This is a genomic window from Bifidobacterium sp. ESL0775 (genome assembly GCF_029395475.1).
Lineage (GTDB): Bacteria > Actinomycetota > Actinomycetes > Actinomycetales > Bifidobacteriaceae > Bifidobacterium.
In genome coordinates, this window is sequence record NZ_CP113917.1 from 519,043 (window position 1) to 749,728 (window position 230,686).

General features: G+C 59.0%; 161 protein-coding genes, 5 tRNA genes, 1 other RNA gene, 2 pseudogenes and 2 riboswitches (2 of these 171 running past the window's edge). Of the genes and pseudogenes, 108 read left to right on the forward strand and 61 right to left on the reverse strand.

Going from position 1 to position 230,686, the window contains the following annotated elements; all coding sequences use genetic code 11:
• The 3 genes in view from ffh to cysS are tightly spaced (at most 41 nt apart) and all read right to left on the reverse strand, a layout consistent with a single transcriptional unit that may run on beyond the window.
• On the reverse strand, positions 1-292 hold the start of the coding sequence (gene ffh / locus OZX73_RS01695; protein WP_277150052.1) for a signal recognition particle protein. The gene continues 1,373 nt to the left of window position 1, outside the view; 292 of the gene's 1,665 nt are visible here — the first part of the coding sequence; its start codon is at positions 290-292; the stop codon falls past the left edge of the window.
• Positions 293-333: 41 nt separating this feature from the next.
• Entirely contained in the window at positions 334-735 is a 402-nt protein-coding gene (locus OZX73_RS01700; RefSeq protein WP_277150054.1) for a hypothetical protein, read from the reverse strand.
• 17 nt (positions 736-752) lie between these two features.
• The gene (gene cysS / locus OZX73_RS01705) at positions 753-2,585 is read right to left on the reverse strand and encodes a cysteine--tRNA ligase (RefSeq protein WP_277150056.1); all 1,833 of its coding nucleotides are present in this window, start codon (positions 2,583-2,585) and stop codon (positions 753-755) included.
• Between the two features lie 101 nt (positions 2,586-2,686).
• Between cysS and OZX73_RS01710 the strand changes: the two genes are divergently transcribed.
• Together OZX73_RS01710 and OZX73_RS01715 are read left to right on the forward strand one after the other, a co-directional pair.
• Entirely contained in the window at positions 2,687-3,409 is a 723-nt protein-coding gene (locus tag OZX73_RS01710; protein ID WP_277150058.1) for a type 1 glutamine amidotransferase, read from the forward strand.
• 36 nt (positions 3,410-3,445) lie between these two features.
• Positions 3,446-5,473, forward strand: coding sequence for an ABC-F family ATP-binding cassette domain-containing protein (locus OZX73_RS01715; RefSeq protein ID WP_277150060.1), 2,028 nt, complete (start codon positions 3,446-3,448; stop codon positions 5,471-5,473).
• 11 nt (positions 5,474-5,484) lie between these two features.
• On the opposite strand, the gene OZX73_RS01720 is transcribed toward OZX73_RS01715, so the two are convergent.
• From OZX73_RS01720 to coaD, 9 genes are all read right to left on the reverse strand, one after another.
• Positions 5,485-5,898, reverse strand: a complete 414-nt coding sequence (locus tag OZX73_RS01720; protein ID WP_277150062.1) for a type II toxin-antitoxin system VapC family toxin — start codon at positions 5,896-5,898, stop codon at positions 5,485-5,487.
• A complete protein-coding gene (locus tag OZX73_RS01725) occupies positions 5,898-6,167 on the reverse strand; it encodes a hypothetical protein (protein ID WP_277150064.1) in 270 nt (89 codons plus the stop codon). Before OZX73_RS01725 ends, OZX73_RS01720 begins: the two co-directional genes overlap by 1 nt.
• Before the next feature lie 114 nt (positions 6,168-6,281).
• Complete coding sequence (gene ilvN / locus OZX73_RS01730; protein ID WP_277150066.1) at positions 6,282-6,836, reverse strand: acetolactate synthase small subunit; 555 nt, start codon at positions 6,834-6,836, stop codon at positions 6,282-6,284.
• Between the two features lie 21 nt (positions 6,837-6,857).
• The gene (locus OZX73_RS01735; RefSeq protein WP_277150068.1) at positions 6,858-8,810 is read right to left on the reverse strand and encodes an acetolactate synthase large subunit; all 1,953 of its coding nucleotides are present in this window, start codon (positions 8,808-8,810) and stop codon (positions 6,858-6,860) included.
• A 252-nt stretch (positions 8,811-9,062) separates the two neighbouring features.
• Positions 9,063-9,851: a ribonuclease III gene (rnc, locus tag OZX73_RS01740; protein WP_277150071.1), complete on the reverse strand. Its 789-nt coding sequence runs from the start codon at positions 9,849-9,851 to the stop codon at positions 9,063-9,065.
• A 68-nt stretch (positions 9,852-9,919) separates the two neighbouring features.
• On the reverse strand, positions 9,920-10,114 hold the full coding sequence (gene rpmF, locus OZX73_RS01745; RefSeq protein WP_277142447.1) for a 50S ribosomal protein L32: 195 nt from the start codon (positions 10,112-10,114) through the stop codon (positions 9,920-9,922).
• Positions 10,115-10,186: 72 nt separating this feature from the next.
• A complete protein-coding gene (locus OZX73_RS01750) occupies positions 10,187-10,810 on the reverse strand; it encodes a DUF177 domain-containing protein (RefSeq protein ID WP_277150073.1) in 624 nt (207 codons plus the stop codon).
• A 37-nt stretch (positions 10,811-10,847) separates the two neighbouring features.
• Positions 10,848-11,774, reverse strand: a complete 927-nt coding sequence (locus OZX73_RS01755) for a cell division protein (RefSeq protein WP_277150075.1) — start codon at positions 11,772-11,774, stop codon at positions 10,848-10,850.
• Complete coding sequence (gene coaD, locus OZX73_RS01760; protein ID WP_277150077.1) at positions 11,771-12,265, reverse strand: pantetheine-phosphate adenylyltransferase; 495 nt, start codon at positions 12,263-12,265, stop codon at positions 11,771-11,773. Before coaD ends, OZX73_RS01755 begins: the two co-directional genes overlap by 4 nt.
• 262 nt (positions 12,266-12,527) lie before the next feature.
• On the opposite strand from coaD, the gene OZX73_RS01765 reads away from it, so the two are divergent.
• On the forward strand, positions 12,528-12,863 hold the full coding sequence (locus tag OZX73_RS01765; RefSeq protein WP_277150079.1) for a DUF3039 domain-containing protein: 336 nt from the start codon (positions 12,528-12,530) through the stop codon (positions 12,861-12,863).
• 194 nt (positions 12,864-13,057) lie between these two features.
• Here the strand turns inward: OZX73_RS01765 and OZX73_RS01770 are convergent, their stop codons facing one another.
• Positions 13,058-14,380 carry a nicotinate phosphoribosyltransferase gene (locus OZX73_RS01770; protein WP_277150082.1) on the reverse strand — a complete coding sequence of 441 codons (1,323 nt, stop codon included), beginning with the start codon at positions 14,378-14,380 and terminating at the stop codon, positions 13,058-13,060.
• Between the two features lie 284 nt (positions 14,381-14,664).
• Here OZX73_RS01770 and OZX73_RS01775 point away from each other — a divergent pair, with 284 nt between their 5' ends.
• From OZX73_RS01775 to rdgB, 3 genes are read left to right on the forward strand one after another with little or no spacing between them, the layout of a single operon-like run.
• Positions 14,665-15,303, forward strand: a complete 639-nt coding sequence (locus OZX73_RS01775) for a Pr6Pr family membrane protein (protein WP_277150084.1) — start codon at positions 14,665-14,667, stop codon at positions 15,301-15,303.
• 30 nt (positions 15,304-15,333) lie between these two features.
• Positions 15,334-16,098: a ribonuclease PH gene (gene rph / locus OZX73_RS01780; RefSeq protein WP_277150086.1), complete on the forward strand. Its 765-nt coding sequence runs from the start codon at positions 15,334-15,336 to the stop codon at positions 16,096-16,098.
• Between the two features lie 37 nt (positions 16,099-16,135).
• Complete coding sequence (gene rdgB, locus OZX73_RS01785; RefSeq protein ID WP_277150088.1) at positions 16,136-16,810, forward strand: RdgB/HAM1 family non-canonical purine NTP pyrophosphatase; 675 nt, start codon at positions 16,136-16,138, stop codon at positions 16,808-16,810.
• Between the two features lie 188 nt (positions 16,811-16,998).
• On the opposite strand, the gene OZX73_RS01790 is transcribed toward rdgB, so the two are convergent.
• The 4 genes from OZX73_RS01790 to OZX73_RS01805 form a co-directional block, all read right to left on the reverse strand.
• The gene (locus OZX73_RS01790; RefSeq protein WP_277150090.1) at positions 16,999-18,270 is read right to left on the reverse strand and encodes a DUF4143 domain-containing protein; all 1,272 of its coding nucleotides are present in this window, start codon (positions 18,268-18,270) and stop codon (positions 16,999-17,001) included.
• Between the two features lie 215 nt (positions 18,271-18,485).
• Positions 18,486-19,487 carry an AEC family transporter gene (locus OZX73_RS01795; RefSeq protein WP_277150092.1) on the reverse strand — a complete coding sequence of 334 codons (1,002 nt, stop codon included), beginning with the start codon at positions 19,485-19,487 and terminating at the stop codon, positions 18,486-18,488.
• A gap of 174 nt (positions 19,488-19,661) precedes the next feature.
• Positions 19,662-21,506, reverse strand: coding sequence for a hypothetical protein (locus tag OZX73_RS01800; protein WP_277150094.1), 1,845 nt, complete (start codon positions 21,504-21,506; stop codon positions 19,662-19,664).
• A gap of 196 nt (positions 21,507-21,702) precedes the next feature.
• Positions 21,703-21,882, reverse strand: coding sequence for a hypothetical protein (locus OZX73_RS01805; protein WP_277150096.1), 180 nt, complete (start codon positions 21,880-21,882; stop codon positions 21,703-21,705).
• Positions 21,883-22,309: 427 nt separating this feature from the next.
• Between OZX73_RS01805 and OZX73_RS01810 the strand changes: the two genes are divergently transcribed.
• Entirely contained in the window at positions 22,310-23,080 is a 771-nt protein-coding gene (locus OZX73_RS01810) for a GNAT family N-acetyltransferase (protein WP_277150098.1), read from the forward strand.
• Positions 23,081-23,304: 224 nt separating this feature from the next.
• Here the strand turns inward: OZX73_RS01810 and OZX73_RS01815 are convergent, their stop codons facing one another.
• Positions 23,305-25,962: a BspA family leucine-rich repeat surface protein gene (locus OZX73_RS01815; RefSeq protein WP_277150100.1), complete on the reverse strand. Its 2,658-nt coding sequence runs from the start codon at positions 25,960-25,962 to the stop codon at positions 23,305-23,307.
• Positions 25,963-26,514: 552 nt separating this feature from the next.
• Between OZX73_RS01815 and OZX73_RS01820 the strand changes: the two genes are divergently transcribed.
• A tRNA-Leu gene (locus tag OZX73_RS01820) sits at positions 26,515-26,596 on the forward strand.
• 139 nt (positions 26,597-26,735) lie between these two features.
• Positions 26,736-27,212: a flavodoxin gene (locus OZX73_RS01825; RefSeq protein WP_277150102.1), complete on the forward strand. Its 477-nt coding sequence runs from the start codon at positions 26,736-26,738 to the stop codon at positions 27,210-27,212.
• A gap of 17 nt (positions 27,213-27,229) precedes the next feature.
• Here OZX73_RS01825 and OZX73_RS01830 read toward each other — a convergent pair whose 3' ends face one another.
• Together OZX73_RS01830 and OZX73_RS01835 are read right to left on the reverse strand one after the other, a co-directional pair.
• On the reverse strand, positions 27,230-28,249 hold the full coding sequence (locus OZX73_RS01830) for an aldo/keto reductase (protein WP_277150104.1): 1,020 nt from the start codon (positions 28,247-28,249) through the stop codon (positions 27,230-27,232).
• A 94-nt stretch (positions 28,250-28,343) separates the two neighbouring features.
• Positions 28,344-28,889, reverse strand: coding sequence for a MerR family transcriptional regulator (locus tag OZX73_RS01835; protein WP_277150106.1), 546 nt, complete (start codon positions 28,887-28,889; stop codon positions 28,344-28,346).
• Between the two features lie 90 nt (positions 28,890-28,979).
• On the opposite strand from OZX73_RS01835, the gene OZX73_RS01840 reads away from it, so the two are divergent.
• The 3 genes from OZX73_RS01840 (at position 28,980) to OZX73_RS01850 (ending at position 31,544) form a co-directional block, all read left to right on the forward strand.
• Complete coding sequence (locus OZX73_RS01840) at positions 28,980-29,456, forward strand: MarR family winged helix-turn-helix transcriptional regulator (RefSeq protein ID WP_277150108.1); 477 nt, start codon at positions 28,980-28,982, stop codon at positions 29,454-29,456.
• Between the two features lie 68 nt (positions 29,457-29,524).
• Positions 29,525-31,030 (forward strand): MDR family MFS transporter, encoded by a 1,506-nt coding sequence (locus OZX73_RS01845; protein ID WP_277150110.1) that lies wholly within the window; start codon positions 29,525-29,527, stop codon positions 31,028-31,030.
• Positions 31,031-31,205: 175 nt separating this feature from the next.
• Positions 31,206-31,544, forward strand: coding sequence for a carboxymuconolactone decarboxylase family protein (locus OZX73_RS01850; RefSeq protein ID WP_277150112.1), 339 nt, complete (start codon positions 31,206-31,208; stop codon positions 31,542-31,544).
• A gap of 236 nt (positions 31,545-31,780) precedes the next feature.
• Here the strand turns inward: OZX73_RS01850 and OZX73_RS01855 are convergent.
• Positions 31,781-31,853 (reverse strand) — tRNA-Thr (locus tag OZX73_RS01855).
• A 385-nt stretch (positions 31,854-32,238) separates the two neighbouring features.
• Here OZX73_RS01855 and OZX73_RS01860 point away from each other — a divergent pair.
• From OZX73_RS01860 to pgi, 3 genes are all read left to right on the forward strand, one after another.
• The gene (locus OZX73_RS01860; RefSeq protein ID WP_277150880.1) at positions 32,239-33,678 is read left to right on the forward strand and encodes a sugar phosphate nucleotidyltransferase; all 1,440 of its coding nucleotides are present in this window, start codon (positions 32,239-32,241) and stop codon (positions 33,676-33,678) included.
• Complete coding sequence (locus OZX73_RS01865; protein WP_277150114.1) at positions 33,665-35,263, forward strand: acyltransferase family protein; 1,599 nt, start codon at positions 33,665-33,667, stop codon at positions 35,261-35,263. The genes OZX73_RS01860 and OZX73_RS01865 overlap by 14 nt, the downstream gene beginning before the upstream one ends.
• Positions 35,264-35,526: 263 nt before the next feature.
• Positions 35,527-37,221, forward strand: coding sequence for a glucose-6-phosphate isomerase (gene pgi, locus OZX73_RS01870; protein WP_277150117.1), 1,695 nt, complete (start codon positions 35,527-35,529; stop codon positions 37,219-37,221).
• Positions 37,222-37,377: 156 nt separating this feature from the next.
• Here the strand turns inward: pgi and OZX73_RS01875 are convergent, their stop codons facing one another.
• A complete protein-coding gene (locus tag OZX73_RS01875) occupies positions 37,378-39,039 on the reverse strand; it encodes an AAA-associated domain-containing protein (protein WP_277150119.1) in 1,662 nt (553 codons plus the stop codon).
• A 54-nt stretch (positions 39,040-39,093) separates the two neighbouring features.
• Positions 39,094-40,851 carry an ABC transporter permease subunit gene (locus tag OZX73_RS01880; RefSeq protein ID WP_277150121.1) on the reverse strand — a complete coding sequence of 586 codons (1,758 nt, stop codon included), beginning with the start codon at positions 40,849-40,851 and terminating at the stop codon, positions 39,094-39,096.
• A gap of 776 nt (positions 40,852-41,627) precedes the next feature.
• On the opposite strand from OZX73_RS01880, the gene rplS reads away from it, so the two are divergent.
• The 4 genes from rplS (at position 41,628) to OZX73_RS01900 (ending at position 45,406) form a co-directional block, all read left to right on the forward strand.
• Entirely contained in the window at positions 41,628-41,996 is a 369-nt protein-coding gene (gene rplS / locus OZX73_RS01885) for a 50S ribosomal protein L19 (protein ID WP_277150123.1), read from the forward strand.
• A 367-nt stretch (positions 41,997-42,363) separates the two neighbouring features.
• Positions 42,364-43,122 (forward strand): signal peptidase I, encoded by a 759-nt coding sequence (gene lepB / locus OZX73_RS01890; protein ID WP_277150126.1) that lies wholly within the window; start codon positions 42,364-42,366, stop codon positions 43,120-43,122.
• 68 nt (positions 43,123-43,190) lie between these two features.
• Positions 43,191-43,949 (forward strand): ribonuclease HII, encoded by a 759-nt coding sequence (locus OZX73_RS01895; RefSeq protein WP_277150881.1) that lies wholly within the window; start codon positions 43,191-43,193, stop codon positions 43,947-43,949.
• Between the two features lie 341 nt (positions 43,950-44,290).
• Positions 44,291-45,406, forward strand: a complete 1,116-nt coding sequence (locus OZX73_RS01900; RefSeq protein ID WP_277150127.1) for a LacI family DNA-binding transcriptional regulator — start codon at positions 44,291-44,293, stop codon at positions 45,404-45,406.
• Positions 45,407-45,545: 139 nt separating this feature from the next.
• Here OZX73_RS01900 and OZX73_RS01905 read toward each other — a convergent pair whose 3' ends face one another.
• Both OZX73_RS01905 and OZX73_RS01910 read right to left on the reverse strand, forming a co-directional pair.
• Positions 45,546-46,538: a helix-turn-helix domain-containing protein gene (locus OZX73_RS01905; RefSeq protein WP_277150129.1), complete on the reverse strand. Its 993-nt coding sequence runs from the start codon at positions 46,536-46,538 to the stop codon at positions 45,546-45,548.
• A gap of 2 nt (positions 46,539-46,540) precedes the next feature.
• Positions 46,541-49,147, reverse strand: a complete 2,607-nt coding sequence (locus tag OZX73_RS01910; protein ID WP_277150131.1) for a DUF6020 family protein — start codon at positions 49,145-49,147, stop codon at positions 46,541-46,543.
• A gap of 111 nt (positions 49,148-49,258) precedes the next feature.
• Here OZX73_RS01910 and OZX73_RS01915 point away from each other — a divergent pair, with 111 nt between their 5' ends.
• Positions 49,259-50,413, forward strand: a complete 1,155-nt coding sequence (locus OZX73_RS01915; protein WP_277150133.1) for a biotin--acetyl-CoA-carboxylase ligase — start codon at positions 49,259-49,261, stop codon at positions 50,411-50,413.
• A gap of 105 nt (positions 50,414-50,518) precedes the next feature.
• Here the strand turns inward: OZX73_RS01915 and OZX73_RS01920 are convergent, their stop codons facing one another.
• On the reverse strand, positions 50,519-50,671 hold the full coding sequence (locus OZX73_RS01920; protein WP_277150135.1) for a hypothetical protein: 153 nt from the start codon (positions 50,669-50,671) through the stop codon (positions 50,519-50,521).
• Positions 50,672-51,472: 801 nt separating this feature from the next.
• Here OZX73_RS01920 and OZX73_RS01925 point away from each other — a divergent pair.
• The 23 genes from OZX73_RS01925 (at position 51,473) to leuA (ending at position 88,697) form a co-directional block, all read left to right on the forward strand.
• Positions 51,473-53,473: a biotin carboxylase N-terminal domain-containing protein gene (locus OZX73_RS01925; RefSeq protein ID WP_277150137.1), complete on the forward strand. Its 2,001-nt coding sequence runs from the start codon at positions 51,473-51,475 to the stop codon at positions 53,471-53,473.
• Entirely contained in the window at positions 53,473-55,080 is a 1,608-nt protein-coding gene (locus OZX73_RS01930; protein ID WP_277150139.1) for an acyl-CoA carboxylase subunit beta, read from the forward strand. Before OZX73_RS01925 ends, OZX73_RS01930 begins: the two co-directional genes overlap by 1 nt.
• A gap of 141 nt (positions 55,081-55,221) precedes the next feature.
• Positions 55,222-64,656: a type I polyketide synthase gene (locus OZX73_RS01935; RefSeq protein ID WP_277150141.1), complete on the forward strand. Its 9,435-nt coding sequence runs from the start codon at positions 55,222-55,224 to the stop codon at positions 64,654-64,656.
• A 101-nt stretch (positions 64,657-64,757) separates the two neighbouring features.
• A complete protein-coding gene (locus OZX73_RS01940; RefSeq protein WP_277150143.1) occupies positions 64,758-65,366 on the forward strand; it encodes a 4'-phosphopantetheinyl transferase superfamily protein in 609 nt (202 codons plus the stop codon).
• 323 nt (positions 65,367-65,689) lie between these two features.
• The gene (locus OZX73_RS01945; protein ID WP_277150145.1) at positions 65,690-67,945 is read left to right on the forward strand and encodes an exo-alpha-(1->6)-L-arabinopyranosidase; all 2,256 of its coding nucleotides are present in this window, start codon (positions 65,690-65,692) and stop codon (positions 67,943-67,945) included.
• A 255-nt stretch (positions 67,946-68,200) separates the two neighbouring features.
• Positions 68,201-68,271 (forward strand) — tRNA-Gly (locus OZX73_RS01950).
• Positions 68,272-68,446: 175 nt separating this feature from the next.
• On the forward strand, positions 68,447-69,265 hold the full coding sequence (locus tag OZX73_RS01955; protein WP_277150147.1) for a hypothetical protein: 819 nt from the start codon (positions 68,447-68,449) through the stop codon (positions 69,263-69,265).
• A gap of 252 nt (positions 69,266-69,517) precedes the next feature.
• A complete protein-coding gene (gene rpsO / locus OZX73_RS01960; protein WP_277150149.1) occupies positions 69,518-69,787 on the forward strand; it encodes a 30S ribosomal protein S15 in 270 nt (89 codons plus the stop codon).
• A gap of 313 nt (positions 69,788-70,100) precedes the next feature.
• On the forward strand, positions 70,101-72,848 hold the full coding sequence (locus OZX73_RS01965; protein ID WP_277150151.1) for a polyribonucleotide nucleotidyltransferase: 2,748 nt from the start codon (positions 70,101-70,103) through the stop codon (positions 72,846-72,848).
• A gap of 654 nt (positions 72,849-73,502) precedes the next feature.
• Entirely contained in the window at positions 73,503-74,681 is a 1,179-nt protein-coding gene (locus tag OZX73_RS01970; protein WP_277150153.1) for a hypothetical protein, read from the forward strand.
• Entirely contained in the window at positions 74,681-75,670 is a 990-nt protein-coding gene (locus OZX73_RS01975) for an ATPase, T2SS/T4P/T4SS family (protein WP_277150155.1), read from the forward strand. The genes OZX73_RS01970 and OZX73_RS01975 overlap by 1 nt, the downstream gene beginning before the upstream one ends.
• 3 nt (positions 75,671-75,673) lie before the next feature.
• Entirely contained in the window at positions 75,674-76,360 is a 687-nt protein-coding gene (locus OZX73_RS01980; RefSeq protein ID WP_277150156.1) for a hypothetical protein, read from the forward strand.
• Positions 76,361-77,092, forward strand: coding sequence for a hypothetical protein (locus OZX73_RS01985; protein WP_277150159.1), 732 nt, complete (start codon positions 76,361-76,363; stop codon positions 77,090-77,092).
• 253 nt (positions 77,093-77,345) lie between these two features.
• Positions 77,346-77,567 carry a DUF4244 domain-containing protein gene (locus tag OZX73_RS01990; RefSeq protein WP_277150882.1) on the forward strand — a complete coding sequence of 74 codons (222 nt, stop codon included), beginning with the start codon at positions 77,346-77,348 and terminating at the stop codon, positions 77,565-77,567.
• A gap of 275 nt (positions 77,568-77,842) precedes the next feature.
• On the forward strand, positions 77,843-78,232 hold the full coding sequence (locus OZX73_RS01995) for a TadE family protein (protein ID WP_277150161.1): 390 nt from the start codon (positions 77,843-77,845) through the stop codon (positions 78,230-78,232).
• A complete protein-coding gene (locus tag OZX73_RS02000; protein ID WP_277150164.1) occupies positions 78,229-78,609 on the forward strand; it encodes an Rv3654c family TadE-like protein in 381 nt (126 codons plus the stop codon). Before OZX73_RS01995 ends, OZX73_RS02000 begins: the two co-directional genes overlap by 4 nt.
• Before the next feature lie 209 nt (positions 78,610-78,818).
• On the forward strand, positions 78,819-81,794 hold the full coding sequence (gene dnaX / locus OZX73_RS02005; RefSeq protein ID WP_277150166.1) for a DNA polymerase III subunit gamma/tau: 2,976 nt from the start codon (positions 78,819-78,821) through the stop codon (positions 81,792-81,794).
• Positions 81,778-82,380: a recombination mediator RecR gene (gene recR, locus OZX73_RS02010; RefSeq protein WP_277150168.1), complete on the forward strand. Its 603-nt coding sequence runs from the start codon at positions 81,778-81,780 to the stop codon at positions 82,378-82,380. Before dnaX ends, recR begins: the two co-directional genes overlap by 17 nt.
• Before the next feature lie 266 nt (positions 82,381-82,646).
• Positions 82,647-83,411 carry an aspartate kinase gene (locus OZX73_RS02015; protein ID WP_277150170.1) on the forward strand — a complete coding sequence of 255 codons (765 nt, stop codon included), beginning with the start codon at positions 82,647-82,649 and terminating at the stop codon, positions 83,409-83,411.
• A 280-nt stretch (positions 83,412-83,691) separates the two neighbouring features.
• Complete coding sequence (locus OZX73_RS02020; protein ID WP_277150883.1) at positions 83,692-84,234, forward strand: ACT domain-containing protein; 543 nt, start codon at positions 83,692-83,694, stop codon at positions 84,232-84,234.
• Between the two features lie 233 nt (positions 84,235-84,467).
• Complete coding sequence (locus tag OZX73_RS02025) at positions 84,468-85,538, forward strand: aspartate-semialdehyde dehydrogenase (protein WP_277150172.1); 1,071 nt, start codon at positions 84,468-84,470, stop codon at positions 85,536-85,538.
• Positions 85,539-85,795: 257 nt separating this feature from the next.
• Entirely contained in the window at positions 85,796-86,416 is a 621-nt protein-coding gene (locus OZX73_RS02030; protein ID WP_277150174.1) for a DUF5701 family protein, read from the forward strand.
• Between the two features lie 370 nt (positions 86,417-86,786).
• On the forward strand, positions 86,787-88,697 hold the full coding sequence (gene leuA / locus OZX73_RS02035; RefSeq protein ID WP_277150176.1) for a 2-isopropylmalate synthase: 1,911 nt from the start codon (positions 86,787-86,789) through the stop codon (positions 88,695-88,697).
• Positions 88,698-88,903: 206 nt separating this feature from the next.
• Here the strand turns inward: leuA and OZX73_RS02040 are convergent, their stop codons facing one another.
• Positions 88,904-91,210, reverse strand: a complete 2,307-nt coding sequence (locus tag OZX73_RS02040) for a transglycosylase domain-containing protein (RefSeq protein WP_277150178.1) — start codon at positions 91,208-91,210, stop codon at positions 88,904-88,906.
• On the opposite strand from OZX73_RS02040, the gene OZX73_RS02045 reads away from it, so the two are divergent.
• Both OZX73_RS02045 and OZX73_RS02050 read left to right on the forward strand, forming a co-directional pair.
• Complete coding sequence (locus OZX73_RS02045) at positions 91,173-91,385, forward strand: hypothetical protein (RefSeq protein WP_277150981.1); 213 nt, start codon at positions 91,173-91,175, stop codon at positions 91,383-91,385. The genes OZX73_RS02040 and OZX73_RS02045 overlap by 38 nt on opposite strands.
• A gap of 11 nt (positions 91,386-91,396) precedes the next feature.
• Entirely contained in the window at positions 91,397-92,539 is a 1,143-nt protein-coding gene (locus tag OZX73_RS02050) for an inositol-3-phosphate synthase (protein WP_277150181.1), read from the forward strand.
• A gap of 106 nt (positions 92,540-92,645) precedes the next feature.
• Here the strand turns inward: OZX73_RS02050 and glf are convergent, their stop codons facing one another.
• Entirely contained in the window at positions 92,646-93,830 is a 1,185-nt protein-coding gene (gene glf / locus OZX73_RS02055; RefSeq protein WP_277150183.1) for a UDP-galactopyranose mutase, read from the reverse strand.
• Between the two features lie 226 nt (positions 93,831-94,056).
• Here glf and ffs point away from each other — a divergent pair.
• The 9 genes from ffs to OZX73_RS02100 all read left to right on the forward strand — a co-directional run bounded on the left by ffs (position 94,057) and on the right by OZX73_RS02100 (position 111,108).
• Positions 94,057-94,153, forward strand: an RNA gene (ffs, locus tag OZX73_RS02060) — signal recognition particle sRNA small type.
• Between the two features lie 102 nt (positions 94,154-94,255).
• Positions 94,256-99,121: a PD-(D/E)XK nuclease family protein gene (locus OZX73_RS02065; protein ID WP_277150185.1), complete on the forward strand. Its 4,866-nt coding sequence runs from the start codon at positions 94,256-94,258 to the stop codon at positions 99,119-99,121.
• On the forward strand, positions 99,122-103,642 hold the full coding sequence (locus OZX73_RS02070; protein ID WP_348519460.1) for a UvrD-helicase domain-containing protein: 4,521 nt from the start codon (positions 99,122-99,124) through the stop codon (positions 103,640-103,642).
• Between the two features lie 249 nt (positions 103,643-103,891).
• A complete protein-coding gene (locus tag OZX73_RS02075; RefSeq protein WP_277150187.1) occupies positions 103,892-104,596 on the forward strand; it encodes a GNAT family N-acetyltransferase in 705 nt (234 codons plus the stop codon).
• 212 nt (positions 104,597-104,808) lie between these two features.
• Positions 104,809-106,041: an MFS transporter gene (locus OZX73_RS02080; RefSeq protein WP_277150885.1), complete on the forward strand. Its 1,233-nt coding sequence runs from the start codon at positions 104,809-104,811 to the stop codon at positions 106,039-106,041.
• Between the two features lie 106 nt (positions 106,042-106,147).
• Entirely contained in the window at positions 106,148-106,900 is a 753-nt protein-coding gene (gene dapB / locus OZX73_RS02085) for a 4-hydroxy-tetrahydrodipicolinate reductase (protein WP_277150190.1), read from the forward strand.
• 148 nt (positions 106,901-107,048) lie between these two features.
• Positions 107,049-107,960, forward strand: a complete 912-nt coding sequence (dapA, locus tag OZX73_RS02090; RefSeq protein ID WP_277150192.1) for a 4-hydroxy-tetrahydrodipicolinate synthase — start codon at positions 107,049-107,051, stop codon at positions 107,958-107,960.
• A 155-nt stretch (positions 107,961-108,115) separates the two neighbouring features.
• Complete coding sequence (locus OZX73_RS02095; protein ID WP_277150194.1) at positions 108,116-110,140, forward strand: ribonuclease J; 2,025 nt, start codon at positions 108,116-108,118, stop codon at positions 110,138-110,140.
• A 125-nt stretch (positions 110,141-110,265) separates the two neighbouring features.
• Positions 110,266-111,108, forward strand: a complete 843-nt coding sequence (locus OZX73_RS02100; protein WP_277150196.1) for a phosphatase PAP2 family protein — start codon at positions 110,266-110,268, stop codon at positions 111,106-111,108.
• Between the two features lie 268 nt (positions 111,109-111,376).
• Here the strand turns inward: OZX73_RS02100 and OZX73_RS02105 are convergent, their stop codons facing one another.
• Positions 111,377-111,661: a hypothetical protein gene (locus tag OZX73_RS02105; protein ID WP_277150198.1), complete on the reverse strand. Its 285-nt coding sequence runs from the start codon at positions 111,659-111,661 to the stop codon at positions 111,377-111,379.
• Positions 111,652-112,029, reverse strand: coding sequence for a hypothetical protein (locus OZX73_RS02110; protein WP_277150200.1), 378 nt, complete (start codon positions 112,027-112,029; stop codon positions 111,652-111,654). The genes OZX73_RS02105 and OZX73_RS02110 overlap by 10 nt, the downstream gene beginning before the upstream one ends.
• Positions 112,030-112,195: 166 nt before the next feature.
• On the opposite strand from OZX73_RS02110, the gene pepN reads away from it, so the two are divergent.
• The 3 genes from pepN to OZX73_RS02125 all read left to right on the forward strand — a co-directional run bounded on the left by pepN (position 112,196) and on the right by OZX73_RS02125 (position 117,409).
• Positions 112,196-114,811: an aminopeptidase N gene (gene pepN, locus OZX73_RS02115; RefSeq protein ID WP_277150202.1), complete on the forward strand. Its 2,616-nt coding sequence runs from the start codon at positions 112,196-112,198 to the stop codon at positions 114,809-114,811.
• A 448-nt stretch (positions 114,812-115,259) separates the two neighbouring features.
• Positions 115,260-116,648 (forward strand): phosphoglucosamine mutase, encoded by a 1,389-nt coding sequence (glmM, locus tag OZX73_RS02120; protein WP_277150205.1) that lies wholly within the window; start codon positions 115,260-115,262, stop codon positions 116,646-116,648.
• On the forward strand, positions 116,648-117,409 hold the full coding sequence (locus OZX73_RS02125; RefSeq protein ID WP_277150207.1) for a peptide deformylase: 762 nt from the start codon (positions 116,648-116,650) through the stop codon (positions 117,407-117,409). Before glmM ends, OZX73_RS02125 begins: the two co-directional genes overlap by 1 nt.
• A gap of 54 nt (positions 117,410-117,463) precedes the next feature.
• Here OZX73_RS02125 and OZX73_RS02130 read toward each other — a convergent pair whose 3' ends face one another.
• From OZX73_RS02130 to OZX73_RS02140, 3 genes are all read right to left on the reverse strand, one after another.
• The gene (locus tag OZX73_RS02130) at positions 117,464-118,453 is read right to left on the reverse strand and encodes a helix-turn-helix transcriptional regulator (RefSeq protein ID WP_277150209.1); all 990 of its coding nucleotides are present in this window, start codon (positions 118,451-118,453) and stop codon (positions 117,464-117,466) included.
• Positions 118,454-118,713: 260 nt separating this feature from the next.
• A complete protein-coding gene (locus tag OZX73_RS02135) occupies positions 118,714-119,136 on the reverse strand; it encodes a hypothetical protein (protein ID WP_277150211.1) in 423 nt (140 codons plus the stop codon).
• Positions 119,133-119,348: a hypothetical protein gene (locus OZX73_RS02140; RefSeq protein ID WP_277150214.1), complete on the reverse strand. Its 216-nt coding sequence runs from the start codon at positions 119,346-119,348 to the stop codon at positions 119,133-119,135. The genes OZX73_RS02135 and OZX73_RS02140 overlap by 4 nt, the downstream gene beginning before the upstream one ends.
• Positions 119,349-119,752: 404 nt before the next feature.
• Here OZX73_RS02140 and OZX73_RS02145 point away from each other — a divergent pair, with 404 nt between their 5' ends.
• From OZX73_RS02145 to OZX73_RS02200, 12 genes are all read left to right on the forward strand, one after another.
• Positions 119,753-121,096 carry a sugar ABC transporter substrate-binding protein gene (locus tag OZX73_RS02145; RefSeq protein WP_277150216.1) on the forward strand — a complete coding sequence of 448 codons (1,344 nt, stop codon included), beginning with the start codon at positions 119,753-119,755 and terminating at the stop codon, positions 121,094-121,096.
• A 133-nt stretch (positions 121,097-121,229) separates the two neighbouring features.
• Positions 121,230-122,162, forward strand: coding sequence for a sugar ABC transporter permease (locus tag OZX73_RS02150; protein ID WP_277150886.1), 933 nt, complete (start codon positions 121,230-121,232; stop codon positions 122,160-122,162).
• Positions 122,159-123,184, forward strand: coding sequence for an ABC transporter permease subunit (locus OZX73_RS02155; protein ID WP_277150218.1), 1,026 nt, complete (start codon positions 122,159-122,161; stop codon positions 123,182-123,184). The genes OZX73_RS02150 and OZX73_RS02155 overlap by 4 nt, the downstream gene beginning before the upstream one ends.
• A 46-nt stretch (positions 123,185-123,230) precedes the next feature.
• Complete coding sequence (locus OZX73_RS02160) at positions 123,231-125,483, forward strand: beta-galactosidase (protein ID WP_277150220.1); 2,253 nt, start codon at positions 123,231-123,233, stop codon at positions 125,481-125,483.
• Between the two features lie 35 nt (positions 125,484-125,518).
• A complete protein-coding gene (locus tag OZX73_RS02165) occupies positions 125,519-126,595 on the forward strand; it encodes a LacI family DNA-binding transcriptional regulator (protein WP_277150223.1) in 1,077 nt (358 codons plus the stop codon).
• A 207-nt stretch (positions 126,596-126,802) separates the two neighbouring features.
• Positions 126,803-130,855, forward strand: a complete 4,053-nt coding sequence (locus OZX73_RS02170; RefSeq protein ID WP_277150225.1) for an ATP-binding cassette domain-containing protein — start codon at positions 126,803-126,805, stop codon at positions 130,853-130,855.
• Positions 130,856-131,040: 185 nt separating this feature from the next.
• Positions 131,041-131,916: an aldo/keto reductase gene (locus OZX73_RS02175; RefSeq protein WP_277150227.1), complete on the forward strand. Its 876-nt coding sequence runs from the start codon at positions 131,041-131,043 to the stop codon at positions 131,914-131,916.
• A gap of 200 nt (positions 131,917-132,116) precedes the next feature.
• Positions 132,117-133,232, forward strand: a complete 1,116-nt coding sequence (locus OZX73_RS02180; protein WP_277150230.1) for a Zn-dependent alcohol dehydrogenase — start codon at positions 132,117-132,119, stop codon at positions 133,230-133,232.
• 245 nt (positions 133,233-133,477) lie between these two features.
• Complete coding sequence (locus OZX73_RS02185) at positions 133,478-135,184, forward strand: DNA cytosine methyltransferase (RefSeq protein WP_277150232.1); 1,707 nt, start codon at positions 133,478-133,480, stop codon at positions 135,182-135,184.
• An 80-nt stretch (positions 135,185-135,264) separates the two neighbouring features.
• Positions 135,265-136,581 carry a hypothetical protein gene (locus OZX73_RS02190; RefSeq protein WP_277150234.1) on the forward strand — a complete coding sequence of 439 codons (1,317 nt, stop codon included), beginning with the start codon at positions 135,265-135,267 and terminating at the stop codon, positions 136,579-136,581.
• Positions 136,578-139,262, forward strand: coding sequence for an SNF2-related protein (locus tag OZX73_RS02195; protein ID WP_277150235.1), 2,685 nt, complete (start codon positions 136,578-136,580; stop codon positions 139,260-139,262). Before OZX73_RS02190 ends, OZX73_RS02195 begins: the two co-directional genes overlap by 4 nt.
• Before the next feature lie 81 nt (positions 139,263-139,343).
• A complete protein-coding gene (locus tag OZX73_RS02200) occupies positions 139,344-139,499 on the forward strand; it encodes a hypothetical protein (RefSeq protein WP_277150238.1) in 156 nt (51 codons plus the stop codon).
• Between the two features lie 81 nt (positions 139,500-139,580).
• Here OZX73_RS02200 and OZX73_RS02205 read toward each other — a convergent pair whose 3' ends face one another.
• Positions 139,581-140,777, reverse strand: a complete 1,197-nt coding sequence (locus tag OZX73_RS02205) for an ATP-binding protein (RefSeq protein WP_277150240.1) — start codon at positions 140,775-140,777, stop codon at positions 139,581-139,583.
• A 145-nt stretch (positions 140,778-140,922) separates the two neighbouring features.
• Positions 140,923-141,978, reverse strand: coding sequence for a Gfo/Idh/MocA family oxidoreductase (locus OZX73_RS02210; RefSeq protein WP_277150242.1), 1,056 nt, complete (start codon positions 141,976-141,978; stop codon positions 140,923-140,925).
• A 211-nt stretch (positions 141,979-142,189) separates the two neighbouring features.
• Between OZX73_RS02210 and OZX73_RS02215 the strand changes: the two genes are divergently transcribed.
• The gene (locus tag OZX73_RS02215) at positions 142,190-142,714 is read left to right on the forward strand and encodes a very short patch repair endonuclease (protein ID WP_348519466.1); all 525 of its coding nucleotides are present in this window, start codon (positions 142,190-142,192) and stop codon (positions 142,712-142,714) included.
• Positions 142,715-142,745: 31 nt separating this feature from the next.
• Here OZX73_RS02215 and OZX73_RS02220 read toward each other — a convergent pair whose 3' ends face one another.
• Entirely contained in the window at positions 142,746-143,519 is a 774-nt protein-coding gene (locus OZX73_RS02220) for a DUF4391 domain-containing protein (protein ID WP_277150246.1), read from the reverse strand.
• Between the two features lie 288 nt (positions 143,520-143,807).
• On the opposite strand from OZX73_RS02220, the gene OZX73_RS02225 reads away from it, so the two are divergent.
• The 4 genes from OZX73_RS02225 (at position 143,808) to OZX73_RS02240 (ending at position 146,557) form a co-directional block, all read left to right on the forward strand.
• Entirely contained in the window at positions 143,808-144,830 is a 1,023-nt protein-coding gene (locus OZX73_RS02225; protein WP_277150248.1) for an alpha/beta hydrolase, read from the forward strand.
• Between the two features lie 200 nt (positions 144,831-145,030).
• Positions 145,031-145,103, forward strand: a tRNA-Arg gene (locus tag OZX73_RS02230).
• 37 nt (positions 145,104-145,140) lie between these two features.
• The gene (locus OZX73_RS02235) at positions 145,141-146,172 is read left to right on the forward strand and encodes an endonuclease/exonuclease/phosphatase family protein (protein WP_277150251.1); all 1,032 of its coding nucleotides are present in this window, start codon (positions 145,141-145,143) and stop codon (positions 146,170-146,172) included.
• Positions 146,173-146,356: 184 nt separating this feature from the next.
• Entirely contained in the window at positions 146,357-146,557 is a 201-nt protein-coding gene (locus tag OZX73_RS02240; protein ID WP_277150253.1) for a hypothetical protein, read from the forward strand.
• Between the two features lie 105 nt (positions 146,558-146,662).
• Here OZX73_RS02240 and pntB read toward each other — a convergent pair whose 3' ends face one another.
• From pntB to xseA, 4 genes are all read right to left on the reverse strand, one after another.
• Positions 146,663-148,051: a Re/Si-specific NAD(P)(+) transhydrogenase subunit beta gene (gene pntB / locus OZX73_RS02245; protein WP_277150255.1), complete on the reverse strand. Its 1,389-nt coding sequence runs from the start codon at positions 148,049-148,051 to the stop codon at positions 146,663-146,665.
• A 4-nt stretch (positions 148,052-148,055) separates the two neighbouring features.
• Positions 148,056-149,663, reverse strand: coding sequence for a Re/Si-specific NAD(P)(+) transhydrogenase subunit alpha (locus tag OZX73_RS02250; RefSeq protein WP_348519467.1), 1,608 nt, complete (start codon positions 149,661-149,663; stop codon positions 148,056-148,058).
• A 303-nt stretch (positions 149,664-149,966) separates the two neighbouring features.
• Positions 149,967-150,302 (reverse strand): exodeoxyribonuclease VII small subunit, encoded by a 336-nt coding sequence (locus tag OZX73_RS02255; RefSeq protein WP_277150260.1) that lies wholly within the window; start codon positions 150,300-150,302, stop codon positions 149,967-149,969.
• 115 nt (positions 150,303-150,417) lie between these two features.
• Positions 150,418-151,737, reverse strand: a complete 1,320-nt coding sequence (gene xseA / locus OZX73_RS02260; RefSeq protein WP_277150261.1) for an exodeoxyribonuclease VII large subunit — start codon at positions 151,735-151,737, stop codon at positions 150,418-150,420.
• A 326-nt stretch (positions 151,738-152,063) separates the two neighbouring features.
• On the opposite strand from xseA, the gene nrdD reads away from it, so the two are divergent.
• The 3 genes from nrdD (at position 152,064) to OZX73_RS02275 (ending at position 160,782) form a co-directional block, all read left to right on the forward strand.
• Entirely contained in the window at positions 152,064-154,460 is a 2,397-nt protein-coding gene (gene nrdD, locus OZX73_RS02265; protein WP_277150887.1) for an anaerobic ribonucleoside-triphosphate reductase, read from the forward strand.
• A gap of 140 nt (positions 154,461-154,600) precedes the next feature.
• Positions 154,601-155,320 (forward strand): anaerobic ribonucleoside-triphosphate reductase activating protein, encoded by a 720-nt coding sequence (nrdG, locus tag OZX73_RS02270; RefSeq protein WP_277150888.1) that lies wholly within the window; start codon positions 154,601-154,603, stop codon positions 155,318-155,320.
• Between the two features lie 305 nt (positions 155,321-155,625).
• Positions 155,626-160,782, forward strand: coding sequence for an acyl-CoA dehydratase activase-related protein (locus OZX73_RS02275; RefSeq protein ID WP_277150264.1), 5,157 nt, complete (start codon positions 155,626-155,628; stop codon positions 160,780-160,782).
• A gap of 118 nt (positions 160,783-160,900) precedes the next feature.
• Here the strand turns inward: OZX73_RS02275 and OZX73_RS02280 are convergent, their stop codons facing one another.
• The gene (locus tag OZX73_RS02280; protein WP_277150267.1) at positions 160,901-162,028 is read right to left on the reverse strand and encodes an NADH:flavin oxidoreductase/NADH oxidase; all 1,128 of its coding nucleotides are present in this window, start codon (positions 162,026-162,028) and stop codon (positions 160,901-160,903) included.
• 245 nt (positions 162,029-162,273) lie between these two features.
• Here OZX73_RS02280 and OZX73_RS02285 point away from each other — a divergent pair, with 245 nt between their 5' ends.
• Positions 162,274-163,548: a glutamate-cysteine ligase family protein gene (locus OZX73_RS02285; protein WP_277150268.1), complete on the forward strand. Its 1,275-nt coding sequence runs from the start codon at positions 162,274-162,276 to the stop codon at positions 163,546-163,548.
• 5 nt (positions 163,549-163,553) lie between these two features.
• Here the strand turns inward: OZX73_RS02285 and OZX73_RS02290 are convergent, their stop codons facing one another.
• Complete coding sequence (locus OZX73_RS02290; RefSeq protein ID WP_277150270.1) at positions 163,554-164,174, reverse strand: TetR/AcrR family transcriptional regulator; 621 nt, start codon at positions 164,172-164,174, stop codon at positions 163,554-163,556.
• Positions 164,175-164,429: 255 nt separating this feature from the next.
• Here OZX73_RS02290 and OZX73_RS02295 point away from each other — a divergent pair, with 255 nt between their 5' ends.
• The 7 genes from OZX73_RS02295 to OZX73_RS02325 all read left to right on the forward strand — a co-directional run bounded on the left by OZX73_RS02295 (position 164,430) and on the right by OZX73_RS02325 (position 178,623).
• On the forward strand, positions 164,430-166,262 hold the full coding sequence (locus OZX73_RS02295; protein ID WP_277150293.1) for an ABC transporter ATP-binding protein: 1,833 nt from the start codon (positions 164,430-164,432) through the stop codon (positions 166,260-166,262).
• A gap of 76 nt (positions 166,263-166,338) precedes the next feature.
• A complete protein-coding gene (locus tag OZX73_RS02300) occupies positions 166,339-168,354 on the forward strand; it encodes an ABC transporter ATP-binding protein (RefSeq protein ID WP_277150889.1) in 2,016 nt (671 codons plus the stop codon).
• A gap of 98 nt (positions 168,355-168,452) precedes the next feature.
• Complete coding sequence (locus tag OZX73_RS02305) at positions 168,453-168,845, forward strand: cupredoxin domain-containing protein (RefSeq protein WP_277150295.1); 393 nt, start codon at positions 168,453-168,455, stop codon at positions 168,843-168,845.
• 161 nt (positions 168,846-169,006) lie between these two features.
• Positions 169,007-171,661 carry a heavy metal translocating P-type ATPase gene (locus OZX73_RS02310; RefSeq protein ID WP_277150297.1) on the forward strand — a complete coding sequence of 885 codons (2,655 nt, stop codon included), beginning with the start codon at positions 169,007-169,009 and terminating at the stop codon, positions 171,659-171,661.
• Between the two features lie 377 nt (positions 171,662-172,038).
• A complete protein-coding gene (locus tag OZX73_RS02315; RefSeq protein WP_277150299.1) occupies positions 172,039-174,264 on the forward strand; it encodes a TetM/TetW/TetO/TetS family tetracycline resistance ribosomal protection protein in 2,226 nt (741 codons plus the stop codon).
• Positions 174,265-174,390: 126 nt separating this feature from the next.
• The gene (locus tag OZX73_RS02320) at positions 174,391-175,092 is read left to right on the forward strand and encodes an ABC transporter ATP-binding protein (protein WP_277150301.1); all 702 of its coding nucleotides are present in this window, start codon (positions 174,391-174,393) and stop codon (positions 175,090-175,092) included.
• Positions 175,093-175,095: 3 nt separating this feature from the next.
• Positions 175,096-178,623: an FtsX-like permease family protein gene (locus tag OZX73_RS02325; RefSeq protein ID WP_277150303.1), complete on the forward strand. Its 3,528-nt coding sequence runs from the start codon at positions 175,096-175,098 to the stop codon at positions 178,621-178,623.
• Positions 178,624-178,874: 251 nt separating this feature from the next.
• Here the strand turns inward: OZX73_RS02325 and OZX73_RS02330 are convergent, their stop codons facing one another.
• The 6 genes from OZX73_RS02330 to OZX73_RS02355 form a co-directional block, all read right to left on the reverse strand.
• Positions 178,875-180,713 carry a bifunctional hydroxymethylpyrimidine kinase/phosphomethylpyrimidine kinase gene (locus tag OZX73_RS02330; protein ID WP_277150305.1) on the reverse strand — a complete coding sequence of 613 codons (1,839 nt, stop codon included), beginning with the start codon at positions 180,711-180,713 and terminating at the stop codon, positions 178,875-178,877.
• A 2-nt stretch (positions 180,714-180,715) separates the two neighbouring features.
• A complete protein-coding gene (thiD, locus tag OZX73_RS02335; RefSeq protein WP_277150307.1) occupies positions 180,716-181,684 on the reverse strand; it encodes a bifunctional hydroxymethylpyrimidine kinase/phosphomethylpyrimidine kinase in 969 nt (322 codons plus the stop codon).
• A 5-nt stretch (positions 181,685-181,689) separates the two neighbouring features.
• Positions 181,690-182,430, reverse strand: coding sequence for a thiamine phosphate synthase (locus tag OZX73_RS02340; protein WP_277150309.1), 741 nt, complete (start codon positions 182,428-182,430; stop codon positions 181,690-181,692).
• 234 nt (positions 182,431-182,664) lie between these two features.
• Complete coding sequence (locus tag OZX73_RS02345; protein WP_277150311.1) at positions 182,665-183,600, reverse strand: hydroxyethylthiazole kinase; 936 nt, start codon at positions 183,598-183,600, stop codon at positions 182,665-182,667.
• A riboswitch (TPP riboswitch) is annotated at positions 183,592-183,713 on the reverse strand. Its footprint overlaps the gene before it by 9 nt.
• A 132-nt stretch (positions 183,714-183,845) precedes the next feature.
• Positions 183,846-184,475 carry an NAD(P)H-binding protein gene (locus tag OZX73_RS02350; RefSeq protein ID WP_277150314.1) on the reverse strand — a complete coding sequence of 210 codons (630 nt, stop codon included), beginning with the start codon at positions 184,473-184,475 and terminating at the stop codon, positions 183,846-183,848.
• A gap of 48 nt (positions 184,476-184,523) precedes the next feature.
• Positions 184,524-185,138 carry an NAD(P)-binding domain-containing protein gene (locus tag OZX73_RS02355; protein ID WP_277150316.1) on the reverse strand — a complete coding sequence of 205 codons (615 nt, stop codon included), beginning with the start codon at positions 185,136-185,138 and terminating at the stop codon, positions 184,524-184,526.
• A gap of 387 nt (positions 185,139-185,525) precedes the next feature.
• Between OZX73_RS02355 and OZX73_RS02360 the strand changes: the two genes are divergently transcribed.
• Entirely contained in the window at positions 185,526-188,408 is a 2,883-nt protein-coding gene (locus OZX73_RS02360) for an ABC transporter ATP-binding protein/permease (RefSeq protein ID WP_277150319.1), read from the forward strand.
• Between the two features lie 194 nt (positions 188,409-188,602).
• Here OZX73_RS02360 and OZX73_RS02365 read toward each other — a convergent pair whose 3' ends face one another.
• A complete protein-coding gene (locus OZX73_RS02365; RefSeq protein ID WP_277150322.1) occupies positions 188,603-190,021 on the reverse strand; it encodes an FAD-dependent oxidoreductase in 1,419 nt (472 codons plus the stop codon).
• A gap of 445 nt (positions 190,022-190,466) precedes the next feature.
• Between OZX73_RS02365 and OZX73_RS02370 the strand changes: the two genes are divergently transcribed.
• A complete protein-coding gene (locus tag OZX73_RS02370; protein ID WP_277150324.1) occupies positions 190,467-191,582 on the forward strand; it encodes a CrcB family protein in 1,116 nt (371 codons plus the stop codon).
• Between the two features lie 258 nt (positions 191,583-191,840).
• A complete protein-coding gene (locus OZX73_RS02375) occupies positions 191,841-192,761 on the forward strand; it encodes an SPFH domain-containing protein (protein ID WP_277150326.1) in 921 nt (306 codons plus the stop codon).
• A gap of 225 nt (positions 192,762-192,986) precedes the next feature.
• Here the strand turns inward: OZX73_RS02375 and OZX73_RS02380 are convergent, their stop codons facing one another.
• The 3 genes from OZX73_RS02380 to murI form a co-directional block, all read right to left on the reverse strand.
• Positions 192,987-193,832, reverse strand: a complete 846-nt coding sequence (locus OZX73_RS02380; protein WP_277150328.1) for a patatin family protein — start codon at positions 193,830-193,832, stop codon at positions 192,987-192,989.
• A 180-nt stretch (positions 193,833-194,012) separates the two neighbouring features.
• The gene (locus OZX73_RS02385) at positions 194,013-194,738 is read right to left on the reverse strand and encodes a hypothetical protein (protein ID WP_277150330.1); all 726 of its coding nucleotides are present in this window, start codon (positions 194,736-194,738) and stop codon (positions 194,013-194,015) included.
• 229 nt (positions 194,739-194,967) lie between these two features.
• Positions 194,968-195,744 carry a glutamate racemase gene (murI, locus tag OZX73_RS02390; RefSeq protein WP_277150332.1) on the reverse strand — a complete coding sequence of 259 codons (777 nt, stop codon included), beginning with the start codon at positions 195,742-195,744 and terminating at the stop codon, positions 194,968-194,970.
• A 182-nt stretch (positions 195,745-195,926) separates the two neighbouring features.
• Here murI and dapF point away from each other — a divergent pair, with 182 nt between their 5' ends.
• Positions 195,927-196,826 carry a diaminopimelate epimerase gene (dapF, locus tag OZX73_RS02395; RefSeq protein WP_277150334.1) on the forward strand — a complete coding sequence of 300 codons (900 nt, stop codon included), beginning with the start codon at positions 195,927-195,929 and terminating at the stop codon, positions 196,824-196,826.
• Between the two features lie 146 nt (positions 196,827-196,972).
• On the opposite strand, the gene OZX73_RS02400 is transcribed toward dapF, so the two are convergent.
• A complete protein-coding gene (locus OZX73_RS02400; RefSeq protein WP_277150336.1) occupies positions 196,973-197,698 on the reverse strand; it encodes a vitamin K epoxide reductase family protein in 726 nt (241 codons plus the stop codon).
• A 63-nt stretch (positions 197,699-197,761) separates the two neighbouring features.
• Between OZX73_RS02400 and OZX73_RS02405 the strand changes: the two genes are divergently transcribed.
• Positions 197,762-198,646, forward strand: coding sequence for a PHP domain-containing protein (locus OZX73_RS02405; RefSeq protein WP_277150338.1), 885 nt, complete (start codon positions 197,762-197,764; stop codon positions 198,644-198,646).
• 241 nt (positions 198,647-198,887) lie between these two features.
• Here the strand turns inward: OZX73_RS02405 and OZX73_RS02410 are convergent, their stop codons facing one another.
• Together OZX73_RS02410 and OZX73_RS02415 are read right to left on the reverse strand one after the other, a co-directional pair.
• Positions 198,888-199,112, reverse strand: a complete 225-nt coding sequence (locus OZX73_RS02410; protein WP_277150341.1) for a DUF3107 domain-containing protein — start codon at positions 199,110-199,112, stop codon at positions 198,888-198,890.
• Positions 199,113-199,410: 298 nt separating this feature from the next.
• Positions 199,411-201,018 (reverse strand): annotated as a pseudogene (locus OZX73_RS02415) (phosphotransferase); the annotation flags it as partial.
• Between the two features lie 115 nt (positions 201,019-201,133).
• Between OZX73_RS02415 and OZX73_RS02420 the strand changes: the two are divergent.
• A complete protein-coding gene (locus OZX73_RS02420; RefSeq protein ID WP_277150890.1) occupies positions 201,134-202,633 on the forward strand; it encodes an ATP-dependent helicase in 1,500 nt (499 codons plus the stop codon).
• A 79-nt stretch (positions 202,634-202,712) separates the two neighbouring features.
• On the opposite strand, the gene OZX73_RS02425 is transcribed toward OZX73_RS02420, so the two are convergent.
• Entirely contained in the window at positions 202,713-204,383 is a 1,671-nt protein-coding gene (locus tag OZX73_RS02425; RefSeq protein WP_277150343.1) for a zinc-dependent metalloprotease, read from the reverse strand.
• 693 nt (positions 204,384-205,076) lie between these two features.
• On the opposite strand from OZX73_RS02425, the pseudogene OZX73_RS02430 reads away from it, so the two are divergent.
• Both OZX73_RS02430 and OZX73_RS02435 read left to right on the forward strand, forming a co-directional pair.
• A pseudogene (locus OZX73_RS02430) lies at positions 205,077-205,856 on the forward strand (S16 family serine protease); the annotation flags it as partial.
• 105 nt (positions 205,857-205,961) lie between these two features.
• Positions 205,962-206,387, forward strand: a complete 426-nt coding sequence (locus OZX73_RS02435) for a DUF3052 domain-containing protein (protein ID WP_277150891.1) — start codon at positions 205,962-205,964, stop codon at positions 206,385-206,387.
• Between the two features lie 249 nt (positions 206,388-206,636).
• On the opposite strand, the gene glyA is transcribed toward OZX73_RS02435, so the two are convergent.
• Together glyA and OZX73_RS02445 are read right to left on the reverse strand one after the other, a co-directional pair.
• Positions 206,637-207,956: a serine hydroxymethyltransferase gene (glyA, locus tag OZX73_RS02440; protein WP_277150345.1), complete on the reverse strand. Its 1,320-nt coding sequence runs from the start codon at positions 207,954-207,956 to the stop codon at positions 206,637-206,639.
• A gap of 320 nt (positions 207,957-208,276) precedes the next feature.
• A tRNA-Val gene (locus OZX73_RS02445) sits at positions 208,277-208,350 on the reverse strand.
• 195 nt (positions 208,351-208,545) lie between these two features.
• Between OZX73_RS02445 and OZX73_RS02450 the strand changes: the two genes are divergently transcribed.
• The 7 genes from OZX73_RS02450 to OZX73_RS02480 all read left to right on the forward strand — a co-directional run bounded on the left by OZX73_RS02450 (position 208,546) and on the right by OZX73_RS02480 (position 216,650).
• Positions 208,546-208,839: a WXG100 family type VII secretion target gene (locus OZX73_RS02450; RefSeq protein ID WP_277150347.1), complete on the forward strand. Its 294-nt coding sequence runs from the start codon at positions 208,546-208,548 to the stop codon at positions 208,837-208,839.
• Positions 208,840-208,940: 101 nt separating this feature from the next.
• Positions 208,941-213,590 (forward strand): type VII secretion protein EssC, encoded by a 4,650-nt coding sequence (gene essC / locus OZX73_RS02455; protein WP_277150349.1) that lies wholly within the window; start codon positions 208,941-208,943, stop codon positions 213,588-213,590.
• Positions 213,587-213,928: a DUF4176 domain-containing protein gene (locus OZX73_RS02460; protein WP_277150351.1), complete on the forward strand. Its 342-nt coding sequence runs from the start codon at positions 213,587-213,589 to the stop codon at positions 213,926-213,928. The genes essC and OZX73_RS02460 overlap by 4 nt, the downstream gene beginning before the upstream one ends.
• Positions 213,918-214,193, forward strand: coding sequence for a hypothetical protein (locus OZX73_RS02465; RefSeq protein WP_277150353.1), 276 nt, complete (start codon positions 213,918-213,920; stop codon positions 214,191-214,193). The genes OZX73_RS02460 and OZX73_RS02465 overlap by 11 nt, the downstream gene beginning before the upstream one ends.
• A 32-nt stretch (positions 214,194-214,225) precedes the next feature.
• Positions 214,226-215,689: a T7SS effector LXG polymorphic toxin gene (locus OZX73_RS02470; RefSeq protein ID WP_277150355.1), complete on the forward strand. Its 1,464-nt coding sequence runs from the start codon at positions 214,226-214,228 to the stop codon at positions 215,687-215,689.
• A 12-nt stretch (positions 215,690-215,701) separates the two neighbouring features.
• Complete coding sequence (locus tag OZX73_RS02475) at positions 215,702-216,175, forward strand: hypothetical protein (RefSeq protein WP_277150357.1); 474 nt, start codon at positions 215,702-215,704, stop codon at positions 216,173-216,175.
• A gap of 52 nt (positions 216,176-216,227) precedes the next feature.
• Positions 216,228-216,650, forward strand: a complete 423-nt coding sequence (locus OZX73_RS02480) for a hypothetical protein (protein WP_277150359.1) — start codon at positions 216,228-216,230, stop codon at positions 216,648-216,650.
• 159 nt (positions 216,651-216,809) lie between these two features.
• On the opposite strand, the gene OZX73_RS02485 is transcribed toward OZX73_RS02480, so the two are convergent.
• The gene (locus tag OZX73_RS02485) at positions 216,810-217,064 is read right to left on the reverse strand and encodes a hypothetical protein (RefSeq protein ID WP_277150361.1); all 255 of its coding nucleotides are present in this window, start codon (positions 217,062-217,064) and stop codon (positions 216,810-216,812) included.
• A 92-nt stretch (positions 217,065-217,156) separates the two neighbouring features.
• Between OZX73_RS02485 and OZX73_RS02490 the strand changes: the two genes are divergently transcribed.
• The 5 genes from OZX73_RS02490 (at position 217,157) to OZX73_RS02510 (ending at position 223,337) form a co-directional block, all read left to right on the forward strand.
• Positions 217,157-218,308: an FHA domain-containing protein gene (locus OZX73_RS02490; protein ID WP_277150363.1), complete on the forward strand. Its 1,152-nt coding sequence runs from the start codon at positions 217,157-217,159 to the stop codon at positions 218,306-218,308.
• Positions 218,309-218,492: 184 nt separating this feature from the next.
• Complete coding sequence (locus tag OZX73_RS02495; protein ID WP_277150365.1) at positions 218,493-219,836, forward strand: DivIVA domain-containing protein; 1,344 nt, start codon at positions 218,493-218,495, stop codon at positions 219,834-219,836.
• Positions 219,837-219,878: 42 nt separating this feature from the next.
• Positions 219,879-221,705 carry an alpha/beta hydrolase gene (locus tag OZX73_RS02500; RefSeq protein WP_277150367.1) on the forward strand — a complete coding sequence of 609 codons (1,827 nt, stop codon included), beginning with the start codon at positions 219,879-219,881 and terminating at the stop codon, positions 221,703-221,705.
• A gap of 107 nt (positions 221,706-221,812) precedes the next feature.
• The gene (recO, locus tag OZX73_RS02505) at positions 221,813-222,535 is read left to right on the forward strand and encodes a DNA repair protein RecO (protein ID WP_277150369.1); all 723 of its coding nucleotides are present in this window, start codon (positions 221,813-221,815) and stop codon (positions 222,533-222,535) included.
• Between the two features lies 1 nt (position 222,536).
• The gene (locus tag OZX73_RS02510; RefSeq protein WP_277150372.1) at positions 222,537-223,337 is read left to right on the forward strand and encodes an isoprenyl transferase; all 801 of its coding nucleotides are present in this window, start codon (positions 222,537-222,539) and stop codon (positions 223,335-223,337) included.
• Positions 223,338-223,723: 386 nt separating this feature from the next.
• Here the strand turns inward: OZX73_RS02510 and OZX73_RS02515 are convergent, their stop codons facing one another.
• Both OZX73_RS02515 and OZX73_RS02520 read right to left on the reverse strand, forming a co-directional pair.
• Entirely contained in the window at positions 223,724-224,779 is a 1,056-nt protein-coding gene (locus OZX73_RS02515) for a LacI family DNA-binding transcriptional regulator (protein WP_277150373.1), read from the reverse strand.
• Positions 224,780-224,866: 87 nt separating this feature from the next.
• Positions 224,867-225,244 (reverse strand): thiamine-binding protein, encoded by a 378-nt coding sequence (locus OZX73_RS02520; RefSeq protein ID WP_277150375.1) that lies wholly within the window; start codon positions 225,242-225,244, stop codon positions 224,867-224,869.
• Between the two features lie 118 nt (positions 225,245-225,362).
• Positions 225,363-225,466, reverse strand: a riboswitch (TPP riboswitch).
• Between the two features lie 210 nt (positions 225,467-225,676).
• Here OZX73_RS02520 and OZX73_RS02525 point away from each other — a divergent pair.
• From OZX73_RS02525 to dusB, 3 genes are all read left to right on the forward strand, one after another.
• Positions 225,677-226,984 (forward strand): hypothetical protein, encoded by a 1,308-nt coding sequence (locus OZX73_RS02525; RefSeq protein WP_277150377.1) that lies wholly within the window; start codon positions 225,677-225,679, stop codon positions 226,982-226,984.
• Between the two features lie 657 nt (positions 226,985-227,641).
• Complete coding sequence (locus OZX73_RS02530) at positions 227,642-229,162, forward strand: glycine--tRNA ligase (RefSeq protein WP_277150379.1); 1,521 nt, start codon at positions 227,642-227,644, stop codon at positions 229,160-229,162.
• Between the two features lie 375 nt (positions 229,163-229,537).
• Positions 229,538-230,686, forward strand: the 5' portion of a protein-coding gene (dusB, locus tag OZX73_RS02535; protein ID WP_277150381.1) for a tRNA dihydrouridine synthase DusB. Its footprint extends 165 nt past the window's final position; the window shows 1,149 of its 1,314 coding nt (coding positions 1-1,149); it begins with the start codon at positions 229,538-229,540; the stop codon falls past the right edge of the window.

Sequence of the window (230,686 nt, forward strand, 5' to 3'; positions counted from 1 at the left end):
AGTTCAGCGGGCGGTCGACGCCGGCGCCGAGGATTTGCGTCAGCTCGTCGTTGACGATTTTCACGACCTGCTGGGCCGGGTTGAGCGCCTGCGAGACCTCTTCGCTCAGCGCGCGCTCGCGTACACGGGAGGTGAACGAGCGCACCACGTCGAGCGCCACATCGGCGTCGAGCAATGCACGGCGAATCTCGCGGATCGTCCCGTCGATGTCCGCCTCGGAAAGTTTGCCTTTGCTCCTCAGGTGCTTGAACGCGTTGGAGAGCTTGTCTGTCAAAGAACTGAATGCTGCCATAATGTCTCAATTCTAGCGGTTCGTAGGGAGAAACAATCTAGCTATAACTGCAGTGTCAAGACAAGAAGATAAACCGCGCGTAGAAAAATGGTATTGAAAATTTGCTGCTTGTTTCCTTGAGTTTCGTCGGAAACCGGTATCTCAGACAGTAATAGTTCTTTAGCTACACTGAGTGGAATGCCACTAGTTATTTTGTCTATACAGCATTCGGTGGCCGATGGAATATCGGAGACAAATCGGTTGACGTCGGCACGATAATCGGCATCCTTGATTATTTCAGCGCAATCGTGAATATAACCTCCTGTTATTATTCCTTGTGAAAACACAACTTTCTCTTCAGGTACCAAAGATGCAGCTGCTCCTCTTTCCGAGGGATGAATAGGCGCTTCTATTCGTTTGAAACACCGTGGAGCGTAGATTTTAAAGAAATCCATGTCTTCCATATTCAAAGTATTCTTTTTTATTTTAGGCTCCAGGTGGAGCCGGTGGGTTTGTCTTCGATGGTGACGCCCATTTCACCCAGGCTGTCGCGGATCTTGTCGGCCACCTCGAAGTTCTTGGCCTTGCGAGCGGCGTCGCGGGCGTCGAGCTGGTGCTGAATCATCGAATCCAGCAGCCGGTGCTCGGCTTCGGCGTCGGTGCCGCCGATGGCGTTTTGTGCGCTGGCGTCGTTTGCTGATGTTGTATTGCTCCATGGCTCGGCCAATGGGTCCAGGCCCAAGGTGTCGAGCATCGCACGCACCGAAAGCAGGGTCTCGCGCAAGGCGACGCGTGAGGTGAGTGCGTCGATGACGTCCGCCGAAACGCTGCTGTGCGTGAAAGCGAACCGGGCCTTTGCGTCCTCTTGGACGGCCTCTTTGGAGATGTCCGAATACCTGTCGTTGGCTTCGTCGAGGACCCTACGATATTCGTCCGTAAGAACGGCCATGTCGGCTTCGCTGAAGGGATTGGCGTCGGATTGTTTCGACTCAAGTTCCGAAACAAGCGAGTTGCCGCGTCGGATGGCGGTGAAAATGGCCGCCGTGGCTCCGGAGACGTTGATGTCGTCGTTCATGGCATCGGTGAAATCCGTGGGCAGCTGGTCGGCGGTGACCGCGGTGACCTCGTCCCTGCCCGGCTGCTCGCCAGGGCCCAGCGCCTTGCCGGCGCGGTCGATGAAATTGCTGATGCGCTCGTAGGCGGACTTCGCCTCAGCGAGCGTCTGGTCGCTCCACTCGAGCATCGAACGATATTGCACGCCGCCCAAGGCGTAGCGCACCACCCAAGCCGAATTTTCGGCGAGCACACTTGGCACGGAAAGCCCGTTGCCCAGCGACTTCGACATCTTTTCGCCCTTGGCCGTCACCCACGCCGAGTGCATCCACACGTTCGCGGATTCGTAGCCGGCTGCGCGCGTCTGGGCCATCTCGTTCTCGTGGTGAGGGAAGCGCAGGTCGAGGCCGCCGCCGTGGATGTCGAACATGCCGTCGAGGTAGCGGTGGCTCATCGCCGAGCACTCGATATGCCAGCCCGGGCGACCGGTGCCGAACGGCGTCTTCCAGCGGGCGGTTTCCGGGTCGCTTTCCTTCGAGGCCTTCCACAGCGCGAAATCTCGCGGATCGTGCTTGTCGGGGGAGTAATCGGCGGGGTCGAGCGGATTGTATTTGTCGTCGCCGGACTGGTCGACACTGGGGCCCATCTCGTCGGCAACGGCCGCTGCGGAATCGACTTCCGCGGTCTGCTTTTGATGGGTCAACTCGCCATAGTGCGGCCAACTGGCCACGTCGAAGAAGACGTTGCCGGTCGGCTTGCCGTCGGCGTCTTTGATGACGTAGGCGTGACCGCGGTCGACCAGGCGTTGGATCAAATCCACCATGTCGCCGATATGGCCGGTGGCGCGGGGTTCGTAAGTCGAGGCGAGCACGCCGAGCGTGTCGTAGGCGTGGGTGAATTCGCGTTCGTAATAATAGGCGCGCGCCCACCACTGCTGGTCTGCCGCTGCGGCCTTGTCCAAGATCTTGTCGTCGATGTCCGTGACATTGCGAATGAAAGTGACGTCGTAACCGAGCTTTTCAAACCAACGACGGACGATGTCGAAGGCGACGGCCGCGCGGATATGGCCGATATGCGGCGAACTTTGCACCGTGGCGCCGCAGACGTAGATGCCGACCTTGCCGGGCTTGATCGGCGTGAATTCGGATACCTCGTGCGTGGCAGTGTTATAGAGCTTCAAGCCAGTGGCGGCATCGGCGAGCCCCGGTTGCGGGGCAGATTCGGGAAGGTTGGAATTCTGCGGTTTCGTGGCGTTTTCCATAAACTCAAGAATATGGGCTTTCGCCGACAAAATGGACAAATCGCGTTCGCTGGAAAGTCAATCGTTACCTATTTGGGGTGCCGGAATGTCACAATGGAACCATGACAAAGCCGAAAGTGCTTATTCTGCAACATGTCCCGTGTGAGAAGCCGGGGCGAATCCTCGACAATCTTGATGATCTTGGCATGCCCAGCGAGACCGTGAGCATCGTGGGCCGGGCGAATCCGGACTTGCCCAAAAGCGAGGAGATCGCAGGGCTCGTGGTGATGGGCGGCCCGATGGGAGCGCAGGATTTCAAGGAGTTTCCAGGGCTTAAAACCGAGGCCAAGCTCGTGCGCAAGGCCGTGAAAAACAACAAACCGGTGCTGGGCATTTGCCTGGGGCACCAGATCATCTCCACGGCGCTCGGCGGCAAGCTGCAAAGCGGAAAATGCTCCGAAATCGGGTTCGCGCCCATCAAGCGCGTGGCCAAGAACGACTGGTTCCCGATGTGGACCGACCAGATGAACGTGCTCAACTGGCACAACGACATGGTTTCCGTGCCTGAGGGCGGGCAGCTTCTTGCCTCATCGAAATACACCGAGAACCAGGCGTTCTGCTACAAAAGCGCGCTCGGGCTCCAATTCCATCTCGAGGTCACACCGACGCTGCTGGACGAATGGCTCAGCGAGCCTTCCATGGTCAAGGGCATGAAGAAAAGCCAGATCGCCAAGATTCGCGAGGATTTCAAGCGCTACGACGTCGAGCTGCAGCCGCTCGCCGAGCAGGTCTTCTCCGCGTTCGCCGTGCGTTGCGCCGCCAGCGCCCGCGCGATGAGTGAGTGAAAGAGTGTTGATAGGCGGCGGTACCATCGAATCACTATGCCGACTTATGACTTGGGACTTGAACACGTTTCGCTTGATTTCGCCACCAAAAACATTTTCACTGATGTGACGCAGGGCGTTTTCGAAGGCGACCGCATCGGCATCGTCGGCAAGAACGGTGACGGCAAATCCACATTGTTGCACTTGTTGGCCGGCACGCAGCAACCTGATTCCGGGCGTGTGACCACTCGCAACGGCCTGACCTTTGGCATGCTCGACCAGCGTGATCCGCTTGACGACAATGCTACTGTGCGCGAAGCCGCGCTCGAGGGACGCGAGGATTATCAGTGGGCGTCCGACACTCGTTCGCGTGAAATCGTGGAGGCATTGCTTGGAGGTTTGAGCCTTGACGCCAAGATTGGCTCGCTTTCCGGCGGGCAGCGTCGGCGTGCTGACTTGACTCGGCTTTTGCTGAAAGATTGGGACATTCTCGCGCTCGACGAGCCTACGAACCACTTGGATATCGTCACCATTCACTGGCTGGCGGAACACCTGAAGAACCGCTGGGCCGCAGGGCAGGGTGCGCTGCTGCTGGTCACCCACGACCGCTGGTTTCTGGACGAGGTCTGCGAGTCGATGTGGGAGGTGCACGACGGGACGATCGACCCGTTCGAAGGCGGTTACAGCGCCTATATGCTCCAGCGTGTCGAACGCGACCGGCAGGCTGACATCCGCGAGGAACGCCGGCGCAACCTCGCCCGCAAAGAGCTGGCCTGGCTGACCCGCGGCGCCCGCGCCCGTGCCACGAAGCAGAAGTTCCACGTCAAGCAGGCCAACGAACTGATCGCCGACGTGCCGCCGATGCGTAATACATTACAGCTCAAGCAGATGGCGACTTCGCGGCTGGGCAAGCAGGTCGTCGATTTGAACGATGTGACCCAGATTTTCGAGCATCTGCAAGGTGAAAGCGACGACGGTAGGAATATCGTTCCTGCCTTATATGAGGAACCCAAAGTCATCGGATCTGTGGAACTTGCCGTTGACGATGATGAGACGACATCCGCCGCGCAAAAGGTGACGGTCAGCGGGCGGAAGATTCTTGACGATGTCACTTGGCTTATTGGGCCCGGCGATCGGTTCGGCATTGTTGGAGCGAACGGAGCCGGTAAGTCGACATTGTTGAGGATTATCGACGGCACGTTGATGCCGACGACGGGCCATGTGAAAATCGGCAAGACCGTGAAGTTCGCGGTGCTTTCGCAGCGGCTCGATGAGCTGGAGAAGCTCAACAAGTACAAGATCAAGGAAGTGCTGAGCCGCTACAAGCCAACCTATGAGGTCGACGGCAAAGAGGTTTCGACCAGCCAGTTGATGGAGCGTCTTGGTTTTTCGGCTGCGCAGCTGATGACGCCGATCGCCGATCTTTCCGGCGGGCAGAAGCGTCGCATGCAGCTGTTGCTGATTCTGTTGGACGAGCCGAACGTCTTGATTTTGGACGAGCCCGGCAACGATCTCGACACCGACATGCTGGCCGTGATGGAGGATCTGCTCGATTCTTGGCCGGGCACACTGATCGTGGTTTCTCATGACCGCTACCTGCTCGAACGTGTGACCGACGAGCAATTCGCCCTGATCGGTGGCAAGGTCCGTCACCTTCCCGGCGGCGTCGATGACTACCTCGACATGGTGCAGAAGATCGAGAACGGCGAGACGCTTGATGAGGTTTTGGGTGACAATCGCAGCGGCAAGTCATCGGGCAAAGGCTCCTCTTCGAGCAATAGCCCATCTGATTCTCAAACGTCCGATGCAAGCGATGATGGCAGTAATGGGAATTCCGAGTCAGGATCCGATGACCAGAAACTGACCGGCAAGGCGTTCCACGACGCCACTCGTCGTCTCTCCGCCATCGAGCGCAAACTTGCCAAACTCGAAACCGAGAAATCGAAGATCGAGCAGAAAATGGCCGCTCACGACCCGTCCGATTACGTCGGCCTAGGCAAGCTCAACGAGCAGCTCTCCGCCAACTCCGCCGAGTCCGAGTCCCTAGAATCCGAGTGGATGGACCTCTCCGAGCAGGTCGAATAGATTGATTTCCTTTAGTCCCAAGGGTTGATGATTTCCACTCCGGTGTCTGCAAAATCTTTGACATTCCTTGTGGCGATTGCCGTCTCCCGCGATTTCGCAATGCCGGCGATTTGAGTATCGCAGATACCCACATTATGTCCGGCATGTTTTCGCTGTGCCGCGATTTCTGCATACATGATCGCCGCATTGGAATCAAATGGCGAGATTCTTCCGTTGTATTTCAAAAGGGTCAGGGAAATCAGGCGGGCAAGGTCTTGTTTCTTTTTCCCGTTTGGCATGAGGCCCAGTCCGTAAAGGAGCTCGGCAGCAGTAATCGAAGAAAGCCGAAGCGATGATTCGGGCTGCTGCTTTATCCAATTGACGACGTTGGCGTTCGGTTTGCGTTTATAAAGTTCGCTGATGACGTTGGTGTCGAGAATAATCATTATTCCTCGAACGTCATTGGTTCGGCAGTTTCGGCGCGCAAGGGAAGTTCAAAATCATCGATGCCTTTGATGCCTTCCTTTTCCATATATGTGCGGAGCTCGTCATAAAAGTTTGTTTCTTCAACTTCATGAGAAACCAGCAAACCTGCAGTAAAGTCTTCAACGAGGGAACGGGCTTCCGCTTCTGTGGAACGATGTTGCTTTTTGGCGATTTTCTTCAGCTTGGCAAGGCTCTCGTCGTTGATGTCTCTGATAAGTAGTGATCCCATGCATGCCTCCTTAAGTGATATCAAAATGATATCACTAAAATTGGTAAAGACAAAAATAATAGGGATTATGCTACCACAAAAGCACAACCCCTATTATTCTTGAGAGCTACTTCGTCATCTGCCGGTGATTTCGCTGCCGACGACTTTTTCGCTCAGGGCGTGCGGGCCGCGGGTGACCGCGACGGCGCCGGAACGGACCAGCTCGATGATGCCGTAGTCGTCCAAAAGGCCGAGCAATGCGTCGATCTTGCCCTCGTCGCCGGTGGCCTCGATGGTCAGGGACTCGGGGTGCACGTCGACCACGCGGACGCGGAAGAGGCGCACGATTTCCAGCACGTCGGAGCGGTTCGTCTCGTTGGCGGCGACCTTGATGAGCACCAGCTCGCGCTGGACGGCGTCCATATTGTCGAGGTCGACGATCTTCAGGACGTGCAGCAGCTTGTTGAGCTGCTTGATGATTTGCTCCAGCGGCACCTGCTCGACGTCGGCGGTCACCGTGACGCGCGAGATGTCGGGGCGCTCGGTGGGGGATACGGAAAGCGAGTTGATGTTGAAGGCGCGGCGGGCGAAGAGGCCTGCTATGCGGGCCAGGACGCCGGGGCGGTTCTCGACCAGGACGGACAGGGTGTGACGCTCGCTATGCGGAGTGGATGCGGGATAGATTGCCATGATATTCCTTTCGCCTTGTCCTTACTTCTTCTGATCCGTTGCGTTCGCGGTGTCGGCGGTTTCGGCCTCGGCTTCGTCACCGTCACCGTCATCGTCGGCTTGGGCATCGCCGGCTGCCGCGCCATGGTGCAGCAGCGGTTGAATACCCGGCATGTAGGTCACGGTGTCGTTGGACTGCCCCGCGGCGACCATCGGCCAGACCATCGCGTCCTTGTAGACGCGGAAGTCGATCAGTACTGGCCGGTCGTTGATCTCGTTGGCGCGCTTGATCGCGGCCTTCGCCTCGTCCTTCGTCGTGGCCCGGATGCCGACGCAACCGTATGCCTCGGCGAGCTTGACGAAATCAGGCACGTTGACGATGTCCTCGGTGTTCTCGCCATCTTGGATGCTGGTCTGCGAATAATGCTTGTCGTAGAAGAGCGTCTGCCACTGGCGGACCATGCCGTAGACGGAATTGTTGAGGATCGCGATTTTCACCGGCGCGTTGTCGATGAACGCGGCCGCGAGCTCCTCGGAGGTCATCTGGAAGCTGCCATCGCCGTCGATCAGCCAGACCGGCTTCTTCCCGCCGAAATCGCGGGCCGAACCGACGCGCGCGCCGATGGCCGCGGGCAGTCCGAAGCCCATGGTTCCCAAGCCTCCCGAGGAAATCCAGGAGTGCGGGTTCTCGAAATCGATGAGCTGCGAGGCCCACATCTGGTGCTGGCCCACGCCGGAGACCCAGATGGTGGAAGGCGTGGCTTGGCGCGAGAGCTCTTCGACCACCCATTGCGGCGAGAGCGTGCCGTCCGGCGTCTTCTCGTCGTATTTCATCGGGTACTTTTCGCGCCACGAATTGATGAGCTTCCACCAGGACTCGAGGTTTGGCTTGCCGTGGATGGCTTGTCCGTGCTTGATCTCGGCGTTCAGCGCGTCAAGCACTTCCGCCACGTCGCCGACGATTGGTACGTCGGGCTGACGGCGCTTGCCGATTTCCGCCGGGTCGATATCGATGTGGATGACGCGGGCGGCCGGGGCGAAAGCCTCCAACTTGCCGGTCACGCGATCGTCGAAACGGGCGCCGATGGCGACCAACAGGTCACATCTCTGCGCCGCCGCCGTGGCGGCCAATGTGCCGTGCATGCCAAGCATACCAAGCACTTTCGGGTCGGAATCCGGAACGATGCCGCGCGCCGGAAGCGTGGTGACGATGGGTGAATCGGTCAGATCGGCCAGTTCCTTGACCTGCTCACCTGCGTTGGAACGCATCGCGCCGCCGCCGACGTAGAGCACCGGACGGTACGACTGCTCAAAGAGTTTTGCGGCCTCGCGCAGGACGTGGCCGTGCGGTTTGGTCGTGGGGTTGTAGCCGGGAAGCAGCAGCTTTTGCGGCCATGTGTAATACATATCGCCGACCTGCGCGGTTTTGGTGATGTCAACCACGACGGGGCCTGGGCGGCCGGTACGCGCGATATAGTGCGCTTCGGAGAGCACGCGCGGAATGTCCTGCGCGTCGGTGACGAGGTAGGAATGCTTCACCACCGGATAGGTGATGCCAACGGTGTCGGCCTCCTGGAAGGCGTCCGTGCCGATGGAGTCCACGCCGACCTGTCCGGAGATGACCACGAGCGGAACGGAATCCATGTTTGCGTCGGCGATTGGGGTGACCATGTTGGTGGCTCCCGGCCCAGAGGTGACGATGCATACGCCCACGCGCCCGGTGGCCACAGCGTACCCTTCGGCCGCGTGCCCGGCGGCCTGCTCGTGGCGCATCAGCACGAAACGGAATTTGGTGTCGTCATGAATCTGGTGGTAGACCGGCAGGATCGCGCCACCCGGAATGCCGAAGACGTCCTGAACGCCCAGGTCTTCCAGCGTGCGAATCAGCGCCTGCGCGCCCGTCATCTTCTCGCCGTCGACGAGAGTCTGCTTGTTTGTTGTCGTCGGTGCTTTCGGCACCGCGCTGAATGCCTGCAAAGGCGTTGGTGACACCATCGTTCCTCTATCTCTCTGGGTTTGCATAAGGATTGTCGGCGACCAGCGGCGTAGGGTTTACGCGCACTTGGCAGTGACGTTCGGTGTCCGCGCGGCCGCTCGTGGCGGGCCATGGTGTTGCACCGATGTGGTAGATATCATAATGCCTCGTGCGCGGCGACATTGCCTATTGCCCAAATATTGGCGGTATTTCGCGAAGTTTTGGTTATCTTTTTAATCGGTGGTTATTGACGATTTTTGATGATTATTGGATTATTGCCGGTTGGTTTTGGCGTCGCCGTGGTGATGGCGCTTTTTGGCCTGATGGTGGCTGGGGTTGGTGTCCAGCTCCGTCCACGCGGCTTTCGCGGCGGCGAGTTGCGCCTTGCGTTTGCTGGAACCGGTGCCGACTCCGAGCACTTCGTCATCGTCGCCGACGACGGCGCGGGCGGTGAACACCTGCGCGTATTCCGGACCGGAAACGGCCATGCGGTAGCGGGGATCCTCAAGCCCCATGCCGTGCGCCTTGACGGTCAGCGAGGTCTTCCAATCCAGTGCAGGACCTTCGGTGGCGACTTTCTTGAGCTCGTCGTCAACCAGATGATGCACGACTTTCCGTGCCTCATCGATGCCGTGTTCCACGAACGTCGCGCCGATCAGCGATTCGACGATGTCGCAGAGAATCGAGCTTTTCTCGGCGCCGCCGGATTCCGCCTCGCCATGGCCCAACAATATATATGGTCCCACTTGAAGCTTTTCGCGCGCGATCTGCGAAAGCGCCTTTTCCGAAACCGCCATCGCCCGCATCTTCGCCAGCTGGCCCTCGTTCATGTCGGGATGGACGCGATAGAGCGTTTCGGTGGCAACGAACTCAAGCACCGCGTCGCCCAGGAATTCCAGGCGTTCGTAGTTCGGCGCGCCTTCGTGTTCGTGCGAGAACGAGCGGTGGGTGAGCGCCTGCACCAGCAAATCCGGCGAAAGCGTGGTGCCGAGCCGGTCGAGCAGCTCCTGCTGAGGGGTCGACGTTTCTGGAGTGGTATCAGTATCGGTTTCTTGAGGCATGGTTCCTTATTTCAGAGATGCAAAAGCCCCGCCACCCGTCGATGGCAGGGCTTTTATCTGCTAGCGTTTCACTTGCTCAGCGACTTGCTGATAGCCTCGCGATAGACGCGGCCGCGGAAGGATCCGCAGCTCGGGCAAGCCATGTGCGGCAGGGTCGGCGCGCCGCAATTGGGGCAGGCGACAGTCTTGGCCGCGCTGGCCTTCCAGTTGGAGCGGCGCGAATGCGTGTTGGCTCGCGAAGTCTTGTACTTTGGCAGTGCCATGGTATTCCTCTATTTCGTTCGAACAATTTGAGCTTAAGCGTAGACAAGTCTAACGCAATCTCGGTACAAGCTCTACTTGCCCGCTTCTTCTTCCTTTTCCAGCTCGGCCTTGAGACCGGCCAGAGCGGCGAAACGGTTGTCGACCACGTCGTGATGGTGGTCGGGATTGTCGTTCAGATTGATGCCGCACTGCGGGCACAGACCCTTGCAATCCGGCTTGCACAGCGGCTGCAGCGGCAGGTTTTCGACCAACGTGTCGCGCAGGAGCGCCTCGAGATCGGCGAAATTGCAGTCAGCGCTCAGCGGGTAGGTGTCCTCCGACTCGTCCTCGCCGGCGATGATGTCGATTTCCTCGTCATGCTTGCCGTGTCCGTTGTCTTGGTTGACAGAGGCCTTCGCGGAATCGTAGGGGAAGAACGCCGTGACGTCCATGCCCCAGTCGCGCTTGATTGGGGTCAGGCAGCGCACACATTCGGCATGGACCGGCGCGTCGAAGCGACCGGTGAAAATCAGCCCGTCGACGATGGAATCGAAGGAGCCGCTCACCTTGACGGGCGCGCCCTCCTTGACGCCGATGACATTGTCGCCGATGCCGCTCGGGGCAGGAAACTCGGCGTCAACGGTTTTGCTCTGGCCGGGGCGCGAGATGATCTGCCCCACGCTGACGGCCCATTGCGAATCTTCAGGTCTGCTCATTTATCGCTATGTTCTTTCGGATCGTGTCTTGATTGTATTACTTGGTTTTGTCCGACGAGGCTTGCCCGTTCGCCACGGCGTCGGCCTGGGTCTGCGCGAGTTGCTGCGCCGCCTCGTGCTGGCGCTTGTCGATGACGTCGATGCCGTTGCGGATATCGCGGTCGTACGTGGAGACCTGGTCTTTCAAGGATTTCATCACGTCGGCGCAATAGGCGTTGGCGCCTTGCACCAGCTTGGTCGATTTGGTCTGCGCGTCGTCCAGGATCACGCGGGCCTTCTGCTGCGCCAAGTCCACCACGCGCTCCTGCCCGGCGAGGATTTGCGCCTGCTCCTCGGCGTCCTGCCTAATCTGCGCGGCCTGGCTCTGCGCCTTGGTGACGATGGCCTGGGCCTGGCTCTGCGCGTTCTGCAGGCGCCGTTCGGCCTCACGCATCAGGGAGGAGGCGCGTTCCAGCTGGACGGGCAGCATGGCTTTGAGCTGGCCGAGCTGGTCGAGGAACTCGTCGCGGTCGAGGCGCACCATGCCGGGGGTGAAGATGCTCGATTTGGTCTCTTCGACCGACGCGCTCATCTGGTCGATGATGTCATAGACCGTGGTGAACTCGTCGCGGCTTTTGTTCGCGGCGTTGTCTGAGTCATCGGTTGCGGTGGAGTCGTCATCGTCGGCCGCTCCTGCGTCGTCATGACGTTCGCGCAGGTCGGGAAGGTCGGCGGCCGAGGTGAACAGCGGCTTGACGGACTTCGTCGCGATGGAATCGTAGGTATCGTCGCCGTCGGTGCTGTCTTGGCTGTCGGTATCCGCGCCCATTTCGTCCGCGAGCTCGGTCTCGCCAGGCTCGGCGTCGGCCCGGCTGCTGGCCTGGGTGTCATCGTCGTCGTGGCCTGGCGTCAGGTCGTCGACCGGGATGACCTTGGAAAGGGTGTCGTCTTCCTCGTCGGTGAGATTCTTGTCGTCAGCCATCATTGACTCTTTTCTTTCTTCAGCGCTTCGGCGAGCATGCCGACCACGCAATCGGGCACCATGCCGGTGACGTCGCCTCCGTGCCGCGCGACGTCTTTGACGATGGTGCTGGAAATATGCTCAAGGATTGGGTTCGCGGGCAGGAACATGGTCTCGACGCCGGAAAGCTTGCGGTTGACGAGCGCCATGCCAAGCTCGGCCTCGTAATCGCCGTTCTGCCGCAGGCCCTTGACGATGACCGATGCCCCAACTTTGGTGCAGTAATCGGTGATCAGTCCGTCGGTGGAAGCGACGACCACATTCGGGAAACCGTCCTTGACCAAGGCCCGTTTGATCACGTCCACTCGGGTGCTTTCCGAGAACATCGGGGTTTTCGCGGCGTTCACGGCCACGACGACGTGTACCGTCTCGAAAATGCGCGCGCTGCGTTCGATAACGTCCAAATGCCCTGCCGTCACTGGATCATACGAACCCGGGCACACTGCGATAGTCATATTCCAAGGATAACGCCTGACGCTGATTTTGGGGGATTATCAAGGGTTCTTGCGGGGTGGGGAAAAGTTTGTGTTCCGATAGTGATTGGAAATATCCGAATATGTTTAATCGCCTTGGTCGTACGAATCATCTCGGATGGCGGCATGTAATGCCGAGAGAGGAATGGCGGTGAATCATCAGCGGTGGTAAACGGCCAACGTTATGATATAGGCAGTATTGGGATGATTGGCAATTGGCCGGATAACCGGCTAAGGAGACGATATGGCTGGTTTTTTTGAGAAGTTGAACTTGGTCGATGGGCTGGACGTCGTGCGTGACGACGCCGGGTTCCGCAACCCCTCCCAAGACCCGGATTCCGGTGCGGGCACGGCGGTTTTGGAGCGCCCGGAGACCGACGAGGAGACCAAACGCACCGATGATGGCGACGCCGATCGCTTTGCGCATTACGTTTCGCGCGACCGCATGCGCGAGTCTCAGCTCACGGGACGTCCGGTGGTGGCGCTGTGCGGCAAGATCTGGGTGCCCAAGCATGATCCGTCGAAGTACCCGGTCTGCCCGGATTGCAAGCGCATCTATGCTGAGATGACAGGCAAGTAAAGTCTGGTTTTACGGCGCATAGTTGTGTTTTCAGAGGTTGTATATACCAAAAAATAAATGGTATGTACGGCCTTTTTTTTGATGTTGTGTTCGGCGAATTCTAACTGGATATGCGAAAGCCGGTCGTGATTCATTTGGCGTATAACGTCAGATTGAATCATGACCGGCTTTCAACGCTTTGTTTGGTTCGGGCCTTAGAGCACGTCGATCTGCGTGGGGATCGACGGATCACCCTTCATCAGCGATTGCGCGGTGATGGGAAGCTCAGCCAACGCTTCTGCGTGATACTTGTGGGCGGTGGTGATGGCGTCGTGGCCCTGATACTGTGTGTTGGCCTCGCCGTGGTCCATATAGCTGACCATCAGGTCCTTCCAGCCGCTCTCGGGCTTGAACTGCGCGAGCTTCTCCTCCGAACCGGAGATGACGTGTTCGCCGTTCGCAAGGCCGAATTCGTAGGAACGGAACGCAAGTTTGCGTCCGGGGACGGTGGCCTTGTTCTCGGAATGCTTGGCGACCGGCACCATCTCGCCGTTGTCGCCTTCGCGTTCGGTGAGCTTGTAGACCATCGCGCAGGTCGGGGCACCGGAGCCGGTGACGAGCATCGTGCCGACGCCGTAGGAATCGACGGGGGCGGACTGCAGGGACGCCAGGGCATATTCGTCAAGGTCGTTGGTCACGGTGATCTTCGTGTTCTTGGCGCCGAGGGCGTCGAGCTGGTTGCGCACGCGCTGGGCTAGAGCGGCGAGGTCGCCGGAATCGATACGCACGCAGCCGAGGTCCGGGCCGGCCACTTCCACGGCCGTCTTGATGGCCTCATCGATGTCATACGTGTCGACCAGAAGCGTGGTGTTCGCGCTCATCGCGGCGACCTGCGAGGCGAAGGCGTCGCGCTCGGAATCGTGAACGAGGGTGAAGCAGTGGGCTGAGGTGCCGATGGCCTTCAAGCCGTAAAGCTGGGCAGCGAGCAGATTCGAAGTGCCTTGGAACCCGCCAACCACAGCTGCGCGGGCGGCGGCCACGGCGGCCCATTCGTTGGTGCGGCGTCCTCCCATATCCATGCAGGGCCGGTCGCCCGCTGCGCTGACCATACGCGAGGCGGCGGAGGCGACAGCGGAATCATAATTCAAAATCGAAAGCAGTAGTGTCTCCAGCAGTGTGCACTCGCCGAACGTGCCTTCGACCTCGAGGATGGGGGAGTCGGGGAAGAACATCTCGCCTTCGCGATAACCCTTGATCGATCCGGTGAACTTGAAGTCCTTGAGCCATTTGATGGTTTCGGGGCTTACGATCTTGCGGTCGGAGAGGAACTTCAGGTCGTCGTCATTCAGGTGGAAACGCTCGAGCGTGTCGAGAATGCGACCGCTGCCTGCTACCACGCCGTAACGCCGGCCGAGCGGCAGATGGCGCGTGAACACCTCGAAAACGCACTTGCGGTTCGCGGTGCCGTCTTTGAGCGCCGCGTCCAGCATCGTGTATTCGTACATATCGGTCATCAAAGCCGGTGAATAATCCAGCATCACATGCCTCCCTGAGGTGTGTATCGCCCGTGCCCCTTGCGTTGCCGGTATGCGGCGCGGCCACGAGATTGCGTTGCCGGTTGGTCCGGCCGCGTTCTTTTCACTTTGAGTCTAACCCGACACGGCGATTAATAGTAACAATGACTATAAGTAGACATTTCGAGGTCGGATATCCCGTACCGCTTTTGCCGCCCGCAGGTTTTACGGATGCTGGCTGACCTTTACGGGAATTGGAATATCCGTAGATTCGGCCGTTTTCGCGCGCTGTCCATAAACTGGCGTGCATGAAATATTTTGTCGGAATCTACCGCCTCGTCATCGCGTTCCTGTGCCTGGCGTGGACGAGCGTGGCCTGGGGCGAGCCCAGCTATTGGGTGTATTTCACTTACGAAACCAACTTCCTGCTGGGCTTGGTGATGTTGTGGGCCGGCATCGCCTGCCTGATCGACGGCAAGCAGCCGCCCGCGTGGCTCAAGGGCATTCTGACACTCTATATATTGATTACCGGCGTGGTGGCCGCGACGCTTCTGCCGCCTACCAACCTGGCTACGGCGAAGTACGTGTTCGGCATCGTCACCAACCAGATCCTGCACCGGGTCGTGCCGATTCTCGCGGTCATTGATTTCATCCTCTTCGACGCCCACCGCCGCTTCAAGTGGCATTATGTGCTCACTTGGCTCATCTACTTCCCGTTCTATCTGGCGTTCGTGCTCATCCGCGCCCATCTTTGGCCTCATTCCGGGCCCGAGGCCGGCGGCAACCCGTACCCCTATGGCTTCATCGACGTCAACAAGATCGGCTGGACCCAGATGTGGATCAACATCGCCCTGTGCATCGTCGCCTTCGCCATCATGGGGCTGGTCATCTTCCTCATCGACCGTATCCTGCCGAAGAAACCGTTGATCGGTTCTGTGCGCAACTGACGTGACTGGCTGATGGTGTAGGTTTGCGGTATGGCTGAAATCAAAGATTTACTGGATAACAACACTGTGGTGCGCCCGGACGGGCGTGCCGTCGACGAGCTGCGGCCCGTCAAGATCACCCGTCACTTCACCGATGCGCCGGAAGGCTCCGTGCTCATCGAGTGCGGCAACACTCGCGTGATGTGCACCGCGACCTTCGCGCCCGGCGTGCCGCGCTGGCGCAAGGATTCCGGGCTGGGCTGGGTCACCGCCGAATACGCGATGCTGCCGCGGGCCACTTCCGAGCGCACCCCTCGCGAATCCGTGAAGGGCAAGGTCGGCGGACGCACGCAGGAGATCAGCCGTTTGGTCGGCCGTTGCCTGCGCGGTGTCATCGACATGAAGGCGCTGGGCGAGAACCAGATTCAGATGGACTGCGATGTATTACAGGCTGATGGGGGCACCCGCACCGCTTCCGTCACCGGTGCTTACGTCGCGCTGGTCGACGCGTTGCACTGGGCCGAGAAGCACAAGCACATCCGCTCCGCCGAGAAGGCCATCAAGGACCAGATTTCCGCGGTTTCCGTGGGTATCATCAACGGTACGTCGATGCTCGACCTGCCGTATATCGAGGACAGCCAGGCCATGACCGACATGAACGTCGCCATGACCGGCTCCGGCAAGTTCATCGAGATCCAGGGCACCGCCGAGCACCGCCCATTCACCCGCGACGAGCTCAACGTGCTTCTCGAGCTGGCCGAGAAAGGTAACAAGGAACTCCAGCGCGCGCAGAACGAGGCGCTCGCCAAGGACTGAATCCTCTGCTTTGACAAATAATATAAAAGGAAGCGTTATGAAAATCGTCGTCGCCACGCATAACGAAGGTAAGCTGCCGGAGATCCGAACCATCATCGAGGCCGAGCTGGGCAAGGCCGCGCAGCACGTCGAGCTGGTTTCCGCCGGTTCGATGAACCTGCCGGACCCCGTCGAGACCGGCGTGACGTTCGAGGAGAACGCGCTGATCAAGGCGCGGGACGTGGCCAAGCGGACGGGACTGCCGGCGCTCGCCGACGACAGTGGGCTGATTGTCGATGTACTCGGCTCGGCTCCTGGCATCCTTTCGGCGCGTTGGGCTGGCGTCCACGGCCACGACAAGGCCAACAACGCTCTGTTGCTCGCGCAACTCGAGGACATTCCCGATGGCAAACGCGGAGCGCGCTTCAACTGCGCGGCGGCGCTGGTGGTGCCGAAGCATTGCGGCGAGGAGCGTCCAAACGGTACGACGCCGAAAGCCGCGGAAACCGTCGAACTCGGCGAGATGCATGGCGAGATTGTTCGTGAGCCGCGCGGCGAGAACGGCTTCGGCTACGATTCCATTTTCGTGCCGAACGACCAACCCGGCCGCCTGAACGGCGACGGTGAAAAGCTTACGAGCGCCGAAATGACCGCCGAGGAAAAGAACGCGATTTCCCACCGCCACAAGGCCTTCGTCGCGCTTGCTCCGGCGATTAAGGAACTCATCGACTGAAGTAATACAATTGTGACGAATCCGGTATTGACGTTCGCGTTGCCTGTAGCGCCCGCAATGCCAATGGCAGATTTGGAAGACAACGAAGGCGCAAAAAACAGCGGATCGTTTGATGCTTAATTCCGTAAGTGCATAAATTCCGTGAATCTAAGAAGGCCATCGATCATCTTTGCCTTGTCTTTTGAATTTCAATCTTTCAAGGTGATGATTGGAGCTACCATGACTCCGTCTGGCCGGGTATAGCTCAATTGTCCCGTTCCGGTCAGCACCATAAGAAAACTGGGCTTTTGCATTTTCGTTGTGTCGAGCTTTTCTGAAAGTGTCAATAGATTCTTGGCCCCTTCGTCCACTAATTTGTCGCCGCCAAGTTTGATTTCAATGAGCCCATATCGTCCGTCGCGTAAATGGAGTACCGCATCGCATTCCAAGCCGCTTTTGTCGCGGAAATGGAATACTTCGCCATCAAGCGCGTCGGCGTAAATCCGTAAATCACGCACGCAGAGGCTCTCGAACCACAACCCGAATGTTCGTAGGTCTTTTATCGCACCCTGCGGCCCTACACCCATTGCCGCAGCCGCGATGGAAGGATCCACGAAATGGCGTGTCTCTGTGGTTCGGATGGCTGTTTTGCTTCTAAGGTTCGGGTTCCATGCCGGCATATCCTCGATAACGAAGATACGTTGCAATGCGGTGATATAGGATTGGACCGTTTTGTCGTTGGGTGCCGTGCCATTGCCTCGCAGATCGTCCGCTATTTGCGAAGTTGGAGTTTGGGACGATTCCATACGTGCATAGGAGCGCAATAATCGTCGCGCCAGCTGCGGGTCGCGTTGTGTGTCGTCCACGCGGGAGATGTCGGAATCGGCCACAGCGTCCACATAGTTGCGAGCCTGTCGCAAGGCCATGCGCTCGGGTTGCCCGATGGCTTTAGGCCAACCTCCTCGGCAAAGCAAGAAGGCAAGTTTTTCGATGGTCGCCCCCGCTTTTGCGACAGGTAATTCCTCTCCTGCGAATAAATTCCGCAACGATACTCTTCCGCTGGAGTCTTTGGATTCGTAAAGGCTCATCGGGCGCATGCGCAATCGTGAGATTCGCCCGGTTCCAGTATGAAGCATTGATGCGTTATTGGGCGGTACACTTGAACCGGTAAGTATGAACTGGCCGAATTGGTCGCGCTTGTCAACCTCGAAGCGAACCGCGTCCCACAGCTTTGGCGCGGTCTGCCACTCGTCGATGAGACGTGGTGTCTCGCCCTTCAGCAGCATCGATGGTTGGGCGTCCGCTAAAATAAGGTTTTGCTCGCGCGATTCTGGGTCTGCCATATATACAGTACTTTTCGCGATTTGTTCGCAAGTTGTGGTTTTGCCGCACCATTTTGCGCCTTGCACCAAGACCGCGCCAGTTGCTTCGAGCTGATTTTTTAGTAGTTTGTCATAGATACGGGGAAAGTAATCAAGCATTCGATAACTCCTTTCACACAACGGTTTTAGACCGCCAGTTCCTGAGTTGGCGTATTTTTACCTACCGAGTTGGCAGGTTTTTATTTCCTAAGTTGGCTCAATTTTATTATCTAAGTTGGACGATTTTCATTTACCGAGTTAGCGTGATTTCAATGGATGAGTTGGCGTATTTTCGTTTCCTGAGTTGGCTGGAATGAGAAATTTGGTCAACACTCTCACATGTGAATGAGGAAGTGGGCGACGGTCATCAGGATCGTGCCGACCACGGCGGTGATGCAGAGGATGAAACCGGCGAGCTTGGCGTTGCCGAGGACCTTGTCGGTGAACATCGTCGAGAAGATGGCCGTCGGCGCGAGGCAGCACATCACGACGGTCTCGCGGATCAGCGGGCTAAACGGTAGGACGAACCAAGCGAGCATTGCGAAGATGATTCCGAACGGCAGGCGCCAGGCCATGACCTCGGCCACGAATTTGAGGTCGCGCCTCGAGCCGGGCAGGTCGGTCAGCATGCCAACCATCACCATCGAGCAGAACGCGTTGGCCGCCGAGAAGGGCTGCGAGACCTGCGCGATCCACGTCGGGTAGTGGAAGTCGAAAAGCATGAGGATGATCATCAATACGTAAGTGTCGAACGCCGGCGAGGTGACGAACCCCTTGACGACGTTGCGGATGAGCGCCCGGCGCTGAAGCCTGCGGGCGTCGCGGTCGGTCGCCTTGATGCGCGGCAGGGTGGGCGCGTCGCCGGCGTGCTGTTCGGCCAGCGTCTTGCCGGGGGCGATGTGCAGCAGGTTCTGCGTCATCACGTTCGTGCCGGCGGCCACCATGATGTCATTGCCGATGTCGAACATCGCGGCGGGGACCAACGCCGCCGGGCCGAGGAACGCCTGGACCATCGGGAAGCAGAAGCAGCCCACGTTGAATCCGCTGCCGTTGAGCATCAGGAAGGCGCGGTCGGCGACGGGGCGATGGCGCGTGGCGATGAAAATCAGCAACGGAGGGATGAGCGCGGCGAAAAACGAGAAGCAGGAAAGCAGCAAAAGGTTGAGTTGGTGCGGGTTCGTGGCGAAGGAATAGATGATCGCGCCCGGAAGGATGATGTCGAACTCAAGCACCTGCACCACGCGGTAGTCCTTCGGCCCCAGAATGCTGGTCCGCTTGAACAGGTAACCCAGCGCAATGATGAGCAGCAGCGTTGCCGGTTGAATGAGTGCTGACATGGACTTGGTTCTCTTTCTTATGCATAACAATATTACTGATTGGCCGCTCTACTTCGATGCATTATTGACTTCAGTATTCGTATTGAGTAATGAGCAAAAACGAAATAAATTCAAGCTGCATGAAGTTTCTTTTTATAAAGTGGTAAAACTGTATTCAGCACTGCACTAATCATACTATGTATCCTGAAGAGTATTGGCTTCCAACAACAATTTATCTATGTGTGATGATGCACCTAATAGGTCGAGTATTTCGCGTAAGGGATCCCAAATAGGTTCTATTCCAGAAAACCTCCTTAAGGCTTCACGAATTTTCGGGAACCAGGCATACGTCATAATTCGTAGCCATGTATATAATGCAAGCCAAACTATAATCAGGAGCATTGTAACAAAACCAATAACCCATAGCTGGTTCATGGTTATGTTAAATGAGATTTTGGGTGAAATAATTGGGTGATTGATGATTGTCATAGATGCTTGCGGCACTTGTATATTCCACACGATATTTTTGATATCAACTGTAGTTGCCTGAATGTTTTGCCTACGGAATGAGGCAAACATCATTCCCGCATTTGTTGCTATTGCTAGTATGGGTACTCCAAAACGAGGGAGCATCAGAAGGTTGGTGACCATAGGACTTTCTTTTAGGTTTGGAACTATGAACGCCAAGGCGAATTGCGCAATTAAAGCGGTTTGAAAAAGATGAATGCCACTCGCATCAACCGGGTGCGACAGAATATGCAAGAAACTTGTCATCAATAATGCTTCAAATACAATAAAGAAGACAATAGGGACTACAACGCGTAATTTTGGAATGACGAATCCTAGAAGACGTGCGTCGTCATAAGTTGTATGTCGATTTTGTCCTTTATCCTCTTCCCCCTCGTTCCTAGAACTCATGGGAGAAAAGAGCACATCACCACTCAGTAGACTACGTTGCCCATTAAGATGCCAATCTGAAATTGCAGCAGGCCGACAATCACTAGCAAAGTCCAACTCAAGGAACGATGATTGCCGAAGCCATTGTCTGTTTAGTGTGAACTCTTTGAATCGGCATAAAGTTAGAAGAACCCGCACCAGACATTTGCAAAAATATAGTAACTGCAAAGGGAGCCACGTGAGATGGTGCTCATTGAGACGAATATTCTTTGCATCGTTTCTCCACCAATCTTTAAAGCTAAGTATGACATTTCGACGTAATGACCATCTCGGTGCATAACGGTTGACGGTAAAGGTATAAGATTCATGTCCCGATTGTTTTGCTTTTATATATGCAAGTACAGGATAATCTTCTACAAAATCTTGAACAATGCTGTGAAGTTCGAGTATGTTTGGCGCTATCGTTGAAATCTCATCATCAGTCAGATCCTTAATAGATAGATAATCTTTATAAGCAGCCCAAAATTTTCCTGTATCACTGGCTTGCTGCTGCATTGATTTTGTTAGCGTTAGCTTTTGAAATCTACTGAATAATGGTTGACTCCGACTGCAGCCATAGTTATATGTATTTCGAGCTGTTAGATAGCAGTCTTGTAAAGTCCGATCGTTGTAATTATCGCCACAAATAGCTCGAATTGTTATCATCGTTGCAAACCGGTCATTAGTATGACGATGTGATAAATATACTTCTGGATGACTGGTACATTTATATTCTGTAGGTACAAAGCGTCGAATTTTCAATATCGGCAAAGGTAAGTATTGGCCTGGTTGAAAATTTATTCCACTAGCTATTGCCAATTTACTCAAACAATCCCAGTCGATTTCGAAGGTCCATGTTTCTAGCTGTTTGTCAGGTTGTGAAAGATCTATTGTTCGATGTTTCTGGCAAAGCCAAGTTGGTTGGGAACTCGAATCACCGTATTTCCCCATCCCGGTTTCTAGTTTCCAGAGGAATTCAACGGCTGGAAGGTGTTGTTGAAAAAATCGATGAAGCTTGCTATTCCAGTACTCGTCTTCGTCTTCGTCGAGAGAATCGAGTCCGATGAAATCTGGATTGACAAGGTTTTCCTCTCCTTCAAGCATATAAGGTCCTTAACTGTGTTATAAAAGTTATCTATACTCATACACCAACAATTTCCGTGTGGCTCACTTATATGAAGTGCTGGCCAATAACATGCTTTGTCATCGGCCAGCACTTATTTCTTGACTCAGCAGATTTTTATTAGAACGAAATTATCATTAAATAAAAAAGATAAGTCATAAATTTCACTAGTCTATTTCAATTACGGCTATGAGCTGAGCGCATAGGGTCAAATCCTCTTTCTAATTCTTTCTGTCGTTTCTTTGTATCGGCACCAACGTTTTTAAAAAAGGCGTCTAGATTAGCTCTTGTCAATTTCACCTGTTTAAGGCGTGGATCATTAATTGCGGCTATCACCGATGAATCAAGCGGTCCCATACGAGTCATGCTGTTTAACCTCTGTATTACGTCAGTTCTTATGTGTTAGCCATGCGGCTGGTACATGTACATGAAAGAACTGTGTTCACGTACAATCATTTCTAATCGGCATTGTGCCGATACCGCCCTACCGTAATTGCGCAGAGCAGTAAAAGAAATGCCTGATACACGACTTAAGCCGTTATCAGGATACTTATTTAATTATAGTCAACTTTGAACGAGACATTACATTTCATTCAAAAGCATTACGAGTAAAAACAAACTCATCATTCAAGTTTATTCTCATCGTTAGATAAGTCAGTATCAGAGAAGCCATTAGTTCAAATATTGGACAGTGAAGTGCGAAGAAACATCCGAATTGAAAAATGGACGAAGATGACTTGTATAGATTGAGAGTAACGTTTCGGATATTTATTATTGTACAGGTATGCAAGAGCTAAATACAGGTAAAGGAAAGATTTTGATAGTGGAGAGATCGACAAATGTAAATTCGCGTGTTTCGGGGACGATCAGGCGTTGCGGCGTTGACGACGCGGCGATGCTGCATCGGCTGAGCGTGGAGACATACGTCGACACCTTCGACGGGACGAGCTCGGACGAGGATATGGAGAAATATCTCGAGGAGACCTATGCCGAGCCGGTTTTGCGTAAAGAACTGGCCAATCCCGATTCGGTGTTTTTCGTCATCTTGATGCCGTCGGGCGCGCAAACGAAAGCCAGGGTGGGGATTGGTCGAGGAGTTGGTGACGCCGGAGACTTGCTTGATTCCGCAAATGCCGGCAAATCCCGGAATTCCGTTAAATATCCAGATGATCCCGCCAATACGGTCAATTCCGTAAATTCTACAGATCCCGGTAAGTTTTCCGAAACTGCAATTTCCGCTGAAATACCTGCGGGCTATATGAAACTGAATTTCGGTGACGCGCAAATCGAGGATATGGGGCCTAATGCGATGGAGGTCCAGCGGCTGTATATCCAGAAGGCGTTCAAGGGCTGCGGCCTTGGCACCCAGTTGATGAATCTTGCGCTGGATACGGCCCGTGAACGCGGTTTGCACAAGGTCTGGCTCGGCGTCTGGGAGCACAACGAACCGGCCAAGCGTTTCTACGCCGGCAAGGGCTTCGTTCGCGTCGGCCAGCACGATTTCTGGCAAGGCGACGACAAGCAGACCGATTACCTGATGGCGCAGGATTTGTAGGATTAATTTGGCGGGTATCGATGGATTATCGTTGTCATACGAAGTAGGTGGGTGTCGGCGCGGGGTTGGTTTGGGTTTGTAGCCGCGTCGGCACCCGGTTGGTTGTTCCCGTCCGGGGGTGTTAGATCCAGGCGGGAAGTCTTTCATTGTCTTGGCGTGGGTGGTGCCGCCTGTCCGCGCGTCTGGTGTGGGCCTGCCGTTTGGGTGTCCCGCAAGTCTTTGGTTTATCTGCTGTGGCGGGCGTGCTTGCGCCGTTGCTCCCGTAGGCCGTTGGCGGCGGCGAGCAGGAGGAGCGTCATGCCGAGCCCGCCGGCCAGGAGCGTGGCGAGGCGTTGCGGTTGGCCGCCGGTCAGGGGGAGCGAGGAAAGTGTGCCGCCGATCTGGGGGCTGGCGGTGGCATCAAGCGAGGTGGCGGTGTTGGTGGCGTTCCATGGGCCTTTGGTGTTGAGTGTGGCTTTGATGTCGTAGGCGCCTATGGGGTCGATGGTGAAGTCGTGGGGGATGGTGACCGTCCACGTGTGGGTGGTGGCGCCGTCCCAGGCGCTGGAGCTTGCCGCCCATTGGCTGTCGGTGTCGCCGGTGGTGGCACACTTCCACGCGGTCTCGGGCGAGCCCGTGCGTTTGGCGCACACGGTCACCGTGTCCGCGCTGGCCCATGGGGTGCTGGAGCCGGTGACCTGGATGCGGTTGCCGGCCGTGAGGCGCGTGGCCGTGAGCCCGGTGGGTGCGGCCACGGTCTTCCAGACGGCGTAGAGGGTCTTGGTGCCGATGTTGGTGATGGTCTGCCCGGGGTTGTAGTCGGTGTCCGGGCTGGTGGCCGAGTTGGTGGTGTTCCAGCCGGTGAACGCCAGATGGCTGGAGGATTGTCCGGGGTCGGTCTTGCCGGTGGGTATGGTGCTGGTGGGTATCTTCAGCTGGGTCTTGTTGGTGGTGCTGTCGGCCAGCCCGGACAGGGTGCCGGTGGGTGCGCCGCTGCCTCCGTTCGCGTCGAAGCTCACCTTGGCGTAGGGGAGGATGCCGCTCAGCTTGCTGCCGTCGGCGGTGCTGGGGATGGCGCTGACGGTGCGGGTGGTGGCCGGGTCGGTCATGGTGGCGTAGGTTTCGACGGTGTAGGTGTCGCCCATGCTGGTCTGGAAGGCGCTGGCGGCCAGTCCGGTCCAGGTGGTGGTGCCGCCGCTTCCGCTGGCGGTGTAGTTGGTGAGGTTGGTCCAGGTTTCGGGTTTGTGGGTGGTGGCGTAGAGTTTCTCGCCGTTGTAATAGGTGGAGGGGTTGGTGATGTCCACGCTGATGGTGGGGTCGCCGCTGGCGGGCACGGTGACCGTGGGCGTGTTGGCCTTGGGCGCGTCCAGGGGTGTCCATTGGGCGTAGAGCCTGATGGTGCGGGCGGGCCAGGAGTCGCCCTGTGCGACATGGATGGTGCTGGAGGTTGTGTAGGCGGTGCAGCTGGCGCTGCTGGCGGGGTCCTTGCAGGTGTTCCAGCCGGCCAGGAGGCTGCCGGGCTTGTTGCCGGTGATGCTGGCGTTGGGCATGCTGAGCGTCTTGGCGGCCAGGTTGGTGTCGACGTGGTCGGACCAGTTGGCGGGCATGGCGCCGCCGTTGGCGTCCGCGAGCAGCTTGACGCCGGTGGGGATGAGGGTCTTGTCGACGTAGACGCCCTGGGGGCTGGTGCCGGCGGCTTGGGTTTGCAGTTGGCTGGTGGTGCCGGTCCAGGCGGGTGTGGACGGCGTGTAGGCGTAGGGGTCGCTGACGAGGGCGTCCACCTTCACCCACGTCGACACCGGGTAGCTGCCGGGGAAATACGTGGAATCCCCGCCGCTGGTGGTGGGGATGCGGGTGTGCGCCCCCAACGCCACGCGACGCAACCCCGAACAGTTCTGGAACATTTGGCCCATGTCGCGGGTGTTGGTGGTGTTGAAGTTGCTGAGGTCGAGTGTTGTCAGCCCCGAACAGTTGTAGAACATGCCTCTCATGCCGCGGACGTTGGTGGTGTTGAAGTTGCTGAGGTCGAGTGTCCTTAGCCCCGGACTGTAGGCGAACATGTCGCCCATTTCGGTGGTGTTGGTGGTGTCGAGGTTGCTGAGGTCGAGTGTTGTCAGCCCCGAACAGAAGGCGAACATCCAGCCCGTGCTGGTGGCGTTGGTGGTGTCGAAGCTACTGAGGTCCAGTGTCGTCAGCTTCGCACATCCCTGGAACAAGCCCATCCCGCCTTGGTTGGCGAGGTGGATGTGTGCGCCGGGTTGCACGGTGAATGACGTCACGTTCGGGCAATGGGTGAACATGGTTGGGCTGGTGATGGTGAGGTTGCCCTCCACGCTGACCCCCGCCAGGGTGAGGGCGATTGAATACCACGGGATCTTGGTGTAGTTGGCCCAGTATGGTGTGGTGCCGCCGGTGAGGTGGAGGACGCAGTTGCCGTCGACGCGCCATTGCACGGGGTTGGGGTCCCTGCCGGACACGTAGGAGACGCGGCCGCTGGTGTCGGGTGTGCTCATGCTCGCCCAGCCGCGAGGGGTGCAGGAGGCCTGCGGGCCGACCTGCGGCTGGCTGGACGGGGACTCCGGATCGGATTGCGGCGACGGGGTTGAGGATGCGTCACCGGACGGGTTGGCGACGGTTTGTGAGATGGGACGCGCCTGACGGGATCGGGTTGCGTGGGAGGCGTGCGGACTGCGCGGGGCGCTGGAGTCGTGTGATGATTTGGAAGCGTGCGGGGATGGGGAGGTTTGCGGGGAATCGGAATGCCGCGCGGAACCGACGGGAGGTGTGGACTGATGGTGCGGCGGAACAGGGTCTGACGGGGCTGTGGCGGTGGATGAGGTGGGGTTTGCTATTTTGTCATACAGTTGCGGGGGGGGTTGATCGATGCCATTGTTGTAATGCACGCGACCAACGCGACGATGCTGCGGATGACTCCCATGACTCCAAACCTTCTGTATGCCCTTCGGGGACGCCAAAGCCTACGGTGGACGGGCGCCCTATCTGCCGATTACGGTTCCAGCATACCAACGGTGTTGTACAAACGTCATCCGAGTGTCTCATGAAACCATATACAGGATGTTTATATTATGATAGTAATTATTGAATTACTATAAATAAATAGTCGTAATTACGAAAAGGATATGCATCGACGATTGAAGCATGAACCTTAGTGCGAGGACGGGCTTGCGTCGGGTTTGTGAACGAAGGGGTTGGGTCTTGGCGTACGAAAAAGTGGCACCATCCGTGATTGAATTTGAACCCCGCGAATTCGAGGGGTTCAGAAAAGAAGCTGGGTTGAATTCCTTCGTCTTGACACCGACTAAATGGATTAAAGCCACCGCTGTCATCGGCATCAGAGCCAAGCGGGACGCTCTTGTATATGCAGTGCTGTTGGTTTCGTGGTGGTGTCATGAGTTCCACGTTGTGCGACGGGTCTGATAGATTAAGGGCGTTACGCGCGCATGGCGGAATTGGTAGACGCGCAGGATTTAGGTTCCTGTGACTTTGTTCGTGAGGGTTCGAGTCCCTTTGCGCGCACTTTTGCTTGTAGGTTTGTGTGTACTTTGCCGTGTGGCGCCGTTTGGGTCTCCGATTCTCAAGCCTCTGGTCTTTGGTTTCGTAGAGGTCCGAACTTAGAATATGGGCGGTGTGGAAGCATCAGACAAAAGAGGTCAACATGGCTCGTAAAACACTGGTAACGTATTTTTCCGCGACGGGGAACACGCGCGAGGTCGCGCAAAAGCTGGCGAAGGTCGTTGGCACCGATGTCAGGGAGATCTTGCCGTCCATGCCCTATATCGCCTCTGATCTCAAGGCGGACGACGAGAAAAGCCGGGCGAGCGTGGAGCATGCGGTCGACGCCCGGCCGCAGATGGCCAAGGCCATCAATGTCGGTGATTACGACGTGGTGTTTGTGGGCTACCCGATTTGGTACGGCGTCGCGCCGCAGATCGTGCGCACGTTCCTGGAGAGCCAGGACTTCTCGGGCAAGACCATCGTACCGTTCGCCACTTCCAGTGGGAGCGTGGACGGCGCGAGCGGCGAGCATCTGCACGATTCCGCGCCCAAGGCCACGTGGAAGACGGGGCGGCGCTTCACCGCTGATGTCAGCGAGTCGGCGCTTGGCCAGTGGGTTGAAGGGTTTGGATTATAACTGTTAGTTTCTTGGGCTTACTTGGTCTCTGGCGGAGTGGTGGTGCCGGCCAACGGCTTTTCGCCTGGGCGGGCCAGCGGGCCGACCAATTCGTGGGTGGTGTAGGGGGCTTCGAGGTAATCGACCTCGTCGGGGCTCAGCTTGATGTCCATCGCCGCGACGGCCTGGTCGACGCGCTTGGGGGAGCTGCAACCGACGATCGGGGCGATCGGGCCGTGCGTCCAATGCCATGCCAACGCGATCTGCGCCATGCTCACGCCGCGCTTTTCGGCGAGTTCTGCCACGCGGTCGATGATGGGCTGGTCGGCTTGGCGCGCGTTGTCATACTTGTTGTGGATGACCTTGTCGGTGCTGGCGCGCTTGGAATCCGAATCCCAGGATTTGTGCGTGAGGTGGCCCGAAGCCAGCGGGCTGTAAGGCGTCGGAACCGCGTTATATTGGCGGGCGACGGGGATGAGCTCGCGTTCGTCCTCGCGGTAGATGAGGTTGTAGTGGCATTGCAGCGTCGAGAGTTTCGTCCAGCCGTTCTCTTCGGCGATGACCTGCAGGTTGTGGTACTGGTAGCCGAACATCTCGCTGGCGCCGATGGCACAGACCTTGCCGGCGCGTACCAGATCGTCGAGAGCCTGCATGGTTTCTTCCATCGGGGTTGTGTAGTCGAAGCGGTGCAGGATATAAAGGTCAAGATAATCGGTCTGCAGGCGCTTCAGGCTGCCTTCGATCTCGCGCTTGATGGCTTTGGCTGAGGAATGGCCCTCATTGAAATAGACTTTGCTCGCGAGCACGACCTGATCGCGCGGGACTTTGAGATTCTTTAGCGCCTGGCCGATGTATTCCTCGCTGGTGCCACGCGCGTAGCAGTTGGCGGTGTCGATGGCGTTGACGCCGAGCTCGAGCGCCTGCGCGATGACTTCCTGCGTGCCTTCCTGGTCGATGGTCCAGACGTGTTGTTCCGGGTCTGGCTTGCCGAAGGACATGCCGCCGATGAACATCGGTGAGATTTCGACGCCGGAATCTCCTAAAGCGGTGCGTTCCATATTGGCTTCTTTCTAGCGTTTGATGATTACTTACGATGCTGTCGTAACTTATTGCGTTTATTGATGTCGAATGAGAGGTTCCGCCGTATCCGCTTCATGCGTGTACGTTTTCTGCTTTGGCGTGTGGACACACCGGTTGCGCAAGTTTCAGCGGATTCGAATCTGTGGCTGTTTTCGTTTTGCCATTTTGGTCATCGTGCCAATGGCTGAGTTGCTTGACCTTCTCTTCCGCCTGAGCGCCAAATTTGGTGGCCTTCGCGTCGTCACCATCTGAAACCGCCTGCCAATACTGGATTTTGAGATTGACGTATTCCTCGCGGGCCATCAGGAATCGTCGCTCCTCGTTGAGCCGGCGCTTCTGGTCGCATAGCAAGTCGATCTCCGTCGGTGCGCCTTCACGACCACGCTTGCGATTGGCCATGTACTCCTTCATCTTGGCCAACGGCATGCCGGTCGCGGAGAGGCAAGAAATAATCAGCAACGCCTGCAGGTCATCATCGGTGTAGGCGCGATGTCCGCTTTCCGGATCGCGGGCGATCGGCGCAATGATGCCGACGTCCTCGTAATAGCGCAACGTGCTTTCCGGCAGCCCGCAATACAGCGACGCCTCGCCGATCGAATGCCAAGTCTGAGTGCTCATGCCTTCACTCTATTGACTTCAAGCACTTGAAGTCAAAACATACGCCTGAGGATAAGTCGGGAGAGGGAATTAGTGTAGCAAGCTATGGATATGGATGAGGCGAAGTTCGACGCGACTGGGGGCGACAGCTTGGGGCCGCTGATCAAGGTGGCGAATACCCTGATCGAGAAGGAGCTTAACAACCGCGTTGCTTCGATGTTTGAGGGGTATAGCCTCACTGGGCCGCAGATCACGCTGATGGTGTATCTGCACGATGCTCATGGGCATAGCGTCACCCAGCGCGAGATTGCCGACCGGTTCGTGCTGAGCCATCCCACGATTCGCGGCATCGTCAAGCGTTTGGAAAGTGCGGGGCTTATCAAGACTTCTCAGCTGGAAAGCGACCGGCGGCAGATCCTGCTTGAGCTCACCGCCGAAGGGCAGCGGTTGATGGACGCGCATATCGACGATATCCATGGCGTGATGAAACAGATTAACGGGAAAATTATCGACGGTTTGGGTCGTACCGAGCAAAAGAAATTGGTTGCGGCGCTTAAACGGATTGTCGCCAACTTTTCTGAAGAGTAATCACGTTTTTAAAGAATTAGTTTTTATATATCCAAACTGTAGCTTGCTATAAATAAGGAAGGTTATCAATGGTAGATCAGCAAACCGCAAAGCAGAAAGGCGGGCGGCAGCAGGCAGCGACCTCACAGCCTGAATCCGGGCAGGAAGGCGGTGGTTTCACTTCATCGATCACTTCACGGCAGCGGGGCCTGATGATGGCGGTATTGCTGCTCGGCTCGTTCACGGCGTTGATGGCCGAGACGTTTCTGAACAACGCGTTGCCCACGATCATGGGCGCGTTCTCCGTCAGCCAGGCAACCGCGCAATGGCTGACGACCGCTTATCTGCTGGTGGTCGGGCTGATGATTCCGATGTCCGCGTGGGTGTTCGAGTCCTTTAATCTGCGCACCACGTTCGTCACGCTGATGGCCGTCTTTTTCGTCGGCTCAGTTGTCTGCATCTTCGCGCCGAACTTCTGGGTGCTGCTTGCGGGCCGTATCATCGAGGCCATCGCCGCCGGCGGACTGATGCCGTTCATCCAGAACGTCATCCTGATGATGTTCCCGCCAGAGAAGCGCGGTATGGCCATGGGCATCACCGGTCTGGTCATCGGTTTCGGCCCGGCGGTCGGCCCCACCATTTCCGGCCTCATCCTCAAAGTCTCCAGCTGGAAGATGCTCTTCATCATCCTCGCCATCGCCAGTGCCGTTACCGCGATTCTCGCCGTTCCGCTGGTGCGCAACCTCACCTCGCCGCACCACAGCACGATCGATGTCATCTCCTTCGCCGAGTCCATTTTTGGTTTTGGCCTCATTCTCTATGCGCTGTCCGAAGTCGGCAACACCGGGCGTATCACGCTGACGCTTGCGGTGCTGTTCATCATCGGCGTGGTCATCATGGCGCTGTTCTGCGTCCGCCAGCTGAAGCTCTCCAAACCGCTGCTCGACATCCATGTCTTCGGCAACGCCCGCTTCAACCTCTGCACGCTGTTGAGCACCATCAGCAACATCGCCATGGTCGGCATCGAACTGGTGCTGCCGCTTTACCTGCAAACCACACGCGGCGAATCGGCGCTCACCAGCGGACTGGTGATGATGCCCGGCGCTTTGGTCATGGTGATCTGCAACCCGATTTCCGGCACGCTCTACGACAAGCTCGGCATCAAGAAGCTTTCGCTGTTCGGCTTCCTGATGCTCCTGATCGGCTCGGTGCCGATGCTCTGGTTCAGCGCGAAAACAAGCCTGTTCGTGATCGGCCTGTGCTACGCGCTGCGCATGGTCGGCATCTCCTTCACGATGATGACCACGTTCACAGCCGGTATCAACCTGAGTTCCGCCCGCCTCACTGCCCATGCCAATGCGGCTTCATCCACCGTCCGTCAGGTCGGCGGCTCTCTGGGCACGGCGCTCGCGATGCTCGTCATTTCCTTGGCCGCGACTTCCCAAGCCTCCGCAGACAAAGCCGCAGCCCAAGCCATCGGCTACAACTGGGGCTTCATCCTCATGGTCATCTTCGCCGTCATCGGCCTCGCCGCGTCGTTCTTCCTCCCGAACGCTACGACCGAGCGCGAGGCCATCGCTGCCGAGAGCAAGTAAGCGCCAGTGGCGTAACTGCGACGAAAAGCACGATTTAAGGTCCATTTTCGTGCTTTTCGTCGCAGTTTTGCGATTTCGCCCAGCTGAAGCGTCATTTTGACTTCAAGTGCTTGAAGTCTTTAGGCTTGGTTTCGATGACGATGTCGTAATAGACAACGTGTGAAAGGAACCGAAAATGGCTAAGAAACAGACAGCGGGACATGAGCAATTGGGCGAGTTCGCACCGCAATTCGCGCATTTGAACGACGATGTGCTCTTCGGCGAGGTGTGGAGCCGCGAGGGCGAGCTTTCCGCGCACGACCGTTCGATGATCACCATCGCCGCGATTATCGCGATGGGAGCCACCGAGCAGATGGACGCGCATTTCAACATCGGCAAAGCGAACGGCATCACCAAGGACGAGATCGCTGCCGAAATCACGCACCTCGCGTTCTACGTCGGCTGGCCCAAGGCCTGGTCCGCGTTCAATCGCGCCAAGAAGGTCTGGGCCGATGACGAAACCGCGAAAGAATAGTTATCGAATCCTTAAAAGGTGTGGGCGGATGTCGAAACAACAGGAAACTGATTGTTGAGTCTTTTCAACGTTAGTTTTCCAATTATTTATTTGGTCAAAGAATCGGTGCTGCGGCAGGCAAAGTCGTGGTGCCGATTTCTTTTTGGAATAAGGCTTATGCAGAATTTCAATTGTTTTGCAGCGCATAAATGCAGATAAAGCGAACTCAAATAAAAAAAGAAACCGGAAAACTAAAGAGCCGCTTGACAGAATCGAACTGTCGACCTTCTCATTACGAGTGAGACGCTCTACCAACTGAGCTAAAGCGGCAATGCCCGGACGGTATGCACCACCCGCGCACAAAACAACAATACTACTGGATGTTTCGCGTTTTGTCCACGTCGGTGCGCCGGACGTGTCTTGGAGGCGCATGCGCGAAACGCTGGTTCCGCCGTGCGTGTTCACCGGCTTGACGGATTCGTTGAAAGCCGGGCCAATAATCGGATTCCGATTGCGTTCAGGAATGTCTAAGACTTTTGCGGATCCATACAGATAATGATTCATAAAGATAATAAGGTATACAGTGTTGTCGCCTCGGGCTTGGCAGTGGCCGTATGGGCACAATGACAACGGGACGCGCGACAATATATAAGGAACGATAAGGAACAGGCAAGCTGGAATCGGACGAAAAGAGATGGGCAATTTGGAAGATGCAATGCCGGATGTTTCGACGCCGAGCGACGGCTTCGAGGATTTTTACGCCATCATCCCCGCCGGCGGCACCGGTTCGAGGCTTTGGCCGCTCAGCCGCGGGGCAAGGCCGAAGTTTCTCTACGACCTGATGGGCAGTGGGCGGACGCTGATCCAGTCCACATTCGATCGGCTTGCGCGGCTTGCGGGGCCTGAACGCATCGTCGTGAGCACGGGCTGGCGGCATGTCGCGGCGATTGAGGCGCAGCTGCCGGAGCTCAAGGAATCCAACATTTTCGCCGAGCCGGTTCCGCGCGATTCGACGGCGGCCATCGCGCTGGCCACGGCCATCCTCGTCCGTCGTCATGGAGAACACATCGTCGTGGGGTCGTTTGCGGCCGACCATGTCATTCGCGGCAAGGACTCGTTCGCCGACGCGGTGCGACAGGCGGTGGCGGCGGCGCGCGCCGGATACGTCACCACCATCGGCATCGCGGCTTCGCGCCCGTCCACGGCCTTCGGCTACATCCATCAGGGCCGGTCGCTTGGTGGCGAGATTCCCGGGGCGCCCAGTGCCCGCTTGGTGGAACGTTTCGTGGAAAAGCCTGATTCCGCTACGGCCCAGGCCTACCTTTCCACCGGCGAATATCGTTGGAACGCAGGCATGTTCGTCATGCGCGCCGACGTGCTGCTCGACCATTTGCGCGAATACAAGCCAGAAATGTATGACGCCATCTCGCATATCGCCGACGCCTATATGGCAGTAGACGGTGGCGCTGGCGCTGGGGAAAGTGCCGGTGGCGCTGGCATTGCCGGCAACGCCGAGATCGCGGCGGCCAAGTATGCGGCGCAAGAGATTGCGGGCGTTGCAGGTGGTGTTCCCAACACCGAAAATCGGGAAAATGCCGAAGAACACGATGACGTCGACAAATCTTGCAACGTCGACAACCGGAGCGGAAAAGCTGGAGAAGGCCGTAACGCCAACGACGGCGATGATGCGATCGATGATGTTTGCGCTGTCGGGGATGGCGATGAGACGAACGCAACCGATACCGACAGCGACGCGATCGACGAGGCGATGGCGACCTACTGGCCAGGCATCGAGAAGATTGCGTTCGACTACGCGGTGGCCGAGCCGCTGAGCGTGGCCGGCGGCGTGGCGATGGTCCCCGGTGATTTCGGCTGGGACGACATCGGTGACTTCAATTCCGTGGCGGCGCTCCTGCCCAGTACCGGCGCCCGCAACATCAAGATCCTGGGCGATAGCGACAAGGTCGTGAGCCTCGACAGCGCTGGCGACGTGGTGATGCCGCTATCTGACCGCACTATCGCCCTGCTCGGTGTCAATGATATGGTCGTCGCCGACACCCCCGACGCCCTGCTGATCGCCCCGCGCGCCCGCAGCCAGGAGGTCAAGGACATGGTCGCCTACCTCGACCGCGAAGGCCGTGATGACATCCTCTAGTCTTTCCGTCTCCCAGTCAACGAGTCGTCCTGCGCGTCGCCACCCAAGGATTTTCGCGGTCGAGCTGTTGCGGCTGTTGGCCATCGTCGGCATCGCGGTGTTCCACACGTTTCTGCTCATGTTCGACCAGATCGTGGTCGCGGGTCCGCACGCCCTCGCCGCCGCTGCCCAAGCCGGTGCGGCCCCGACGTTCCTCGCCATCATCTCGTCGACGCCTGCGGTGGTCTGGCTGATCTCGATGCTGATGTTCCTCGGGGCTTGGGGCAACCACATCTTTTTCATGATTTCGGCGTTTTTCCTGGTCCCGCGCCTTGCCGAGCGTTCGCACCGTAAGGGTTTTGCGCGCGATGAGTGGAAACCCACCATGCTCCGCATTGCGAAAATACTTGCTGCTGTCGTGTTCTACGTGGTGGTATTGGTCATCGTCAACCGCTGGATCGTGCCCATCCAGGCGGTGGGCGGCTTGCGGGACGTGATCTACAGCCTGGAATTCGTCTGGCTATACGTCCTGTTTGTATTACTTGCGCCGTTCATCGGCTGGTGCATCGAGCGTTGCCGCAAAAAATGGTGTGTTGCGATTTTGGTAGCCGCGCTGGCGGTGATATACGGCCTTAACGTCGACGTGGCGATAAGCGGCAGGAACTTCTTCGATTCGCTGAGCGTCCTGGACTGGCGCAAACAGATGAGCGCCGTCACCTATCTCGCCTCTTACATTTGCGCGGGTGCCTTGGGTTGCGCGTGGCGGCGTTGGTATGGCAATGGGGCGTCGGCCGCCCGAAACGCACGAAACGCGAGTAGCGGTGATGGTTCCCATGATTTGCTTGAAGGTAATACATTTGCTGGCATGAATAGTTCGGTTGCATATTCGAATCCGGATTTCACAGATGGACAAGAAAATCAAGGTTCCAACGAGACCGGAGCCCCGTTCTGGCTGACCCGGCGCTTCTGGGCGATCGCGCTGGCCGTCGTCATTCTTGCAGTTGGTTGCATTGTCGCTTTCGCAGCTTTCGGTGGTCATTATGGCCTGCTGATGGTGCTCTCGTTCAAATCGACTTCGGCCATTTCGTTCCTGCTCGCAGTGTGCTCGCTGATGTGTGCTGCTTGCCCCAGTGCGAAAGGGCCAAAGCGCAGCTTGTCTGATGCCAAGCTCGGTTCTGAATCTTCGTCGAATGGCGACGTGAAATCGGATGGCGTAATGGATGGCGCGAAATCTACGCCGGGCAATGTTACAGGGCGAGATGGGGCCATACTGAGTCGCAATGGCGGCAAGGGAAAACCATTCTGGATCAATATAAGAGCCTTCTGCCGCCACGCTGTCGAGGCGCTTGCTTCGGGGATCCTGGGCTTCTACATCGTGCAGGCGCTCACCTATTATTCATGGATTGCCGTGCAAAGCCACTTCGCCGACCCGTTCTCCGCGCGCGCCACCAGCGCTTTCGCGATTGGCGGCATGTCGGCTTCCGTGGGTTGGCTGGCCGGTTGGTTCCTCGTCGAAGTCGTGTTCTCGCTGGCATTCGTCTTGCTTGTCTGTCTCATCGACCGTTTCGTCCGCCAGCCTCTGCTGCGCTTGATTAAGTTGGCATAGTCGGAATCGGCAGATGCAAAATCTGCAACCTTCCGGAATTTCCGGAGAGTTCAATGAGGGGATGTTCGAAGAGAGGATGGAGGACAGCGTGCACATTCGGCGAACCTTCAATAACGACGTGCGGAAAGCGACAAGTTTTGTGCTGTTGTGTCCGCTTTTGTGAGTAAATTGGAGCTTGTAGCAAGCGCGGGAACACGGCACCTTCAGATAAGCTGACAGGCCACGAAACCCCCGCGGCACGTGATGAAAGGACCAAAAGAATTATGGCCATCAATCCTCCTATCGACGCCACAAAGACCCCGGAATGGGCGGCGTTGCAAAAGCATTTCGACGAACTGAAAAGCGAAGGCATCGATCTTAAGAAATGGTTCGCCGAGGAACCCAACCGCGTCGAGGAACTGAGCTTCGACGCCGGCGACCTGCACTTCGACCTTTCCAAGGACCTCATCAAGCCCGAAACGCTCAAGCTGTTCGCCGACCTCGCCAAGGCCGTGCACCTTGAGAGCCGCCGCAAGGCCATGTACGAGGGCGTGCATATCAACAACACCGAGGACCGCGCCGTGCTGCACACCGCGCTGCGTCGCCCCAAGTCCGACGAGGGCAAGTACATCGTCGACGGCCAGGACGTGGTCAAGGACGTGCACACCACGCTCGACAAGATCTACGCTTTCGCCGACAAAGTGCGTAGCGGCGAATGGCGCGGCGTGACCGGCAAGAAGATCGAGACCGTCGTCAACATCGGCATCGGCGGCTCCGACCTGGGCCCGGTCATGGTCTACGAGGCGCTGAAGCCTTACGCGGACGCCGGCATCTCCGCCCGTTACGTCTCCAACATCGACCCCAATGACATCACCGAGAAGACGAAGGATCTCGACCCCGAGACCACGATGTTCATCATCGTCTCCAAGACCTTCACCACCCTCGAGACCCTCACCAACGCGCGTGAGGCACGCACTTGGCTGCTGAACGGCCTCAAGGCATCCGGCGCCATCGACGGCTCCGACGCCAAGCGCGCCGAAGCTATCCGCAAGCACTTCGTCGCCGTCTCCACCAACTTGAAGGGTGTCGAGGAGTTCGGCATCGACCCGCAGAACGCCTTCGGCTTCTGGAACTGGGTCGGCGGCCGTTATTCCGTCGATTCCGCGGTCGGCACCTCGCTGGCCGTCGTCTTCGGCCCGAAGCGCTTCGAGGAGTTCCTCGCCGGCTTCCACGAGATGGACGAGTATTTCGCCAACACCCCGCTTGAGCAGAACGTCATTGTGATGATGGGCATGCTGAACGTCTGGTACCGCAACTTCTTCCACGCGGCGACCCACGCGGTGCTGCCTTACGACCAGTACCTGCACCGCTTCCCGGCTTACCTGCAGCAGCTCACCATGGAGTCCAACGGCAAGTCCGTGCGCTGGGACGGCAGCCCGGTGACCACCGATACCGGCGAGGTCTTCTGGGGCGAGCCTGGCACCAACGGCCAGCACGCCTTCTACCAGCTGATCCACCAGGGCACGCAGCTCATTCCGGCTGATTTCATTGCCTTCGCGAACACCCCGAATCCGGCCAAGGATGGCGACCAGGACGTGCACGAGCTCTTCCTCGGCAACTACCTGGCGCAGACCAAGGCGCTCGCGTTCGGCAAGACCGCCGACGAGGTTCGCGCCGAAGGCACGCCCGAAGCCATCGTTCCGGCCCGTGTCTTCTCCGGCAACCGCCCGACCACCTCGATCTTCGGCGACGCGCTGACTCCGTTCTCGCTTGGCGAGCTCATCGCCCTGTACGAGCACATCACCTTCACCGAGGGCACCGTCTGGGGCATCGACTCCTTCGACCAGTGGGGCGTTGAGCTTGGCAAGCAGCTCGCCCTCCAAATCACCCCGGCGATTTCTAAGGACGATAAGGCTCTTGCGCAGCAGGACGCTTCCACGCAGAGCCTCATCCGCTTCTACCGCGCCCATCGCAAGTAATCGCCGGTAGTTGCCAGTAGCTCTGTGGCTTAACTAGCAGCGTATCCTGCTTAGGTGCTGCGCACAGCAATCGCAAAGGCGCCCAATCATTATTGCAATGACTGGACGCCTTTTTTCATGCCTGAAGATGCTTGACGTCTGGAACTGCCGGATGGCCTACTTGTTGGCGTCGTCGAGGGTGAGCTGGTCGTCGTCGGCATCGTAGTCGAAGAGCTCGCCGTAACGGCCCCAGGTCACGGCGATGTCGAACTGCTGCTGCGCCTCCTCGTCGGTGTGCTGGCTGCGCAAAAGGTCGAGGATGAGCTCGCCGCGCAGGCCCTTGTCAGGGTGGTTGCGCAGCGCACGGTCGATCGTGCGCACCAGTGGCGCGTGGTCCATGATGAGCTGGGCGAAGAGCTTCTTGGCCTCGAGCACGTCGGCGTGGCACCAACGGTCGCCCTCGCGGGTGATGGTGCAATGGCCGTTGCTGACGGTCAAGAGGCCGAGCATCGTGCCGGCATCGATCAGCGGGAAGAGGTCATCGACTTCGAAGGAGAGGTCGGCCGCGAGATCCGCCAGATCCACACCGCCCTCGTAGTTCGAAACCACGTCGAGCAGACCGGCGAGTCCGCCGGGGGTCGCGTTCGGGAGCAGCTCGGTGCGCGCGTTGGTCTCCTTGGCCTTGGTGTTGTTCTCGTGGGCCGCCAGTTTCTCGCTGGCGACGGCCTGGGCCGCGGCATGGTCATCGGTGGCTCCGGAAGCTTGGCTTGAGCCTTCGCCGTTGTCCTGATTAGTGGCCGCAGCGTTTGTTTCATGCGATCCGTCTTTGTCTCCGGAGGCTTCGGAAGTGGTGGAAGCGTTCCCGGCGATGTTTTGTGTCGTCGCCGAAGCCGGGCCTGAGGCGTTGCCGGCCTGCTTTTGCGCGTTCTGTGCGTTCTGGCGGCTGCGCTGCGATTCCTGGCCGGTCAAAATGGCGTAGAGCTTGTCGACCATGGCCTCGAATTCGGGAGTGTGCTTGTCGCGCGGACGCGGCAGATTGACGGGGACCTGCGCGATGAGATGGCCGGGGTGTGAGCCCAGGACAACCACACGGTCGGCCATCTGCACGGCCTCCTCGATGTTGTGCGTGACGATGAGGATGGATTTGATGCCGCTCTGGTTGTTGTTCCAAAGCTTCAGCACTTCCTGACGCAGGTTCTCGGCGGTCAGGACGTCCAACGCGCTGAACGGCTCGTCCATGAAGAGGGCGTCAGGACGTAATACAAGTGCGCGTGCGATGCCGATGCGTTGCTTCATGCCGCCGGAAAGCTCCTTGGGGTAGGCGGATTCGAAGCCGTCCAGGCCGATGGCGTCGATGGCCTGCAAGGCGAGCTTGTGGCGCTCCTCGCGCGGGATGCCGCGGGCCTCGAGCCCGAGTTCGACGTTGTCTTCGACGGTGAGCCATGGCATCAGCGCGAAGGTCTGGAAGACGAGCGCGACGCCCGGGTTCGGGCCGGTGAGCTCTTTGCCGCGGTATGAGACCGTCCCGCTGGTCGGTTGGATGAGGCCCGCCAGGATGCGCAGGAAGGTCGACTTGCCGGCGCCGCTACGGCCCAGAATGGCGACGATTTCGCCTTCGTGCAGGTTGAAGGAGATGTTGTCGAGGACGGTGGTCTCGTTGCCTTTTTCGGAGGTGAAGCTCTGGCTGATGTGGCTGGCCTCGATAACGGTCTGGGTACCGTTCGCGTCGAGGTCGGCGTACTTCGGGTTGTGGCGGCCGCGGGTACGGGTCGCGGTGGCGGTGGCGCCGCCGGTTTCGGTGCCGCTGGCGACGGTCTTATAGAGTTTGTTGAAGTTCATCGTGACTTCCTTTAATCAAGTATTCGATATTGCTGTATTGGGATTTGAGCGCGCTTATTCGGCCACGAAACGCCGTTCGGCGAGGCGCTGCAGCGGGTTCCAGAAGAGGCGGTTGACGGCGACCACGAAGATGGCCATGACGGCCACGCCGATGATGGTCTTCATGCCTTCTGCATGCGCGGTGGCTTCGGCGATGTAGGAGCCGAGGCCCTTGGCGATCAGCGTGTGGCGTCCGTAGCTGACGATCTCGGAGACGATCGAGGCGTTCCATGCGCCGCCGGCCGCGGTGATGCCGCCGGTGACCCACGAGCCGAAGACCGCCGGCAGGATGAGTGTCTTCCATTTCATCCAGCCGGTGATGTGGAAGTTTTTGGTCATTTCGATCAGGTCGTCGGGGATGGCGGACGCGCCGGCGATGACGTTGAAGAGGATGTACCACTGCGTGCCGAGCGCCATCAGCAGGATCGAGCCCCAGTTGATGTCGATGCCGCAGGCGACGAAAACCATGACCACGAACGGGAAGATGAAGTTGGCCGGGAAGCTCGCCAGCACCTGCACCAATGGCTGCACCAACCGGGAGATCTTCGGGTTCATGCCGATGATGGCCCCGAGCGGCACCCAGATCAACGAGCAGACCACGGTCAGCAGAGCCACGCGCAGGAAGGTGATGGCGCCCAGGCCAAAGGCCGTGCCCAGCTCGCCCAAGCCGGTGGTTTTCATGATGGTGACGATCAGCTCCGCGGCTCCGGCGATGACCAGCACGCCCACCATGACGCCGAAGACCACGTCACCAACGCGGCGACGGCCGGGCTTGGCACCCCATTTCGAGCCGGTATGGCCGAGCGGGCGGGTGAGCCAGTTGAGGAACTCGCCGACAGGGCGGAAGATGCGGGCGATGAAATCGTCGATATGCGACTGGCGGATAAGCGTCAGAACCGCGCTGCGCTTGGGCTCCGAGGACTCGCTTTGCGTGATGCGGAACTTTTCGGCCCACGCAGTCAGCGGCTTCCAGACGAGGATGTCGATGGCGAGCACGACGATGACCATGGTCACGATGGCCCAGCCGATTTTGCCGGGGTTCTCCTCTTTGGCCGCGGCCTCGACGTAGCTGCCGATGCCGGGCAGCGCGTAGGTGCGGTTATTGACGGAGATCATTTCCGAGGCGGTCAGGAAGAACCAGCCGCCGCCGACGCTCATCATCATGTTCCACAAGAGCGGGATCATGGAGTTCGGCACGTCGAGCACCCAGAAGCGCTGCCAATGCGAAAGCCGCAGGTTGCGCGCTGCCTCGTCAAGCTCCTTGGGCTCGCTTTGCAGGGAGCGGTAGAAGGAGAAGGTCATGTTCCAGGCCTGCGAGGTGAAGATGGCGAAGATCGACGCGGCCTCGACGCCCATCATCGAGCCGGGGAAAAGCGCGAGCCAGATGGTCACGGTCGCCGAGAGGAAGCCCAGAATCGGCACGGACTGCAGGATGTCGAGCAGGGGGATGAGTACCTTGCCGAGCCTGCGCGAGCGTGCCGCGGCCAATCCGTAGACGAAGGTGAACACCAGCGAGAAGAACAGGGCGATCGTCATGCGGAAAACGGAACGCAGCCCGTAATACGGAAGGTTGCGCGGGTCGGTCGAGACGGTGGAGGGGATGCCTTTCGGCCCCACCGGCGCGTTGATGGCGGGCAGGATCCACGCGATCAGGCCGAAGATGGCGAGGATGCCGACGGCCACCACGCAGTCCGAGACCAAGCGCTTGGTGAAGCTCGTATCGCGTCCTGTCTGTGGCGCGGCGCGGTTGAAATTGAAGGAGAAGTTGGTCATGATGATTCCTCATGGATCACGTGTGGCGCGATATGCCGATACCGATGCATTGATGCGGCTATGCCGATACCGATATATTGGCGCCGATACGGTTATGTGATGAATATGGGAATCTCGAAAGTGGAATCATCTGCGGTCGGGAGAATTTCCGAGTTTGTCTTACGCCCGTAGCGAGACGTGCGAAAGCATGGGAAACGTTACGCCCAGAGCCGAGTCATCGTGTCGAGATGAGGTTGTGCACAGCTGCACAAATGATGCAGATCGTTGATACTACTAGGAAGATCGTCAGCCATGATCCCCACCTCCTTCGACTCGGTGTGCCAAGCACAAAAATTATTACCGCCCCTAAAATAAGGGCGTTCGCCGCATTTGTCAACTTGGTTTGTTTCGGGAGTATGACCACCTTAGATATAGGAAGCCAAAACCAGCGAGGACCGTGAAACGAGTAAAAACATGGCAGAAACCGTGTCGGAATAATAAGGATGACCGCATTGCCGGACACGCGAATTCCATTTGGAAAGTGTCGGGGAGCGTCGCTAAAATAGCCCGTTGTTATGCCAAGAGGCGGGCTGCCGCATGGGTCCGCTTCTTCATTTGGGTTCAGCCTCGCGGACCCGCCCGTTGGTTCGGGTGCTCCGTTACGGCGAATCGGCGACATTCCGCCGGGTTCCGGTGGAATACGATAGTGGGCGCGTTCGGCTCCATCAGCCGCTGGGCACGAAAGTGCGGTGCGCCCCTGACATGTACGCTGATATGCGGCAGCGACAGGTGAAACAATGGTTAACGCTATTGAGGCATTTGATGCCAAGCACATGAAGCCCTCGGATTCCATTCCGGAGTTCCGTCCCGGCGACACCGTCGAGGTCAACGTCAAGATCCAGGAGGGCAACAACTCCCGTCTTCAGGCGTTCACCGGCGTGGTGATCGCGCGTTCGGGCGCCGGCCTGCGCGAGACGTTCGTCGTCCGCAAGGTCAGCTTCGGCTGCGGCGTGGAGCGTCGCTTCCCGCTGCACTCCCCGGTGATCGATTCCATCAAGGTGCTGCGTCATGGCCGCGTTCGTCGCGCCAAGCTCTACTACCTGCGCGCTTTGCGTGGCAAGGCCGCTCGTATCACCGAGCGTCAGGACAACAGCGACAAGGCGTGAATGCAGGCCTGACAGGCTATGTGCGAGACGGCAGCCGAACTTTAAGCGAGTTCGACCGCCGTTTTCATTTTTCATGGTAGGGTTTATCGACCACTTTGGCTAGGGCTTGGTTTCTGGCGAATTGCAAGGCATTTCAGGCGCAGGTCCATGTCATTTTGTAATACTTTAACAAGTCGGTTTCGCACCACTGACGCGGCGATATCCGGCGTATGGGGCCTCGGCCCGTCCAATGCCGGTATGTATCGCGTCTTTTTGTAGGCCGCGGACTATGATGTCTTGAGGAAACATTGGGGGTTCCCACGCTTGGCTGTCGATGGCTGTCGCCGGCCGTCATGGGAATGATCGTGAAGGATTGTCTGGAGGCGCGATGACACCGGAAGATGCTCGGCAGGATGTACGAAGCGACGCGGATTCACATATCATCGAAGTCGCCGATTACGGCGTGGACCCCGCCCCGAGGCCGCGCAGCATCATCAACACACCGGCGCACGCCAAGCAGGGCGACACCGAGGATTTCTCCCCGCGCGACATGCTGCGTTTCGTCATCGAATTCGTCGTGTTCGTGCTGGTTCTGGTGCTCATCCGCGTCTTCATCCTCGGCGTCTACGTGATCCCCTCCGGCTCGATGGAGGACACCATCGCCATCGGCGATCGGCTGGTCACCAACCGCCTCGCCCGCCCGCTCAAGTCCATCAAGCGCGGCGACGTCGTCGTCTTCCATGATCCGGCCCATTGGCTCGCCGGTTCGGACAACCACGGCTCCAACGACCTCATCAAGCGCGTGATCGGCATGCCGGGCGACGTGGTGGCGTGCAAGGGCGGCGGCGCCCCGGTCACCATCAACGGCGTGGCGGTCGACGAAACGTCATACATCAAGCCGGGCGTGGAGCCCAGCAATTTCTCGTTCAGGGTCAAGGTGACCGCAGGCAACGTCTTCGTGATGGGCGACAACCGCGCCAATTCCGCCGATTCGCGCTACCACGCCGACGATGGCAACGGCGGGCTGGTGCCGATGGGCGACATCAGCGGGGTCGCCATGTTCACCTTCTGGCCGTTCAGCCATTTCAAGACCATCAAATCGCATCGCGAGGTGTTCCGCGCGGTGCCGGGCGCGCCGCAATCGTGACCGCGCCATCAAATAGCACTGTGGCCGACGGGCAACGTGGCGCCGTCCGGCATCTTGTCGCCCCCACGTTGGAACTCGAACGTGAGCTGGCCGGACAGGGCTTCGACCTGATCGTCGGCTTCGACGAGGTCGGGCGCGGGGCGCTCGCGGGTCCGGTGATGGTAGGCGCGGCGGCGGTATGGGCCCGTGATCTGGACGATCTCGAAGTCCCCGTTGGCGTGGCTGATTCCAAATTGCTCACCGAGCACAAGCGCGAGGCGATGTTCGAGGGTCTGCGCGCGTGGTGCACGGCCAGCGCGGTCGGGCAGGCCAGCAACAAGGAGATCGACGAATGGGGCATCTCCTATGCCCTGGGCATCGCGGCCCTGCGCGCGGTCAACGAGGTCGAGCGGGAACTGAGGATCGATGATTCCGGAACCAATGGTGGTACTGGTACATCGTCGTCCAATGGATCCATGGACGTATCGTCGGATGTGGTTTCGGCCTTGCGGGATTCTTCCGGCCCGTTACGTGTCGGTGCGATCCTCGACGGCCCGAATGACTATATTTCGAAAGCCGCAGGGACCTTCGACGCGCCCGCGGTGCCGATCCTGCCGAACGTGACCACCAAGGTGAAGGCCGACCAAAGCTGCGCGCTGGTCTCCACCGCCTCCGTCATCGCCAAGGTGACGCGGGACCGGCTCATGGTCGCGCTCTCGCAAGGCAATCCCAGTTATGCGCCCTACCAATGGCAGCATAACAAGGGCTACGGCTCCGCCGCCCACCGCGCCGCCATCGCCAAGTACGGCCCGACCCCGCTGCACCGCGTCAGCTGGCATCTGACCTGAGCGCCGCCGCTGGATAAGGCCAAAGTCGGAAATGATGGTTTCCCTTTTACCGTTTTGAGAGGTGGGTGTTGCTGCCAGCTTAGAGGCAGAATAGTCGGGCTTCTGCCTCTAAGCCAAGCGGAATGTGCTGTTGCTGTTAAGTTAGAGGCGAAATTACCGCCCACTGCCCCTAACCCTTCGAAAATAAAGTGTTGCAAAGGGGTTAGAGGCAGGGACGGGAAGCGATGTTGCCGTGAACATACCTGATAGGCCGCGCCTAGTAAACTTGTGAGCGTTCACTACGACGATGATTTCGTAGAAGTGCTGACGTTCGGAAGTCAAGTGGCCAAAGGGAGGCAGGGATGAGCGTTCAACGCAATCCGGGCAAGCGACCGTCGATGTTCGATGTGGCCAAGATGGCCGGCGTCAGCCATCAGACCGTTTCCCGTGTGATCAACCATTCCCCCGAGGTCTCCGACGCCACCCGCGCCCGCGTCCAGCACGCCATCGACGCGCTCGGCTACCGTCCGAGCAATTCCGCGCGGACGTTGGCCTCGCAACGTTCCCACACCATCGGGCTCATCGCCGGGGGCCTCAATTTTTTGGGATCGGTTTCGTCCATTCTGGCCATAGAATCGCTGGTCCGTCGCCATGGCCTGTTCCTAGCCGTCTCGATGGTGCATGAGGCGTTGTGCTCGCAACGGGAATTCGAGGCCCTTTGCCATACATTCGAGGAACAGAACGTCGACGCGTTCATTTTCCTGACGCCGACCGACGTGATGCTTTCCGCCGCCTGCCGCACCAGGCTTCCAGAGCCACGTGTGCTCGTCACCTCGACGCACGGCAACCTTTCGATGAGCCGCGCGGGCGGGTTGATGGACGCCGAAGGACGCCGGCACACCGCCATCGTGGGCGTCGACCAGTGGGGCGCGATGGAGGAGGTGGCGCGCTTGGTCGCGCGGTTCGGCCATCGTTCTGCGCTGTATTTCACCGGGCCGTTGCAATGGCGCGACGCGGTGACCCGTCTGCTCGGCTGGCGCAAGGCCTCGCTTGCCAATCGGATTGCGTCGCGCGAGATAGTATGTAATACATGGAATTCGTCGGAAGCTTACGCCCGCATGAACCATGAGCTCGAAACCATCGGGTCGGCCGGCGCGCAGAAGCCGACCGTCATCGTCACCGCCAACGACGAGCAGGCCATCGGCGTGGCCCGTGCGTTGCACGAGCATGGCCTGCGCATCCCGCAGGACGTCAGCCTGGTCGGCTTCGACGACATGACCGGCGTCAACGACATGTGGCCGCCGCTGACCACGGTGCGTTCAGACTATGAGGGGCTCGGCACCGCCGCGATGCGCGAGGTGCTGCGTCTGCTGGGCGAGGGCGGCGAGACCACGTTCGTGGCCAACGCCCACGGCGCGGGCTTGATTCCCGCCGAGGTCATCCAGCGCCATTCGCTCGGGCCTGTGCCGAGGTTGTAATGTGATGATTTGCCGTATTTGTCGCCTTTTGTGCATTTGCTAACGTCTTCTACATGAAAAGTGACAAATATGGTAGTCAAATGTCGTCTTTTGCGTGGTTGCCCTACTATCGCGCACAAAAGGTGACAAATAGGTGCGGCTATACGTCGCTTTCAACGTGGGCGTCGCTGTTTTGTGCGTTCTTGTTTTGGGCGTCGCGGATGGCGCCGATGATGATGGCGGTGCGCAGCACGTAGGCGTCGCGTGGGTCGTTGGCATCCCAGCCGGTGGCGTCGGCCGCGCGCTTGATGCGGTAGCGCACGGTGTTGGGATGGACGTTGAGCTCCTTGCCGGTGGTGTCGAGCGAGCCGCCGGAGGAGAGGAACGCGGCGACGGTCTGCAGCGTCGGGTCGTTCTCGTTGCCGCTTTTCAGGCTTTGGTAGACGTTTTGGTAGAGCTCGTCGATGGCGTCCTGGTCGCCGATCAGCGCGCGCTCCGGCAGCATGTCGGCCGCGCGAGCCGGGCGTGGCAGCGGATGGATCGCGGGCATGACGTGGAAGGCGGACAGCGTGGCGCCGAGCGTGCGCGCCGCGCCGCCCGCATCGCGCCGTGTCGGGCCGAGACACACCGGCTTGGCCTTGTCGAACGCGGGCATCACCGCCGTGCAGGTCACCTCGGGCGTGGCGGCGCTTTGCACCACGATGACGCCGATAGTCAGGCCGTTGCTGCGCCCGACCAGGCAATGCTCGCTGCCAAGGTCGTGTGCCTTGCGATGGATTGTCGAAGCCGCCTGCTTGAACGTGGACGCCGCGGTGCCGCCAACGGCGAAGCAGCTGAATTGCTCGGGCCAGCCCAGCACGTGCAGAAGCGAGACCACCCGTCGGTCGCTCAGGCCGTGGGCCAGGCACTCGAAGGCGATGGCCTCGAGGTTGTCGCGGTTGGCCAGGGTTTCTGCGGCCTTGGCGCGTTCGGTGTCGGCGACGTTGTCGTGCGAATCCGCGATGACGGTGATATGTGACGGCGTGTCTTGCGTCGGCCCCTCATCGTTCGCTTTCGAAGTTGCCGCGATATCGGCGTTGCCTTCGACAAGGTTCAGGAAATCGGCCTGTCCGGCGGATCCCCTGTCCTTGTTGTCGGTATCGTGCGTGCTCATACTCATGATTCTAGTCCGGCGGTCTCAATGGCCGCTGTAAAGTCCATATCGCTTTTGCTGGCGTTGCCCGTAATATCCGGGGCGATGTCGGCTCGTTGCCCGCGGGTTTTCGCGCGTCGCGCCCGCGATTCCTGCCAGAAGGTCAGTATCACGAAGCCGAGCACGAAGACCAGCGGCAGCATGTGGCGCTCGAAATTGTTGGCCGGCGAGGTGATCATGACCCCCATCAGCAGCAACAGCGGCAGGTGCGTGGCCAGCGTCCGCCAGCGCCGCAGGATGACCTCGGCCGCGCCGATCAGCAGCGTGGCGATGACGTAGGCGTTGCCATGGATGAGCCAGCCGAGGATGGGCTTGCCGCTCCAATCCTTGACGAAATCGGTGATCTGCTTGCGCCACCCGTCGCACCAGTCGCCGAGCCAGTCGGTGAAATTGGGGTTGCGCGCGTACAAAACGTAATACGTCATGTCGATATACGGCTGGTCTTGGATGTCGAAATACCCGTAGCTCTTGGAAAGCAGGGCGTCCGTCGCGATGCGCGGGTTGGCCTTGACGATCTCGAGCCACGCGGCGTTGAAGTTCCTCATATTGGCTTTGGTCACCGTGCGCCAGCGGTAGCTCACCTTCTTGGCTTGGATGCCGGAGGATTTCACGGGATCCGCGTCCTGCTGGAAGTAGGCCTCGGCCATCTGGTCGAGGTTGAAGATTGGGGCGAGCTTCTCGCGCGCGTCCTGCGGGATGCCGTTCGGGTTGAGCACGGCGACGCGGGCGATCTGCTGCAGCTGGACGCCGTGGCTCTCGATGGGATCGCCGTTGATGATGACGCCTTTGTGGATGGCCAGGTTGAGCCCGCCCTCGAAGATGACGACGGGAAGCAGCATGCCGACGACGTAGGTCTTCCAACGTTTGTGGTCGCTCAGGAGGGCGATCAACACCTCGAAAACGATGATGTACATGGCGTATTTGGCCGAGATCATCATCACCAAGGTCGAGAGGAGAAGCGCGATGAAACTGCGTTTGCGCGTGTGCTCGAAAGGTGTGGTCGTTGCGGCTTTGGCTGCCGTGGCTGTGCCGGTTGCGGCATGGTCTGTGGTTTTGGTCGCGTCAGCGTTTTGTGCGGTTTTATTGACGCCTTTCGATGATTTCGTCGTACTCAAGAGCTCATAGCCGATGCCGAACCACCAGACGAACGCGAAGGCGAACAGCGGCGATTTCGTCAGGCTGATGGTGGAAAAGAGCACCAGCGGGCAGAGCAGGAAAAAGAGCAGGATGACGAAGCGCGGCAACGGATCCACGGTTTTCGGGGCGGGAATTGCGATGCCGGATCTCTGTGGCTGCTCAGCCTGGTTGAGTTCTTGGGCTCCTTTGGCTTTTCCGGTTTTTCCGACCTGTGTGACGGTTCCGGTTTTCGTGACGTCGACGGTTTTCGCCGCTGTTCCCTTGAGCCACGGGCGGTTGAAGAAGCGGTTCGCGGTGGCGGCCACGGCGAAGGCGGCGAACAGGAACTGCGCGGCGGCGAGCACGGCCAGGCCCAAGTCGTTCGAACCAGTGAAATAGCGCGAGACGGTGCCGGCCCCGCCGTAGAGGAGCGTGAGCACGATGTTGTGCTGGTCGGTCAGGTAGATGGGTTGCTTCGGCCAGAGGTAATGCGCGGTGGGGTAGATGTCCATCGGCACGAACGAGAAGAAGCCGATGTAGGGCTGCCTGAGGCCGGTCCACTGGTTCCAGGCCCAGCTGAACTCGCGGAACTGGTTGCGGATGTCCGCGCCGAACGCCGCCACCAGGGTGGTGGGCACCCACAGCCAGCCGATGACGAGGATCAGCGCGATCTTCCACCATTTGTCGGTGACGTGCATCGTCATCGAGCGCGAGATCGCCGCGGCGCGGGAGGCGAGGGTTTTCGTACGGTTCCACATCCGGGTGCGGAGGCGTACGGGAGGATTGGCATTGGCGGGTTTCGCCGTTGGCGCGTTATCGCTTGCGATGGGTGGCTTGGCTTCCGGATCCAGGTTCTGGACCGCGACTTGGGCGGTGGTTGCGTTTGTTGATTGGCTTGATGAGGGGGCTGATGGCAAAGATTGATTTCGAGGGCTCTTCGCCGCCGAAGATTGGCTGATTGGTTCGGCTTTGGTTTCGTGATGACGCAGGCGGGCGACCATGTTTCGGGCCCAACGCGTCAGCCAGCGGGGCAGCAGGCGCTGGCCGCGGGCGAACCGGACCAGTTCGATGATGATAGCCAGGTAGATCGCGAAGGTTTCGATGAACAGGACGGCGTTGCCCAACGAAAACGTGGTGAACGTGGCCGCGCCGGGATTGTAATAGTACTGCCAGTAAATCGGCCCGAGCGCGGTGCACAGTGACAGCCACAGACACGCCGCCACCGCCAGGGCCCAGCACGGCACGCTGGATAGTTTGCCAAAGCGGGTGGGGGATGTGGCGATATCGTTGGAAGTAGTTGTATTACGTTTGGTTTCGGTGGTGATTATATTGTCATCCGCCGCCGAAGACGAGACGCGTTGCTCCATATTATTATTGTCAATTTCCGCATCCGGGCGTGCTTCGCCGTCGCCGGATTGGCGGCCGCCGGCGCTCGTGGGATGGGAATTGCTCATAGTGGCATTCTACCGTTGGACGTCAACCGCATGGGATGTTGAAGCGCCGTGAGACCGTCTTTGTATGAAACCACAAAGTGCATCGTGGCTTGATGGCATAAGCTGAACGGTATGACTAATACCAATGATTCCGCGATTTCCCGGCGCGAGACGGCCATCGCTCGGGACTATGCTGATTTCGCGCGGCAGACGGGGGCGACGAAGCCCGAGTTGCCGCGGACCTGGAAGGCAGCCGATGATTTGATTGCGCTCGCGGCCGTTGATTCCACCAACATCCTCGCCCGGACCATGATGGCGAACGGCGAATTGCCGGTGGTTGGCGAGGACGGGCACGCCCGCATGGCCGTGATTTGCGCGGACGCGCAGACGGCGGGACACGGCAGGCTCGGACGGCAGTGGAGCGCGCAGGCCGGAGGTGCCTCGTTCCTGGTCACCTACGCCACGGCGCTGCCCGAGCGACTGGTGGTCGACCCGGCGCGCAACGGGTGGTTCACCATCGCGGCCGGGCTCGCCTCACTGGACGCGCTCAACGGCGCGCTGGCCGAATGTGGCGCGAAACCGCTCGATTCGAGCCACGGTTTGCAGCTCAAATGGCCCAACGACATCTTCTATGATGGCCACAAGCTCGGCGGCATCCTAGCGGAGCTGGTTGAGTTGCCGGATACGGCGAACAGCATGATGGTGCCTTGGGATGTTTCAGCAAAGAGTCCTGCGGATTCGCACGATGAGCGTCTTGGAAATGAACCCAGAAACGCCCGTGGTGTGCACGCGAAAGTGATCATGGATGGACGAGGAATCGCAACGAACGAGTGTCGGGTGGAGGGTGAGGAAACGGTTGCCAATGTGCAAAAGATTACTGGTCCCACGAGCGAGCGTGCCGTCGGCGTGATGTTCGGCATCGGGATGAATCTCGACATCGCGCGCGAGGCGCTGCCCACCCCGGTTTCCACGTCGCTGCAGCTGCTCTATGCGCCGTTGCCCGACTCGCCGACGTTGCGCGACATGGTGGCCGCGCGCCTGGCCGAATCCTTGCGCTCGCGTTTGGCGAGGCTAGCTGCCGGCACGCAGGAGGCCTTCGACGACCTGCTCGCCGAGACCCGTCCGGTCTGCTGGACGCTCGGCCGCCAGGTAGAGGCGAAGTTCACCGATGGCTTGACGCTACGCGGCAAGGCGCTCTCCCTGAACCCCGACGCCTCGCTGGTCATCGAGGACAGTCGCGGCGTGTGTCGCACCGTCCACACCGCCGATGTCGGCGTGCTGGCCTGATGGAATCGCAACACTGAGTGGAGAAATCCGGCGATGGCAGTGCCGCCGCCGGATTACCTGCCAAGCCGCTTCTGGTTTGTCATTAGAAGCAGCTTGGTGCTGGCGCTACTTCATCTTCCAGAATGCCAACAGCAGGCATCCTATGAGGATCGTCGTGGCCCACGGGGGACTTACCTTGGGCACAATCGTGACCAGTACTGTGGCCACGAGCCAGCAGAGCCCGGCGTTCCCGGGCTTGTTTCCATTATGAGGTGCCATCACTGGCTCCTATCTACTGAACGTCAGCCGGCCTTTTGGTCCCGGCCGGTCGCCCGCACGTTTCCGGTTCCCCGTCTCAATGGATTGCCGTGCCGCGTGCGTGCGGCTTTCCTAACGTCGCATACCGAGATTTCAGAAGTCAAGCCAAAACGTCAAGACTCATGAAAATTCAAGATTTCTTGATATGACTTGTGGTCTTCGGCCGGAATGTGATACCCTCATTGTGCTGGTTGGAATCGTCTCAACTCGAGGCATATCCGGGTCTTGGTGAGCTTTCGCCTCGTGGGTTCCGCCGGTAGGGCGTTTTTCCATTTCGTCCTTCTTTTGAACTGTTCGTGTGGGCTGTCGGCTTTGGCTGGCGGCCCACACGGGTTTTCGGCGTCGTTGCCGGGGTGCCTTCGCTGGCTTGGCTGGTGTGAGGACCGCGCTGTCAATGAGGATGTAGGGATACCGGCCTAATTGTCCGCCTAGACTGTCGGCTTTGATAGATGGCTTTGGTTACGGCTCACACGTGTTTTCGGCGTCCTCGCCGGGATGTCTTTGTTGTCTTGGCTGGTTGGGCCTCGTTGTTTTGTTCTTTTAGCTATAACCTCTATAGGTCTGGTCGATAACCCCAAAAGGGTTTCGGGCCATGGTATCGTGCTTTCGTGCTTTTGGTGCTTTTTTATCTTTGTTTAAGTTTGTTTATCTTTTCGCCGTGGAACGAATTGAACGAATTTGTGCAAACCTACAAAAGCGGGCGGGCGATTTTGTGGTTTTGCGTGATTTCATCGGTAGGGGATAGGCGATAGGTTGGATAGCATGGTCAAAAATGTCAATAAACTGCTGGTGGCGAACCGCGGCGAAATCGCGCTTCGCGTTATCCGCACGGCCCACGAGATGGGGATTCCGACCGTGGCGATTTACGCCGAGCAGGACAGAGATGCACAATATGTGGAGATGGCCGACGAAGCCTATCTGCTGCATGGGGATTCCTACCGGGCCTATATGGACGAGGACCTGATCATCGACGTGCTACACCGCAGCGGCGCCGACGCCGTCCACCCTGGCTATGGCTATCTTTCCGAAATCGCCTCGTTCGCCGACAAGGTCATCAAGGCCGGCGCCACCTGGATCGGCCCGAGCCCGACGGCTTTGACCGACCTCGGCGACAAGATCACCGCACGCCGCGTGGCCAAGCGCGCGCACGTCCCGCCGGTGCCGGGGCTTTCCGAGCCCGTCAGCAACATGCGTGAGCTCCTGACCTTCGCCCAGATCAACGGCTATCCCGTGATGATGAAGCGCACCGACGGCGGTGGCGGCAAGGGCATCACGCTCGTGCATAACGACGACGAGCTGCGCAGCTTCTATATGAATCACGACGCGCTCGAAGGCGGCGACCTCAACGAATACTTCGTTGAGCTGTTCATTGACAAGGCCCGTCACGTCGAGACGCAGTCCGGCCGCGATTCGCACGGCAACTTCACCGTCTACTCCACGCGCGATTGCACCGTGCAGCGCCGCAACCAGAAGCTCATCGAGGAGGCCCCGGCCCCGTTCCTCAACGACGACGAGAAGGAACAGCTCGAGCGCTACTCCCGCAGCCTGTTCAGCGCTGTCGATTACGTCGGCCTGGGGACCTGCGAATTTATGGTCACCGAGCAGCACAAGGTCTACTTCCTCGAGGTCAACCCGCGTCTGCAGGTGGAGCACACGGTTTCCGAGCAGGTCTCCGGCCTCGATTTGGTACGCGAGCAGATCAACATTGCCAACGGCGAGGAGCTCACCCAAGCCCCCGAAAGCCACGGCCACGCCTTCGAGCTTCGTATTACAAGCGAGGACCCCGACAAGAACCTCACCCCGAGCGGCGGCACGCTGACGCGCCTGGATTGGCCCAGCGGCCCCGGCATCCGCATCGATTCCGGCGTGAAGGTCGGCGACGTGGTCTCCCCGAAATTCGATTCGATGATGGGCAAGCTCGTCGTCACCGCTCAGGACCGGCCTACCGCCGTCGCCCGCGTGCGCCGTGCGCTGAAGGAATTCAACCTTGAGGGTGTGCCCACGCCGAAGTCGCTTTTCGAAACGATCTTCAACGATCCGGAATTCACCGCTGAGGACCATCCATTCTCCGTCTATACCAAGTGGCTCGAGCGCAAGTACCTGAACCGCAAGCCCGACACCGCCGGCAGCGGCCAGCCCGCCTCGCTTTCGGGTGGCGAGGAGAAACCCAAGAAGCAGGAGACCGATTCCTTCGTCATCGAGGTCGACAACAAGCGCGTCAAGCTCACCGTTCCGCGCGACATCGTCGACAACCTCACCGGTTCGGCACGTGCCCGCGGAACCCGGCGCCCAACCCAGCCGTTGCGTGGTTCCTCGACGGGCGCTGTCGAAGAGCGCGCGAAGGTCAACGACGGCAAGTCCGGCGTCATCGACTCGCCGATGCAGGCCATCGTCACCCGCGTCAACGTCGCCGAGGGGCAGAGCGTCAACAAGGGCGACCTGCTGGCCGTGCTCGAGAGCATGAAGATGGAGAACTACGTCTACGCGCCCGTCAACGGCACCGTGCAGAAGATCTTCGTCGGCCCGTCCGATTCCGTGGATGCCGGCACCACATTGATGAAGATCGATGTGGATGGCGCCGCCAACCGTGAGAAGTCCGGTGCCAATGATGCGGCTGCGGATGGTAATGATAGCGACGTGGATAGTGATAAGGGCAAATCCGCCGGTAAGCCTGCTGGCGATACCACTACCAATACCGACACCACTGACGATTCCGCCGCACCCACAACGTCAGCTGACGACACGAAGGAAGGCGAGCGCTGATGACCGACATCATGACCACCACGGCCGTCGAAAAGGCCATGGCCAGCAGCCAGCCCCTCGACCAGCAGCCCATCCGCGCGTCCGTCGCCCGGGCCGCCGAGCTCGCGCGTGACGCCGAAAACCACGCCCACGCCCGCCAAAGCGCCAAAGGCAAGTTCACCGCCCGCGAGCGCCTCGATCTGCTCTTCGACACCGGCACCTTCCAGGAGATCGGCCGCTTCTCCGGCGGCAACATCAACGAGGGCATCGCCGGCTCGGCCGTCATCACCGGTTTTGGCGACGTCTACGGCCGTAAGGTCGCCGTCTACGCGCAGGACTTCTCCGTGCGCGGCGGCACGCTCGGCCACGCCGAAGGCGAGAAGATCTGCCACCTGATGGACATGGCGCTCGACCTCAAAATCCCGGTCGTCGCCCTGATCGATTCCGGCGGCGCCCGCATTCAGGAAGGCGTGGAAGCGCTTACTCAATACGGCCACATCTTCCGCAAAACCTGCGAGGCGAGCGGCTTCGTCCCGCAGCTTTCGCTGATTCTCGGCCCTTGCGCGGGCGGCGCTGTCTATTGCCCGGCGTTGACGGACCTCATCATCATGACCCGCCAGAATTCCAACATGTTCGTCACCGGCCCCGACGTGGTCAAATCCGTCACCGGCGAGACGATTTCCATGGAGGACCTCGGCGGTGGCAAGGTGCACAACACCATTTCCGGCGTCGCGCACTACCTCGGCGAGGACGAGGCCGACGCGATCGATTACGCGCGCACGGTGCTCGCCTATCTGCCTTCCAGCTCGGAGTCGCAACCCCCGGTCTACGCCTACGCGGCCACCCGCGCCGACCGCTCCACGGCCGAACGCCTGGGCACCATCGTCCCCGACAACGACCGCCAGCCCTACGACATCAACGAAGTCATCCGCTGTATCGTCGACTACGGCGAGTTCGTGCAGGTGCAGGCGCTCTACGCCAAGTGCGCCGTGGTCGGCTTCGCTTGCATCGAAGGCCATCCGGTCGGCATCGTGGCGAACCAGCCCAACGAGCAGGCCGGCATCCTCGACGTCGATTCCAGCGAGAAGATCGCCCGATTCGTCCGCCTGTGCGACGCGTTCAACCTTCCGGTGGTCACGCTGGTTGACACCCCCGGCTACAAGCCCGGCAGCGACCAAGAGCACGCGGGCATCATCCGCCGCGGCGCGAAGGTCATCTACGCCTACGCCAACGCGCAGGTGCCGATGGTCTCGGTTGTATTACGTAAGGCTTTCGGCGGCGCCTACATCGTCATGGGCTCCAAGGCGATCGGCGCGGACGTCAACTACGCCTGGCCCTCTAGCCAGATCGCGGTGCTTGGCGCCGCGGGCGCGGTCAACATCATCCACCGGAAGGACCTGCACAAGGCCAAGGAACGCCGGCAGGACGTCGAGGCGCTGCGCCAGCAGTACATCGACCAGTACGAAAGCGAGACCTTGAACGCGAACCTTTCGCTGGAGACCGGCCAGATCGACGCAATGATCGACCCCGAGCAGACGCGCGAGGCCATCGCCGAATCCTTGCGGCTCTTGCGCAACAAGAAACGCGTCCGCCGCACCACCAAGCACCATGGCAACCAGCCGATGTAGCTTCGCACATTCAGGCTAATCCAAGGCGGGGCAGGTAAGATTCAGACCGGACTGCCTCGCATGGGATTTCCTGACATGATAATTTTAGATTTTTTGCAATAACCGTATCCATGAGAATTCCAACCAAATATAAGGAAGATAATGACTGAAAACACCTTCTTCTTGAACCGCCTCAGCACCGAGCCGCACGCGCTCATCTTCGGCGGCCAGTCCACGCCGTGGGTCAGCTCCCTGGCCGACGAATGCACCGACCCGACCCTGGCGGAGAAGCTCAAGGCACACGCCGACGCCTCGGACCGCCTGCTTTCCGCGGTCACCCCGGACCTCTTGGCCACGATGGGCGGCACCGTCGACCTCTTCGGTTTCAAAGCCAACCCGGCCAAGCTCGGCCCCGCCGCCGATGCGGCCGCCAGCGTCCCCGGCATCGCCTTGGCGCAGTTGGGCGCGCTCATCGACGCGGAGGGCCTTGGCTACAACGTCGCGCAGGCCAAGCCGCTGGCCACCCTCGGCCATTCGCAGGGCATCATCGCCGAGCACATGGTCGACGCCATAAAGGAGGCCGGTTCCATCGACGCGGCCAGTGACGCCATCGACGAGATTCTCGCCATCGCACGCTTGATCGGCGCGGCCGGCACCCGCCAGTCCCGCCTGCTGCCGGTGTCCACCAAGTCCGGCGACGCCACCCCGATGCTTTCGGTGCGCGGCGCGACCAAACGCCAGATCGAGACGCTGGTCGGCCGGGTCGTCAAGCCCCGTGGCCCCATCGCCTTCGCGGTGACCAACGCCACCGATAATTATGTACTTTCCGGCCATCCTGAGGATCTCGCGGCCTTCGCCGTCGAGGTCGGCAAGGAGAACCGCCGCCAGGCCAAGCTGCGTGCCGACAAGGTGCGTGGCGGCGAGGTCTTCGACCCGATCCTCGAATATCTTGAGGTCACCGTTCCCTTCCATTCCCCGCTGATGGCCGAGGCTGTCGAGTCCACCGTCAACTGGGCGCAAGCCTGCGGCCTGGACGCCGAACGCGCCCGCACGCTGGCCAGCGAGGTCCTGGTCAACCACGTCGATTGGGCCGCGCGCACCGACGTGCTGCTCAAGAGCACCGACCCCACCAAGCTGTGGATCGTGGACATGGGACCCGGCAACACCGTCGGCAAGCTCGTCAGCGCCCTGGTGCAGGGCACCGGCGTCGGCGTGGTCGAGGCCGACAGCGAAGAGGCCCGCGCCGCGCTTTCCACCATGGAGGAGGAGCCGGTCCGCACGCAGGATTGGCGCAAGTTCGCCCCCAAGGTCATCTCCACCCCCGCGGGCGACAAGATCCGCACCAAGTTCAGCGATTTGACCGGCAAGCCGCCGGTCCTCCTGGCCGGCATGACGCCCACCACCGTCAACGCCGACATCGTCTCCGCGGCCGCCAACGCCGGCTACTGGGTCGAAATGGCCGGTGGCGGGCAGGTCACCTCGGACGTCTTCGACCGCAACGTCGCCGACCTCGACAAGGAGCTTGAGGAAGGCCGCACCATCGAGTTCAACGCGATGTTCATGGACCGCTACCTGTGGAACCTGCAGTTCGGCCCCGCCGGCATCGTCGCCAAGAAGCGCGCCTCCGGAACCCCGATTGATGGCGTCGTCATCTCCGCCGGCATCCCCGAGCTCGACGAGGCCAAACAACTCGTCGCCCAGCTCAACGAGCAGGGCTTCCCCTACGTCGCGTTCAAGCCCGGCACCGTCGACCAGATCCGCCAGGTCGTGCGCATCGCCAAGGCCGTCGCGCCCGTTTCCGTCATCATGGAGGTCGAAGGCGGAGCCGCCGGCGGCCACCATTCCTGGGAATCCCTTGATGTGCTCCTGATGGACACCTATGCCGACGTGCGCGCCTGCGACAACCTCGTGTTGGTCGCCGGTGGCGGCATCGGCACGCCCGAGCGCGCCGCTGATTACATCTCCGGCCAGTGGTCGCGCGCCTATGGCAAGCCCGACATGCCCGTCGACGGCGTCCTCATCGGCACCGCCGCGATGACGGCCAAGGAGGCCCACACCAATCCTGACGTCAAGCGCATGCTCGTCGCCACCCCCGGCATCTCGCCGAAGCCCGACGATTCCGATCCGTTCGCGCCCCTGGGTGAGAACTGGGTCCCTGCGGGCGTGGTCGCCAAGGGCGGCGTCGCCAGCGGCCTGAGCCACCTGCACGCCGACATCTACGAGCTCGAGAACGCCTCTGCCCGTTGCGGCCGCCTGCTGGTGCGCGTGATGAAGCACCCGGAGGAGCTGGAAAGCCGCCGCGACGAGATCATCGAGGCCCTCAACAAGACCTCGCGCCCGTACTTCGGCGACCTTGACAAGATGACCTACGTCCAGTGGGCGCAACGTTTCGCCGAGCTCACCTACCCGTGGGCCGACCCGACCTATGCCGACCGCTTCCTGCACCTCCTGCAGCGCGCCGAATCCCGCGTCTGCGACCAGGAGTCCGGCGAGTTCGCGTCGCTGTTCAACTCCCGCGCCGACGTCGAGAACGACCCGCAGGGCGCCATCGACAAGCTGCAACGCGCCTACCCGCGCGCCGCCGAGGTCACCGTGACCCCGACCGACGTGGCTTGGTTCCCGACCTTGATCCACGAGTACCACAAGCCGGTGCCCTTCGTGCCGCAGATCGACAACGACCTGCTGCGCTGGTGGGGCCAGGACCAGCTTTGGCAGTCCGAGGATCCGCGTTATTCCGCCGATTCCGTGCGCGCCATCCCCGGCCCGATTTCCGTGGCCGGCATCACCACCGTCGACGAGCCCGTCGGCTCCATCCTCGGCCGCTTCGAGGCCGCCGCGCTCGACCGCACCCGCGAGATCAACGGGGGAGCCGAGCCGCAGCGCGCCTTCGCCGAGCTCGACGCCGCCAAGACCGCCGAGGACTTCATCCGCAAGTCCCCGAACATCTCCTGGGTCGGCCACCTCATGGCCAACCCCGCCTTCGGCACCCCGAACGGCGATAAGTATTACGAAATCCGCCCGGTGGGCGACGAGGACGGCACCGAGCTCTACGACCTCGACATCCACCTCGACACCTTCTGGGACAACGATCCCGACGGCGGCCTCTCCAAGCACGCCGTGCGCGACATCGTCATCCCGCTGAACGTCCGCCCCAGTGAATCCGGGCTCTTCCCGGTCGTCGACCGCGAACGCCTTCCGAAGCACGTCTACGCGATGCTCGCCGACACCGCCGGCATCGGCAACACCGCCATCACCGGCGACAAGCTGACCGCGATGCCGCAAATCGAAGAGATGAGCGACAAGGAGGCCTTCCCTTACGGCCAGGCCCACTCCAGCTACACTCTCTCCGCCAACCTCGGCTACGATCACGAGGCCGCCACCGCCGGCAACATGCCCGGTTCGCTGAACGCCTCGCGCATCGCCCCCGACGCCCTGGTCGGCCCGGCCTGGCCCGCGATCTACACGGCCCTCGGCTCGGTCTACGTCCACGGCTATCCGGTCATCGAAGGCCTCTTGAACGCCGTCCACCTCGACCATCAGATGGAACTCGAGGTCACCGAGGACGAGCTTCTGGGGCACGTCGGCGAGAAGATCAACCTCACCAGCTGGGCCGACGCCTACGCCGAGTCCGCTTCCGGTCGCATCGTCACGATCCACGTCACTCACACCGCCATTGACGGCACCGTCCTGGCCCACGAGGTCGAGCGTTTCGCCGTGCGCGGCCGCTCCTACTCCGACGAGCTGCCGGTGGACGTGCCCGATTACGGCGATTACCTGAGCTACCGTGAAGCCCGCACCGGCGCCGGCACGCCGTTCGGCGAGGAGGACGACAAGGGGCTTGACCCCGTGGTCTCCACCCCGCGTCGCATGCTCCGCCGCGTCACGTTGACCGCGCCAAGCGAGATGACCGCGTTCGCCCGCACTTCCGGCGATTTCAACCCGATCCACACCTCGCGTCGAGGCGCTGCGGTCTCCGGCCTGAAGGCCCCGCTGGTGCATGGCATGTGGCTTTCCGCCGCCGCCCAGCACGTCGTGCAGGCGCGCGATGACAAGGGCGCGCATTACGAGATCGTCGGCTGGACCTACAACATGTACGGCATGGTGCAGCTTGGCGACAAGGTCGAGATTTCGGTCGAGCGCATCGGCAAGCTGCGTCACGGCGGCATGACCCTTGAGGTCACCTGCCGCATCGACGGCAATATCGTCTCCCGTGGCACCGCCGCGGTCCGCGCCCCGCGTTCCGCCTACGTCTATCCCGGCCAGGGCATCCAGCAGAAGGGCATGGTCTTGGACGAGCGCGCCAAGTCGGCCGCCGCCCGCGAGACCTGGGAACGTGCCGACAAGCTCACCCGCGAAAAGCTCGGCTTCTCGATCCTCGCCATCGTGCGTGACAACCCGAAGACGCTCACGGCCAACGGCGTGACCTATCATCACCCCGACGGCCTCCTGGACCTCACGCAGTTCACCCAGGTGGCGCTCGCCACCGTCGCCTACGCCCAGACCTCACGCCTGCGCGAGGCCGGCAGCGACATCTGGCCCGCCTATTTCGCCGGCCATTCGCTGGGCGAATACAACGCCTTGAGCTCTTTCGCCGGCATCATCCCGTTCGAGACGGTGCTCGAGCTGGTCTTCCAGCGAGGGTCGGCGATGAACAGCCTCATCGACCGTGACGAGCAGGGACGTTCCAACTACCGCATGGCTGCCTTGCGCCCGAACCAGTTCGGCGTGGGCGACGACGGCGTGGACGATTACGTCAAGTCCGTGAGCGAGGCGAGCGGCGAGTTCCTGCAGATCGTCAACTACAACCTCGCCGGCCAGCAGTACGTCATCGCCGGCACGCTCAAGGGCCTCGAAGCTCTGAAGGCCGATTCCGCGCGTCGCGTCAAGGAATACGGCGGCAAGCCGGCGCTCATGTACGTGCCCGGCATCGACGTGCCGTTCCACTCCATGCTCCTGCGCAAGGGCGTGCCCGACTTCCGCAACAAGCTCGACACCCTGCTCCCGGCGCATATCGACTACTCCCGTTTGGTCGGCCGCTACATCCCGAACCTCGTAGCGACACCGTTTGAGATGACGAAGGAATTTGCCAAGAAGATCGTCGACGTCGTGCCGTCCACCCGCATCCAGGAAGCGCTCGACAACCCGGAGGTCTGGGATTCCTACGCCGCCGACGAGCAGAAGCTCGGCCGTCTGCTCTTCACCGAGCTCCTGGCCTGGCAGTTCGCCTCCCCGGTGCGTTGGATTGAGACGCAGGCCATCATGTTCGGCGACCCGGCACAGGGCGGCCTCGGCGTGGAGAACTACGTTGAGGTCGGCCTCGGCAACCAGCCGACGCTGGCGAACTTGGCCACCAAGACCCTGCGTCTGCCTGATTTCTCCGGCAGCGAGGTCGCGGTCTACAACCTTGGTCGTGACGAGCAGCGCGTTTATATGACTGATTCGGATTCACTGGTTCCTGATACGGATGATGACGCTGACGAGGCCCCGGCCGTTGCTCAGCCCGCCGCTGCAGCTTCGGCTCCGACGGCGCAAGCTGCCGCTCCTGCAGCCACTCCAGCTTCGGCACCCGCAACGCCCGCCGCCGCAGCTCCGGCCGCACCGGCCGCCGCATCCGGCGAACGCCCCGCGGATCTGCCCTTCAAGGCATCCGATGGCATCGCGATGCTTCTGGCCTACGCGGCCAAGGTGCGCCCCGACCAGATCGGCGACAGCGACACCACCGACACGCTGACCAACGGCGTCTCTTCACGTCGTAACCAGCTGCTGATGGACATCAGCTCCGAGCTGGGCGTGGCATCGGTCGACGGCGCCGCCGAGGCGTCGATCACCGACCTCTACGCACTGGTCAACAAGGTGGCTCCGAACTACAAGCCGTTCGGCCCCGTGCTTTCCGACATCGTGCGCGACCGCATCCGTGGCCTCTTCGGCGCTTCCGGCGTCAAGCAGGCCCAGGTCGTCAAGCGCGTCACCGACACCTGGCAGCTGGGCCAGGGCTGGGCCGATTATGTGCTCGCCGCTTTGGTACTTGAAACCCGCGAAGGCACGTCCTCGCGTGGCGACGACCTCGCCAGCCTCGGTTCTGCCCAGGTCTCCAACGCCAACGACGCCAACGCGCTGATCGACGCGGCCGTGCAGAAGGTCGCCGCCGATCACGGCGTGGCCGTGGCCCTACCGAGCGTCGGTGGCGCCGGTGGCTCGGTGGTCGATTCCGCCGCGCTCGACGCCTTCGCCGAGAAGGTCACCGGAGCCGACGGCGTGCTCGCCAAGACCGCACGCTTCGTGCTCGACGAACTTGACATTAAGGCTCCCGTTCCCGCCGAGGATGAGGATGAGGACGCCGCTGTGGTCGAGGCCGTTGAGGCCGAACTTGGCAGCGACTGGGTCGATCAGGTCGCCCCGCGCTTCGACGAGCGCAAGGCCCTCCTGCTCGATGACCGCTGGGCCACCGCGCGCGAGGATCTCGTCCGTCTGTATTACAACCATGACCAGAAGGTTGCCTCGCTGAGCTTCATCGGCGCGGGCCGCGAGGTCGCCGATCAGGCCACTTGGTTCGCCTCCAAGGCCGCGGTCGACGGTGACAGCATCATGGCCTCCACCTTCAACCGTATCGCGGTCGAGGCGCGCAGCAACGCCAAGACCGACCCGAAGGCGTCCCGCTTCGCCGGCGACGTCGCCGTGGTCACCGGCGTGGCCCCGAACTCCATCGCGGGCCAGGTCGTCGAAGGCCTCTTGGCCGGCGGCGCGACGGTGATCGCCACCTCGCACAGCTTCAAGCAGTCGGTGAAGGCATGGGCCGAGCAGGTCTACCGTGAGCACGCGGTCGGCGACGCCAAGCTTTGGCTGGTTCCGGCCAACCTCTCCAGCTACCGCGACGTTGATGCCCTTGTCAAGTGGGTCGGCGGCGTGAGCAAGAAGACCACCGGCGCCACCACCACGATCCTGAAGCCGGCCTACGAGCCGAGCCTCTTCTTCCCGTTCGCGGCTCCTCCGGTGCACGGTACCATGGCCGATTCCGGCCAGCTCTTCGAGTCGCAGGCACGTCTGATGCTCTGGGGCGTCGAGCGCGCGATCACCGGTTTCGCGGCCATCGGCGGCGACACCGACGTGCAGCACAAGCTTCACGTCGTCCTGCCCGGTTCCCCGAACCGCGGCGTCTTCGGTGGCGACGGCGCGTACGGCGAGGTCAAGGCCTCGTTCGACGCCATCGTCACCCGTGCCCGCGCCGAGAAGGATTGGTCCGGCAGGGTCACCTTCGCCCACCCGCTGATCGGCTGGGTGCGTGGCACCGGCCTCATGGGCGGCAACGATCCGTTGGTCGATGTGGTCGAACGTCATGGCATCCACACCTATTCCACCGCCGAGGTCGCCGAGCAGCTGCTCGACCTGGCCGATACCGGTGCCCGCAAGCAGGCCGAGAAGGCCCCGCTTCGCGCCGATCTGACCGGTGGTTTGGGCAGTGAGCCCATCGACATCTCCGCTCTGCGCGCCGAAGCCGAGGCCGACAAGGCCAATTCTGCCGCGGCAAGCGCCGACGAAAGCGCCGAGGCGGATGCCGCAGCGAAGAGCAAGGCCGGCAAGGCGACGCTTATCAAGGCGTTGCCCACCCCGAACCCGCCGCGTCAGGCTGAGGTCAACTTGGCCGATTGGCAGGGCGTCACCGTCAAGCCCGAAGACCAGATCGTCATTGTCTCCATCGGTGAGCTGGGCCCGTGGGGCTCCGGCCGCACCCGCAGCGAGGCCGAGCTGGGCATCCATCCCGACGGCAGTGTCGATCTCTCCGCCGGTGCGGTGCTCGAGCTGGCTTGGAACATGGGCCTGGTCACCTGGCAGGACAGCCCGAAGGCCGGCTGGTACGACACCGACGGCAACCTCGTGCCCGAAGAGGACATCGCCGAGCGTTATCACGACGAGGTCGTGGCCCGCTCCGGCCTGCGCCCCTTCGACAACGGCATGGGCAGCGGCGACTATCAGAACGACACCGCCAGCGGCGAGGTGGAGATCTACCTCGACCACGAGGTCACCTTCAACGTCCCCAGCGAGGAAGTCGCCCAGCAGTATGTCATCATGGACGCCGAGCACACCACGGTCGCCCAGGACGAGGAGTCCGGCGAGTGGAGCGTCACCCGCCAGCCCGGTTCGATGATTCGCGTGCCCAAGCGCTTCGCGATGACCCGCACCGTCGGCGGCCAGTTCCCGAAGGGCTTCGACCCGGTCAAGTGGGGCATTCCGGCCTCCATGGTCGGCGAGGTCGACGAGATCGCGCTGTGGAACATCGTCACCACGGTCGACGCATACCTTTCCGCCGGTTTCAGCCCCTCCGAGGTGTTGCAGACGATTCATCCTTCGATGGTCGCCTCTACGCAGGGCACCGGTTTCGGCGGCATGGCCAGCATGCGCAAGCTCTACCTCGACCGCTTCCTCGGCCACGAGATCCCGACCGACATCCTGCAGGAAGCCCTGCCGAACGTCGTCGCCGCGCACGTCATGCAGTCCTACATCGGCGGCTACGGCAACATGGTCCAGCCGGTTTCGGCCTGTGCCACCGCCGCGGTCTCGCTGGAAGAGGGCGTCGACAAGATCGCCCTGCACAAGGCGGACTTCGTGGTCACCGGCGCTATCGATGACATCGGCGTGGATTCGGTGATCGGCTTCGGCAACATGGGTGCCACCGCCGACGCGAACGTGATGTACGGCAAGGGCATTTCCGACCGTTTCTTCTCCCGCTCCAACGACCGTCGCCGCGATGGCTTCGTCGAGTCCGAGGGCGGCGGCACGATGCTGGTCACCCGTGGCGACATCGCGCTGAAGATGGGCCTGCCGGTCGCGGCCGTGGTCGGTTACGTCCACAGCTTCGCCGACGGTGCGCACACCTCGATCCCGGCTCCGGGCTTGGGTGCGCTCGCCGCGGCCCAGGGCGGTGCGAACTCCCAGCTGGTCCGCCAGCTGGCGCGTCTTGGCGTCGCCCCTGACGATATCGCCGTGGTCTCCAAGCACGACACGTCCACCAACGCCAACGATTCCAACGAATCCGAGCTGCACAACTCCATCCAGCACGCCATCGGCCGTAACGATGGAAATCCGCTGTTCGTCATTTCGCAGAAGAGCCTCACCGGCCACGCGATGGGCGGTGCCGCGATCTTCCAGATCGACGGTGTGACTCAGCTCTTCAAGTCCGGCGTCATTCCGGCCAACGCGGCACTGGATTGCGTCGACCCGAAGATGCGCAAAGACGACCACATGGTCTGGCTTCGCAAGCCGCTCAACATCGGCTCCATCAAGGCTGGCCTGGTCACCTCACTCGGTTTCGGCCACGTCTCCGGCTTCGTTGCCCTCGTGCACCCCGGCGCCTTCGAGGCGGCCGTCGCCAACGAGTACGGCCAGGACGTGCTCGACAAGTGGCGTGCCCGCGCCAACGAGCGTCTGGCCCGTGGCGAACGCCGCCGCCTGATGGGCATGATGGGCGAGGCCCCGCTCTACGAGGAGATCGACAACCGTCGCTTCCACGAGGACACGAAGACCTACAACGCCCACGAGGCCGAAAAGGCGATGCTTCTCAACCCGGACGCCCGCCTAGGCTCCGACGGCTACTTCGCGTAACTTGAGGTAAACCAAATAATTGGTATCAGCCGTGCGGTTTGCAGTGTACGTTCCTGCAAACCGCACGGTTGTTTCATATCCGGCGGTAGCATGGGAATGTGATGGATTTCAACGAAAACTCCGATTCGTCGGGTCTCAGCTCTGGCGTGCTTGGAATAGGGCACGACGTCGTGGATGTCGACGGGTTCGCGGCGCAGCTGGGCGAGACGGGGTCGCGCATGCGCGGGCTGTTCTCGACGCGTGAGCTGCGGCAGGCGGCGGCGCGGGCCAAGGCCAAGCATGACGGCCAGGCTGTGCATCTCGCGGTGCGTTGGGCGGGCAAGGAGGCCGTGCTCAAGGCCTGGTGCGAGGCGCTGGGGGAGCGGCCCAACCCGTACACGCTCGACGATTTCCCGTGGGCACAGATCGAGATCCTCGATGATTCGCGCTCGCGGCCTCGCGTGGTGCTGTCGCAGGATTGCGAGGCTACGTTACTGAGATCGCTGGGTGCGCGGCGGACGGAAACGGCGGGCGCGGATGAGGAATCGTCGGACGTGGTTTCGGGAGATGAGGTCTCGGCGGATGGGGTCTCATCAGATGGGGATTCGTTTGCTTTTGGCGGGGGACGGCTTGGCGCTGGTGCGCCGACTTTGCGCTGGCATGTCTCGCTGAGCCACGATGGGCCGATCGCCTCGGCTGTGGCGTTGTTGGTCGGTGAATCCAAGAGATAACAATAATGGCTTCACACCTGCGGGATATCTAAGTATCGCAAAGCCGCGTGCGTAGCAAATTCTTCAGGCGGTTCGTTGATATTGCGACGCCGTAATTGCAAAGCCGCGTGCGCGCAAACTCATCATGTTGCGATAGACAAATTTTCATTATTTACGTAAAGATAGCGATGACGAATGGTGTTACAATATAGCTACCTACCGGTCGGTAACTAAGTGATTGTCCTGAGATTCCAACGGAAACCGGCCCGGCAAATAACTAAACAAACGTAGGCGTTCGCGCCCGGCTCAGGGATGATTCGCGCGGAATGTGGAAAGGTTGCACTATGACCAATCAAGCAACACCGGTGACAAGTGCCAAGGAATTGAGCGTTGAGGAGCAAGCGGCGCTGACCAGCGGCACCAACCCGTGGAGCATCGGCTCCGTGCCCGAAAAAGGCCTGCCGAACTACACGATTACCGACGGCCCCCACGGACTTCGCAAGGCGCAGAACCTGGAAGGCATGGACGTCGACAAGGCCGTGCCGGCCACCTGCTTCCCGCCGGCCGCGGGCATGTCGTCGAGCTGGAACCCGGACCTGGTGCGTGAGACCGGCGAGGCGATGGGCGAGGAGTGCATCCAGGAACAGGTCGCCGTCATCCTCGGCCCCGGCATCAACATCAAGCGCAACCCGCTGGGCGGCCGCTGCTTCGAGTTCTGGAGCGAGGACCCCTACCTGGCCGGGCATGAGGCCGTCGGCGAGGTCGAGGGCATCCAGTCCAAGGGCATCGGCACCTCGCTCAAGCACTTCGCGGCCAACAACCAGGAAACCGACCGCATGCGCGTGAGCGCCAACGTTTCGCAGCGCGCGCTTCGCGAGATCTATCTGCCGGGCTTCGAGCACATCGTCAAAACCGCCCAGCCTTGGACAATCATGTGCTCGTATAACAAGATCAACGACGTCTATTCCTCGCAGAATAAGTGGTTGCTGACCGACCTGCTGCGCGGGGAGTGGGGCTTCAAAGGCATCGTCATGTCCGACTGGGGCGCCGTGCACGACCGTGCCGCCGCGCTGAACGCCGGGCTCAACCTCGAGATGCCACCGACCAACACCGACGAGAAGATCGTGTACGCCGTGCGCGACGGCGAGATCAAGCACGAACAGCTCGAGAAGATGGCGCAGGGCATGATCGACCTCGTCAACAAGACCCGTCCCGCCATGGAGAAGGGCAAGGCTGGCTATCGTTACGACGTTGACGCGCATGACGACGTGGCCCGCCGCGCCGCGCGCGAGGCCATGGTGCTTTTGAAGAACGAGGGCAATCTGCTGCCGGTCAAGTCCGGCACGAAGCTGGCCGTCATCGGCGAGTTCGCCCGCACCCCGCGTTATCAGGGCGCCGGCTCGTCGCTGATCAACCCGAACAAGCTCACCAGCTTCCTCGACGCGCTGAAGGATCGTGGCGTCAAGGCGGACTTCGCGCCCGGCTTCACGTTGGACGATGACGCGCAGGACCCGGCCCTGACTTCGCAGGCCGTTGCCGCGGCCAAGGGCGCCGACACCGTTCTGCTCTTCCTTGGCCTGCCCGCTTCCTACGAATCCGAAGGCTTCGACCGCACCTCGCTCGACATCCCCGCCAAGCAGGTCGAGTTGCTGAAGGCCGTTGCCGCGGCGAACAAGAACGTCGTGGTCATCCTTTCCAACGGCTCCTCGGTCTCCATGCCGTGGGCTGACGACGCCAAGTCCATCCTTGAAGCATGGCTTTTGGGCCAGGCTGGTGGTGCCGCGACCGCCGATGTCGTCTTCGGCGATGTGAGCCCGTCGGGCAAGCTCGCGCAGACCATCATCAACGATCTGGACGACGACCCGACCATGATGAACTGGCCGGGCGAGGAAGGCCACGTCGACTACGGCGAGGGCGTCTTCGTCGGCTATCGCTACTACGACACCTTCCACAAGCCGGTTGTGTACCCGTTCGGCTACGGACTTTCCTACACGACGTTCGAGGTCTCGGGCGCGAAGGCCGAAAAGACCGGTCCGCAGTCCGCACGCGTCACCGCTACCGTGAAGAACACGGGCAACGTGGCTGGCGCCGAGGTCGTCCAGTTCTACGTCGCCCCGCCGAAGGAGGCCGTCGCGCGCCCGGTCCACGAGCTCAAGGGCTTTAAGAAGGTCTATCTCGAGCCGGGTGAGTCCGCCGAGGTTTCCGTCGATCTGGATTCGCGCGCGTTCGCGTACTGGTCCGAGCGCTTCGCCGACTGGAAGGTCGAGGAGGGCACCTACAAGATCGAGGTCGGTACCTCGTCCCGCGATATCGCCGACGCCGTTTCCATTGATCTCGAAGACGATGGCAAGACCGTCCGGCTCACCGAATGGTCCACGTTCAAGGAATGGAAGGAAGACCCGATCGGCGGCCCCGTCGTCGACAAGGTCGTGGCCAAGCTCGACAAGCAGTTCGGCCACAACATCATCCCTGACAGCCAGCTGATCGTGATGTTCCTCGACAGCTGCCCGGTCGGCGGTATGTCGATGCTGCTCGGCGCCGACGAGGCCGAGGCTTTCGTCGCGGAGCTCAAGGCCGAGTATGAGAAGGCCGCCAAGTAGTTTTCACTCATTGCTTGAAATCACCTGATGCGAACCGGGCATGAAACGTTGAATGATGTTTCGCGCCCGGTTTTTCGTGATTCCTGCACTATCCGCTTGCTGTGCCACTACGTCTTGAATGTTGCAAGATTGCGTTTTCAGGATGTACTTAGGCTGTACCTGGTGAGAAAACCGGTAATGTGTCGCCAATTCCGTGCCTCGTGTATACTGAAAATCGTTGTTTTGCGAGGCTTCCGAGTCGCGTATGAATGGCACGCGGATGTAGCTCAATGGTAGAGCCTCAGTCTTCCAAACTGATTACGCGGGTTCGATTCCCGTCATCCGCTCCCATTGCGGCGGTGGGTAGGTTTGACGCCTATGCATCTATATATAAGGTATGGGTATCGTCCCGCGGCCGTTCCGGTTTTACGTGTGAGTGCGTAGTATTGTATTACGTGTGTCATGTTGCCGGAAAGCCTCGATGGGGGATGCGAACAGCTCGTGTGATAATGAGGCGTGGCCATGACGGATGAATCGAAGAACGTGAATCCTGGGTCCGCCGACGGCGTTTCGAGCGGCAACCTTCCTTCCGGCAAGATTCCGGATGCCCCCGCTTCCAGCAAACTTTCCGATGCTTCTTCTCCTGACGCCTGTCCTGACAATGCCGACGATCCAGACAAGGCTAACGAGGCCGTCGAAATCGTCGAAGGCAAGGTCGAGAAGGTCAGTGTTTCCAAGCATCCCGAGGCCTCGATCCCGCAGACCGATCTTTCCCTGGCCGACATCAAACGCAGCCAGTTCCATCCGGTGCGCTGGGTGGTCTACGTCGTCATCCTGCTGGTCGCCATCATCGGGCCGTACTGGTTCGGCCGCGTGCTGGCCGTACGGTATACCAAGCAGATCATCAAACTGCTGAGCCCGTTTGCCCCGCAAGGTGTGGCGCTGGTTTCCTGGGCCGTCACTGTGTTCGCGCTGGCCACGTTCGCGCTTTCGTTCGTGGAGGAGCATGCCTGGTTGTGGCGCGACCTTTTCCTGCTCCTGCTGGCCTTCGAGCAGCTGATAGCCGGTGTCTCGCTCCTGAAATTCAAGTTCTGGTTTTCCACCTACGTGATGTATGGCTCCTCGTCGGCGCTGCCGAACGCGGCAAACCTTGGTATCATCGCGGCGCTGATTGCCGCCGGCGTTTATGTGATTCTCTTCGTGGGCCTCTTGATCGGCATCAAGAAGGACTCTCCGCTGAACATCCTCACCCGTAGCTGGGCCTCGTTCCTCATGTACTTTGTCATCGAGGGCATCGCGTTGATCATCGTCCTCTTCAGCGGCCTGATTGCCGCCGTGTGACGTTCGACAGGCGATGCGACGAAAAGTGTGTAAATCCGTGCTTTTCATCGCATCTCATTCATAAACGCGACGAAAAGCACGAAAATGCGCCTAAAAACGTGCTTTTGGTCGCAATAAAACCTGCGCATGGTGCGGAATTGCATTCATCCCTACCTATTCCTATACTAGAGACTTGGCGTGTATTCGCCCGCGGATAGAGAGCGCTTCGGCATAATGCCGGCGGCACCGCGCAGCAACCATAAGGAGGATGCCGTGGCACTTACGGCTGAAGAAAAGCACGAGATCGTAACCAAGTATGCGACGCACGAAGGCGACACGGGTTCTCCCGAGGTCCAGATTGCGCTGCTGAGCAAGCGTATCTCCGATCTGACCGAGCACCTGAAGACCCATCAGCACGATCACCACTCTCGTCGTGGTCTGCTGCTGATGGTCGGCGATCGTCGCCGTCTTCTCGATTACCTGAAGAAGGTCGACATCAACCGTTACCGCTCCTTGGTCGAGCGTCTTGGTCTTCGTCGATAGCTGTTGTATGCCCGGGCTTCGTGCTCGGGCTTTTTCAGAGGTCTGGTTGGACATAGGCGTTGGCAAACGTCTAGAAATGTTCGCGTGTGAAGAAAAACCGACGGCCCTAAGGTGAGGGTCGATAATTGAAATATCTGGATATGTGTTCCGGCTCGATAGCCGTCAATGCTGCTTCAGACTGAGAAGTGAAAGTCAATGCGCCGGCACCAGCGTTGGTGAGGCCAGGTAAGCCTTACGAAACCACACAAGGTCGGACGTTGACAAAGCATTTTGCAGTATGTTGGAAATAGGAAATTAAACAAAGGAGGAACCCTTGGAGGGTCCCGAAATCAAGGCCGTAGAGGCCGTTATTGACAATGGTTCATTTGGTAAACGTACATTGCGATTCGAGACGGGTCGTCTCGCGCAACAGGCCGACGGCGCTGTAGCCGCCTACCTCGATGACGATTCGATGGTCCTTTCGACCACCACCGCCGGCAGCAGCCCGAAGGAAAACTACGATTTCTTCCCGCTCACCGTCGATGTGGAAGAGAAGATGTACGCCGCGGGCAAGATCCCGGGTTCGTTCTTCCGCCGCGAAGGCCGTCCGTCGAACGACGCCATCCTCGCCTGCCGCATCATCGATCGTCCGCTGCGTCCGCTCTTCCCGCACACGCTGCGCAACGAGGTTCAGGTCGTCGAGACCGTACTCGCCTGCAACCCGGACGATGCCTATGACATGATCGCTTTGAACGCCGCTTCCGCGTCCACCATGATCTCCGGCCTGCCTTTCGAAGGCCCGGTCTCCGGTGTGCGTCTGGCGTTGGTCGACGGCCAGTGGGTCGCCTTCCCGCGCTGGAGCGAGCGTGACCGCGCGGTCTTCGAGATCGTCGTGGCCGGCCGCGTCATCGAGAATGGTGACGTCGCCATCGCCATGATCGAGGCCGGCGCCGGCAAGAACGCCTGGAACCTCATCTACGACGAGGGCCAGCAGAAGCCGGACGAGGAAGTCGTCGCCGGTGGCCTCGAAGCCGCCAAGCCGTTCATCAAGGTCATCTGCGAGGCTCAGAACGAGCTCAAGGAGAAGGCCGGCAAGGCCAACGACAAGGAATTCCAGCTCTTCCCGGAGTACACGGACGAGCTCTACAAGCGCATCGACGAGATCGCCCACGACGACCTCAACGACGCCCTGTCCATCGCCGCCAAGCTGCCGCGCCAGGAGCGCATCCACGAGATCAAGGAAGACGTCCGCGCCAAGCTCGCCGACGAATTCACCGACATGGATGACGCCGAGAAGGAAAAGGAACTCGGCAACGCCTTCAAGGAACTGCAGCGCCAGATCGTGCGCCGTCGCGTCCTCACGGAGGACTTCCGTATCGACGGCCGTGGCCTGCGAGATATCCGTACGCTTTCCGCCGAAGTCGGCATCGTGCCGCGCGTGCACGGTTCCGCACTCTTCCAGCGCGGCGAGACCCAGATCCTGGGCGTCACTACGCTCAACATGCTGAAGATGGAGCAGACGCTCGATTCCATCTCCGGCCCGCAGACCAAGCGCTACATGCACAACTACGAGATGCCGCCGTATTCCACCGGTGAGACCGGCCGCGTCGGCTCCCCGAAGCGTCGTGAGGTCGGCCACGGTGCGCTCGCCGAAAAGGCGCTCGTGCCGGTGCTTCCGAGCAAGGAAGACTTCCCGTACGCCATCCGTCAGGTCTCCGAGGCCATCGGCTCCAACGGCTCCACTTCCATGGGCTCCGTCTGCGCCTCCACGCTTTCGCTGCTCGACGCGGGCGTTCCGCTGAAGGCTCCGGTCGCGGGCATCGCGATGGGCCTCATCTCCGGTGACGTCGACGGCAAGCACATCTACAAGACCCTGACCGACATCCTCGGCGCCGAAGACGCGTTCGGCGACATGGACTTCAAGGTCGCCGGCACTTCCGAATTCATCACCGCGCTCCAGCTCGACACCAAGCTCGACGGCATCCCCGCCGACGTTCTGGCCGCCGCGTTGCAGCAGGCGAAGGAAGCCCGTACCACCATCCTCGAGGTCATCAACGAGTGCATCGACGCTCCGGCCGAGATGAGCCCGTATGCTCCGCGCATCATCACCACTTCCGTTCCTGTCGACAAGATTGGCGAGATCATCGGGCCCAAGGGCAAGATGATCAACCAGATCCAGGAGGAGACCGGCGCTGACGTCAGCGTTGAGGACGACGGCACCATCTACATCGCCTCCGAAGGCGGAGAGGGCGCTGAGAAGGCCAAGGCCACCATCGACGCCATCGCGCACCCGCATGTTCCCACTGTCGGCGAGAACTTCAACGGCAAGGTCGTCAAGACCACGAGCTTCGGCGCGTTCGTCAACCTGACCCCCGGCACCGACGGTCTGCTGCACATCTCGCAGATTCGCAACCTGACCAACGGCGAGCGCATCGACGCCGTCGAAGACGTCTTGAAGGAAGGCGACACCGTCGAGGTGACCGTCCAGGGCGTCGACGACCGCGGCAAGATTTCGCTGGCCATCCCCGGCTTCGAGGATCAGGAATCCGGCCCGCGCGGCGGTGGCCGTGGCGGACGTCATGATCGTGATGATCGCGGTGGCCGTGGCTATCGTGGCCACGGACGCGACCGTGAGGACCGCGATGACCGTCGCCATTCCGACCGCGACGATCGTGATGACCGTCGACCCAGCCGTAGCCATGAAGACCGTGAGGACCGTGACGATGCCGATTTTGAGGATCGTCCGCGTCGCCGTCGTGAAGAGCGCGATGATCGTGATGACCGTCGTCGAACCGAGCGTGATGACCGCCGTGGCCATGACCGCGAGGATCGCGCCGAGCGTGACGACGATGCCGATTTTGAGGATCGTCCGCGCCGTCGCCGTGAGGACCGCGATGATTACCGCCGTTCCGATCGCCATGAGGGACGCCGTGATGGCGGCTACCGTGGTGGCCGTCGCAACGACCGCAACCCGCGCTACGCGACCGACGATCACTATGACGAGTATCGTGAGGACCGCGAGGAGCGCAGCGAGCGTCCGCGTCGCCGTGTCCGCCGCGACTTCGATCCGTTCGATGACTGATTGATTGGTGATTGGCCGTTTCAAACGGCTGATTGCTGGATAATCGATAACTGGTCTGTAACCCGCAAGTTTGGGTTGCAGGCCAGTTTTTTTATCTGGCTCTGTTTGTTGTTTGTGCTCTTTCTTTATTCACGAATTATCACTTTGTAACTATTTCTGTTGATTTGCGCTTAAACCTTTTGCGATTTGTGAATGGATGTGCATGATTTGCCACGTTGACCCGCGACACGCCTCAAATGTGGATAACCCCTAGCGTTCGACCACAGTACCCGTTTCAGCTTGCCATCCAACCTCATTGATGGATTGAATGGACGTATGGAAAATACGTTACCAATGATGATGCATCGTGCGCCCACTGTCCCATTCGCGCGGCATAAAAGAACGTTGTTGCCCGCCGAGGTCCGGGGACGGCCAATCATGCCGCCGAAATCGAACCGGGCGGCCGAGTCTCGTCGATTGCTGGAACCAGGCCGAACGTCCGCACCTCGCCAAGCCCCGGAAACGCGCCAATGTACGGCGATGTTACCGATGCCGGCGAAGCCTTGGCCGTGCCGTCCGCGTTGCCTGTTGCCTGGGCCCGCCTTGCCGCGCTCGCCCCAAGTGCTGAATGCGCCGCAACTACCAAGTCCGGTGGCGACGTTGAATGCACGGCAAGTGACGCGTCCGATGACGGCGTTGAATATGCGACAATTGCCGCGTTTGGCGATGACGATGAACGTGCCGCAACCGCAGCGTCCGGCGGAGACCTCAAATATGCCGCAACCACTGCGTCCGGCGATGTCGCAGGAGATTGTGCTGCGCCAACCGCGCCAACCCACGCCGATGGGTGTTCTGGCGCTTGTCGAGCCACCAAAGCCGCAGACGGCCATAATCGATATCCAGTCTCTAAAATCTTTGCATGATAAGAAAGATGCCGTCGGCCCTGCGTTCGGCAAGCGCACGGTGGTGTTTCTTTCGGCCAGCGGCGGGGTGGGGCTGAGCGTCCTCTGTTCGTTGACGGCCCTGACGCTCCATGACAAAGGCACGAGCGTCGCACTGGTGGACGCGGATTTCAACGCCGGAGGGCTTGATATCCTGCTTGGGCTCGAGAACGACAAGGGGCTGCGGTTCGGCACATTGAACGCGCCGCTGGGCAGGATCGACGGCGAGGTGCTGCTGCGGCGGCTTCCGCAATGGGAGGGCGTTCCCGTGCTCGCTTTCGATTCGTGGAATAGCGAGATTCCCGAGTGGTGGGAGGTGCAGGCGGCGATGGCGGCGCTCGAGCGCAGCGTGGACGTGCTCGTGGTTGATGGGGCGCACGGGCGCGTGCTGGGCATGGTGCCTGACCTTCGTCAGGCGTCGGTTGTGGTGGCCGTGGAACTTTCGGTGCTTGGGCTGGCGCGTGCCAAGGCGCTGTTAAGCGGGCTTTCCGGGTCGGACCGTTGTCTAGATGGTCAGCCTATTGGCGGGAATTCCCGGGACCCTAATGATTTTGCGATGTCATCAGCAAGGCCGTCGTTACAGTCCTTATCGCGGCCATCACCGCCATCCGATGATTGGGATTTCGTGATGGACGATGATGACGGGCTGGAAGCGGGCTGTGAAGCCCCACGATTGCTGGCGATTGTTGGCATCGAGCCACGTGGCGCGTCGCATAAGCGCGGCGTGGTGAGCGTCCACGATGCCAAGGAGTATCTCGGTCGTGACGTCCTTGGGCCGCTCTGTCCCAACAATGCGAGGACCAGCGACGCGCTTGAAGGGCTGGGGCTCAAGGCCGCGAAGGCGGACCGCGCGGTGATGGACGAGTTGGCGGGCGTGATCGGCGAGTCCATCAAAGGGGGTGACCGGCCTTGATGTTCGGACCGCTCGAAGAGCTGACACGTGAGCCCGCGCTGACGGACATCGCTGTGACCTGCGAGGGTCGGGTGTGGGTCGACCGGGGCGCGGGAATGACGGAATACCGGCCCGCGGTGCCGTTCCGCTCGCCGCAGGTGGTGCGCGAATATGCCACCCAGCTGTGCGCGCAACTCGGCAAACGGCTCGACGACGCCTGCCCGATCGCCGACGCCTCGAGTGTGGAGGGCATCCGTGTGCATGCGGTCATCGCGCCCATCGTGCCGTTCGGCGCCAGCATCTCGATTCGTTTCCCAAGCCGCACCGTGCCGCGCCTGAGCGGACTTGGCGCGCAGGGCCTGTTCCCCGTCTCGTGGTTCCCGCTGCTTTGCGGCTTGGTGAGCAAACGCGCGACAATCCTGATCACCGGCGGCACGGGAGCGGGCAAGACCACACTGCTTAAGGCGCTGCTGGGTCAGGCCGACCCTTCGGAGCGTGTCGTCAGTGTCGAGGAGGTCCGAGAGCTGGGCACGCTCGGGCGCGGCAACCACGTCTCCCTGGTCGTGCGTGAGGCGAACGTCGAGGGTGCGGGCGCGATAGGCCTGCCGGATCTGGTCAAGGCGACATTGCGTATGCGCCCTGACCGCATCATCCTGGGCGAATGTCGTGGCGAGGAGATCGCCGACCTGTTGCGGGCCTTCAATTCCGGCCACCATGGCGGCATGGTCACTCTGCACGCCGACAGCGTCGACCGCGTGCCTTCCAGGCTGGTCTCGCTGGGCTTGTTGGCCGGACTCAACCAGCAAGCGCTGACGATGCTGGCTGCCGGAGCCTTTGATGTTGTATTACATCTTGAGCGTCGCAACGGCAAGCGCCGAATCGTCCAGATTGGTCGTCTCGCCGCCGATCCCGAGCGATTCGCGGGCGAGTCGCTGGCGACTTGGGACGGCTCTGGCATGCCGGTCCCCGGGCCGGCTTTCAACGCGTTTGCCAAACGCTGGGCGGTGTAGCGTATGGGTGGTTTCCCTTTGTTATCAGCGGTGTTCGTGGGTTTGGCCCTCATTCTTTTCGCCTGGCGAGGCAAGGCCGATACGTCGGCGATGCCACAATCGGCGTCGGTGGTGCCGGAGCGGGCCCAGGAGAAGGGCATATTGTCGCTTATCGACGCCTTGCGGGCGCATGTGCGGGCGGGCGGATCGCTTCAGGAGGCGTTCGCCGAGCAGATGGGCGACGAACCGCTTTCCCATACCCCTTGCATGCCGGACCGCGAACAATTGCAGAACTTGCTGCGCGCCCACCTGGGCAAGAAGGAGACGCGGGAGCAGGCCGACCAGGCCGCGGCTGAGTTGGATCTCGCTTGCCGGTTGATCGGCACGCTGGGCTGCGAGGCCACGCATTGCCTTGATGCCGTCGCCTCGTCCTACCGGCGCAACCGGATGATGAAAACGCTGAAGGACAACGCCTTCACCGTGCCGAAATCCACGGTCAAGCTTCTTTCATTGCTGCCGCTGGCCACGCTCGTCCTGGGCGAGTTGATGGGGGCCTCGCCGATCGCCTTCCTGTTCGGCAACACCGCTGGCCGCATCTGCCTGCTGCTTGGAATAGGGACCTACTCGTTGGGAATGTTGTGGATGAGGGCGCTGATGGACAGTGTCGGCTCGTCCGGCGGTCCCTCGCATGCGGACGACGCGAAAACCTGAATGACGATATGCAAAATCCGCAACGTATGTATTGCTGGATGGTCGGGGCGGAAGTGGTCGATGAGGAAAGGGGTGACGATGGATGCGTTGCTTGCGGGGGCTTTGGTCGCGGCCGCCTGGCTGTTGTGGCGCTCGCCCGTGGAACGTGCCGAGGGGCAGTTGCGTGCGCTCGACGCGACGTTTGCGGCCGAGCCGTCGCTTGGAGTCATTCTGGAGATGATGGCGGTGGCCATGCGCGAGGGGTCGTCGATTCCGCACGCGCTTGGGGTCATCGGCTCGATCGTCGGTGGGTCGCTGGGGGCCGGGCTGCGCCGTGCCTCGCGCTCGCTGATGCAAGGGTATTCGTGGGAGGATGCTTGGTTCGCCGCGTCGCTGGCCTGCCAGAGGCAAAGAAACCGTGACGGTCGGGCGCAAATGCCTGACAAATCGTCGGGAAAAGACGACGGGAAACCGAGGAAAAACAAAGATGGCTCATCGGCTGAAGAGCCCACATTCGACGACGAGGCGTTGGCCATCATCGAGAATGCATTACAAAGTACCTGGACCCGCGGCGTCTCACCGGTCGGTCCGCTGGAAAGCGCGGTCGAGCAGATGGACGCGAGGGCCCGCGCTTCGATCGAGCAAACCGCCCAGAGGCTTTCGGTTCGTTTGCTGCTGCCTACCGGGCTTTGCTTTCTGCCGGCCTTCATGTTGATCGGCGTCATTCCGGCCATCGGCTCGTTCATGGCGTGAGGCATTGCCAGCCGCGGGTGGATAAGTCGGTGGACGAAAACCGCGACACGCCCGGATTGTGCATAACCCCGAGCGTTCGACCACAGTACCCGAAATCCTCTCGGAGAAAGCGGAAACTTTGCAAGACTGGGGGTATCGCGACAAAACATCGCGGTGGAACACAAGCAGAAATATTGAAGGAGCAATTATGAGTAAGGAACTGACAACTATCGAACAGGGCAATCAAGGTGTCATCGGACGCTTCGGCGACCGCATGGTTGAGCGAAGCAGGCAGGTCAGAGGGCAGGTCTGCCTGCTCGATGCTCGCGTGCGCACCGCGCTTGCTGAGCCCGACGAAGGCGCGGCCACGGCCGAGTACGCGGTGGTGCTGGTGGCGGCGACCGGATTCGCGGCGGTGCTGGTGGCGCTGCTGAAGTCCGGGGCGGTCAAGGCGTTGTTGCGGGCGCTGATCAACAAGGCGCTCAAGGTGGTCTGATCGCTGCGCGAAGTGTGCGTTCGTCTATACGGATTCGAGAGGGGATGTGGAGCATGTTGCCACACCGAAATCAATCGGCGGCCTCGGCTGTGTGCCCGCCGTTCGCCTGGTTGCGATGTCGTCTTGAGCGGCACCGCAGCCAAGCGGCGGTGGCCATGCGGCACGAAGGTGTTGCGGACACGGAAGCGTTGCATTGCGGATGTCCCGAATGCCCTGAACATTCCGAATGCCGTGATCGCCGTAAACAAGGCGTTTGCGCCTATGGCCGTGAGCGTATGCATGGCCCGCGTTGTCGCAGGCGTAGTAGGTTTCTGCGCCAACGTAGGCGAGGCCGCGACGATGAGGGCGCGGTCACCGCGGAGTTCGCGGTGGTGCTTCCCGCCGTGATGGTGATGGCCGTGCTGCTGATGATGCTCGCCCGGGCGGTGACCGTGGAGATGAACTGCCAGGACGCGGCCTCGGCCGGTGCCCGCGTGGCGGTGGTCTCCGGCAGCGACATCGACGCGCGGGCCGCGGCCCTCCAAGCCGCTGGCGGGGACGCCAGGGTCTCGATCTCACATGGCTTCAAACGGGTGAATGTGGTCGTCAGCTGCCGAGTGGTGCCCGACCCGATGCATGTCCTGCCGATGGCGGTGGTCGGCAAGGCGACGGGAGTGGTGCAATGAGCGGGTTGAAGCGAAAGCTCCGCCGCGTCTTCCGTGGATACGACGAGGGCTCCGGCACCATCAACGGCGTCATGCTCATCGCCGTCACCGCGATCCTGATATCGGCGGTCGCCTTGGGCGGCAACCTCTTGGTGTGCATCTCCGAGGCCCGCTCGGCCGCCGACCAGGCCGCCATCGCCGGAGCGCAATCCGCCCGCGACGGCGATTTTGACCCCTGCCTCAAATCACGCATCGCCTCCTCGGCCAACAAGGCCTCGCTCATCACCTGCAAGGTCGACGAAGAGGACGTCACGGTGAAGGTTGCCGTCAAGACGGCGGTCCCGTTCACGCCGCTTGTCTCGCGCATGGCACGTGCCGGGCCGGTGGAATGTGATTGACGCGTTCTTGCCTCGTGCGCAAACGTGGACAGGTCGTTCGTCGGCGAGGTTTCATGGAATTGCAGGTGTTGCTCTCGTCTCGTGTACAAACGTAGGCGGGTCGAGTGCGAGGATATTCGTGGGGTTACATGCTGATCCGCAGGTATTCAGAGCGCGATTTCGTCGTTGAAACGTCAGCGAAAATAGTCGGGTGAAGGTAGGTTAGAACTATGGCACTTGCATTGTATCGACGGTATCGGCCAGACACATTTGATGGCATCATCGGGCAGGATCAGGTCACTATCCCGCTTTCCCGCGCCTTGGACGAGGGCAAGCTGACGCACGCCTACCTCTTCTCCGGCCCGCGCGGTTGCGGCAAGACCAGCTCCGCGCGAATACTGGCCCGCTGCATCAATTGCGCGAAGGGCCCGACCTCCCATCCCTGCGGCGAATGCGAGAGCTGCAAGGACCTGGCCACTGGCGGCCCAGGTTCCATCGATGTGGTCGAGATCGACGCGGCCAGCCACAACGGCGTCGATGACGCTAGGGAGCTGCGTGAGCGTGCCGCGTTCGCTCCGGCCCGCGACCGCTACAAGATCTTCATCCTCGACGAGGCCCACATGGTCACCCAGCAGGGGTTCAACGCCTTGCTCAAGATCGTGGAGGAACCGCCCGAGCATGTCATGTTCATCTTCGCGACCACCGAGCCGGAGAAGGTCATCTCCACGATTCGCTCACGCACCCATCATTACCCGTTCCGCTTGGTGCCGCCCGAGGTCATGGGCCCCTATCTCGAGGAAGTGTGTGAGAAGGAGCATATCGAGCTTGAGCCGGGTGTGCTGAAGCTCACCATGCGCGCTGGCGGTGGCTCGGTGCGCGACACGCTCTCCGTGCTCGACCAGCTGATGGCCGGCGCCTCCGACAACGAGGTATCATACGATTCCGCCGTCGCGCTGTTGGGATTCACCCCTGATGAGCTCATTGGCGAGGCCATCGACGCCGTCATCGACAAAGATGGCGAGAAGCTTTACGGTGTGGTCGAGAAAGTGGTTGTCGGCGGTTTCGAGCCACGACGCTTCGTGGAGGACCTGCTGGCCCGTGTCCGTGACTTGCTGGTGTTGACGCTTGGCGGCGAAAAGGCCGAAAGCGCGTTGAATGATGACTCGTCGGCGGAGGACATGGGCGACTTGCACCGCCAGTCCTCGGCGCTGGGCTTGTCGACGCTGACCGGGATGGCTGAGACCATCAACGACACGTTGGGCAACATGACCGGCGCGATTTCGCCGCGTATGCGTCTGGAATTGCTGGCCGCGAAGCTGCTGGCCGGCCGAGAGAACGGTTTTGCGCCCGCTCCTGCCACTGGTGCCCCGGTGGTGTCGGGTGGGACTTCGATGCCGGCCGGAGGCAATGGCATGCGTCAAGGCAATGGTGGGGCCCAAAGGCGTGGCGGTTTCATCGGATCAAGCAGAAACGCCGCGAACCGACAGCAGGGCAGTCGCCAATCCACAGGGCAAACGGCCCCAGCTTCCAATGGCTTTACGCCGAACGGTTCCGCGCCTGTTCCACAATCCGCTGGTAACGCGAGCATGCAGGCTCCCGGTGCGCAACCGCCGGCTGCCGCGCAGACCCCGGGTGTGGATGGTTCCCCCGCTGCAAGTCAAGGTAATACAAACGACGCCAGTGGTCGGAACCCGCGGTCTTCCGCCGAGAATGCGGCGAACGCCGTAAATGGTTCGGACCAACAAGGTGACCGGCAGGCGTCGCCCGTGCAGGTGAACGTCGATCCGAATGCCACCGTCGAGGAGAAATGGGATGTGGTCCTGGGCGTGCTGCCGGAGAACGTGCGCGAATATGTCGAGCACGCCAAGGTGCCGAAAGTCGCGCTGGCGACGAATCCCGCAGGCAAGTCGCGTCTGTCGATGACCTTCGATTGCGCGCTGAGCCAGCACGCCTTCGCGCTGGCGATCGCCTCCGACGCCGAGCACAACGGACAGAAGGCCGCCAACGTGGTCCTGGACGGCGTGCGTTCAGTGTTCGGCCCCCAGACCATGATCGCGCCCACCAGTGTGGCGGCGAACGGGGAGAAGGTCATCTCCACCAAGCGCATGAAGCCCGAGGATCTTGCCAAGGTCAAGCACGACATCGCGATGGCCAAGGTCTCGTCGGCCGGTGGCCTGGGCACGGCCGCCGGGCAGGGCGGGCATGCCGCCTCCCAGCCCAAGGAACAGAAAAAGGCCGATGCCGACGCCTCCGGCGAGTCCGATGATTCCTCTCACCGAGATGGTGGCGCGGCCCTTGGGCAAGGTGGGGATGGAACCGGTTTTGCCGGAAGCCAGACGAACGAAGTCCCTGGACAAGCCCGTGAAGTCCACCAGCCAGTAGGCGCAAGCGGCAACCAAGCCAGTGTACGTGGTGACGATGCGGCCAAAGGCTTTGGTTCCAACCCAAACTTGACTGCGGCTGCGACGCAGGATTTCCGTGGCGGGACCGACGACCCCATGGCCGACGATTACGACCCGTGGATGCATCCTCTGCCCACGCCCGGTTCCGGCAATGGGCAGGAGTCCACAGCCGTCGTCAGCCAAGCCACCCCGACGTCGCAACGAACGGGTGCCGGCGTTTCCAGCCATGTAGTACCAGCCGGCCAGCCGGTGAACCGCGCCCCGGAACACCACAAGAAGCATGTGGCGGTGCCTGATGTCAGCGATGGCATCGACCCATGGGCCACGGCTTCCGCCGAATCCGGAACGGATCAGCCTGCTTCCGTGCAGGCGATGGGTCAACCTGCTCCTACGGCGACGGATGAACCTGCCCCCGCGTCGACGACGAATGATCCCGCTGCCGTGACGATGAACGGGCCTGCCCCCACATCGGTGAATGAACCACAAACGGCTCCCGCTGCGCCGCAAGACAAGCCGGCGGCGGATCCTGACGACAGGGGAGACGTGGCCGCCCGCTTCGAAAGCGCCGAAACGGACGATGACGCCGGGCAGCCGCAAGTGGCGGCCGAGGACGATGACTACTCGCTTAACGACCAGTCGTTGGGGGAGGCCACGTCAGTGGATATGGACGAGCTTTCCAAGCTGTTCGACGTCAAGAAGGTCGAGACGTTCGCCGCCGACGATCCAAAGAACCCCAAGAACATCAAGCCGGTCAACCGGCATCCGGAAGACGAGAGGCGTGTAGAGCATGGCTTTGGCGTATGACGGCGCGATCCAGCGCCTTATCGACGGATTCGCGCGTCTGCCGGGCATCGGCCCCAAAGGCGCCCAGCGCATCGCCTTCTACCTGCTTTCTGCCAGTGACGAGGAGGCGCAGGATCTGGCCGACGCCATCCGCGAAGTCAAGGAGAAGGTGCGCTTCTGCGAGATCTGCGGCAATGTGTGCGAGACGAGCCCGTGTCCGATCTGTTCGGATCCAAGGCGCGACCATTCCATCATCTGCGTGGTCGAGGAGCCCAAGGATGTCATGAGCATCGAGCGCACCCGCGAGTTCCATGGCGTCTACCACGTCCTCGGTGGTGCCATCAACCCGATGGCCAACGTTGGCCCCGGCGACCTCGCCATCCCCAAGCTCTTGGACCGGCTTAAAACCGACGAGGTCAAGGAGATCATTCTGGCGCTCGACCCCAACATCGAAGGCGAGGCGACGGTGACCTACCTGAGCCGACTGCTTTCCCCGTTGGGCCTCAAGGTCACGCGTCTGGCCAGCGGCTTGCCCGTGGGCAGCGATCTGGAATACGCCGACGAGATCACCCTCGGCCGCGCGTTGGAAGGGCGTCAGGAAGCGTAGCTGTTTTCTTTGTATGGAAGACAGCGCAGGCAAGCGAGGTCATGAAAGGCGATGCGACGAAACCAGACCTTGGAAACGGTTAAATGAAGCGTTTATGTGCCCGTATGATGGAGCTTCACAGGCGTAGGCGTGGAGCTGGCTTATAATTCAATCATTACTGACGGAAGCCGGCTGTGGCTGTGCGCTTATGGCGTGATGCATGGCTGGTGACGAGATTGGCTTGTCATACGTCCAATGCGTATGAGGCCTGGGAGACAGGGAAAATCGTGGCCCTTATCGTGCAGAAATATGGCGGATCCTCCGTGGCGGACGCCGAGTCCCTCAAGCGCGTCGCCAAGCGCATCGTGGAGACGAAACGCAAGGGCAACCGCGTGGCCGTCGTCGTCTCGGCGATGGGCGACACCACCGACGACCTGATCGACCAGGCCATGAGCATCGACTCCAACCCTCCCGCCCGCGAGATGGACATGCTGATGACCGCAGGGGAGCGCATCTCGATGAGCCTGCTGGCGATGGCCATCCACGCCGCCGGTGAGCACGCCTACTCATTCACCGGCTCGCAGGCCGGGTTCATGACCGACGCGCAATTCGGCGCGGCGCACATCAAGTCCGTCAAGCCCGACCGCGTGGCCCGCGCGCTGCATGGCGGCAATGTCGCCATCGTCGCTGGCTTCCAGGGCATCAACACCGACGGCGACTACACCACGCTCGGCCGTGGCGGCTCCGACACTTCGGCGGTGGCGCTCGCGGTGGCCCTCGGCGCCGACATCTGCGAGATCTACACCGACGTGGACGGCATCTTCACCGCCGACCCGCGCATCGTTCCCACCGCGCGGCGCATTCCCTCCATCAGTTATGACGCCATCCTCGAGATGGCTTCCTGCGGTTCGAAGGTGCTGGCCCTGCGTTGCGTCGAATACGCCCAACGGTTCAACATGCCCCTGCATGTGCGCAGCTCGTTCTCGCACCGCATGGGCACCTTGGTCGTTCCCGAAGGCGTCGACGCCCGAGCTCTGCCGAACCTGCAATGATGGGCGGTGGCGGTGTCGCGGTCTCAAAATCCCAAGCGGCATGAACAATGACCGGGCCCGATGCCAAGCAGCCGGCGTGAATACGAATAATACAAACGAACACGAAGAGACAACAGCAACAAAGGACAACACAATGAGCAGTGACAACGCAGCGGAAGACGGCGTGAGGTCCAGCGACCAACGTGAGCCCGAAAACGGCCAGGCGGCTCAGGCCCAGGCGGCGGCTATGGCCTCGGCCCCAGTTTCGGCTTCGGCCCCAGTTTCGGTCGACAGCAAATCCATGGGTGACATCTTCCCCGACCTTGGCCCCGAGACCCCGGTGATCTCCGGCGTGGCCCACGACCGCACCGAGTCCTTGGTCACCGTGCGCGGCGTCCCCGACGAGCCCGGCATGGCCGCCCGTGTCTTCACCGAGCTGGCGAAAAGCGGCATCAACATCGACATGATCGTGCAGGCCGGCGCTTCGACCGGCAAGGCCGATATCTCCTTCACCGTGCCGGACGCCGTGGTGAAAACGGTGGAGAAGGCGCTCGACGGCAAGAAGGACAGGCTCGGCTACGACTCCTACTTCATCAATTCGAACGTCGGCAAAGTCGCCGTGGTGGGTGTGGGCATGAAAACCCATTCCGGCCTCGCCGCCAAGTTTTTCGAGGCGCTGAGCGCCAAGCGCATCAACGTGATGATGATTTCGACCTCCGAGATCCGCATCGCCGCCCTCGTCCCGCTGGAACAGCTCGACGACGCGGTGCGCGCGTTGCACACGGCCTACGGCCTCGACGCCGACCAGGTGGAGGCCGTGGTCTACGGCGGCACCGGTCGCTGAGCACGGCTTTGCGCGAGTCCATTAGCTGCGGCCGCTTATCTCGATGCAACCGTAATATCCCACAGCGGCGTCCCATGTCTCGCATAGTTGAATGCACCGCTAACCGTGCGGCACCTCGCGCTAAGATGTGGCACATAACGTTGGCCACGTTTTAGACGCGGATGACGAACATTTTCATGAGATCGTGGCGGTGCAAGCCAGAAGCGAATGGCCGCCAAAGGGGAGGAGCCATCATGGCCGATTCAAACGGGCAACAACGCAAAGTCAACATCGCGGTGCTGGGGGCCACCGGCCAGGTCGGCATGGTGATGCGTCGCGTGCTTGACGAGCGCGATTTCCCCATTAACAACTTGCGTTTCCTCGCCTCCTCGCATTCCGCCGGAACGGTGCTCAAATGGCGTGACCGCGATATCGTGGTCGAGGACGTCGCGAAGGCCGACCTGAGTGGCATCGATATCGCCATTTTCTCCGCAGGTGGCGGCACCTCCAAGGTCTGGGCGCCGAAATTCGCCGAGGCTGGTGCCTATGTGATCGATAATTCCTCGCAGTGGCGTATGCACGACGACGTGCCGCTGGTGGTGGCCGAGGCCAACCCCGACGACCTTGACGACATCCCGCGCCGCATCGTCGCCAACCCGAACTGCACCACCATGGCCTGTATTCCGGTTTTGAAGGCGCTGGACACCCACTTCGGCCTGAAGCGCCTGATCGTCAGCTCCTATCAGGCGGTTTCGGGAGCCGGCCGCGCCGGTGTCGAGCAGCTGATGAACGAGGCCAAGGCCGCCGTCGACCAAGGCGCCGACAAGCTCGTCTTCGACGGTTCCGCCATCGATTTCCCCAAGCCCACCAAGGTCGTGCGTACCATCGCCTTCAACGCCGTGCCTTTCATCGGCGCCATCGTCGACGACGGCAGCGAGGAGACCGACGAGGAGCAGAAGCTCAGGAACGAAAGCCGCAAGATCCTGCATCTGCCGAACCTCGCCGCCTCCTGCACCTGCGTGCGCGTCGGCGTCTTCACCGCCCATGGCATGTCCGTCAACGCCGAGTTCGAGCGTGACGTCACCCCCGATATGGCCCGCGAGGTGCTGAAGGATGCGCCGGGCGTCGAGCTCAACGACATCCCGACCCCGCAGCTGGCCGCCGGCAAGGATCCGAGTTTCGTCGGCCGCATCCGTCAGGACCAGGCCGTCGACGGCAAGAAGGGCCTCGCGTTCTTCATCGCTAACGACAACCTGCGCAAGGGTGCTGCCCTCAACGCGGTAGAGCTCGCCGAGATCGTGGCCCGCAAGCATTTCGGCGCGTAGCCATCGGCTACCTTGTTCATCGTTAATGCGACCAAAAGCATGGGAAAGCCTGCTTTTGGTCGCATTCTGGGTTTGGTGCGACGAAAAGCACGAAAAACAGTCCAAAATCGTGCTTTTGGTCGCATTTGCATCTATTGGTGAGCGGTGGCATGGAGAGTTCAGATAGCAAGTACTTGACAGCGCGTATCGCTACAGTCACGAACGTAGCATGATGGCGTGCCCTGATCTTCATCATGAGCAGGTGACATACTGGAGGCATGTCGAAGGCATCTCAAGAAGCGCAGAAACAACTGGACCGCATCGTCGCATTGGGCTATCCCGACGTGGCCGATATGAGCGCGGCGGCGTTCCGGGCTTTGGCGCGTCCGTTGATTGATGCCCTGAAAGACAGCGATCTGGGCGAGAACATCCTTCTGGTGCCGACCCACGAGTTGGTGAGCCCCGAATCGCTGATCGCCCGAACCAGCATCAACCGCATGGCCGGCTTCACCACCATGCCCCCGCGCGACGTCGCCAGTTTCCTGCCGCAGCCCGGTTTCGAGCCGCCGGAGGGCCCGTTCTATCTGGTCGTCGACCCGCACACCGGCACGGCCTATGTCAACCGCGAGCCGGATGTCGCCCGAAAGCTCATTGATTCGGACGAACGCATGCCGTTGACCCTTGAGGAGGGCCTCGCCATCGCCACCCAGCACCCGGATTGGCTGGTCAGGAAGAACGGCTTCAACCTGCTTGGTTCCCGTAGCGCCGACGGCCGCGTGCCGAGCATCTGGATGAGCCAGAACGCCCCGCGCCTAGGTTCCGTCTGGCCCACCTCCCGCCATACTTGGCTCGGTAACGCCTACTGCCAGGCCCGTCGCGGTGTCTCGCTTTTTCGCTGAATATCTTGCGGACATTGTCTATTAACTGAAGTCCGCTGATCGCGCGCCAAATGCGTTTTCATTTTGCGTCATGATTGAGGGCTTGTGGTTTTCGGGCTCCACTGTCATGAAAATGGCTCGCATCAACCCATGGTTATCGAAAGCAGCCATCGGAATACGTGCAGTATCGTTGAGCGACCATGGGTTGGTAGTGGATGCGAATTTCGGTTTATCGCATCGAATCTTGGAATATAGGCGATTTTCTAGCCGTGAGCCGTCTATTATTATCATTTATATGTTTCTGTAAGGTAATTAAGCCTATCGAAACGTATGGTATTTGGTTACATCGTATCGCAACCTGCGGTGCGTAATACAAAGAAAAGGAGGAGTGATGGGTCAGGATCAACAATCATCAGTGTTCGATCTCGCGGCGGTTGCCGCACAATCCAATGGAGGTAACAACGACCTGCTGCTGCCTCCCGCGCGTTTCATCGGCGATCCGCAAAAGCCGAGCAAGATGCCATACAACAAGTATGTGGCCTACGACAAGCAGATTCCGTTCGATTACCCCGAGCGCACCTGGCCGGAAAAGAAGCTGCGCCGTGCCCCGCGCTGGTGCTCCGTCGATTTGCGTGACGGCAACCAGGCGCTGGTCAACCCGATGGATTCTGAGCGCAAGCTGCGTTTCTGGAACCTCCTGATTTCCATGGGCTTCAAGGAGATCGAGGTCGGCTTCCCGTCCGCTTCCGACACGGATTACGATTTCGTGCGTATGCTGATCGAGCGCGAGCTCATCCCCGACGACGTCACCATCGTCGTCTTGACGCAGGCCCGCGAGCACCTCATTCGCAAGACCTACGAATGCCTGCGCGGTGCCAAGCGCGCCGTGGTGCACTTCTACAATTCCGTCTCCGTCCTTCAGCGCGAGGTCGTCTTCCGCAAGGACAAAGAGGGCATTAAGAAACTCGCGACCGATGCGGCCGAGCTGTGCAAGGACCTCGAAAGCGCCGCTGGCGGCACCGACCTGTATTACGAATATTCGCCGGAGTCCTTCACGGGCACCGAGCCGGATTACGCCGTCGAGGTGTGCAACGCCGTCATCGACGTCATCAAGCCGACGCCGGACCACAAGATGATCATCAACCTGCCGGCCACCGTCGAGATGACCACGCCGAACGTCTTCGCCGACGAGGTCGAGTACGTCTCCAACAACTTGAAGGACCGCGATTCCATCGTGCTTTCGCTGCATCCGCACAATGACGAGGGCATGGGCGTGGCCGCGGCGGAACTGGCCGTGCTGGCCGGGGCCGACCGCGTCGAAGGCTGCCTCTTGGGCAATGGCGAACGCACCGGCAACGTCGATCTGGTCACGCTGGGCCTCAACATGCTTACGCAGGGCGTCGACCCGCAGATCGATTATTCCGACGTGCCGAAGATCCGCAAGACCGTCGAATACTGCAACCAGCTCGTCATCTCCGAGCGCCACCCCTACGCCGGCAACTTCGTGTTCACCGCCTTCTCCGGCTCCCATCAGGACGCCATCAAGAAGGGGCTCGAGGCCCGTCAGGCCGCGGCGGAACGCGCCGGAGCCAACCTTGACGATTTCGTCTGGCTCGTGCCCTACCTGCCCATCGACCCGAAGGACATCGGCCGCAGCTACAAGGCCATCATCCGCGTCAACTCGCAGTCCGGCAAGGGCGGCATGGCCTACCTGCTCAAGACCAACCACAACCTCGACTTGCCAAAGCGCTTGCAGATCGAGTTCGAGAAGGTCGTGCAGGATTACGCCGACAAGACCGACAAGGAGGTCAAGGACGACGAGATCTGGCGTCTCTTCAAGGACGAGTACCTTCCGGTCGAGGAGAACGGCGCGTTCGCGGCCAGCGAGGCCGTGGGCGACGAGGGCGATGACGACCTGCAGTCGTGGGGCCGTCTGAAGCTTCTGAACGTTTCGGTCACTTCCGGCGCGGACGGTTCCGATACCGTGCTCAAGGCCAAACTGCTCGACCGCGGCGCCGAACCTGGCGCCGACCCGATCGAACGCGAGGTCTCCGGAGCCGGCAACGGCCCGCTCGACGCCTTCCTCAACGCGCTTTCCAGCATTGGCCTGGTCGTCAGCGTCATGGATTACGCCGAGCACGCCATGACCGCCGGAACCGACGCGATGGCCGCCTCCTACATCGAGTGCCAGATTGGCGGCGAGGCCAACGCGCAGATCATCTGGGGCGTGGGCATCGATTCGTCGATCACCACCAGCTCGCTCAAGGCGATCATCTCCGCGATCAATCGCTCCATGCGCTGATTCGTTTCGAGCAATTGTCTTACAATTGAATATGTGTCGATGATTGATTAAAAATCAACATGCGCATCTTCGACCCGTTAGGTGTGGGTCGGATGTTGGAACGACGATAAGCGATCATGAAAATGGGTTCGCACCTTTTGAATCGAAAGGTACGAACCCATTTTTGTAGTACGTCGAGAACGGCTTGAGCCTAGAAGTCGAAGGGCCTATTGCCCCGTTCCGCCAGGCTGCTGGCCTTCCGAGGTGCCGCCAGTGGCGCCGCCTGATTCGGCTCCGCCTTGGCTCGGGGTCTCGGTGGCCCCGCCTCCGTTCCCGTTCCCGGCGCCGGCCCCGCTGCCACCCGAGGTAGTATTGCCGCCGCCGGTGGAGGAGCTGTCGGATCCACTCGAATCGTCGTTCCCATAGCTTCTACGGCTGTAGCCACCAGAACCGGACGACGACTTCGCGCCGCTGCCCCACGAGCCATCGGGCCCGCCGATCTTGCCCTCGTCGTGCGCGACAGGGAAAGGCTCGTCGGCCTGGTCGGCAAGCGCCTGCTTCATGTACTCGGTGAACAGGTGGGCGGGGTATTTGCCGCCCACGCCGTAGCCCTCGCGCAAGGGCTGGATCTCCTGTGGTTTGCCGTCGGCCGCCGGATTCCACATCGCGAAGACGGTGACCACGCTCGGGGTGAAGCCGACAAAGCTGCCCGCCGTGGAATCGTTCGCGGTGCCGGTCTTGCCAGCGATCGTCTTGCCGACTTTTTTCACCTCGGTGCCGGTGCCGTATTGCACGGTTCCCGTCATCGCCTTGGCCACCAGCGCGGTGTCGTTGGCGCTGAAGGTCCGTTCGCTGGCGGTGGGGGCGTGGTACATGTCCTTGCCGCTTGAGTCTTTGACGGAGGCGACGATGTGCAGGGTCGGCTTGTTGCCTTGGTTGGCGATGGTGGCGTAGGCCTGCGCGACGTCGGAGACGCGCACGCCGTCGTTGCCCAGCACAGTGAAGGGGTTGTCGCCGGGCACCAGCTTCGGGCTCATGCCGGCCGCCTGCGCGGTCTGCGCCACCTTCTTGGCCCCGAGATGCTCCTGCAGGTCCATATAGACCGTGTTGACGGAATTTGCCGTGGCGCTGTAAAGATTCGTATAGCCGTACTGTTCGTTGCCGAAATTCTTGACAGGCTGGGTGATGCCGGCGTAAGTGCGCGGCGAATTGCCGTTGAACGCCGTGTTGAGGTTCACCCCGTCCTGCACGGCCGCCAGCAGGGCGAACGGTTTCATCGTCGAGCCAAGCTCGTAGGTGGCCTGCGTGGCGTTGTTGAGCTGTTTGGTCAGGTAGTCGTCACCGCCGTAGAACGAGATGATGGAGCCGTCCTTGGGGTTGACGCTCATCGCGCCGGTCTGCATGCCTTGGTTGAGGATCTTGGCGTTCTCCGTACTCGACGGGCTCGCGATGCTGAACATCAGGTCCTGCTTGCTCTTGTCGATGGTCGTGGTGATCTTGTACCCGCCGGTGTCGAGGTCGTCGCGCGTGAAGTTCCCGCTGCCGATCAGCTCGTCGCGGACCATCTGCAGCATGTAGCCGTTCGGGCCCTTGTACGAACTTTGCTGGGATTGCGGCGGCACGGTGGGCGGCATTTGCGGGTTGGCCTTGGCGTCTTTGGCGCTGATATAGTTCTGCTTTTCCATGATGCCGATGACGCGCGTATAGCGCTGTTGCGCGCGCTTGGGGTTGACCGCCGGGTCCCAGGTCGAGGGGGCCGGGATGATGCCCGCCAGCAACGCCGATTCCGGCATGGTCAGGTCCTTGGCCTCCTTGTTGAAGTAGGCTTTCGACGCCGCCTCGATGCCGTATGCCCCGCGCCCGAGGTAGATGGTGTTCATGTAGTTGCACAGGACCTTGTCTTTGTCCTGCGACTTGGTGATCTTCATCGCGAGAATCGCCTCGCGCACCTTGCCGGAGTAGGTGTGGGTGTCACCCATATAGTAGCGTTCCGCGTATTGCTGGGTGATGGTGGAGGCTCCCTGCCGCTTGCCGCCGCTCACGTTGTTGAGCAGCGCGCGCACAATGCCCTTGAAATCGACGCCCGTGTCTTTATAAAACGTCTGGTTCTCCGAGGCCACCATGGACTGCCCGACGTATTTGGGCAACGCGTCGCAACTGATGATCTCGCGGTTCTGCGTGGCGAAGCTGCCGATTTCGGTGGCGCCGTCGCTGTAATACACTTTGGTTTTCTCCGCCATCGCGATTTTCTCTGGCAGCGGGATTTCGGTGGTGGCGTAAAGGTAGGCGAACACGCCCACGCCGGCGAGGACGAGCACGGCGATGATGCCCAACGTCCATTTGAGGATGCGGTGCTTATGTTGTTTGGGCAACTTGCGTTGCGGACCGCGCGCGTTCGGGCGCCTGCCTGCGTTGTTGCCGCCACGCCGCGGTTGCTGGCGGTGTGGGGTTTGAGAGTTGTTATAGCGACGCTGTGGCTTGACTCTGCGTGAGCCAATGGAACGTGCGGGAACTCTGCGGGACTCTGAGACCATGCCAACTACCGTAACTGCTACCCCTGAAAAAGTGCTGGGATTGACGGGTAAAAATGGCAAATTCGAAGGTTTTTGTGTAGTTATTATGTATGGTATTGCGCACATTGCGCGTGTGCTGCTGTCCTTTTCTTCATCAGGCGCTAAACTCGGAAGTGGAATTTTGCACGTGAAATAAAGGAGTCGAATATGAGTATTCGCGTGGCAGTGGCAGGTATCGGTAACTGCGCCTCGTCCCTGATTCAAGGTGTCGAGTATTACAAGGACGCGAAGGACGACGAGAAGATCCCTGGGCTGATGCACAACAACTTCGGCGGCTACAGGGTTCGCGATATCGAGTTTGTCACGGCGTTCGACGTCGACGCCCTCAAGGTGGGCAAGGACATCTCCGAGGCCATCGGGGCTTCGCAGAACAACACCTACAAGTTCTGCGACGTGCCGAACAAGGGCGTCGAGGTGCTGCGCGGGCCGACTTACGACGGCCTCGGCGAGTATTACCGCCAGATGATCACCGAGTCCGACGCCGAGCCTGTCGACGTGGCCCAGGTCCTGAAGGACAAGAAGGTCGACGTTCTGGTCAGCTATATGCCCGTTGGCTCGGAAGAGGCTGACAAGGCCTACGCGCAGGCCGCGATGGACGCCGGTTGCGCCTTCGTCAACTGCCTGCCCGTCTTCATCGCCTCCGACCCCGAGTGGGCGCAGAAGTTCCGCGATGCCGGCGTGCCGATCATCGGCGACGACATCAAGAGCCAGGTCGGCGCCACCATCACCCACCGCGTGATGGCCCGTCTCTTCGAGGACCGTGGCGTTCGCCTCGACCGCACCTATCAGTTAAACGTCGGTGGCAACATGGACTTCATGAACATGCTGCAGCGCTCGCGCCTCGAATCCAAGAAGGTCTCCAAGACCCGCGCTGTCACCTCGATCGTGCCGCACGAGATGGATCCGCACAACGTCCACATCGGCCCGTCCGATTACGTGGCGTGGCTCGATGACCGCAAGCTCGCGTTCGTCCGCTTGGAAGGCACCACCTTCGGCGATGTGCCGATTAGCCTCGAGTACAAGCTTGAGGATTGGGATTCGCCGAACTCCGCAGGCATCGTCATCGACGCCGTTCGCGCCGCCAAGATCGCGCTCGACCGCCACCTCTCCGGCCCGATCCTCGCACCGAGCTCCTACTTCATGAAGTCCCCGGCCGTCCAGCATGAGGACTCCGAAGCCCGCCAGCTGGTGGAGAAGTTCATCAAGGGCGAGGTCGAAGGCGACGAGGCTGAACTCGATGCCGATGTCAAGGCCGCCAAGGACAACGGCAAGGACGTCTGGCACGCCTGAGTGAAACGCTGATACGCGGGAAACCGTGTGAATAATATTGTGGGGTCGCAACCTTGACTGGTTGCAACCCCACAATCGTTATTGGCTTGTTGTCAGTGGATCATTCTTACTTGCCTAGTAGCGGGTCGACCTGCTTTTCGTAGGCGATGAGGGCGCTGTTGATGACTTGGTGCATGTCGTAGTAGGCGTAGGTGCCGAGGCGCCCGCCGAAAACGACTTCCGGCTCCCTGGCCGCCAGATCCTTGTATTGCTGGTAGAGCTTCTGGTCGGCGGCGGTGTTGATGGGGTAGTAAGGCTCGTCGTCGCGTCCGGCCGAGCGGCTGTATTCCTCCCAGACCACGGTCTTGTTCGGATTCTGCTGCTCGCGGCGCTCCGGGTTGAAGTTCTTGAACTCGATGGCGCGGGTGTAGGGCACATCCGCGTCCACGAAGTTCATCACCGGGCAGCCGAAGTGGTCGCCTTCGTCGTAGCGTTGTTCTTTGAAATCGACAGTGCGCCATTTGAGGTCGCCAAGTGAATAATCGAAGTATTTGTCGACCGGACCGGTGTAGACGATTGGCACGCGCCCAAGTAAAGCCTTCTTGTTCAATGGCTGGCTTTCGTCGAAGAAGTCGGTGTTGAGCGTGACGTGAATCTTCGGATCGTCGATCATGCGCTGCATCCATGCGGTGTAGCCGTCCTTGGGCAGGCCCTCCCACGTGTCTTTGAAATAGTGGTTGTCATACGTAAAGCGCACAGGCAAGCGCTTGATGATTGAGGCCGGAAGCTCGGCCGGGTCGGTCTGCCACTGCTTGCCCGTGTAGTTCTTGATGAACGCCTCGTAAAGCGGCCGGCCGATGAGCTGGATGCCCTTGTCGTTCAGGTTCGTCGGGTCGGTGCCGGCCAGTTCGCCCGCCTGCTCCTTGATAAGCTCCTGGGCCTGTGCCGGCGTGTAATGCGCATGGAAGAACTGGTTGATGGTCCCCAGATTGATCGGCATGGGGTAGACCTCGCCGTCGTGCGTGGCGTAGACGCGGTGCTGGTAGTCGGTGAACTCGGTGAAGCGGTTGACGTAGTCCCACACGCGCTTGTTGGAGGTGTGGAAGAGGTGCGCGCCGTACTGGTGGATCTCCGCGCCGGTCTCCTTGTCCATATAGGAGTAAGCGTTGCCGCCGATATGCGGCCGGATGTCGATGATCTCGACGGTGTGCCCGTTCTCGGCCGCTTGCTGGGCGACGGTCAATCCGAAAAGCCCTGCGCCCACCACCACGAGGTTGGGTAGCGTCGTGTCCGTGTCCGTGTTCTGTGCCATCTGCGTTCCTGTCTGTCCATTCATGCCGCGACACAATGATTTCGTATTACAAACGAAACCGGCCCGATTGGGGTTTGCGCGGCGTGCCATGCCTGTGTGCTTCCTCCATAGTACCCAGCTGAGTGCTGTTTGCCCAGACGTCATACATTGGCAATTGGCTGTATTGCCGCTTCATTTTCGCCTGCGTTGTGCTCGGCGCAAGCCGGTCCGAGCATGGGGTATACTGGTTAAGCCTTCACGTGGCGTTATGTCACCCAAATCCCCCAGGGCAGGAATGCAGCAAGGGTAAGTGGCCTCTGTCGGGTGCGTGAAGGTTTTCTCGTCTTTGAAGCCGGCCCATCGATGCTGATTCTGGCTGCGGATGTTCTGGTTCGTTCATCACGGAATTTGTGGTGCGCGACCACACCGGCATTTAGACTGGAACAATGGCTATGAGTGGGGATGACGCGTTGGATTTCAGCGATAACGCCGCGATGGGCGCGGTCAAAACGATGCTGGGTGAGGCCTCTGACGTGTCGCTTGCCGCCAAGGTTGGCGCTGCCGATTCCGCGGATGTTTCCGGAGGCGCGAATGGCTCCGACGGGATTTCGACTGCCACGAGTGCTCAGACCCATGCGTCCTCTTCGCATGCGCTTTTGGTGGCTGGCGCGCCGGGTTCGGGCAAAACCGAGTTCGCGCTCGCGGCGACGCTTGAAGGCATCGCGCGGTTCGGCGACGCCAAGGTCTTCATGGCGGTTTCAGGGCGCCAGGCCGCGGATAAGCTTTCCGACCGGATCATCCGCTCTGTTGGCTCCACCTCCAGCGCGCGACCGGTGACCACGCTTTCGGCCATCGCTTTCCGTCTGCTTTCCGCGGTTCGCGCCAGCCACAATGAGCCGTTGCCGAAACTCTTGAATGGCGCCGAGCAGGACGCCTTGTTGCGCCAGGTCGTCGCGGTGCATGTCCGGCATGCGCAAACCGGGGAGCTGTGCGACACCTGCGAGCTCATGCGTCAGTATTTCGCGACCGACGATTGGGTCAATACGATTTATGGCGATGACGGGACCGGGGCCGGCAACGTGTCGCGCGCGTCGTCGGCCGCTGCCGGGCAGATGCCAAGCGTCTCGGTCTCCGGCGTCCAACCTCGCACAACCTCGAAGGGCATTGGTTCCAGCGATGTCCTGTTCGCTCGTGGCGTCAACGACGCTTTTGTAATGCAATTGCGTGACATGCTGGCCCGTATGGATGAGCTGGGGTTGGGGGCCGAGCGCGAGGACGAGGTGCTCGCGATGCTGCGCGACGTCGGTGACGATGAAAATGGCCACAGCCTGCGGGCGGAACGGCTTGGCGTCCAATGGCGGCTCGCGTTCGCTCTGCGCCGCGAATACGCGCAAACCGTCGTGCGGGCGTATCCGGGCGAGTTCCGGCTCGATTCCTCCCGGCTTTTGGTCGAGGGCGCGCAGGCCGCCGCGCAGGTCGGCAAGAGCACGCTTCCCAATTTCGTGGTCGTCGATGATTTCCAGGACCTGACCTTGGCCGGCCTTGCCTTCCTTGAGGCGTTGGCACGGCGTCAAGTGAAACTGCTGCTGGTCGGCAATCCTGACGAAGCCGTGCAGACCTTCCGTGGCTCCTATCCCGAATACCTGTTCACCAGGGCTCAACAGGCCCCGCTTTCGGCCGAGTTGATGACATTACCAGCGCGCCGGATTCGCAAGGCTGCGGATATTCCGGATGATTTGGCGGATGGCGTCGTCAAAAAACAGCATTCTGAAACCGCCAAGAATCGCGGTGACCATGTTTCTGAGAACGATGCCATAGCCGGTTCCTCCTACCTTGATTTGCTGGCCTCACGTGTCTCGCTTTCCATCGCCGCGAACGAGGAGACCTCGGTGGCGCTTCCCAACCGGCCCGGCAAACTGCCGCGTATCACCGGGAGCCTGCCCATAGACGCGTTGGACGTCAATGATCCGGAACTCCAGGATGGCAGCGTCAAAACCGCGCTCTACCGAACTTCGCGCGAGGAGCTGGACGATGTGGTCTGGCGCATCAAGGAGGCGCATCTTAGCGCCGGACGCCAATGGAACGACATGGCTCTGATTGCCCACGACAACGACACGGTGCGCGCTTTCGGCGAGCGGTTGCGGCGCGACGGGGTGCCGGTGCGCTATTCCGCCGTCACCAAGCCGCTGAAGGACGATCCGAGCGTACAGGGGCTGTTCGCGCTGTTGGAACTGGCGAGGTTGCGGCGTGATGGCATTGACGCTTGCAAGATGTCGTTGGGCGAGACGGCGAGATACGTGTGCGGCCGCGTGCAGACCTTGTTGGAAAGCCCGTTGGTGGGTGTCCGGCAATCTTCGTCATCCGGTGTTTCCGGTTCGTCGCCGGCGCGTCTGGCTCCCGTTGAGGCGGTGATGAAGGCCATCGCATCGCTCGCGCAGGTGGTTGATGGCGAGATGACGGGTCAGAGCGTGTCAACGGACGTGGATAAGGGCTCTGACGGGAATGAGCCAGCTTTGGACGTCACCGCACAGTTGCCGCGTCTGCAAGCCGCCTGGGAACGGTTGCGGCAGAGATTCATTGATAATCGTCCAAAAAATGACGTTGAGGTGGACGACAGTCTTCTTGAAAGCGGGAGCGTGCAGGACGAGTCCGACATGCCTTTCGGTGTGGACGCGATGTATATCATGCTGGCGTTCGGCGATACCGGCCATGTTGCTGATTCCGCTGGCGATGACGACGCAAGCGAGCAAAAGGTCGATTCCGCCGGCACCGATGCCAGTGAAAGCGATGACGATGCCGCGGCGGTATTGGCATTGATTGGCAAAGTGGGCCGCGACCTCTATACGCGCGCGTTCGCCCATGTGTGGGATTTGGTGTCTAAGGTCACGCAGGGCATGTCGGCCTTGCCGAGCGCCGAACCGCAGTATGCGCTGGGCTTGGCATGGGACGCCTGCCATGTGTCCAACGCATGGCAGCGTCAGGCGCTCGCCAACAACGATGACGGCCGTGCCGCCAACGACAGGCTCGACGTGATGATGCGCCTGTTCGCCTACGCCTCAGGTTCCGGCGCGAAGCAGAGCGTCGAGGATTTCATCGCCAGCGTGCGTTCCATGCGCATTGAGGCGGATTCGCTGGCGAAGGTCGCGCCCATCGACCAGGCCGTCACGCTCAGCACGCCGGCCGGAGCTGCGGGTGGGCATTGGCCGTTGGTGTTCATCACGGCGATTCAGCAGGACGTCTGGCCGAACCTCGCCGCGCGCAACACCATGTTCGGCGGCGAGAACCTGGCCGACATCGTCCTGCATGGGAAAATGTGCGACGAGCGCGAACCGGGCGTCGCCGGAACCGATCCGGAACTCGCTCAGGTGCTTTCGGCCGAGCAGAAAAGCTTCCTCGTCGCCTTGACGAGGGCGAGCGAACGGGTGACGTTGAGCGCCGTGCTAAGCGATGACGCGGTGCCTTCCGATTTTCTGTACACCTACGTTCCGGAACGGTTCGACCGCGTGCGCGACGCGGCTGTGGAGACGCGCGATTATGCGCAACTGGCGGATTCCGGTCGTTTCGCTGGTCTCGACACCGACCCGCGCGGCCTGGTGGCGGCCTCGAGAATCGAGTTGATGCGCCAAGCCGATGCGATGCAATGCGGGCGAGGCAATGCGGGTGATGTGATTGACGTCGAAGGCGATTCCAGGCAGTCGAACAGCGGACTCGATGCCATGTCTTCGGCCCGCGCCCGCGATGCCGCGGTGTCGTTGGCGTTGCTCGACGATGCCGGATTGTCGGCGGCCGACCCCGACGGTTGGCCTTACACATTCGGAGTGGCAAACAATCGGGATGTCATTGATGGCGATGACAATGCCGCTTCCCGAGAGGCTACCTCGACGTTTACCGGGCAGGATTCCCGTCAAGCTGGTCTATCCGATCAACTCGATTCGCGGATGCCTTCATTATCCAATCGTGATGATTCCTTGGCTTCGTCCGTGCCGGCCACCCCAAGCGTTTCGCGCCGCGACAATCAGGCAATGATGTCTCCAGCCCCCACGGTGACGCTTTCTCCCTCGCAGGTCGACCGCATCTGGGGCTGCCCGGTCTGCTGGATGTTGGAAAGCCAGTTCGCCGGTCCGCGCCCGTCCAGCGCCGCCACGAGCTTCGGCACCATCATCCACGAGGTGGCCCAACAGGCCAGCGAGGTCGGTCTTGACCGTCCTGATTTCATGGCCGGCAGTTCCGAGGAGGAGCGTATCGCGGAGATTTCCTCCCGTATGATGGATATGTATCACAATCTTGCTGACGATTCCTCCGCGATCGACGATCCGAAACAGCGTTACCAGGCCGAGGCCAAGGACGAGGGCGCCGAGCGGACGCTCAACAATATCGCCACGTACTTCGTGATGTCGAATGGCAAGGACTATCCCGACGGCAACCTAAAGAACTTCGCCGTGGGTGGCTTCGAACGTGCTGATTGCGAGCATGAGTTCGCCGCGTTGTTCGGCCTGGAGGACATCCGTGCCGCATACAACGCCATCGAAGGTGTCGATCCGATTGATGTCGACGAGCTATATGCCATCATGGGTGTGCTCAACGGCGGCTGGCCTGAGGGCATGCAGGCTGGCCTGCAGATCCGCCTGACTGGTCGCATTGACCGTATGGAATGGCGGAGCTCAAGCGATGGCAAAGAGCATGTGCGGCTGATCGATTGGAAGACCGGGCATACGCACAACGGCAGGCAGATGTTCAACGACCTGCAATTGGTCTGCTATCAGCTTGGGCTTGCGTTCCCGGAACCCCGGTCGGCGCGACAGGACGACGGCTCGGATTCGCCGGCCGCGCCCAACGTTGGATTGCGGGGTGTCGACGCCATCAAAGCCATGCCCGACATCACCCAAAGCGCCCTGTTCGACGTCGATTCGTCCACGGCTCCCGCGCAAAGCTACGGTGCCGCGGAGAACCTTTTCCAGCCCCCGCTCTTCCGCTCGGGCAGCCTCAACAGCACCGCTTTCACGCCGCGCAGCCATATCAAGACGCCGAAAAGCCTGCTTGACATCCCGCCATTGCCGCAAGACGCGCCGGAAGGTGTCGGCACGCGTGCATGGGAGCAATTCCTTGCGTTGCGTGGCACCCAGGCGGTATGGGCGCTGACGATGATCGCACGCATCTTCTACGCCGCCGCGGCCTCGCGCTCGCGGACGCTCGTGGCCCGTCCGCAACCCGACCACCTCACGTGGTGCCGGATGAAAAGGAACGGTTCGAACATCGTGTGCCCGGCCTGCGCCGGTGAGGTCGATACGGTCTACGAAGTCAGGAGGGCCTGAATGGTGGAGAACGACAAACTGGTCAGGCTCAACGGCATTGACGGCATCAATGTCGGCATGAACGCATCCGGCGATGGCCATGACGCCACCGCCTCGAACCCAAGCGGTCCTACGGACAGCCCCGAGCAGGCGGCGGTCATCAATGCGCCCAAAGACGCGGACGTGCTGGTCGTCGCAGGCGCCGGATCAGGCAAGACCTACACCATGACGAGACGCATCATCAACCTCATCGAGGAAGGGGTGCCGCCCGAGAAGATCCTTGGCCTCACCTTCACCCGCAAGGCGGCCTCCGAGCTATTGGGCCGCGTTTCGGCGGCGGTGGCGCAAAATGCGCGGAGTGCGGATGCCGGCGCGGTCATTTCCGGCTCATCGCGCCGTGCCAACGTTTTCCTCAAGCCCCAAGTCTCCACTTACGATGCCTTCTTCCAGTCCATCGTTCGGCAATATGGTCTGTTGGTCGGTTTTGACCAGAACACCCAGCCACTGAGTCCCGCTGGCGCCCACGAGCTCGCCGTCACGGTGATCGACGAGAACATGGATTCGTTGCGGGGCGCGGGTTTCGGTAATTTCGATGACACCGTCTCCAAGCTGCTGGAGTTGTCCAACGCCATCAGCGGCTCGATGATTGGCGAGGGTTGCGCAAGCGTACCTGAGGCCATCGCCCGTATCCGCCGATGGGACCAGGCGTTCATCGCGCAAATGGATACGGCGATCGGCGACGAGAACGTGCCGGAAGACGAGCCCAAGCCAGGCAAGCCGCCAAAGCGCAAAAAGAAGGAGAGCGACGACCAGTTTGCCGACCGCGTCGCGCAATACCGTGCCACCTACCATGAGCTGGCCGTTTACCGGAGCGCAGCGTTGCGCGACGTGGCTCGCAGGCGCGAGATCCTGTTGACGTTGGTCGAGCGCTACCACGAGCGCAAAGCGCAGCTTAACATGGCGGAATTCAACGATTTCACCGTCGCCGCCTATTCGTTGGTCATGCGTTTCCCATCCATCGGCGAGCGGTTCCGTCATCGCTATACGCACGTCCTGCTCGATGAATACCAGGACACTTCCACCACCCAGGCCGCGCTGATCGCCGCGTTGTTCCATTCTGATGATTCCAAGTCTGATTCGTTGACGGATGTTTCGGCGGATCAGCCTCATCGTGGACGTGTTTCTGGCAGTTCCGCGGTCAACGCCGTGGGTGATCCCTTCCAGTCCATCTACGCCTGGCGAGGCGCGAGCCCCGGCGCGTTCCGCATGTTCGAGCGCGACTTCGGCATGGATGAGACGGCCAAGCCGTATTCGCTGAGCGTCACCCGCCGCAACGCGGAGGTCGTGCTTGAGGCCGCCAACGATCTGACCCAGCCGTTGCGCACTCCCGACCGCATTCCGTCGAGCTCGCCCATGCACGAGGTGCAGGTGCCCGCGCTTTCGACCATCGACGGCGCCAAGGAAGGCACGTTCGGCGTGCTTGGCTTTGACACGCTTGGCCAGGAGATCGACGCCGTCGCCCGTTTCGCCAAGGCCTCCATCGCCCGGCATACTCCGCGCGATCCCGAGCAAAAGGACGTGCGCCCGCATGTCGCGGTGCTCTTCCGGGGCAAGCAACGGATGGCGGAATTCTCCGAGGGGTTGCAGAAAGCGGGCCTTACGACCCTGACTGTTGGCTATTCCGCGTTGTTGGAGCGCCCGGAAATCCGTGACGTGCTGGCGTTGTTGCACGTCGTCGCCGACCACGCCGACGCCAACGCCTTGATGCGCCTGCTGGCCACACCGCGTTTCGGCCTGGGCAGCAAGGACCTGACCGCGCTGGCCAAGCTCGCCGGCAAACGCAATGATGAATACCGCTTCCGCGCCCTGGCGCAATCCGGCTTGGTTCCGGCTGACGCCGAACCCGAGCAGCGGGCCAGACTCGTGGCCGAACACCGCGACCAAGTGCCCAATATGGTCTTTCTCGCCGATGTGCTGACCGATGACAAGCTCGGGGATACGTTGGCCTCGCCGAATGTGGCCGGTGCTTTCACCCCTTCCGGGCTGTCCGCGATTCGTCGCGCCGCGCAGGTGCTGCGCCGGGTGGGCCGGGTGATGAACCATCCGCTGGCCGAAATCGTCGAGACGGCTATCGAGGCGCTTGACCTTGACATCGATACCGTCGTGGTCCAGGCCTTGCAGGAGAACGGCAAACCGGTGGAACCGGCTTTGGCCCGCTCGCCGATGAACGCGTTGGTGGATTTGGTCGACACCTACACCCGTGAGATCACCGAAGGGGCGACGCCTACGTTGCGCGGATTCATCTCGTGGGTCGATTCGCTGGACAGCATTCCCGACGAGATGGCCGCCGTGCCGAGCGACCCGGTCGACGTGGTGCTGATGACCATCCACCAGGCCAAGGGCTTGGAATGGGATTCGGTGGCCATCGTCGGGATGAAAAGCGGCAGTTTCCCCTCGAACCAAGGCGACGGCCTCAAGGTCGAGCCGGATGAGGACCATATCGGAGGTCTGCGAGAAGGTTCGTGGGAGTCGCCACAATACCACGAGACGGCCAGGACCTGGCTTGACAATCCCGCGGCCGTGCCCGTTCCGGTGCGCGCCGATGCCGATATCCTGCCGCGCTTCCCGCACGATATGGGTGTGGGCGACGACCCGCTTGACGCCTTGGCTGAGCTTGATGACGCAGAGACGGTGGTCAATGAGTCCGAAGGACTGATGCGTGCATTGGATGGACTTGATGACAATGACGATAATGGTAATACAAACGAAAATGTCGGTGGCGAATCTGGGGTTTCCATGCAAGGGGAGGCTTCATACCTTTCCCAGCAGGAGGAATACGGCCGTATTCTGCATGCCGACGAGCGGCGTTTGGCCTACGTGGCGTTGACGCGCGCCCGCGAAGAGGTGCTGATGACCTATAGCCGTCACGCCGAATTGTCTCGTGACCCCGAGGTCGCGGGTACCGGCCACGCCTCCAAACCGTCCAATTTCTTCTCCGAGGTGCACGACGCCTTGGCCTATCGCGACGATGTGGTCGTGGTCGGCGGAGATGATGCGGATGCGGTTGGGGATTCCAGTACTTTGCACAGCGAGCGTCAAGCCGACGTAGCGGTTTCGCAAGTTGTCTCTTCCGAATCGGATGAATCGTCACGCGTAGACGGCGAGACTGTAGAGAGTGACACCTCGGTACCTGCGACGCTGATGCAGCTTGGTGCGCCGAAACCGGACGGCATTTTTGTGGGGGCCGATGCTCGGGAATATGAGCGGACCGTCGTCGAAGAAGCCTGGAATACGCCGCTTGATGAGGACGAACAAGGCGACGAGCCTTTGCCGTGGCCCGCCTCGATGAGCGAGGGGATGGCCTATCGTCTCAAGGAATCTGCCAGGGAAGCCCGACAGGTCCATCGGCATCTTGTTGCCGAGGCCACGGACGGGAATACTGTTGGTGCTGTTGGCGCCAATATTTCTGTTGGAACCAATGACAAAGTGAAAGCCATTGCACAAACCGGAAACAAGAACCAAATTAGAGGCGATACCGGTACCGATGTCGTCGCGCAGACGGTCAATGCCATCGCCTCCGAACTGCCCGAGGGCGAATCGTTGGCCCAGCGTGCGCGCATGCTGCTCGCCGACGAAGATCTAATGCCATCAATGCATGTCATGGAAAGTGGAGACTCCAGTTCCTCGTCCTCCGCAAACCGAGGCGTTTCCACAGAAGGCGGCGGCAACCGCGAGAGCGGCACCAGCGTCTTGGATGCCGAGGTACGCAGCCGTGGCGAACGCATCCTCGCCAGCCACCGGCAGAACGTCACTTCGTTACAGGCCAGCGCCGGCAAGATGAGCCAGAGGGAAAGCCGCGAATATTGGCGCGGCTTGGTCCGGCCTGTCCCTCGCGTGGCGTCGCCTGCGGCCGAGGCCGGTACGCAGTTCCATGTATGGGCGCAACGTTTCGTCGACGCCTTCGGTGAGGACGAGGTGGCCGATGCGGCCGTCGATGATGGAATCTCGGCGCTGGCAGTGGGCAGCGAACCTGAGACCCGTGCCTCGTTGATCGCCGGTCTTGAGGACGCTGAGCGAGATTTGCAAGCCAAGAAAACCGCGTCGGACCGGAAGATCCTGACTTGGCAGCGCCGGCTGGTGGAAAGCCGTTGGGCCGCCCGTCGCCCATACTCCGCCGAGGAACAGATCGTCGTCGCCATCCCCGAGCTTGGCGATCGTATTGTCAATGGCAAGCTTGACGCCGTCTTCTATGGCGGGCTTGACGAAAACGACCGGACCAAGCGTTTCACCGTGGTTGATTGGAAGACCGGCAGGAAGCCGACCGCTCCGGAGGATATCGACCACAAACTCGCCCAGCTCGACATGTACCGTCTTATGCTTTCGGCTATGAAAGGCGTCCCGCTGGACAGTGTGGACGCTACGCTTTATTACCTGAGCGTCGCCTCGGAAGACCTGCGTGAGATCCACGCGCGGAACAAATCCAAGGCCGAGATCCTGACGGAATTGAACGCCGGAATCCCCGTCTGGTCTGACGAGGACTAGGCATTTTCGCTCACAATGTATATTACTTGGTGGTATGTTGTAATATGGTTCTCTGGTGCAGGCTGTGGAAAATCGCAGATGGGGTGCGTGCGCAGTCGCCAGTGTGAAAGATGCGCAGGTATGTATGGCTTCGGTTTGGTGCCGAACCGCGTTGATAAAACAAGGATTTGAGAGGCCGGAAGGCCCGTCGTCGCGTCGGTAGGGGCTGACGCGACGAGAGGAAAACAAATTACGAAGGGACACGAACGCATGCAAAACGTTGCGAAAGGCGATGCAGGGATCGAAGTGGTCTACGCGCCGATGATTTGGAGCGACGTCGAGGCCATCACCCGGCAGTTCGACGAGACCTGGGGTCATTACGCGCCCATCGGGGACGACAGGAAGCTCTCGATGCTGCTCTCTTATCATTTCGTATTGCATTACATCGAGCCCGCCACGCGCGGCGAGATCGCCCACAAGAACGGTGAGTTCATGGGCGTCACGCTTTCGCGCGTCGCAGGCCAGCCGGTTATGTTCCAGAACGTGGCCGAGGAGATGGCGAAGATCGACGAGCGGCTCAACGCCACGCCCGCCGGCCACAAGGCGCTCGCGGACTTGGAGCGCGGCTTCCAGATTGAGGAGCAAATGGAGCGCCAGACCGGCATCAACGACAAGGCGCCGGCCGAGGTCGAGCTCTTCCTTGTCTCCCATGCCTCGCGTGGCCAGGGCGTCGGCGGCGAGCTGTGGCGCCGCGCCATGGACTATTTCGAGCGTTCGCACGCGCCGATGTTCTACCTGCACACCGACTCGGATTGCGACGTGAGCTTCTACGACCGCCACGGCATGAAGCGCATCGCCGAGCGTGAGGAGCAGCGCCACCCGGATGACGGCCGGGACGCGGGCATGGCCCCGGCTGAGATGTTCATCTACGCCGGCGTCCCCGAGAAGGTCAAGGAGTCCTTGTCCAAGAACTGACGTCATCCAAAGGGTGACGTCTCCAAAAAGCGCGCCGGCCAAGCCGGAAGGTCCAAAGCAACGACTTATTTCGAAAGGATCGATGGAGAGTGCACCAAGCAGATCGTTCAACGCCAAGCCAGCGTCATCGTTCGCCGTACGGGCGGCTTTTCGCCATCCCTGGCGCCAAAGCGTTCTGTGTTTCCGGAGCTGTGGCCAGGCTTCCGATTTCGATGATGAGCCTCGGGATCGTGCTTGCGCTGAACCACATGTACAACAACTGGACGGTCGCCGGCACGATGAGCGCGGTGTATATCCTTGCCGTCGCCGCTGTCACGCCGCTTTATGCGCGGCTTTTCGACCGCTTCGGCCAGCGCAAGGTCGGCTGGGTGGCTTTAGTCGCCTCCGTGGTGGCCATGTTGGTCTTCGCCACCGCGGCCTGGGCGCGGGTTTCCATTCCCGTGTTGTTCGTTCTGGCCATCATCATGGGCTGCACGCAGTTCTCGTTCGGCGCGCTGGTGCGTACCCGTTGGGCCTACGCGCTGCGCGACCCCAAGGACGGCGACTTGCTCGACACCGCGTACGCGCTGGAGGCCGGCATCGATGAGATGGTCTTCATCCTGGGTCCCATCCTCGCCGCCTTCCTGGCGACTTCCGTGAGCCCCGTCTCCCAGCTGTTCGTGCCGACCATCGCCTGCGCGGTCGGGGGAGCGGTGTTCTTCTCGCTGAAGGATACGCAGCCTCCGGTGATCGAGGCCGTGTCGGTCGTCGCCGCCTCGCCCGCCGACGAGGACGTGAAGGCCGCCTCCGCCAACCTCGGCGGCACACAGGGCACACGGCTTGACGAGGATGGCGTGAGCCTCCACCAGCTGCACACCCACGCCCCGAAACGCAAAAGCGTACTGCTATACGCCGGCATCATCCCGCTTCTGGTGGTTTTCGTCGTCTTCAACATGAGCTTCAACGAGTTCGACGTCTCGGTGACCGCGATGATGAAGGCCATCGGCCGCGAGCAGCTGCTCGGCCTGCAGCTGGCCATGTTCGCCGTCGGCTCCTGCGTTGGCGCGTTCATCTTCGGTTCCAAGAAGCCAAAAGGCTCCAACTGGCAACACATGGTGGTCTTCCTTTCGCTTTTGACCTGTGGTTACGTGCTCTGCCGTCTGTCGATGGACAACCTCATCCTGCTCGGTCTTTTCTCGATCCTCTCCGGCCTGTGCGTCTCGCCGCTGTTCGCGACGGGCAACCTCATCGTCAAGGACATCGTCCCGCCGAGCAGCCTGACCGAGGGCCTTTCCTGGGTCACCACGGCGGGTTCGGTCGGCACGTCCTTCGGCTCGTCCCTGGCCGGCATGGTGCTCGACGTCTCCAGCCCCCACGTCGGCCTGCTCCTGCCCATCGCCACCACGTTCGCCGCCGTGCCGTTGGCGGTTTTGGGTTGGTTCCTGGCCCGCAAAAACAATGCGTGAGTGCAGGAATGAATTTGCAAGGTCTATGACACTGCCGGATGCCGCCTCGGAGTACGATGTGCATCAGATACCAATAACGTCAAGAACAGGAAAGCAGGGATTGACAATGATTCGAGTTTCGGTAGTCGGCGCATCCGGGCGCATGGGCGGCAGCGTGGTCGAGGCCGTCAAGGCCGCGGACGATATGGAAATCGCGCAGCAGATCGACGCGGGCGACGACATCGCCGCCATCACGCCGGACAACACGGACGTCGCGGTGGAGTTCACCGTGCCGACCTCGTCGTTGGACAACGTGCTGACGCTCGTGGCACAGGGCGTGAATGTGGTGGTGGGCACCACCGGTTGGACCGATGAGAAGCTGGATCAGGTCAAGGCCGCGCTCGCCAAGGCCCCGCGTCAAGGCCAGGCCGTTTTCATCGCGCCGAACTTTGCCATCTCCGCCGTCCTGGCGGACAAGTTCGCCGCCGAGGCCGCCAAATACTTCACTTCAGCCGAAGTCATCGAGCTGCATCACCCCGACAAGGTCGACGCGCCTTCCGGCACCGCCATCCACACCGCGCAGGCCATTGCCACCGCCCGCAAGAAGGCCGGTTGCGCCCCGATGCCTGATGGCACGCAAGGCGAGGCGGCTTCGCGCGGCCAGATCGTCGACGGCGTCCACGTCCATGCGGTGCGCCTGCAAGGGCTCAACGCCCACGAGGAAGTGCTGCTGGGCAACACCGGCGAGCAGCTGGTCATCCGCGCCGACAGTTTCGACCGCGCCTCGTTCATGCCCGGTGTCCTGCTCGCGGTGCGCAACATCGCCTCTGGCGCCCACCCCGGCCTGACCGTCGGACTCGACGCGTTCCTCGACCTCTGAGGTCATCCGCGAATAGGTTTTTATATGCCGCCGAGTGAAGGTTGGTCTGCATTCGACGGTTTTGCGTTTGTGTGAGCCTGCATCTATCACAACGAATTTTGTTCATCCGTTGTCGATAAGCGTCCCGCCCGAGAAGTAGCGTTGAAGTATGAGTGAGTCTTCCATGCATCTACTTGATCCGGCGCCGTTCGGTCGCGTTGTTCCGGCCATGGTGACGCCGATGCATCACGATGGTTCCATCGATTTCGAGGCTTCCGCCGCGTTGGCCAAGCATCTGGTCGCCTCAGGTGCCGATGGCCTGTTGGTCAACGGCACGACCGGTGAGTCGCCGGTCACCCACATAGACGAGAAGGTCGAGCTTGTCAAGGTCGTGAAGGCTGCCGTCGACGTGCCGGTGATTTCCGGCGCGGGCTCCAACGACACCGCCCACACGGTTCGCATGGTCGAGCAGACGCAAGAGGCCGGCGCCGACGCGGTGCTGGTGGTCGCCCCTTATTATTCCCGTCCTTCGCAGGAGGGCATTTTCCGCCATTACCAGGCCGTCAACGAGTCGGCTGACAAGCCGATCATCGTCTACGACGTCCCCGGACGCACCGGCGTGCATCTTCAGCTTGAGACCTATCGCAGGCTCGCGGAGCTTGACCACATCAAGGCCGTTAAGGATGCGACGGGAGACATCGCGGGAGCGGTGCGCAAGCGTGTGGAAACCGGCTTGACCTGGTATTCCGGTGATGACGCGTTGTTCCTTCCGTTCCTTTCCATTGGTGCGGTCGGCGTCATTTCGGTCATCGCGCACGTCGCGTCCAACCCGATGCGCCAGCTTGCCGACGCCTTCGACCGCGGCGACATCCACGAGGCCCAGCGCCTCGCGGTGCGTCTCGCCCCGTTGGTCGATGCCGTCAATGGCACCGGATATCAGGGGGTCTTGGCCAAGGCCGCGCTGCACGAGCGCGGGTGGCTCGATGAGACCACGATGCGCTTGCCGAACGTCGGCCCGGGTCAGCCGGAATTTGAGCGTGCCCACCAGGGCATGGTTGATGCCGGTATCCTGGACGCCTGATTGCAGAGGGTTTGACGATCAAGCAACGTATGGCATAACTCATTACAGCGGAAAAGTCGGCGCGCATAACAGCGCCACGGGCTTTGCTCCGCTGTTTTTATACCTCGTCTGCGCATAGGCGCAGACACTAAGTAAACAGAAATTCAGTAATAGATATGACAGATACAGAAGAAAAAACCACAGCGGCGACCACGCATCGTCGCGGCAGCGCCAGCAAGGCCCGCGCCCGCAAAAGCGAGGCGGCCGCCGAGAAAACCACAAAGCGCGCCAGCGCCAAAACCAGTACGAAAACCAGCGAAAAGCGCGCGAGCGGCAAGCGCGGAGAATCCCGCGGTTCCTCCCGTTCCGGTTCACGTCGTTCTGGTGGCTCCAATTCATCGCGTAATACACGTGGTGGCAGCCGTTCCAACAGTCGTCGTTCCAACCCGCGCACCGTCTCCCGGACCCCGGGAACTTCGCCCAATCAGGACGCCGTGCTGATCGCCCCGCCGAAGTACCGCAAGGGCTCCATGCGCATTGTGCCACTCGGCGGCCTTGGCGAAATCGGCCGCAATATGAACGTGATCGAATATAACGGCCATCTGCTCTTGGTCGATTGCGGCGTGCTCTTCCCCGATGAAGAACAGCCCGGCGTCGATTTGATCCTCCCTGACTTCAGCTATATCAAGGATCGTCTTGACGACGTCGAAGCGCTCGTTCTGACCCACGGCCACGAGGACCATATCGGCGGCGTGCCGTACCTCTTGAACCTGCGTCCGGACATCCCGCTGATCGGCTCGAAGCTCACGCTCGCCTTCGTCAAGGCCAAGTGCGAGGAACATCATCAGAATCCGCGTTGCATCGAGGTTACCGGCCGCGACAAGATCAAGGTCGGCCCGTTCAACCTCGAATTCGTCGCCGTCACCCACTCGATCCCTGACGCGCTGGCCGTGTGCATCAATACGCCTGCCGGCACCGTCATCGACACCGGTGACTTCAAGCTCGATCAGCTGCCCATCGACCATCGTATTACAGATTTGGTGGAGTTCGGCAAACTCGGCGAGAAGGGCGTCGACCTCGTGATGGTCGATTCCACCAACGCCGAGGTCCCCGGCTTCGTCCGTCCCGAAAGCACCATCGGCCCCGAGCTCGAGCGCGCTTTCAGCGAGGCCACCCGCAAGATCATCGTCGCCTCCTTCTCCAGCCACGTCCACCGCGTCCAGCAGGTCGTGGACGCCGCGCACAAGGTCGGCCGCAAGGTCGTTTTCGTCGGCCGTTCGATGGTGCGCAACATGTCCATCGCCGCCGATCTCGGCTATCTGCATATCCCCGAAGGCACTGTGGTCGATTTGAAGAAGGCCAAGGACATCCAGGACAACAAGCTGGTCTACATGTGCACCGGTTCGCAGGGCGAGCCGATGGCCGCACTCGGCCGCATCGCCGACGGCACCCACCGCGACATCACCATCAACGAGTTCGACACCGTCGTGATGGCCAGCTCCCTCATCCCTGGCAACGAGAACGAGGTCTACGGCCTGATCAACAAGCTCGTGCAGAAGGGCGCGCGCGTCATCAACCGCGACAACGCAAAGATCCACGTCTCCGGCCACTCCAACGAGGGTGAGCTCACCTACTTCTACAACATCCTGAAGCCCAAGTGCGTCATGCCGATTCACGGCGAGAACCGCCATCTGGTCGCCAACGGCCTCGTGGCCGTCAAGACCGGCGTCGACCCGAAGAACGTCGTGCTCGCCGAGGACGGCGACGTGGTCGATCTCTATCATGGTCAGGCCGCGGTTGTCGGATCCGTGCCGTGCGGCTATGTCTACGTTGACGGCGACACTGTCGGTGAGCTGACCGACGAGGAGCTCGAGAAGCGCAAGGTCCTCGGTACTGAGGGCTTCGTCTCCGCGTTCGCCGTGGTCGACACCGACGCCAAGAACGTCATCTCCGGCCCGAAGGTCTATCTCAACGCGATGCCCGAGGACGAAAGCGAGTTCGAGAAGGTGCGTCACCAGATCGTCCAGCAGCTCGAGGACGCGATGATGGATGGCACCCACGACACCCACAAGCTCCAGCAGATCATGCGCCGCACCATCGGCAGCTGGGTCTCCCGTCAGCTTCACCGCAAGCCGATGATCGTCCCGGTCGTCGCCGACATCGCCCACGACGTCATCGACGGCACCCCGGCCAGCGACTGAAGCTGAATTCGGCTTGTTGATATTCGGATTGGTTTTATCGCAGAAAATCTAAACAAGTTGGTATATGATTTCCCCGGTAGGTTTCGCACTTGCCGGGGATTTTATGAATCACGAGGAATGAACGTATGAAAAAGATGTTTCCAGCCACGGCTATCGGCGTATTGGTTCTGCTGATTGTCGGCACGTTCGCCGATCTGCGCATCGACCAGGCGCTCTACATGCCGGGCAACGGATTCTCGGCCTTCTTCGAACGTCTGGCACCTCTCATCGGCGCGACCGTCCTGATGATCGGCGCGGCGCTGGTCTTCTGGACCTATAAACTTGTCCGGGAGAACCTGACGAAACTCGTGCTTTCCGGACTCGTCTACCTCGGCTCGACGCTTGTGGGACTTGCGCTTTGCTACAAATACTGCCACTTGATCGGCGCGGTCTATGGCGTTATCGTCGCCATTCTGATCGCCTATGTCGTCTGCAAGATTCCGGATGAATTGAAACAGCGCTACCGTTGGGCCGGTATCGCGATCGTGGTGGCGTTCCTATGCTCCATGGCGGTGCTGGAAGTCGCCAAAGTGATCTGGGGCCGCGTCCGTTTTCGCGCGATGCAAGGCAATCTTGACCTGTTCACTCCTTGGTACCATCCCAACGGCAAGCATTTCCGCGCTGCCGTTACCGTGGCCGACAACATCAAATCCTTCCCTTCCGGCCATGCGCAATTCGCCGGTGCGGCCTTGTCGCTTTGCCTGCTCGCTTTGGTGAACCCGCGTTGGAAGGACAAGGAGGCGCTGGTCTACGCCGTTGCGCTGGTCTACGCGTTGGTCGTCATGCTCAGCCGTATGATGCAAGGCGCCCATTTCCTCTCCGACGTCACCGTCGGCTTCGCCCTCCCGTTCCTCGCCCTCTGGCTGGCGCGTCACCTGCTCCTCAAGCAACTTGCCCAGCATTATCCGCAAGAATACGAGCTCGCGTGATTTTGTTCTTGCAGGCTTGATAAGAGCGGTGACTACCAGATTTGATGGTCGCGCTTTTGATTTTAAAAACTCGTGCGGGCCACCAACCAAAGTCAGCGACCCGCACAAGTCCATCAAATAATTGGAGGCCATTAATAGGCATCTCATCGATGTTGCCCAACGGGGTAAAGTTTTTGGATCCCATCAATACCTCGAAGTGAACCGGCTTCACCGATATGACGAACATACCATATTGGTGAATAAGCTGCAATTTGTACCAAATCTCTTGTTATTTCACCGTGGAAACGTAGACCTTGTGACTGCGGGGGAACTCGCGTTTGAACGCCTGTTTGACGGCGTGCTTGCATTCGCGGATCCCTTCGGAATCAACGGTGAAAGCCGTGCTTTCGTTGCGATAGCCTTGTTCGTGTAGAATGACGGTGCCCTCGTCGTGCTCGAGGCAAAGCGAACGGTCCTTTTTGGCGGTCAGGAACGTGAGTTTTCCATATTCCGATTTGGCTGTCGCCGCGTTCTCCATCATGCTCAGCGCCTGCTTGACGGGAATCAGTCGCATAGCCCGGCCTCTTTCAGATCATGTTCCAGCAGATGCGTGAACTCGTCTTTCTGCAAGGTCGAGGAGATGAACAGCACGGTGACATTCGCGTCGTCTCCGCCATCAATGGTGTCATGGTCTTCGTTCGAAACATCCGTGTTGCCGGCGATGAAGGCGACGCGAGCCGAGCCGGTGCGTTTGAGATTGACACGAAACTCATAGACACATTGACCGTTGACCCGCGCCGAAACGGCCCGCTTGACTTTCGACATCCCGGTTTTCAGTTGCATATCCAACGCGTTCTCGATGCAGGTTTTGATGGTCTTCTCATCGTCGCGATGCTTCTTGAAAAACTGCTTGCACCCCGAGCGCTCGTACGTGACCTTCATGCCTGCACAACCTTATTTCCTGTATCCCCAATCACTTTTAGCATAAGACCGTTTGCGACATAGGGGTGAGAGCTTGCGCTATTCGCGTTTCGCCTAGAAACGTTGTAATTGTGCCCATCACTGGCATAATGGTAGATAGTGTTGTCGTTATATATAAAGGAGCGAAATGCCAGGAGCGAATCTCACCCGTGTCGAAGCCGAGGAACGCGAGTCCGTCATCACCGGGCCGGTCAGCTATCATGTCGATCTCGATCTGACGAAAGGGCCGAAGAATTTCCCGTCGGCCACGTCGATTGCCTTCGACGCCAAACCGGGTTCCTCAAGCTTCGCCGATCTCATCGCCGATGAGGTGAGCGTTATCGAACTGAACGGTGAAAAGCTTGATCACAAAAAGTATTACATTGACAATCGTATTGAGTTGCCAGCTTTGAAGGAGCACAACACACTCAAGGTGACGGCTTCCTGCCAATACTCGACCACGGGCGAAGGCCTGCACCGTTCCGTCGATCCAGCTGACGGCAACGTCTACCTCTACTCGCAGTTCGAAGTGCCGGACGCTCGCCGCGTCTATGCCGTTTTCGACCAGCCCGACATCAAGGCGACGTTCGATTTTGAGGTCACGGCGCCGCAATCCTGGCTGGTCACGTCGAACACCCCGGTCAAGTCCACCGAAAATCTCGACGCGATGACCGCCGAAGGGACGCTCGGAACGCACCCGGCCGAGACTACGAAGCGTTGGGTGTTTGAGACCACGCCGAAGATGAGCTCTTACCTCACCGCCATCTGCGCCGGCCCGTACGCCGAATGGCACACCACCTATGCCAACGAGGATGGCCGGACCATTCCCATGGCGCAATACTGCCGCCAGTCGCTCAAGGCTGATTTCGACAAGGACGCCGACTACCTCTTCGACATCACCAAGAAGGGCTTCGCCTTCTATACCAAGACCTGGGGCGTGCCCTACCCGTACGCCAAGTTCGACCAGATTTATGTGCCGGAATACAACGCCGGCGCGATGGAGAACATTGGCATGGTCACCATCCGAGACTCCTACGTTTTCGGCTCCAAGGTCACCGACGCGCTGGCCGAGCGCCGTGTGGTCACCGTGCTCCACGAGCTCGCGCACATGTGGTTCGGCGACCTGGTGACGATGAAGTGGTGGAACGATTTGTGGTTGAACGAATCCTTCGCCGAGTTCATGTCGAGCCTGTCGACCGCGGAAGCCACGGAATGGAAGGATTCCTGGGCCACGTTCACCTCTGGGGAGAAGAGCTGGGGCCTGAACCAGGATCAGCTGCCGACCACTCATCCCATCACCGCGCCGATCAACGATTTGCATGACACCGAAGTCAATTTCGACGGCATCACCTACGCCAAGGGCGGCTCCGTGCTGAAGCAGCTTGTGGCCTACGTCGGGCGCGACCAATTCTTCAAGGGCATCAACAGCTACTTGAATAAGCACCGGTATGACAACGCGACGCTGAACGACCTGCTGGTCGAGCTGGAAGCGGCGAGCGGACGCGACTTGAAGACCTGGAGCAAGCAGTGGCTTGAGGAAGCTGGCATCAATACCATCGCCGCATCCGTTGAGGAGAACGCCGACGGAACCATCAAATCCCTGACGTTGACCCAGACCGCGCCAGCCGATCATCCCGTCCTGCGTGTCCATCGCATGGCCATCGGCTTCTATAACCGCGACGCGGCTACGGGCAAGGTGGTGCGCACCGACCAGATCGAACTTGACATCGACGGCGAAACCACGGTGGCCACCGAAGCCGCTGGTAAGAAGCGCCCTGATTTCATCCTGCTGAATGATGACGATCTGACCTATACCAAGTTGCGTTTCGACGACAAGTCTCGTGAGTTCGCCTCAGAACATCTCTTCGAGTTCGATGACGCGCTGGCCCGCGCCGTGGTCTGGCTGGCGTTCTGGGACATGACCCGCGACGCCGAATTCCCGGCCGAGCGCTTCATCGACATGAGCCTCAAGATGCTTTTCACCGAACGCGAGTCTACCACGTTCCGCTATGCGTTGAGCACACTCAAGACCACGGCGACGCACTATGTCGCCCCAGCGCGCCGCGAGCAAGTCCGCAAGAAGGTCGCCGACGGTCTGTGGGATCTGGCTAATGAGGCGGAGTCCGGCAGCGACGAGCAGTTCCAGCTGGTCAGCGCCTATCTCGGTTATGGGGAGCCCGGCGACGCCCCGTTCATCTCGAACGTCAAGGGGCTGCTTTCGGGGATGCTCAAGCTCAAGGGTCTCGAGATCGACAACAACATGCGTTGGGCCTTGATCAAGACGCTTGCCGCCGTCGGCGAGATGGATGACGAGGCGATCAACACCGAACTGGCACGCCGCGACACCACCGACAACCGCGAGTTCGCCTACGGCGCCCGCGCTTCCGTGCCAAGCGCCGAAGCCAAGGCATGGGCCTGGGACGCCTCCATCCGCGACCTGAACCTCACCAATTCGCAGCTTGAGGCGGCCGCGCTCGGCTTCTCGTCCAATCTCAAGGGCAAGTTGGCCGCGCCATATCCCGCCAAATATTACGACACGATCGACTGGATTTGGCAGAACCGCACCTTCCACATGGCCGAATCGCTTTTGGAAGACCTCTATCCCGCTTACGCCGATCCGGCCGACCTGGTGAATCTCGGCGACGAATGGCTCGATTCCCACAAGGACGCCGCCCGCGCCCTGCGCAACATCGTCATCGGCAACGTCGAGTCCTCCCGCCGCGCCCTGAAGGTCAGCGCCTACAACGCCAGCCTGGAAGCATAGTGATTCGTGCGTTTTGACGTTTCTATGGCTTTTTGGTGATTAATGGTTAGAGGCAGGATTCATTGATTCCTGCCTCTAACCATATCGGAACTGTCCATTCCGGTTGCGTTGAGGGCAGTATTGGAAGTTTCTGCCTCTAATATGCATGGAACTGATTGTTTCATTGCTGTTAGGGACAGTATCGACAGCTTCCTGCCTCTAATATTTGTATAAGGTTGCAAAGGCAACGCCATTGAAATCATTGGAGCCCGCCTTGGGAATCGGCTAAAGCTGGCAATGCCATCGGCCGGCTCGGTTACGCAAAGTTCAGATGTGCCAGAACAAACAATGGAACAATGGCTCCCAAATGCGACGAAATCGGGCAGTGTTGGCGTGCTCTGGCATGTGGTGAAGTCGGTTAGGTAAGATTGAACACAGTAACATTCGTGCAAACGGAGGATATATCAGCATGCCTAATATGTTTGGAACCGATGGCGTTCGTGGACTGGCGAACAGGGATTTGACCGCAAGGTTGGCGCTTGATCTGGGCGACGCGGCGGTGCGTGTGCTTGGTGATTCCTCGGGAACCGAAGAGGAGCATCGTGAGGGGCGTCGTCGTGCGCTGATTGGCCGCGATACCCGTGTTTCCGGTGATTTCCTGGCTTCGGCGCTCGCGGCGGGCATGAGCGCGGGCGGATTCGACGTCATTGACGCGGGCATCATCCCGACCCCCGGCGTGGCTTACCTGACCAGCGAGCTGAATGTCGAAATGGGCGCGGTCATTTCCGCCTCACACAACCCGATGCCCGACAACGGCATCAAGTTCTTCGCCCGCGGCGGCTTCAAGCTGCCGGATAAGAAGGAAGACGAGATCGAGGCGGTGCTTGGCAAGGATTGGGACCGTCCGACCGGTGCCGGCGTTGGCCGTGTGAGCCACGACATCAGCACCGCCACCAACATGTACATCGACCATCTGGTTTCGGCCATAGCGCCGATTGCGCCCGACAAGACCCAGCCCAAGCCGCTCAAGGGCCTGAAGATCGTAGCCGATTGCGCCAATGGCGCCACTTCGGTGGTCGCGCCGGAAGCGTTGCGTCGCGCCGGTGCAGAGGTATTGGTCATCAACGCCTCGCCGGACGGCTACAACATCAACAAGAAGGCCGGTTCCACACACCCCGAGCAGCTGCAGGCCATGGTCAAGGCCTCCGGTGCCGCGATGGGCGTGGCCTTCGATGGTGACGCCGACCGTTGCCTCGCCGTGGACGAGGACGGCAACATGGTCAACGGCGATCAGGAGATGGGCATCCTCGCGCGTGCCAAGAAGCGCGAGGGCAAGCTCAACCACGATACGCTGGTGGTCACCGTGATGAGCAATCTCGGCCTCAAGCTGGCTTTGAAGGATATGGGCATTTCGACGGTGCAGACCAACGTCGGAGACCGTTACGTCCTTGAGGAAATGCTCAAGGGCGATTACTCCATCGGCGGCGAGCAGTCCGGCCACGTCATCAACCGCGAGTTCGCCACCACCGGCGACGGCACACTGACCGCGCTGACGCTGTGTAATGAGGTCGTCAAGTCTGGTAAGTCGCTCAAAGAGCTTGCCGCGGACTTCCCGCAGTTGCCGCAGCAGCTCATCAACGTTCCCAAAGTCGATAAGAAGGCCGCGCCCACCAATGCCAAGGTGCAGGATGCGGTAACGCGTGAGGAGAAGCTGCTCGGCAGCACCGGTCGCGTGCTGCTTCGCCCCAGCGGGACCGAGCCGTTGGTCCGCGTGATGGTCGAGGCGGAAACCCAGCAGCAGGCCGACGAGGTCTGCCAGCGCCTGGCCGCCGTGGTGGCCGAGGAGCTCGCGATCTGATGTTCTCACACAATAGCAAAGTCGACACCGAACTCAACCACGCCGTCGAGCAGCTGATCAAATCGGTCGGCAAAGACAAGATTCTGCCCATCGTGCAGATGGGGGAGCCTGTTTTACGGCAGAACGCCGCGGAATACAACGGCCAACTCAGCAAGAAAACGCTTGCCAAACTCATCGAGGCCATGCGTGTCACCATGCTCGAAGCGCCTGGCGTAGGCGTCGCCGCGCCGCAGATTGGCTTGGGATTGCGCATCGCCGTGGTCGAGGATCACGTCCGCCCCGGCGGCAGGGGAATCACCGACAATCCCAATGGCAGTGTGGGGCGCAAAGACAGTGATGATTCCTCGGATTCGCAAGCCGATTCCGAAGATGGGGACGTGATCGATGACACGAACGACCCCCGCGAAATCGCCGAATTCCCGTTCCGCGCGATCATCAACCCGACCTATGAGCCGATCGGCACCGAACAGCGCAGCTTCTACGAAGGCTGCTTGAGTTTTTCTGGTTACCAGGCCGTTCGTCGCCGTTGGCTCGACATCACCGCCCGCTGGCAGGACGAGGACGGCAACAAGCATGAGGAGCATCTGCATGGTTGGCCCGCCCGCATTTTCCAGCACGAGACGGACCACCTGAGCGGCGAGGTCTACATTGACCAAGCCGAGATCCGCTCTCTGGCCACCGATGAGAATCTCGAGGACTATTGGTGCGAGGACCCGGTTCCCACCGTCGCCGCGCGTGAATTGGGCTTCAAGCTCGCCTGAGCGTTGTTGATTGCCCATTGTCCGCCGACAACCAGATTGGCTACGGCTCTTCGTTCAACCCGTCCCGTTTTTCTGCTGGCAAATGAGCAGTGCGTCCACCCAATTTTTTGCCTGGTATTTGGACATGATGTGGCTCCGATGGGAATACACCGTGCCGACCGAGATTCCAAGACGTTTGGCGACCTCACATGGCTTCAGACCGACAACGCTGAGCCTGACGATTTTCAGCTCGGTCGGAGTAAGGGGCACGCTCGGCAATGTTGGCTGATCATGCGCGTTCATGTCTTTGAGCGTCTCCGCGAGATCATGGCTTTCTGGTTTGCAGGCCGAAAGATTGTGTGTTCGTTTCCTCTGATTTGCGGTTCGTAAAAAGATATCGCTTCGTTGCGATCTCTTTTGAAGAGGTGTCGAAGACCGGTTACGCCGAAGTTTCGCATTTCTGGTCAGGTCTTTCATGGCGTTTGATATTTCGGTTTCCGCAGTCAGATCCGAATTCTTATGGCGTTTGATGGCGTATAGACGGCATGTTTTGATGCTTGCACATGACAAGCGCTGGCAGATTTCCGCATCGCAACAAACGAGTGGCGGCTCGTTGTCTTCTTTTTCCAAGGACGAGCGGTGTCGGGGTGTCTTTTCTTGGTAAATGGCATCAATGATGCGCGGAAGCTCTTGGTTCAGTTTGGCTTTATTGAGGATGCAGCGTACCTGCGAAGGCAGTTTTACAGGATGCAGGTATTTCTCGATGTGCGAGGTGATGCCGATAATGATGATGTCGGAACGGACTTCTTTGATTTCGTGGAAGATATTGCGTTTGCTCCGCTCTTTCAATGACATGTCGATGATGACGACGTCAGCGGGATGAAAATCGTATAGGGATTTTTGGATGCCGTCCTCAAGTTTGATGGTGCCCCATACCTTGACATGGCATCCGTTGCGGTTTTGCAGACGGCTCAGGATGATCTTCTCATATCGCAGGGCACATGGGTCGTCATCAATCAGGACAATATGTAGTTCGCGTCGTTGCGATGATATTTTCTCTCTCATGATTCAATTTTATATAATACATTGTGAAAACTCTAATTATTTCGGCAAAGTTCAAGGTTTCTTGATTTTCTTGGGATTTGGGCTTTTCGGCTTGACTTTTGACGATAATGTGCAAGTCAAGATTTTATGCATACGCTGGTTGCTTCGGATACCGCTTTTGCCGCCTGCAGATATGGTTGGGGTTGGCAAGTTTTCGCCGTTCGTCGGTTGCTTTGGCGCAGTCTTCCGTTGCTGGTTGGCTCACCGTGCCGGGCGAGTTTTCAGCCGTTGACCAGTTGCCCCGCGCGCTGGTAGGAAATGCCGAGGGCTTGGCCGATCTGGCGCAGCGTAAGGCCGACCTTTCGCAGACCTTTGGCTGCTTTCCGTGATTCCCTAGCGGCCAGTGCATTGGCTTGCCGGGATTGCTCGCGGTAACGCTTCATGGCCTCGAGGTGCGCCTCGACCTCTTCGGGGAACCTCATCTCCTGCTTGATGGCGAAATCCCGGTCCCCGGTCATGATCTCGATGAGGTCCCGCGCCATGGTGTCCACTTCACTGAGGGTTCGTGCCTGAGTCACCCCGACTCCCGGAATGGTGAGTATCCAGTATTTCTCATCCGGCTCGACTGTGACGGAGTAGCTTGCTTGGTGAACTGTTTTATTGCCGTAAGCGTCGTAGCCTTTTTTAAGTTTCTTTGGTCTCATTGCGAATTCTCCTGTTCTAAGGCTGATATGACTTCTTTCATAATCACCTCTGCTTGGCGTTTTGCTATTTCCTTATGTCTTGGAATGGGAATCATCCGGTTATTCAGATAATAGATTTCGTGGTTTCCTCCTTGACGGCGATGATAGAGTTTCACCCCTTGAGCTTTCGCGGTCTCTCGTATTTGCTTGATAAGCTGCTTTCTTTGAACCATATACTAAACCCCAATCTAGACGAAAAGCACAATCCCACACTAGATAAAAGTGCTGCCGTGCCGTAGCCGATGCCTGTTCTTCGTAGCTTAGGGAATCGGAGTCGTTTGCCGTGTTAAAAACGACCACTGTGGTCGAACGCTGGCACTTATCCACATTTCGGGCGTGTCGCGTTTGCTGTGCAAAGCCGGGTGGATGATTTGGTATGACAAACCGACAGAATGATGAATATTGCGGCGTTTTAATTTGACAAGCCGATACAACTGTGTATCATGAGAATTGTACATGATACACAGTTGTACCAAGCAATTGAGTATCCAAAGAAGAAAAGCCCGATTCGGGTCATTCTCCGGATAGACGCTCAAGAGAGCTGACGTATGTGATGAGAATGGTAAAGGAGCCAAAAATGGGTAACGCAAAAAGAGTCGTCGCGGTCCTAGCCGCTGCGGCGACGATGATTGGTCTGGCAGGTTGTGGTTCGGGAAATTCGGGCGGCGCTGGCTCGGATTCCAAGGCTGATTTGGTCTTCTGGGGCTGGGACACCGGCAATTCCATGAAGAAGATCATCGCCAACTTCGAGAAAGCCAACCCGGGCGTGACCGTGAAGTTCAACAACACGGGCACCGCAGAAAAGACCTCCACCGCGCTGACCAACGCGGTCGCGGCGAAGAAGGGCATCCCGGACGTGGTGATGCTCGAGGACCCGACGGTCACGCAGTTCGCGGTCACCGGTGACCTCGCCGATCTGAGCCAGTTCGGCGCGAGCAAGCTGGCCAACGACTTCACCGCTGGCCCTTGGAACAAGCTGCAATACAATTCCAAGCCCTACGCGCTGCCGATTGACGCGGGCCCGGAGATGTTCTTCTATAACAAGGCCGTCTTCGACAAGGCCGGCGTCGACGGCGAGTCGATCAAGACCTGGGACGATTACTATGAGGCCGCCAAGAAGATCAAAGCCGCCGGATCCTACATCACCAACAGCTCGGGCAGCTCAGGTGATTACCAGCCCTTCACCGCGCAGGCCTGGCAGGCCGGCGCCAAGCCTTGGAAGGTTGACGGTGAGAAGATCACCATCGACATGACCAAAGACGAGGGCATGAAGAAGTACATCGACTTCCGTCAGAAGCTGATCGACGAGGATCTGATCGATACTAAGACCGCGAACTGGTCGGACGAATGGAACCGCGAGTTGAACGACGGCACCCTCGCCTCGCTGACCATCGGCGCTTGGATGCCGGTTAACCTCATCAGCGGTGCCCCCGACCAGAAGGGCAACTGGCGCGTCGGCTCGCTTCCGCAGTGGGAGGCCGGCAAGCAGGTATCCGCTGAAGATGGCGGTTCCGCGCTCGCCGTACCCAAGGCCGGCAAGTCGCAGGCCGCGGCCTACAAGTTCGTTAAGTACATGACCCACGATGCAGGCGCCCAGCAGATGGCCGACACCGGCACCTTCAGTAGCCTGAAGAAGATCCTCAACTCCAGCACCTTCACTGATCCGTCCAGCGCGGCCAACAAGAAGGTCAACGACTACTTCGGCGGCCAGAACGTCAACAAGATCCTGGCCGAAGGCGCGCAGCGTCCGGTCGAGAAGTTCCAGTATCTGCCTTACAACCCGTTCGCCCAGACCGCTTACGGCGACGAGATCTCCAAGGCCTACACCAAGGAGATCACCCTGGAGAAGGCCATGCAGAACTACGCGCAGAAGCTCGCCGACCACGGCAAGCAGGAAGGTTACACCGTAACCCTCAAGTGACGCGTATAGCGCATAACGAAATGAGCGGAGGAGATCGTGGCGTGGCCCGTTCTTCTCCGCTATTACAAAGGAGTGTATTTTGTCAACGAAAATAGCTAAGGATGGCGCTGGGGGAGTCTCCGCCGACGCTGGCCTGGGCGACGTTGCCGCATCCTCGGCGGCCTCGGCTTCCAGAGGGTCCACGGTGCAGGTGAACAGGCATCGTGTGGACTGGCGTGGTTGGAAGTTCTTGTGGCCGTTCGTTCTGGTGTTTCTGTTCGTGTTCGTGGTCCCGGTGCTCTACGCGGTGTATCTGTCGTTCTTCCAGTCGAGGATGATCGGCGGCACCGTGTTCGTAGGATTTGAGAATTATGTGCGTCTCTTCCACGACGGCCAGTTTTGGAGTTCGGTGTGGCGCGTGACGCTCTTTACCATCGTCCAGGTGCCGATCATGCTGTCCCTGGCCGCGCTTCTGGCGTTGGCTTTGGATTCGATGAAACTGCATGGCACGAAGTTCTTCCGCATCTCGACCTTCCTGCCTTACGCGGTGCCAGCCGTGGTCTCCACACTGGTGTGGGGGTTCATGTACGGCGCGAAATACGGCCTCGTCGGCTCGCTGAACGGTTGGCTGGGCACACATCTGGATGTCTTACAGCCGAGCGTCCTTTTGGCGGCGATCGGCAACATCAACACTTGGGAGTTCACGGGCTACAACATGCTGATCTTCTATTCCTCCCTGTCCACGATCCCGCATTCGCTGTACGAGGCGGCTTCGATTGACGGGGCGAGCGAATGGCAGATCGTGCGCAAGATTAAGATGCCGGAGCTCAAGGGTTCGCTGGCGATCACGGTGATCTTCAGCATCATCGGGAGCTTCCAGCTGTTCAATGAGCCTTCGATCATGCAGAACATGGTTCCGGGCAACGCGATCACGACGTATTACACTCCGAACATGTACGCGTATAACCTGAGCTTCACCGGCGGGCAGAGCAACTACGCCGCGGCGCTGGCGATCGTGATGGCCGTGATCACCATGGTAATCGCCTACGCGGTGCAATTGAACAGCATGAAGGAGCAGATGAAATGAGTGATGCCACCACCATGCCGGCCGAGGCCACAGCGGGCCTGAAGCGTATGTCCGCCTCCGAGCTGAAGGCGCAGGAACGCGCCGCGCAGAAAGCCGAGAGGGCGCGTCAACGCCAGGTGTCGAAGGACGAGGCCGCGGAGCGCAAACGCAGCGCGCGCAACGGGTTCAGCAACCCGGACAACCCACGTCGTAGCTGGGCGTTGACATTCATCGTCGGTATTTTCGCAATCTACTGCCTCTTCCCGTTCGTTTACCTGCTGATCAACGCCACCAAGACGCAGTCGGACTTCACCTCGACGTTCGGCCTGGGCTTCGGCCACACCTTCGCCCTGTGGGACAACATCGTCACTGTGTTCACCTACCAGGACGGCATCTTCGGCCGCTGGCTGCTGAACACGATTTTCTATGTGGTCGTCGGGGCTGGCGGGGCGACCTTGCTGGCGATCATGGGCGGCTACGCGCTGGCCAAGTTCCGCTTCCCGGGCCGCAAGGCCGTCTTCGCGGTCATCATCGGCGCGATTTCGGTGCCTGGCATCGCCTTGGCCGTCCCGCAGTTCCTGCTCTTCGCCAAGCTGGGCCTGACCAACACGCCCTGGGCGATGATCCTGCCCAGCCTGATTTCGCCGTTCGGCCTGTATTTGATGTGGATATTCTCGGAGCAGGCGGTGCCCACTGAGCTGATCGAGGCGGCGCGCGTGGACGGGGCGGGCGAGTTCCGCACCTTCTTCACCATCGCCCTGCCGCTTCTGGCCCCGGGCATTGTCACGACCGCGCTGTTCACGATTGTGGCGACTTGGAACAACTACTTCCTGCCGTTGATCATGTTGAAGGACGCGGATTGGTACCCGCTGACCATTGGCCTGAACCAGTGGAAGGACCAGGCCTCGACGGCCGGCGGGCAGGCCATCCAGAACCTCGTCATCACGGGCTCCCTGGTCACCATCGTCCCGTTGGTGATTGCGTTCCTGCTTCTGCAGAAGTACTGGCAGTCCGGCCTCGCCGCCGGCGCCGTCAAAGAATAGCCGCGCGCGTCCATCCACTCGTTGCATAACCAAAAGGAATAAACCCATGTCTGTGTCCCAAACGCCAACACTAGGCCGCGACGGCCTCGGTCCGCGCCGTCCGTTCCGCTGGCCCCGGTTGCTGACGCCTGACGGGCGCGGCATCGCCTATGGGGGTGATTACAACCCCGACCAATGGCCCGAGGACGTCTGGGACGATGACATACGCCTGATGAAACAGGCCAAGGTCAACGTGGTGGCCCTCGGCGTGTTCAGCTGGGGCCGGCTCCAGCCTGGGCCGCAGACATGGGATTTCGATTGGCTTGACAGGATCATCGGCAAGCTTGGCAAGGCCGGCATCGCGGTGGACCTCGGATCGGCCACGGCCACGGCACCGATGTGGCTATATGAACAGCATCCCGAGGTGCTTCCCGTTGAATCCGATGGAACGGTGGTGCGCCCTGGTTCGCGGCAATCGTGGAGCCCTTCCAGTCCGGTCTTCCGCGAGTACGCGCTGGCGTTGTGCCGCAAGCTGGCCGAGCGGTATAAGGACAACCCATACGTCGTCTCATGGCATGTCGGCAACGAATACGGCTGGAACAACCGCCATGATTATTCCGAGGATTCGCTTCGTGCGTTCCGTCGCTGGTGCAAGAGGCGTTATGGCACCATCGAGGCCGTCAACGAGGCCTGGGGCACCGCGTTTTGGTCGCAGCAGGTTTACTCGTTCGATGAGATCGCATTGCCGATGCATCCGGGCGACGACGCGATGATCAATCCCAGTGTCCAGCTGGATTTCGAACGGTTCGGCTCGGACGCCCTGAAGGATTTCTACATCGCCGAACGCGACGCCATCGAGGCGATTTGCCCCGACAAGCCGCTGACGACGAATTTCATGGTGGCCGCCGACCAATGCGTCCTTGACTATGCCGATTGGAGCGACGAGGTCGATTTCGTCTCCAACGACCAGTACTTCACGGCCGGAGAGCGTCATTTGGACGATCTGCTGTGTGCCGACGCCCTGCTTGATTCCTTGTCGCAGCGCTTGCCATGGTATTTGATGGAACATTCGACCTCGGCCGTGCAATGGAAACCGGTCAACGCCCGCAAACGTGGCGGTGAGCTGGTCCGCGACGCTTTGGCGCATGTGGCCATGGGCGCTGACGCCATCAACTTCTTCCAATGGCGTCAATCGGCTGCCGGCTCAGAGGCTTTCCACTCCGCGATGGTCCCCCACGCCGGAGAGCGTACCAAGGTGTTCAGCGAGGTCTGCGAACTTGGCAAGGCGCTTGAAGTGTTGTCGAGCGCCGGTGTGCAAGGCAGCGAGTTGGAGGATCGCGATGTCGCCATCCTCTTCGACGCCGAATCGGAATGGGCCACGAAATGCAGGACGTTGCCGACCTCGAAACTGGACCATTGGGGCGCTGTTGGTGACTGGTACAGCGCGTTCCTTGATATCGGGCGTCGCGCGGATGTCGTGCCGTTGCGCGCTGATTGGAGCGGATACCGTGTCATCGTGCTTCCCGGCGTGCTGGCGCTTTCCGATCGACAGACGCAACGAATCAAGCGATTTGTGGCAGGCGGTGGCACCATCATCGTCGATTACGCGACCGGGCTCGTGGACGAGCGTTTCCATGTCGGTCTTGGTGGTTATCCGGGAGCGGGAGGTGGCGTGTTGCGCGAGGTGTTGGGCGTCACGGGTGAGGAATTCAACATCCTTGGGCCCATCGACGGCGAGCCGGATGAGGTGCGGCTTTCCAACGGGGCCGTCTCCAAGCTGTGGCAAACCGTCATCGGCTCCCGGGATGAAACCGTGGAAGTGCTCCAGACCTATGCGGGCGACGAGGCCAAGGAGTGGGAGCTTGATGGCGCCCCCGCGTTCACTTGTAATGCATACGGTGAAGGTAAGGCGTTCTATCTGGGTTGTGATCTCGATGGCGAAAGCATCGCGGCGCTGTTGCGGCGGTATCGCGATCAATGGGAGCCTGGGGCTTCTTCGGATATGTATGACAATCAAGATAACGGTGCAAGCGCGCAAGGCGCAGCCGGTCTGGTCCACGTCCGGCGTCGTGGTGAGTCGGGGATTTTCGATTTCTATATGACGCGCGGTCGGCAGCAGGCCAGAATCCCTCGTGTCGATGGGGATGTTGTCCTTCTTTATCGGGGACGTGTGATGCATGGACGGGACGACACAACCAGCTTCGCCGACGGCGGGAGTATTGAAATCTTTGACAATAATGGGGACGCGGGAAAGCGGACTTTCGGTGCCTCCTGTGTTCTCGATAAAAATGGGATATTGGTCACACATCGGCTGGGTTGATGATAGATTCATATGAAGGTTAAAGGAGGCCGGCAATGACGCATGACGCGACGCATCACGGTATGCATGAGGAGCATCGGCATATCACGCTGCGCAGTGTGGCCGATGCTGCCGGGGTTTCGCTCAAAACGGCTTCGAACGTCATCAACGGCACCGGTCGCATGACGGACACCACACGCGAGAAGGTCAAGAAGGTCATCGCCGAGCTGGGCTATCAGGTCAACGTGGCGGCCCGCAACCTCAATCGTGGGCAGACCGGGTTCATCACCCTCGCGGTGCCGACGCTCACCCCGCCATACCTTGCGGAACTGGCGAACCGAGTGATCGACGAGGCGCGCAAACGCAGGTATTCCGTTTATGTCACCACGTATGCGGAAGGCTCGGCGAAAGGCGCGCGAGACATGCTGCGTTCGTTCAATCCCACCGTCTCTGACGGCATCATCCTTTCGATGAGCGAGCTGGAGGACATCTCGGCCGAGGACTTCGATGTTGATTTCCCTCTGGTCGTCGTCGGCTCGCGCACGACGTGGGGCAAGGCCGACCATGTGACCCCAGACGATGTGGGGGCGGCGGCGAAAGCGACCGGTTACCTTATTTCCAAAGGCAGCTCTCATTTGGCGGTGGTGGGCGCCCGCGAGCCATTCGACGAAAAGCGGTTGGCCAGCGCCAAAGAAGGCAACGCCGAGCTGCGCCTGCGAGGCTTCGTCGAGGAATGCCGTCGGCGTGATTGCAACCTCGACCCGGAATTGATCGGGGTCACCCCCAAGGACTGGACCATCGGTGCTGGCGCCCGTGCCACGCAGGCGCTGATCGATACCGGCAAGCCATTTGATGGCCTGCTGGCGTTGAACGACCAATTGGCCCTCGGGGCGATCTCCGTGCTTTTGACCAACGGCATCAGGGTTCCTGAAGACGTCCAGGTCATCGGTTTCGACAACAGCGAGGAATCCGCCTATCTGCAGACCCCGCTGACCACGATGGACTCGCGTCTGGATTGGACGGCGCCCACCGCCGTCGAGCGCATCATCGGCCGTATCCACGGCACCATCAAGGCCCCGGAACTGCTCACGGCTGAATCAAGGATCATCGTCCGGTCGACAACCAGAAAATAACCAAGCGATAACCGGTCCAATTCATGCCAGATGACTAAGCATCGGCGATTCCGGCGCGCCGAAAACCCATGATTATAATGCTTTTGTGACGAATTTCGCTGAGGATTATCGTCGTATTCGGCCTACAGTATTGTGTAATAGGCGTTCTGCTTCATGCACCCCATCTTTTATTCGTGGGCCCGTGCAGATCGTGTTGGGAAGGTTTTTATGTTCGATCGTCGGCTGTTCACCCTCGTTCCGCGTAGTGGCGCGTTTGTCGCCGCCAAAGTGCTGAGCTTGTGGGTCTCGCTGTTGGCCGACATCGGGTTCGCCTTCATTTCCGTAGGCCTTCTCGGCAAGCTTTTCCCTGTGCTCACCGGCATCAACGCCGACGCCAAGCCCTCCGTGGCGGCGAAACTGTTAAAGGATTTCCAGGCGGTGCCGGATGGCTATTCCGCATTCGTTTTCGCCTTGGTCATCATCGCCATCATCAAATACCTGGCCGTCCGGTTTTCGCATTTCTTCGGTACCGAGGCCTCGGAACGCGTCAAGATCTCATTACGCGAACGTTTGTATGACAAAATGCTCGATTTGGGACCGACTTATTCGGAGCACGTCAGGACCGCCGATGTGGTGCAATCGCTGACCGAAGGCGTCGACCGGATACAGAGTTTCTTTGAATCGTTCCTGCCGCAACTCGCTTTCGCCGTCTTGGCGCCCCTGACCTTGTTCGTGGTGTTGTTGCCGCTGAACGCGCCGACGGCCGGCGTGCTTCTGGTCTGCGCCCCGCTGCTCATCGCCATCGTCGTCCTGGTTTCGGTGGCGACCTCGCGCGCGTATGGCAAGTATTGGGACAAATACACCGATATGGGCGCCACGTTCCTTGACAACGTCCAGGGACTCGAGACCTTGAAGACCTTCGACGCCGACGAGGCCGCAGCCCGGCACATGGGCGAGAAATCCGAGGATTTCCGCAAGTCTTCTATGAAAGTTCTTCGTATCGAACTGTTTTCGCGCTTGGCCTTGGACCTGGTCTCCTACGGCGGAACGGCCGGAGCCATCGGCATCGTCATCTGGCAGGTCGCCTCAGGGCATTTGAAACTGCCTGCGGCGTTGGTGTCCATCCTGCTCGCGGTCATGTTCTTCGTGCCGTTGCGCCGTCTCGCCGACTATGCCGACACCGCCATGAACGGGCTTTCCGCCGTACAGCGGATCTATGCGCTGCTCGATGCGCCACTCGCCGATGACGGGCAGGCCGCCTTGCCGCAGGGTGTGCAGGATTGCTCGGTGACCTTCCGCAATGTCAGCTACACGTATGTCCCGATCGAGGAAACGGATGACGACGTGCTGCCGACCCACCACACCTCGTCTTCGGACGATGCGCAAGAGCCGCAGGAAGCGCAAGCCGACGAGAAAAGCGGCGCGACCGATGAGCAGAACCGCAAAGCCTTGGATTCGGTCAGTTTCAGCGCTCGCCCCAACGGGTTCACCGCCATCGTCGGGGTCAGCGGCTCCGGCAAATCGACCATCGCCTCGCTGATCGCCGGAACACGCAGTGATTACGAAGGATCGATCAGGCTCGGCTATCGCGTCTTCGGCAGCGTCGGCAGTTGCGAATTGCACAGCCTTAAGAACCGTTCGCTGTTGGATGCCGTCACACTGGTGGATTCGCGCAGCCATCTGTTCGCCGGCACCTTGCGCGAGAACCTGTTGATGGCCAAACCAGACGCCACGGCCAACGAGATGTGGCTGGCGCTCGAAGGCGCCCATATCGACGATTTCGTCTATTCCCAGCCCCAGCGGCTCGACATGACCATCGAGGCGGACGCGCGCAACCTCTCCGGCGGCCAGCGCCAGCGCCTCTCAATCGCACGGGCGCTGCTGCGTGACAGCCCGATCTACGTGTTCGACGAAGCGACCAGCAGCGTCGACGCGGACAGCGAGCACCTCATTGACGTGACGATCCGCGATCTGGCCCGGACCCATACGGTCATCGTGATCACGCATCGGCTTTCCCAGACGGCCGACGCCGGCAACGTCGTGGTGCTTGATGGCGGCAAGGTCGTGGAAAGCGGCACTCACGCCGAGCTCATGGCTTTGGGCGGCAGGTATGCCACGATGTTCCACACCCAGGAGTCGATCGAACGTGTGTCTCACCGTAAGAGCTGGGGAAGCGCTTACGCCAAGCCGCAGCCGCGTAATCCCAAGGTGAGAAGGCCCTTCGATTTCACGTTACTGGACTATCGTTCCCATGACGAGGAAAGCCAAGAAACCAGACAAGGGCAATCAACCTCGGCAAACAGTAATAGACACAAAGGGAATGCGGATAGCTTCACCACCCATAATGCGACAACCGAAGCCGCGCGCGTTCATCTTGCGCAGGTCTCGGCTGCATCAAAATCCGGCAATGCCGGTGGCGCAAATCCCGCTGCTACGAAAGCAGGCCAGCCGGCCTCTTCGCATACAGGCACTGGTGATGTGCCTGCACATGTTGTAGGGCAACATTCAAATGGCAAATATCCGGACAAACCAGCTGATGGCACCGTTCGCGCCGATGACGGCGACACGATATTGGACGTCGCCAGCCGTCCGCGCGATGGCGGCAAACCCATGGGCACCTTCCACCTGGTGATGAGGCTCCTACGCTGCGTCGGCAGGCTCACCCCATTGATGATTGGCGCGAGCCTGTGCGGAACCATCGGCCGCCTCGCCGACACCTTCCTGCCGGTCTCCGGAGTGCTGGCGCTGATGGCGTTCTTCGGCCATCCGGTCTGGGGCATGAGCGTGGCCTATTCGGCGCTCGCGATGGTGGCCTGCGCCATTCTGCACAGCCTGATGCGTTACGCCGAGGAATACATGAACCACAACATGAGCTTCCGCATACTCGCCCTCTTGCGTTCGAAGACCTTTGAGACGTTGCGCAGGCTGGCCCCAGCGAAGCTGACGAAACGAGGCGACGGCAACCTCACCACGCTGATGACCGCCGACATCGAGCTTCTGGAAACCTTCTTCGCCCACGCCATCTCGCCGGTGGTCATCGCGCTGGCGACTTCGGTGGTCTCCGCGCTCGCCCTGTGGACGTTGGACCCTTGGTTCACGTTGCTGCTGGTACTCGCCCATCTCTTCGTCGGCGTGGTGCTGCCCCGCTTCTACGCGGGCAATGTGCGTGGCATCGGCGGCAGGATCCGCTCCGATTCCGCCAAATTAGGCGACAGGCTGATCGACGACATGCACGGCCTTGACGAGATCATCCGCTTCAACCAAGGGCGTCGTCGCCTGACCGACATCGTCTCTGACGGCAGGAACCTCTGGCTGTTTAGAAGCAGGTTGAGCCGCAAGGATGGTGTGTTTGCTGGGCTCGGGGCCGTTTCGGTCATCGCGTTCACCTTCATCTCGATCAAGATGATGTTCAGCATCGTCCAGGCCAACCCCACGTCGATGGCCATGTGCGTGGTCGCGGTGATGCTTATTTTCAGCTCCTTCGGCCCCGCTCTCGCGCTCAATGCGCTGCCGGGCAGCCTCAACCAGCCGCTCGCCGCGGCCCGCCGCCTGTTCGCTCTCTTCGACGAGCAGCCGGCCGTCGAGGAGAACGGAACGGAAAAGCCGAAATTCAGTACCGTCTCCCTGAAGGATGTGACGTTCGGCTATCCGGCGGCCCCATCTCGTTTCGGTTCCAGCCCTTCGCCGGCGCTGGTGCTCAAGGACTTCAACCTGACGACCCTTCATTCGGGCATTCTCGGGGTGCAAGGGCCTTCGGGGCATGGCAAATCCACAATCCTGAAACTGATGATGCGCTACTGGGACCCGCAACGGGGCTCAGTGGTTTTCTCCGGCGACCCGTTGCCGAAGGTCGAGGCGCATTACCGCCGCCAGGTCGAGACGATGATGGACCAAGACACCTACCTCTTCGACGGCACCGTGCGCGACAATCTGTTGGTCGCCGACCCGACTGCCAAAGACGCCGACATGCACCAGGCGTTGGAACGTGCCTCGATCGCCAGCGCCATCGACGCCTTGCCGCAGGGTTTGGATACCCCGGTCGGCGAGCTTGGCAGCAGGCTTTCCGAGGGGGAGCGGCAGCGCATAAGCCTGGCCAGGATTTTCCTGACCGATGCCTCGCTGGTGCTTTTCGACGAGCCCACCAGTCGTGTGGATGCGCTGAACGAGTCGGTCATTCTCCACTCGATCAACACCCTGGCCAACGAGCGTCCGGTCTCCATTGTTCTCGTCTCCCATCGCGCTTCCACCATGCAGATCGCCGATCGCGTGATTACGCTGTAAATCCGCAGGTGTGGTTTTGTTGGTTTTAGCATGCCCAGATATGCGGGCTGGTTCATGTAATGATTTCCAATGGCCGTCCCTTTGCATGGGCCTTTTTGGGTGCAGAAATTAGTCACTTCCGTGAGCTTGGCTGGACAGGGTCGGCTAGTAATGTGGATTCCAGATGACACAAAAGGAGCATGGCGATGAGCACAGAAGAGACCGTTGGAAAAGGCGCGGAGGTTCCGTATATTACGTTGAGCGATGGCAACAGGATTCCGCAGATCGGCCTTGGTATGCTGCGTATCGGCGATGATGAGGTGACCGATGTCGTCAAGTCCGGGCTTGAAGTCGGTTATCGCCATATCGACGCGGCCGCCGGCTACAACAACGAACCGGGCGTCGGGCGTGCGCTCGCGGAAACGGGCTTCAATACCGGAGCGGCGCGCAAGACGCTCTGGGTGACCACCAAGCTTAAGGATTCCGAGCAGGGTTACGACAACGCGCTCAAGGCCTTCGACCGCCAGTCGAACGACCTGCGCCTCGATTACGTCGACATGTACATGCTGCATTGGCCGACGCCGTTCAACTGGCGTTCCGGCGAGACATGGAAGGCCTTCGTCAGGCTGCGTGACGAAGGGCGCGTGCGCACGCTCGGTGTCTGCAACTTCCTGCCGGAACATCTCGAACGTCTGCATCGCGAGACCGGCGAATGGCCGACGGTCAATCAGATCGAGTTGCACCCCACTTGGCAGCAGCGAGAGGTCGTCGCGTTCTGCAAGGAGCACAACGTCGCCGTCGAGGCATATTCGCCGATGGCCCGCGGCGCCGATCTCAACGCGGGGGACGGCACCATCGCCCGCATCGCACAAGCCCATGGCGTCTCGCCCGCCCAGGTCATCCTGCGTTGGCATATCGAGAACGGCACCATCATCATCCCCAAGTCCGTCCACACCGCCCGTCAACGAGAGAACCTTGACCTCTTCGGCTTCTCCTTGACCTCCGACGAACACGCGCAAATCGATGCCTTGGACGGTCCGACTCGCGCCGGCCACGACCCGATGACGTTCACTTATGCATAAGTAGCCCAATACGGTTCTTTGGTATCTTTTGGTTTTATTTGTTTGGTTTCGTGTGATGTTTGTGGGGAATGTTATCGGTTCATGCCTGCCAATTGTTCATAAATGTGACAGAAACGCGACGTTTCGTATACCGATTGCAATCCGGATTCGCAATATTTAATCTGAGTTATGTTGCATTCTGAGTTACGAAAGGAGTAACCATGCCACAAAAAATCAAAGCTTCGGTCGCGTACGGAGTGGGCAAAGGATTCGCCCAACCTGAAGAGATTATCATCGACGATCCGATTGGCGCTGAGGTGCTGGTGGACGTCAAGGCGAGTGGCCTTTGCCATTCCGATTTGCATTTGGTGGAGGACGACGACCAGTTCTTCCCGTTCCCGGCCGTCATCGGCCATGAGGTCGCCGGTGTCGTCGAGGCTGTTGGCCCGGAAGTCCAAGGCATCAAAGTCGGTGATCATGTCGTCGCTTCGCTGGAGCAGGTATGCGGCCATTGCGCCAATTGCTTGAACGGCCATCCGCAGTCCTGCTCGCAGCAGCAGGAGTGCGTGCGCAAGCCCGGCGAGAAGCCGCGCCTGTCCTTCCCGGACGGCCGCCCGATCACCCAGGCCTTCGGCACCGGCGGTTTCGCCGAGAAGGCGCTGATCCATGAGAACCAGCTCGCCGTGGTCAACAACGAGGTCAAGTGGGACGAAGCCGCTTGCATCGGCTGCGCCACCATCACCGGAGCCGGCGCCGCGATCAACACCGCGCACGTCCGTCCTGGTGACACCGTCGCCGTCGTAGGCACGGGTGGCATCGGCCTCAACATCATCTCCGGCGCTCGCATTTGCGGTGCCAAGAAGATCATCGCCATCGACCTGCTCGACAACAAGCTCGAGTTCGCGAAGAAGTTCGGCGCCACCGACGTCATCAACTCCAAGAACGAGGATCCTGTCGCCAAAGTGCGCGAGCTCACCGACGGCGGTGTCGACGAGGCGTTCGAGGCCATCGGCTTCGAGTCCACGATGAAGCAGTGCTGGGATATGCTCGGCGTTGACGGCACCGCGTACTGCATTGGCCTCGCCAAGCCCGACGCGACCATCAACCTCGAGATCAACCCGGCCGACCTGCTGGTCCACCAGCGCGGCTTCAAGGGCGTCTGGATGGGCTCGACCAACATCAAGCACGACATCCCGATGTACGCCGACCTCGCCGTCGACGGCCGTCTGAATATGCACGACATCGTCACCCAGCACATCAACCTGAGCCAGATCGACGAGGCCTACGTCCAGCTTAAGAAGGGCGAAGTCATCCGCTCCGTCATCACCGAGTTCTGATTTCTGGTTTATAGAATTATAGGGAAAATTCGGGTTGAAGATGGAAATGTTACTGTCTTCAACCCGTTGTGGTCTAATTCATAATTATTGATTTTATCGTTTTAATATTTACATATATAGAGACGTTTGGCTACCTCATCTGAATGGCGATAGTTGTGTTCATCTTTCCCTTTAGTTGGCAATATCATTTGTATTGGTTGTTCTTAAATATGGAAATTGGTCTATTCGATTTGTAGAATTAATATGTGAATAAAAGCGAAGCGGTAAGGTCTTTTGATGGTCGAGCGACCGTAATTGATTTTTTTTGTGGTGCAGGAGGGTTTTCCGAAGGGTTTCGGCAGGCTGGTTTTAAGATTGTTCAGGGAGTAGAGTTCTGGAAGCCTGCACTCAGAACTCACAATGCTAACTTTGGTTTATCTGATTCGACGAAGAATATTCTTGAGTATACAGATGCTCAAAATATTGAAGAATCTATACCTGATACCGACGTGATTATTGGCAGTCCTCCATGTGTCTCGTTTTCTCTTTCCAATCATGGTGGGAACGCTAATAAAGATTTGGGTATTGACTTAATCAAGACTTTTTATCGAATAATCGCAGTGAAGAAATCTAAACCCAATAGCGTGTTACGCGCTTGGGTAATGGAGAATGTACCCAATTCAGCTAAATCTATTGAAGAGTCTTATACATTCAGTGATTTGGGATTGGATGATTGGGCACTTGAAATAGGGAAGCAGCCAGATGATATTGTTCTCGAGCCTAAGAAAAATGGGAAAGTTTTAAGGGCAGATGATTATGGATGTAGTCAGGCGCGTAAACGCTTTATTTGTGGGGAAATTATTGGAGAAGGTGTATTTAGTGATCCTGTAAAAGATGACAAAGCCAAAACTTTGGAGAATCTTTTTCATGATTTTCCGTCACCTTACCAGGATTCTCAATTGATAGGTCAGATTACTGATCCCAATTACAATGGCCTCACTATAGATGCCGACCAATTGCATGATCATTTTTATGATACTGGCGTGTACGCAGTTGAGTGGGAAAAAGCACAGGACGCAAAGCAAGATCATTCGTATATGGGTAAAATGGCGTTCCCTGAAGACCAGCATAAAGTTAGCCGAACAATTATGGCTACGAGATCGGCTAGCACAAGAGAGGCTTTGCTATATCAATCTGAAAATGGGAGAAAGGGCGATGGCGAATATCGAACACCGACTGTCCGTGAAGGCGCTGTTATCATGGGTTTCCCCATCACTTATCAATTCTATGGAAATGACGAATCGACAAAATGGCGACAAGTCGGTAATGCTGTTTGCGTTCAACTTTCAAAAGCGATAGCGGAGATGATTAAGCATCAGTTATCGTGGGATTTTGAAGATGCTCCAATCAGTATAGGTCACGATTTTCCTGATTTTTCTTATCTTGACTCTAAAAAGTTGAAGACTTTCGATAAGCCACCAGTTCGTCAGAAAGACTCTCTATTCAGGTTCCACCCTATTAAAGAGGGGAATATGACCGTAGAGTTGACTAACAAATTTGATGGAGAAAAACAATGGGTGGTTGCAGTTTTTGTTGGGACGGGCCGAGGATTCAATAAAAGCATAATTACACATGAGCAGTATTTAGAAACAAAAAGTTTGCTTTTGAAAAGGGATATGGATTATATGGATGCCATAACTAAAGGGCACTGCTATTCATACAACGAATTAGAAGACAAAAACGCTCAATATGGTTTCAATAATTCTGATGCCGATCACCCATATAATGTCATTCAGAGTATCTGTAAAGGAATAAAAGAGCTTGACGCGAAAGAGCATTTCCTTAAGGAAAGGTCTATTCGAATAAAAAAGGATAAATCGCTTTCCGAGATAAAAGAGCGAATCCCTTACAGTCAGCTTCTTTCAATATATGCTCTAATGCATTTATTGCCCCGCAATCCGCTGACAAATTAGTCGTATGTAATATAAAGTAGATAAAAATAAGTTAGTCTTGATAATAAAGAGTAAGCATTTGAAGTAAAGGATACAAAACAATGGTGTCTCTTCGGGATTTAGTTGATCAAAACATTATAAAAAAGACAGGTGCTTATAAAAAATACACGATTAATGGGCAGAATAAAGCAGAGCCTATATATTCCATCTCTTTGAAATATCTTTATTACAACGATCAAAACGGAAGAATCAGTACTGCATTACAAAAGTATCTAAGTACGCATGAGGGTGAGCATATTGAGCCATGTTCTGATATCGAAAGTGATGGGGCATCTTATGAGGTAGAAGGAAAACCTGCAACTTATAACGATTTGTTTGCTTCTTTTATTGTGGCTTCGAATCGTGGTCGTTTATTGCAGACTAAAGAGACAATCCAAAAGAATACACAACAAGAGCCCGGAGTTGTTTTAAATGATGGGCGTGTTATTGACGGTAATCGGCGATTTACTGCTTTGCGGTTGATTCAACAAGAAGAAAATGTTGAGCAGTACTTTGAGGCTGCGATTCTGGAATTTGATATCGACAATGAAGTCGATAAAAAGACCATTAAACAGCTAGAGCTCGATTTGCAAATGGGCAAGGAGGATCGAGTTGATTACGATCCCATCGATCGTATCTTCGACGTTTACAATACCGTATGTGAGCAAAAACTTATGACTGCTCAGGAATATGCCAAGAGTATTGGCAAGAAAAATGCCAAAGGCGTTAATCAAGATATAGAGGAAGCAAAATTAATTTCTGGTTTCTTGAAATTTATTAATGCATCGGAATCTTCATATTATTTGGCTAAAGAGATGAAGTTGGATGGCCCTATGCACGAGATTCGCCGCGTTCTGGATAATAATGGTTTACTGGAGGATGGTGAAGTTTGTTCCGCAATTTACTCGTTATTGGCAATCAGCTATGCGAAAGTCAGTCGTGGCGACGGCAACGGGGATGTTACCAGAGACATGCGTAGTCGTTTGAACGCCCTTGTCAATTCGGCTGCAAAAGATGATTGGGTTACTAGTACTGAAGATGATGTGGATACCATATATGATGCATTCCAAGATCAAGTCATCGACAATACGGCACAGATTTCTGATGTGCTTTCTCAAGATGACGCAGTTGTGAGAGACGTGGAAGAGTTCGACAAGAATAGTCGCATCCTTGAGAAGAAGAATTCATATCAGGGAGAACTCGAACAAGTGGTTTCTGATATTGCTGATTGTCTAGATACCTTACAAGAAATCGATGGGCAAGTACTGTCGAGCCTTGGGGAAGATTTGTCTAAAAAAGCAGCAAGAAAGCTGAAAGAAATTGTTGATGTTGCCAATGCCGAATATAACATCATTTCAGAAACTGGGAACTTGCTATGACTTTTAGAGATCTCTCGATAGAGTCTGAGTACCGAACGACCGATAATGACCTAATAACAAGGTTTTATAAACCGGTTTTATCGCAAACTGTACTCTATCGCCGAGTCTCTGCATATTTTTCTTTAGCGGGTTTGTCTCTGGCTTCAGCAGGTTTGGATCAGCTTCTTAACAACGGAGGTCGGTGCAAATTCGTTTTCTCTCAAGATATTTCAGAACAAGATTTTGACAGGATTCATGCCGGATATCATTATCGTGACTTAATTGAAAAGCGTCTGCTTGATAGTGGTTTAAACGATGAAGAATTAAAGCAGCAGCTTGGGATTCTAGCTTTTATGATTGCCGAGAACAGAGCTGATGTCAAAGTGGCTTTCATGAGGAAAGCCGACGGGATTTTTCACGATAAGTTTGGCTTGTTCACTGATGGAGTGGGCAATCGGATTTTTTTCAATGGGTCGGCAAACGAATCCTTAGGCGGTCTTCAATCCAATTACGAATCGATTTCGGTTGATATCGATTGGGATATGAGCTCAAGGGTTCAAAAGAGAATCGAAGAAAACGATAATAGATTTGAGCGTATATGGCACGATGATGAAGTCGGGTTACATGTTGTTTCGGCGAATTCAATTGTTTATGAATATATTAAAGATTTTCAGAAATATGTTGATTTTCCAAAGGAAACGAAGATAATGCAGCAGAAAATGACTATGCTTCCTGACGATTTCTCTGGATGGGCAGTGGAATTAAAGGATGGGAAAATTCTTTTTGAGGATAAAACCAAAGAGCAACTTTCCGAAAGGAATAGGCATTTAAGGATAGATGGCGATTGGACAGGAAAATATTTTCAACATCATTCGCATTTTCTCAAAGAAGATCTTGTTTATTCTCTTGTTGACAAGTTCATCAAGCAATTGTCACATGAAGCGGACAAAAGAAACGTCTCTCTTTATGTAGATTCCGAGATTCTTGAAAATAATGCTGAGGAACGCTATTCGATAGAGAAATATAAGGATTTAGGATTCTCGCTCAAAAATAATTCGCCGCAGTTCAATGATGAGTTTCGGGCTTTTGCGCAGGTTGTTAGTGAAAGCGTCGAGCGACCTCTGAAACCATTACATATGAAAGCGGCATTCTATATGTATAAATTGGCGAAGGCCGCGAATTTTTCTGTTCCTGGTGCCGGTAAAACCGCTATGATTCTAGGAGTCTTTGCTTACCTCAACAGCAATAAAACGGCTAATGAAGAATTTGCTAACCGTATCTTGGTAATCTCGCCTATTAACGCGTTTGGCTCTTGGCAGGAAGAATTTAAGAAAACCTTTGGAGCAAAAAAGAAGATTAAACATTTGATTAACGTTCAAGCTCCTCAATTCGATGGTGATTTGCGGAGAAATTGGACTGTTTCGAATCTGGTTCTAGTGAACTATGAATCGCTTGTGAAATATAAAGAACAATTAGAAGAATTGGTAGATGCTGATACTTTGGTTGTTTTTGATGAGGTTCACAGAATTAAGGGCATTAATGGAGTTCGTGCTAAAGCGGCTTCTCATATCTGTGATAAGGCAAAATTCAGGTTTGTGCTGACTGGAACACCTATACCCAATTCATATCGGGATATTTATAATTTCTTGCATATTTTATATACCAAAGAATACGATGCCTTCTTCGGGTGGGGCGTTCCGGCGCTTTCAAATCCAAATGCTTATATGGTTCAACAAATTAACGAAAAAATGTACCCATTTTTCTGGAGAACGAATAAGGAGGACTTGGGCGTTCCCCCAGCAGATCCTGATATATTCCGTGTTGCCGAGGCTTCTGATGAACAATTGGATTTGGCCCTGTCTATTTGGAGTAATGAGAAATCGAGTCTTGCTAAATTGATTCGGCTTATGCAGGTCTCAACTAATCCGGCGTTACTCAATAAAAAAATAGACTATTCCTCATTCGGATTCGATGATGATGAGGACACCGAAACAGAGATGGCAAAGAAAGATTTTGCCATCGCTTTGGACGCGCAGGACTCGGATTCACCGATTAAAGGAGTTAAACAATATTCTGATTTTGATTTATCTCATATGATTTCCCCAAAGTTCGAGACAGGAATCGCTACAGTCGAGCAATTAGTTTCCGAAGGCAAGAAAGTTGTTGTTTGGGGATTATTCGTTGACACGCTTAGAAAAATTTATGATCGACTTTCTTCTGATGGGATTTCCTCCGCACTTGTCTATGGGCAGACCCCTGTCGATAAACGCGGGGACCAGTTGTCCCGATTTATGGATAAGAAATCGAATATTAATGTTTTGATTTCCAATCCGCAGACATTGGGAGAGTCGATTTCTTTGCAGAGTGTTGTTCATGACGCAGTCTACTTTGAATTCAACTTTAATTTGACTTTTATGCTTCAGTCGCGTGATCGTATCCATCGCCTTGGACTTCCAGATAACCAGTACACAAGATATTACATTTGCGAAACGCATAATAATCCTTCTGAATATGGATTTATTGATCATAAGATTTATACAAGGCTGAAGCGTAAAGAAAAAGTTATGCGTGATGCAATAGACGGAGATGTGTTGAAGCCGGAAATTTCAGACGACTTGCTAGCTGAAGTACGAGAGATTATAGATTCTGAGCGTAGAAGAATCGTGGAACTGCAGAAGGACAGAATTTCCAAGAACTTCTAAGACAGTACGGAATTACTCGAGCATAGTTGAATTAGCTCTTGGGCTACGTTGAGATTTTCTACTCATATGGGAAAGAAGCTTATGATGACCTTAAAAGCAGCTGAGCTTGATCGGATTTTTGATAAGGGCGACGAAAGCATCTTGGACTATGCTGATATGAGTACTTTGCGTAAACTTAACAAAGACGAGAACAAGCAGGAGGACGTTGAACCTGCAAATCATCGAATGATCTGCTGAGATTCTAAAGGCGCGAGGCTATACGTGTAGGACCGTCGTCAGATGGCTATCAAAGCTGATTAAGGGCTATTGATAACCCGTTTATTGCTCCATCAGCCAATCAAGCGCGTAAACCTGTTGGATGCCGTTGTGGCTGGTGGGGCGGTCGTCGTCGAGGGTGATAAGCGTTTTGGGGTAGTTGTCGTCTAGGGTGCGGAACGACGAGAGCTCGCGTTCCAGCGTTTTGGGGTCGCGTACCGATTCGGCGACTTGGTAGTAGGCTGGGCCATTTGCGCCGTTAGTGACGAAATCGATTTCGCCTCCTGCACCTTGGCCGACGTACACCGTTCCTGCTCGGCGTTTGAGTTCGAGGAACACGATGTTTTCCAGTATTCTGCCGGTGTCTCGCACGTTTCCTGAAACAAGTATGCGGCGCAAGCCCATATCCACAGCGTAGTATTTGCGCTCCTGTTTGAGAAGGCGTTTGCCTTTCACATCGTAGCGCTGTGCCGGGTAAAGAATGAACGCGGAACACAGCGCATCCAGCAGATTCGCCACCGTCGGAGCCGAGATGCGCGTGCCGGTAGAGGTCATCGTATCGCTGATGGTCTTGGCCGCGGTGAGGTTGCCGATATTGTCGAACATGAAGCGCGTGACGGCTTCCACCGCTCCTGCGCGCGAGCCTCCAAGGCGCTGCGACACGTCTTTGATGAGGATAGTGTTGAGGATGCCTTCCAGATAATCGTGGATGAGTGTGTCGTCCCCGTCAAATTCCGTGGTCGCGGGGAAGGAACCGTCATGGATGTAGCGTGACCAGGTGCGCTGTATCGATTCGTCGTTCGGAGCTGCAGAACGATATTCAGCGAAGGAAAGCGGCATAACCGGTATTTCGACGTATCGGCCTGAAATCAATGTGGCCAGTGTGCCGCTGAGCAGCGTCGCGTTTGAACCCGTGACATACAGGTCGATATTTGAGTGGGTCTGCAGGCTATCAAGAACTTTCTGGAAATCCGGCACATTTTGGATTTCGTCAAGCATCACATAGTGCATGCCCTTGCTTTGACAACGATTGATGATGAATTCATGAAGCCGGTGGTAATCAAGCAGAGGCTCGTTTTCGAGACGTTCCAAATTGATTGAGATGATATGGTCCTGTGGCACGCCGGTTTCGGTAAGTCGATTACTGAAAAGCTCCAGAATGGTTGATTTGCCGCAACGTCGCACGCCGGTGACCACTTTGATGACAGACTTGTCTTTCCATTGCTCCAAATGGTGGAGATATTGCGGCCTATCAATCATGGTTCCTCGGATATATAAGTTGAAAAGTATTTTTTAACTTCTTATAAAAATATACCAAGTTGAAAAATGATTTTCAACTTGGTAGAAAAATGCGATAAGTTGAAAAGTATTTTTTAACTTACCGCATTTTGGGAATCGCATAGATTTACTCGAACGGATACTTGAGGCCCCACTTGCCGCGGATCTGGTCCATGAGCTTCATGATGCGCAGGGTGTCGGCGTGCGGCATTTCCCCGCATTCGGTTTTGCCGTCGAGGATTGCGTTGGCAGAGGCGGCAACCTCGTACTCGTAGCCGGTGAGCTGGGCGGGAATGTCGACGTGGCGGGTGAGTTTGTGGTCGAGATCGTAGAGGTCGACGCCTTCGATATTGTTGATGTTCTGGCAGACCATATAGCCCTTCGTGCCCCAGATGGCGCCGGAGCGGTCCGAGGCGCACATCATCGAAGCGGTGGCCGTGGCCATCACACCGTCGTCATAACGCAAGGTGATGGAATCGGTGGCGTCCACGCCGGTTTCGTAGGGGACCATGGAGGTCTCGATATCCGAGATCTTGCGGTCGCTGGTGTCCGCGCCAAGCGCCATGTCGAAGAAATTCAGCGGATAAACGCCGACATCAAGCAGGGCTCCGCCGGCCATCGCCGGGTCGGTCATGCGGGCCTTGTGGGTGGTGGGGTAGCAGAGGTTGGCCGTTGCGGCTTGCACTTCGCCGATCTCGCCGGACTTGATGAGGTCGTCGACGATGCCACGCGACGGCATGTAGCGCGTCCAGATGGCCTCGGTGCACAGCAGGCCGCTTTCTTCGGCGACATCAAGCAATTGCTGCGCCTGCGCGGTATTGGCGGTAAACGACTTCTCGACCAGGATGTTCTTACCGGCCTTGAGGCACGCGATGCCCTGTTCGGCGTGCAGCGCGTGAGGGGTGGCGATATAGACGAGATCGACCTTTGGATCGGCCAGCAGCTCGTCGTAGGAGCCGTAAGAGACGTCGAATCCATATTTTTCGGCAAAATCGGCCGCGCGGTCGGCGTCGCGCGCGGCGACGGCGTAAGGCTCGATCAAGCTGCTATAGCGCGAATCGCCGGCCATCTCCACCAGCGTGTTCGCCATGCTTTTGGCGATGCCGCCCGCTCCCAGAATCGCGACATTGACCTTGAGGCCCTGTTCCTCCGCTTCGGCGCGTTTGCCATTCAGTCTGCTCATGGAAGTCCTTTCTCACATGAATTGCATTCCCAACACCTTCATTCTAAAGTCCAGCGTGCCATAGCACCGAATTGATGTTCCTGTATTTGTCGCCGACTGAAAGTGAAATGGGGATGTGGCACGGCTAACGATAAAGACGAGAACGGATATTCCTTCTGTACAACAAAACAATCCAGACGATGGAGATTGCTCCGTCGATAACAATGCCGGAATAGCTACGGCGAAAAGTCACAAAACTAAACGCAAAGCCAAACGCAAGACCAAAGTCGGGTCGTCTTCGAAGACTCCCGAAAAATACGAGCGCGGCACTCGCAGCTATACGATGTCGCATATCCGCAGCAAGAACACGAAGATCGAGGTGCTGGTGCGGTCCTATCTTTTTCGTCGTGGGTTGCGGTTCCGCAAGAACGACAAGCGCTATCCGGGCCACCCGGATGTGGTGCTGCCCAAGTGGCACACGATCGTGTTCGTCAACGGCTGCTTCTGGCACATGCATGAGGGCTGTGACGAATACAGCCTGCCTAAATCCAACGTCGAATTCTGGACCGCGAAATTGGTGCGTAACCACGACCGTGACATCCGCCAACACGCCGAACTCGAGTCCGCTGGCTGGAAGGTCCTCGTTGTCTGGGAATGCGAGCTGAGCAAGGCCCGACGCGGGCAGACCCTCGATCGTCTTTATCGTGAGATCGTGGGAGAAGATGAGTCTGGGCTGGCTACGTTAACTGCTGACTAATAATCAATCAGAAAATAGCTGTCGCTCCTTGTTATTGCAATGCTTCGAGCTGTTTCCTGGCCTTGTGTAATTTGACGAAGATTTCGTTGCGTTTTGTGCCGTCTTTCGCCCGAGTGTGGTCGCCTTCGAGCTTGGTGATTTGGGCGGTGAGTTCGGCGATCGCCGCCTGTTTGGCGAGACGCGCGTCAAGGTCGCTGCCGTCGGAGTCGCCGAAAATGGCCTGTGCGCACAAGTTTTGCCATACATGGTCCAGCGTGTCGCCATTCACGCTCAGCGTCGCGTCCTTGGCTGCCTGCCAGTCACTGACATACGTTTGCGTCTGCGCCTCGCCCTGATGGCCTGCCCGAACCGGCAAGGTGCGCTGCACGGCGAAGGCGCATTGCCAATCACCGCTGCCTTTTCGCGCAGTGCCTCCGTCATATTCGACAGTGACGTTTGAGGTGTTGTCTCCCTTGGCGAGACTGGCGTCGCGCAGGCAGACGAACAGGATATTAGACGACGAACGCAGTTTGGCGATATGCTCCATCACCTCGACCGGCGCGCCGGGGCAGTTTTGCTTGATTCCCATCACCAGTATCTCCCGCACTTTCGCGCCCTGAGCGACACCGATGGTGTTTGGACGCAGCAGGGCCAGCATGGTGATCGAGTCGACATCGCCGACGAAACGTTGCTTGAGGCGGGCCGAAACCGGAGGTTTGAGATAAAACATCTGCTTGGGCAGCGTGCCTTTCGCCTCGGGTATCGCGCAGGTCTGAGGCAGTCCCAGCGAGATGGCGCTTACGGTTTCGCAATGTGCGACAGTCATTGTCGACCTTTCTTTTAGATGCCAGTGCATTCAAGCCTGTGATGTCCCATGTCGGCCGCCATTCGTGAAACTGCTGGAACGCAACCGTTCATGGGTACAGTATATCTGTGATGCCCGGAACGAAGCAGGAATAGGCCAGATTCATCGCATCCGATTCCATGGCGGCCCGCATCGATCGTCTCGGTTATGCAATTGCGCTTGGTGCCTTGCTGCATGGCCCACGCCGTGGTCAAGGCTCTGCCGGAGACTACTGTGTGAACTTGAGAACAGGAAAGCCGAGTGAGTGCCATGGGTTTGAAGATCGAAGATGACGAGCGCAAGCTTTTTTCGAAGTGGACCGAGCTTGACGGCGACTTGGAAGGAAGCGACGAGTGTATAGCACGAACCGTCTTGGCCACGCGTCTGATGTTCGCCCGCGGCGACCGCTCCCGCACCGCCTATTGGCAGGTGCCGGACGATATCGACGTCATCGCTGACATCCCCTACATCGACGATGGGACCCGGGCGCACAAGCTCGACGTGTACCTGCCGCACGATGTGGTGGTGCGCAGCGGCAAAACCGCCCCGGTCTATGTCGACATCCACGGTGGCGGCTTCATGTACGGCCACAAGGAACTCAACCGCAACTTCAACACGCATTTGGCCGAGCTTGGTTTTGTGGTGTTCTCGCTCAACTACCGGGTGATGCCGGAAGGCGATTTTCTGGACCAGCTTGCCGACGCGGAAGCGGCGCTGGCTTGGATTCGCGACCATATCGACGACTATCCGGTCGATCCGCAATCGATTTTCCTGACCGGGGATTCCGCCGGCGGCACGTTGGCGTTGTATGCCACCGCCGTCGAACGCAGCCAGGAAATGGCGGACGCTTTGGGCGTCAACCGTTCCGGGCTGAATCTCAAAGGCACTACCCTGATTTCCGGCCTGTTCGACTTGAAACCCTACCTTGATGCGGTGGATGGGGTTGACGGCATCGATGAAAGCTCGCCGACCGACTCCATGATGGTCATCGCGCCGGTGTTCTTCAAGACCTTGAAGGAACGGGGAGCCCAATGGGCCGACTTGGGCTATATGGCCGCTCACGTCGATTTCCCGCCGCTGTTCCTCAACACCAGCAACGACGATTTCCTGCAGGGTGACGCCATGAGGCTTGCGGCGGCGCTATGCGACGCGGGCCGCGACTTCGAGCTGCACGACCCTCATGCGCCCAAGGGCCAGACGCTGGGTCACGTCTATCCGGTGTGCATGACCTGGCTGCCGGAAAGCCAGGAGACATTGCGCCAGATCCGCGATTTCTCATACAACCTGCTTTGATTGATGTGGAATCAGCTGATTGACAAACTGCTGGCGTTTGGTTGGCTGATGGAGTTTTTGGATACTTGCGCCATTGTTTCGTTGGTGACGGAAACATCCTGCGCTCCATGACTTACTGTCAAATGAATGATGGGGAATAATAGACACCAGCCTCCCAAGCGTGGCGCAGGGCCAGGTTGCCGTGTACAATACGAGATGTTGCCCGGGTAGCTCAGGGGATAGAGCACCGCTCTCCTAAAGCGGGTGTCGTCAGTTCGAATCTGATTCCGGGCACTTTTTATGACGTCTGGTCTGGGGAAATGGAAACACAGTGGGCAAAAAACGGCATATCCTTCATGGTTTCACGCGCTTTGTCTGCGGCCTGATCGCTTGGGTGTGCTTGCTGGCCGCGTTGCTGGGCACCGTGTCGCGTCAGCTTCCCGAAGAGCTGCAATCATTGCCTTACGTGCCCGTGGTCGTGGCGTTCACCCCATGGTTCGCCCTGCTTGGCCTGGTGGCGCTGGTCTTGGCGTTGGCCTCGCGAAAATGGATCGCGGCGTTGCTGTCGTTGCTTTGCCTTGGTCTGCAGGGTTGGTGGCAATACTCGTATTTCGTGCCGCAAAACCATCTTGACGACGCGGCGGTTCAAGCCGTGAGTGGCAACCGGGCGAATACCGGCGATGGCTACGCGCGGGTGATGACCGCGAACGTCTACAAAGGCCGGGCGTCGGCGAAGGCGATCGTCGAGGCCGTGCGCGACCAGCGGGTGGAGGTGCTGGCGATGCAGGAGACCACCAGCCCATTCATTCACGCGCTCAAGGCCGAGGGCATCAACGACTACCTGCCCTATTTCCAAGTCGCCTCTTCGGACCACAAATACGGCAATGCGCTGTTTTCCGCCACCCCATTGGATTCGCCCAATGACGACGATGTCGATTCCAGCGCCTCGTTCATGCCGGGCGGCACGGTTTCGTTTGGCAGCGCCAAGACGCCGATTCGTTTTGTTTCGGTCCATACCACTTCGCCCAAGCCGGGTTATTGGGGGAAGTGGCGCACCTCGCTGGACGAGGTGGCCGCGTTGCGCTCGCATAAGGACACCAAATATGTGCTGATGGGTGATTTCAACGCCACCACCGACCACACGCCGTTCCGCAACGTGCTGGGCACGCGCTTCCATGACGCGGCCCAAAGCGCCGGCCGCGGGTTCGTGTTCAGTTGGCCGGCGGATATACCCCATTTCCCCAAATTCGCGGGCATTGACCATATCGTGCTCGACCAGGGCATCGTCGCCGGGCAGGTCGGCACGTTGCCGATTCCGGGGTCGGACCATGCCGCGTTGCTGGCCACCATCGCCGTGCAATGACGGATGATAATCATGGTGGGTTTTCATGTTGAGGTGATTTGACCAAGTGATGTGGGCTTGTCTGGTTTTCGCGTCATTCCAATAAAAACGTGACACGGTATACATTCATCTACCTAGGTGGCTAAGATAGGGTGCAGGCAGTGAATGCCCGAACGTACAAGTGAGATTACAACGAGGAGTGCTCATGGACGAGAAAACACTGGTGAGTAAGCTTTCCCAGGTGAATACCATTACTGATTTGCAGGCTGTCGCCAAGGAATATGGCAAGCCGCTGACTGTCGAGCAGGCTGATAGGGGATTGAACCGCCTGTTCAAGGCCGAGAATGATACGGGCGAACTGATGGGTGATACCGTGGCCAAGGCTGCCAAGGACATCTTCGGCTGAGTTTCGCTCCGTTTGTTTTTATAAAAGTTTGGGCCTATCCGCTTACGATTAACGGATAGGCCCAAACTTTATTTATTTACTTTTCAACTGCTGTGCGCTCCGCGTTCACACCGCGTTGGAGATGGCCTCCACGCTGGCCTTCGCGTCGCCGAAGAGCATCGACGTGTTGTCGTTGAAGAACAGCGGGTTCTGCACGCCGGCGTAACCGGTGCCCATCGAGCGCTTCAGGACGACGACCTGCTTGGCTTCCCAGACGCGCAGCACGGGCATGCCGGCGATGGGGGAGTCGGGGTCGTTGTCCGCGGCGGGGTTGACGGTATCGTTGGCGCCGATCACAAGGACGACGTCGGTATCGGCGAAGTCGTCATTGATCTCGTCCATTTCCATGACGATATCGTAGGGGACCTTGGCCTCGGCCAGCAGCACGTTCATGTGGCCTGGCAGACGCCCTGCCACCGGATGGACGGCGAAGCGGACCTCGACACCCTGGGCGCGCAGCTTCTCGGACAAGGCCGCCACGGCCTGCTGGGCCTTGGCGACGGCCATGCCATAGCCGGGGGCGATGATGACCGAGTGTGCGTTCTTGAGCATTTCCGCCACGTCCGCGGCGGTGGTCTCGTGAACTTCACCGGTGATTTCCTTGGCATCGCCGGACTTGGCCGGCTTTTCGCCGAAACCACCCAAAATCACGGACATGAACTTGCGGTTCATGGCCTTGCACATCAGGTAGGAGAGGATGGCGCCGGAAGCGCCGACCAGCGAGCCGGTGATGATCAGCAGGTTGTTGTCGAGCATGAAGCCAGACGCGGCCGCGGCCCAACCCGAGTAGGAATTGAGCATCGAGATGACCACAGGCATGTCACCGCCGCCGATGGCCGCCACCATGTGCAGGCCAAGCAGCAGTGCGAGCACAGTCATGATGGCCAGAGGCCAGACCGATTGCGTCGGTATGAACCAGGCGATCATCGCGATCATCACGATGAGCACGATCAGGTTGATGATGTTGTGACCGGGGATGATCAGCGGCTTCGATTTCATCTTGCCCGCCAGCTTCAGGTAGGCGATGATCGATCCGGTGAAGGTCACGGCGCCGATCAGCACGCCGATGTAGATCTCGGCCAGATGTGCGCCGTTCGGGTTCTTCTCGGTGAGCCATGAGTTGTAGCCGATCAGCACCGCGGAAATGCCCACGAAGCTGTGGAGCATCGCGATCAGTTCCGGCATCTGCGTCATCTCGACGGTGCGTGCCTTCCAGATGCCGATGGAGGCGCCGACGATGAAGACCAGCGCAATCAGGAGGGCGGTCACCCAGACCGGGCGTGCGGAATCGACCAGCGCCAGGGCGATGGTGGCGACGATGGCGATGAACATGCCGATCATCCCCAGGATGTTGCCGCGACGGGCGGTCTCCTGCTTGGAAAGTCCGGCAAGGGAGAGGATGAAGAGCACTGCCGCCAGCAGGTAGGCGGATTGGGCAATGGATTCGAGTGTCATGATGTCACGCATCCTTCCTGAACATGCTGAGCATTCGGTAAGTCACGAGGAACCCGCCGAACACGTTGATCGAGGCGATGGCCGCCGAAATCACGGCCAGCACCGTCACCAGCGTATTGTTCGAGCCGATCTGCAGCAGCGAACCGATGAGGATGATGCCCGAGATGGCGTTCGTCTGGCTCATCAGCGGGGTGTGCAGCGAATGGGTGACATTCGACACGACGTAATACCCCACGAAAATCGCGAGGATGAAAATCGAGAACGTCATCAGAAGCTTCGTGTCGGCGAAGGCCAGCGCGATGGCGAGCAGAATGGCCGCAACTGCCGTGAGTATGGTGTTGCGCTTGCTCTTTTGCGCCTTGATCGCCGCGTCCTTGGCCTTGGCAGCCTCTTCCTGGGCTTTTTGCTCCTCGGGAGTCAGCTTTGGCTTATCGTCGGCCTTGGCTGCGGCGGACACCGCGACTTTGGGCGGCGGCCAAAGGATCTTGTCTTCCTTGGTCACGGTCATGCCGCGTTGCACCTCGTCGTCGAGGTCGAGCGTGACATTGCCGTCCTTCTTCGGGGTCAAGAGTTTCATCAGGTTGACCACGTTGGTGCCGTACAGCTGCGAGGTCTGCTGGGGCATACGGCTGGCGAGATCGGTATAGCCGATGATGGTCACGCCGTTGTCGATGGTGATTTTCTTGCCGGGTTGCGTCAGCTCGCAATCACCGCCACCGCTTGCCGCGAGATCGACAATCACCGAACCGGGCTTCATGCCAGCCACAGCATCCTTGGTGATGGTCAGGACACCCGCACCGCGCACCAAAGCGGTGGTGATGACGATATCGGCGTTGGCCGCTTCCTTGGTATACAAGGCCAGCGTCGCTTTCTCCTGATCCTCGCTCAGCGCCTTGGCGTAACCGGTGTCGGATTTCTCCTGCTGGGCGCCTTCGGCGCGCACGAATGTGGCACCAAGCGATTCGATCTGTTCCGCGGCTTCCGGGCGCACGTCGAAGGCGCGAACCTCGGCACCCATCGACGCGGCCGCGCCGATGGCGGCCAGACCTGCCACGCCGCCGCCGATGACGAAGACCTTGGCTGGAGCCGTTTTGCCAGCTGCGGTGACCTGTCCGGCGAACATGCCGCCGTAGGATTCCGCGGCCTCGATGACGGCACGGTAGCCGGAAACGTTCGACATGGTCGAAAGCACGTCCAGCGACTGCGCTCGCGAGATGCGAGGCACGGCGTCGAGCGCGAGGGCGGTGATGTTGCGATGAGTCAGGATGTCGAGCAGCTTGCCGTTGCTCTGGGGCGTCAGACGCGAAACCAGCATCGCGCCAGACTTCATCTGGGCGATCTCATCGGGCGTCGGGGTGTCGACGGTGACGACGATGTCAGCATTCCAGACATCTGCCGTTTGGCCGATTGTTGCGCCCGCGTCCTCAAAATCCTTGTCGGAGAAACTCGCCTCTTCTCCGGCCGAAGTTTCGATGGAGACATCATAACCGAGCTTTTTCAGCTGGCCGACGGTTTTTGGCGTCGCCGCAACCAGCCTTTCACCCGGAGATATTTCCTTAGGTATTCCGATAATCACAGTTGTTCCTTTCCTGGGGCAGTGACGGCAATGCATCACAACTGCAATACAACTTCTCTGTTGTCGTTGGTGTCCCTTCTTCGGGCACTTACACTTAACAGTATAGTCAGTTATTGCACGTTTGTATTAGAAACCAATATTTCACAATAAGCCAATCTTGCCGCAAAATGTTGGTTTTGCTTGCTACTCGAGATTAGACTGCTGATGCGCTGATGCGCTGAGGCGTTAAGCGGAGAGCCCTGTGGGCTCTACGTAGGTACTGGCCAAAACGTTAAGCAAGAAGTCCAGTGGACTTCTTGTAGTTTTGGTGAGCGCGATGCTCGAGCGCGAAATATTGACTTACTCCAAATTAGACTGAGTTCCAGCCGTCGCTGCAGTGGACTGCTGCTCGGCTTCGGCGTTCTCGAGTTTCGTGCGCACCTCGTTCAGGAGGCTTTGCGCACGCTTGGCCAGCGCCTCGCCGATTTCCCACTGGTGCATCGACTGGTCGAGGTTCAGCCCACCGGCCTCCAACGCCTGCACCGCTTTGATGAGGTTGTCGCGCGCCTCTTCGTAAGGCATCTTTGCGATCTGGTCGCGTTCCTTGTCGGTGAGGCTTGAGGCGGGGGTGTCCGCAGGCTTTGCCGTGGAGGTTTCAGCCTTGTCGTCTTTTGAATCGTTGGTTGTCGTTGCCATGATGCGTCCTTATATAACTCTTGTTGTTTGGTTATTATTAAATGTTCGTTTTCGGAAGTTGAGTGTCATTGCCGCGGTTTCGATAGCGGATTGACGAAATCCCACTCCCTGTTTATCAAGGTTTGACCGACTTGGCCTCTGTGACCACTTCGCCCTTCTTCAAGGTCAAAGTGAGCACATCGCCAGGGGAGACCGCCGTCGCGTCGTCCAGCACGTGGCCATTGGCCGCCTGCACCACCGCGTACCCACGATCGAGCGTGGATTGCGGGCTGAGAGCATTGAGGCTGGCATGCAGTTTCTCGACGGTCAGACTGGCGTCATCCACGAGCCGTGTCAATCCAAGCCGCATACGCTGCACCGATTCGTCGAGGAAGCGCTGATGTGGCTCGAGCATGGTCTGCGGATGCGTGAGGCTCGGACGGCTGGCGTAGCCTTCGATGACGCGGATCTCGTTGTCGACGCGGGCTTTCACACGCATATTCATCTGTGCACGTGCGTTGGCGATAAGCTGCCATTGTTCGCGCACGTCCGGCACCACTTTCTTCGCCGCATCAGTTGGAGTAGAGGCGCGCAGGTCGGATGCCAAATCGATCAGCGTCCAGTCGTCCTCGTGGCCCACGGCAGAAATAATAGGAGTCTGACACGCTGCGGTGGCGCGCACCACGCCTTCGTCCGAGAATCCGATCAGGTCCTCGAAGCTGCCGCCGCCGCGCGCGACGATGATGACGTCGACTTCAGGGTCGGCGTCAAGTTTCTGGATGGCGGCGATGACGTCGGACGGGCACTGCACGCCTTGGACGTGGGCGTGAACGACCTTGAATTTCACGGCCGGCCAACGCAGGTTGACGTTGGTGATGACATCGCCTTCCGCACGCGCTTGCGGGGCGCAAATCAAGCCTATGCATTTCGGGAATTCCGGAAGTTCGACCTTGTTTTCCTGATCAAAGAGCCCTTCGCCCTTGAGCTTCTTGCGCAGTTCGTCGATTTGCGCCTTGAGGTCGCCGGCGCCGATGCGACGAATGTCGTCGGCCACAAAGCTCAGACGGGTGGCCTTGACCCAGATGTCCGGCTTGCCGTGGATGACCACGCGGTCGCCCTGATGGAAGTTCGAAGCCATCGCCACGAAGTTGCGGAAGCCCATCACGGAAATGGAGATGTCCTCGAAATTATCGCGCAGGGTGATGTAGCCGGAACTGGCGCGGCGCATGTTGATTTCGACGATCTGCCCCTCAACCCACGACCCGGGCCAGCGCTTGACGGCGTCGTGGTATTTCTGGCTGACCACACTGACCGGCCAGGGGTTCTCGGGCGTGGTGTCACGCGCCAGCCGCGGCAGCTGGTCCAGGGGTTTCGGGCCCTGCTCGGCCACGCCCGAACCATCCGCGAACCCTGGCTGGTTGGGCGCGGCTTGCCCGTATCTCGTATTGAATGCCATGTCTCCACAATCCTCTTCATGAGGGACAAGAACCCATTTTCTTGAGGCGGATATCAAGATTTCCGGATCTGCGTCTGGACAAGTTTCGATGGCGTTCTCCGCGACACACCGGCGCCGAAAACTTTGTGGTATTTCTCACAGTGAATTTCCGCACCATTCCGCCGTTATTACTATATCTGGGGGAGAAACGCCGGACGTAACCCTAAATATAGTATTTAGAACGTCGTATAGTGAGGGAAGACACAGAAAGTTACACGTGTGTGATTTCAACCATGTGATTTGTTGGCTTCAGTGTCGGATTCTTAGCAGTAAAGGAAGGAATTGTGATGCAGGCTCAGGTTCTGGATGCACCGGCAAAGCCGAGCGCGGCGACGAAGGCCGTGCTGGTTGAGAAGCGTGACGGGCGTATCGTCGATTTCGACCCGGTGAACATCATCGCCGCGGTGAAGTCGGCCTTTAAGGATCTCAACAAAGAGGTTGGTCCCGAAGAGGAACAGATGATCCGCGATCTCGCCAATGGCATCGAGGGCGAAGTCAAGGAGCGTTACGCCGGCCCGGCCAAGATCGAGGATATCCAGAGTCTTGTCGAGCATGGTCTGGTTGAGAACCATCTCTATGACGTGGCTCGCAACTACACGAACTATCGTTTGAATAAGGACATCGACCGCGCCAAGGCCACCGATATCAACGCCGCCGTCGACCGTTTGGTCAACAAGGACGAGACGCTGGTGCGCGAGAACGCCAACAAGGATTCCAACGTCTACGCTACGCAGCGTGACCTGCTCGCCGGCGCCGTTTCCAAGGCTTCCGCTTTCTCGATGCTCCCCAAGCGCGTCGCCAACGCCCACATGAAGGGCGACATCCACTTCCACGACGCCGATTATTCGCCGTTCACCGCCGAGACCAACTGCAGCCTGCCGAATTTCGCCGACATGCTCCACAATGGTTTCGAGCTGGGCAACGCGATGATGGACACCCCGAAGTCCATCGGCACCGCCGCCACGCAGATCACGCAGATCATCAAGGACATCGCGGGCGACCAGTACGGCGGCCAGACCGTCAACCGCGCCGACGAGATGCTCGACGAGTACGCCCGCAAGGACTACAGGAAGTTCCTTGACCAGGCTCACACCATGATTCCGGATTCCATGCCAGAGGATGTGGCGCAGGAGATCGTCGACGGCCTCAAGGCCAACGAGCCCAAGACTCTGCACTTCGATGCCGACCGCAAGCCGATCCCGCAGGATGTTCCGTTCCACACGGACGTGCCGCGCATGGAGCAGATTCGTGAGATCTACGCCAAGATTATGACCCGCAAGTCCATCTACGACGCCATGCAGACCATGGAATACCAGATCAATTCCAACCGCGTCTCCAACGGCCAGACCCCGTTCGTCACCGTCGGCTTCGGCCTGGGCACCTCGTGGTTCTCCCGCGAGATCACTCGCTGCATTTTCCTGGTGCGTATCCTCGGCCTTGGTCGCGACCATCATACCGCGATCTTCCCGAAGCTTACCTACGCCATCAAGCACGGCATTAACTCCGAGCCCGGCGATCCGAACTACGACCTGAAGCAGCTCGCGCTCGAGTGCTCCACCAAGCGTATGTACCCCGACATCCTCTTCTACGAGAACCTCGTCAAGATCACCGGCTCCTTCAAGGCGCCGATGGGCTGCCGTTCCTTCCTGCCCGCCTGGACCAACCCGGACACCGGCAAGGAGGAAGAGGAAGGCCGCATGAACCTCGGCGTCGTCACCGTCAACATTCCGCGCATCGCGCTGGAATCCCGCGGCGACAAGGATCGCTTCTGGAAGATCTTCGACGAGCGCATGGATGTCGCGCACGAAGCCATGCAGTTCCGCATCATGCGCTGCAAGCAGGCCAAGCCGATCAACGCCCCGACGCTTTATCGTTACGGTGCCTTCGGTCGTTTGGATGCCAACGACAACGTCGACCAGCTCTTCAACCGTGATCGCGCCACCGTTTCGCTCGGCTACATCGGCCTGTACGAAGCGACCAGCGTCTTCTACGGCAAGGATTGGATGACCGATCACAGCTGGGACGCGGAAGGCAAGGAGTTCGCGCTTTCCATCGTCAAGAAGATGAACGAGCTGTGCGCCAAGTGGGCCAAGGAAGAGGGCTATCACTATTCGCTCTATTCCACGCCCGCCGAGTCGTTGACCGACCGCTTCAACCGCATGGATCGCGAGAAGTTCGGCCGTGTGCCGGGAGTCACCGACCATGACTTCTACACCAACTCCTTCCACTATCCGGTCTGGCTTTCGCCGACCCCGATGGAGAAACTCGACTATGAGAAGGACTTCCCGTATTACGCTTCGGGCGGGTTCATCAACTACTGCGAGTTCCCGACCCTGCAGACCAACCCGAAGGCGCTCGAGGCCGTGTGGGATTACGCCCACAACATCGGCATCGGCTACCTCGGCACCAACACCCCGATCGACCACTGCTACGTTTGCGGTTTCGAGGGCGACTTCGAACCGACCGAGGAAGGCTTCAAGTGCCCCGAGTGCGGTAACTCAGACCCAGACAAGTGCAACGTCACCAAGCGCACCTGCGGCTACCTCGGCAACCCGGTGCAGCGTCCGATGGTGCACGGCCGTCACGAGGAGATCACGCACCGCGCCAAGCACATGAGCGGCGAGACCGGACATGTGATCCTGAAGGACGGCACCGAGCGCGAATGGTACGAAGAGGCCAAGTAGTTCGGTAGTTTTGCAAACGCAAAAGTGAAGGCGGTTCATCGTTCGGTGTACCGCTTTTACTTTGCCTGAAAGTCCGTGTGGCCATCGTAAGGCCGAGAATCAAGTCAAAAGTCAAGAAAAGGAAAGAGACGATGGGAAAGCTGGCAGGCGGCAAGCTGCATGATTTCGCGGCGGGCGAGCAGAATCGCGGCCCTTGGATTCCCACGGCCTACGCCAACAATCCGAAGGCGGGGCAGTGGACCAGCGGCAAACTGAGCCACGACATGATCGCCGACTACAAACCGCTGGTGATGACCGACGGCGAAGGCATCCGCTGCTCCGTCTACGTTTCCGGCTGCCCGTTCCATTGCGTCGAATGCTTCAACGAATCCATCTGGGATTTCCAGGCCGGCCACCCGTATACACAGGATTTCGAGGATAAGGTCATCAAGGACCTGTCGCAAGGCGTCGTTCAAGGTATTACATATCTTGGCGGCGAGCCGTTGCTCAACACCGGCGTGCTGCTGAAGCTTTCCAAACGTATCCGCAAGGAATTCGGCCATAGCAAGGACATCTGGTGCTGGACCGGCTATACATGGGAAGAGCTGATGCGCTCCGGCGAAAGCGCCGACAAACTCGAGCTGCTGCGTTACGTTGATGTGTTGGTCGATGGCCGCTATATGAAGGACCACCACGATTCTCTGCTGCAATTCCGCGGTTCGAGCAACCAGCGCATTTTGGACGTGCCAGCTTCGTTGCGTGCGCACGACGAGACCAGAACAATCACGCCGGTTATCTGGCCGAAACTGCACGACCAGCATCGTTTCATCCCCGAGGTCTATGGCAAGGATCGTTCCGCAGGCGAAGGTGCTGCCAGCTGAGTACGGCTTGAATGGCTTAGCTCCGAACGATGGCTCAGGTTTGTGGAAGATTCGATGACTTGTGGATTCAATAGTGACAAGACCTTATGCCTTTATAAGACAAATGCGACAAGGGGGATATGCATGAATCGTTACATTTGTCAAGAGACGAACATCACAATGTTGCCTCTGTGAGCTGAATCATCGAAATGGGTCTGGCGGCTGGGTTGTGTCACGACTAATCTGACTAAATAGTATGTGTGTAAACTCACAGCTTCAGATTACGCAAAACGCGGTGAGTTTACGGAATGGCAAAGGATTCAGGCATGGCTGACGTGATGGACACCAAGACGATGGAGCAAGGGGTTGCGCCTCTGCGCGTCGGGCTCGATATCGGCTCAACTACGGTCAAGGCCGTCGTGCTGGACAAAAGCAACGACCTGAAGGACGTGCTGTTCGCGGATTACCGGCGCCACAACGCCAACGTTCGTGCCACGGTGGCCGGGTTGCTGCGTGACATCAAGAAACAGCTTGAAGAGGAAGGCCGCGGTTCGCAGCCGATCAACCTTGCCATCACCGGTTCCGGCGGCTTGGGCTTGGCCGACGATATGAACGTTCCGTTCGTCCAGGAGGTCATCGCCGAGACCAAGGCCATCGACGAGGTCTATCCCGAAGCGGACGTCATCATCGAGCTCGGTGGCGAGGACGCGAAGATTACGTACCTGAAGCCGACTCCTGAGCAGCGCATGAACGGCTCCTGCGCGGGCGGCACCGGCGCGTTCATCGACCAGATGGCGACGTTGCTGGATACCGACGCCTCCGGCTTGAACGATATGGCCAAGGATTACAAGCTTCTCTATCCCATCGCCTCGCGTTGTGGCGTGTTCGCCAAATCCGACTTGCAGCCGCTAATCAACGACGGTGCCGACAAGCCTGATCTGGCCGCGTCCATTTTCTCTGCCGTCGCCACACAGACCATCGCCGGTCTCGCTTCCGGCCGTCCGATTCACGGCAACGTGGTCTTCCTTGGCGGACCGCTGTTCTTCCTTTCTGAGTTGCGTGAGGCCTTCGCCCGCGCGCTTGAGGGCAAGGTCGACAAGTTCATCGTTCCCGAGAACGCCCACCTTTATGTCGCCTACGGTTCCGCGCTGATGTGCGGCGACGACAACGAGCTTGATTCCGGGCAACATTTCGAACCTCATACCTGTGACGAGATTCTCGATGATCTTGAAGCGTTGAAGAACAAGCCGGTCGACACCGCCACGATGCCGCCACTGTTCCCGACTGAGGAGGACCGGCGCAAATTCAACGAACGTCATGGCAAGGAGCAGGTCAAGGTCGGTACGCTGGAAGGCGCGAAAGGCCCGCATTTCCTTGGCATCGACGCCGGTTCCACCACCATCAAGGCGACGCTCATCAACGACGACCGCGAGATTGTGTGGTCGTCCTACGGCACCAATGACGGCAGCCCGCTGGATGCCGCCGTCGAAATCGTGCGCAAGATCGAAAACGCGCTGCCGGCTGAGGCGTGGATCGCACGCAGCTGTGCCACTGGTTATGGCGAAGGCCTGATTACCACCGGGTTGCACCTGGACGAGGGCGTGGTAGAAACCATGGCGCATTATCGCGGCGCCGAAATGGTGAGCCCAGGCGTCACCGCCGTCATTGACATCGGCGGGCAGGATATGAAATACCTGGCCATCGCCGACGGCGTCATCGATTCGATTTCCGTCAACGAGGCCTGCTCGTCTGGTTGCGGCTCGTTCCTGCAGACCTTCGCTTATTCCATGGGCCTGACCATCGAAGAGTTCACGCAGGCCGCGTTGAGGTCCGACCATCCGGTCGATTTGGGCTCGCGCTGCACCGTGTTCATGAACTCGTCGGTCAAGCAGGCGCAGAAGGAAGGCGCCACCGTCGAGAACATCGCGGCCGGCCTCTGCTATTCCGTGGTGCGCAACGCACTTTACAAGGTCATCAAGCTGCGTGATTCCGGCCAGCTTGGCGACACCATCGAGGTACAGGGCGGCACGTTCCTGAACGACGCGGTGCTGCGTGCCTTCGAGCTGTTGACCGGCAAAGAGGTCACCAGGCCGAATATCGCCGGTCTGATGGGTGCGTTCGGTGCGGCGCTGACCGCCCGCATGCATTATGAAGATGCCCACGACACCGACGAGACTGCGGAACATACCAAATCGGCCATCGTCCAAGGCGATGAACTTGATCACCTGTCGATGACCTCCGAGCGTGATGTGTGCAAGCGGTGCCAGAACCGTTGCAAGCTCACCATCACGACGTTCCAGGACGGCTCGCGCTATGTCACCGGCAACCGCTGCGAACGCGGCGCCGACGCTAAAGCGGAACGCAGCGACCGCCCGAACCTTTACGACTACAAGTACAAGCGCGTCTTCGCCTATCGCCGCCTGACCGACAAGAAGGCCTACCGCGGCGAAATCGGCATCCCGCGTGCGCTGAACATGTACGAGAACTATCCGTTCTGGTTCACCTTGCTCACCAATCTCGGCTTCAAGGTCCGTCTTTCCGGCCGAAGCAGCCATGAGCTCTTCCAGTCCGGCATCGAATCCATCGCCTCCGAGAACATCTGCTATCCGGCGAAGATGGTGCACGGCCACATCAAATGGCTGCTTGACCGCGGTGTCAAAACCATTTTCTATCCCTGCGTCTCGTACGAGGAGAACCTGGTCGAGGGCGATACCGACAACCATTACAACTGCCCAATCGTCGCCAACTATCCGGTCGTAATAGAAGCCAATATGGGCGAACTGCGCGAACCCGGCATCCGCTATATGCGTCCCTACTTCAACCTTGCCGACCACGAGCTGATGGTCGACCGCATCGTCGAGGAGTTCGCTTGGACCAACGTCACCCGCGAAGAGGCCGAGAAGGCCGTCAAGGCTGCGTACGCCGAAGACAAGATCTTCAAGCACGACGTGCAGCAGGAAGGCCTGCGTGCGTTGGCGTATATGAAGGAACACAACTGCCGCGGCATCGTGCTCGCCGGCCGTCCCTACCATATCGACCCCGAAATCAACCACGGCATCCCCGAGACCATCTGCTCGCTGGGAATGGCGGTGCTTTCCGAGGATTCCATCTGCGAGTTGCAGCCGGGCGAGAACCTGCACCTGAGCGAATACCTGAGCAAGGGTGAGAAGGATCCGCGCGCCAAGAACGAAGGCGGGTTCCGCGAGGTCGGCGACCGCAAGGTCATCAACATGCCGTTGCGCGTGGCCAACCAGTGGGCCTATCATTCCAGGCTTTATGCGGCGGCGAATTTCGTCGCGTCCTACCCGGGGCTCGAGCTGGTGCAGCTCAACTCCTTCGGCTGCGGCATCGACGCCATCACCACCGACCAGGTCAGCGAGATTCTTGCCGACAAGGCCGATGTATATACGCTGTTGAAGATCGACGAGGTCAGCAACCTCGGCGCGGCGAAGATTCGCCTGCGTTCGCTCAAGGCCGCCATCGAGGAGCGCGAGGCCAACAAGGCAAAGCTTCAGAAGGCTGCGGACAAGGCCGAAGTTGAAGCGAAGGCCGCTGGGGTTGCTGCGAATAATGGCAATACCGACGATTCCGGCAACCAAGAAGGTGCTGCGGAATCCGCACGGATTTCCGCCGAAGAAGCAGCCAAGAAAGTAGCCGAAGCGAAGGCGCGTCAAGAGGTTGCCGCTAAACGCGAGGCCGAATTGAAGGACGCGGAAAGCAAGCTTGAAGAGGCCAAGGCACAGTTGGCAGCAGCCCAAGCTGCCGTTGACGCCGCCGAAAGTAAGGCCGAGACCGCCAAGCAGAACGTTGAGACAGCTGAGGGTTCCGTTGATGCTGTTGCTACTGGTAATTCCGGCAACGTCGATGATTCTGCCGATAACGATGTCAACGCAGCTGATGCCACTGAGGCTCCCGCCGACAAGCAGGGCGAATTTCGCAAAACCGGTTCCAAGGCGCCGACCCCGGGTCGTCAAGTGCTGCTCGACAGCGTGATGAAGTCGAATCCGAAGCTCACCGAGTCGATGAAGCAGGTTTCGCGTCGAGCCAACGGCAAGTCCGGTGCAACTGTCGCAGACAAGGCGACGGCACCTGCAAAGTCCGGTTCCGCAAAGGCCAAAGGCTCTGTGACAAGTGCCAAAAAGGCCGCCAAGACGGGCGGGAAGAAGCGCAGCAAGGGCACCCTTTCGGCGTATGCCCACAAGGTGCGTTTCCAAAAGGACATGCGCCGCGACTACACCATCGTCGCCCCGCAGATGAGCCCGGTGCACATGAGCCTGGTCGAGTCCGTGATTCGTTCCGGCGGCTACAACTTCGACGTGCTCAAGATGGCCGACCAGCAGGACGTGGAAACCGGCCTCAAATACGTCAACAACGACGCCTGTTACCCGGCCATCATGGTTGTCGGCCAGCTGGTCGACTCGATCATCAAGGGCAAGTACGATCCCGACAAGGTCTGCCTCGCCATCACCCAGACCGGTGGCATGTGCCGTGCCACCAACTATTACGGACTGATCCGCAAGGCGCTGGTTGATGCAGGCTATCCGCAGGTGCCGGTCATCGCGCTTTCCACGCAAGGCATCGAGGACAACCCCGGTTTCACCGCGACCCCGACTTTGCTCTGGCGTGCGCTCAAAGCGCTGGTCATCGGCGATTTGCTGATGAAATGCCATTACCGCGTGCGTCCGTACGAAAAGGTCAAGGGCAGCGCCAACAGGCTCTACGAGATGTGGGACAAGATCGTGCGCGAGACCATCGAGCACCACGGCTATTCCGCGACCGCCAAAAAGAAGATCGGCAAAGGCTACCTGCCCTACCAAACGCTGTTGAACGAGATCGTCAAGAGCTTCGATGCCCTGCCGCTGCGCAACATCCCGCGCAAGCCGCGTGTCGGTGTGGTCGGCGAGATTTTGGTCAAGTACCATCCGGACGCCAACAACCATCTGGTCGACGTCATCGAATCCCAGGATTGCGAGGCCGTCGTGCCCGGCATCATGGAGTTCATGACCACGCGTCCGTACATTACCGACTGGAACGAGCATAACACCGGCATGGGCGGCAACAAGAAGCTCTACGCCGTGATGCGCTGGGGCCTCGACCGGATTCTGAACCCGGTGCGCCGCGCCATCGACCTCGCGCACGGCAAGTTCAGCCAGGACACCCCGATGCCGGAGTTGGTCAAGCTCGCTTCCACCGTCACGTCGATTGGCGTGCAGGCCGGAGAAGGCTGGCTCTTGACCGGCGAGATTCTTGAGCTCATCAAGTCCGGCTGCCCGAACGTCGTATGCGCTCAGCCGTTCGCCTGCCTGCCCAACCACGTCACCGGACGCGGCATGTTCGGCAAGATTCGCAGGCTTCACCCCGAGGCCAACATCGTCTCCATCGACTACGATCCCGGCGCTTCCGCCGCCAATCAGTTGAACCGCATCAAGCTGATGATCGCCGCCGCCAAGAAGGCCGACCAGAAGCTCGCCAAGGCCGATTGAGGCTGAGACGCTGGTCTGAGTCATAAAGCCATGTGTCGATAGAGCACAATAAAAGTTGGGCATACCTGTTCATGGGTATGCCCAACTTTGCTATATTGGCGAGTTGTTATGAAGTTCATCACCACTCGGTGCGCCAGTATTGCGGGGCGGCGGGAATATTCTCGCGCGGAACGCCAAGGCGGGCGGCGGCCATCGCGGGCCAATGCGGGTTGCGCATCGCGGCACGGCCGATGGAGACCGCGTCGACCTGCTGGGTACGTAGCATCGTTTCGGCCTGTTCCGGGCTTGAGATGCCGCCGACCACGCTGACGACCGCGTCGGTGCCCGCAAGCGCGTCTTTCATTTGCGCACCTAAAATCGCATGGAATCCTGGGCCGGAAGGTTGCAACGGGGTGTTGACCAAACCGCCGGAAGAGACGTCGACCCAGTTGACGCCGTGGTTTTTGACCAGCTCGCGCATCAGGCGTGAGGTGATGTCGATGTCAAGCCCGCCTTCGACCCAGTCGGTGGCGGAAATGCGGATGCCAAGTGGTTTGGAATCCGGCCACGCCTCGCGCACGGCGTCTGCGACTTCGTAGGTCAGGCGGAACCGGTTTTCTTCGCTGCCGCCGTATTCGTCGGTTCTCGTGTTGGTCAGCGGGGAGAGTGATTGGTGGAGCAGATAGCCGTGCGCCCCATGAAGCTGGATGGCATCGTAGCCTGCGGCATCAGCCCGGCGTGCGGCGGTCGCAAAGTCCGAGACGATCTGCTCGATTCCGGCCTTGTCCAGTTTCGTCGTCGGCCGGTAGCCTTTGGCGATGGATTGATTGGTCATCCCGACCGTCTGCCATCCACCGTCCTCAATCGGTGCGGAACCGCCGTGGAAGCCCGGAAGCCAAGGCTTGCCCGAAGCGCGACCGCCAGCGTGGTTGAGTTGCACGGCCGCCGCAGCGCCTTGCGAGTGGATGAACGACACCAAATGCCGGTGCGCCGCTTCCTGCTCGTCGTTATACATCCCGAGATCGCGCGGCGAAATCCGGCCAACAGGATTGACTCCGGTCGATTCGATGGTCAGCATCCCGAACCCGCCGGCCGCGATGGCCCCGTAATGTTGAAGGTGCCAATCAGTGGCCACGCCATCCATCTTGTCGACGGCATACTGGCACATGGGGGAGAGGATGGTCCGGTTGCGCAGCGTCAATCCCGTCCCGTCCGGTGTGGCGATGGTCAACGATGAAAACAAAGTGCTGCGATTATCCGTGGTCATGACGTGCTCCTTTGACGGATGGCGAAACAATATAAAGCGTTACTGTCGTTATATCAGTTGTTTGTTATTTTGTTATTTTATCTCGTGCGGCATGCGGCGCGGGTTTGGCGGGCTGTGCGTTTGCTCAGATTCGCGACTTGAGATGCGTTGTGATCCGGGATAAGTGGACGGCGAAGCTGGAAGGCAAGTGCGCAACCCGCGTAATTGTTCGATAAATATGGCGTCAACGAATACGATTGAAAGGTATGAACATTACTCCACGAGTGAGTTACGCGCATGTCGGCGCGAAGGTGAACGACAAGCATGTGGCCAGCCTGCTGCGTTTCTTCCAGTCTGGGGCCAAGCCGGAACGCGACGATGGGTACGGCGTCGAGATCGAGCACCTGCCCGTGCGCAACGGAAGCGACCAAGCGGTCAGCTACGCCGAACCCAACGGCATCGAGACGCTGTTGGAACGGCTTCGTCCCTATTACGACGCCGGCAGGGAGTTCATCGAGGACGGTCATCTGCTGGGGCTTTCGCGCGAAGGCATCAGCCTCTCGCTCGAGCCTGGTGGACAGTTCGAGACGTCCATTGGTGTATTACATTCTCCAGAGGAATTGCTTCAAATCTATGCAAAGTTCCGCGGCGAGATCGACCCGATTCTTGACGATCTGGGCTTCCGCCTGATTAATTATGGCTACCAGCCGGTCACAGGTTTCGCGGACATCAAACTGAATCCGAAGCGCCGTTACGCGGCGATGAACGATTATCTCGGCCATGTCGGCTCGTATGGTCCTTGCATGATGCGTTGCACCGCTTCGACACAGGTGAGCATCGATTACAGCGACGAAGCGGACGCCGTCGCCAAGATGCGTGTCGGTTCGGCGTTGGGCCCGATCATCTCCATGTTTTTCCGGAATTCCCCGTATTTCGAAGCCCAGCAGAATCCGTTCCCGCTTCTGCGGCAGCGTATCTGGGACAAGGCCGATCCGCAGCGCACCGGCATCACGCCAGGGCTTTTCGACTCGCGGTTTGGCTGGGAGGATTACGCCCGCGACGTCCTGGCGACGCCGTTGATGTTCGTCGATCTTACCCATACCCCGGAGGCAGCCGGTTTGAGCGAGGACGAGCAGGAATTCGTTGCGTTCGAGAAGAACGCCGCCGATGTCTACCCGGACCGCGAGCTCAACGATTACGAGGCGAGCCACATCATCTCGACGCATTTCAACGATGTGCGCCTGAAGAATTTCGTGGAGCTCCGGCATTGGGATTCCCTGCCCATCGAGCGCGCGGAGCTCTTGACCGAAACGGTGAGGAACGTGTTCTACAACGACGCGAATTTCGCCCATTGGAAGGCGTTCGTCGAAGGCCTCTCGATTGTGGATGTCGAGCTGGCGAAGGATGATCTGCAAGCGCGCGGCATGAAGGCGCGTCCGTTCGGGAAAACCATGGATGAATGGCGGGATGCGCTCGGACTGGAAGACACCCGTGCCGACATTCCCGGTGATCCGGTTCATCCCCACGTGTTCCAGCGCTGAAAAGCTTACCGATAACCCTTCCACAGCGGCATCGGCATCAGTTCTGCCTCGCATTCGGCCCACATCTCGTTCAGGTCATGTTCCGGTGCGCGCAACCAGCGCAACTGGATGCCATCCATCATGCTGAACCCGGCCTGCAGCAGGTGCTCGATGTTCGTGCTTTCCGGCACGTACCAAGGAATCCGAACCATTTCCTCGAGCAGGTTCTGGTCGCGTTTCCTGAAATATTCGTGGGCCGGATGCCTGGGGTCGATCGCCTCGGCGTCCAGCGTCGAGAACATGTGGACCTGCTCGGGTCGTTGGGCGTTGATCGCCACGACCTCGCGCCACATGCGCGCCAGATTCGGCCGGTCGGTCATCCTGAAATGCTCCATGATGCTTTCGGTGCCGGGGTCGTAGATCTCGTCGAGTACGATCTCGAGCAGCCCCGCCTTGCTGCCGACGTGATGCAGCACCCCGGGCTTGGTCATACCCACGGTATTGGCGATTTTCTGCAGCGAAGTCCCGTAATACCCGCGTTCTCCGAACGAGACGACCGCGGCGTTGAGTATCGCGGTGCGGCTGTCAACGCCCTTGGTCCGGGCGCTGAGGATCGGCGTTGATGGTTGGCGATGAAGATGTGTCATCTCGGGCTGGTTCTTTCTGCAAGTGCGCGCTTGAACATCCATTCCATAGTGCCGATTGTGCCCGCAAAGGTAGACGGAAAAGGATTGCTTTTGTAGCCGGTTCGTAATAGCGTTGATTGTAGTCTGTCGGCTTCAGCAGTCCCTCGTTTTGCGGTTGCGCACTGTCTCATTGTGCGCAAAACATGAGCGCAAGGCGGGACGAAAGTCATGGGGGAGAAGCGGCGGTTCCGCTAAGAATCAAGAAAAGAGGGTTGGATGAGCAAGACACTTGATGCTCCCCAGAACGCACAGGTGGTGGCAACGGATCGGGAACACCCCAAGCACCTGATACGCACGTTGTTGCACAGCCTGCGCGAATACAAGCGCGAAAGCCTGTTGGCGCCGGCGTTCGTGATGGTCGAGAGCGTCCTCGAGATCGTGATCCCCACCGTCATGGCCCAGCTCATCGACCAAGGCGTCTCCGGCGGCTCGATGCCGGCGATCTGGAAATTCGGCATCATTTTGCTCGGTTGCGCCATCGTCTCGCTGTTCGCCGGGTTCATGTCCGGGCGTTACGCGGCCATCGGCTCGTCCGGTTTCGCCAAGAACCTGCGCCATGATTTGTTCGAGAAGGTGCAATCCTTCAGCTTCACCAACATCGACCGCTTCTCGACCGGCTCGATCATCACCCGTTTGACCACCGACGTCACCAACATCCAGTTCGCCTTCCAGATGATCATCCGCGTGGCCGTGCGCGCCCCGATGATGGTCATCGTCGCTTGGATCTTCTCCTTCAGGATCAGCCATTCCATCTCGATGGTCTTCTTGGTCATCATCCCGATTTTGGGCCTGGCGCTTACGGGCCTGGCGCTTTCGGTGCATCCGATCTTCGAGAAGGTCTTCCATACCTACGACCACCTGAACAACATCGTTGACGAGAACCTCCAGGGCATCCGCGTGGTCAAGTCCTACGACCGCGAGGAGCACGAGGACCGCAAGTTCGGCCGCGTCTCCCAGCGTATCTACGAGCTCTATTGCAAGGCCGAGCACGTCATGGCCTTCAACTGGCCGATCCTCAACACCTGCATCTACGGCGCGATGCTCGTCATCTCGTGGATGGGCACCAAGCAGATCGTCGCCTCGCACAACAACCCGGTGCTAGGCCTGACGACCGGCGACCTGACCGCGCTGGTCACCTACGCCATGCAGATCCTGATGTCCCTGAACATGGTCTCGATGATCGTGGTCATGGTCGTCATCTCCCGCGCCGACGCCGAACGTATCTGCCAGGTCCTGAACGAGGTGAGCACGGTGCGCGACAACAGCCACCCGATCACCAAGGTCCCCAACGGCTCCATCAAGTTCAACGACGTCACCTTCCGCTACTCCGAGGGCTCGGAACGGCCGGTGCTTGAGGACATCAACCTCGACATCAAGGCCGGCAAGACCATCGGCATCGTTGGCGGCACCGGCTCCTCCAAGTCGAGTCTTGTGCAGCTTATCCCGCGATTGTATGACGTTTCGTCCGGTTCGCTTGAGGTCGGCGGGCACGATGTGCGCGACTACGACCTGGTCGCCCTGCGCGACGCCGTCGCCATGGTGCTGCAGAAGAACGTGCTGTTCACCGGCACCATCGCCGAGAACATCCGTTGGGGCAATCCCGACGCCAGCGACGAGGATGTGGTGCGCGTTTGCAAGCTCGCCCAAGCTGACGGGTTCATCCGCGAGTTCCCGAAGGGTTACGACACCTATATAGAGGAAGGTGGTTCCAACGTTTCCGGCGGGCAACGGCAACGCTTGTGCATCGCCCGCGCGCTGTTGAAGAAGCCGCAGATTCTCATTCTCGACGATTCCACCAGCGCGGTCGACACCAAAACCGACAAACTGATCCGCAACGCCTTCGCCACCGAGATCCCCGACACCACGAAGATTATCATCGCGCAGCGCTTGGCTTCCGTGCAGGAATCCGACGAGATCATCGTGATGGAGGAAGGCCATATCCTCGACCACGGCACGCACGACGAGCTGCTGAAGACATGCGAGGAATACCGTTCGATCTACGAATCCCAGACGAAGAACCAGGGCAAGGGGGATGATGACGATGAGTGAAGCGACGATGACCACAAAGAACAGCAACGAGCAGGACGTGACCGCTAACGACGGCAAAAGCCAAACCAAAGGCATGATGAAAAAGAACAAGGCCGGCAAGGCGGGCATGCCCGCGGTGCAGAAAGCGCCGAAGGGCACCACCAAGCGCCTGCTCGGCTACATTTTCCATTACCGCTGGCAGTGCGTTGTCGTGATCATCGGCATCCTGATCTGTGCCTGCACGCAGTCGTTGCCTTCGTTCGTGCTGCAGCCGTTGATCGACAACTGCATCATGCCCTTCATCCATGCGCAGACGCCCGACTGGGGTCCGCTGATCCACATGACCATCATCGTCGGGTCCATCTACGCGCTGGGTATGGTCGCCTCGTTCGTCTGGAACTATATGGTCGTCGGCATCGAGCAGGGTGTGCTGAAGACGGTGCGCGACCAGATGTTCGAGCATCAGCAGAAGCTGCCGATCCGCTACTTCGACACCCACGAGCACGGCGATATGATGAGCCGCTACACCAACGACACCGACACCTTGCGCCAGATGGTCTCGCAGGCCATGCCGCAGCTCCTGATTTCCGGGGCTTCCGTGCTCGCCGCGCTGTTCGCGATGCTTTGGCTTTCCGTGCCGTTCACCATCTTCACCGTCGTCTTCGTGGTGCTGATGATGCTGGTGGTGCGTGTGATCGTCAGCCGTTCCGGGCGCTACTTCGTCCGTCAGCAGGAAACCATCGGTGACGTCAACGCGTTCGTCGAGGAATCCGTCAACGGCCAGAAGGTCATCAAGGTCTTCAACCACGAGGACGCCACGCAGGCCCGCTTCGACCAGAAGAACGAGCAGCTCTTCGAGGCTTCGGCCAAGGCGAACATCTACGCGAACATCACCATGCCGGTCATCGGCAACATGGGCAACGTGCTCTACGTCCTGCTGGCGATTGTCGGCGGCATCGCGGGCATCAACGGCTGGTTCAACTTCGGCATCTCCGGGTCCGGCGCGTTGACGCTGGGTATGATCGTCTCGTTCCTGACGCTTTCCAAGGCGTTGATCAACCCGATCAGCCAGATTTCCTCGCAGATCAACATGATCATGATGGCGCTCGCCGGTGCCGCGCGTATCTTCAACCTGATCGACGAGCCGGTCGAATCCGACAACGGCACCGTCCGCTTGGTCAGTGTCGAACTTGGCTCCGACGGCCGCACGATGACCGAAACCAATCATGAGACCGGACACTGGGCCTGGAAGCGCGCCGCGGACGACGACGGCACGCGCTCGCTGGAGGCCGCCAAGAAGCTCAAGGGCTCGGCCCGTGAGGTGGCGATGAAGGCCCACGAGAAGGCGATCACCTCGCCCGACGGCCGTCTGACGCTGTTGCGCGGCGATGTTCGCTTCACCAATGTCTCGTTCGGCTACAATCCCGACAAGACCGTATTGCATGACATCACCTGGTTCGCCAAGCCGGGCCAGAAGATGGCGCTTGTTGGGGCCACGGGCGCGGGCAAGACCACCATCACCAACCTCATCAACCGTTTCTACGACGTGCAGGAAGGCCAGATCCTCTACGACGGCATCGACGTCAAGAACATCAAGAAGGCCGATCTACGCCGTTCGCTGGGAATTGTATTACAGGACGTCAACCTCTTCACCGGCACAGTGCTCGACAACATCCGCTATGGCAAGCTCGACGCCACCGATGAGGAATGCATCGACGCCGCCAAGCGTACCAACGCCGACGGGTTCATTCGCATGCTGCCGGAAGGCTACAACACCGTGCTGCAAGGCGACGGTTCCGGCCTTTCGCAAGGCCAGCGCCAGCTGATCTCCATCGCGCGCGCCGCCGTTGCCGACCCGCCTGCCATGATTCTGGACGAGGCGACCAGCTCCATCGATACCCGCACCGAGGAAGTCGTGGAGCAGGGGATGGACGCGCTGATGAACGGACGCACCGTCTTCGTCATCGCCCACCGGCTCTCCACCGTGCGCAATTCCGACATCATCATGGTGCTTGACCACGGCCGCATCATCGAGCGCGGCACCCACGACGAGCTCATCGCCCAGCGCGGCGAATACTACCAGCTCTACACCGGCAAGTTGGAGTTGGAGTAGGGCGCTCACAATTCACCAGCCGGCTAAATTTCGCTTGTTTCGCAGACGGATGTTGTTACTGTAGAAAGACGCTTTCGTAAGCAGGATGTGGGGAGAATATGGTCGGCAGCATCGTGGTGATTCTGGTAGCGCTTGTGGTGAGCGTGGCTATCGTCTGGTATTTCTTCGCGCCCCGCAAGGCCGCGCAGGCCAGCCGTGAGGGTGCGTTGCAGACGGCGCATATCGTCGTCAAGGGTGGCTATACGCCCGCAGAGATCGATGTGGAGGCCGGTTCGCCGGTTCGTCTGCAGTTCGACAGGCAAGAAGACGGCGAATGCTCGTCGCACGTCATTTTCAGCGACCTCGGCATCGACCAGACGCTGCCGCCTTTCAAAACCACCGATGTCGAATTCACGCCGACCAAGCCCGGCGATCTGTCCTACGCCTGCGGCATGAACATGCTGCATGGCGTCGTGCATGTGTTGCCGAAGGGAACGAAAAGCAAGAGCTGATTCCAGATTCGCAAATCTGCGATTATCGGTAACGCTGGTAATCGTGCCGGCTTTGACGGATGCTGAGCAATGAAATCGTATGAGTGAAATGAAAGAAAATGAAGTCCAAAATGGACCATTCGGGGAACGCGGACAACGTGGGAAATGAATCGGAGCAAGCAATGAGTCAAGTCAGCAAGCAGACGGCAACGCAACCTGCCGCAAACAATGGACAGGCCCAGGAAGACGACCCCGATGCCGTACGCAAGGCCGAAATCAAGGCACTCGACCGTCGGCTCATTGTCGCCGCAGTGCTGACGATTCCGGTGTTCGTTTTTGCCATGTTCCACATGTGGTTGAAGGCGTTCATGCCCATGGGGGTCATCGACTTCTTCACCAATCCCTGGGTCGAATTTGTGTTCATCACGCCGGTCATGTTCTATTCCGGTTGGCCAATCCACCGCACCGGCTGGCTGGCGCTGATTCATCGCGCTCCCGAAATGAACTCGCTGGTGGCGCTGGGAACCGCCGCGTCCTATACATATAGCGTCGTGGTCACCGTGATGCCGGGTATCCTGCCGCCGAGCGCCCGCGAGCCGTATTACGAATCCGTCGGCACTATCATTACGCTGATGCTTTTGGGACAGCTGCTCGAAGCTCATGCCCGCCTCGGCACCGGAGAATCGATTCGCGCGCTGATCAATCTCAAGCCGAAAACCGCTCACGTCGTCCGCAACGGCAAAGAACTCGACATCAACGCCGACCAGGTTGAAGTAGGCGATATCGTGGTCATCAAGCCGGGGGAGCAGCTGCCGGTTGACGGCAAAGTCATTTCCGGACAGACTTCTATCGACGAATCCATGATCACCGGCGAATCCATTCCGGTCGCCAAAGGCGTTGGCGACACGGTCACCGGCGCGACCATCAACGGCAACGGAACGTTGCAATATCGCGCCACTAAGGTCGGACGCGACACGGTTCTCGCGCAAATCATCAAGCTCGTGCGCACCGCCCAGACCTCGAAGGCGCCGATCCAGAAGCTCGCCGACAGGATTTCCGGCTATTTCGTGCCGGGCGTCATTTTGATCGCCATCTGGACGTTCGTTATCTGGTGGGTCTTTGGCCCCGCTCCGCAAGGGCTGTATGGTCTTGTCTCCGCCGTGGCCGTGCTGGTCATCGCCTGCCCGTGCGCGTTGGGCATCGCCACCCCGCTTTCGGTGACCATTTCCACCGGTAAGGCCGCGCGGTACGGCGTGCTCATCCGTTCCGCCGAGGCGCTGCAGACCGCGCGTGACGTCGACACCGTTGTGCTTGATAAGACCGGCACCATCACGCGAGGCAAGCCGGAGCTGACCGATATTGGTTGGGTGGATGATACGTCGGGTGAGGAAAACCAAAACAAGGCGCTTGAGCTGATTGCAGGCGCTGAGCAGGTCTCCGAACATCCACTCGCGCAGGCGATTGTGAAAGGCGTCCAAAAACGTGGGTTGGAAGTGCCAAGTGCGGACTCGTTCGAAGCTGTTCCTGGCAGCGGGGTAGCGGCCAAGGTTAGTGGTCACGATGTCATCGTCGGTAATGCCGAACTGATGAAAAGCCGCAACATCAGCACTTCCGTATCATCGGCTGCAAACGATGATAAACAAGGTATCGCCACTACCAAAAACGACAGCAATGCAAATATCTCTGATGCCGATGAAACGGGCAGCGGGCATGCGCATTTGGAATTAAGCCATGTCGAAAAGCTCTTTGCCGAGTACGCTCAAAAAGGCAAGACGCCGATTCTGGTCGCAGTAGACGGCAGGTTGGTCGCCGTTCTCGCTGTGGCGGACACCGTCAAGCCGGATTCGGCCAAGGCCATCGCGGCGTTGCGCGAACGCGGCTTGCAGGTGGTCATGCTGACCGGCGACAACAAAACGACCGCCTCCGCCATGGCCAACGAAGTGGGTGTGGACCGCGTCATCGCGGGCGTGCGCCCGGAGCGCAAGGCCGAGGAAATCGTGCGCTTGCAGAACGAGGGGCATACAGTCGGTATGGTCGGCGACGGCATCAATGATGCTCCGGCGCTCGCGGCCGCCGATGTCGGCTTCGCCATCGGCACCGGCACCGACGTCGCCATAGAATCCTCCGATATCACGCTGGTGTCCGGCAGCCTCACCGGCCTGGTGACGGCCATCGATCTTTCGCGCGCGGCCATGCGCAACATCAAGCAGAACCTCGGCTTCGCCTTCGGCTACAACGGCATCGGCATCCCGATCGCCGCCGGCATCCTCTACCCACTCTGGCACATCATGCTGAACCCGATGATCGCCGGCGCCGCGATGGCGTTCTCCTCGCTTTCGGTGGTGCTGAACGCGAACCGCCTGCGTTCATTCAATCCCGCCACGGTCAAGCCTCGGCACTTCACCTTCAAACTTCGTGAACGTCACGTCGAGCTCAAAGGCGCGTCGGATAGTGGACAGGGTTTCGCGGATACGTCGTCGTCAAAAACTCAAACGAAACGCACGTCGAAGGTTTCCGCCCATTGCCCGTTGTCAAAGGATCTGACCTCCATCCCCACCCTGTTGTTCGACGGTCGCAAGGTGACCGCTCAATCTGTTGACGCATCTTCGGAAGCGCCGCACAACAAGAACAATCAACCCGCGAAAGCGAAAGAAGGAACCACTATGGATATGAACATGAACGGCGGCGCCAGCACCGTCAAGGACCCGGTCTGCGGCATGACGATCGACCCGAAGACCGCTGCCGGCAGCCAGGAATACAACGGCAAGACCTACTACTTCTGCAGCGACAACTGTGCCAAGAGCTTCGCCGCTGACCCCGCCAAGTACACTGACTGAGGTTCCAGGAAGTCCTCTGTAAATTGTTTAGGGCTGTGACCGTCAATTAATGGATGGTCATAGCCTTTTGTTTTCCATATTTCGAGACGAAATTTTCAGAAGTGTCGCGAAGGTTGTCAAAACGCGCTACACTATCAACTGTGATTTGCTAAAAGGCCTTGTCTTGTCTTTCGATAATCATCCGAACGTCCGGTTTTACTGGAGAACCGACGTTCATTGCAGTGTGGTGGAGCCGTTTCGCTTGTCCTTTCTTCCCAATTCCTAGGGCCGCCCCACCATGCCTGTTTTCGATTTAATTGCGTGCTACATATTACCCTGATGACAGGCTCGTTTTATGATTGGTGAGGATAAACACGAGCGCGATTCGGGGAGCAAAGATGGGACAAGCGGTGGTGGGGATCGCGGCGCATGTGGACGCGGGGAAGACCACGTTATGCGAGGCGATGTTGTACCGGGCAGGGGATATCCGCAGACTCGGGCGTGTGGACCACGGCGACGCGTTTCTTGACACCGATGCCATGGAGAAGCGACGCGGCATTACCATTTTCTCCAAGCAGGCCCTTTTGCAGCAGGGTGATGTCGAATTTACATTGCTTGACACCCCTGGCCACGTTGATTTTTCGGCGGAGATGGAGCGGACGCTGCGGGTGTTGGATTATGCGATCCTTGTCGTCGGCGCCAACGACGGGTTGCAAGGTTACACCGAAACGCTTTGGCGGCTTTTGGCTCGCTATAACGTACCCGTGTTCATTTTCATCAATAAAATGGACGCTGCAGGAGCCGATAAGACCGGATTGATCGCGCAGATGCAACAACGGTTTTCTGAGGGATGCGTTGACTTCGCAGGCGGCGCCGAACCGGGCGAGCAGGAGGAAGTCGCGTTGCTGGACGACAGCGGCACGACGATGGACGAGTTGCTTGATTCTGGCAAGATCTCGGACGACACCTTGCGCTCGATGGTGGCCAAACGCCAACTTTTCCCTTGCTATTCCGGTTCAGCGCTGAAACTTGAGGGCATCGATGAGTTCTTGGCCGGACTGGAACGGTTTACCAAGCAACGCGATTATCCAAGTGAGTTCGGCGCTCGCGTCTACAAGATATCGCACGACGGACAAGGCAATCGCCTCACCTGGCTCAAAGTCACGGGCGGCACGCTCAAGGTGAAGGCGATGCTGACGAACGTCCATAACGATGGTTCTGAAAAGTCTGACGCCGCAAGCAAGAACAGTGGTTATAACGCTCCCGATAAATCGGTGAGCCATGACGGTGATGCGAACGGTGTAGCCGGATCCGATAGCGAGATCTGGCAAGAGAAAGTCGATCAGATCCGGCGGTATTCCGGTGCGAAGTTTGAGCTGGCGGACGAGGTTGCGGCCGGTGATGTCTGTGCGGTGACAGGGTTGACGCGTACCTTCCCGGGACAAGGCTTGGGCTTCGAATCCGATGCCGGCGAATCTGTATTACAACCGGTGCTGACCTATACCGTGTTACCCGGAGCTGGTATTGCCAGTAATGTGTCCGTGCAGGATACCTCAAATGCTGGAGGCGCTGAGGATTCTCACGCCAGTGGAGAGAAGTCCAAGGCCAAGAATGCAAGCGATGGTTCGGACGGTTCTGGAGTCGGAAATAATTCGGGTAAGCCCGCTGAGGTCACTCCGGAGTTGCACAAGATCCTCGTGGCGCTGCGCACGCTCGAGGATGAGGACCCGGCGTTGCATGTGCGCTGGGTGGCGCGGCTCGGCGAGATTCATGTGCAGCTGATGGGCGCGGTGCAGGTCGAGATCATCACGCAGATGATGCACGACCGTTTCGGCATCGACGTTCATTTCGGCCCCGGTGGCATCCTCTATCGCGAGACCATCACCGCGCCGGTCGAGGGTATCGGCCATTTCGAGCCGTTGCGCCATTACGCCGAGGTCCATCTGCTGCTCGAACCGGGAGAACCTGGCAGCGGCTTGCGCTTCGGTTCGCGTTGCAGCCTCGATGACCTCGACCGCAACTGGCAACGGGCGATCCTAGCCCACCTCCGCGAGAGGGAGCATCTGGGTGTCCTCACCGGTTCGCCGATTACGGATATGAGGATTTCCCTCGTCGCCGGCCGTGGCCACGAGAAGCACACCGAAGGCGGGGACTTCCGCGAGGCCACCTATCGTGCCGTGCGGCAAGGCCTGATGGAGCTCAAGGCAAGGGGAGAATGCCGACTTCTTGAGCCTTGGTACAGCTTCCGCCTGGAGGTTCCGCAGGACATGCTGGGTCGCGCGATGGCCGATATCCAGCGGATGAGCGGCAGTTTCGACGCCCCGAAATCCGACGGCGATTACGCCGAGCTGAAAGGTCGCGCGCCAGTTTCGGAAATGCGTGACTACTCGATGGACGTCAACGCCTACACCCACGGCCGAGGCTCGTTGACTTGCGTTTTCGCGGGCTACCAGCCCTGCCACAACGCCGACCAAGTCATCAAGCAAACCGCTTACGACCCAGAGACCGACCTCGAGAACACCCCAGATTCGGTCTTCTGCGCCCACGGCGCCGGCTACACGGTCAAGTGGAACAAGGTCCCCGATTTCGCTCACGTCGACAGCGGGTTGTCGTTCAATAATTAGATAGATAAGCGTATATGTCTAATCTTTTGCGGCGGAACGCATAATTTTCGCACGACATTAATATCATGGATTGAGCGTGGCCGTTTGCCGCGTAGCGAGGCTTGGTTACGGGGGAGGTACTTGGCGATGACATATATCGACGTCAAGGGCGAGACGAAGCAGTACAAGACCGGCGACACGACGATCTACGCGAACCACGACGTCAGCTTCTCCATCGAACGCGGCGAGCTCGTGGTCATCCTGGGCGCCTCCGGGGCTGGCAAATCGACGCTGCTGAACATCCTCGGCGGCATGGATACCTGCGATTCCGGGCAGGTGATCATCGACGGCAACGACATCGCGCAATACGACGCCCGGGAGCTCACGACCTACCGGCGCTACGACGTCGGCTTCGTCTTCCAGTTCTACAACCTCGTCTCCAACCTCACCGCGCGCGAGAACGTCGAGCTCTCCGCCGAGATCGTGCCGCATGCAGCCGACCCGACCCAGACGCTCATCGACGTGGGGCTTGAGAACCGGCTCGACAACTTCCCGGCCCAGCTTTCCGGCGGCGAGCAGCAGCGCGTGGCCATCGCCCGCGCCGTGGCCAAGAAACCGAAGATCCTCTTGTGCGACGAGCCGACCGGCGCGCTGGACTACAACACCGGCAAACAGGTGCTGCGCATCTTGCAGGACCAGTCGCGCAAGTTCGGCTCCACCGTCATCATCGTCACCCACAACGCCGCCATCGCGCCGATTGGTGACCGCGTCATCCACATGCGCGATGCACGGGTGCAATCCGTCGAGCGGCATGAGACGCCGGCCGATATCAACGACATCGAGTGGTGACGCATGGTCGACGACAATATTAATGGTCCGGATTCCGGGCAGGGAGCCACGGAAGGTGCGGAAGCTGCGGAAACCCAGCAATTCCGCGGTTCCAAGCGCGTGCTGTGGCGCGACATCCGCCAGGCGTTCTCGAAATCGAAAGGCCGGTTCTTCTCCATCGTCTGCCTCGTGGCGCTGGGGTCTTTCGCGCTGGTGGGGCTCACGGTCTCCGGGCCGGATATGCGCGACACGGGCAACGCCTACTTCGCCGAGCACCATCTGGCCGATCTGAGCGTCATCTCGAGCTATGGGCTCGACAAGGCGGACACGCGGCAGATCGACAAGGCACCTGGCGCCTCGCGCATCGAATACGGGTATTTGAAGGATGTTGTAATACGTCATAGCGACGAGGGCGTCCGCGTGCTCTCCGCGCCGAAAGACGTTTCCACCTACCATCTCGTGGCCGGGCGCATGCCGAAAAACGCGCGCGAGACGGCCATCGATTCCGCGCATCAGGGCAAGTATCCCATCGGTTCGACGCTGAGGCTGAGCGAAAAGCCGGATGCGCTGGGACGCAAGGTTTTGCGGCGCGACAGCTTCAAAGTCGTCGGCATCGTCGATTCCACCGAGATCCTGAGTTCGGTGAACATGGGGCCTTCGACCTCGGGCTCCGGCTCGCTGGATGGGTACGCGGTGGTGACGCCGGGTGCCTTCAAATCCGACGATTACATGATCGCGCGGCTGACCTACACCGACCTCGACCACATGCGCGACCATTATTCAGCGAAATACAATGACGCGTTGCAGGTTCATAAGAAGGAACTTGACAAGATTTTCGCCGGGCGGCCCAAGGCGCGGCGCAGGAGCATCGAGAAACAGGTCAAGCCTCAGATCGACTCCGGACGCAAGCAGGTCGCCGATGCCAAGCAACAGCTCGACAGCGCGCGGCAGCAACTGGCGGATGGCAAGACGCAGCTCGACAACGGCAACCAGCAGCTGGCTTCGTCCAAACAGCAATTGGCCACGCAGGTCGCTTCGGCGCAGAAACAAATCGCCGCGGCCCAGGCCAAGATCGCGCAGGGGCAGCAGCAGTACGACGCGAACAAGAAGCAGTATGACGCTTCGGCCGCGCAGATTGGGGCCGCAGCGCGACAGATTAATGACGCTTACGCACAATTGAATGCCGCGCAGGCGCAGATAGACGGGAACTCGGCTAAACTCGCGGCCGGCAAGAAACAGGCCGATGATGCGGTGGCGCAACTGACCGCGGCGCAGACGGCCAACCAGCAGGGGATTGACGCGGTGAACGCGCGGATCAATGAAGTGAATAACCAGTTCGCGAGCGGCTTGATTACAGCCGGCGAACACAACACATTGATTAGTCAGCTCAATGCCCAACTCGCCACACTGACCGCTCAGCAACCTGCGATTGCCAATGGTCTGGCCCAAGCCATCGCTGGACGTAATACTTTCGTCAACGGAACCTATAATCCCGGCATCGCACAAATCCAGGCCGCGCAGGCGCAACTCAACGCCAAGCGCGCACAGGCGGATGCAGGCAACGCCCAACTGCAGCAGAAGCAACAGCAGCTCGCGGCCGCCAAAACCCAGCTTGACCAAGCAGCGGCGCAACTGGCGCAGGGCCGTGCCAAAGTCCAGAAATCGCAGCAGCAGCTCGCCGCCAAGCAACAGCAGGCCCAGGCGCAGATCGATGCCGCGCAAACCGAGCTGACTGATAAAACCAACGAATACAACACCAAGAAGGCCCAATTCGACCAGGCCGAGCCGGGCGCGAAAGCGAAAATCAAGGACGCCGAGAGTAAGCTCAACGACGCCACCGCCATGCTGAACGCCGTGGAGGACCCGGTCTATTCGGTGGATTCCAAGCGCGAGACGCCGGGCTCCGACGGCTACAAGATCTACGATTCCGTCTCGGTGATCGTTGACTCGCTCTCGCACATCTTCCCCTACTTCATGTACCTGGTCGCGGCGCTCGTCACCTTCACCACGATGACCCGCTTCGTCGACGAGGAGCGTATCAATGCCGGCACGCTCAAAGGGCTGGGCTATTCCGACCGCGACGTGATGAAGAAATTCGTGGTCTACGGCTTCGCCGCCTCGATCTTGGGCGCGATTATCGGCATCTTCACCGGGCACACGCTCCTGCCGATGATCGTCTACAACGCCTACAAGGTCGGCTTCAACGTGCCGGTGATCCATCTTGGTTTCCACTGGCAGGTCACGTTGCTCGCCGTCGTGCTCGCCATGCTGAGCGCCGTGGTGCCGGCGGTGTGGAGCGCCGCGCGCGAGCTCAAGGAACGGCCGGCCGCGCTCATGCTGCCCAAGCCGCCGAGCGCCGGCTCGAAGATTCTGCTGGAACGCATACCCTTCATCTGGAACCACCTGAACTTCACTCACAAGGTGACCGCGCGCAACATCTTCCGCTACAAGCAGCGCATGTTCATGACCATCTTTGGCGTATGCGGCTCGGTGGCGCTTCTGACCGCCGGCTTCGCGGTGCAGGGCTCGATCTCGGGCATCAACGAGCACCAGTTCGGTGATGTAATGCATTACAATCTCATCGCCGCGGAGAACGCCCACGTCACGGATTCCCAGAGCAAGGCCATCGAGCACCGGCTTAAGAAGTCCGACATCAAGCGCTCGCTACCGGTCCACTACGAGTCCGTGAGCAAAGTCGCCGGGCGCAACGGCGACAAGCAGGCCGTCACGATGCTCGTGCCGAAGGATACTTCGACGTTCAACGACTACATCAAACTCAACACGCGCCGGAGCCACCACCCGCTTTCGCTCGATTCGGACGGCGCCGTGGTCTCCGAGCGTTTCGCGAACCTCGTGCACGCGAAGAAGGGCGACACCATCGACTTCCAGGACGGCGTGGGCAAGACCTACCGCGTCAAGGTCTCCGGCGTCTGCGAAATGTACCTCGGCCACTTCATGGTGATGAGTCCGTCGGCCTACCGTTCCGTGTTTGGGCAACGCTACGAAACCAACGCCTATATGGTCACGCTCAAAGACGGCAGCGTGGCCAACACCAAGCGGCAGGCGGCCTCGTTCATGCGGCTTGGCGGCATCGAGGGCGTGGTGCAGAACACGACGCTCATGCACCAGATCGACGTGGTCGTCAAGGCCCTGAACCAGATCATGTGGGTGCTTATCATCGTGGCGACCCTGCTCGGCGTGGTCATCCTCTACAACCTGACCAACCTCAACGTCTCCGAGCGCGTCCGCGAGCTGTCGACCATCAAGGTGCTGGGCTTCTACAACGGCGAGACCACGATGTACATCTACCGCGAAACGATCCTGCTCTCGATTCTTGGCATCTTCGTCGGCTACGGTTTCGGCGCGTGGCTGCACCGCTACATCATCACCGCCGTCCCGCCCGACGACGTCATGTTCGACCCGTCGGTTTCGTGGCTCGCTTTCGTGGTTCCGCTGGTCGTGGTCGGTCTCATCACCGCCGCCCTCGGCTGGTTCGTCAACTCCAAGCTCAAGCACCTCGACATGCTTGAAGCGTTGAAATCCGTGGACTGAAAGCGCATAAGTGTCACCTTTACGCGAAGTGTATGCTTTGGGCTGATATGTGATGTATACATTGCTGGTCGGCCCTAAGCGGATTCGGTATTCCTGCCCTTTATATACATGGAACTTGTGTTTCTGATTGGGTTGGAGGCAGTTTACGATTTTCCTGCCTCTAACCCAACCAGAAGTTGCGTTTTCTATTGGGTTGGAGGCAGTTTCCGGCGTTCCTGCCCCTAATACAACTTGGCAGTGAGCCGAAATGATCATTGGTGACGGGCCAACGCTTGGTCGAAGAAGCGGTATTCGTGCTCGGTGGAGCCTAGGGCGGCGTCCATCATGCGGTTGTAATCGGCCATGGTTCCCTCGGCGGCGAGTCTGTCGCAGATACGCAGCTCCTCGAGCGTACGCGAAGCGAAGCCGGGGTCGGCATACATACGGATCCATAGGCCGTACGGGTGATGGTCAAGGTCGAGCCGGCGCACACGAACCTGGTGTTCCATCTCCTGTCCGATGACCGAATACACCCAATAGCAGGGCATCACCACGGCTACCAGCGCGGGGTAGGAGCCGGTGTCGGTGAAACGGTATTCGTGGCCGAGATAGGCCGCGGTCGTCTCGCTCACCGGAGCTTGCTCGACGCTGAAACCGTACTCCCGGTACCACTGCCGGTGGAATGTCAACCCCTCTTCGAGCCCGTATGAGGCAGCATCTGCGAAAAACGCGCGTTCATGCGGGTCGGCGGCACGGCTGCTCGCCAGGGCCAGCAGCGAGGTGTAATCGGTCAGATAAATATCGTCCTGATGCAGATAGAATGAGAAATCATCGAGTGGCAGCGTCCCGTCGAGCATGCGTTCGATGAAGGGCATCGTGGCGATGCGCTCGCGGGTTTCCTTGGTGCGACGCCAGTAATCCTCGGTGAAACTCAGTCCGGTGGGGGAGTGCTGCCAGGTGAAATCGACCGGTCCGTGACCGTGGCCGACATGCAGGCTGTCTGCCGCCGCAATGGCACCGGTCATCCACGCCTTGGCGCGTTTCGCGGTTTCGGCCCAGTCTTCGCATTGCGGCCGTAAGGCTGCCAGCGTGCTTGAGAGGGTATCGCCGGTACCGTGCACGTTCTGCGTGGGTACGGCTGCGCCTTCGATGCGTGTAATGACCGGTTCTTTACCGTTTTCATGAGTCGGCACTACGAGGATATCGGTACATTCCTTGCTGCCGTTCAGGGCTAAGGCCCCGCCTTTCGCGTACACGGCCACGCCGAAGCGAGCTGCCACCGATTTTGCCAGATACTCCATTTCCTCGCAGGATTGTGGAGTTTGAGCAAGTTGTGTCGATTTATTTGTCTGATTATTACCGTCGGATGGCTGATTTTCAATACTTGCGGTACATGGAATATTGCTGTTTGATTTTGCGCCATTGACCATTGTATCAAGCGCTGCCAGTTCCATCGCGTTCGGCGTGATGATGTCGGCCAGTGGGATCAGCGTGCCCAGCGCCTGTTCGGCTTCGGCGGTGAGCAGGCGGTCGCCGGACTTGGCGTACATCACCGGATCGAGCACTACGGTCGGTTTGGGTTTGTCGTTGGCTTGGTAATCCTTCAGCAGTTCAACCAGCCATCCCCGTACGGTGTCGACCAGTTCCGGCGTTCCCAGCATGCCGATTTTCATGGCGTCGATATCGGCGTCGTCGCTTACGGCCTTGAGCTGGGCAAGCAGAAACGACGGCTCAACGTTGACGATATCGGTGACGCCTTGCGTGTTCTGCGCCAATACGCTGGTCATCGCCGCATAGCCGAAGACGCCTTGCGCGGTGAATGCCTTCATGTCTGCCATCGTCCCGGCTCCGCCGATGGGATCGGAACCCTCGATGGAAAGTACGCGCAGACGTGATGGTTTGGTTTTATCGAGATCGTTGTCGTAGCGTTGCTGCATATCAAGCAGAGTGCCGATGGCCTGGGCGGAATCGTCGTTCAGCGTCTCCGTGGTGTTTTTATCCGCTGTTGTTGCCGAATCGTTGTTTGACGTTGTTGTCGTATTTTCTATATCGTTTGTATCCGAATAGTTCGGAATCTTGTTGAAATCAGCGGAATGAGTGGTGTCGTTCATCGTCAAACTTTCTCTGTCTCATTTATGCCGTTACGCCATTGCCAGGCATGGTCCATCGGCCCCGAGCCTGCTCCGAGGTCGAGACCTGCGGCGATGCAACCGGTGAGATAGTCTTTGCCGCTCTGTACGGCTTGCGCCAACGATTCGCCTTTGGCGAGCTCTGCGGCGATGGCACTGGAAAGCGTGCAGCCGGTGCCGTGTGTATCGGGATTGGCGATGCGTTCGTGCCGGAACCAGGTGATTTGCCCATTGTCTAATAACAGGTCGTTGGCACCGTCGTGCCCGTGCCCGCCTTTCACAAGCACCGCACAACCCCCGCAACGTTGTGCGATACGCTGTGCGGTTTCGATGATACTTGCCTCGTCGTTGATTGTTCCGGATACGGTCTTGCCGGTGATGTCAACTTTCGTGGTTTCGGATATGACTTGAGAATCGGCGTTATTCCGGTCGCTGCCAATCGTATCGAAGTTTGCCAATACCTCGGCTTCCGGAATATTCGGCGTTACCAACGTAACGAGCGGAAGCAGTTTCGTACGCAGCGCGTCAACTGAGCTTCTGTCGCTCAGTCGGTCGCCGCTGGAAGCGATCATCACCGGATCAACCACGACGTTGGCTGAATTGTAATACTTGATCCGATCCGCGATGACTTTGATGAGTTCGGCGTTCGGCACCATGCCTATCTTTACGGCATCCGGTCGGATATCCTCGAATACGGCATCGATCTGCGCGGCCAGCATGTCCGGCGAGGTAGCCGCGGAAGCTCGTACGCCGGTGGTGTTCTGCGCGGTCAGCGAGGTGATGGCGCTCATGCCGTACACTCCGCAGGCCATGAACGTCTTGAGGTCGGCCTGAATGCCGGCACCGCCCGACGAATCACTGCCTGCGATGGACAGCACTGCCGGCAGCCGGTGCCGGCGGACGGTTGCGGTTGCCGTATCCGACGAATCATCGACGGATGGATTTTGCGACATTGGGTTCACCTACGCTTCGCGCGTGCGGCGTTCCATGAGTCCACCATGGCCTTGGTGGTGACCTGCGGGTCGTCGGCTCCGGCGATGGCCGAGACCACGAACCAGCCGGCGGCCTTGGTTTGTGCCAGGTCGGGCAGGTCTTCGAGCTTTACACCGCCACCCACGACGATAGGGTAGTGGGATTGCGTGCACAGGGCGTTGATGGACTCGGTGTCCTGCGTATGGCGCTTGTGATCGGCACCGATGACGATGCAGTCGGGCTTGGTGGTGCTGGGGTGCAGCGGGCCTGCGCCGATGTAGTCGATGGTTCCGACGGGCAGTGCGTTGGTGGCTTTCACTTCGTCAAGCACTTTGCAGCTCAGCCCGATGATGGCATCCCGCCCAAGCAGCTTGCGCGCCTCGACTGGATTCATGTCGTCCTGTCCGATATGCACGCCGTCGATTTTGATGCCCATATCGCGGCACTGCCAAGCCACGTCCGCGCGGTCGTCGATGACCAGCGGCACGGTCTCGGAGGCACCGGCCTGTGCTATGACCTCAGCGGTCTGTCGCGCGATTTCGGTGATGTCCCTGGCGTCGCCTGGTTTGACGCGAATCTGGACGAAGGTGATGCCCCCGGCCAGCGCCTGTCGCACGATGTCGGGCACGGGTCGCGATTTGGTGTCTGCAGGCCCGAGCACCAGATAGGAGCTCAGATCGAAGCGGTTGCGCATGGATGCGAATGGTATGTTATCAGTATTGGTCATTATTGACTCGATTCATTTCAGTGGTAATAATTGCGTAGGTGACGTTATGCGGATTTTTCCCGTCGATTTTCGCTGACCGATTCTTTGCCGTTGGGTTAGAGGCAAGGAATCAATATCCTGCCTCTAACCCAACAGGAACCAGCGTTTGCTGTTGCGTTAGAGGCAGAAACGCAGTTATTGTGCCTCTAACCCAACCAAAATGTCGGATTCCGATTGGGGTAGAGGCAGTTTGCTTTAGGCCAGAATCGGCGAGGCGGCGATTTGCTCGGGTGTGGTCGACCAGAGACCGTCGAGGAACGCGACCTGGAAGGAACCCGGGCCGTGCGAATTGGCCTCGCCGGCTTCGCTGGCGCGGTTGTAGAGCGCGCTCGCGGCGACGGCTGCGGTCAGCGGGTCGGCGACGGCCAGATACGTCGCGACCACGCCGCCAAGCGAGCAGCCTGCACCGGTGATCTTGGTCATCATCGCGCTGCCGCCGGGCAGACGATACGTGTGTTCGCCGTCGGTGACGAGGTCGGTTTCCCCGGAAACGGCCACCGCGCTTTGACCCTGTGCATCGCCCTTGGCGATGAACTTCGCCAAAACGCGTGCGGATTCTTCGGCGGCTTCGACGTCATCGGCCGATTCCACGCCCACCGGTCCGCTGGATTTCTTGGATTTACCATGCTTGTCGCTGCTTCCGTCCTCGTCCGCCGGCAGTTCCCACATCTCGCGTAGTTTGATGATTTCGGAAGCGTTGCCGCGGATGATGGTGGGCGGCGCGACCTTGAACGATTTCAGGATGTCTGTGCGAGTCGTGCCCAGCCCCGCTGCCACCGGGTCAAGCACCCAACGGTGGTGGTCGGCATGGAAATGCCTGGCGATTTCCTCAAGCGCGTCCTCATAGAACGGCAGCAGCGTGCCGACGTTGATGTAGCTTGCGCCGCTGGCCACCTCGCCGTCGGCGATGTCGTCAGGCAGGAAGCTCATCGCCGCCGCTCCGCCCGCCGCGAGCTGCGCGTTGGCCACGAGGTTGATGGTCACGAAATTGGTGAAGGACTGCGCCAGAGGCGTGGTGTCCCGCACGGTCTGCGCGGCCTCGCGGATGCGCTTGCGCAGCGGATTGTCCGAAGCCAGATCGTTCAGACTGCTGAGATTGTTGTTTGCTGATGAGTATGCGTCATTGACCATATTCGCGTCTCCCTACGATGGTATTAACCAACAGGTTCCAAGGGTCGAGCGTTGTGCTCGTCTCAACTTGCGCGCCCGCCGAAACGGTCTCGCAGGTTCCCCTGCACTTACAATCCACGACGCTATGCGCTTCATTGGACAAGGCGGATTTGTAAAAACAGAAACCCGCAATCTATCGGATGATATCCGTAGATTGCGGGTCTTGAATATTGCGTGTCAAGTCAGGGAATTCGGCACGTCATAAGCTACCAACGCACGGAAATGCGCTCGCGGTCGTGTGGCTTGTCGGCGGCGATTTCGTCGACCATGGCCATCGCGTAGTCGGCATAGCTGATGGCGCTTTTGCCGTCCTTGTCGGTGGTGTATTCCTCGCCGGACAGGACGTACTTGCCGGTGCGCGGGCCGTCGGCCTGGAAATCGCCGGCGGGGCTCACGTAGGTCCAGTGCACGTCGTCACGCTTGCGCAATGCGTCGAGCGCTTTGCCCATCGCCAGCGGCACGCCCTTGATATTGTCGGGGATCGAATCGGAAAGCTGCTTGGTATGGGCCTTGTCGGTGTAAAGGCTTCCCGCGCCGCCGACCACCAGAAGCCGTGTGTCGCTGCCCGAAAGCGCATCGGCGAGGTGCTTCAAGGAGGTGCTGTGCTCGTCGAGCTTGGCGGGGTCGAAAATGCCGAAAGCGTCGACGACGGCGTCAAAACCGGTGAGGTCGTCAGCGGTCAGATCATAGAGATCCTTGACGATGGCGTGCTGCGCCTTTGCCTTGTTCTCGCCACGCACGACAGCGGTGACATCCATGCCGCGCCCGACGGCCTCTTCGACGATCAGGCGTCCGGCCCTGCCGTTGGCTGCGACCACTGCGATTTTCTTGCTCATGATTTGTTTCCCTTGATAGTTAACGAATGTATGTAAATGACGGCTGACTTACTTGACGACCTTGAAACCGCTGGTCCATTGCGTGCCGCCGTTCATGGCCAGCACCATCTGCAGCGCGCCGAAGCCCTCCATGTAGGAAGCGCGCTTCAACGGCCCGGCGTCCACAAAGCACAAATTAGCGCCTTCCACGACGGCCTGCAGCGCCTTCTTCGCGTCATCGCTGTCGGAGGCGGCCATCACCGTGGTCGGCGCCCCGTCGTTCGTTCCGCTGGCAAGCGTTGCGGCGAAATCGGTATTGAACGCTTTGACGACTTTGGAATCGGGCAGTTTCGTGGCCAGTTCCTCAGCGGCAGAATGTACGCCTTGTGGCAGGGCGAGGTCCATCGTGCTGAAATCGACAGGATTGCTCGGGTCAACGACCACCTTGCCAGCAAGTTGCTTGCCGTATTCTGCAACCACGCTTGCTTCGGCTGGGTAGGGCAGCGCCAAGATGACGATGTCGCCGGTAATCTCTTCGCTCCATTCAGACGCGGTGACGCCCGGGATGGCCGCGGCCTTGGCCTTGTCGCGGTCGATGACCTGTACGTCGGCTCCCGCCGCGACGCCGATACCGGCGACTGCCGCCCCGATGTGTCCTGATCCGAAAACGGTGATGTTCGTCATGATGTGCTCTTTTCTAGAAAGCTAACTGATGTAATACAATGATTCCGTGCAAACTGAAGTCACGCATACGTTGTGGTTGCCACTCTACCGAAGAACGGCTTTGGAAGTCAGCAGTTACTTTAAACGCTTATAGATACGGGCATTTTATCAAAAAGAAGCGGAATAAGTAGTGAAAATGCTTGGTACTGTGCGCCAATGATATAGCATTGTTCAATAAATCACGCAAAATATTTTCACTGAGCACCCCTGTTCTATTTGGCTTTCGTGACGGCTGTCGAAGTTCGCCGAAGGCGTTTGGCGTGGGTGGCAAGGCCGTGCGTTGGGATAGAGTGGCAGGACGAAGTTTCGACGTGGCGACAAACGCACAACTAGGCAGGCAGGGAATTCGTGCTACAGATCAAAGACATCAGCAAGCAGTACAAGACGGGCGATTTCGTCCAGCAGGCGCTGGACCATGTGAACCTCACCCTGCGTGACAATGAGTTCGTCGCGATTCTGGGGCCGTCCGGTTCCGGCAAGACCACGCTTCTGAACATTATCGGCGGGCTTGACCGCTACGATTCCGGCGACCTCGTAATCAACGGCACATCGACCAAGAAATACAAGGACCGCGACTGGGATTCCTATCGCAACCACACGGTCGGCTTCGTCTTCCAGAGCTATAACCTGATTCCCCACCAGACCATCCTCTCTAACGTCGAGTTGGCGCTCACCATCTCCGGCGTCTCTCGCGTCAACCGCCGCAGGCGTGCCAAGGAAGCGCTGAAAAAGGTCGGCCTCGGCGATCACATCAACAAGAAGCCGAACCAGCTTTCCGGCGGCCAGATGCAACGTGTGGCCATCGCTCGAGCACTGGTCAACGACCCGAGCATCGTCTTGGCCGACGAGCCCACGGGTGCGCTGGATTCCGAGACTTCCGTGCAGATCATGGACCTGCTCAAGGAAGTGGCGCAGGATCGCCTGGTCGTCATGGTCACCCACAACCCCGACCTCGCCCACCAATACGCCAACCGTATCGTCGAGCTCAAGGACGGCGTGATCCGCGGCGATTCCCGACCTGTCGAACCCGAGGAAATGGCCGATGAAGCGCCTGCCGTGCACCGCACGATGGGCAAGGCCTCGATGTCGTTCGGCACTGCGGTCGCGCTGAGCTTCAACAACCTCAAAAGCAAGAAAGCGCGTACGATTCTGACTTCGTTTGCCGGTTCGATAGGCATCATCGGCATCGCGCTGATTCTTTCGGTTTCGACCGGTGTGAACCGCTATATCGCGGACATCCAGAAGGAGACGCTGACCTCGTACCCCATTGAGATCAACGAACAGACCTTCGATATGAACAAGATCATGGACACCGCCCAGGCCGCGGCCGATTCCAAGGAGAAGGCCAAGCCGCGCAACGGCATCTACCCCGACGATTCCAGCGTCAAGGGCGCCGCGTCGGTGACCAGCGGCATCACCAGCAACAACCTGAGCCCGTTCAAGGAATATCTCGACAAGCCCGGCAACGATGTGCGCAAATATGTAGGTGACGTCGGCATCCAATATTCCTATTCGCCGAAGTTTTCCGTGTTCACCCACGATTCCAAGGACACACTCGTGGACGTGGATGGCGTGAAGGTCGGCGGAAGCTCCGTCAACTCGCAGTCCGCGGCCAGCACGTTCGCCGGGCTCAATTCATCCTCCAACGATTTCGGCAGCCTGCAATCCCTGCAGATCTCCAAGCTCACCGGCAAGGCCGACAACAACAAGGCCCCGTCCGCGTTCGCTGAGATCATGCCCGGTGAGCACGCCGACAAACAGCCCATCAGCTCGGTGATCACCGACAACTACCAGATGGTCAAGGGCCATTGGCCAAAATCAAGCGATCAGGTGGTGCTCGTTCTCGATAAGAACAATGAGATTCCGTTGACACAGGTCTATGAGCTCGGCTTGCTTCCCAGCGCGGATTACAACGATATGATGAACCGGCTCAATAGCGGCGAGAAGGTCAAGACGGACACCTCGCGTATCGACTACTCCAAAGCGATGAACCAGTCGTTGACGTTGCTTCCCGCCGCCGACCAATATGTGAAAGGCGCGGATGGCCACTTCAAGTACGTGGGCAACGACGCCGATCAGGTCGGCAAGCTCATGGATTCACAGGCCGCGGTGAAGCTCAAGGTTGTCGGCGTCATCCGTGCCGACGCCAACGCCAAGACCACGCCGCTGGCACCGGGCATTGGCTATACGCGCATGCTCACCGACTCGCTGATTGATTACGCGAAATCCAGCGAAATCGTCAACGCGCAGAAGGCCGACCCAAGCCACAACATCCTCAACGGCATGACCTTCGCGCCCTCCGACGATGCGACGAAAGCCGCCAACGCCAAGGCCTACGTGGCCTCGCTTCCGGTCTCCGACCAGGCGAACATGGCTAAAAGCCTGATGACCCAGGCCCCCGGCGGCATGGGCGCGGCGAGTTCCAACCAGTCCGCTGAGGTCACCAAACAACGCAACTCCGCCGCGGCCGCAGCCGGCAATGCGGCCGTCGCCAGCAACCCGCAGGAGGCGGTCTCCGGCATGGGCGAGCAGCAGGTGGCGCAGGCCTTCGAAAAGTACCTCGCCACGGCCCCCGAAAACGTGCTGGTCTCGATCTACAACCAGTACGTCTCCACCGGCACCTACAACGGCAACCTCGCTGATTTCGGTGTCATCGGCCGCGACGCACCGAGCTCCATCAAGATCTACGCCGATAGTTTCGACGCCAAGAACAAGATCGAGGACGCCATCAAGCAATACAACGACGGTGCCAAAAAGAAGGACCGCATCGTCTACACCGATTACGCGGGCCTCATGATGAACTCGGTGACCACCATCATCAACGTCATCACTTACGTGCTGATTGCCTTCGTGGCGGTCTCGTTGGTGGTCTCGTCGATCATGATCGGCATCATCACCTACATCTCGGTGCTTGAACGCACCAAGGAGATCGGCATCCTGCGCGCGATGGGCGCCTCGAAGCACAATGTCTCCACGGTCTTCAACGCCGAGACGGGCATCATCGGCCTATGCGCCGGCGTCATCGGCATCGTGGTCACGCTGATACTGATAGTTCCCGGCAACGCCGTGATGCACCACTTCATGGGCACGAACCGGGTCAACGCGGCGCTGCCGCTTTCCGGGGCGATCATCCTCATTGTGTTGTCTGTGGTGCTGACGTTGATTGGCGGGCTCATTCCGTCACGCAAGGCCGCCAAGCAGGACCCGGCCACGGCGTTGCGCACGGAGTGATGACGTCGCGCGTTGTGTGTGCACAGTAATGGTGGTTGCTGTGTTGCACGCAGTGAGCGGGGCGCCGAAAGATCGAGCGATAAAAGGTTAATCGGCTCGAACAAATAGTGAAGGAATAACCCAGAAATAACAAAGCAGGGTGCCGTCAAACTCAATGGCGGCACCCTACTTTTACATTAAACGAAAACCGACGGTTACTTGCCTTCGGCCTTGGCGGCGTCTTGGTCGCGCTTGGCGACGGCTGCCATGGCCAACGAGCTCACGTAATTGACCGGCTGGTCGAAGTTCGGCTGGAACAGCATGTCCGTGGCGGCGAGCTGGTCGATGGTGAAGCCCGCCTGGATCGCCACCGAAATGAGGTTGGCGGCCATGGAGATGTCGTGCTCGGCGGCGAACTGGGCCCCGAGGATGCGGCTTGACTGCTTGTCGAAGACGATGGTCGCGGTCACCGGAGTGGTGGAAAGCATGAATTCGGGCCGGTAGTTTTCCTGGATGGTCACCGCATCGGCCTCCATGTGGCGGCGTTGGGCGAGGTCCAGGGTCATGCCGCTCGACGACATCGACAGGTCGTAGAGCTGGACGGCGCTGGTCGCCTGCGTGCCGGCGTATTCCTTGGTTGGCTCCTCGATGTTCTCGCCGATCAGCATGGCCTCGCGGATGGCGTTGGTGGCCAGCGGGCGGTATTCGTCGGAATTCGTGGGATTGAAATGTACTGTGGCGCAATCGCCGGCGGCGAACACGTAGTCGAGCACATCGTTTTCCGGGGTGGCGGCGCGCATATACTTGTCGACGATGATGGCCCCATAGCCCAACGTGCGCAGTTGCGCGGAGACGAGCCGGGTGTTCGGCACGAAGCCGGCGCCCATCACGGCCAGGTCGGCGGTGTATTCCCCAAGTTCGGTGACCACGGTGATTCCCGAGTCCTCGACCCCGTCGCTGCCCGTTTCGGGCCGGAACGCGACGACCTTCTGGCCCATCGCCAAGGTGACGTCGTGGTCGCGGAAGGCCGCCTCCGCCTGGTCGGTGACGGTCTTGTCATAATTGTTATCGAGCACGTGCGGCAGGGCGTCGACCAGCGTGACTTTGATGCCGCGGGTGCTCAGCTGCTCGGCAAGCTCGCTGCCGATGTAGCCTGCGCCGACGACGATGACGGACTTGGCCTTCTTGGCGCGCTCGACGATGCGCTTGCCGTCGTTGAAGTCCTTGCAGAGCATCGCCTGCCCGTTTTGCAGCGCCTCGCGCAGGCCCTGGATGAACGGGGTGGCGGGCGAGGAACCGGTGGTCACCACGAGCTTGTCGAAGCGGTATTGCTTGGATTTGCCGCTTTCAAGGTTAGTGGCGTCAAGCTTTTTGCCCTTGATGTCGACGTCGGTGACCTCATGGCACATATGCATGCTCGCGCCGGATTTCTCGAGCTCCTCGGGGGAGGAGTAGAACATCTTCTCCGTGCTGCTCACATGGTTACCGGCCCACAGTGCAATGCCGCAGGAAAGGAAGGAGACGGTGTCGTTTTTCTCGAAGACGTCCACCGTCCAATCGGGGTGGTTTTTCAAGATGGATGTCGCGGCAAACGTCCCAGCATGTGTGCAACCGATGACGGCAACTGTGGTCATGAAATCTCCTATGATAAGTCAACCGGCCTTTTTGCAATGTGCAAAAAGTAAAACTCGAATCTGGTATTAAATGATAATGATGAGGCTCGACGGCAAACCGATAAACCAAGTTTGTTTAAAACGTTTTAATGATGATGTGTCTGTAAGTTTCCTGAATAAATGCTAATAATGAGAGCTTTAAATGACTAATTTGTCAAACGTTCTCTTGGTTTTACGTTTTACTCGATGTTTTATGGACGTTAGTACTGAGAATTGGACATGTGACACTACGTTTGACATCATTTTGCGTCCGAATGCGGTTTTGTCAACCAGCAAGATTATTTTCGGGAAGCGATAATTGAGAATCAACGGCAGCGCAGGCTTGGTTTGCGTTGTTCTCCGTGAGGCTTGCGATTGTACCGAGTGGGATTGCAGCTGCGTCGTTGTTGTTTTGAGAGGTGGGAAAGTGGGGTCTGAGATGGAGCATGAAACCGAATCCACCATCGTTTCCCATGGCGTGGTAGCCCTGGGCCTTTTCGCCGGCGGCGCCTGCGGATCCTTGGTGCGTCTGGCGTTGAGCGCCCTGCAATCCCCGACGGCCCCATGGCCTTGGATGACCACGGTAATTAACCTCACTGGCGCGTTCCTGCTTGGCTGCATCACCGCATACATGGCCGTGCTTGGACCGGATATCGGCATCTGGAAAGTGGTGCGCCTTTCCTTGGGCACCGGCCTGGTCGGCGGCTACACCACGTATAGCACGTTCATGCTCGAAGTGGCCAAGCGGCTGGAAGGCGGCAAGGCGAGCATTGCGGTCGCCTATCTGTTGGTGAGCATCGTGGCTGGTCTGCTGTGCGCGTTGCTGGGCTTTATGGCTGGCAAGGCCATCGGGCGGTGGCATGTCCGCAGAATGGCGGCCCGAGAGGGGAATGATCCTGAAACAGAATTCTTTGATTCCGTAACTTCCGAAACTGTGTCCGCCGAACTTATAGCTGACAATTCCGTATCCTCTGGTTCTGCGGCCTCCAAAACTGTATCTTCTGACGGCTCTGCATCCGTCAATTCTATATCTGCCGATTCTGTATCTCCTAACCTCGTACCGGCGGACTCCGTATCCGCTGAACCCGACCGCGGCCCTCTGCTCAAGGCCGCGCTCGCCATATTCTTCTGTGTCGCCCTCGCCGCGCTGGTGGTCAACGAAGATTGGCGGCACGGCAGCGCTTTTGGCCTACTGATCGCGGCCTCACTTTTAGGCGGGCTCGGCGCGTTCACCCGTTACAGCGTCGACGCGTGGGGCAACAACCACGTCCATCTGCCGTTCCCTTGCGGCACGATCGTCGTCAACCTCACCGCCTGCCTCGCCATGGGTCTCGTGGCTGGCTGGTGCGCCTCCCACGCCGGCTTGTCGACGTTGCAATACCTTTTGGCATCCGGATTTTTGGGCGGCTATTCCACCTTCAGCACCGCCAGCGTCGAAGGCGCGAAGCTGGTGCAGGGCGGCAAGCCCCAGTGGGCTTTGGTTCATACGGTTGGCATGATGGTCGTCAGCCTCGTGTTGTTGCTGCTCGGTCTGTTGGTGTAAGCGGTTTCGGCGGTTGGGTTTCCGTCAGAATGGACGTGGGTACCGACGCCGCCGCTTGATGGTGTTATAGGCATCACCATCTCGGTTTCATTATTTTGTGCTCACATTCGCCAATATATGTCTTGAAAATTGTAGAATCGAAACCGCCAGAGGTTCTGATAGCATTTTCAAAGGATGTGTCGACGCGGATTTTGAAGGCTTACGTGTCGATGAATGCTAATTATTGTAAAGTCGCAAGAGAGAGTTCGAGGGGGAATCATGGCAGTGGCAGGGATTATTTCTTTGATTATTGTTCTGGTAATTGTCATCCTGATTATCGCGCTGATCGCTTCTGGTATCTTCGTGGTGCCGCAGCAGCAGGCGTTCGTCATCGAGCGGTTCGGCAAGTTCCGCAAGGTCGAGCTTGCGGGCATCCACCTGAAGATCCCGTTCGTCGACCGCATCGCCACCAAGACTAACATGCGTGTCAACCAGCTCAACGTCAAGCTCGAGACCAAGACGCTCGACAACGTCTTCGTCACCGTCGTAGCCTCCACCCAGTTCCGCGTCGACCCCAACAACGTGGCCACCGCCTACTATGAGCTCCGCGATCCGGCAGGCCAGCTGCGCAGCTACGTCGAGGACGCCCTGCGTTCCGCCATTCCCGCGCTTTCCCTTGATGACGCGTTCGCCAAGAAGGACGACGTGGCCGCCGACGTGCAGAAGACCGTGGGCGGCGAGATGGCGAAGTTCGGCTTCACCGTTGTCAAGACCCTGATCACCGCCATCGACCCGAGCCCGGCCGTCAAGACCGCGATGGATTCCATCAACGCCGCCCAGCGTGAGAAGGAAGCCACCCGCCAGCGCGCTGACGCCCAGCGCATCCAGATTGAGACGCAGGCCACCGCGGACGCCGAGAAGACCCGTCTGCAGGGCGAGGGGCAGGCCAACTACCGCCGTGAGATCGCCAACGGCATCGTCGACCAGATCAAGAGTTTGCAGGCCGTGGGCATGAACATCGCCGACGTCAACAACGTGGTGCTCTTCAACCAGTACCTCGACGTGATGCGCTCGCTGAGTGAATCCGGCAACGCCAAGACCGTCGTGCTTCCGGCTTCCACCCCTGGCGGCTACCAGCAGCTCTTCGATGAGGTCACCAAAGCCATGGTCACCTCCAACGAGGTGAACGAGACGAAGTAGGAGACGCGGGAACCCTAGGCGTTTAGGTGACTTAGGGCGTCTATGAATTCGCCTGAATTGTGGGCAATCTCACTATTTATCCACTATAATGAGCAGTACTGGCCAAGATGCCCAGCAAATCGGACGGCTTGACCAAAGACACGACGATGTGTCGAAAAGTTGGGCGGATTCCTCACTCACCCGAGGAATCCGCCCAATGCTCTTTGTTTTTGTTTCGGTTTGTTTTCAGTTTGCGAGGAACTCCGGCACGGCCTCGGCCGCGTCAAGCCCCTTCTGGTACATCTCTTCCAGCCCTTCGGGGTTCTTGCTCAGGGTGTCTAGCCCGCACAGGTCGTCGGGGGCGAGGATCAGCACTTGGCCGTCGGCGGCGAGCTTCTCGGCCACTTCCATCTCCTCGTTATAGGTGCGGTAGCGGTTCTTGAGCCGTTCCGCGGCGGCGGGGTAGGAGCGCTTCAGCAGCGCGGCGGGCGCCGCGTCCTTCTTGCCTTCGCGCACGAAATCGCGCTGATGCGTGAGGATGAGCACGATGCGGTCGTAACCTTCGTCCGCCGCCAGTTGGACGGGGATCGGATCGGCGATGCCGCCGTCGAAATACGGGATTCCGTCGACGACATATGGTTCGCAGGCCACTGGCACCGCGCTGGAGGCCTTCATGACGTCGTAATTGTCCTGGTGTACATCGGACTTGTCGAAATAGCGCGCGTAGCCATTGCGGGCGTCGCAGGCGACCACGGTGAACTCGGTGGGTGAGGCGGCGAAGGCGGGGTAGTCGACGGGGTATTCGCCGTCGGAGTTCGACAGCGTGCCGTAGATGTAGTCCAGATTGGCGTAGTTGTGCAACTTGATGAAGTTGTTGGCGCTCGCGTATTCTGGGCGGAAGGCGTATTCGGTATAGAACTTGTGGGTGCGCCCGCGCTGGCCGGAGATGTAGGAGATCATGTTCGCGCTGCCTGCGGAGACGCCGTAGCACTTGTCGAATGTAATACCTTTATCCAAGAGCCGGTCCATCACGCCCGCTCCGTAAACGGAACGGAAGCCCCCACCGACATCAATCAAAGCGGTTCTCATCATGTCTCCCCTTTTCTTGGGCCTGTGCCCGAAATTGATACATTCCAGTTATCTGTAGTTAATTCACTATGGTCTATCTAACGGCCGACCTTTGCCCATGCGGTGTACAACCGTTTCGATGGTCTGGTCATTGTTGGCTGTTTCGATGTATTTTGTAGGTTCCCGTCATATCGTCGTCTATCCTTACTGTTCATGAACTTCTGCGGCTGCCATGATGGTGTCCCGTTTTCTCGCTTCCTGTCTGATGGTGTTCGGCTGGAACCAGCCGTGAGTGAAATCGTCATCGATGGCGTGCAATAGAAACAGCGAGGCGTTGATGACACGTCGTTTGTGTTCCGCCGTCTCCGTTAGATTGTCGAAATGCGCCGCCTTATTGCGTACGCTGCGAAGATATGAGAGGTTCCGTGAAATGCGCAACCGTCCCTGTTCGTTAGGTTGAACGTTCGGAAAAGCGCTGAATAACGAGGTTGTCCACAGATTTTGTTGTAACTGGTTCTCGATCGGAATATCTTCGCCAATTAGTTTTAGCCAGGTTCCCCACATGAGTTTTGCCACCACATCGTCGTGTGATATGCCATCTGGATGTTCTTTGTATGCTCTGTTCCTGGCGTTTTCAATGGGTTTTCGGATAATTTTGTATACTATTACAGGTTCGTTTCCCTGATTTGTCCAAAACTCATTCCCTGTTTTCGTAAAAGCAAGCTGTCGCAATGCACGGTCTATTGTATTACGTACCGCTATTTCTACATACCCTATTTGTTGATGGACAATCCCTGCGAAATCGTGATTCCATCTGCACAACTGGATGGCTTTGTTGCTGTCTCCATGTGAATCGCGAAGATAGTGGCTAAGGCGTGCTTCGCTGCAAAATTTCACTGCGACTTCAATGTCGGATTTGTTCTGTTTCATGTATTCATGTTACACTATGTCATACGGGGTGGGGTGAGTCCCATCCACTATCTCATTGGCCTCCCGAAAGGGAGGCCAGTTGTTTTTCTTCCCCACAGCGTCGTTCGGATGGCTTGCGGGTTATAGGAAGTTGAGCAACAGGTCATGTTTTAACTGCTTGGTCGGTGGATGAGTGCTGGTGTGCCTGAATTGCTAGAACCCCACGCGGCATGGATACGTTCAAATGTTGTTACGCATTGAGACGCTTGGCGGCTAGGGCGGCCATGCGTTCGCTGGGGTCGGAATTTTTCAGTGTCACGCCGCCTTGGGCGTCCGTCTCGGCGAGCTCGTCGGAGGCGGCGAGCAGGTCGTGCAGGTGTCGGGCGGTGCCCTCGTTGCCGTCGATGATGGCGGTGGAGTCGGGGAGCAGCTCGCGGAAATAGTCGCGGTAGAAGACGAAATGCGTGCAGCCGAGCACCACCGAGTCGATGGATCCAAGATCGTAACCGTCGAAATAACGGTGCAGCGTGCGCATGACGAGGTCGTGGTCCTCAAGCTGGTCGTGCTCCACGATTTCCACCAAATCAGGGCAAGGCTGGCGGTAGATGGTGTTGGTGGCGCTGAAACGGTTCATGAGCGCGGTGAACTTCTTCTCGCGCAACGTCAGCGGCGTGGCGGCGACGATGACGCGTTGCGGCTTGCCGTGTCCACGATCACAGGCGACTTTGAGTGCCGGTTCCATGCTGATGATGGGCAGGTCGTAAGTCGCGCGCAGGTCGTTGACGGCGGCGGAAGTGGCGGTGTTGCAGGCGATGACGATGGCTTTGACGCCAATCTTGATGAACCGCTCGACGATGTCGAAGGAGAGCTTGCGCACCTCTTCCGGGGTTTTGGTGCCGTAGGGGGCGTTGGCCGAATCTCCGAAATAGATGATGCGTTCGTTCGGCATTTGCCTGGTGATCTCGCGCACCACCGAGATGCCGCCCAGCCCCGAATCGAACACGCCTATGGGAGCGTTGCTAGCCATGCCATCCTCTTTCACTGCATTAACAGGTCTCAATCAAGTTTAACGATTTCGTCTCCCGATGGTAGCGCCTTGCGCGAACGTACACATGATGGGCCAAATGAGCGCGGTTGCGGTATGACAGTGCCTACATACTTGGCAATCGGCTATCGGCATGAGGCACGGCGGCGGGTAGACTGGCGGTTATGAGTCTTCCGCAATTCGTTTATAAAGGGCACGGGACCGGCAACGATTTTGTCATTTACATCGACCGGGACGGCGGGTTCGAGCCGAGCGCCGACGAGGTCCGCCATGTCTGCGACCGGCATTTCGGCATCGGCGCCGACGGATTGATACGGTTGACCAAGCCGGAGTATGTCAGCGACCTTTCGACCGAGCAGATTGCGCAATGCCGGGATGACGGGGCTGAATGGTTCATGGATTACCGCAACGCCGACGGGTCGCTCGCCGAGATGTGCGGCAACGGCACGCGTGTCACCACGCTTATCGCCCAACGCGCCGGCTTAGCGGCTGGTCCGGGTGGCGCGCCTTTCAAGCTGGGCACGCGGGCCGGGGTCAAGACGTTGCGCTCGCTGGGGGCGCTCGAGCCTTACGGCCAGGACGTGTTCCAAGTGAGCTTGGGGGCCGGCAAAGTCGGGGATTTGGACACTTATAAGGTCACCATTCCTGGCACTTTCGGCGAGGCCATGGGCACGTTCGTTGACATGGGCAATCCGCATGTCGTCTCCGTCCTTGAGGATGGCAAGGCCACGCTGCCCGCTGTCGAGGATCTGAATCTCATCGTCAAGCCGGTCGTGAGCCCGGCAATCGAAACCGACCAGAACGCTGAATTCGTGCGCATCGATTCATGCGACCAAAACGCGAATTTCGGCCGTGCCACCATGCGCGTCAACGAACGCGGGTGCGGTGAGACGCTTTCCTGCGGCACGGGCCTGGGAGCCACGGCGGTGACGTTGCGGGCCAAGACGGGCGTGAGCCGTTGGGACATCACCATTCGTGGTGGCCTAGTGCGCGTCGATGTCAGCGATGACGATGTGAAGCTGACCGGCGCTGCCGTCATCGTGGCGAAAGTGGAGTTGCTATAAAACAGATGAGCCTTTCGAGTGTAAGCAACTCGGGAGTCGGGAGGAAGTATCGGCTTCCGAGTATCCAGTAATGAAAGAAAAGTCCGCATGTCCATCAATATCGTGATGAATAGGCGGGTTTTCTGAAAGCAGCTAAGCCAAGACGGCTACGCGAAAATCGCGGCGCCCTCTTTGACGAAGATCAGCGCGATGACGGCGACGATCCAGACGACGTCGACCATCCAGTCGTAACGCATGCGGTAGTAGGTGTTGAGCGCCTTGCGTTTGCGCGGAATTTTCTGCACCGTCACCGTGGCGTGACTCAGCCCCATGAACATGACGGTGGTGGCGAACATCGTGGTCATGCACCAAGGGCAAAGCGCCTTGATGACGAACATGGACTGGCTCATCAGCCAGTAGGCGTAGGCGATGGCGAACAGGCCGCCGAACCAGGTGCAGGTGGCGAACCAGCGCGGCACCTTGACGTTGCACATCCCGATGACGGCGATGGTGATGAACACGGAATAGGCGGCGATGCCGAAGAACGCGTTAGGGAAACGCAGGTCGCCGAAGCGGATGATCTCGGCCTGCCAGGATTTCGCCACGTCGGAGCAGGAGAGCACGGCGTTGACGTCGCAGCCCAGGGCTTTGTTGGGGTTGCGGGCGAGTTTCAGGGTGTCCGCGGCGAGCATGAACGAGGCGAAAAGGCCGACGATCGCGCCGACGAGCATCACGCCGTAGTTCCAGACGCACTCGTGGAAGAAGCCCTTGGGCTCGCGGCTGTTGCTGGAGGGGATGGGCTGGTCGTCTGAAAGAAGAGGTTGGTTACCGGTTGTCACCGCCTCTTGCCGTTCAAGATTCCTTACCGCGTCAACGCTGTGTCTGGTCGACATGTGCATCCCCTGCTTTGCTCTGGTTGCGGCTCACTGTCGGACACATAGGCTTACGATGGTCGTATGGTGAGCGACGAATATAACGATTGTACCCCGGGCACTGGTTGGGATCTTCACTGCCATACGGTTTTTTCTGATGGCACCGAAACTCCCGCACAGCTGGTCGCGCTCGCCTCGTCACTGGGCCTTCACGGCGTGGCCATCACCGACCACGACACCACTGCCGGCTGGGCTGATGCGCGGCAAACCGCACAAGCGCAAGGGTTTCCGTTGCTGAGAGGTAGTGAGATTACTGCCCAGGACGACCATGTCTCCGTGCACATGCTGGCCTACCAATATGACCCGGAAAACGCTGGAATTGTCGAATTGTTCGCCTCCACGAGGGCCGCGCGCGTCACCCGGGCCAAACAGATGGTTTCGCGATTGGCAAAGGACTTCCCAATCAGCTGGGACGATGTGCTTCGGCAGGCCAAAAAAGGCGACGAGACCACGGTCGGCCGTCCGCATATGGCCGACGCCTTGGTGGCCGCGGGTGTCTACCGCACACGTTCGGAGGCGTTCGCTGGAGCCATCGCCTCCTCCAGTAAGTATTACATTCCTACTCCTTCGCCGACCGCCTTGCGGGTGGTCGAAGTGGTGAAAGAGGCGGGAGGGGTGAGCGTGGTCGCGCATCCCGCCGATTACAGCCGCAACAAGGTGCTGCTTTCCGATGATCAGATCAGGAGGCTGGTCAGGGCCGGGCTTGGTGGGCTGGAGGTCTGGCATCGCGGCAATAGCCCCGAGGCGCGGCGGCATTTGCTGGGTCTTGCGCAGGAGCTGGATCTTTTGGTCACCGGTGGATCGGACTGGCATGGCGCTGGCAAGCCAAACAAACTGGGGGAGAACCTCACGCGAGACGATGTCGTGGCCGAGATTGTGCGGCGAGGTGCCATCAAGCTGGTGTCGTAAGTCTTTTGCTGAAATCGGCAAGCCGGATTTCTTTTGGTTGGGAAACCCGAAGTATTACATTATTGTAATACGGAAATGCGCAGTATGAGATTCTGTCCTATGACCCGGAATTCTGCTGAATACAAAATGCCATGAGATACAGTGGTGCCCTGCCGAATGCTTGCAAACATCCGGCAGGGCACCACTCGTCAACGATCATCCGACAGGGCGCCGTGGCGGATGACGGATGATGATGTGGAATTTAGAGGGCGCCAAAGCCTACGGCGTGCTTGGTTTCCGAACCCACGATGGCATAGCCCAGCGCTCCGGCCGGCACCACGATATGGCGGTCCTTGTCGTCGACCAGATCGATCGGTTCGTGAATGGCCACCGCCTGCGCGATTTTCTTGCTGATCTTTTCGGCGCTTTCATCGGTGGTGAAATTGATTGGCCTTGCCACGTTCTGAACTCCGAGTTCGACGTCCATGTGTTACCTCTTTCTAGTTGGGAACCTCTTAGGTTTTATTTTGCCCGAGGCCCGGTCATTACGCTTCTGGCTAGGATTTCGCGGATTTGTCCGCGTCATCGTCACTGTCGGTGCCGTCAGTGACGTCGGCATCGCTGGGTTCATCGTTATCTGCGGATTTGTCGGTCTCATCAGCACTGTTGGTGTTGGTTGAATCATCGGCGTCGCTATCAGTATCGGATGAACCGGCCGACTTTTCCTTGGTGGCATTATCGGACGAATCTTCGGATTCTTCGTCGTCTTGGATCTCGATATCCGTACGCGATGAAGATGCGACCTTGCGGCGCTCGTCCGCTTTCTCTTCGACCTCTTCGAGCCCTTCCTGGGCGTCACGCAGGGCCTGTTCCTCTCGCTCGAGTTGGGGAATGAGCGCGGTGGGCGCATCGTGGTCGACGGTTTTGGCGGCCGGCGATTTGTCATACGTATCGTCGTCCTCGGAATACTGCACATGCCACGAGACCTCATCGCCGGAACCCTCTTCCGCGGAGTCGTCATCAGCGCTATCGTCGAAATCGGCATGGCTGCGATCCGTGTCGTCTGTTCCGTCCGAATCGTTGTTATCGATGCCGTCATCGATATCGTCGCCAACGGAGGCTTTACCGGCCTCGGTCAGCACCATGGTGGCCGAAGACGAGGGGTTGGGCATATCAGGATAGAGCGGCTTGGATTGTTCGACGCGGGAGTGCTTGTCGTCAGTCCGGTCATCGGCGTCGTCAGCGCCCTCATTGGTCTTATGTGACGAGAAGGGCCTGAAATGCACCGGCCGGTCGGCGGGGCTGTCGCTTTCCTCCACAAGCTTGGTGACTTCGGCCGAACCGGTCTTGTCGGTCTCACCGGTCGCGTCATCAATCTCTTCGGCGGAATCCGAGGAATCCGCTGAAGAGGAATCGTCCTTGGGCGGTACGACGGCGGAAGCCGCGGTGGCCGCGCCGGCGGCCTTGTTGGCCACGACGGTCAGCTGGTGGGCCAGATGCTCCACCTGCGCCTTGAACTGCAGGATCTTGGCGTTGTCCGCGCGTCCCAGCGCCTCGATGAACTCACCGACCTGCTCCATCTGCAACCACAGGTTGGCACGCAGCATGATCAGCTCGTCCACGCGAGAGCCCATCATCCCGCCATAGGCGCTCATCAGCGCGTTGCGATGATCCTCGTCCATTTTGGAGAATATCCAGGCCAGATCGCGCGCGGGATCATTGATCTGCATGTCCTGCCAGTTGCTCACCGCGGTGATGGTGGAATCGGAGAAGAGGAAATCGCCGTCTTGGAAACCGCCATGGGTCAGGGTGGTGGAGAAGGACCAAAGCCCATCCGTCTCGATGATCTTCGCCCAGCTCGACGTGATGGCCGGCGGCACATGGCCCGCCTGCTGCAGGCGTTTGATCCAGCCGGTGAGTTGCGCATGGATCTGCCCGGTGGTGAAGGCCGGGTATTTGGCCTCGGTCAAAAATTCCGTGCGCTGGCGGTGGATGGCGCCGATGGCCGTGCCCACACTGGCCGCGTCCTGCAAGGTCAGCAGGTCAAGCTGGCGCGGTTCGCCATCGACGTGCGGGGTCACCAGCACGGAGGTCTTGCCGGTCGGGCTGCCTTCACCCGCCGGGCTGAATGCCAGCGCGCGGTCCACCGCGAAGCCGAGCCCGCTCATCTCGTGGGATTTTGCCAGCACCCGCGCGGCCTTGGCGCGTCCGGCGAGGCGCTTCTTGCCCTTGTTCTCGCTGGAAACGAACACGTCGTAACGTCGCCCTGCGGCGTCCTGCACCACGGCGTAATCGATACCGGCATCGTTGTCGGTCGTGTTGGCCTCGTCATGTTCGCACACCCCGGCCATGGATGTCTCCGGCATGGCGGCCGAGGCGAGCGCCGCCAGCATAAACTTGCTTCGTAAAGTCACATCTACCAGATTAATACATCGTATGTCCTAGTGTTCCTTGGATTGCCGCGGTTGCGGTCTATCGGGTGCGGCTGGCAGAATAGCGGATATGACCATCCGCGATGCGCAAACAATGCTTGAGGGGCTGGACGACGCCCAACGTGCCGCCGCCACAGCCCTCGAGGGGCCCGTGCGCATCATCGCGGGCGCCGGTGCCGGCAAGACACGCACCGTCACGCGCCGCATCGCCTACGGCTGCGCCAAAGGGGAGTGGGACGCCAGCCGCGCGCTCGCCGTCACCTTTTCGGTGAAGGCCGCCGACGAGATGAAACAGCGTCTGGCCAAGCTTGGGGTGGGGGACAAGGTCACCGCCGCCACCTTCCATTCCGCCGCGTTGCACCAGTTGCGCCGTGTTTGGTATGACGTGAGCGTTGCCCCTTTCCCGCATGTCGTCGAGGACACGCAGGAGATCATGGCGCGGGCGCTGAAACGCGCCACCGGCTCCGACCAATATGACGGCATCGCCAGACGCAATTTGTTGGCCGAAATCAACTGGGCCAAGGTCTCGCTGGTCGCTCCAGAAGATTATGCGCGTGTCTGCGCGGCCACCCATCGCGTGCCGCCCGCCGAGCTTGATCCGCGGCGTTTCACCGACGTCTACACCGCCTACGAGCAGGAGAAGACCTCACGTGGCGAGATGGATTTCAACGACATCCTGCTTTTGGACTGCCATGTGCTCGAGGCGTTCGAGGAGCAAGCCGCGCAGATCCGCCAGTCCGTCGGCTGGCTCACCGTCGACGAATACCAGGATGTCTCGCCGCTCCAGCACCGTCTGATGGATCTCTGGCTGGGCGACGGCAACCGCAACGTGTGCGTGGTGGGCGATCCGGCGCAGACGATCTATTCGTTCGCGGGCGCTTCCAGCTATGATCTGCTCAATTTCGCGGGGGAGTTCGGCAAGCTGAGCGCCGACGTCAATCTCAACACCGATTACCGTTCCGCGCCGCAGGTCGTATCAATGGCCAACCGCGTGCTTGCCGTCGCGCCCGACCGCGAGCAATACCTGCGTCTGGTCTCCGCGCGGGACAAAAGCGAAGGCATGCGCGTGGTCAAAACCGCCTACGAAAGCGACGAGCTGGAGGCGCAGGGCGTGGCCAAGCGCATCGCCCAGTTCATCGCCGAAGGCGCCAAGCCCTCGCAATGCGCGGTACTCACGCGGCTCAACGCCCAGCAGCAGGTGGTCTGCAAGGCCTTGAAAGCGCTGGGGATCCCCTATCGCACCCGCCGCGACGCCAGCGGGCAGGACACGGTCTTGCCTGATAACAATGAAAGCCGTCGGGAGGCGCTGGAGGTCCTCGCCAGCAGGCGCGAGCCCGGCGTCACCATCTCCTCGATCCACGCCGCCAAGGGCCTGGAATTCAAGCACGTCTTCATCGTCGGATGCTCGGAAGGGCTTCTGCCGTATGGTTCTCCGGCCCCTGGCGACGCGTTGGAGGAGGAGCGCCGCCTCTTCTACGTGGCCGTCACCCGCGCTGAGGACTCGCTGCACCTCTCTTACGCGCGTAGCAAGGATGGCGCCTCGGCTTTCTCCCGCGCCCCGAGCCGCTTCTGGTAGTGCGAATAAACAAAGTCCGTTATCGCTGGTGATGTTCGATAACGGACTTCGGTTTTTTGAGACGTCTGACGTTCGGCGTTCAGGCTTGGGGAGCATCCCCGTCGTTTGGCTTGCCGTCGCCGGTCTCATCCGATGGATGATCGCCGTCGGGCTTCTTCTGATTGTCCGGCTTTGGAGAGCTGTTCCCATTGTCTCCGCTGTTATCGGCAGCGTCATTATTGGCAGTGCCGGTATGGTTAGCATCATCGGCGTCGCCTTCATCGCCTTGGGCATCGAGCAGTTTCTCGAGCTCGGCGTCCCAGTCGATGCTGGGCTTGGAACCTGTGGTGTCGCTGCCATCGGTGGTCGGGGCCGTGATGTTGGCATCAGGATTTGTATTACTATCTGAGACGTTGGTCTCCGCACTGGTGACCTTAGCCTTGTCACCATCGGCATCAGGCAGCTTCGGCAGCAGATCGGGGTGTGACCACATCTCGTCGCGGGCCTTGTCGCCCTGTTCGGCGCCGATCTTCTCCCAGATGTCGGCCGCCTCGCGCATGCACTTGGGGCGCAATTCCATGCCCAGCAGGCTTTCGAAGGTGCGTTCCGCGGGTCCGCCGACGGCACGCTCGCGGCGCACCATCTCACGCAGTTGCTCGATATGCGGGATATGGGCCATGCCGGCCTTCCACGTCACCGCGTCGACCCAGCCCTCGACCAGCGCCAACAACGTCTCGAGGCTTTCAAGTGCTTCCTTCTGCTCCGGGGTGTCCGCTATGCCGACCTTGGTCAAGTCGACGGCGCCGGAGATTGAGTCGGGATCCATCGAGGTGGCCTCGCGCAGCTGCTCCTCCATGGCGTCCAGATCGATGTTGATGCCACGCGCGTATTTGCCGATCAGCGCCTCGAAACGCGGCATAAGCCACGGCACGTGCGCGAAGAGGCGGGCGTGCGCCTCTTCCTCAAGCGCCAGGAACGCCAGCACTTCGGACTGGTCGATCTCCAGCGTCTTGGCGTATTCGATGGAGTTCTGCGCGATCAGCGCGCCGGCAGGGTTCTTCTGCAACGCGATGCCTTGGTCGAAGCTGCCGCGCACCTCGTGCGAAAGCTGGCCCGCCGCGTGCCCGAGTTGCGTCGAGAACGCCGTGTTGCCCAAAATCTTGATGAGGTTGGCCGGGTCCTTCATGTTGTCGGGAATCGGCACGGGGACCGGGCCGGCGAAGATGCCGGCGATCTCGCCGCCGTCGAAGGCGTCGCCGAAACGTTCGGAAATCACGCTGGAAAGCGCGTTGCCCATGGATTCCTCTACCGGGCTGGCGAATTTCGCCCAGGAATCGACGGTCGCGTTGACCCAATCGGCGCGGGTGAAGACCTGTGGCTCGCCGGGGGCCGGGTCGATGTCGCAGGCGGTGTCGAGCCAAAGGTTCGCCTCGCTCATCGCCCGCCGTACGGCCTCGCCTTCGGAGGCGGTGACGGTCTGTTCGCTGCCCTCGTCGTTGGCGATGGCCAGTGCCAGGGAGGTCGCCAGCTTCACGTTGACCGGCCCCTGGTCGGCGCTCTGCTGCATGTCGCCCATCGTGTTGAGCCCGCTGGAGGCGAACGCGTTCATCAGCGCCTTCACCTCGGAGGGCTTGGGCAGCTTGGACGGATCCTGGCCCATGAGCTGGTCCTTGACGGCGTCAGGCAGGGCGCTCAGCTGCTGGAAGGCCATGTCGCCCTGAATCTGACCGAAGCAATCGATCAGCCATTGGTGAATCGCGTTTTCGTCCATACCGTTTCGTCCTTTACGTAGAGTCGTCGAAGCACAGTGCCCGCCGGTTTGATGGTTCCATATTATGGTCTTCCATGGTCTTATGGCGGTTTCTACGCTACCGAATGATAATTCTTGATAACACCGTGAGTTTTTGCTTTTTGCGGGCATTTGCGTCGCGGCAAAGCGTCATACTTGGGGATTATGGCACGTAGCAAACACAGCGCAACAGGCAACCATCGCGCGTCGGCATCCCGGCATGGCCGTCACACGGCGTCTTCGTCATCCCAGTCCCAGGAGGACTTTGGCGCCACAGCTGAGGCCCAGGAGGATTGGAATGTCACTTCTCAGGAGACCGGAGAGCACGACGAGGCGCAGATAGGCGCCGATTTGGGCAAGGACGCTGCCGGCGAAGCTTCAAATGGTAATACAATTGATGATGGTGTCGCCACTGACGAAACCGTCAACGCCGATTCCGTTGGCGTCGAAGACGGCGCCGCGGATTTTAACGCCGCAACTGACGCGGATTCTGTTATTGATGACGATGCTGATGCCGATGGCGATTTTGCTGCTGATACTGGCGCCGGTTCCGCCACCGACGATGACCACGCCGATTCCAGCTCCGCGAACGCTGGAAGCCATGGCTCCCATCGTTCCCACGCCTCCCATGGCTCCAGGCGAGGCGGCCGCCGTCATTCCTCACGCCACTCGCTGAAATATTTCGCGGGCCTGATCTGCGCAGCCCTGTGCTTGTTGGTGATGGTGCTTCCCAGCCCCTACGTGATCGAGTCGGCGGGCCCCACCCAGGACGTGCTCGGCAAGGTCGATGGCAAGCCGGTCATCGCGATCAGCGATGCCACCACGCATGCAAGCAAGGGCAAGCTCCTGATGCTGACGGTCAACGCGCAGGGTGTGCCGGGCGCCTTCCCGTCTCTGGGCATCCATACTTTGATCGCATGGATCAACCCACATCAGCAGGTCATGCCCAGCGAGGCCGTGTTCCCCGTCGGCCAGACGCCTGAGCAATACCACAAGACCGCCACCAAGCAGATGAGCACCTCCCAAGACTCCGCCACCGCCGCGGCGCTCGCCTATGCGAAGAAGCACAAGATCGCCGGGGCCTCCACGGCCAAGGTCGACATGCACGTCGATAACATCGGCGGTCCCTCGGCTGGCATGATGTACGCGCTGGGCATCATCGACAAGCTCACGCCGGCCGACGAGACCGGCGGCAAGGTAATCGCCGGCACCGGCACGATCGACAAGCGCGGCGTCGTCGGCAGGATCGGCGGCGTCCAGCTGAAAATGCTCGGGGCCAAGCGCGACGGGGCCACCTACTTCCTCGCGCCTTCCGACAATTGCGCCGAGGTCGTGGGGCATGTGCCTGCCGGCCTGCGCGACGTGAAGGTGTCCACGCTCGACGAGGCCTACAAGGCGCTTGTCGCCATCGGCCAAGGCGATGACGCTGATCTGCCGCATTGCACGGCGAATTGATCGTTCCATTTTGTCCTATGCACTCATGTTGGTTTTGCCTATAGGTGACCGCAATGTGGATGGCGCCGTGTATGGCCGTGTGCGCAATTCCCTACGGTTTGCTATATTGGAAGGGTGAATGAAACGGCATCAAAAAACGCTGAAGAGTTCGGTTTTCACGCAGGCGACATCGTGCAGGAATGGCTGTGGGATGACGATGTGAGTGAATCCATCCGAGAGAAGATCATGGATCTGACCGGCCAGGACCTGGTCGATGAGGATTATGATTCGGCGGTGGATGGCGTCATCATCTGGTGGCGTGACGGCGACGACGAAGACGCTTTGGCCGATACCATCGTGGACGCTTACAGCGTCATCGGCGAGGATGGGCCACTTTGGATCCTGACACCGAAGCCTGGGCGCCCGGGTGCCGCGGCTTCCAACACGGTGCAATCCGCCGCGAAGACCGCTGGCATGAACGCGGCTATGCCGTTGACTGTTTCGGATGACTGGAACGGCATCCGTTTGCGTGCGTTTGGCAAGGGTCGTTAACGCAGCTCGTTCATTGGGAGTAGTCTTACTTCCTTGGAATAGACGTTAAAACTTTCAAAAGTCTCCACCGCATATCGTTGGTGGAGACTTTCGCGTTCGGTTTGTGGCGAACATTTGTGGATTATCTGTGCCACATATATGTATTACGTTTTGATTGGATTCTATACACATATCTGAGATGACAATCAACGCAAAAGCTCCCGTCGGCATGAACCGGTGGGAGCTTTCGATTGCTTGATAAGTAGTGGCTTACAGGCCCGGATAGAGCGGGAAGTCCTCGGTCAGCTTGGTGACGCGGGCGTGCAACGCCTCCACATCCGCGTCTTTGCCTTGGGCCAGTGCGGTGCCGATGATGTCGGCGACCTCCTCGTACTGTGGGGCTGCGAAACCGCGGGTGGCCAGAGCCGAGGTGCCGATGCGCAGGCCGGAGGCCACGGAGGCCGGGCGCGGGTCGAACGGCACGGTGTTGCGATTGACGGTGATGCCGCACTGCGCCAGCAGGTTCTCGCCGGTCAGACCGTCCATTTCGCTGTTGCGCAGATCGACCATGACCAGATGCACGTCGGTGCCGCCGGTCAGGACGGTGATGCCCTGGGCTTTGACGTCGTCGGCGTTGAGGCGGTCGGCGAGGATCTTCGCGCCCTCGAGCGTGCGCTCCATGCGGTGCTTGAAGTCCTCGGTTCCGGCGACCTTGAAGGCCACGGCCTTCGCGGCGATGATGTGCATCAGCGGCCCGCCCTGCTGGCCGGGGAAGACGGCGGAATTAATCTTCTTGCCGTACTCCTTCTTGGCCAGGATGAAGCCGGAACGCGGCCCGCCCAGCGTCTTGTGCGCGGTCGAGGAGACCACGTCGGCGTAGGGGACCGGGCTCGGATGCAGCTTGGCGGCGACCATGCCGGCGAAGTGGGCCATGTCGACCCAGAACTTCGCGCCGACCTCATCGGCGATTTCTTTCATCGCCGCAAAGTCCTCGATGCGCGGGTAGGCGCTCCAGCCGCCGATGATGAGCTGCGGGTGGACCTCAAGCGCACGTTGGCGGATGATCTCAGGGTCGATAAGGAAGGTGTCGGGGTTCACGCCATAAGACTCGGCGTGGTAGAACTTGCCCGAGAAGTTCATCTTGGTGCCGTGGGTCAGGTGCCCGCCATGGTCGAGCGCGAGCCCGAGGACGGTGTCGCCCGGCTTGATCAGCGCTTGATAGACCGCAGCGTTGGCCTGTGCGCCCGAATGGGGCTGCACATTGGCGAACTCGGCGCCGAAGAGTTCCTTGGCGCGGTTGCGCGCGATGGTCTCGATGCCGTCGACGAACTCGCAGCCGCCGTAGTAGCGGCGTCCGGGGTAGCCTTCCGCATATTTGTTGGTCAGCACGGAGCCCTGCGCGTCGAGCACGGCGCGGGGCACGAAGTTTTCGGAGGCGATCATCTCAAGGCCGTTCTGCTGGCGCTTGAGCTCATCGTTGATCAGCGACGAGATTTCGGGGTCCGCTTGAGCGATGGGCGCGTTGAACACGTCCGACGAACTCTGCACCACTGCAGGGTTGGATGTGTCGGCTTTGAATGGTTCAGCCATTTCAGACTCCTTTTATATCTCGTTGAACCGCCAGTGTGGTGGCGGATGAGGCCCGCGTTCGTCCCGTCTTTTTCAAGGGTATGAATATGGACCATACGGCGCCGACGTTTTGGTCGGTCGCCATACACACGCCATTATGCCAGAAAAATCGCGGAACGTGCCCACCAAACGGTGTTTATGGACGGGAAACTATCATAAGAATTGATAATGCGTTATCAGAATCCGTCGTTTTCATTCGGTGTCGATAAAGGCCATTGGATAGTGGCATACATCAGGTGAATGTTCGGCGAACGCACCATATCGGAAAAATCCGGGAACTGTGGGCGATGAGGGGCTCGAACCCCCGACATCCACCGTGTAAAGGTGGCGCTCTAGCCAGCTGAGCTAATCGCCCGAACTTGACCAGCTTAGCGCGACGCTTGCCCAGCGGATGTCACAGTCGGGACGTTTCCAAGTTTGATAGAGCATTTTAGGTTAGACGATAAAGTGGTGGGTTGTGTTAAAATGCCAACATTGCGGTACGATTTCACTGATGATTTATCCGCTGTTTCCTTCGGAAAGCCCGGAGGAGTGATCAAGAGGAGAACAAATGGCAGGAGAAATTCTTATTACGCCCGATACGATGCGGCAGCGGGCCAGCCAATACAGGACCGAGTCTTCAAATGTTGCGAACGTGATTTCCAGCATGGACAATTTGGTGACAACGCTGGAATCCGAGTGGAAGGGTTCTGCGAGTGAGTCCTATAGGGATCGCTACCAGCAGTTGCGTCCAAGTTTCGTACAGGCGAAAGATCTCATCGATGAGATCGCCCAAGCGCTTGACCACACCGCTCAGACGCTTGAGGAAACGGATCAGTCCATCGCCAGCGGTTTCCGCGGCTGAGATCACGGGCTGATAAGACAAGAGTAGGTGCTTTGCGGATTGGAAGGTCAATCCGCAAAGCCATTTATTGTGCAATAGCGCACTTTTTGAAAGAGACGCCCATGTTGTTGACGGTGCTTGAAGGCGATGAGATTCAGACGATGACATTGTCTGATCGTCCATCAGGCGTGTTGTGGGTCACTGTGCCATCCTCGAACGCCAATGCATCCCGTGAGGTCGTCGCGAAGGTCGAGGCCCACGCAGGCAATTGGGTAATGAATCCGGCTCCTGGCAGGACGATGCGTGACGGCCAAGGCCGTGTGGTGAAACAGGCGGTTTTGAGTGTCACTGGTTCGTCGGCGTTTACGATGCGCGAGAAGGGCTCAACCATCTCCATCATCGTGCGACAAGCGGATGAGGGCGCCAAAGTATTCAGAATCATGGGTTTCTCCGCGGACGTTGAGGTGACGATCGGCAGGTCGGCGTCGAACACGTTCCGCTACGATTCGCCTTACGTTTCGAGCAAGCATGCCGGTATCGCGTTCGCGGGCGGCTGCTTCACCCTCACGGACTTCGATTCGATGAATGGCACCTATGTCAATGGCAAGAAGATGCCCCCTCGTACTCCCACCGTGTTGAATGCCGGCGATGTCGTCGAGATTCTTGGTTTGATCATCACGGTCGGCCACCGGTTCTTAAGTTATAACAGCCCGTTGAACCTCACTCTCCGTTCGAATGGGGCGCTTGCCCGCTATTGGGAGCCGGCCAAAACAGCGATGCAGCAGACCGCCGACGAGAGCGGCCTGCAAGTTGAGGACGAATATTTCTACCCAGCGCCTCGTTTCAAGCGCGGTATCGTCCCATTCAAGCTTTCGGTCGATGCCCCTCCGGCCCCGCAGCGTCCCGACGAGACATCCGTGGCGATGAAGATAGGCCCGTCAATGGTGATGGTGTTGGGGGCTTTGGTCTCCGGCGCCGTCATGGTCACGCAGATGCAGCGTTCCTCCGGATCGATGCTCAATGCGATTCCGATGCTGGTGATGGCGGTGACGATGCTGGTGGGCAGCGTGATTTGGCCCATTTTGAGTAGGCGCTTGGAAAACCGGAAAATCGCCGGCGACGAGAAGGTGCGAAGTCTGAGATACGCCGAATATCTCGACCATGTGCGGGTGCGCCTTGTCAATGAGACTTCCCGGCAGAAGGAAATCCTGTGCGAGAACCGCATATCGGCGTCCGATTGTGTGAAAAGGGTGTTGTCCCACGATTCCAGGGTGATGGACCGCACCAGTGCGCATGATGATTTCCTTGAGCTGCGTCTTGGAATCGGAACGCTTCCGCTTGCGGCCGAGATCCGTTATCCGGACAGGCATTTCTCGATTGAGAAGGATGAGCTGGCTGAAGTGGTGCATCGTCTCTCCGATGAGCCGAGGGATATCGTCGATGTGCCCATATCGGTAAGCCTCGCAGACAATCCGGTTGTGGGACTGTGCGGTGCGGATAAGAAGGCCAAAGGTCTTCTGTCCGATCTCATCGTTCAAATCGCGGCATTGCACTCCTATGAGGATGTGAAACTCGTTTTGGTCTGTGATGAGGTTGAGCGGGAATCCTGGGCTTGGGTCGAGGCGCTGCCTCATATTTTCTCGAACGACCGGGGTATGCGTTATTTCGCGACGAGCGAGGAGGATCTCGAGGAGCTGTCAGTCGATCTGGGCAAAGAGGCAAGGCAGCGTCGCGATGAGGCGAAAGGCAATGGGACGACACCCCTGCCGTATTACGTTGTGGTGTGTACCTCCCGCGTTTTGATGGGCAAAAGCACGTTTCTCGGTGACCTTATGAGCGATCCGGTTCCGGGATTCACTGTGTTGTGCCAGACGGCCGAGCGTAAGAATCTGCCAAGGCAATGCTCCGCGATCGTTGAGCTTTCCGATGAGAAAGGCGTGATTTGGCAACTGGCGGATGAGCTCGGCGAAGGGACTTCCTTTGCGCCTGATGCCGTCGTTGACGATGCGACGTGTATCCGGTTCTCGCATGCGTTGGCGAGGATCCACCTGGCTTTGCGTCAGTCGCATGAGGCGCTGCCTGATTCGCTGGGCTTTATGAGCATGTACAAGGCAGGCAACGTCGAGCAGTTGAACATCCGTTCGCGTTGGCGTCGGGCGAGGGGCTCCGAGACGCTGGCCGCCAGGGTCGGCGTGGACGAGCAGGGAGAGCCGTTCTACCTGAACCTGCACGAGAAGTTCCATGGGCCTCATGGGCTTATCGCCGGAACGACCGGATCGGGCAAATCGGAGTTCATCATCACATGGATCCTATCGATGTGTGTCGAGTATTCTCCGGATCAGGTCGCGTTCGTGCTGATCGACTATAAAGGCGGCGGTCTGGCGGGCGCCTTCGAAAACAACCGGTACCGTCTGCCCCATTTGGCCGGGACGATCACGAATCTTGACAAGGCCGCGGTGACGCGCGGGATGGTGTCGATCCAGAGCGAATTGAAGCGGCGTCAGGAATTGTTCAACAAGGCCCGTGAGATCGCCGACGGCGATAACGTGGACATCTACGATTACCTGCGCATGTACCGCGAGGGGAAGGTCAACGAGCCGTGCCCGCATCTGTTCATCGTGGCGGATGAGTTCGCTGAGCTGAAGCAGCAGGAACCTGAATTCCTCGACGAGCTGGTGAGTGCGGCACGTATCGGACGTTCGCTCGGTGTGCATCTGATATTGGCCACGCAGAAGCCTTCAGGTGTGGTTAATGACCAGATCTGGAGCAACTCGCGCTTTAAGGTGAGCCTCAAGGTGTCGGACGTGGCGGATTCGAAGGAAATGATTGGACGTCCGGATGCCGCTGCTCTGACCCAGGCCGGTCGTTTCTATCTGTTGGTCGGCTATAACGAGCTGTTCGCTTTGGGACAGGCGGCGTATAGCGGAGCCCCCTACCGGCCTGTCGAGCAGTACGAGGAACCGGTGGATGATGCGGTGGTGCTGTTGAACGACGTCGGGCATCAGATCTCGTCGGCCCGTCCGGCCATTTCCGGGTCCGCCAACGCCACAAAGACACCGGAGCTGGTGGCTGTGCTTGGCCATATCTGCGAGGTGGCGAAAGCCGAAGGCCTGCGTGCCCGCCAATTGTGGCTTGACCCTCTGCCGGGCCTCATCAAGGTGGAGGACATCGAGCGGATGCGTTATCAGACCGATGAGAAACCGGCCTCCGCTGAGGTCAGTGCCGTGCCGATGCCCGGCAGTGGCAGCGCCAGCAACCAGTTCCTGCTCGATCCGATTGTCGGCATGTTGGACGACCCGGCGCGTCAAGACCAAAGGGTGCTCACGCAGCCATTGACGGCGGGCGGCAACCTGCTATTGCTCGGTGGATCGGATTCCGGAGTGGAATCCGTACTTTTGGCCATGCTCTTTGATCTGGTATCGACGCATTCGGCGAGCCAGTGCAATATCTATGCTTTGGATTTTGGTTCTGAGACCTTGGGTGCCTTGCGGTCTGCCCCGCAGGTCGGTGATGTGGTCGTCGGCGGCAATGATGAGAAGGTGTTCCGTCTTTTCGATTTGCTGGATTCGCTGGTGGCCAGCAGGCGGCGGAAGCTCGCCTCGTTCGGTGGTTCGTTCGAGCGCTACACGCGTGGGCACTCCGATATGCCTGCGGTTGTTTTTGTGATCAATGGTCTGGCGACGTTCACCGAGATGTACGAGCAGAAGCTTCTCGACCGCCTGATCCGTCTGTCGCGTGACGGGAACCGGGTCGGCCTGTCTCTGATACTTGTGGCGGGATCCCCCAATGAGGTGCGCGGCCGGCTACGTTCGAACTTCAAGAATCGCTTGGTCTTCACTCTCGACAATCCGGACGAATACCTGGACGCCTTGGGGTCGATGCGTGGCGTGGCGGTGCCGACCGGCTTCGCCCAAGGTGTTGTGCGCGTCGATGACGAGACCTATATGTTCCAGGGCGCTCAGGTGCTCGGCCACGAGGATGATGAATTCGGTTACGTCGAGCGCCGTTGCCGCCAGATTGGCGCCGATGTCAAGAGCAAGGCTTCCGGCGTTCCGACCATGCCAAATCATATCGAGGCAAGTTACCTGGCAGGCCGGGATAGTGGCGGAGTGGAGTTCCCGTTCGGTGTATATCAAAGTGATTTGAGCTTGGCCGGATTCAATTTCAAAGAACGGCCCATCGAGAGGATTGTGTCGAATCGCAATGCGGATATAGTGGCTTTTGTCAAAGCGGTATTGCGGTTCTTCGCCGGAAAGCCAAATACCAGATTGGCGCTCTTGGATGTGGCAAAGCGTTTTGATACGCTTCCGGGTTGCTGCGACTACGAAACCCAGCAGGATAAAGAAGCTTTGGACTACCTGTGTGGCCTTGCCGACGGCACTGACTCGTTCAATGGCAGGACCGTGGCGTTTGTATCCGGCATTTCGGGGCTGCTTGTTCGTGCGATGCCTGATGAGTCGCAAAAGGTTGAAGATTTCCTACACGGCTTGGATGGCCGGTCCTTAGCCATGGTGCTATTCGATACGACCAATGATGCCTCTTATGGTTCGGAAAGCTGGTTTACGGCGCATTCTTCGGCTTCCAATGGCATTTGGATAGGCACTGGGCTTGATGGACAAAGCCGGGTGCAGCATGTTTACGGCGTTGGTGAACCTATCGATCCGAAGATCAAGGCCCCGTGGGGTTATATCGTGCTTGACGGCGGCCTTCGGAAAGTGAATTTGCTTGTTCAATCAGATGATAATGCAAAAAATGAAAGGGATGATTCATGAAAGCGGTTGATTTTCTTCCTCTGGGTACGATTTGCTCGGTGGAAGGTTTTAATGGTCGAATGATGATTATCGCCCGAGGCGAAGCGGTCAAGTTCCCGGATGGACCACGATATTTCGATTATGGTGGCTGTTTGTGGCCGGAAGGTTTGATTGCTGACCGCATGGCGTATTTCAACGCTGAAGGCATCATTGAAGTATTCACTCGCGGCTTCAGCGACGATGCCGATGTGGCTTATGTCAAGAAGATCAATACTGTGCTGGAACAGGTCGATTTGCCACGCGGCAATCCAACGTCTCCACGTGATGGCGATGAATCCAAGGAGGCGGATGATGCCTGAAATCAAAATGAGCGATGCCGCCTTGAATGAGATGGAGACTTTATTCCGTGATGCAGCTGGTGAAATACCGGTCAAAGCTGATTTGAACACTGGGTCGAGTTCCGCTGCGGGACTCAATGAGTTCAAAGCGCAGATGACGGCGATAGGAAAAGTTTTCACCAGTTACCAGAAATTGCTGGTGGCTGATACTCAGGCTTTACGCAATGCTGCGGAAACGTTGCGTCAGTCCGATGAAACCGCGGCTATTGCTTTTGACGGCGACTGAAGGTACTGATTTTATAGATAGTGGAGGATGCCATGGCTTTCAACGTGCAGGCCCAGGATGTCGATGCGCTATATGAGTCGATAAGAACGTATTGCGACAATGCAAACAATGCTCTTGCCTCTGTATATGATGCAATAGACAATTTGAACGACTCTGTAGGTTTCACCGGAGTCGCGGCAAGTCAGATAAAGGCGTATTTCGCGGAGGTCCATGGAGGGCTGATTGGTTCTTTGTCGACCTTGGTTAAAGAGGCGAATACGTTGGGCGCAATGTACCAGCAAAAGTACGAGTCCGATATCGATACCGCGGTCGATTTCCATTTCACCAGTCAGACGTTGACGGATTCGCGTGATGCGATTGCCAATCATCAGGGCGAATTGAGGCAGCTTTCCGTTGATCTGGTCAATGCCTTGACTCCGATACAGGATTTTGCCGGGATACCGCTTCCTTCTATTGAAAATTTGAGTGACAAGATATCCCTTACTTCGAGCTGGTCACAGGATACACTCGACAAGGTTAACAACCATGAAACGGCATATCAGCAGAAAGCCAAGACCTTGTCTGATCTGATTAATGCGATCTCTTCGACGATTGGCAAATACGGCCCACACCCTTCAGGCGGCGTAGGTTATCTCTCCGGTTCTTTTAGCTCCACCAAAGAATGCGATTCCTTGCAAAAGGCCTTGGAGCCTGCAAGGCAATTGGTGCAGAATGGAAGAAAGTACGTGGAAGCGGCGGACGATGATGTCGCCCAGCGCGACCAGAAGCGTTTCGAGATGCGTCAGAAGGCCCAAGAGGAGGAAGGCGAATGGCAATTCATCGCTGGTGTTGCTGCGCTTGCAGGTTCGGTCGCGGTTTGTGTCGCGACGTGTGGAGCAGGAGCACCGTTGGTGGCTGCGGCTGGTTTGACGCTTGCCGGGGCTTTCGATGTTTCTGAAATGGTCGAAGGCGAAGAAAAACATCGGCTGGCCACTGAAGGCAATTTGGACGCCCAAGCATGGAATCCTTTGCGCGACGAGATGTTTGGTGGTAACCAGAATGCCTATGACGCCACGTCGATTGCTGTTCATTTCCTTGATTCGGCTGTGGTGCCGGCGGGGAATGCGGCGAGCATCGCCGCGACCAGCACCACCAAGGCAGGCAAGGCCCTCGCTTTCGGCAAACTCTTCGCTGGGCAGGCTGTTGGTGTGGTCCAAGATAACATTCTGGAATCTGCAGGCAATGCAGCATTTGGTGATACCGGGGCCGGAAAATACAAAACCGATACATTCAAGAGCGCGGTTGGTCTTGGAATAGATAAGGGCAAAGATGGGGTGAAGAAAGTCTTTAAGGCTTCTGAGCCGAGTTTCCACCATGAAGCGCATCCATTGTCGGGGCAGCATGCCGATGACAGAGCTGAAAGGCCATTATTCGGTACAAACGAAGACGATCAGGCATATCAGGTGCGTAAATTCATAAAAGATGGGCGTCAACTACTCGAAGGCTCTATTTGGTGATTGGAGGTTGTGATGAAGGTTAAGTCGGAATATGGTCGTGGTGATGGTGGGTTTGAAGAGACCGGTCAATCTTCGAAGCAAGTCGAAGGTGCGAAGCCTTATCATGCGTGGGGATGCACCATCGGGTATGGTATCGCCGCTTTGATTTTGGCGGTTGGCTTTTTGTTCGGTTTGGGAATGTTTTCACAAGATGAAGTACCGGTTTCGACAGCTGCCATGTTCTGCCTTCTGGTGGCGGTGATAATGGGCTTGTGCCTGGGGTTTGTGGCTTTTGTTTTTGCCGCTGTAAGAACGAAGCTATGGCAAAAGATCGTGCGTGTGACCTGTTTGGTGGTTACTGTGATTGCGGTTATTACCATGGTGGTGGCTTATGTGGTGGCTCGCGGGCAGGCTCATGCCGGCGTGTTTATTCCGGCGTTGCTGGTGCCGGTGTTCATCGCGATGGAACTGCGATATACGGTTCTTGCGGTGAAGCTGAAACGATAGGTTCTTTCGGTCGTGGACAGTGGTAACGAGTTGTTGAGAGAGGCGGATGGTTATGAGTGTTGATCCATATCAGGAAAAAGTTGCGCGGCAGCGGTATGAGGACTACAGCAACCGTATCGGGGCGCTGCAGTCGGCCAACCAAGACATCGCGACGAAGCGTCAATTGTTGAAGACCGCGTTGGATCGGGTCGATGGCGTCTTCCAACGTTCGAAAACGTTGGAACGTAGCATTGGAAATTATGATCTGGGTCCTCAATGGCATGGCGACAGGCGTGAGACGTTCGAGCACAGAAAGTCCGACGCTTATAGTGCTGCAGGGGGATTCCGCGCATGTGTCGATTATGTATATTATCAACTATTGGACAAGATCAGGGATCTTGACAACCAGATGAATAACAACAACGGCATCATTGGCGATTTTCAGGATATCTTGAATGACATTTCCACTGATTTGCAGAAGATGATGCACCAATAGCAAGTCACAGAGAAAAACAATTAAATAAGGTTGTTTGTAGGTTCTCCGCGGTACTCGGATTCTGGCTGGTTTATTTGTGCGTTTCCGTTTTTGGAACCTGCGATATCGCGTAAGTCTTGTGGCAATAACGTAATGTGATTCTCTGACTGGGAAATGATTTTAGACGAGCGTGACCTGGCTGCCGTCGGCGAGGCCTGCCTGGCGCACGGTCGCGTTGGGGTTGATGAGCGCTCCCGTGCGCGAGTCCATGAAGGTGATGTCGCCTTGGGCGGCGTAGCGGTCCGGTTCACGCTCGGCGAGGATCTGGGCACTGAGGTAGGACGCGTCATGAATGCTCATGTCTTCGGGAACCGCGATGTCGTATGTGCGGCGTGTGGCCGGCAGGGCGACGTGGAGCATTGTCTTGCGATTCATATCGGGCCTTTCCGGTACCTGTTTCCCATGTAATTCTAGCCGTCACGGTGTACGATTCAGAGGTAGGAGTTCAATCCGAGAGATTGGAAGCAATGGAGATGAAGGGACGCAGGAAGAAGAGCCGTCGTACCGGTGCGCAGATCCTGGTGGTGCATACGAAGCGTGGCCAGCGGTTGGACTATCCGCGTGCGCAATGGCTGGCTGACAGCCCGTCTCCTGTCCTGTTGCCATTTTCCTACGAATCGAAGAAAAGCAAGGACATCCTGCGTTATGACATCACCGGTCTGCCGACAATCGTGGAATATCTGGGTATGAGGATTTCGCGGAACCAGTATGTTTCGCTTTTGAGCTCGATAGGGGAGCTGGGGCAGTTGTGCGCTTCGACGAATCTGCCCATGGACATGGTGCAATTCGAAGAAAAAGACGTGTACGTGCGCGGAACGGACCTCGTGTTTTGCTGCCTGCCTGTTGAAAAGACCGAGCCTGAGGGCGCGCAGGTCCTTCAGCTGTTGAGGTTCCTTTCGGATGGATCCAATGTGCATTTCGTCAATCCGGATGATTCGGCGATGACCGAAGTGACGCTGGACTTCGTGCGTCGGCACCGGATTTTTTCGTCGTTCGAATACGACCAGTGGCTGGCGAAGAGTTTTGAGACTGATTCCGGCGATACCGTCGAGGAGGCCTCTGCAAAGCCAGGCGAGCCGGATGATGAGAAGGGCGCGGCATTCGACCCGTTTGTGGCATTGCCCTCCGACGAGATCGTCAACCCGCTTCAGGCCGGTCGTCTCGGTATCGTCACCCCGAACAATGGCTGGGGCGGTTCCAGTCCGGCACGTCCCCTGCAAACGCCGGCTTTGCGAGGCCCCGCCACCACTTCCACCCATGTTGCTGGTATGGATAACACCTATCTGCTGGGGGACACGGGAGCGGCCGGTGGCATGCAGCGGGTTCCCACTTTCAGCATCGTGCGTAACAGGGACGGTTCGCGTCTGTGCGCGGCGGTTGGCAGCGTGGTCATTGGGCGCTCGCCACATTGCGGGGCGCGGGTCCGTGGAGCCAAAGACATCAGCCGCCAGCACGCCATGGTCACGGATCTGGGCTCTGACCGCTTTGAGATCCGGGATCTTGGCTCTACCAACGGCACCAAGGTACGCGGAATCATACTTCGCAATGGACAGAAAACCGAGATCTCCTTGCGTGAGGATTTCTCCCTGTCCGATGAATTTTTCCATATTGAGCGGTAGTGGACGTTGACGTCTTGTGGGTCTTTTGCATGTGAACAGCGCGATATCGGGTTGTTTTATGGCTTGTCGAAGCCCCATATCAGGCGTGTAGAACGTTTGCGAGGGTTCTGTGATTTGGCTTTCCAGCGTCGGAACGCCCACGTATACTAGCCACATTGCATTATCACCTCAGGAGGCACAACTGATGGCTGGAAAATCCGCGAATAATCAGAGCTCGACCGGGATCGAGTATGCGGGAAAGCGCAAATGGGGTTACGACGTCGAGCAGGTCGACGAGTTCCTCGACCGTGCGCACGAGATGTACGACAAGAACGATGGATCGCTGACGCAGCAGGACATCCAGAGCGCCGCGTTCACGTTCGCCAAGGGCGGTTATGTCATCGCCGAGGTGGATGCCGCTTTGGCGCGCCTCGAGCATGCGGTGGTCGACAAGAACACCGCGCGCCAGATCGCGGGCAACGGCCGCGTGGCGTGGCAGGCCCGGACCCAGCAGATCTACAAAATGGTCAGCGACCACGCGAGGCGCGCTCCCAAAGAACGTTTTATCCGCGCGGAGAAAAAGCGTCCCGCCTACGACATGAAGCAGGTCGACCGCCTCATCGACCAGATCGTCACCCGCACGTCCGACGATCTGGGCGTCAAGCCGATGAGCAAAAGCGAGGCGCGCAACCTCGCCGACCTCAACTCCAGCAGCGTCGCCAACGTCATCTTCACTCAGCGCAAGGGCAACCGCGGCTACGACGAGCGCCAGGTCGATTACTATCTCGACGCCTGCGTCCAGCTCCTGAGCCGCATCGAATCCTATGCGCGCGTCGGCGATTACCCTGAGACTTTGAGCGCCGAAGCGGCTTCGTCGGCCCAGCCCGCGAGCGTGCCGGTCTCCCCGTTGCCCGCGCAGGTTCCTGTCGCTTCTGAAAACGCTGGCGCCGCCGGTGTGAGCCCGCTGATCGACGAGAGCGCCACGGCCTTGTTCGCCGATTCGCAGAAAACCGCATCGCAACCCGGCAAATCCGAGCCGGCCCCGTCGCCTTTCGGCACGTTCCCGCAGACCGTACAGCAGGATTTTGACACCTCGGCTCCGGTCTCCTTCGACTTCAACGTATCCGCCGAGAACACCGCCGCGCCGGTGATTCCGGATCTGCCCGACAGCGCCGTGGCCGCCAGCAATGCGGCGGCGACCCCGCAGAGCCCCGCCTCTGATGCCGCGGCAAACACGGGCGCTGACGGCGATTCGTCGTTGGCCGCCTTGGCTAGCCTGGCGCACGCCTCGCAAGCCGCGCCGAACAAGGCCGAAACGATTTCGTTCGCCCCGCAGGCGCCGGTGACGCCCGCTCCGGGTGCTCCGTCCGCGCCTGCTTCGTCGGCCGCATCGCCCTCATCGGCCAAAGACGCATCCACGGCCGATCAGGTGCCGTTCGCCTCGAACGATGGCAATGACGGCGACAACAGCAACGACATGGACATTCCCAGCCTCTCCTTCCCTGATTTCGGAACCTCGAGCTCCGATGACGAGAAGACCGGCGAGTGATTTCACCGGCCAGAGGCTTGCCCGGCGCAGCCTTTGGCTATCATGAGCACTGTGTCACGTCCACTGTCTAATAAGCGCAACGATATTCCCGCTCCCAACGAGCGGGTTTCGTCTGTTGACGACAAAATCGGCGAGGGCGGGACTAAAAGTAATACAAATATTCATGCCAATGCCGACAATTCCGGTCCCGCCGCCCAATCGAAAACGACGTGGAGCCTGGGTCGCCGCCTGTTGGTGACCATTCCTATTTTCATTGTCCTGTTGGGCATTTTGGTCACCGTCTCGAACCTGACCAGCGTGCCGTGGAAGCGCGAGCCGACTGGCCAGAGCGTGGCCACGCTCTCGCCCGACACCGCCGTGACGTTCGACAACCCACAAGGCGTGCCGTTGGCGCAAAAAGGCAGTTTCAAGGTCGTCTCGCGCACGATTAAGCTGAATATCAAACGTCCGTCCACAGGGGAGATTCAGCGTATCGACGTTCTCATCCGCCAGCCGCAGGACCCCGCGGGCGCAGCGACAAAGCACCCGGGCGTGGTGTTCATGCACGGCGCGGGCTACGGCACCGCCGAGAACAGTTTCGGCGACGTCGCGCAGGACCTTTCGTCCGCTGGGTTCGTCACCGCCGTGCTCGACAAGCCGGTCTGGTCGACCAACGACCTCACCCGCGATTATCCGGGAAGTGCGAAGGCCTACGACCAGGTCGTACGCTACCTGCGTACGCAACAAAACGTCAATCCGGACAAGGTCGGCCTTTACGCGACCTCCGAAAGCACGTGGATTTCGCCCTACGTCATCAAATACGACAAGCGCATCGCCTTCCAGCTGCTCCTGAGCCCGATGGTTTACGGACCCCGGCAGTCCCTGGGGTTCTTCGTCGGGCAGGATTTCTCGCTGGTCGGCGCGCACAATGGTTACCAGTCCATCGTCCGCCGGCTCTTCCACGCTGACACCGAGATGATGGGGCTTCATAATCTCGATTTCCCGATGGACCTGCCCGAGGCCTACGCCGTGCCGACCATGGTGGTCTACGGCTCCAAGGACGTCCTGACCGCGCAGGTCGAAGGACTGGAGCACATCCTCTATTCCGCCCACCGCGCAGGCAACCAGGACGTGACAGTGCGCAGCTATTCCGTGGCCAACCACGTCCTGCGTCTCGGCGACGAGGCCGACACCGGCACGCCGTTCGCCGACGAGTACGTGGGCGACGTCATCTCGTGGGCGACGGGCACTGTGGCTGGCCTCAAGCAGACCAGCGAGCTGGTCGCCGGCACCACCATCTGCCAGTCCATCGCCGTGCCACTGGAACTCAAGGCCGACCGCAACCTCACCATCTACGGCGGCATCGTCAACGTGGGCATGGTAGTGCTGCTCGCCGTGGCCTTGCTCATGGCGTTGGTCGGTTGCGGTATCAAAGCGTTCCGCCTGGTTCGTCGCAACCCGAACAAGGTGTTCGGCTTCATGCGGGGCTTCGGCGGCGAGCTTGTGGCCGTTACCCTGACGACGCTGGCCACGTTCGTGCTCTTCGCCGCGGGCCTGGGCCAGGTCATCATGGCCGTGGTCAAGCTCGGCTGGGGCGGCGCTCCCACGGAGGATCCCGGCATGATGTATTGGAGCTGGCCTGTAATACAAGTGGTCTCTATCCTGGTGGTATGGGCGTGGGCCCGCATCTTGGCGCGTTGCATCGAAGTCGCCCAGAACCGCGGCCTGGCGCAGATCCCGCCGCGCAAAGGCGCCATCCGCGACGTGGTCAGCGGCCGCGAACCGGTCTTCGCCTCCAAGCGTTTCGGCCGCGTCTTCTTCTGGCTGGTCGCCGCCGCGATGTTCAGCGTCCTGCTCTTCTTCGCCTTCTGGGGCCTGTTCATCTTCTAGACGATGTAGAAAATGCCTTCTGTAAGTGTGGGCCGCGCGGCGTATAGGCTGGGAATATACGGACGCGATTTATTCGGATATCAGTGAATCTGGGGAGGTGGTTTTCAGTGGCGTTGTATAAGGACGAAGGCGTGGTGCTGAAAACTGTCAAACTGGGGGAGGCGGACCGCATCCTCACGCTGATGACCAAACAGCATGGCAAGGTGCGCGCGGTCGCCAAAGGCGTGCGCCGCACCAAATCGCGCTTTGGCGGCAGGCTTGAGCCGTTCATGCGCGACGATCTGCTGATCGCCGAGGGCCGTTCGCTCGACGTCGTCTCGCAGGCCGCCTCGATCTCCTCGTACGCCGCCCGCATCTGCGTGGATTACGACGCCTACACCGCCGCCAACGTCATCGCCGAGACTACGGACAAGCTTGTCTCCACGGAACATGAGCCCGCGCAAAATCAATACATGCTGCTGATCTCCGCGCTTGCCTCTCTCGCCCGTGCGCGTCACCCGGCCGAGGCGATCAGCGATTCCTACGTGATGCGGGCGCTCGCGCAGGCCGGCTGGACCCCGCGCCTCGCGTCCTGCGCGGTGTGCGGCAAACGCGATGACCTCGATTATTTCTCCGTGGCTTCCGGCGGCATCCTCTGCTCCACGGATCACACGCCCGATTCCCAACGCATCGACCTCGACGGCCGCGAGCAGATGGAGGCGCTGGTCGAAGGCGACTGGAACGTGCTCGACCGCGCCCCGCTCAAGGCCGAAATTCGTCGATTTGTTGAAGAATGGGGAGAATATTACCTCGAACGCCCCATTCGCTCGCTGAAATTGCTAGATTCGTAGTATGGCTTTTGAACACGTGGACTATACGTCGCTTGACGTTCCGGCGGCGCCTTTCTCCGACCCTTCGATCATTCCCGACTTCCCGAAAAACAAGGTCCCGCGCCACGTCGGCGTCATCATGGACGGCAACGGGCGCTGGGCCCAGCAGCGCGGCATGACCCGCACGCATGGCCACCAGGCGGCCGAACCGGTCGTCTTCGACACCATCGCCGGCGCCATCGAGGCGGGCGTGCGCTACCTGAGCCTCTATACCTTCTCCACCGAAAACTGGAAGCGCAGCCCGCAGGAGGTCCGCTTCCTCATGGGCTTCTCGCGCGACATCATCCATCGCCGCGTCGCCCAGATGGACGAGTGGGGCGTGCGCGTGCGCTGGTCCGGCCGCCGCCCGAGGCTATGGAAATCGGTGATTGATGAGCTCGAGGTCGCCATGGAGCGCACCAAGCACAATTCGACCATCGACGTGGTCTTCTGCATCAACTACGGCGGCCGTTCCGAGATCGCCGACGCCGCGGCGGCCATCGCGCGTGAGGTGCGCGACGGCAAGATCAGCGGTGACCGCGTTACCGAGTCGATGATCGCCGACCACCTCTACAACCCCGATATCCCCGATTGCGACCTGGTGATCCGCACGTCCGGCGAGCAGCGCACCTCGAACTTCCTGCCATGGGAGGCCGCCTACGCCGAGCTCGACTTCGCCCCCGAGCTGTTCCCGGATTACGGCCGCGAGGCGCTTTGGCGCTCCATCGACCACTATGTCCACCGCGACCGTCGTTTCGGCGGCGTCAAAAACAAGACAAAATGATGATAACCGCGTAAATCCCGTCAGCCAGGTAACCATATCGTGCGTGGGATTTGTATTTCGTGTCGAATTTATTAGAGTGGAAGGGTGCCGGCACGGAGGTTGGTTTGGGTTTATTGTCGTGCCGGCACCCTGTTGGTTTCCTGACCGGGGTGTTGGATTCCGGGCAGGAAGTCTTGGTTGTGCTCGGGGCCGCCGTGCTGGGTGGTTTCAAGCCAGGTTGGTTGGGTGTTGGTTGCCGGTCGCGGGTGTGAGGCCCGCGCCGGCGACTTAACAATAGCAATGAGGAAACCAGACAAAATCCGAAAAATAAAACCGGCACATCGCGGAGAAGCCACATGCCGGAAGAAAAATCGCCGATTCAACATCGAACCGGAGTCATAACGAAATCAGCCCTTGTTCGCGCCGACCACCGACTCGTTCTCGATCAGCTGGCAGTGGATGCAGGCGGGGATCGCGGAGTTGATCGGCGGCAGGTCGATGAGGTTCTTGGGAAACGGGTCGTTGCCCAGCGAGCGCTTCTCAATCAGCGAGACCAGCTTGCACACCGCCCAATAGCCTATTTCGTAATACGGCATGGCGATGGTGGTGAGCTTGGGGGAGAAGGTGTCGGCGACGTTGCTGTTGTTGCCCACACCGATCACGGAGATGTCCTTGCCCACCGTCAGGCCGCGGCGTGCGGCGCATTCGTAGATGTACCAGGCGCGTGCGTCATCATAGCAGAAGAAGGCGTCGGGCTTCTCCGTGTCGAAAAGCTCCGAGACGCGGCGCAGGGCCTCGCCATCCTGCGAGACGTTGACCACGAGGTCCTTGTCGAAGCCGATCTTGGCCTCCTTGATGGCCTTGCGGTAGCCCTCGATGCGGGTGGCCTGGGCGATGGTCGGCTCGTCGTTGCCGATGTAGGCGATCTTCTTGGCGCCGGCGTCGATCAGCCTCTTGGTGGCGTCGTAGCCGATGGCGAACTCGTCCGGCTCGACGATGGGGAAGCGGTTGTCGACGGTGTTGGTGGAGATGAGCACGAGCGGGGAATGGACGAGGTCCTCCGGCACTTCGGTGACCTGGCTGGAAGGCTTGGAATAGAGAAACCCGTCCATGCCGTAGCGCTGGAGCACGTTGATCTGCTCGGCCTGGCTCGCCGAACCGTCCGTGTCGACGAAGAGGATGATGTAGCCGTAATGGCTTGCGGCGTCCTGCGCGCCCTGGAGGGTCTGCGCAGTGTAGGGAATGTTGTAGATGTCTTCGGCGATGAACCCAAGGATGCCGGTCTTGCTGGTGCGCAGGCTTCGGGCCATCGGATTGGGCTTGTAACCCAGCTCATCCGCGATCTGCCGCACCTTCGTGGCGATTTTGGGCTTCACACGTCCGGCATCTCTGTTGTTGAGTACCAAGGAGACAGTGGAGATTGAAACTCCGGCCTTCTCCGCGACGTTTTTCATTGTCAGCATGGTTTTAAATTTATACCCCTTTGAGGACGAAATAAAACTTCATGACGGCTTTTTGCGTTATCCACCTATTCCGCGGCAAACAGTGGTTTATTTCGTTTGACTCAGGATTTCGTCAACGAGCTTCTGCTTTTCTTTGATTTGGCCGGAGAAACCAGGGCGGATGTCAAGTTTGAGGGTGACGCCGGTGCGATAGCCCTGTTCGGCGAGGACCATCGTCGCGTCGCGCACGGTTTTGAGCACGTCGTCGAGGTCGCCCTCGATGTTGGTGAACATGGCGTTGGTCTCGTTGGGCAGGCCGGATTCGCGGATGACGTTTACCGCCTGCGCCACGTACTCACTGGCCTCGGAACCGGTGCCTGACGGGGCGATGGCCACTGCGGCGACGGTGTTGATGTAGGGTTTGCCGGTTTCCGGGTCGGTTGGGACGGTCTGTTTTACGGCGTTGCGGTTGGTTGGGTTGCTCATAGTATGTTCCTTGTTTGTTGTATTGCTTATGATTGTTGAATGGCTATTATGTGGTTATGACCGGCTATGAGAATGGATTGAGGGTCGAATAACCACTTCATGGTAATGAATCATGACGTATTGTCCATAAATCGCTCCCTACGCTGGTGTTGACCATCAGGTTCAAAGGGTCTGGCGATTTCGCCACTCTCAACCCGCTGCCGGGTTCCCCTGCTTGCAGTTGTACGGTAGGTGGCCGCACGGACATACTGACGTATTCGACGAGCCAATTGAAAGTTCGAAATCGTAGAAATACTTTATTCAAGACGCGTTAATCACGGTACTTTGCGCGGTTGTTCTACATCGGTTCTTTAGGTTTTGACAGTTTTTTCGGGTTATGGTATTTTCATTTAAATTCTTCATTCAGAAGAATTTAAATCAGAATAGAAGGAGATGATGATGAGAGGTTTCAGAGCGCCGAGAAGCGGAATTATTGCGGCTATTGGTTTCGTCGTTGCGTTGGCTATGTGCATGGTATTGGCTATTGCTAGTCCTGAAAAAGCGATGGCAGACACGGCGGGCGATACTGATGTTTTGACGTTGGGTAAGGTTGCAGAGGACACGCTTGCTCCTCCTGTCGTGTCTTCGTCTGAAAGAATAGGTCGGTCGAACGATGTCGCGGCAATCGCAGATGCGGCGGGTAATTACAATCCGAACGATGCAACATCGGCACTGGATTTGGCTCAAGCGGCTTCTGCCGCAAATATTGTCGATCTGAAAGAGACTGATCAAGTCGGAAAGGGTTCGAAGCAGGCCGAAGCCGAGATTCAGGCTGGAAAGATTAATGTGGATGGTTCTGGAACATTGACTTCTACTAATTCCTCAGGTGTAGCTGTTTCAATTAAACCAATTGGTGATGGGGACGGTGCCAATTTGGTGGATGGTTCCGTGGTCAGCAGCGATCAGGGAAACGCAACCAGTACAGTCACTTCAGCCACGGACAAGGGGATTCAAACTGTAGCCATACTTGCCAACGAAGATGCTCCTAAGGAAATTCCCTTTTCTTATAGCCTTCCAAAAGGGGCGAAATTCGAGCAGCAAACAGATGGCTCCGTGTATGTGAAAGCTCCGGTCACCGCTCAAGTTGCACCACAATCAGAGATTGAGCGTTATGAAAACGCTGTCAAAAGTGTGATTGGCGATTCCACTGACACTGTCCAACTTACTGATGAGCAGTTTGCTGAGCTGGCTGCAATTCCAGAGGAAAAAACCAAGGCGGTGACAACAGAGCAAATTGTATCTACCATTTCTACACCTTGGGCGGTGGATGCCAATGGCATGTCAATTCCCACGCACTATAAGATTTCTGGGAATACCCTTACCCAAGTTGTGGAAAGCAGTACAGATACGGCATTCCCTGTCACTGCAGATCCGAGTTGGTGGTGGTGGGTGGCTAATGCAGCCAGCTGCGCAATGGGTATTGGCTCGTTTGCGGTAGCCGCGTCTAAAGTCTCCCGTGTTTTATATGTTGCACGGCATGCGCGACCACAATCGGCCTTGGCTCAACTATTTAATCGATATGGGTGGAATTTGGTCAGTGCCATTTTGTCATTTGTGACGAGTGGGGGGAATCCGGTAAATATCAATGGTTCACTGAAAGCCGCGGCGAAGGCGGCCTTGCGGAACAGCGGTGCTCTTATCCTTAATGCATTGGGTATAGGAGGATGTTGGAGAATATTGTCCTACATTATCTGGAGATAAGATGCAGCATTTTATGATTAACGTTGGATGTATTGCATGGCTGATATTCATGGGATTTGCAATGGCCGGTACGATTCTGGTTTGGGCATGTCCATTTGATGAATTAACTACGAGATTTGATGGTAAAATGCCTGCTCGGTTAAGTAGAATTGGTTTCTCGCTTTTCCCAATCGCGTGTGTGCTGACTTGTCCACTGTTGCCTATCATGACGTGGTATCTTAACCTGATTATCCCCACGGTTTTAGCCGTTGTCCTAAGCGTGTGGAATCTGCATGTAATCGGGAGACTGGGTAAGCTGAGACTCAACCGGAAAGATACCAGCGTATAAGTGGAATAAGGCATAGAGCTGATTTCGTTTTTAGACGTAATTTTCCAACAGTAATGTTTCGATAATTGAAAACTACGTATAAAGCGAAAGTGTCGAATCGGCGGTCATATCTCAATCTAAATAGGTTGTCTGATATGGCCGCCTTTCCTCTACTGAATACGGATGTATGTATTAGTTGATATATGGGGTATTAGGGTACAAGATTCGGAAATTTGTTTCTGTCTCTGAGTTTCTAAAAGCTGTCTACTGTCACGCTATGTCGATAAAGTAGGCACACGAGTATTGGTTCTTAGAACGGCTGATTAAAGCCGATAAGCGGAAGGTGTGTCGTGGCTCAATCCAAACTAGATGAAGTCGTATCGCTGGCCAAGCGTCGTGGTTTCGTGTTCCCCGCGGGGGAGATCTACGGTGGCACGCGCTCCGCGTGGGATTACGGCCCGCTCGGTGTCGCGCTCAAGGACAATATCAAGCGCGAATGGTGGCGTTCGATGGTGGTCACCCGCGGTGACGTCGTCGGCGTCGACACCTCTATTATTCTTCCTTCCGCCGTCTGGGAGGCCTCCGGCCATGTCAAGGTCTTCAACGACCCGCTGATCGAATGCCTCAACTGCCACAAGCGCCAGCGCGCCGACAAGCTCGAGGAATCCTACGCCGAGAAGCATGGCGACAAGATGCCGGAAGACGGCCTCAAATCGATTGTCTGCCCCGACTGCGGCACCCGCGGCCAGTGGACGGAACCGCGTGACTTCAACATGATGCTTCGCACCCACCTCGGGCCGGTGGATGACGAGAACTCGCTGCACTACCTGCGCCCGGAGACCGCGCAGGGCATCTTCGTGGACTTCAAGAACGTTATGACCTCCTCGCGCTCCAAGCCGCCGTTCGGCATCGCCAACATGGGCAAGTCCTTCCGCAACGAGATTACCCCGGGCAACTTCATCTTCCGCACCCGCGAGTTCGAGCAGATGGAGATGGAGTTCTTCGTCGAGCCCGGCACTGACGAGGAATGGCACCAGTACTGGATTGACACCCGCACCCGCTGGTACACCGACCTCGGCATCAACCCGGAGAACCTGCGCCATTATGAGCATCCCAAGGAGAAGCTTGCGCACTATTCCAAGCGCACCGTCGACATCGAATACAAGTTCGGCTTCAAGGGCTCCGACTGGGGCGAGCTCGAAGGCGTGGCCAACCGCACCGATTTCGACCTTTCCGCGCATCAGGAGTATTCCGGCGAGGACCTCACCTTCTTCGACCAGGCTAGCGGCAAGAAGTACATTCCTTACGTCATCGAACCGGCCGCAGGCTTGACCCGTTCACTCATGGCCTTCCTCGTGGACGCTTACGCAGTCGATGAGGCGCCGAATACCAAGGGCGGCGTCGACCGCCGTACCGTGTTGCGTCTCGACCCGAGGCTTTCGCCGGTCAAGGCCGCCGTCTTCCCGCTGAGCAAGAAGGCGCCGCTGCAGGGCATCGCCCACGACCTGGCCGCCGAACTGCGTCAGCACGACTGGATGATCGACTACGACGAGACCGGAGCCATCGGCCGCCGTTACCGTCGTCAGGACGAGATCGGCACCCCGCTTTGCATCACCGTCGATTTCGACACCACCGACGACCACGCAGTCACCATCCGCGAACGCGACTCGATGAAGCAGGAGCGCGTCGACCTCGACAACGTGGCCAAGTACATCGCCGACCGCATCGGCGAGAAGCGTGTGCGCTATCCCGAAGGCCCGGCCTCCATCGTCGGCACCACCGCAGCCGATGGCGGCGTAGACTTCGCCAAGGAGTCCGGCGTGGACGAATCTGCTCCGGTCAAGGTAGCAGAGGCTGGTGGACTCTACTAAGTCGCTTTGGGAAACTAGTCGATAAAACTGTATAAGTTTCAACTGACGTTGTTAGGTGTCGGGATATACAATGTTCGGGACGCTCCTTGGCCGCTCGGCCGTGTCTTACGCCCGAACATCGCATATCCCGACACCCAACACTCAACGGAATTCAACTGTTTGTTTTTGGACTCAAAATGGTCATGTACAGATGTTGGCAATCAAGCAGCAGAGAGTCAGAATGTGTTGAGTGCTTGGGGCTGGGGCATGCGATGTCAGACCGTAAAGACTTGGCCTGAGCGGCCCGGAGCGTGTCGGACATTGTATGCCCCAGCCCCAAGCACGTCAGTTGAAGTATTGTTTTGACGAATAGTAGATAAATAAAATAGGTGATACGTGAAGGACTTTAAGGAATGGCTGAGCCGGGTGGATTATTCGGAGGCTCGGCAGCGGTTTGATGACGGTTGGGACGAGGTGCTCAAGGGATTGCCTGGGCTTGATTCCAGTGAGACCAGTGCGCAGGACGGCGAATACGAAGCCGCTGATGATGGCAAGCCGTTGCCGAAGATCGCGCCAGTCGATTTGGGGCCGCTGCATATCGAGACCCCGGTTGTGCTTTCTCCGATGGCGGGCGTGGCCAACTGGCCGTTCCGAACGCTGTGCCGTGCATACGGTCCCGATGGGTTATATGTCGCTGAGATGATCACCGCGCGTGCGCTGGTCGCCCGCAATCCCAAGGCGTTCAGGCTTTGCCGCTTCGCGCCGACGGAGAAAATTCGCTCGCTGCAGCTTTACGGTGTCGACCCGAACATCACCGCCCAGGCCGCCCAGATGGTGGTCCATGGCAATCTGGCCGATCACGTCGACCTCAACTTTGGCTGCCCGGTGCCCAAGGTCACTCGTCGCGGCGGTGGTTCCGCGTTGCCATGGAAAACTGACCTCTTCCGCGAGCTTATCCATCGTGTGGTTGAAGTGTGCAGCGATGCCAATATTCCTGTGACCGCAAAGATCCGCGTCGGTATTGACGTCGATCACACTACATTCCTTGACGCGGCTCGTATCGCCGAAGACGAAGGCTGTGCGGCTGTCACGCTGCATGCGCGCACCACCGCCGAATATTATGGTGGCCATTCCGATTGGAGCCGTATCGCCGAACTCGTGAAAGCCGTCGATATCCCGGTGTTCGGCAATGGTGATATCTGGGGTGCCGAGGACGCGTTGGAAATGGTGCGTGAGACTGGTTGCGCAGGCGTCGCCATTGGGCGCGGATGCCAGGGCAGGCCATGGATCTTCTCCGATATCAAACACGCCTTCGCCGGTTCCGACGAACGCTTCAGCCCGACGCTCGGCGGTGTCTTCCAGATCATCATGGCCCATGGCCAGCTGTTACTGCGCTTCTACGATGGCGACGAGACGATGGCCGTGCACGACCTGCGCAAGCACATCGCGTGGTATCTCAAGGGCTTCCCGGTCGGTGGCAATACACGTCGCGAGTTCATGGAATCGGAGACGTTGGACGATGTCAGAAAAGTGATGGACAAACTC

What these genes read in the sequence shown, in the direction of transcription:
- rdgB (WP_277150088.1), top strand. Translation starts at nt 16,136, where the DNA reads ATGAAAATCGTCGTCGCCACGCATAACGAAGGTAAGCTGCCGGAGATC.
- OZX73_RS01995 (WP_277150161.1), top strand. Translation starts at nt 77,843, where the DNA reads ATGCATGGCCCGCGTTGTCGCAGGCGTAGTAGGTTTCTGCGCCAACGT.
- nrdD (WP_277150887.1), top strand. Translation starts at nt 152,064, where the DNA reads ATGCAGGCTCAGGTTCTGGATGCACCGGCAAAGCCGAGCGCGGCGACG.
- glyA (WP_277150345.1), bottom strand. Translation starts at nt 207,956, where the DNA reads ATGGCTGAACCATTCAAAGCCGACACATCCAACCCTGCAGTGGTGCAG.
- OZX73_RS02125 (WP_277150207.1), top strand. Translation starts at nt 116,648, where the DNA reads ATGTTCTCACACAATAGCAAAGTCGACACCGAACTCAACCACGCCGTC.
- OZX73_RS02135 (WP_277150211.1), bottom strand. Translation starts at nt 119,136, where the DNA reads ATGAGACCAAAGAAACTTAAAAAAGGCTACGACGCTTACGGCAATAAA.
- OZX73_RS01880 (WP_277150121.1), bottom strand. Translation starts at nt 40,851, where the DNA reads ATGACCAACTTCTCCTTCAATTTCAACCGCGCCGCGCCACAGACAGGA.
- OZX73_RS01955 (WP_277150147.1), top strand. Translation starts at nt 68,447, where the DNA reads ATGACGGATGAATCGAAGAACGTGAATCCTGGGTCCGCCGACGGCGTT.
- OZX73_RS02520 (WP_277150375.1), bottom strand. Translation starts at nt 225,244, where the DNA reads ATGAGCAACCCAACCAACCGCAACGCCGTAAAACAGACCGTCCCAACC.
- OZX73_RS02100 (WP_277150196.1), top strand. Translation starts at nt 110,266, where the DNA reads ATGAAAAAGATGTTTCCAGCCACGGCTATCGGCGTATTGGTTCTGCTG.
- OZX73_RS02365 (WP_277150322.1), bottom strand. Translation starts at nt 190,021, where the DNA reads ATGACCACAGTTGCCGTCATCGGTTGCACACATGCTGGGACGTTTGCC.
- OZX73_RS02465 (WP_277150353.1), top strand. Translation starts at nt 213,918, where the DNA reads ATGATGCCTGAAATCAAAATGAGCGATGCCGCCTTGAATGAGATGGAG.
- murI (WP_277150332.1), bottom strand. Translation starts at nt 195,744, where the DNA reads ATGGCTAGCAACGCTCCCATAGGCGTGTTCGATTCGGGGCTGGGCGGC.
- OZX73_RS02500 (WP_277150367.1), top strand. Translation starts at nt 219,879, where the DNA reads ATGAGCACTGTGTCACGTCCACTGTCTAATAAGCGCAACGATATTCCC.
- OZX73_RS02310 (WP_277150297.1), top strand. Translation starts at nt 169,007, where the DNA reads ATGAGTCAAGTCAGCAAGCAGACGGCAACGCAACCTGCCGCAAACAAT.
- OZX73_RS01775 (WP_277150084.1), top strand. Translation starts at nt 14,665, where the DNA reads ATGAAATATTTTGTCGGAATCTACCGCCTCGTCATCGCGTTCCTGTGC.
- OZX73_RS02220 (WP_277150246.1), bottom strand. Translation starts at nt 143,519, where the DNA reads ATGACTGTCGCACATTGCGAAACCGTAAGCGCCATCTCGCTGGGACTG.
- dnaX (WP_277150166.1), top strand. Translation starts at nt 78,819, where the DNA reads ATGGCACTTGCATTGTATCGACGGTATCGGCCAGACACATTTGATGGC.
- OZX73_RS02130 (WP_277150209.1), bottom strand. Translation starts at nt 118,453, where the DNA reads ATGAGAGAGAAAATATCATCGCAACGACGCGAACTACATATTGTCCTG.
- OZX73_RS02065 (WP_277150185.1), top strand. Translation starts at nt 94,256, where the DNA reads ATGGCTATGAGTGGGGATGACGCGTTGGATTTCAGCGATAACGCCGCG.
- OZX73_RS02145 (WP_277150216.1), top strand. Translation starts at nt 119,753, where the DNA reads ATGGGTAACGCAAAAAGAGTCGTCGCGGTCCTAGCCGCTGCGGCGACG.
- dapF (WP_277150334.1), top strand. Translation starts at nt 195,927, where the DNA reads ATGAGTCTTCCGCAATTCGTTTATAAAGGGCACGGGACCGGCAACGAT.
- recR (WP_277150168.1), top strand. Translation starts at nt 81,778, where the DNA reads ATGGCTTTGGCGTATGACGGCGCGATCCAGCGCCTTATCGACGGATTC.
- leuA (WP_277150176.1), top strand. Translation starts at nt 86,787, where the DNA reads ATGGGTCAGGATCAACAATCATCAGTGTTCGATCTCGCGGCGGTTGCC.
- xseA (WP_277150261.1), bottom strand. Translation starts at nt 151,737, where the DNA reads ATGGCATTCAATACGAGATACGGGCAAGCCGCGCCCAACCAGCCAGGG.
- OZX73_RS02525 (WP_277150377.1), top strand. Translation starts at nt 225,677, where the DNA reads ATGATGATGAGAGGTTTCAGAGCGCCGAGAAGCGGAATTATTGCGGCT.
- OZX73_RS02400 (WP_277150336.1), bottom strand. Translation starts at nt 197,698, where the DNA reads ATGTCGACCAGACACAGCGTTGACGCGGTAAGGAATCTTGAACGGCAA.
- OZX73_RS02190 (WP_277150234.1), top strand. Translation starts at nt 135,265, where the DNA reads ATGGTGTCTCTTCGGGATTTAGTTGATCAAAACATTATAAAAAAGACA.
- OZX73_RS02250 (WP_348519467.1), bottom strand. Translation starts at nt 149,663, where the DNA reads ATGCATTGCCGTCACTGCCCCAGGAAAGGAACAACTGTGATTATCGGA.
- OZX73_RS01920 (WP_277150135.1), bottom strand. Translation starts at nt 50,671, where the DNA reads ATGGCACCTCATAATGGAAACAAGCCCGGGAACGCCGGGCTCTGCTGG.
- OZX73_RS02025 (WP_277150172.1), top strand. Translation starts at nt 84,468, where the DNA reads ATGGCCGATTCAAACGGGCAACAACGCAAAGTCAACATCGCGGTGCTG.
- OZX73_RS01715 (WP_277150060.1), top strand. Translation starts at nt 3,446, where the DNA reads ATGCCGACTTATGACTTGGGACTTGAACACGTTTCGCTTGATTTCGCC.
- dapB (WP_277150190.1), top strand. Translation starts at nt 106,148, where the DNA reads ATGATTCGAGTTTCGGTAGTCGGCGCATCCGGGCGCATGGGCGGCAGC.
- OZX73_RS01795 (WP_277150092.1), bottom strand. Translation starts at nt 19,487, where the DNA reads ATGTCAGCACTCATTCAACCGGCAACGCTGCTGCTCATCATTGCGCTG.
- OZX73_RS01765 (WP_277150079.1), top strand. Translation starts at nt 12,528, where the DNA reads ATGGCTGGTTTTTTTGAGAAGTTGAACTTGGTCGATGGGCTGGACGTC.
- OZX73_RS01710 (WP_277150058.1), top strand. Translation starts at nt 2,687, where the DNA reads ATGACAAAGCCGAAAGTGCTTATTCTGCAACATGTCCCGTGTGAGAAG.
- OZX73_RS02000 (WP_277150164.1), top strand. Translation starts at nt 78,229, where the DNA reads ATGAGCGGGTTGAAGCGAAAGCTCCGCCGCGTCTTCCGTGGATACGAC.
- OZX73_RS02320 (WP_277150301.1), top strand. Translation starts at nt 174,391, where the DNA reads ATGACATATATCGACGTCAAGGGCGAGACGAAGCAGTACAAGACCGGC.
- OZX73_RS02305 (WP_277150295.1), top strand. Translation starts at nt 168,453, where the DNA reads ATGGTCGGCAGCATCGTGGTGATTCTGGTAGCGCTTGTGGTGAGCGTG.
- OZX73_RS01900 (WP_277150127.1), top strand. Translation starts at nt 44,291, where the DNA reads ATGAGCGTTCAACGCAATCCGGGCAAGCGACCGTCGATGTTCGATGTG.
- OZX73_RS01805 (WP_277150096.1), bottom strand. Translation starts at nt 21,882, where the DNA reads ATGGGACCGCTTGATTCATCGGTGATAGCCGCAATTAATGATCCACGC.
- rnc (WP_277150071.1), bottom strand. Translation starts at nt 9,851, where the DNA reads ATGCCTCAAGAAACCGATACTGATACCACTCCAGAAACGTCGACCCCT.
- OZX73_RS02195 (WP_277150235.1), top strand. Translation starts at nt 136,578, where the DNA reads ATGACTTTTAGAGATCTCTCGATAGAGTCTGAGTACCGAACGACCGAT.
- OZX73_RS02460 (WP_277150351.1), top strand. Translation starts at nt 213,587, where the DNA reads ATGAAAGCGGTTGATTTTCTTCCTCTGGGTACGATTTGCTCGGTGGAA.
- OZX73_RS02165 (WP_277150223.1), top strand. Translation starts at nt 125,519, where the DNA reads ATGACGCATGACGCGACGCATCACGGTATGCATGAGGAGCATCGGCAT.
- OZX73_RS02205 (WP_277150240.1), bottom strand. Translation starts at nt 140,777, where the DNA reads ATGATTGATAGGCCGCAATATCTCCACCATTTGGAGCAATGGAAAGAC.
- glmM (WP_277150205.1), top strand. Translation starts at nt 115,260, where the DNA reads ATGCCTAATATGTTTGGAACCGATGGCGTTCGTGGACTGGCGAACAGG.
- OZX73_RS02160 (WP_277150220.1), top strand. Translation starts at nt 123,231, where the DNA reads ATGTCTGTGTCCCAAACGCCAACACTAGGCCGCGACGGCCTCGGTCCG.
- OZX73_RS02340 (WP_277150309.1), bottom strand. Translation starts at nt 182,430, where the DNA reads ATGACCAATACTGATAACATACCATTCGCATCCATGCGCAACCGCTTC.
- OZX73_RS02355 (WP_277150316.1), bottom strand. Translation starts at nt 185,138, where the DNA reads ATGACGAACATCACCGTTTTCGGATCAGGACACATCGGGGCGGCAGTC.
- lepB (WP_277150126.1), top strand. Translation starts at nt 42,364, where the DNA reads ATGACACCGGAAGATGCTCGGCAGGATGTACGAAGCGACGCGGATTCA.
- OZX73_RS02225 (WP_277150248.1), top strand. Translation starts at nt 143,808, where the DNA reads ATGGGTTTGAAGATCGAAGATGACGAGCGCAAGCTTTTTTCGAAGTGG.
- OZX73_RS01790 (WP_277150090.1), bottom strand. Translation starts at nt 18,270, where the DNA reads ATGCTTGATTACTTTCCCCGTATCTATGACAAACTACTAAAAAATCAG.
- OZX73_RS02480 (WP_277150359.1), top strand. Translation starts at nt 216,228, where the DNA reads ATGAGTGTTGATCCATATCAGGAAAAAGTTGCGCGGCAGCGGTATGAG.
- OZX73_RS01980 (WP_277150156.1), top strand. Translation starts at nt 75,674, where the DNA reads ATGGGTGGTTTCCCTTTGTTATCAGCGGTGTTCGTGGGTTTGGCCCTC.
- OZX73_RS02375 (WP_277150326.1), top strand. Translation starts at nt 191,841, where the DNA reads ATGGCAGTGGCAGGGATTATTTCTTTGATTATTGTTCTGGTAATTGTC.
- OZX73_RS01770 (WP_277150082.1), bottom strand. Translation starts at nt 14,380, where the DNA reads ATGCTGGATTATTCACCGGCTTTGATGACCGATATGTACGAATACACG.
- OZX73_RS01935 (WP_277150141.1), top strand. Translation starts at nt 55,222, where the DNA reads ATGACTGAAAACACCTTCTTCTTGAACCGCCTCAGCACCGAGCCGCAC.
- OZX73_RS02170 (WP_277150225.1), top strand. Translation starts at nt 126,803, where the DNA reads ATGTTCGATCGTCGGCTGTTCACCCTCGTTCCGCGTAGTGGCGCGTTT.
- OZX73_RS02275 (WP_277150264.1), top strand. Translation starts at nt 155,626, where the DNA reads ATGGCTGACGTGATGGACACCAAGACGATGGAGCAAGGGGTTGCGCCT.
- OZX73_RS02475 (WP_277150357.1), top strand. Translation starts at nt 215,702, where the DNA reads ATGAAGGTTAAGTCGGAATATGGTCGTGGTGATGGTGGGTTTGAAGAG.
- OZX73_RS02490 (WP_277150363.1), top strand. Translation starts at nt 217,157, where the DNA reads ATGGAGATGAAGGGACGCAGGAAGAAGAGCCGTCGTACCGGTGCGCAG.
- OZX73_RS02300 (WP_277150889.1), top strand. Translation starts at nt 166,339, where the DNA reads ATGAAAAAGAACAAGGCCGGCAAGGCGGGCATGCCCGCGGTGCAGAAA.
- OZX73_RS02380 (WP_277150328.1), bottom strand. Translation starts at nt 193,832, where the DNA reads ATGATGAGAACCGCTTTGATTGATGTCGGTGGGGGCTTCCGTTCCGTT.
- OZX73_RS01865 (WP_277150114.1), top strand. Translation starts at nt 33,665, where the DNA reads ATGACATCCTCTAGTCTTTCCGTCTCCCAGTCAACGAGTCGTCCTGCG.
- OZX73_RS01750 (WP_277150073.1), bottom strand. Translation starts at nt 10,810, where the DNA reads ATGAGCAGACCTGAAGATTCGCAATGGGCCGTCAGCGTGGGGCAGATC.
- OZX73_RS02040 (WP_277150178.1), bottom strand. Translation starts at nt 91,210, where the DNA reads ATGGTCTCAGAGTCCCGCAGAGTTCCCGCACGTTCCATTGGCTCACGC.
- OZX73_RS02485 (WP_277150361.1), bottom strand. Translation starts at nt 217,064, where the DNA reads ATGAATCGCAAGACAATGCTCCACGTCGCCCTGCCGGCCACACGCCGC.
- pepN (WP_277150202.1), top strand. Translation starts at nt 112,196, where the DNA reads ATGCCAGGAGCGAATCTCACCCGTGTCGAAGCCGAGGAACGCGAGTCC.
- OZX73_RS01850 (WP_277150112.1), top strand. Translation starts at nt 31,206, where the DNA reads ATGGCTAAGAAACAGACAGCGGGACATGAGCAATTGGGCGAGTTCGCA.
- OZX73_RS02280 (WP_277150267.1), bottom strand. Translation starts at nt 162,028, where the DNA reads ATGACCACGGATAATCGCAGCACTTTGTTTTCATCGTTGACCATCGCC.
- OZX73_RS01735 (WP_277150068.1), bottom strand. Translation starts at nt 8,810, where the DNA reads ATGGTGTCACCAACGCCTTTGCAGGCATTCAGCGCGGTGCCGAAAGCA.
- cysS (WP_277150056.1), bottom strand. Translation starts at nt 2,585, where the DNA reads ATGGAAAACGCCACGAAACCGCAGAATTCCAACCTTCCCGAATCTGCC.
- OZX73_RS02105 (WP_277150198.1), bottom strand. Translation starts at nt 111,661, where the DNA reads ATGCGACTGATTCCCGTCAAGCAGGCGCTGAGCATGATGGAGAACGCG.
- rpmF (WP_277142447.1), bottom strand. Translation starts at nt 10,114, where the DNA reads ATGGCACTGCCAAAGTACAAGACTTCGCGAGCCAACACGCATTCGCGC.
- OZX73_RS01835 (WP_277150106.1), bottom strand. Translation starts at nt 28,889, where the DNA reads ATGAGCACTCAGACTTGGCATTCGATCGGCGAGGCGTCGCTGTATTGC.
- OZX73_RS02050 (WP_277150181.1), top strand. Translation starts at nt 91,397, where the DNA reads ATGAGTATTCGCGTGGCAGTGGCAGGTATCGGTAACTGCGCCTCGTCC.
- rplS (WP_277150123.1), top strand. Translation starts at nt 41,628, where the DNA reads ATGGTTAACGCTATTGAGGCATTTGATGCCAAGCACATGAAGCCCTCG.
- OZX73_RS02030 (WP_277150174.1), top strand. Translation starts at nt 85,796, where the DNA reads ATGTCGAAGGCATCTCAAGAAGCGCAGAAACAACTGGACCGCATCGTC.
- OZX73_RS02140 (WP_277150214.1), bottom strand. Translation starts at nt 119,348, where the DNA reads ATGGTTCAAAGAAAGCAGCTTATCAAGCAAATACGAGAGACCGCGAAA.
- OZX73_RS01975 (WP_277150155.1), top strand. Translation starts at nt 74,681, where the DNA reads ATGTTCGGACCGCTCGAAGAGCTGACACGTGAGCCCGCGCTGACGGAC.
- OZX73_RS02095 (WP_277150194.1), top strand. Translation starts at nt 108,116, where the DNA reads ATGACAGATACAGAAGAAAAAACCACAGCGGCGACCACGCATCGTCGC.
- OZX73_RS02450 (WP_277150347.1), top strand. Translation starts at nt 208,546, where the DNA reads ATGGCAGGAGAAATTCTTATTACGCCCGATACGATGCGGCAGCGGGCC.
- OZX73_RS01700 (WP_277150054.1), bottom strand. Translation starts at nt 735, where the DNA reads ATGGAAGACATGGATTTCTTTAAAATCTACGCTCCACGGTGTTTCAAA.
- OZX73_RS01725 (WP_277150064.1), bottom strand. Translation starts at nt 6,167, where the DNA reads ATGGGATCACTACTTATCAGAGACATCAACGACGAGAGCCTTGCCAAG.
- pntB (WP_277150255.1), bottom strand. Translation starts at nt 148,051, where the DNA reads ATGACACTCGAATCCATTGCCCAATCCGCCTACCTGCTGGCGGCAGTG.
- OZX73_RS01925 (WP_277150137.1), top strand. Translation starts at nt 51,473, where the DNA reads ATGGTCAAAAATGTCAATAAACTGCTGGTGGCGAACCGCGGCGAAATC.
- OZX73_RS01825 (WP_277150102.1), top strand. Translation starts at nt 26,736, where the DNA reads ATGGCTCGTAAAACACTGGTAACGTATTTTTCCGCGACGGGGAACACG.
- OZX73_RS01860 (WP_277150880.1), top strand. Translation starts at nt 32,239, where the DNA reads ATGCCGGATGTTTCGACGCCGAGCGACGGCTTCGAGGATTTTTACGCC.
- OZX73_RS01940 (WP_277150143.1), top strand. Translation starts at nt 64,758, where the DNA reads ATGGATTTCAACGAAAACTCCGATTCGTCGGGTCTCAGCTCTGGCGTG.
- OZX73_RS02515 (WP_277150373.1), bottom strand. Translation starts at nt 224,779, where the DNA reads ATGCTGACAATGAAAAACGTCGCGGAGAAGGCCGGAGTTTCAATCTCC.
- OZX73_RS02325 (WP_277150303.1), top strand. Translation starts at nt 175,096, where the DNA reads ATGGTCGACGACAATATTAATGGTCCGGATTCCGGGCAGGGAGCCACG.
- OZX73_RS01875 (WP_277150119.1), bottom strand. Translation starts at nt 39,039, where the DNA reads ATGAACTTCAACAAACTCTATAAGACCGTCGCCAGCGGCACCGAAACC.
- OZX73_RS01930 (WP_277150139.1), top strand. Translation starts at nt 53,473, where the DNA reads ATGACCGACATCATGACCACCACGGCCGTCGAAAAGGCCATGGCCAGC.
- OZX73_RS02385 (WP_277150330.1), bottom strand. Translation starts at nt 194,738, where the DNA reads ATGAAACAGAACAAATCCGACATTGAAGTCGCAGTGAAATTTTGCAGC.
- OZX73_RS01945 (WP_277150145.1), top strand. Translation starts at nt 65,690, where the DNA reads ATGACCAATCAAGCAACACCGGTGACAAGTGCCAAGGAATTGAGCGTT.
- coaD (WP_277150077.1), bottom strand. Translation starts at nt 12,265, where the DNA reads ATGACTATCGCAGTGTGCCCGGGTTCGTATGATCCAGTGACGGCAGGG.
- OZX73_RS01810 (WP_277150098.1), top strand. Translation starts at nt 22,310, where the DNA reads ATGCAAGAGCTAAATACAGGTAAAGGAAAGATTTTGATAGTGGAGAGA.
- OZX73_RS01755 (WP_277150075.1), bottom strand. Translation starts at nt 11,774, where the DNA reads ATGATGGCTGACGACAAGAATCTCACCGACGAGGAAGACGACACCCTT.
- OZX73_RS01905 (WP_277150129.1), bottom strand. Translation starts at nt 46,538, where the DNA reads ATGAGCACGCACGATACCGACAACAAGGACAGGGGATCCGCCGGACAG.
- OZX73_RS02155 (WP_277150218.1), top strand. Translation starts at nt 122,159, where the DNA reads ATGAGTGATGCCACCACCATGCCGGCCGAGGCCACAGCGGGCCTGAAG.
- glf (WP_277150183.1), bottom strand. Translation starts at nt 93,830, where the DNA reads ATGGCACAGAACACGGACACGGACACGACGCTACCCAACCTCGTGGTG.
- ilvN (WP_277150066.1), bottom strand. Translation starts at nt 6,836, where the DNA reads ATGGCAATCTATCCCGCATCCACTCCGCATAGCGAGCGTCACACCCTG.
- pgi (WP_277150117.1), top strand. Translation starts at nt 35,527, where the DNA reads ATGGCCATCAATCCTCCTATCGACGCCACAAAGACCCCGGAATGGGCG.
- OZX73_RS02045 (WP_277150981.1), top strand. Translation starts at nt 91,173, where the DNA reads ATGGAACGTGCGGGAACTCTGCGGGACTCTGAGACCATGCCAACTACC.
- OZX73_RS02315 (WP_277150299.1), top strand. Translation starts at nt 172,039, where the DNA reads ATGGGACAAGCGGTGGTGGGGATCGCGGCGCATGTGGACGCGGGGAAG.
- OZX73_RS01830 (WP_277150104.1), bottom strand. Translation starts at nt 28,249, where the DNA reads ATGGAACGCACCGCTTTAGGAGATTCCGGCGTCGAAATCTCACCGATG.
- OZX73_RS02080 (WP_277150885.1), top strand. Translation starts at nt 104,809, where the DNA reads ATGATGAGCCTCGGGATCGTGCTTGCGCTGAACCACATGTACAACAAC.
- OZX73_RS01915 (WP_277150133.1), top strand. Translation starts at nt 49,259, where the DNA reads ATGACTAATACCAATGATTCCGCGATTTCCCGGCGCGAGACGGCCATC.
- OZX73_RS02070 (WP_348519460.1), top strand. Translation starts at nt 99,122, where the DNA reads ATGGTGGAGAACGACAAACTGGTCAGGCTCAACGGCATTGACGGCATC.
- dapA (WP_277150192.1), top strand. Translation starts at nt 107,049, where the DNA reads ATGAGTGAGTCTTCCATGCATCTACTTGATCCGGCGCCGTTCGGTCGC.
- OZX73_RS02200 (WP_277150238.1), top strand. Translation starts at nt 139,344, where the DNA reads ATGATGACCTTAAAAGCAGCTGAGCTTGATCGGATTTTTGATAAGGGC.
- OZX73_RS01720 (WP_277150062.1), bottom strand. Translation starts at nt 5,898, where the DNA reads ATGATTATTCTCGACACCAACGTCATCAGCGAACTTTATAAACGCAAA.
- OZX73_RS02350 (WP_277150314.1), bottom strand. Translation starts at nt 184,475, where the DNA reads ATGAGCAAGAAAATCGCAGTGGTCGCAGCCAACGGCAGGGCCGGACGC.
- OZX73_RS01800 (WP_277150094.1), bottom strand. Translation starts at nt 21,506, where the DNA reads ATGCTTGAAGGAGAGGAAAACCTTGTCAATCCAGATTTCATCGGACTC.
- OZX73_RS02020 (WP_277150883.1), top strand. Translation starts at nt 83,692, where the DNA reads ATGGGTGACATCTTCCCCGACCTTGGCCCCGAGACCCCGGTGATCTCC.
- OZX73_RS01985 (WP_277150159.1), top strand. Translation starts at nt 76,361, where the DNA reads ATGACGATATGCAAAATCCGCAACGTATGTATTGCTGGATGGTCGGGG.
- OZX73_RS01845 (WP_277150110.1), top strand. Translation starts at nt 29,525, where the DNA reads ATGGTAGATCAGCAAACCGCAAAGCAGAAAGGCGGGCGGCAGCAGGCA.
- OZX73_RS02075 (WP_277150187.1), top strand. Translation starts at nt 103,892, where the DNA reads ATGCAAAACGTTGCGAAAGGCGATGCAGGGATCGAAGTGGTCTACGCG.
- rph (WP_277150086.1), top strand. Translation starts at nt 15,334, where the DNA reads ATGGCTGAAATCAAAGATTTACTGGATAACAACACTGTGGTGCGCCCG.
- OZX73_RS02175 (WP_277150227.1), top strand. Translation starts at nt 131,041, where the DNA reads ATGAGCACAGAAGAGACCGTTGGAAAAGGCGCGGAGGTTCCGTATATT.
- OZX73_RS02345 (WP_277150311.1), bottom strand. Translation starts at nt 183,600, where the DNA reads ATGGTCAATGACGCATACTCATCAGCAAACAACAATCTCAGCAGTCTG.
- OZX73_RS01990 (WP_277150882.1), top strand. Translation starts at nt 77,346, where the DNA reads ATGGTTGAGCGAAGCAGGCAGGTCAGAGGGCAGGTCTGCCTGCTCGAT.
- OZX73_RS02285 (WP_277150268.1), top strand. Translation starts at nt 162,274, where the DNA reads ATGAACATTACTCCACGAGTGAGTTACGCGCATGTCGGCGCGAAGGTG.
- thiD (WP_277150307.1), bottom strand. Translation starts at nt 181,684, where the DNA reads ATGTCGCAAAATCCATCCGTCGATGATTCGTCGGATACGGCAACCGCA.
- OZX73_RS02330 (WP_277150305.1), bottom strand. Translation starts at nt 180,713, where the DNA reads ATGAACGACACCACTCATTCCGCTGATTTCAACAAGATTCCGAACTAT.
- OZX73_RS01910 (WP_277150131.1), bottom strand. Translation starts at nt 49,147, where the DNA reads ATGAGCAATTCCCATCCCACGAGCGCCGGCGGCCGCCAATCCGGCGAC.
- OZX73_RS01840 (WP_277150108.1), top strand. Translation starts at nt 28,980, where the DNA reads ATGGATGAGGCGAAGTTCGACGCGACTGGGGGCGACAGCTTGGGGCCG.
- essC (WP_277150349.1), top strand. Translation starts at nt 208,941, where the DNA reads ATGTTGTTGACGGTGCTTGAAGGCGATGAGATTCAGACGATGACATTG.
- OZX73_RS02470 (WP_277150355.1), top strand. Translation starts at nt 214,226, where the DNA reads ATGGCTTTCAACGTGCAGGCCCAGGATGTCGATGCGCTATATGAGTCG.
- OZX73_RS02110 (WP_277150200.1), bottom strand. Translation starts at nt 112,029, where the DNA reads ATGAAGGTCACGTACGAGCGCTCGGGGTGCAAGCAGTTTTTCAAGAAG.
- OZX73_RS02255 (WP_277150260.1), bottom strand. Translation starts at nt 150,302, where the DNA reads ATGGCAACGACAACCAACGATTCAAAAGACGACAAGGCTGAAACCTCC.
- OZX73_RS02240 (WP_277150253.1), top strand. Translation starts at nt 146,357, where the DNA reads ATGGACGAGAAAACACTGGTGAGTAAGCTTTCCCAGGTGAATACCATT.
- OZX73_RS02425 (WP_277150343.1), bottom strand. Translation starts at nt 204,383, where the DNA reads ATGGACGAAAACGCGATTCACCAATGGCTGATCGATTGCTTCGGTCAG.
- OZX73_RS02410 (WP_277150341.1), bottom strand. Translation starts at nt 199,112, where the DNA reads ATGGACGTCGAACTCGGAGTTCAGAACGTGGCAAGGCCAATCAATTTC.
- OZX73_RS02290 (WP_277150270.1), bottom strand. Translation starts at nt 164,174, where the DNA reads ATGACACATCTTCATCGCCAACCATCAACGCCGATCCTCAGCGCCCGG.
- OZX73_RS02495 (WP_277150365.1), top strand. Translation starts at nt 218,493, where the DNA reads ATGGCTGGAAAATCCGCGAATAATCAGAGCTCGACCGGGATCGAGTAT.
- OZX73_RS02405 (WP_277150338.1), top strand. Translation starts at nt 197,762, where the DNA reads ATGGTGAGCGACGAATATAACGATTGTACCCCGGGCACTGGTTGGGAT.
- OZX73_RS02295 (WP_277150293.1), top strand. Translation starts at nt 164,430, where the DNA reads ATGAGCAAGACACTTGATGCTCCCCAGAACGCACAGGTGGTGGCAACG.
- OZX73_RS02210 (WP_277150242.1), bottom strand. Translation starts at nt 141,978, where the DNA reads ATGAGCAGACTGAATGGCAAACGCGCCGAAGCGGAGGAACAGGGCCTC.
- OZX73_RS02180 (WP_277150230.1), top strand. Translation starts at nt 132,117, where the DNA reads ATGCCACAAAAAATCAAAGCTTCGGTCGCGTACGGAGTGGGCAAAGGA.
- OZX73_RS02510 (WP_277150372.1), top strand. Translation starts at nt 222,537, where the DNA reads ATGGCTTTTGAACACGTGGACTATACGTCGCTTGACGTTCCGGCGGCG.